This is a genomic window from Methanomicrobium sp. W14, from assembly GCF_017875315.1.
Classification (GTDB): Archaea; Halobacteriota; Methanomicrobia; order Methanomicrobiales; family Methanomicrobiaceae; genus Methanomicrobium.
Window position 1 is genome coordinate 57,392 of record NZ_JAGGMM010000001.1, and the last position, 228,682, is coordinate 286,073.

General features: G+C 43.4%; 226 protein-coding genes, 8 tRNA genes and 1 CRISPR repeat array (2 of these 235 cut by a window edge). Of the genes, 90 read left to right on the forward strand and 144 right to left on the reverse strand.

What is annotated here, in order from left to right:
* Nucleotides 1-1,068 carry the 5' portion of a glycine--tRNA ligase gene (glyS, locus tag J2128_RS00320; protein WP_209688792.1) on the reverse strand. It extends 651 nt beyond the left edge of the window, so the window shows 1,068 of its 1,719 coding nt (coding positions 1-1,068); the start codon lies at nt 1,066-1,068; its stop codon lies beyond the left edge, outside the window.
* A gap of 330 nt (nt 1,069-1,398) precedes the next feature.
* Here glyS and J2128_RS00325 point away from each other — a divergent pair, with 330 nt between their 5' ends.
* The 4 genes from J2128_RS00325 to J2128_RS00340 all read left to right on the forward strand — a co-directional run bounded on the left by J2128_RS00325 (nt 1,399) and on the right by J2128_RS00340 (nt 4,807).
* Nucleotides 1,399-2,034: a response regulator receiver protein gene (locus J2128_RS00325; protein WP_209688793.1), complete on the forward strand. Its 636-nt coding sequence runs from the start codon at nt 1,399-1,401 to the stop codon at nt 2,032-2,034.
* 94 nt (nt 2,035-2,128) lie between these two features.
* Nucleotides 2,129-3,064: a metallophosphoesterase gene (locus tag J2128_RS00330; protein ID WP_209688794.1), complete on the forward strand. Its 936-nt coding sequence runs from the start codon at nt 2,129-2,131 to the stop codon at nt 3,062-3,064.
* A gap of 164 nt (nt 3,065-3,228) precedes the next feature.
* Entirely contained in the window at nt 3,229-3,894 is a 666-nt protein-coding gene (locus J2128_RS00335) for a metal-dependent hydrolase (protein ID WP_209688795.1), read from the forward strand.
* A 145-nt stretch (nt 3,895-4,039) separates the two neighbouring features.
* Complete coding sequence (locus J2128_RS00340) at nt 4,040-4,807, forward strand: GNAT family N-acetyltransferase (RefSeq protein WP_245323231.1); 768 nt, start codon at nt 4,040-4,042, stop codon at nt 4,805-4,807.
* A gap of 216 nt (nt 4,808-5,023) precedes the next feature.
* Here the strand turns inward: J2128_RS00340 and J2128_RS00345 are convergent, their stop codons facing one another.
* From J2128_RS00345 to J2128_RS00365, 5 genes are all read right to left on the reverse strand, one after another.
* The gene (locus tag J2128_RS00345; RefSeq protein WP_209688796.1) at nt 5,024-5,524 is read right to left on the reverse strand and encodes a hypothetical protein; all 501 of its coding nucleotides are present in this window, start codon (nt 5,522-5,524) and stop codon (nt 5,024-5,026) included.
* Between the two features lie 1,770 nt (nt 5,525-7,294).
* Entirely contained in the window at nt 7,295-8,053 is a 759-nt protein-coding gene (locus J2128_RS00350; protein WP_209688797.1) for a winged helix-turn-helix transcriptional regulator, read from the reverse strand.
* Nucleotides 8,054-8,077: 24 nt separating this feature from the next.
* The gene (locus tag J2128_RS00355; RefSeq protein ID WP_209688798.1) at nt 8,078-8,545 is read right to left on the reverse strand and encodes a hypothetical protein; all 468 of its coding nucleotides are present in this window, start codon (nt 8,543-8,545) and stop codon (nt 8,078-8,080) included.
* Between the two features lie 310 nt (nt 8,546-8,855).
* The gene (locus tag J2128_RS00360; RefSeq protein ID WP_209688799.1) at nt 8,856-10,052 is read right to left on the reverse strand and encodes a bifunctional 5,6,7,8-tetrahydromethanopterin hydro-lyase/3-hexulose-6-phosphate synthase; all 1,197 of its coding nucleotides are present in this window, start codon (nt 10,050-10,052) and stop codon (nt 8,856-8,858) included.
* 295 nt (nt 10,053-10,347) lie between these two features.
* Nucleotides 10,348-10,548, reverse strand: a tRNA-Trp gene (locus J2128_RS00365).
* Between the two features lie 225 nt (nt 10,549-10,773).
* Here J2128_RS00365 and J2128_RS00370 point away from each other — a divergent pair.
* Nucleotides 10,774-12,474 (forward strand): AMP-binding protein, encoded by a 1,701-nt coding sequence (locus J2128_RS00370; protein WP_209688800.1) that lies wholly within the window; start codon nt 10,774-10,776, stop codon nt 12,472-12,474.
* A gap of 171 nt (nt 12,475-12,645) precedes the next feature.
* On the opposite strand, the gene J2128_RS00375 is transcribed toward J2128_RS00370, so the two are convergent.
* Together J2128_RS00375 and J2128_RS00380 are read right to left on the reverse strand one after the other, a co-directional pair.
* Nucleotides 12,646-13,974 (reverse strand): amidohydrolase family protein, encoded by a 1,329-nt coding sequence (locus tag J2128_RS00375; RefSeq protein ID WP_209688801.1) that lies wholly within the window; start codon nt 13,972-13,974, stop codon nt 12,646-12,648.
* Nucleotides 13,975-14,141: 167 nt separating this feature from the next.
* The gene (locus J2128_RS00380; RefSeq protein ID WP_209688802.1) at nt 14,142-14,813 is read right to left on the reverse strand and encodes an MTAP family purine nucleoside phosphorylase; all 672 of its coding nucleotides are present in this window, start codon (nt 14,811-14,813) and stop codon (nt 14,142-14,144) included.
* Nucleotides 14,814-15,133: 320 nt separating this feature from the next.
* Here J2128_RS00380 and J2128_RS00385 point away from each other — a divergent pair, with 320 nt between their 5' ends.
* Entirely contained in the window at nt 15,134-16,252 is a 1,119-nt protein-coding gene (locus J2128_RS00385; RefSeq protein ID WP_209688803.1) for a nicotinate phosphoribosyltransferase, read from the forward strand.
* A 60-nt stretch (nt 16,253-16,312) separates the two neighbouring features.
* Here the strand turns inward: J2128_RS00385 and J2128_RS00390 are convergent, their stop codons facing one another.
* Nucleotides 16,313-16,813 carry a pentapeptide repeat-containing protein gene (locus J2128_RS00390; RefSeq protein WP_209688804.1) on the reverse strand — a complete coding sequence of 167 codons (501 nt, stop codon included), beginning with the start codon at nt 16,811-16,813 and terminating at the stop codon, nt 16,313-16,315.
* 273 nt (nt 16,814-17,086) lie between these two features.
* Nucleotides 17,087-17,632, reverse strand: a complete 546-nt coding sequence (locus J2128_RS00395) for a diacylglycerol/polyprenol kinase family protein (protein WP_209688805.1) — start codon at nt 17,630-17,632, stop codon at nt 17,087-17,089.
* 280 nt (nt 17,633-17,912) lie between these two features.
* Between J2128_RS00395 and J2128_RS00400 the strand changes: the two genes are divergently transcribed.
* Nucleotides 17,913-17,984 (forward strand) — tRNA-Ala (locus J2128_RS00400).
* A gap of 468 nt (nt 17,985-18,452) precedes the next feature.
* On the opposite strand, the gene J2128_RS00405 is transcribed toward J2128_RS00400, so the two are convergent.
* The 12 genes from J2128_RS00405 to fdhF all read right to left on the reverse strand — a co-directional run bounded on the left by J2128_RS00405 (nt 18,453) and on the right by fdhF (nt 38,081).
* Entirely contained in the window at nt 18,453-21,707 is a 3,255-nt protein-coding gene (locus tag J2128_RS00405) for a type I restriction endonuclease subunit R (protein WP_209688806.1), read from the reverse strand.
* The gene (locus J2128_RS00410; RefSeq protein WP_209688807.1) at nt 21,704-23,104 is read right to left on the reverse strand and encodes an ATP-binding protein; all 1,401 of its coding nucleotides are present in this window, start codon (nt 23,102-23,104) and stop codon (nt 21,704-21,706) included. The genes J2128_RS00405 and J2128_RS00410 overlap by 4 nt, the downstream gene beginning before the upstream one ends.
* Before the next feature lie 61 nt (nt 23,105-23,165).
* On the reverse strand, nt 23,166-25,415 hold the full coding sequence (locus J2128_RS00415) for a DUF262 domain-containing protein (protein ID WP_209688808.1): 2,250 nt from the start codon (nt 25,413-25,415) through the stop codon (nt 23,166-23,168).
* A 77-nt stretch (nt 25,416-25,492) separates the two neighbouring features.
* Nucleotides 25,493-26,920 (reverse strand): hypothetical protein, encoded by a 1,428-nt coding sequence (locus tag J2128_RS00420; RefSeq protein ID WP_209688809.1) that lies wholly within the window; start codon nt 26,918-26,920, stop codon nt 25,493-25,495.
* A 116-nt stretch (nt 26,921-27,036) separates the two neighbouring features.
* Nucleotides 27,037-27,186: a hypothetical protein gene (locus J2128_RS00425; protein WP_209688810.1), complete on the reverse strand. Its 150-nt coding sequence runs from the start codon at nt 27,184-27,186 to the stop codon at nt 27,037-27,039.
* On the reverse strand, nt 27,183-28,349 hold the full coding sequence (locus J2128_RS00430; RefSeq protein ID WP_209688811.1) for a restriction endonuclease subunit S: 1,167 nt from the start codon (nt 28,347-28,349) through the stop codon (nt 27,183-27,185). The genes J2128_RS00425 and J2128_RS00430 overlap by 4 nt, the downstream gene beginning before the upstream one ends.
* Nucleotides 28,346-28,594 (reverse strand): hypothetical protein, encoded by a 249-nt coding sequence (locus tag J2128_RS00435; RefSeq protein WP_209688812.1) that lies wholly within the window; start codon nt 28,592-28,594, stop codon nt 28,346-28,348. The genes J2128_RS00430 and J2128_RS00435 overlap by 4 nt, the downstream gene beginning before the upstream one ends.
* On the reverse strand, nt 28,591-30,705 hold the full coding sequence (locus tag J2128_RS00440; protein WP_209688813.1) for a type I restriction-modification system subunit M: 2,115 nt from the start codon (nt 30,703-30,705) through the stop codon (nt 28,591-28,593). The genes J2128_RS00435 and J2128_RS00440 overlap by 4 nt, the downstream gene beginning before the upstream one ends.
* A gap of 312 nt (nt 30,706-31,017) precedes the next feature.
* A complete protein-coding gene (locus tag J2128_RS00445; protein ID WP_209688814.1) occupies nt 31,018-31,179 on the reverse strand; it encodes a hypothetical protein in 162 nt (53 codons plus the stop codon).
* A gap of 16 nt (nt 31,180-31,195) precedes the next feature.
* Nucleotides 31,196-34,216, reverse strand: a complete 3,021-nt coding sequence (locus tag J2128_RS00450) for a methyl-accepting chemotaxis protein (protein WP_209688815.1) — start codon at nt 34,214-34,216, stop codon at nt 31,196-31,198.
* Nucleotides 34,217-34,779: 563 nt separating this feature from the next.
* A complete protein-coding gene (locus J2128_RS00455; RefSeq protein WP_209688816.1) occupies nt 34,780-36,018 on the reverse strand; it encodes a Coenzyme F420 hydrogenase/dehydrogenase, beta subunit C-terminal domain in 1,239 nt (412 codons plus the stop codon).
* A gap of 5 nt (nt 36,019-36,023) precedes the next feature.
* On the reverse strand, nt 36,024-38,081 hold the full coding sequence (fdhF, locus tag J2128_RS00460; protein ID WP_209688817.1) for a formate dehydrogenase subunit alpha: 2,058 nt from the start codon (nt 38,079-38,081) through the stop codon (nt 36,024-36,026).
* An 850-nt stretch (nt 38,082-38,931) separates the two neighbouring features.
* Between fdhF and J2128_RS00465 the strand changes: the two genes are divergently transcribed.
* From J2128_RS00465 to J2128_RS00490, 6 genes are all read left to right on the forward strand, one after another.
* Nucleotides 38,932-39,801, forward strand: coding sequence for a formate/nitrite transporter family protein (locus J2128_RS00465; protein WP_209688818.1), 870 nt, complete (start codon nt 38,932-38,934; stop codon nt 39,799-39,801).
* A 34-nt stretch (nt 39,802-39,835) separates the two neighbouring features.
* Nucleotides 39,836-40,327, forward strand: coding sequence for a nucleotide-binding protein (locus tag J2128_RS00470; RefSeq protein WP_209688819.1), 492 nt, complete (start codon nt 39,836-39,838; stop codon nt 40,325-40,327).
* Nucleotides 40,328-40,478: 151 nt separating this feature from the next.
* Nucleotides 40,479-40,826, forward strand: a complete 348-nt coding sequence (locus tag J2128_RS00475; protein WP_209688820.1) for a hypothetical protein — start codon at nt 40,479-40,481, stop codon at nt 40,824-40,826.
* Between the two features lie 250 nt (nt 40,827-41,076).
* Entirely contained in the window at nt 41,077-41,700 is a 624-nt protein-coding gene (locus tag J2128_RS00480) for a DUF47 family protein (RefSeq protein ID WP_348632346.1), read from the forward strand.
* A gap of 6 nt (nt 41,701-41,706) precedes the next feature.
* Nucleotides 41,707-42,888 (forward strand): inorganic phosphate transporter, encoded by a 1,182-nt coding sequence (locus J2128_RS00485; protein ID WP_209688822.1) that lies wholly within the window; start codon nt 41,707-41,709, stop codon nt 42,886-42,888.
* Nucleotides 42,889-43,048: 160 nt separating this feature from the next.
* Entirely contained in the window at nt 43,049-44,137 is a 1,089-nt protein-coding gene (locus tag J2128_RS00490; protein ID WP_245323234.1) for a DUF3089 domain-containing protein, read from the forward strand.
* A 121-nt stretch (nt 44,138-44,258) separates the two neighbouring features.
* On the opposite strand, the gene nth is transcribed toward J2128_RS00490, so the two are convergent.
* The 4 genes from nth to J2128_RS00510 form a co-directional block, all read right to left on the reverse strand.
* Nucleotides 44,259-44,906 (reverse strand): endonuclease III, encoded by a 648-nt coding sequence (nth, locus tag J2128_RS00495; protein ID WP_209688823.1) that lies wholly within the window; start codon nt 44,904-44,906, stop codon nt 44,259-44,261.
* A gap of 13 nt (nt 44,907-44,919) precedes the next feature.
* A tRNA-Pro gene (locus J2128_RS00500) sits at nt 44,920-44,994 on the reverse strand.
* 68 nt (nt 44,995-45,062) lie between these two features.
* Entirely contained in the window at nt 45,063-45,767 is a 705-nt protein-coding gene (gene pyrH / locus J2128_RS00505; protein WP_209688824.1) for a UMP kinase, read from the reverse strand.
* A 187-nt stretch (nt 45,768-45,954) separates the two neighbouring features.
* Nucleotides 45,955-46,101, reverse strand: coding sequence for a YHS domain-containing protein (locus tag J2128_RS00510; protein WP_209688825.1), 147 nt, complete (start codon nt 46,099-46,101; stop codon nt 45,955-45,957).
* A gap of 215 nt (nt 46,102-46,316) precedes the next feature.
* Here J2128_RS00510 and amrS point away from each other — a divergent pair, with 215 nt between their 5' ends.
* Entirely contained in the window at nt 46,317-47,324 is a 1,008-nt protein-coding gene (amrS, locus tag J2128_RS00515; protein WP_209688826.1) for an AmmeMemoRadiSam system radical SAM enzyme, read from the forward strand.
* Nucleotides 47,325-47,452: 128 nt separating this feature from the next.
* Here the strand turns inward: amrS and J2128_RS00520 are convergent, their stop codons facing one another.
* On the reverse strand, nt 47,453-48,118 hold the full coding sequence (locus tag J2128_RS00520; protein ID WP_209688827.1) for a flavodoxin family protein: 666 nt from the start codon (nt 48,116-48,118) through the stop codon (nt 47,453-47,455).
* Nucleotides 48,115-48,513 carry a hypothetical protein gene (locus J2128_RS00525; RefSeq protein WP_209688828.1) on the reverse strand — a complete coding sequence of 133 codons (399 nt, stop codon included), beginning with the start codon at nt 48,511-48,513 and terminating at the stop codon, nt 48,115-48,117. The genes J2128_RS00520 and J2128_RS00525 overlap by 4 nt, the downstream gene beginning before the upstream one ends.
* A gap of 135 nt (nt 48,514-48,648) precedes the next feature.
* Here J2128_RS00525 and J2128_RS00530 point away from each other — a divergent pair, with 135 nt between their 5' ends.
* On the forward strand, nt 48,649-49,995 hold the full coding sequence (locus J2128_RS00530) for a mannose-1-phosphate guanylyltransferase/mannose-6-phosphate isomerase (protein ID WP_209688829.1): 1,347 nt from the start codon (nt 48,649-48,651) through the stop codon (nt 49,993-49,995).
* A 193-nt stretch (nt 49,996-50,188) separates the two neighbouring features.
* Nucleotides 50,189-50,590: a CRISPR direct-repeat array (repeat unit 37 nt; unit sequence GTTTCAATCCTTGTTTTATTGGATGTACCACTTCAAG).
* Nucleotides 50,591-50,811: 221 nt separating this feature from the next.
* Here J2128_RS00530 and J2128_RS00535 read toward each other — a convergent pair.
* The 6 genes from J2128_RS00535 to J2128_RS00560 all read right to left on the reverse strand — a co-directional run bounded on the left by J2128_RS00535 (nt 50,812) and on the right by J2128_RS00560 (nt 54,786).
* Nucleotides 50,812-51,246, reverse strand: a complete 435-nt coding sequence (locus tag J2128_RS00535; RefSeq protein WP_209688830.1) for a phosphate-starvation-inducible PsiE family protein — start codon at nt 51,244-51,246, stop codon at nt 50,812-50,814.
* A 206-nt stretch (nt 51,247-51,452) separates the two neighbouring features.
* The gene (locus tag J2128_RS00540; RefSeq protein WP_209688831.1) at nt 51,453-51,677 is read right to left on the reverse strand and encodes a hypothetical protein; all 225 of its coding nucleotides are present in this window, start codon (nt 51,675-51,677) and stop codon (nt 51,453-51,455) included.
* A gap of 170 nt (nt 51,678-51,847) precedes the next feature.
* A complete protein-coding gene (locus J2128_RS00545; protein ID WP_209688832.1) occupies nt 51,848-52,126 on the reverse strand; it encodes a hypothetical protein in 279 nt (92 codons plus the stop codon).
* Between the two features lie 74 nt (nt 52,127-52,200).
* Complete coding sequence (locus J2128_RS00550) at nt 52,201-52,908, reverse strand: TIGR00266 family protein (RefSeq protein WP_209688833.1); 708 nt, start codon at nt 52,906-52,908, stop codon at nt 52,201-52,203.
* A 75-nt stretch (nt 52,909-52,983) separates the two neighbouring features.
* Entirely contained in the window at nt 52,984-53,820 is an 837-nt protein-coding gene (locus tag J2128_RS00555; RefSeq protein WP_209688834.1) for a response regulator, read from the reverse strand.
* Nucleotides 53,821-53,823: 3 nt separating this feature from the next.
* The gene (locus tag J2128_RS00560; RefSeq protein WP_209688835.1) at nt 53,824-54,786 is read right to left on the reverse strand and encodes a PstS family phosphate ABC transporter substrate-binding protein; all 963 of its coding nucleotides are present in this window, start codon (nt 54,784-54,786) and stop codon (nt 53,824-53,826) included.
* 273 nt (nt 54,787-55,059) lie between these two features.
* Between J2128_RS00560 and J2128_RS00565 the strand changes: the two genes are divergently transcribed.
* Nucleotides 55,060-58,200 (forward strand): PAS domain S-box protein, encoded by a 3,141-nt coding sequence (locus J2128_RS00565; RefSeq protein WP_209688836.1) that lies wholly within the window; start codon nt 55,060-55,062, stop codon nt 58,198-58,200.
* 11 nt (nt 58,201-58,211) lie between these two features.
* On the opposite strand, the gene J2128_RS00570 is transcribed toward J2128_RS00565, so the two are convergent.
* The 3 genes from J2128_RS00570 to J2128_RS00580 all read right to left on the reverse strand — a co-directional run bounded on the left by J2128_RS00570 (nt 58,212) and on the right by J2128_RS00580 (nt 62,356).
* On the reverse strand, nt 58,212-58,961 hold the full coding sequence (locus J2128_RS00570) for an RNA-guided endonuclease TnpB family protein (protein WP_209688837.1): 750 nt from the start codon (nt 58,959-58,961) through the stop codon (nt 58,212-58,214).
* Nucleotides 58,962-59,337: 376 nt separating this feature from the next.
* Complete coding sequence (locus tag J2128_RS00575) at nt 59,338-61,404, reverse strand: PEGA domain-containing protein (protein WP_209688838.1); 2,067 nt, start codon at nt 61,402-61,404, stop codon at nt 59,338-59,340.
* Nucleotides 61,405-61,900: 496 nt separating this feature from the next.
* Complete coding sequence (locus tag J2128_RS00580; RefSeq protein ID WP_209688839.1) at nt 61,901-62,356, reverse strand: EVE domain-containing protein; 456 nt, start codon at nt 62,354-62,356, stop codon at nt 61,901-61,903.
* A 428-nt stretch (nt 62,357-62,784) separates the two neighbouring features.
* Between J2128_RS00580 and J2128_RS00585 the strand changes: the two genes are divergently transcribed.
* Nucleotides 62,785-62,982, forward strand: coding sequence for a hypothetical protein (locus J2128_RS00585; protein WP_209688840.1), 198 nt, complete (start codon nt 62,785-62,787; stop codon nt 62,980-62,982).
* 112 nt (nt 62,983-63,094) lie between these two features.
* Here J2128_RS00585 and J2128_RS12980 read toward each other — a convergent pair whose 3' ends face one another.
* From J2128_RS12980 to J2128_RS00620, 7 genes are all read right to left on the reverse strand, one after another.
* A complete protein-coding gene (locus tag J2128_RS12980) occupies nt 63,095-63,412 on the reverse strand; it encodes a GNAT family N-acetyltransferase (protein WP_394357550.1) in 318 nt (105 codons plus the stop codon).
* A gap of 126 nt (nt 63,413-63,538) precedes the next feature.
* Nucleotides 63,539-64,450, reverse strand: a complete 912-nt coding sequence (locus tag J2128_RS00595) for an ABC transporter ATP-binding protein (protein ID WP_209688842.1) — start codon at nt 64,448-64,450, stop codon at nt 63,539-63,541.
* On the reverse strand, nt 64,443-65,408 hold the full coding sequence (locus tag J2128_RS00600) for an ABC transporter ATP-binding protein (protein ID WP_209688843.1): 966 nt from the start codon (nt 65,406-65,408) through the stop codon (nt 64,443-64,445). Before J2128_RS00600 ends, J2128_RS00595 begins: the two co-directional genes overlap by 8 nt.
* Nucleotides 65,405-66,247, reverse strand: coding sequence for a nickel transporter permease (nikC, locus tag J2128_RS00605; RefSeq protein ID WP_209688844.1), 843 nt, complete (start codon nt 66,245-66,247; stop codon nt 65,405-65,407). Before nikC ends, J2128_RS00600 begins: the two co-directional genes overlap by 4 nt.
* Nucleotides 66,231-67,181: a nickel ABC transporter permease gene (nikB, locus tag J2128_RS00610; protein ID WP_209688845.1), complete on the reverse strand. Its 951-nt coding sequence runs from the start codon at nt 67,179-67,181 to the stop codon at nt 66,231-66,233. The genes nikC and nikB overlap by 17 nt, the downstream gene beginning before the upstream one ends.
* The gene (locus tag J2128_RS00615; RefSeq protein WP_209688846.1) at nt 67,175-67,891 is read right to left on the reverse strand and encodes a class I SAM-dependent methyltransferase; all 717 of its coding nucleotides are present in this window, start codon (nt 67,889-67,891) and stop codon (nt 67,175-67,177) included. The genes nikB and J2128_RS00615 overlap by 7 nt, the downstream gene beginning before the upstream one ends.
* Entirely contained in the window at nt 67,888-68,580 is a 693-nt protein-coding gene (locus tag J2128_RS00620) for a class I SAM-dependent methyltransferase (protein WP_209688847.1), read from the reverse strand. Before J2128_RS00620 ends, J2128_RS00615 begins: the two co-directional genes overlap by 4 nt.
* Nucleotides 68,581-68,814: 234 nt before the next feature.
* Between J2128_RS00620 and J2128_RS00625 the strand changes: the two genes are divergently transcribed.
* Both J2128_RS00625 and J2128_RS00630 read left to right on the forward strand, forming a co-directional pair.
* Nucleotides 68,815-70,395 (forward strand): ABC transporter substrate-binding protein, encoded by a 1,581-nt coding sequence (locus J2128_RS00625; protein WP_209688848.1) that lies wholly within the window; start codon nt 68,815-68,817, stop codon nt 70,393-70,395.
* A 61-nt stretch (nt 70,396-70,456) separates the two neighbouring features.
* Entirely contained in the window at nt 70,457-71,170 is a 714-nt protein-coding gene (locus tag J2128_RS00630) for a class I SAM-dependent methyltransferase (protein ID WP_209688849.1), read from the forward strand.
* Between the two features lie 115 nt (nt 71,171-71,285).
* Here J2128_RS00630 and J2128_RS00635 read toward each other — a convergent pair whose 3' ends face one another.
* The 3 genes from J2128_RS00635 to J2128_RS00645 form a co-directional block, all read right to left on the reverse strand.
* Nucleotides 71,286-72,791 (reverse strand): ABC transporter substrate-binding protein, encoded by a 1,506-nt coding sequence (locus tag J2128_RS00635; protein ID WP_245323236.1) that lies wholly within the window; start codon nt 72,789-72,791, stop codon nt 71,286-71,288.
* A gap of 199 nt (nt 72,792-72,990) precedes the next feature.
* Entirely contained in the window at nt 72,991-73,386 is a 396-nt protein-coding gene (locus J2128_RS00640) for a hypothetical protein (RefSeq protein ID WP_209688851.1), read from the reverse strand.
* A gap of 5 nt (nt 73,387-73,391) precedes the next feature.
* Nucleotides 73,392-73,631 (reverse strand): hypothetical protein, encoded by a 240-nt coding sequence (locus tag J2128_RS00645; protein WP_209688852.1) that lies wholly within the window; start codon nt 73,629-73,631, stop codon nt 73,392-73,394.
* 367 nt (nt 73,632-73,998) lie between these two features.
* Between J2128_RS00645 and J2128_RS00650 the strand changes: the two genes are divergently transcribed.
* Nucleotides 73,999-74,919, forward strand: a complete 921-nt coding sequence (locus J2128_RS00650; protein ID WP_348632360.1) for a carcinine hydrolase/isopenicillin-N N-acyltransferase family protein — start codon at nt 73,999-74,001, stop codon at nt 74,917-74,919.
* A 282-nt stretch (nt 74,920-75,201) separates the two neighbouring features.
* Here the strand turns inward: J2128_RS00650 and J2128_RS00655 are convergent, their stop codons facing one another.
* The 6 genes from J2128_RS00655 to J2128_RS00680 are packed head-to-tail and all read right to left on the reverse strand — an operon-like array spanning nt 75,202 to nt 81,121.
* Complete coding sequence (locus J2128_RS00655) at nt 75,202-75,933, reverse strand: dipeptide/oligopeptide/nickel ABC transporter ATP-binding protein (protein ID WP_209688854.1); 732 nt, start codon at nt 75,931-75,933, stop codon at nt 75,202-75,204.
* Complete coding sequence (locus tag J2128_RS00660; protein WP_209688855.1) at nt 75,912-76,907, reverse strand: ABC transporter ATP-binding protein; 996 nt, start codon at nt 76,905-76,907, stop codon at nt 75,912-75,914. Before J2128_RS00660 ends, J2128_RS00655 begins: the two co-directional genes overlap by 22 nt.
* Nucleotides 76,904-77,815: an ABC transporter permease gene (locus tag J2128_RS00665; RefSeq protein ID WP_209688856.1), complete on the reverse strand. Its 912-nt coding sequence runs from the start codon at nt 77,813-77,815 to the stop codon at nt 76,904-76,906. Before J2128_RS00665 ends, J2128_RS00660 begins: the two co-directional genes overlap by 4 nt.
* Complete coding sequence (locus tag J2128_RS00670) at nt 77,808-78,749, reverse strand: ABC transporter permease (protein ID WP_209688857.1); 942 nt, start codon at nt 78,747-78,749, stop codon at nt 77,808-77,810. Before J2128_RS00670 ends, J2128_RS00665 begins: the two co-directional genes overlap by 8 nt.
* Before the next feature lie 3 nt (nt 78,750-78,752).
* Entirely contained in the window at nt 78,753-79,520 is a 768-nt protein-coding gene (locus tag J2128_RS00675; RefSeq protein ID WP_209688858.1) for a class I SAM-dependent methyltransferase, read from the reverse strand.
* Between the two features lie 23 nt (nt 79,521-79,543).
* Nucleotides 79,544-81,121 carry an ABC transporter substrate-binding protein gene (locus J2128_RS00680; RefSeq protein WP_209688859.1) on the reverse strand — a complete coding sequence of 526 codons (1,578 nt, stop codon included), beginning with the start codon at nt 81,119-81,121 and terminating at the stop codon, nt 79,544-79,546.
* A 445-nt stretch (nt 81,122-81,566) separates the two neighbouring features.
* Here J2128_RS00680 and J2128_RS00685 point away from each other — a divergent pair, with 445 nt between their 5' ends.
* Nucleotides 81,567-82,649 (forward strand): endonuclease NucS domain-containing protein, encoded by a 1,083-nt coding sequence (locus J2128_RS00685; RefSeq protein WP_209688860.1) that lies wholly within the window; start codon nt 81,567-81,569, stop codon nt 82,647-82,649.
* Nucleotides 82,650-82,769: 120 nt separating this feature from the next.
* On the opposite strand, the gene J2128_RS00690 is transcribed toward J2128_RS00685, so the two are convergent.
* A tRNA-Glu gene (locus tag J2128_RS00690) sits at nt 82,770-82,842 on the reverse strand.
* A 407-nt stretch (nt 82,843-83,249) separates the two neighbouring features.
* Between J2128_RS00690 and J2128_RS00695 the strand changes: the two genes are divergently transcribed.
* Entirely contained in the window at nt 83,250-84,482 is a 1,233-nt protein-coding gene (locus J2128_RS00695; RefSeq protein WP_209688861.1) for a multidrug effflux MFS transporter, read from the forward strand.
* Nucleotides 84,483-84,717: 235 nt separating this feature from the next.
* Here the strand turns inward: J2128_RS00695 and J2128_RS00700 are convergent, their stop codons facing one another.
* From J2128_RS00700 to cfbA, 7 genes are all read right to left on the reverse strand, one after another.
* Nucleotides 84,718-85,950, reverse strand: a complete 1,233-nt coding sequence (locus tag J2128_RS00700; RefSeq protein ID WP_209688862.1) for an MFS transporter — start codon at nt 85,948-85,950, stop codon at nt 84,718-84,720.
* Nucleotides 85,951-86,233: 283 nt separating this feature from the next.
* Nucleotides 86,234-87,475, reverse strand: coding sequence for an NAD(P)/FAD-dependent oxidoreductase (locus tag J2128_RS00705; RefSeq protein ID WP_281069271.1), 1,242 nt, complete (start codon nt 87,473-87,475; stop codon nt 86,234-86,236).
* A gap of 171 nt (nt 87,476-87,646) precedes the next feature.
* Nucleotides 87,647-88,513: a branched-chain-amino-acid transaminase gene (gene ilvE / locus J2128_RS00710; protein ID WP_209688864.1), complete on the reverse strand. Its 867-nt coding sequence runs from the start codon at nt 88,511-88,513 to the stop codon at nt 87,647-87,649.
* Nucleotides 88,514-88,682: 169 nt separating this feature from the next.
* Nucleotides 88,683-90,059, reverse strand: coding sequence for a Ni-sirohydrochlorin a,c-diamide synthase (gene cfbB, locus J2128_RS00715; protein ID WP_209688865.1), 1,377 nt, complete (start codon nt 90,057-90,059; stop codon nt 88,683-88,685).
* The gene (gene cfbD / locus J2128_RS00720; protein WP_209688866.1) at nt 90,056-91,120 is read right to left on the reverse strand and encodes a Ni-sirohydrochlorin a,c-diamide reductive cyclase catalytic subunit; all 1,065 of its coding nucleotides are present in this window, start codon (nt 91,118-91,120) and stop codon (nt 90,056-90,058) included. The genes cfbB and cfbD overlap by 4 nt, the downstream gene beginning before the upstream one ends.
* A 6-nt stretch (nt 91,121-91,126) precedes the next feature.
* Nucleotides 91,127-92,338 carry a coenzyme F430 synthase gene (cfbE, locus tag J2128_RS00725; protein WP_209688867.1) on the reverse strand — a complete coding sequence of 404 codons (1,212 nt, stop codon included), beginning with the start codon at nt 92,336-92,338 and terminating at the stop codon, nt 91,127-91,129.
* 20 nt (nt 92,339-92,358) lie between these two features.
* Nucleotides 92,359-92,766: a sirohydrochlorin nickelochelatase gene (gene cfbA / locus J2128_RS00730; protein WP_209688868.1), complete on the reverse strand. Its 408-nt coding sequence runs from the start codon at nt 92,764-92,766 to the stop codon at nt 92,359-92,361.
* An 80-nt stretch (nt 92,767-92,846) separates the two neighbouring features.
* On the opposite strand from cfbA, the gene J2128_RS00735 reads away from it, so the two are divergent.
* From J2128_RS00735 to J2128_RS00750, 4 genes are read left to right on the forward strand one after another with little or no spacing between them, the layout of a single operon-like run.
* Nucleotides 92,847-93,344 (forward strand): Holliday junction resolvase, encoded by a 498-nt coding sequence (locus J2128_RS00735; RefSeq protein WP_209688869.1) that lies wholly within the window; start codon nt 92,847-92,849, stop codon nt 93,342-93,344.
* A complete protein-coding gene (locus tag J2128_RS00740) occupies nt 93,341-94,477 on the forward strand; it encodes a methanogenesis marker 9 domain-containing protein (RefSeq protein WP_209688870.1) in 1,137 nt (378 codons plus the stop codon). Before J2128_RS00735 ends, J2128_RS00740 begins: the two co-directional genes overlap by 4 nt.
* Nucleotides 94,449-95,291, forward strand: a complete 843-nt coding sequence (locus tag J2128_RS00745) for a triphosphoribosyl-dephospho-CoA synthase (RefSeq protein WP_209688871.1) — start codon at nt 94,449-94,451, stop codon at nt 95,289-95,291. The genes J2128_RS00740 and J2128_RS00745 overlap by 29 nt, the downstream gene beginning before the upstream one ends.
* Nucleotides 95,273-95,830, forward strand: coding sequence for a DUF447 domain-containing protein (locus J2128_RS00750; protein ID WP_245323238.1), 558 nt, complete (start codon nt 95,273-95,275; stop codon nt 95,828-95,830). The genes J2128_RS00745 and J2128_RS00750 overlap by 19 nt, the downstream gene beginning before the upstream one ends.
* 50 nt (nt 95,831-95,880) lie before the next feature.
* Here J2128_RS00750 and J2128_RS00755 read toward each other — a convergent pair whose 3' ends face one another.
* From J2128_RS00755 to thiD, 5 genes are all read right to left on the reverse strand, one after another.
* Nucleotides 95,881-96,267 (reverse strand): type IV pilin, encoded by a 387-nt coding sequence (locus tag J2128_RS00755; protein WP_209688872.1) that lies wholly within the window; start codon nt 96,265-96,267, stop codon nt 95,881-95,883.
* A gap of 222 nt (nt 96,268-96,489) precedes the next feature.
* Entirely contained in the window at nt 96,490-96,939 is a 450-nt protein-coding gene (locus J2128_RS00760) for a hypothetical protein (RefSeq protein WP_209688873.1), read from the reverse strand.
* A gap of 7 nt (nt 96,940-96,946) precedes the next feature.
* Nucleotides 96,947-97,225 carry a hypothetical protein gene (locus J2128_RS00765; protein ID WP_209688874.1) on the reverse strand — a complete coding sequence of 93 codons (279 nt, stop codon included), beginning with the start codon at nt 97,223-97,225 and terminating at the stop codon, nt 96,947-96,949.
* Nucleotides 97,215-97,682 (reverse strand): Lrp/AsnC family transcriptional regulator, encoded by a 468-nt coding sequence (locus tag J2128_RS00770; protein WP_209688875.1) that lies wholly within the window; start codon nt 97,680-97,682, stop codon nt 97,215-97,217. The genes J2128_RS00765 and J2128_RS00770 overlap by 11 nt, the downstream gene beginning before the upstream one ends.
* 19 nt (nt 97,683-97,701) lie before the next feature.
* Nucleotides 97,702-98,535: a bifunctional hydroxymethylpyrimidine kinase/phosphomethylpyrimidine kinase gene (gene thiD / locus J2128_RS00775; protein ID WP_209688876.1), complete on the reverse strand. Its 834-nt coding sequence runs from the start codon at nt 98,533-98,535 to the stop codon at nt 97,702-97,704.
* 113 nt (nt 98,536-98,648) lie between these two features.
* Here thiD and J2128_RS00780 point away from each other — a divergent pair, with 113 nt between their 5' ends.
* Nucleotides 98,649-99,974, forward strand: a complete 1,326-nt coding sequence (locus J2128_RS00780) for an AIR synthase-related protein (RefSeq protein ID WP_209688877.1) — start codon at nt 98,649-98,651, stop codon at nt 99,972-99,974.
* Nucleotides 99,975-100,108: 134 nt separating this feature from the next.
* Here the strand turns inward: J2128_RS00780 and J2128_RS00785 are convergent, their stop codons facing one another.
* From J2128_RS00785 to J2128_RS00840, 12 genes are all read right to left on the reverse strand, one after another.
* Nucleotides 100,109-100,873 carry a class I SAM-dependent methyltransferase gene (locus tag J2128_RS00785; RefSeq protein WP_348632361.1) on the reverse strand — a complete coding sequence of 255 codons (765 nt, stop codon included), beginning with the start codon at nt 100,871-100,873 and terminating at the stop codon, nt 100,109-100,111.
* The gene (locus J2128_RS00790) at nt 100,819-101,817 is read right to left on the reverse strand and encodes an AAA family ATPase (RefSeq protein WP_209688878.1); all 999 of its coding nucleotides are present in this window, start codon (nt 101,815-101,817) and stop codon (nt 100,819-100,821) included. Before J2128_RS00790 ends, J2128_RS00785 begins: the two co-directional genes overlap by 55 nt.
* Nucleotides 101,789-102,535 carry a 4-phosphopantoate--beta-alanine ligase gene (locus J2128_RS00795; RefSeq protein ID WP_209688879.1) on the reverse strand — a complete coding sequence of 249 codons (747 nt, stop codon included), beginning with the start codon at nt 102,533-102,535 and terminating at the stop codon, nt 101,789-101,791. Before J2128_RS00795 ends, J2128_RS00790 begins: the two co-directional genes overlap by 29 nt.
* 2 nt (nt 102,536-102,537) lie before the next feature.
* Complete coding sequence (locus tag J2128_RS00800) at nt 102,538-103,398, reverse strand: pantoate kinase (protein WP_209688880.1); 861 nt, start codon at nt 103,396-103,398, stop codon at nt 102,538-102,540.
* Nucleotides 103,380-104,525: a bifunctional phosphopantothenoylcysteine decarboxylase/phosphopantothenate--cysteine ligase CoaBC gene (gene coaBC / locus J2128_RS00805; protein WP_245323242.1), complete on the reverse strand. Its 1,146-nt coding sequence runs from the start codon at nt 104,523-104,525 to the stop codon at nt 103,380-103,382. The genes J2128_RS00800 and coaBC overlap by 19 nt, the downstream gene beginning before the upstream one ends.
* Complete coding sequence (locus J2128_RS00810) at nt 104,522-105,391, reverse strand: class I SAM-dependent methyltransferase family protein (protein WP_209688881.1); 870 nt, start codon at nt 105,389-105,391, stop codon at nt 104,522-104,524. The genes coaBC and J2128_RS00810 overlap by 4 nt, the downstream gene beginning before the upstream one ends.
* Before the next feature lie 16 nt (nt 105,392-105,407).
* Entirely contained in the window at nt 105,408-106,451 is a 1,044-nt protein-coding gene (locus tag J2128_RS00815) for a 60S ribosomal export protein NMD3 (protein ID WP_209688882.1), read from the reverse strand.
* A 15-nt stretch (nt 106,452-106,466) separates the two neighbouring features.
* Complete coding sequence (locus J2128_RS00820; RefSeq protein WP_209688883.1) at nt 106,467-106,754, reverse strand: DUF424 domain-containing protein; 288 nt, start codon at nt 106,752-106,754, stop codon at nt 106,467-106,469.
* A 45-nt stretch (nt 106,755-106,799) separates the two neighbouring features.
* On the reverse strand, nt 106,800-107,627 hold the full coding sequence (locus J2128_RS00825) for a TatD family hydrolase (RefSeq protein WP_209688884.1): 828 nt from the start codon (nt 107,625-107,627) through the stop codon (nt 106,800-106,802).
* Nucleotides 107,624-107,950 (reverse strand): dihydroneopterin aldolase family protein, encoded by a 327-nt coding sequence (locus J2128_RS00830; protein ID WP_209688885.1) that lies wholly within the window; start codon nt 107,948-107,950, stop codon nt 107,624-107,626. The genes J2128_RS00825 and J2128_RS00830 overlap by 4 nt, the downstream gene beginning before the upstream one ends.
* Nucleotides 107,951-108,063: 113 nt before the next feature.
* Nucleotides 108,064-110,211 (reverse strand): minichromosome maintenance protein MCM, encoded by a 2,148-nt coding sequence (locus J2128_RS00835; protein WP_209688886.1) that lies wholly within the window; start codon nt 110,209-110,211, stop codon nt 108,064-108,066.
* Nucleotides 110,212-110,215: 4 nt separating this feature from the next.
* On the reverse strand, nt 110,216-111,193 hold the full coding sequence (locus tag J2128_RS00840; RefSeq protein ID WP_209688887.1) for a replication factor C small subunit: 978 nt from the start codon (nt 111,191-111,193) through the stop codon (nt 110,216-110,218).
* Nucleotides 111,194-111,422: 229 nt separating this feature from the next.
* Between J2128_RS00840 and J2128_RS00845 the strand changes: the two genes are divergently transcribed.
* From J2128_RS00845 to J2128_RS00855, 3 genes are read left to right on the forward strand one after another with little or no spacing between them, the layout of a single operon-like run.
* Nucleotides 111,423-112,163 (forward strand): hypothetical protein, encoded by a 741-nt coding sequence (locus tag J2128_RS00845; RefSeq protein ID WP_209688888.1) that lies wholly within the window; start codon nt 111,423-111,425, stop codon nt 112,161-112,163.
* Between the two features lie 5 nt (nt 112,164-112,168).
* A complete protein-coding gene (locus tag J2128_RS00850) occupies nt 112,169-112,954 on the forward strand; it encodes a metallophosphoesterase (protein WP_348632362.1) in 786 nt (261 codons plus the stop codon).
* Nucleotides 112,929-115,622, forward strand: a complete 2,694-nt coding sequence (locus tag J2128_RS00855) for a DEAD/DEAH box helicase (protein ID WP_209688889.1) — start codon at nt 112,929-112,931, stop codon at nt 115,620-115,622. Before J2128_RS00850 ends, J2128_RS00855 begins: the two co-directional genes overlap by 26 nt.
* A gap of 35 nt (nt 115,623-115,657) precedes the next feature.
* On the opposite strand, the gene J2128_RS00860 is transcribed toward J2128_RS00855, so the two are convergent.
* Nucleotides 115,658-116,212, reverse strand: coding sequence for a TATA-box-binding protein (locus J2128_RS00860; protein ID WP_209688890.1), 555 nt, complete (start codon nt 116,210-116,212; stop codon nt 115,658-115,660).
* 199 nt (nt 116,213-116,411) lie between these two features.
* On the opposite strand from J2128_RS00860, the gene J2128_RS00865 reads away from it, so the two are divergent.
* Entirely contained in the window at nt 116,412-118,280 is a 1,869-nt protein-coding gene (locus J2128_RS00865) for an AMP-binding protein (RefSeq protein WP_209688891.1), read from the forward strand.
* A gap of 12 nt (nt 118,281-118,292) precedes the next feature.
* Here the strand turns inward: J2128_RS00865 and J2128_RS00870 are convergent, their stop codons facing one another.
* The 3 genes from J2128_RS00870 to J2128_RS00880 form a co-directional block, all read right to left on the reverse strand.
* Nucleotides 118,293-119,693, reverse strand: coding sequence for a response regulator (locus J2128_RS00870; protein WP_209688892.1), 1,401 nt, complete (start codon nt 119,691-119,693; stop codon nt 118,293-118,295).
* An 18-nt stretch (nt 119,694-119,711) separates the two neighbouring features.
* The gene (locus J2128_RS00875) at nt 119,712-121,883 is read right to left on the reverse strand and encodes a PAS domain S-box protein (RefSeq protein ID WP_209688893.1); all 2,172 of its coding nucleotides are present in this window, start codon (nt 121,881-121,883) and stop codon (nt 119,712-119,714) included.
* A 185-nt stretch (nt 121,884-122,068) separates the two neighbouring features.
* Nucleotides 122,069-122,266, reverse strand: coding sequence for a hypothetical protein (locus J2128_RS00880; RefSeq protein ID WP_209688894.1), 198 nt, complete (start codon nt 122,264-122,266; stop codon nt 122,069-122,071).
* A gap of 41 nt (nt 122,267-122,307) precedes the next feature.
* On the opposite strand from J2128_RS00880, the gene J2128_RS00885 reads away from it, so the two are divergent.
* From J2128_RS00885 to J2128_RS00905, 5 genes are all read left to right on the forward strand, one after another.
* Entirely contained in the window at nt 122,308-124,194 is a 1,887-nt protein-coding gene (locus J2128_RS00885; protein ID WP_209688895.1) for an AMP-binding protein, read from the forward strand.
* A gap of 279 nt (nt 124,195-124,473) precedes the next feature.
* Nucleotides 124,474-124,558 (forward strand) — tRNA-Leu (locus J2128_RS00890).
* 201 nt (nt 124,559-124,759) lie between these two features.
* On the forward strand, nt 124,760-125,185 hold the full coding sequence (locus J2128_RS00895; protein ID WP_209688896.1) for a GNAT family N-acetyltransferase: 426 nt from the start codon (nt 124,760-124,762) through the stop codon (nt 125,183-125,185).
* 376 nt (nt 125,186-125,561) lie between these two features.
* Complete coding sequence (locus J2128_RS00900; RefSeq protein ID WP_209688897.1) at nt 125,562-126,497, forward strand: PAS domain S-box protein; 936 nt, start codon at nt 125,562-125,564, stop codon at nt 126,495-126,497.
* 176 nt (nt 126,498-126,673) lie between these two features.
* The gene (locus tag J2128_RS00905) at nt 126,674-127,591 is read left to right on the forward strand and encodes an aldolase (protein WP_209690171.1); all 918 of its coding nucleotides are present in this window, start codon (nt 126,674-126,676) and stop codon (nt 127,589-127,591) included.
* Between the two features lie 105 nt (nt 127,592-127,696).
* Here J2128_RS00905 and xth read toward each other — a convergent pair whose 3' ends face one another.
* A complete protein-coding gene (gene xth / locus J2128_RS00910; RefSeq protein ID WP_209688898.1) occupies nt 127,697-128,470 on the reverse strand; it encodes an exodeoxyribonuclease III in 774 nt (257 codons plus the stop codon).
* Nucleotides 128,471-128,724: 254 nt separating this feature from the next.
* Between xth and J2128_RS00915 the strand changes: the two genes are divergently transcribed.
* Both J2128_RS00915 and J2128_RS00920 read left to right on the forward strand, forming a co-directional pair.
* Complete coding sequence (locus J2128_RS00915) at nt 128,725-129,786, forward strand: type I restriction endonuclease (RefSeq protein ID WP_209688899.1); 1,062 nt, start codon at nt 128,725-128,727, stop codon at nt 129,784-129,786.
* A 205-nt stretch (nt 129,787-129,991) separates the two neighbouring features.
* The gene (locus J2128_RS00920) at nt 129,992-130,603 is read left to right on the forward strand and encodes a phosphoribosylanthranilate isomerase (protein WP_209688900.1); all 612 of its coding nucleotides are present in this window, start codon (nt 129,992-129,994) and stop codon (nt 130,601-130,603) included.
* Nucleotides 130,604-130,656: 53 nt separating this feature from the next.
* Here J2128_RS00920 and J2128_RS00925 read toward each other — a convergent pair whose 3' ends face one another.
* Nucleotides 130,657-131,100, reverse strand: coding sequence for a hypothetical protein (locus tag J2128_RS00925; RefSeq protein WP_209688901.1), 444 nt, complete (start codon nt 131,098-131,100; stop codon nt 130,657-130,659).
* Nucleotides 131,101-131,218: 118 nt separating this feature from the next.
* On the opposite strand from J2128_RS00925, the gene J2128_RS00930 reads away from it, so the two are divergent.
* From J2128_RS00930 to J2128_RS00970, 9 genes are all read left to right on the forward strand, one after another.
* Nucleotides 131,219-131,527: a ferritin family protein gene (locus J2128_RS00930; protein WP_209688902.1), complete on the forward strand. Its 309-nt coding sequence runs from the start codon at nt 131,219-131,221 to the stop codon at nt 131,525-131,527.
* 216 nt (nt 131,528-131,743) lie between these two features.
* On the forward strand, nt 131,744-132,346 hold the full coding sequence (gene hxlB / locus J2128_RS00935; protein WP_209688903.1) for a 6-phospho-3-hexuloisomerase: 603 nt from the start codon (nt 131,744-131,746) through the stop codon (nt 132,344-132,346).
* Between the two features lie 33 nt (nt 132,347-132,379).
* Nucleotides 132,380-133,495, forward strand: a complete 1,116-nt coding sequence (locus tag J2128_RS00940) for a pyridoxal phosphate-dependent aminotransferase (RefSeq protein ID WP_209688904.1) — start codon at nt 132,380-132,382, stop codon at nt 133,493-133,495.
* A gap of 1 nt (nt 133,496) precedes the next feature.
* Nucleotides 133,497-134,540, forward strand: coding sequence for a M42 family metallopeptidase (locus J2128_RS00945; protein WP_209688905.1), 1,044 nt, complete (start codon nt 133,497-133,499; stop codon nt 134,538-134,540).
* Between the two features lie 89 nt (nt 134,541-134,629).
* The gene (locus tag J2128_RS00950) at nt 134,630-135,100 is read left to right on the forward strand and encodes a hypothetical protein (RefSeq protein WP_245323245.1); all 471 of its coding nucleotides are present in this window, start codon (nt 134,630-134,632) and stop codon (nt 135,098-135,100) included.
* Nucleotides 135,101-135,213: 113 nt separating this feature from the next.
* A complete protein-coding gene (locus J2128_RS00955) occupies nt 135,214-136,410 on the forward strand; it encodes an argininosuccinate synthase (RefSeq protein ID WP_209688907.1) in 1,197 nt (398 codons plus the stop codon).
* A 258-nt stretch (nt 136,411-136,668) separates the two neighbouring features.
* Entirely contained in the window at nt 136,669-138,159 is a 1,491-nt protein-coding gene (locus J2128_RS00960; RefSeq protein WP_209688908.1) for a methanogenesis marker 14 protein, read from the forward strand.
* A gap of 31 nt (nt 138,160-138,190) precedes the next feature.
* Nucleotides 138,191-138,439 (forward strand): hypothetical protein, encoded by a 249-nt coding sequence (locus J2128_RS00965; RefSeq protein WP_209688909.1) that lies wholly within the window; start codon nt 138,191-138,193, stop codon nt 138,437-138,439.
* A 636-nt stretch (nt 138,440-139,075) separates the two neighbouring features.
* The gene (locus J2128_RS00970) at nt 139,076-139,246 is read left to right on the forward strand and encodes a DUF362 domain-containing protein (RefSeq protein WP_209688910.1); all 171 of its coding nucleotides are present in this window, start codon (nt 139,076-139,078) and stop codon (nt 139,244-139,246) included.
* Nucleotides 139,247-139,435: 189 nt separating this feature from the next.
* Here J2128_RS00970 and J2128_RS00975 read toward each other — a convergent pair whose 3' ends face one another.
* Both J2128_RS00975 and J2128_RS00980 read right to left on the reverse strand, forming a co-directional pair.
* The gene (locus J2128_RS00975) at nt 139,436-139,717 is read right to left on the reverse strand and encodes a peptidylprolyl isomerase (protein ID WP_209688911.1); all 282 of its coding nucleotides are present in this window, start codon (nt 139,715-139,717) and stop codon (nt 139,436-139,438) included.
* Nucleotides 139,718-139,854: 137 nt separating this feature from the next.
* Nucleotides 139,855-140,010 (reverse strand): hypothetical protein, encoded by a 156-nt coding sequence (locus J2128_RS00980; protein ID WP_209688912.1) that lies wholly within the window; start codon nt 140,008-140,010, stop codon nt 139,855-139,857.
* A gap of 223 nt (nt 140,011-140,233) precedes the next feature.
* Between J2128_RS00980 and J2128_RS00985 the strand changes: the two genes are divergently transcribed.
* Complete coding sequence (locus tag J2128_RS00985) at nt 140,234-140,515, forward strand: hypothetical protein (RefSeq protein ID WP_209688913.1); 282 nt, start codon at nt 140,234-140,236, stop codon at nt 140,513-140,515.
* A 109-nt stretch (nt 140,516-140,624) separates the two neighbouring features.
* On the opposite strand, the gene argF is transcribed toward J2128_RS00985, so the two are convergent.
* From argF to J2128_RS01005, 4 genes are read right to left on the reverse strand one after another with little or no spacing between them, the layout of a single operon-like run.
* Nucleotides 140,625-141,539: an ornithine carbamoyltransferase gene (gene argF / locus J2128_RS00990; protein WP_209688914.1), complete on the reverse strand. Its 915-nt coding sequence runs from the start codon at nt 141,537-141,539 to the stop codon at nt 140,625-140,627.
* The gene (purD, locus tag J2128_RS00995; protein WP_209688915.1) at nt 141,536-142,828 is read right to left on the reverse strand and encodes a phosphoribosylamine--glycine ligase; all 1,293 of its coding nucleotides are present in this window, start codon (nt 142,826-142,828) and stop codon (nt 141,536-141,538) included. Before purD ends, argF begins: the two co-directional genes overlap by 4 nt.
* A 31-nt stretch (nt 142,829-142,859) precedes the next feature.
* Nucleotides 142,860-143,387 (reverse strand): orotate phosphoribosyltransferase, encoded by a 528-nt coding sequence (pyrE, locus tag J2128_RS01000; RefSeq protein ID WP_209688916.1) that lies wholly within the window; start codon nt 143,385-143,387, stop codon nt 142,860-142,862.
* Complete coding sequence (locus tag J2128_RS01005; protein WP_245323362.1) at nt 143,381-143,872, reverse strand: CDP-2,3-bis-(O-geranylgeranyl)-sn-glycerol synthase; 492 nt, start codon at nt 143,870-143,872, stop codon at nt 143,381-143,383. Before J2128_RS01005 ends, pyrE begins: the two co-directional genes overlap by 7 nt.
* Before the next feature lie 205 nt (nt 143,873-144,077).
* Between J2128_RS01005 and tes the strand changes: the two genes are divergently transcribed.
* Both tes and J2128_RS01015 read left to right on the forward strand, forming a co-directional pair.
* Nucleotides 144,078-145,568: a tetraether lipid synthase Tes gene (gene tes, locus J2128_RS01010; RefSeq protein WP_209688917.1), complete on the forward strand. Its 1,491-nt coding sequence runs from the start codon at nt 144,078-144,080 to the stop codon at nt 145,566-145,568.
* Between the two features lie 37 nt (nt 145,569-145,605).
* Nucleotides 145,606-146,400 carry a RimK family alpha-L-glutamate ligase gene (locus J2128_RS01015; RefSeq protein WP_209688918.1) on the forward strand — a complete coding sequence of 265 codons (795 nt, stop codon included), beginning with the start codon at nt 145,606-145,608 and terminating at the stop codon, nt 146,398-146,400.
* A gap of 9 nt (nt 146,401-146,409) precedes the next feature.
* On the opposite strand, the gene J2128_RS01020 is transcribed toward J2128_RS01015, so the two are convergent.
* The 8 genes from J2128_RS01020 to J2128_RS01055 all read right to left on the reverse strand — a co-directional run bounded on the left by J2128_RS01020 (nt 146,410) and on the right by J2128_RS01055 (nt 152,640).
* Nucleotides 146,410-146,709, reverse strand: coding sequence for a UPF0058 family protein (locus J2128_RS01020; RefSeq protein WP_209688919.1), 300 nt, complete (start codon nt 146,707-146,709; stop codon nt 146,410-146,412).
* Between the two features lie 60 nt (nt 146,710-146,769).
* Nucleotides 146,770-147,963, reverse strand: coding sequence for a DNA primase DnaG (gene dnaG / locus J2128_RS01025; protein WP_209688920.1), 1,194 nt, complete (start codon nt 147,961-147,963; stop codon nt 146,770-146,772).
* A 460-nt stretch (nt 147,964-148,423) separates the two neighbouring features.
* Complete coding sequence (gene pyrC / locus J2128_RS01030) at nt 148,424-149,698, reverse strand: dihydroorotase (protein ID WP_209688921.1); 1,275 nt, start codon at nt 149,696-149,698, stop codon at nt 148,424-148,426.
* Nucleotides 149,699-149,770: 72 nt separating this feature from the next.
* Nucleotides 149,771-150,754, reverse strand: coding sequence for a hydrogenase expression/formation protein HypE (gene hypE / locus J2128_RS01035; RefSeq protein WP_209690173.1), 984 nt, complete (start codon nt 150,752-150,754; stop codon nt 149,771-149,773).
* Nucleotides 150,755-150,774: 20 nt separating this feature from the next.
* The gene (locus J2128_RS01040; protein ID WP_209688922.1) at nt 150,775-151,116 is read right to left on the reverse strand and encodes a hydrogenase maturation nickel metallochaperone HypA; all 342 of its coding nucleotides are present in this window, start codon (nt 151,114-151,116) and stop codon (nt 150,775-150,777) included.
* Nucleotides 151,116-151,340, reverse strand: a complete 225-nt coding sequence (locus J2128_RS01045; RefSeq protein ID WP_209688923.1) for a HypC/HybG/HupF family hydrogenase formation chaperone — start codon at nt 151,338-151,340, stop codon at nt 151,116-151,118. The genes J2128_RS01040 and J2128_RS01045 overlap by 1 nt, the downstream gene beginning before the upstream one ends.
* 67 nt (nt 151,341-151,407) lie before the next feature.
* Nucleotides 151,408-151,491 (reverse strand) — tRNA-Ser (locus tag J2128_RS01050).
* A gap of 45 nt (nt 151,492-151,536) precedes the next feature.
* Complete coding sequence (locus tag J2128_RS01055; RefSeq protein WP_209688924.1) at nt 151,537-152,640, reverse strand: hypothetical protein; 1,104 nt, start codon at nt 152,638-152,640, stop codon at nt 151,537-151,539.
* Nucleotides 152,641-152,668: 28 nt separating this feature from the next.
* On the opposite strand from J2128_RS01055, the gene J2128_RS01060 reads away from it, so the two are divergent.
* Entirely contained in the window at nt 152,669-153,655 is a 987-nt protein-coding gene (locus J2128_RS01060; protein WP_209688925.1) for an archaeosine biosynthesis radical SAM protein RaSEA, read from the forward strand.
* Between the two features lie 95 nt (nt 153,656-153,750).
* Here the strand turns inward: J2128_RS01060 and J2128_RS01065 are convergent, their stop codons facing one another.
* On the reverse strand, nt 153,751-154,995 hold the full coding sequence (locus J2128_RS01065; protein WP_209688926.1) for a TIGR00300 family protein: 1,245 nt from the start codon (nt 154,993-154,995) through the stop codon (nt 153,751-153,753).
* A gap of 288 nt (nt 154,996-155,283) precedes the next feature.
* Nucleotides 155,284-156,141 (reverse strand): methanogenesis marker 8 protein, encoded by an 858-nt coding sequence (locus J2128_RS01070; protein ID WP_209688927.1) that lies wholly within the window; start codon nt 156,139-156,141, stop codon nt 155,284-155,286.
* Between the two features lie 66 nt (nt 156,142-156,207).
* Between J2128_RS01070 and J2128_RS01075 the strand changes: the two genes are divergently transcribed.
* Entirely contained in the window at nt 156,208-156,963 is a 756-nt protein-coding gene (locus J2128_RS01075; protein ID WP_209688928.1) for a heparan-alpha-glucosaminide N-acetyltransferase, read from the forward strand.
* 50 nt (nt 156,964-157,013) lie between these two features.
* Here the strand turns inward: J2128_RS01075 and ade are convergent, their stop codons facing one another.
* The 3 genes from ade to J2128_RS01090 form a co-directional block, all read right to left on the reverse strand.
* Entirely contained in the window at nt 157,014-158,678 is a 1,665-nt protein-coding gene (ade, locus tag J2128_RS01080; protein WP_209688929.1) for an adenine deaminase, read from the reverse strand.
* 1 nt (nt 158,679) lies between these two features.
* A complete protein-coding gene (locus tag J2128_RS01085) occupies nt 158,680-159,042 on the reverse strand; it encodes a hypothetical protein (protein WP_209688930.1) in 363 nt (120 codons plus the stop codon).
* Nucleotides 159,043-159,303: 261 nt separating this feature from the next.
* Complete coding sequence (locus J2128_RS01090) at nt 159,304-159,462, reverse strand: hypothetical protein (RefSeq protein WP_209688931.1); 159 nt, start codon at nt 159,460-159,462, stop codon at nt 159,304-159,306.
* A 799-nt stretch (nt 159,463-160,261) separates the two neighbouring features.
* Between J2128_RS01090 and J2128_RS01095 the strand changes: the two genes are divergently transcribed.
* The 3 genes from J2128_RS01095 (at nt 160,262) to J2128_RS01105 (ending at nt 164,954) form a co-directional block, all read left to right on the forward strand.
* Nucleotides 160,262-161,095 (forward strand): AAA family ATPase, encoded by an 834-nt coding sequence (locus tag J2128_RS01095; RefSeq protein ID WP_209690174.1) that lies wholly within the window; start codon nt 160,262-160,264, stop codon nt 161,093-161,095.
* A gap of 6 nt (nt 161,096-161,101) precedes the next feature.
* On the forward strand, nt 161,102-164,023 hold the full coding sequence (locus J2128_RS01100) for a methyl-accepting chemotaxis protein (RefSeq protein WP_209688932.1): 2,922 nt from the start codon (nt 161,102-161,104) through the stop codon (nt 164,021-164,023).
* 133 nt (nt 164,024-164,156) lie between these two features.
* Nucleotides 164,157-164,954, forward strand: a complete 798-nt coding sequence (locus tag J2128_RS01105) for a protein-glutamate O-methyltransferase CheR (RefSeq protein ID WP_209688933.1) — start codon at nt 164,157-164,159, stop codon at nt 164,952-164,954.
* Between the two features lie 23 nt (nt 164,955-164,977).
* On the opposite strand, the gene J2128_RS01110 is transcribed toward J2128_RS01105, so the two are convergent.
* The gene (locus J2128_RS01110) at nt 164,978-165,202 is read right to left on the reverse strand and encodes a hypothetical protein (RefSeq protein ID WP_209688934.1); all 225 of its coding nucleotides are present in this window, start codon (nt 165,200-165,202) and stop codon (nt 164,978-164,980) included.
* 230 nt (nt 165,203-165,432) lie between these two features.
* On the opposite strand from J2128_RS01110, the gene J2128_RS01115 reads away from it, so the two are divergent.
* A complete protein-coding gene (locus J2128_RS01115) occupies nt 165,433-166,197 on the forward strand; it encodes a hypothetical protein (protein WP_209688935.1) in 765 nt (254 codons plus the stop codon).
* Between the two features lie 144 nt (nt 166,198-166,341).
* On the opposite strand, the gene J2128_RS01120 is transcribed toward J2128_RS01115, so the two are convergent.
* From J2128_RS01120 to J2128_RS01130, 3 genes are all read right to left on the reverse strand, one after another.
* The gene (locus tag J2128_RS01120) at nt 166,342-166,794 is read right to left on the reverse strand and encodes an Hsp20/alpha crystallin family protein (protein WP_209688936.1); all 453 of its coding nucleotides are present in this window, start codon (nt 166,792-166,794) and stop codon (nt 166,342-166,344) included.
* Between the two features lie 26 nt (nt 166,795-166,820).
* The gene (locus J2128_RS01125) at nt 166,821-169,313 is read right to left on the reverse strand and encodes a CDC48 family AAA ATPase (protein WP_209688937.1); all 2,493 of its coding nucleotides are present in this window, start codon (nt 169,311-169,313) and stop codon (nt 166,821-166,823) included.
* A gap of 203 nt (nt 169,314-169,516) precedes the next feature.
* A complete protein-coding gene (locus J2128_RS01130; protein ID WP_209688938.1) occupies nt 169,517-170,167 on the reverse strand; it encodes a type I 3-dehydroquinate dehydratase in 651 nt (216 codons plus the stop codon).
* Nucleotides 170,168-170,340: 173 nt separating this feature from the next.
* On the opposite strand from J2128_RS01130, the gene J2128_RS01135 reads away from it, so the two are divergent.
* From J2128_RS01135 to J2128_RS01180, 10 genes are all read left to right on the forward strand, one after another.
* Complete coding sequence (locus J2128_RS01135) at nt 170,341-171,096, forward strand: anaerobic ribonucleoside-triphosphate reductase activating protein (RefSeq protein WP_348632363.1); 756 nt, start codon at nt 170,341-170,343, stop codon at nt 171,094-171,096.
* A 37-nt stretch (nt 171,097-171,133) separates the two neighbouring features.
* Nucleotides 171,134-171,688 carry an AAA family ATPase gene (locus J2128_RS01140; protein ID WP_209688940.1) on the forward strand — a complete coding sequence of 185 codons (555 nt, stop codon included), beginning with the start codon at nt 171,134-171,136 and terminating at the stop codon, nt 171,686-171,688.
* The gene (locus J2128_RS01145; protein WP_209688941.1) at nt 171,678-172,448 is read left to right on the forward strand and encodes a sugar phosphate isomerase/epimerase family protein; all 771 of its coding nucleotides are present in this window, start codon (nt 171,678-171,680) and stop codon (nt 172,446-172,448) included. Before J2128_RS01140 ends, J2128_RS01145 begins: the two co-directional genes overlap by 11 nt.
* Nucleotides 172,448-173,386 (forward strand): ribonuclease Z, encoded by a 939-nt coding sequence (gene rnz, locus J2128_RS01150; RefSeq protein ID WP_209688942.1) that lies wholly within the window; start codon nt 172,448-172,450, stop codon nt 173,384-173,386. The genes J2128_RS01145 and rnz overlap by 1 nt, the downstream gene beginning before the upstream one ends.
* A gap of 15 nt (nt 173,387-173,401) precedes the next feature.
* Nucleotides 173,402-174,607 carry a magnesium transporter gene (locus tag J2128_RS01155; RefSeq protein ID WP_209688943.1) on the forward strand — a complete coding sequence of 402 codons (1,206 nt, stop codon included), beginning with the start codon at nt 173,402-173,404 and terminating at the stop codon, nt 174,605-174,607.
* A 61-nt stretch (nt 174,608-174,668) separates the two neighbouring features.
* Nucleotides 174,669-175,871, forward strand: a complete 1,203-nt coding sequence (locus J2128_RS01160; RefSeq protein ID WP_209688944.1) for a potassium channel family protein — start codon at nt 174,669-174,671, stop codon at nt 175,869-175,871.
* 33 nt (nt 175,872-175,904) lie between these two features.
* Entirely contained in the window at nt 175,905-177,746 is a 1,842-nt protein-coding gene (locus J2128_RS01165; RefSeq protein WP_209688945.1) for a DHH family phosphoesterase, read from the forward strand.
* A 167-nt stretch (nt 177,747-177,913) separates the two neighbouring features.
* Nucleotides 177,914-178,165, forward strand: a complete 252-nt coding sequence (locus J2128_RS01170; RefSeq protein WP_209688946.1) for a hypothetical protein — start codon at nt 177,914-177,916, stop codon at nt 178,163-178,165.
* 81 nt (nt 178,166-178,246) lie between these two features.
* Nucleotides 178,247-178,462, forward strand: coding sequence for a hypothetical protein (locus tag J2128_RS01175; RefSeq protein ID WP_209688947.1), 216 nt, complete (start codon nt 178,247-178,249; stop codon nt 178,460-178,462).
* A gap of 154 nt (nt 178,463-178,616) precedes the next feature.
* Nucleotides 178,617-179,234, forward strand: coding sequence for a hypothetical protein (locus J2128_RS01180; protein WP_209688948.1), 618 nt, complete (start codon nt 178,617-178,619; stop codon nt 179,232-179,234).
* A 357-nt stretch (nt 179,235-179,591) separates the two neighbouring features.
* On the opposite strand, the gene J2128_RS01185 is transcribed toward J2128_RS01180, so the two are convergent.
* The 3 genes from J2128_RS01185 to J2128_RS01195 all read right to left on the reverse strand — a co-directional run bounded on the left by J2128_RS01185 (nt 179,592) and on the right by J2128_RS01195 (nt 182,687).
* Nucleotides 179,592-180,527, reverse strand: coding sequence for a hydantoinase/oxoprolinase family protein (locus J2128_RS01185; protein WP_209688949.1), 936 nt, complete (start codon nt 180,525-180,527; stop codon nt 179,592-179,594).
* Nucleotides 180,520-181,413 (reverse strand): ATP-grasp domain-containing protein, encoded by an 894-nt coding sequence (locus tag J2128_RS01190; protein WP_209688951.1) that lies wholly within the window; start codon nt 181,411-181,413, stop codon nt 180,520-180,522. Before J2128_RS01190 ends, J2128_RS01185 begins: the two co-directional genes overlap by 8 nt.
* Nucleotides 181,414-181,475: 62 nt before the next feature.
* Nucleotides 181,476-182,687, reverse strand: coding sequence for a CARDB domain-containing protein (locus J2128_RS01195; RefSeq protein ID WP_209688953.1), 1,212 nt, complete (start codon nt 182,685-182,687; stop codon nt 181,476-181,478).
* 165 nt (nt 182,688-182,852) lie between these two features.
* Between J2128_RS01195 and surE the strand changes: the two genes are divergently transcribed.
* On the forward strand, nt 182,853-183,635 hold the full coding sequence (surE, locus tag J2128_RS01200; protein ID WP_209690175.1) for a 5'/3'-nucleotidase SurE: 783 nt from the start codon (nt 182,853-182,855) through the stop codon (nt 183,633-183,635).
* 43 nt (nt 183,636-183,678) lie between these two features.
* Here surE and J2128_RS01205 read toward each other — a convergent pair whose 3' ends face one another.
* From J2128_RS01205 to J2128_RS01215, 3 genes are all read right to left on the reverse strand, one after another.
* Nucleotides 183,679-184,164 (reverse strand): HEAT repeat domain-containing protein, encoded by a 486-nt coding sequence (locus J2128_RS01205; RefSeq protein ID WP_209688955.1) that lies wholly within the window; start codon nt 184,162-184,164, stop codon nt 183,679-183,681.
* Between the two features lie 44 nt (nt 184,165-184,208).
* The gene (locus J2128_RS01210) at nt 184,209-185,522 is read right to left on the reverse strand and encodes a condensation protein (RefSeq protein WP_209688957.1); all 1,314 of its coding nucleotides are present in this window, start codon (nt 185,520-185,522) and stop codon (nt 184,209-184,211) included.
* 185 nt (nt 185,523-185,707) lie between these two features.
* The gene (locus J2128_RS01215; RefSeq protein ID WP_209688959.1) at nt 185,708-185,995 is read right to left on the reverse strand and encodes a DUF1294 domain-containing protein; all 288 of its coding nucleotides are present in this window, start codon (nt 185,993-185,995) and stop codon (nt 185,708-185,710) included.
* Between the two features lie 278 nt (nt 185,996-186,273).
* On the opposite strand from J2128_RS01215, the gene J2128_RS01220 reads away from it, so the two are divergent.
* Nucleotides 186,274-187,635 carry a Yip1 family protein gene (locus tag J2128_RS01220; protein WP_209688961.1) on the forward strand — a complete coding sequence of 454 codons (1,362 nt, stop codon included), beginning with the start codon at nt 186,274-186,276 and terminating at the stop codon, nt 187,633-187,635.
* The gene (locus J2128_RS01225) at nt 187,632-188,288 is read left to right on the forward strand and encodes a hypothetical protein (RefSeq protein WP_209688963.1); all 657 of its coding nucleotides are present in this window, start codon (nt 187,632-187,634) and stop codon (nt 188,286-188,288) included. Before J2128_RS01220 ends, J2128_RS01225 begins: the two co-directional genes overlap by 4 nt.
* 98 nt (nt 188,289-188,386) lie before the next feature.
* Here the strand turns inward: J2128_RS01225 and J2128_RS01230 are convergent, their stop codons facing one another.
* From J2128_RS01230 to J2128_RS01255, 6 genes are all read right to left on the reverse strand, one after another.
* Nucleotides 188,387-189,475, reverse strand: coding sequence for an MFS transporter (locus tag J2128_RS01230; protein WP_209688965.1), 1,089 nt, complete (start codon nt 189,473-189,475; stop codon nt 188,387-188,389).
* 32 nt (nt 189,476-189,507) lie between these two features.
* Nucleotides 189,508-191,397 (reverse strand): beta-CASP ribonuclease aCPSF1, encoded by a 1,890-nt coding sequence (locus J2128_RS01235; protein WP_209688967.1) that lies wholly within the window; start codon nt 191,395-191,397, stop codon nt 189,508-189,510.
* Between the two features lie 38 nt (nt 191,398-191,435).
* A complete protein-coding gene (gene psmB / locus J2128_RS01240; RefSeq protein ID WP_209688969.1) occupies nt 191,436-192,053 on the reverse strand; it encodes an archaeal proteasome endopeptidase complex subunit beta in 618 nt (205 codons plus the stop codon).
* 191 nt (nt 192,054-192,244) lie between these two features.
* A complete protein-coding gene (locus J2128_RS01245) occupies nt 192,245-193,063 on the reverse strand; it encodes a CBS domain-containing protein (protein WP_209688972.1) in 819 nt (272 codons plus the stop codon).
* A 23-nt stretch (nt 193,064-193,086) separates the two neighbouring features.
* The gene (locus tag J2128_RS01250) at nt 193,087-193,515 is read right to left on the reverse strand and encodes a universal stress protein (protein WP_209688974.1); all 429 of its coding nucleotides are present in this window, start codon (nt 193,513-193,515) and stop codon (nt 193,087-193,089) included.
* A gap of 32 nt (nt 193,516-193,547) precedes the next feature.
* Nucleotides 193,548-194,594, reverse strand: a complete 1,047-nt coding sequence (locus J2128_RS01255) for an amidohydrolase family protein (protein ID WP_209688976.1) — start codon at nt 194,592-194,594, stop codon at nt 193,548-193,550.
* Between the two features lie 56 nt (nt 194,595-194,650).
* On the opposite strand from J2128_RS01255, the gene J2128_RS01260 reads away from it, so the two are divergent.
* Nucleotides 194,651-194,812 (forward strand): preprotein translocase subunit Sec61beta, encoded by a 162-nt coding sequence (locus J2128_RS01260; RefSeq protein WP_209688978.1) that lies wholly within the window; start codon nt 194,651-194,653, stop codon nt 194,810-194,812.
* Nucleotides 194,813-195,016: 204 nt separating this feature from the next.
* Here J2128_RS01260 and J2128_RS01265 read toward each other — a convergent pair whose 3' ends face one another.
* On the reverse strand, nt 195,017-195,769 hold the full coding sequence (locus tag J2128_RS01265; RefSeq protein ID WP_209688980.1) for a coenzyme F420-0:L-glutamate ligase: 753 nt from the start codon (nt 195,767-195,769) through the stop codon (nt 195,017-195,019).
* A 163-nt stretch (nt 195,770-195,932) separates the two neighbouring features.
* Here J2128_RS01265 and J2128_RS01270 point away from each other — a divergent pair, with 163 nt between their 5' ends.
* On the forward strand, nt 195,933-196,262 hold the full coding sequence (locus tag J2128_RS01270) for a NifB/NifX family molybdenum-iron cluster-binding protein (RefSeq protein WP_209688982.1): 330 nt from the start codon (nt 195,933-195,935) through the stop codon (nt 196,260-196,262).
* 68 nt (nt 196,263-196,330) lie between these two features.
* Nucleotides 196,331-196,603 carry a DUF1922 domain-containing protein gene (locus J2128_RS01275; protein ID WP_209688984.1) on the forward strand — a complete coding sequence of 91 codons (273 nt, stop codon included), beginning with the start codon at nt 196,331-196,333 and terminating at the stop codon, nt 196,601-196,603.
* Between the two features lie 5 nt (nt 196,604-196,608).
* Here J2128_RS01275 and J2128_RS01280 read toward each other — a convergent pair whose 3' ends face one another.
* Genes J2128_RS01280 through J2128_RS01350 form a run of 15 tightly spaced genes read right to left on the reverse strand, consistent with a single transcriptional unit; the run spans nt 196,609 to nt 203,554 of the window.
* Nucleotides 196,609-196,758, reverse strand: coding sequence for a DNA helicase PriA (locus J2128_RS01280; protein ID WP_209688986.1), 150 nt, complete (start codon nt 196,756-196,758; stop codon nt 196,609-196,611).
* 49 nt (nt 196,759-196,807) lie between these two features.
* A complete protein-coding gene (locus tag J2128_RS01285) occupies nt 196,808-197,410 on the reverse strand; it encodes a 4Fe-4S binding protein (RefSeq protein ID WP_209688988.1) in 603 nt (200 codons plus the stop codon).
* 9 nt (nt 197,411-197,419) lie between these two features.
* On the reverse strand, nt 197,420-198,505 hold the full coding sequence (locus J2128_RS01290; RefSeq protein WP_209688990.1) for a nickel-dependent hydrogenase large subunit: 1,086 nt from the start codon (nt 198,503-198,505) through the stop codon (nt 197,420-197,422).
* Nucleotides 198,502-198,957 carry an NADH-quinone oxidoreductase subunit B family protein gene (locus J2128_RS01295; RefSeq protein ID WP_209688992.1) on the reverse strand — a complete coding sequence of 152 codons (456 nt, stop codon included), beginning with the start codon at nt 198,955-198,957 and terminating at the stop codon, nt 198,502-198,504. Before J2128_RS01295 ends, J2128_RS01290 begins: the two co-directional genes overlap by 4 nt.
* On the reverse strand, nt 198,948-199,346 hold the full coding sequence (locus tag J2128_RS01300; RefSeq protein WP_209688993.1) for a DUF1959 family protein: 399 nt from the start codon (nt 199,344-199,346) through the stop codon (nt 198,948-198,950). The genes J2128_RS01295 and J2128_RS01300 overlap by 10 nt, the downstream gene beginning before the upstream one ends.
* Nucleotides 199,343-199,591 (reverse strand): hypothetical protein, encoded by a 249-nt coding sequence (locus J2128_RS01305; protein ID WP_209688995.1) that lies wholly within the window; start codon nt 199,589-199,591, stop codon nt 199,343-199,345. The genes J2128_RS01300 and J2128_RS01305 overlap by 4 nt, the downstream gene beginning before the upstream one ends.
* Entirely contained in the window at nt 199,588-200,430 is an 843-nt protein-coding gene (locus J2128_RS01310) for a respiratory chain complex I subunit 1 family protein (RefSeq protein ID WP_394357552.1), read from the reverse strand. Before J2128_RS01310 ends, J2128_RS01305 begins: the two co-directional genes overlap by 4 nt.
* Nucleotides 200,431-200,434: 4 nt before the next feature.
* Entirely contained in the window at nt 200,435-200,638 is a 204-nt protein-coding gene (locus J2128_RS01315) for a hypothetical protein (RefSeq protein ID WP_209688999.1), read from the reverse strand.
* 5 nt (nt 200,639-200,643) lie between these two features.
* The gene (locus J2128_RS01320) at nt 200,644-201,312 is read right to left on the reverse strand and encodes a hypothetical protein (RefSeq protein ID WP_209689001.1); all 669 of its coding nucleotides are present in this window, start codon (nt 201,310-201,312) and stop codon (nt 200,644-200,646) included.
* Nucleotides 201,305-201,916: an EhaG family protein gene (locus tag J2128_RS01325; protein ID WP_209689003.1), complete on the reverse strand. Its 612-nt coding sequence runs from the start codon at nt 201,914-201,916 to the stop codon at nt 201,305-201,307. The genes J2128_RS01320 and J2128_RS01325 overlap by 8 nt, the downstream gene beginning before the upstream one ends.
* A complete protein-coding gene (locus J2128_RS01330) occupies nt 201,913-202,365 on the reverse strand; it encodes an EhaF family protein (RefSeq protein ID WP_209689004.1) in 453 nt (150 codons plus the stop codon). Before J2128_RS01330 ends, J2128_RS01325 begins: the two co-directional genes overlap by 4 nt.
* Complete coding sequence (locus J2128_RS01335; protein WP_209689006.1) at nt 202,362-202,598, reverse strand: DUF2107 family protein; 237 nt, start codon at nt 202,596-202,598, stop codon at nt 202,362-202,364. The genes J2128_RS01330 and J2128_RS01335 overlap by 4 nt, the downstream gene beginning before the upstream one ends.
* Nucleotides 202,595-202,825: a DUF2108 domain-containing protein gene (locus J2128_RS01340; RefSeq protein WP_209689008.1), complete on the reverse strand. Its 231-nt coding sequence runs from the start codon at nt 202,823-202,825 to the stop codon at nt 202,595-202,597. Before J2128_RS01340 ends, J2128_RS01335 begins: the two co-directional genes overlap by 4 nt.
* Nucleotides 202,818-203,066 (reverse strand): DUF2109 domain-containing protein, encoded by a 249-nt coding sequence (locus J2128_RS01345; RefSeq protein ID WP_209689010.1) that lies wholly within the window; start codon nt 203,064-203,066, stop codon nt 202,818-202,820. Before J2128_RS01345 ends, J2128_RS01340 begins: the two co-directional genes overlap by 8 nt.
* Nucleotides 203,063-203,554 (reverse strand): hypothetical protein, encoded by a 492-nt coding sequence (locus J2128_RS01350; protein WP_209689012.1) that lies wholly within the window; start codon nt 203,552-203,554, stop codon nt 203,063-203,065. Before J2128_RS01350 ends, J2128_RS01345 begins: the two co-directional genes overlap by 4 nt.
* A gap of 583 nt (nt 203,555-204,137) precedes the next feature.
* On the opposite strand from J2128_RS01350, the gene J2128_RS01355 reads away from it, so the two are divergent.
* A tRNA-Leu gene (locus J2128_RS01355) sits at nt 204,138-204,222 on the forward strand.
* 76 nt (nt 204,223-204,298) lie between these two features.
* Here J2128_RS01355 and J2128_RS01360 read toward each other — a convergent pair.
* From J2128_RS01360 to J2128_RS01370, 3 genes are all read right to left on the reverse strand, one after another.
* On the reverse strand, nt 204,299-204,550 hold the full coding sequence (locus J2128_RS01360) for a hypothetical protein (RefSeq protein WP_209689014.1): 252 nt from the start codon (nt 204,548-204,550) through the stop codon (nt 204,299-204,301).
* Nucleotides 204,551-204,556: 6 nt separating this feature from the next.
* Nucleotides 204,557-204,697 (reverse strand): NUDIX hydrolase, encoded by a 141-nt coding sequence (locus tag J2128_RS12985; protein WP_209690176.1) that lies wholly within the window; start codon nt 204,695-204,697, stop codon nt 204,557-204,559.
* Between the two features lie 428 nt (nt 204,698-205,125).
* On the reverse strand, nt 205,126-205,791 hold the full coding sequence (locus tag J2128_RS01370) for a hypothetical protein (protein WP_209689015.1): 666 nt from the start codon (nt 205,789-205,791) through the stop codon (nt 205,126-205,128).
* 56 nt (nt 205,792-205,847) lie between these two features.
* Between J2128_RS01370 and J2128_RS01375 the strand changes: the two genes are divergently transcribed.
* The 9 genes from J2128_RS01375 to J2128_RS01415 all read left to right on the forward strand — a co-directional run bounded on the left by J2128_RS01375 (nt 205,848) and on the right by J2128_RS01415 (nt 216,808).
* Nucleotides 205,848-206,714: a viperin family antiviral radical SAM protein gene (locus J2128_RS01375; protein WP_209689017.1), complete on the forward strand. Its 867-nt coding sequence runs from the start codon at nt 205,848-205,850 to the stop codon at nt 206,712-206,714.
* Nucleotides 206,692-207,183 (forward strand): hypothetical protein, encoded by a 492-nt coding sequence (locus J2128_RS01380; protein WP_209689020.1) that lies wholly within the window; start codon nt 206,692-206,694, stop codon nt 207,181-207,183. The genes J2128_RS01375 and J2128_RS01380 overlap by 23 nt, the downstream gene beginning before the upstream one ends.
* Complete coding sequence (locus J2128_RS01385; RefSeq protein ID WP_209689021.1) at nt 207,176-210,082, forward strand: AAA domain-containing protein; 2,907 nt, start codon at nt 207,176-207,178, stop codon at nt 210,080-210,082. The genes J2128_RS01380 and J2128_RS01385 overlap by 8 nt, the downstream gene beginning before the upstream one ends.
* Nucleotides 210,082-211,713 (forward strand): hypothetical protein, encoded by a 1,632-nt coding sequence (locus J2128_RS01390; RefSeq protein WP_209689023.1) that lies wholly within the window; start codon nt 210,082-210,084, stop codon nt 211,711-211,713. Before J2128_RS01385 ends, J2128_RS01390 begins: the two co-directional genes overlap by 1 nt.
* Before the next feature lies 1 nt (nt 211,714).
* Nucleotides 211,715-213,274, forward strand: a complete 1,560-nt coding sequence (locus J2128_RS01395; protein WP_209689025.1) for a phosphatidylserine/phosphatidylglycerophosphate/cardiolipin synthase family protein — start codon at nt 211,715-211,717, stop codon at nt 213,272-213,274.
* 334 nt (nt 213,275-213,608) lie between these two features.
* On the forward strand, nt 213,609-213,785 hold the full coding sequence (locus J2128_RS12990; RefSeq protein ID WP_394357553.1) for an AAA family ATPase: 177 nt from the start codon (nt 213,609-213,611) through the stop codon (nt 213,783-213,785).
* Nucleotides 213,786-213,982: 197 nt separating this feature from the next.
* Complete coding sequence (locus J2128_RS01405; protein WP_209689029.1) at nt 213,983-215,338, forward strand: AAA family ATPase; 1,356 nt, start codon at nt 213,983-213,985, stop codon at nt 215,336-215,338.
* Nucleotides 215,314-215,754 (forward strand): AAA family ATPase, encoded by a 441-nt coding sequence (locus tag J2128_RS12840; protein WP_209689031.1) that lies wholly within the window; start codon nt 215,314-215,316, stop codon nt 215,752-215,754. The genes J2128_RS01405 and J2128_RS12840 overlap by 25 nt, the downstream gene beginning before the upstream one ends.
* A 160-nt stretch (nt 215,755-215,914) precedes the next feature.
* The gene (locus tag J2128_RS01415) at nt 215,915-216,808 is read left to right on the forward strand and encodes a mechanosensitive ion channel domain-containing protein (protein WP_209689033.1); all 894 of its coding nucleotides are present in this window, start codon (nt 215,915-215,917) and stop codon (nt 216,806-216,808) included.
* A 101-nt stretch (nt 216,809-216,909) separates the two neighbouring features.
* Here the strand turns inward: J2128_RS01415 and J2128_RS01420 are convergent, their stop codons facing one another.
* Both J2128_RS01420 and J2128_RS12645 read right to left on the reverse strand, forming a co-directional pair.
* Nucleotides 216,910-217,635, reverse strand: a complete 726-nt coding sequence (locus J2128_RS01420; RefSeq protein WP_209689035.1) for a winged helix-turn-helix transcriptional regulator — start codon at nt 217,633-217,635, stop codon at nt 216,910-216,912.
* Between the two features lie 43 nt (nt 217,636-217,678).
* On the reverse strand, nt 217,679-217,954 hold the full coding sequence (locus tag J2128_RS12645; protein ID WP_245323254.1) for a hypothetical protein: 276 nt from the start codon (nt 217,952-217,954) through the stop codon (nt 217,679-217,681).
* A 500-nt stretch (nt 217,955-218,454) separates the two neighbouring features.
* Between J2128_RS12645 and J2128_RS01430 the strand changes: the two genes are divergently transcribed.
* The 4 genes from J2128_RS01430 to J2128_RS01445 all read left to right on the forward strand — a co-directional run bounded on the left by J2128_RS01430 (nt 218,455) and on the right by J2128_RS01445 (nt 221,574).
* Complete coding sequence (locus J2128_RS01430; RefSeq protein ID WP_209689037.1) at nt 218,455-218,829, forward strand: hypothetical protein; 375 nt, start codon at nt 218,455-218,457, stop codon at nt 218,827-218,829.
* Nucleotides 218,830-219,159: 330 nt separating this feature from the next.
* Nucleotides 219,160-219,630 (forward strand): tetratricopeptide repeat protein, encoded by a 471-nt coding sequence (locus tag J2128_RS01435; protein WP_209689039.1) that lies wholly within the window; start codon nt 219,160-219,162, stop codon nt 219,628-219,630.
* A gap of 117 nt (nt 219,631-219,747) precedes the next feature.
* Nucleotides 219,748-219,819 (forward strand) — tRNA-Gly (locus J2128_RS01440).
* Between the two features lie 279 nt (nt 219,820-220,098).
* Nucleotides 220,099-221,574: an RNB domain-containing ribonuclease gene (locus J2128_RS01445; protein ID WP_209689041.1), complete on the forward strand. Its 1,476-nt coding sequence runs from the start codon at nt 220,099-220,101 to the stop codon at nt 221,572-221,574.
* A gap of 1 nt (nt 221,575) precedes the next feature.
* On the opposite strand, the gene J2128_RS01450 is transcribed toward J2128_RS01445, so the two are convergent.
* On the reverse strand, nt 221,576-222,313 hold the full coding sequence (locus J2128_RS01450) for a DNA alkylation repair protein (RefSeq protein ID WP_348632347.1): 738 nt from the start codon (nt 222,311-222,313) through the stop codon (nt 221,576-221,578).
* Between the two features lie 84 nt (nt 222,314-222,397).
* Between J2128_RS01450 and J2128_RS12650 the strand changes: the two genes are divergently transcribed.
* The 4 genes from J2128_RS12650 (at nt 222,398) to J2128_RS01470 (ending at nt 226,955) form a co-directional block, all read left to right on the forward strand.
* Complete coding sequence (locus J2128_RS12650; protein ID WP_245323258.1) at nt 222,398-222,727, forward strand: hypothetical protein; 330 nt, start codon at nt 222,398-222,400, stop codon at nt 222,725-222,727.
* Nucleotides 222,724-223,380, forward strand: coding sequence for an AAA family ATPase (locus tag J2128_RS01460; protein ID WP_209689044.1), 657 nt, complete (start codon nt 222,724-222,726; stop codon nt 223,378-223,380). The genes J2128_RS12650 and J2128_RS01460 overlap by 4 nt, the downstream gene beginning before the upstream one ends.
* 63 nt (nt 223,381-223,443) lie before the next feature.
* Complete coding sequence (locus tag J2128_RS01465; protein ID WP_209689046.1) at nt 223,444-224,199, forward strand: formate dehydrogenase accessory sulfurtransferase FdhD; 756 nt, start codon at nt 223,444-223,446, stop codon at nt 224,197-224,199.
* 50 nt (nt 224,200-224,249) lie between these two features.
* On the forward strand, nt 224,250-226,955 hold the full coding sequence (locus J2128_RS01470) for an aminotransferase class V-fold PLP-dependent enzyme (protein WP_209689047.1): 2,706 nt from the start codon (nt 224,250-224,252) through the stop codon (nt 226,953-226,955).
* 54 nt (nt 226,956-227,009) lie between these two features.
* Here the strand turns inward: J2128_RS01470 and J2128_RS01475 are convergent, their stop codons facing one another.
* The 3 genes from J2128_RS01475 to J2128_RS01485 form a co-directional block, all read right to left on the reverse strand.
* On the reverse strand, nt 227,010-227,171 hold the full coding sequence (locus tag J2128_RS01475) for a hypothetical protein (protein ID WP_209689048.1): 162 nt from the start codon (nt 227,169-227,171) through the stop codon (nt 227,010-227,012).
* A complete protein-coding gene (locus J2128_RS01480) occupies nt 227,156-227,398 on the reverse strand; it encodes an AbrB/MazE/SpoVT family DNA-binding domain-containing protein (protein ID WP_209689049.1) in 243 nt (80 codons plus the stop codon). The genes J2128_RS01475 and J2128_RS01480 overlap by 16 nt, the downstream gene beginning before the upstream one ends.
* Before the next feature lie 236 nt (nt 227,399-227,634).
* Nucleotides 227,635-228,682, reverse strand: partial view of a transglutaminase domain-containing protein gene (locus tag J2128_RS01485; protein WP_209689050.1) — the 3' portion only. The gene runs 473 nt beyond the window's last position; the window shows 1,048 of its 1,521 coding nt (coding positions 474-1,521); the start codon falls outside the window, past its right edge — the gene reads right to left on this strand; its stop codon occupies nt 227,635-227,637.

Sequence of the window (228,682 nt, forward strand, 5' to 3'; positions counted from 1 at the left end):
TTTTTTCGGCTCGTCGTACGGCATGAATACGGTAAATGAGTCTTTGCTGTTCTTTGCATGTGCATTCAGGTCATAGTTTGTCCTGTCTGCTATACCTACGGTTTCAATCCACCCGAACCTTTCAGAGAAGACCTCGGCGTCCCAGCAGTCAGTGGCGTAGTGTGCACGCTCGTCAGGCAGGTGCTGCCTGAACCTTACCTTTTTCGGCTCGGCACCGCATGATATCAGAAAGTCGTGTGTAAGCGCAACGTAATACGCGACATATTCGTTTGCAATAATCCCTGACGATACGGCGTCCTTCATCGTCATGGAAACGGGGTCGGTGCATTTCTCCTGCTGCTCTATTCCCCAGAGGGGAACGGCCCTGTCTGCATAGCGCCCGAAATTGGGATGCTTCTTGTCGTTAGGGTTGACGAATATTTCCGCTTCAGCCTGGGTAAATTCACGCAGGCGTATCATTCCCTGCCTTGGTGAAATCTCGTTTCTGTATGATTTTCCTATCTGGACTGCACCGAAAGGAAGTTTTTCCCTGTAAAATCGAAGGAGCCTTGTAAAATCCGTAAATATCCCCTGTGCTGTTTCAGGCCTGAGGTAACCCGTCCTCTGGCTTCCCGGACCGATTGTCGTGTGAAACATCAGGTTGAAATAGTGGACCTGTGCGCCGTTGAAGGTCTCCCCGCATGCCGGGCACGGCAGGTCCTTTAAAATCTCCGTCAGCTCATCGAGGCTTTTAGTCTCCGCATTCTTTATATTGTGGGCATCGCAGACGTGGTCTGCCCTGTGATATTCATTGCAGTGCGGGCACTGGATCATTTTGTCCGCGAATCCCTTTACGTGGCCTGATGCAATGTATATGGCCTCCCCTCCTATCGTAGGGCACTCAATCTCGAAGTATCCTTCGCGTGCGACATAAAAATTGCGCCATACATTCTCTATTTTTCTCTTCAGCATAGCCCCGAGGGGTCCGTAGTCGATAAATCCTGCAACAGATCCGTAGCACTCTGATGTGGGCCAGACAAAGCCGCGTCTTCTTGCAAGTTCTATCACTTTATCGTAAATGTCAGCCATTTCAATATCACTCAGACAGATTGCATGTTTAAATGCTTAATACTGATTTTTCTGTTGGTTATTAGTTTCATCTGCGCTTAGAAAAATGCATTCTTATGCAGTTTTTTATGCGTTTTTATGTTCTTTTACGGTTCATTTTGGTATGATAAAGTTTTTTGAGGGATCTTGTTATATTCATTTTTTGTTATTTTCAGTATTCTTATCATATTGGTCAGGATATATAATTATAAAATACGGTATAAAATTGTCCTGGTTTTAAGCTCATATGTAAGATTCAATAAAATTATATAGTTTTGTGAACACTATAAAGGGAAATCTGGATTGATCAGCATGGCTGCAATAAGAAGGAAAAAGAAAATAAATACTACGGATCGTAAAAAGGAACTTTTAAGCCTTTTTAGCGACATTTCCGGTAAAACAGAGATCGTAGAGCCTATGAAGAAAATCCACGGTACTTTGCGCGACAAGGATGCAATAGAGCGTGAAGTGGCTTTGATTATGCGTGAAATCCTGGATCAGGGGCATTTTAAAACCAAACTGAAGCCCCGTGATCTGGCGTGTCTTGTATGCGGCTACTATGAGGGAAAGAACGATACCGAAATAGCACGTGAACTCGGAGACGAGAAACTTTCGAAGACAGTTGCAAGGGCACGTGTAAGACTGAAGCTTTTCCGTGACCTTGATTTTAAAATGCCTTTCGAGCGTTCTGCAATGGAGGACCTTCTTGAATCAGGCAAGACTATGAAGGAGATAAGCGAGGAGCTTGGCATAAGTCCTTCAACGCTGCGTGAGTACCGTCATGTCATTGAACAGGAACGTGACAAAACACTTGATCCTTTCCTTGAGCGCATAAAAGACGTCATGGAAGACCGTGACCTGACTGAATCGATGACCGGAACGCTTGCAAATGACGGGCTTTCGGAAGCAATTGATACTACCGAGGCAGAGCTTGCGGATATTTCATGATTATGCAATTAGAAAAATATAATTTTTTGAGAATATGTTTGCCGCAGGCATCTTCTCTATATATCATATGTGACATAATTATATACTAATATACATGCCCACAGATATCCCGAAAAAAAATCCCGACGTCTACGGTTTAATGGCCTTTTCTTTAGTATGCCTTGTATCACTGTCAGGTTACATGGTCGCAGAGGCAAAATCCATTACAGTTACATCTCTGTACATAGAGGGTGCGCCGCAGTCGGTTGTTTTTATATCCGACCCGCATCTCCAGGATAAGAATATTGGACATATCAGTAATGCAGTGGACATAATAAACAGCCTTAATGCTTCCGTTGTCCTGATAGGTGGCGATTTTGTGAACGGAGAAAATGATAATTTCACTCTTCAGGAAGTATGGAGTAAAATTGATGCACCTGTTTATGCGATTTTGGGGAATCACGACTATCACTCCGGTATAAACGGAATAAACGGGCAGTACAAGATGCTTGACGTTGCCACGGAAACGAACAGGACAGTAGAAGGTTACGATATGAGTCCCCTTTCTGCCGATACCGATACTTCCGACCTTGACTTCGCGGACTCTGTTGCAGGTGTCCTTGAGGATAACGGTGTAAATGTTCTCCGAAACGAGTACGTTACTCTAGACATAAACGGAACTTCCCTGAGGGTTGTTGGTCTTGATGACGGCTGGGCCGGAATGGCAGACCCCCCGTATGTTCCGGAGAGCGACGATTTTACAATATTCATGATACATGAGCCGGAGTGCAGGGCAGACTGGGATGCGAACCTGATTCTGTCCGGTCATACTCATGGCGGTCAGTTTACCCCCCCTTTTGTTCAGATTTTAAACGAAAACGGTATAATTGAGCTGAGCGGCTATTTTGATTCAGGAACTCCTTTGTATATTACAAGCGGAATCGGTTCATCACCCCTTTTCGGGATAGAATTAAGGTATGAGTCACAGCCTGAAATTGTGGTGATTAACCCTTCGTCACCTATAGAAGGCAGCAATGTAGTTTATGCATAAATTTTTCATGAAAAATTCCATTTATCCTTTTTATTTTTTTGTTTTATGAGTGGCGTCTCCTTCAGGTCACGTTGTTTTTATTTTGTCGAAATTTTTCTGAAGTTTTTGTTTTTCCGGTATTAATAAAAAAATATATATCGGGACGGCCCTGTAAAATAGTCATTATGATAGTCAGATGGCTCGGGCATTCATGCTTTTTCCTTGAAGGCTCAAAAAATATTATGACAGACCCGTTTATGCCTTACGGGGACTTCGGGTGCAGACCTGATATCGTTGCGGTTACGCATGCACATGGTGATCATGTCGGTGATGCGGTATCCCTTAACTGTCCTACCGTATGCCCTAATGAGCTTGCTATATACTTATCCAAAAAAGGGCTTAAAACCGAGGCTATGAATATAGGCGGAACAATTTTCGTTGATTCCGTCAAATTCACGATGGTATATGCTTCCCATTCGTCGTCGATTGATGATGACGGTGTACTTGTTTACGGGGGCCCTGCGTCAGGTTTTGTGATATCAATGGACGGTGTCACCGTGTATCATGCAGGAGATACGGGTCTTTTTTCGGATATGAAGCTTATTCACGAGATGTATCACCCGGATATAGCGCTTCTTCCTATAGGAAGTAAGTTTACCATGGGGCCGTCGGAGGCTATGGTTGCAGCCGAATTTGTCGGTGCACCTGTTGTAATTCCGATGCACTACAATACTTTTCCCCTGGTTGAGCAGGACGCCTTAGCCTTTAAGGCGGCTGTTGAGAAGGTCACTGATACTAAGGTTGCAGTTTTAGAGCCCGGTGAAAGCATCGATACGGAGGAGTATCTTTAGATATATTCATTCCTTTTTTCGTATTTTTATTTTGGTATTATAACCTGTGTTCATTTTTATGCTTTCTCTAAGCTTTCTGTTTAATCCGTTTTTCCCTTGAAACTATCAGATAATTACAAGTAATGGTTTTGAGTATATCTTTTCGATGAGCGGAACCCCCTCTTCTTTAAAGGAGTTTGTTATCGTCCGGAATATGAACCCTGAAGAGACCAGAATGGCTGCGGCCTGGGCAGCGGATGAAGGCTGGAACCCAGGGTTTCATGATATCGGGTGCCATTATTCCGTTGACCCGAAAGGCTGGTTTGTAGCTGAGTATGAAGGCCGGCCTGTAGGAATCGTTCAGTTTTCAAACTATGACGACAGTTTCTCGTTCGGAGGTTTTCTGGTTGTAAGACCAGAGTTCAGAAAGACGGGAATTGGTGATGTCCTTTTAAAAGAGGGCCTTTCGCATACAGAAGGAAGAATCTGCGGTGCTGACGGTGTTTTTGAGATGCAGGAAACTTATTCACGAAAATACGGGTTTATTTTTGCATACCGCAATATACGCCGGGAGGGAAATGTCAATGGTTTATCTGACAGCAACCTTCTGGGTGCATCAGACGTTTCTTTTGAAAGACTTGCAGATTATGATTCCCGCCACTTTCCTGTAAAAAGGCATGGTTTTCTCAAAAAATGGATTGAACAAAAGGAGAGTGTATCGCTTGTCAGCTGTAACGGCGATGAGATTGAAGGATTCGGGACTATAAGAAAGTGCTTTTCTGGCTATAAAATTGGTCCTTTGTTTGCTGAAAATTTTGGTACTGCCGAAAAAATATTTCTTGGTCTTTGTGATTCGGTTGATTCCGAGCCGGTGTACCTTGACACTCCTGCGCCGAATGCAGGTGCGGTTTTGCTTGCGAAAAATACGGTATGAGTGAGGTTTTCGTGACTGCGAGAATGTATACGAAAGAGGTCCCAAAGCTTCCACTAAAAAACATTTTTGGTGTCACTTCTTTTGAGATGGGATGAGTCTTTTATCCATACCTGTCTCTTTTGCACGGTCGTGGAAAATTACTGCCAAAAAGAATCCAAATAATTGTTTTACCATTTTTAGTGTCCTGGTTTATTTAACCAATAAAATTTCTCATTTTCAGTCCCAGCTGTCTGATATCTGATAATTTACACTTATATTGGAATATCCGATATCTTCAAAAAATACGGATTTCACGGATGACGATTTCCATATTGGTTCTACAAACATTAACTCCTTGTTTCCCCCTCCGATGTATTGGAGATGAAATTCAACAGGTTCCTCAGAAGGATAAAAACTGCCGTTAATATAAATACAGCTTTCATATGTTCCGGACTTTTTTTTAGAGAATTCCTCTAGAGTAAGACCTCCTGGAATATTAATAACAGGCATTAAAAGTCTTGGGATGAATTTTCTGTCAAATTCTGCTAATCTGATATTCAAATCTGATAATTCTGATTTGGATGTCTTTAAAACCATCATATTTCCACGTGATGTTTTGTCAACTGACAGGTTCCAGTCCGTATTTAGTCTGTAAACATCAGGTTCATCATTAACTCTTTTCAGTAAACCTTCAGAAAATACCGGTTCTCCGTCAACATAAACAGGAAGAGGAATCATGATTGTAGTTTCTCCTGTGGTTTTTACAGAATCAAGACCTGATATAGTTATGAAATAATTATTATTGCCCTCTGATCCAAAGACAAGCCATGCTGGGATATATGAAGCAAATAATAATAAAAAAAAAACCACAAATTACTGCAATGGTTACAAAAAACAAATTTTTAAGTCTGGATTTGCATTTTTTGGATTTCTCTGTCATAATTAAACCAAAAAAATAAATTAAGTTGAGTATCTAACAAGTCCCATATTATACTTGAGAGCTTCCTTTCCACATATCTCCTTTTGTATTCACCAATAAAATTGTCTCTTCATGGCACTTTGATTGAATTTTTTAAAAGGAACTTAGTGAAGATATTACTCTGGACATCCCCAGTTAGGAATAATATGTGATTTTATAAAACTGGTTCTCACTATGAGATTGAACTATCAGTACGTGATATGTTATTCCTGTTCAGATACCTTCCCCTGAAACTATGATCCTGAGAACTCCGGAGACTGCTGAACTGTCGCTAACCACAAAAAAAGATGAATTGTTTCTCTCAAACGGTTTAAAAAATGAATAATATCTGAATAAATATTCACCTGCCTGTAGCTTTGTGCCTGTTTTTACGGTCAGATTTGATACATATGTCCCTTTTTTGGATACGGTAAATTCAGAATGAGATATATTTATTTTCAGGCCCATGGGAATCAGGGCCGTGATGGTCTCATTTTCTTTGTTATTTAAATCAATATATGGAGATAAGCAGTAATTTATTATCCCCGGCCCTTTTTAATTTCCTATGGATTATCTCATAAATATGATGTTATAATACCTCTAAATGGGATTTTCGGACTATTTGACATTAAATAATATTGTCTGAAATTATGCAGATGTAAAATACAGAGGAAAAGAAGGGAAGAGGATTGGTTTAATTAAAAGGTTTTGTTTTTTTAACTGGTTGATTTATGCTCTTAATAAAAAGGATAGACGCCCCCCTTTTTCTCCCCCATTTTAGAATGGGATAGTTATGTATATACCGTTTCTCACTATGTACTTGAACTGTTATTTTTATTATTCCCCAATACAGTGTATTTTTTGGGAGAATCTGCAATCTTTTACAGTGAAATCCAATATTTTTGTGTTTTTTCAGTAAATTCAGGAGAATCTTCTAAATACAACTTTTTGCGCTTTTTTATTCATACTATTGTTCAATAATTCCCTTATGAAGATGACGGAAATGTGCTTTTCGGGCTGTTAACTTTATATCCCCGCCCTTTGTGCAGGAACCAATGTATATAGAATTATGCAGATTAATCAGATCCGGTTTTTGCTGGCAGGATTTTTAACCTGAATATTCTGCAGGTTCCAATATTTTATTCAGGAGATATCATCGAAAAATAGATGAGGAAACATCATACTCAACATTTTTTAAAGAAAAGAAGGAAATTGTAGCCATTAATTCCCTCTTTTAAAATTGTATTTCTGGATTGATTTTCGGGTTAGATAAAGGAGCCGGCTCCCGTTATCACCCTCCTATGAAAATAGGATACCAGTCTTTATATCTTCTATCACTATGTCGTTTAACTGTTCTCTGAAAAAACCTTTATATGCAAATCCAAAATAGTTTTTTTGTTCAAAACCTGACTTTTTTGATAAATTTTGTAGAACTCAGTAACAGCCCGGCATATCCCTGTTATTATATACCGTATCTGTTGTCTATGGAATTCCAGGTATAAAAACTAATTGTAAAAAATTTTGTCGGCAACAAGAATTTGTCCGGGTATTTAAGTGTAATCTCCCCTTTCAAATTCATATTTTTCTTTTATGTCACCGGGGATATTTTCAATAACAAATTTTTCAAAGCCTGACTTGATATAATAATGACCGGACTTGCCTGATTTTCTTACTGACAAGACACCTGAACTTTCAAGTTTTTTAATATGCCAGGAGACAGCACTTTTGGATATATCAAGTTCGTCTTTAATCTCCGAGTTCCTGATGCCGGGGTATTTTGCAATCATTGCCAGCATTTTGACCTGAACCGGGTTGTGGCAGATGCTGATAATTTTTCTCTGTTTTCCTGAGAATGTGTTGTGATTTGGAAAGACCCTTTTGGAGCGGTCTGTACTCTCCAATATTATGTGGTTGTTTCTTTCAAGGCATATGAGGTGGTACCTCAGAGTCTCCCTGTTCAGATTCATTTCACCGGAAAGCTCTTCAATGCACTTCCCGGGATTTTCCGCGATATATTCAAGGATTTTTCTTCTTTTTGTGTTTTCAAGTGCATATCTTATTTTGCCGGTTAGAACAGGAAGAAATTTGATTGCCGCAGCAGTTCCAATAATTAACGAAGAAATCCATGAAATCTGAATCCATAATGGCAGATCAGAAAATGTATTTATTTGATCTCCACCGTGGTTATATTCAAAATTATCTTTTTGAGAATTTTCTCCAAAATTAACGCTTAAACTACAGAGACCTGCATGTACAAATAGTGCAAATGTTAGAAAAATGAAAAAGAATATTTTTAGCTTAATCTTCATGATCTCTAATTTCTTATAAGATCATTATATTGAATAACTTTCTGTTCCTGATACGCTATCTCCATAGACTTCATAGTACCAAGTCCCTTCGGGAATACCATCTGGGTCGCTGATTGTAAGTTGAATCTTCCCATTATGAGAACCGTCAGAATCATCGTAATAATATCCGAATGTATGGCCATCAGGAGCATATACTTTTAGTCTCAGAGAATTCGATGAATCCTGCCATACCAAACTGATATAGATGCTTGTATAATGCCCGGAGACATATGAAGAAGGCCATTGTGTTTCTCCCTGTTCGATTGTAGATTGAACTGTATCTATGTGGATGTCACCAAGAGAGCCGGCACTGCTTAGCGACTGTGCCGGGTTTGCAAATGTTACCGTATATCCGTCGTTTGAGGTCTGTGCACCTGCCGCAGAAACGTCTGCTGCTGCAGCAAATGATACAAGCATAGCTGTAGCTATAAGCATAATCAACAATTTCTTCATAATTTCACCGAAACCCGTTTTACCGGGCTCTGAATGAAATTATCAATCAAGTCGTTAAAATATTCTCTCACTATGGAGTTGAACTGTTTCTCATATGTTCAATCTGATAAAGAATAACTTTATATATAAAATGGCGATCACGCACGATACAAAAAAACATGTAATTAATATATCTCACTATATCGTTTAACATAAAATTTTCCGAGCGGCAATATTTTGTACGATATATGGCATCCGTTTATTTGCAGGACTGATTTATGAATTGCTGTAATAATAAAAATAGAAAAAAAAATATAATTGTTTTTAGAGTTTAGAAGTCAGTCATGACCCTGAACTGGTCAATCTCTTCAGTGTTCAATTCTTCAAGGAACTGTTCCGCTGCATTTTTGATGTTTTTGCTTGCAGTGATTGCACGTCCTACGACGACGATGTCGGCACCCGATTTAAGAGCTGTCTTGACGACATGCTGCCTCACGCCACCGGCTGTTGCTACAAGGAGCTTTCCGCCTGCAGCCTTTTTGATGGCTGGGATGTTTCCCCAGTTGTATTCCGTCGACTCGTTGTCTATTGCACGGTGCATCTCGACGATTGACGGAACTGCATCTCTCTCTGCAAGCTCTTTTATGAGTTTGACCGGGTCTTCTACATTTAGCATATCGATTACTGAGTAAATACCAGTCTTTTTAGTCTCTTTTATGAACTTCTCGATTGTCGATACAGGTGCAAGACCTGATACAACGACTGCATCTGCTGATGCGTTTGCAGCCATTCTCGCTTCGAGGTTTCCTGTGTCAAGTGTCTTTAAGTCAGCGATGATGAATGAATCAGGTCTTATATTCCTGATGCTCCCTATGACGGAAAGCCCAAACTGTTTGATTAAAGGAGTTCCGGCCTCGATTAATACGTGGTCGTTCTTTGGAACAGCATTTAAGACCTTTTCCACTGTGCCCATGTCGACAAGGTCCATGGCGACCTGGAGGTATGGCGGGTCCCAGAGTCTCTGTACCTTAAAGCCCATAACAGCGTGCCCTGCGCGGTCTTTTTCCTTAATCAGTGTCTTCTTGTCAGGGAATTTGTCAAAAGCACGGTTTATTGCAAGTTTTGTTGAACCGTAGTTGTAGCGGTATATACGGTTGTAGTCCTTTGCGTCAGGGTGCAGGTATGCACTTGCAAGGATAACCATGTCTTCAGGGTCGCATTCCCTGTTATCGAAGACGCCTTCTTCGTAGCAGTCTGCAACGGCTTTTGCAACCGCGGCCTGTACAGCGCCGAACATTGCATTTACCTGTGATACGTGTTTGAGTGTAACTTTCGGTATTATAAGAGTTGCAGGTTTTGTCAGAAGGTTCGGCCTTACCACAGCCAGAAGAGGAGTGTGTCCTGCTGAAAGCTGGGACGCCGCGTTTGCGAACGCCATTCCGACGGGGCCTGTTTTATCACCAATTAAAAGATCTATATGCGCAAGCTCTGCGCCTTCACCTTCGAGTGCTTCACCAATTAAATACATATCAGGTTTCCTACCTGTCTTAATTATGGGTTTTAATTGTAGAAATAGGTAGGGTATCACAGTTAGCCGTTTAAAATTTGAACAGTCCTGAAAGTCCGGATTAAAGTGGATTTGAATGAATTAAGGCGAGAAGTGCGGAATACCAGTCTAAGCCAAAATATTTTCTGTCTTTTGGGAAAAAAGTTCAATTCTGACCGAAGCAGCGGCTTCCGTTCTTTTGAATACCTGGTTAAGCCCCAAAAAAAGTCTGCCTGCGCAATTAAGGGTTACGGCCGGGCAGTTTCTGATTTTAAAATGGGGTCGGTGAGATTTGAACTCACGATCGACGGGTCTCTCCGAACATGCGTTTTTCTTATAAGCGCTTTCATCAGGAGATGCAGATTTTGCATCAGCGCTCCAACGGATCATCACAGGATTTCTCCTCAGAAAGACCCATTGTTCATCATACGCAAAGACCGCTGGAGCCCGTCGCCATGCCGGACTAGGCCACGACCCCGTTGAAATCTAATGATTCCAAATAATTTGGAACATAATAGAATTTAACGATTTTGATATTGACTTTTTTAAAATCCTATGTTTCGCATGAAATTTTTTTATCAGCCCCTGTTGCTTTTTTTCCGGACCGGATGTTTTTGAAAGGTACGAAATGCCGTAATTTTATCTTAGAACGTGCCTGCTAATCCGTCAAATATAATGCCTATTTTGATCAACATTTATGGATATGGCTGAGATAAGCTACGCGAGCGGTTTGTCCGACGTACCCCTGATTGGAAAGACAATCGGGGAGATGCTTGAAGAAATCGCCAAAAAATACCCTGATACTGAGGCTCTGGTTGCAGTAGACCAGAACATAAGGTGGACGTACAGCGAATTCCTTGAGAAAGTGGATGAGCTTGCACTAAGCCTTATGGCCCTCGGAGTCAACAAAGGTGACCGCGTAGGTATCTGGGCGCTGAACTACGCGGAATGGGTAGTCGTTCAGTTTGCAACCGCAAAGTGCGGTGCGATAATGGTGAATATAAACCCTTCATACAGGACTTTTGAACTTGAGTACGCACTGAAGCAGTCCGAAGTCCATACTCTGATTCTTCAGGGCAGGTTCAAAAATTCCGATTACGTCGGGATGTTTTACGAATCCTGTCCCGAGGCGATAGAGTCCCGTCCCGGAAAAATTTCGACTGAAAAGTTTCCGTTCCTCAGAAATGTCGTTTTTATGGGCAATATCCCTTATAACGGCATGTTTACCTGGAACGAATTCCTTGAAAAAGGGAAAAATATCAGCCGGGATGAATTAAAGGAAAGAGAAGATACTTTGTCGTTTGATGACCCGGTAAACATCCAGTATACGTCCGGGACGACCGGTTATCCCAAAGGAGTTGTACTTACTCATCACAGTGTCATGAACAACGGCTACACGATAGGTTCCGGGATGGGGTTCACCGAAAAAGACAGGCTGTGCATACCGGTTCCTTTCTACCACTGTTTTGGTATGGTCCTTTCCAATATGGCAAGCGTTACTCACGGCGCGACAATGGTTATCCCGTCTCCGGCATTTGATGCAGAGGCGGTTTTGAGGACTATTGACCGGGAAAAATGCACTGCCGTCCATGGTGTTCCGACAATGTTTATAGCGGAGCTGAAGCATCCCAATTTCAATAAATACAAATACGACACACTCAGGACAGGAATTATGGCAGGCTCTCCGTGTCCTATCGAGTACATGAAGGCCGTAAATGAAAAGATGAACATGAGGGACATTGTTATAGTCTACGGTCAGACAGAGACATCGCCTGGTGTTACTATGACGACAACCGACGACCCGCTTGAAAGAAGGGTCACAACGGTCGGCAAGACGTTTCCTCATGTTGAGCTTAAAATAATCGACCCGGTAACGCAGAGGATTGTGCCCCGCGGAGAGCCAGGGGAAATATGTGCACGCGGGTATGTCGTAATGAAATGCTATTACAACAACCCGAGCGCCACCCGCCAGACAATTGATGCCGACAGGTGGAACCATACCGGAGACCTTGGTATTATGGACGAAGAAGGATACGTGAAGATAGTCGGCAGGTTAAAGGAGATGGTGATTCGCGGGGGCGAGAACATCTATCCGCGTGAAATAGAGGAATTCCTCTATACAAACCGCAAGATTGAGGACGCGTATGTTATTGGTGTGCCTGACGAGAAATACGGTGAGGAGCTTATGGTATGGGTAAGGCTTCGTGACGGGTGCACAATGACGGAAGAGGAGCTTAAAGAGTTCTGCAACGGCAGAATTGCAAGGTTCAAGATCCCGAGGTATGTAAAGTTCGTGAACAGTTTCCCGATGAATGTGTCCGGAAAGATAAAAAAGCATGAAATGCAGAGCATTTCGATAAAAGAACTTGGCCTTGAGAAGGTTTCAAATATTGAAACAGCCTGAAAATCCAAAATTATTTCTCTTTTTTAGGTAGTCCTCCTCTAAAAAACAGTTTCTCCTGTTATTTGTTATGCAGTTTTAATCCGGCATTTCGCCGGCTTTATGAATTACCGGGAATTATCGTGAATCCTAAAAAAACCGGCCGGTTATTTGACAGAAAAAAAGAGGTGTGGGTTATAATGAGTCTTTGTATCTTTTGACAAGGTTTTCGGCGGTTTCTGAGGCTTTTTTGCAGATCTCCTCTTCTCCCGGAATAAAACCGTCGTGCATCAGAACACGACCATTGCAGATTACAGTGTCAACTGCATTCGAGCTGCATGAATAGACTGTGTTTGAGTCCTGGCTGAACAGAGGCGTCATGCAGGGAATGTTTGTCTTCAAAAGCACGATGTCTGCCTGCGCTCCCTCTTTTAGAATTCCGTCACCAAACCCGAGAGCCTTTTTGCCTGCTTCAGTTGCCATTTTTACAGCTTCATGGGCCGGAAGGACAGTGTCCGAGTTCCAGAAAAATTTCTGAAGAATTGCTGCGGTCTTCATCTCTTCAAGTATGTCCAGATTGTTGTTCGATGAGCACCCGTCAGTTCCGAGAGCCACGTTTGCGCCTGAGTCGAGGAGTTTCTGGTATGGCATTGCCCTGTTTACGGCAAGCTTCATGTTCGAGACGGGGTTGTGAGATGCCGAGACGTGTCTTTTTCCGAGAAGTTCGCATTCTGCGTCGTCAAGCCAGCAGCAGTGGGCGGCAACAGTCTTTTCACCTAGGCATCCGCATTCATCCAGAAGCTTTGCAGGTCTGACACCATTTTTCTCAATGCACTCCTTTACTTCATTTTCGGTCTCACTGAGATGTATATGGAGCATTATGTCCTTTTCCTTTGAAAACTCCGCACACCATTTAAGGCCCTCTTTTGATACGGTATAGGGTGCGTGGGGACCTGCGGCGGCTTTTATGCGTGGATTATCCATTTTTCTGATATTTTGATAAAGGTTTTCCGTAGCCTTTATTTCAGACTCCCGCTTGTCGCTGTCGCCGAAATCGATAAACCCGTAACTTAAAACTGCTTTGATTCCGGATTCTTCAACGGCTTTTGCCGCTGATTCCATGAAGAAGTACATGTCGTTGAATGCAACCGTTCCTGAACGGATCATCTCTGTACATGCAAGCTTTGTACCCCAGTAGACATCCTCCGCCTTCAGGTGCGCTTCAAGAGGCCAGATCTTTTCGGAAAGCCATTGCTGAAGGTGCATGTCGTCGGCATATCCGCGTAAAAGAGTCATTGCAGCATGTGTGTGGGTGTTTGCAAACCCGGGTGATGCGACAGTGTTTTCTGCGTCGACTATAAACTCGGGCTCTCCGGATTTGCCGGAGTATTTTTCTGAGATTTCCTCAATAATTCCCGAGTCGCTGATGAAAATATCACTTTTGCGTCCGTTAACACGTGTGTTTCGGAGAAGAACTGTCTTGTTTCCATCATAAATACCGGACGATTCATCTTTTTCCTGCATGTTATGTTATTATCTCCTTTAAATTTTTTATTAAAATTATCTTGTATCAGGTGATTTAAATGTGTAACCTCACATGAAAATATAACCTGCTTTTTAGTTTCATCGTTTTAGGGTGCATTTTTTCAAATTTCTGTCAAAAAACTGTCTATTTATTGCTTTTTAATAATTTACCCGAGAAGATCTATTATTTTACCGATTATTTTTTCTGTTTTTTCCTTGTTCTGCCTGGACTTTTCAAGAATCAAATCATAGCTGAGTTCTTCTTTGCACAGGCCGTTGCAGTAGTTGTCAACCGAGCATATCGCAGCGAAGGGTATTTCCAGTTCGTTTGCAATTGTAGCTTCGCTTGCAATAGTCATTCCTACGATATCCCCGGCGTCTTTTAGCATCTTAATCTCTGCGGAGGTTTCGAACCTGGGCCCTTTTGTCTGGACATAAGTCCCGCCGGCAATTGTTTCCGGGATGTTTTTGTTTATTTTACTGATGAGCCCTGCATCGACCGACGGTTTTGCGTGCCCTATTGCATTGTTGTGAATAGTCGGTATAGAATACGGGCTGTAGTAATCATCCGGAAGAACGGTTGTCCCCGGTCCAATCTCTTTTTTAAGAGACCCTACTGATCCAAATGCGACGATTTTGTCTACTCCTGCAAGGGAGAGTGCGGATATGCATGCAGGGAAGTTAATCCTGTGCGGCGGGGTTCTGAACTGGTGCCGCATGAGAATGGCAATATCTCCAAGGTAAACTTCAGCGGGTCCGAATGGTGTTGAAATAATTTTTTTCTCAGTTTTCGGCAGATCCGCGTAAAAAAGACTTGTTCCTCCTATGATTCCAAGCATTGTTGATTATCACCGTTACCAGTTGTTATGTCTGCAGCCGGAGACCTTTTCATATATCCGGTAATCCTGTAATTTTCTTTCGGACCGTTTTTTTGTCAGCCATCAGGGTGAATACGGATTCTGTTCCTGCTGCACAATTCTGGTTAATATTTGTTACTGCCTGATTTTTATAATTCCGCATGAAGAAAGGTTTTTTGAGTATATCCGATAACGGGATTTTCAGCCGGTGGTTTCAGCCTGTTTATATCCGGGGCAGTTTTTTTGGGTATTGCGGGGACTATCAAAACTCTTAACTGATTATATGCCCTCATAACTTTTGAATGGGAATATTTCATACCGTCGGTGACGACCAGATAAAGGCAGGGGAATGTACAGATATTTATTTTGCAAGAATAGAGGATATATTGACTGTTGAAAACAAAAATCCTGTTGTTGCTGTCGAAATAACTGCTGCATCGCTTGTTAATGACTGGGGGGTTCTGTGCGGTCTTGATGATGCTTTAAAGCTTCTCGAAGGTCTTTCCGTGGATGTGTTTGCGATGCCTGAAGGAAGCATTTTCTATCCGGGAGAGCCTGTTATGAGGATAACCGGAAATTACCGTATTTTCGGAAGGTATGAGACTGCTCTTCTGGGATTTTTGTGCCATGCATCAGGCATCGCATCTTCTGCTGCTCTTATTAAGGCATGTGCAGGCAGTGTCCCTGTTTACTCCTTTGGTTCACGGCGCCAGCACCCTTCAATATCAGGGATGATTGAAAGGTCTGCCTGGATTGGCGGTGCTGACGGTGCAAGCAATACCTGTGCGCCGGCAGGTATTCCTCTGATAGGGACTATGCCGCATTCTTATGTGATGTGCCATGAAACTCCAAATGATGCCTGGGTCAATTTTGACAAGTATGCACCTCCTGAAGTCCCGCGTGTGATGCTTTGCGACACCTACTGCGATGAAAAACGTGAGGCGCTTTCTGCAGCAAAGGCAGGTGCTACGGCTGTAAGACTTGACACCCCGCGTTCACGTAAAGGGGATATCCGCTCTATTATTGAGGAAGTAAGATGGGAGCTTGATATCAACGGTTTTTCAGATGTAGGAATTTTTCTTTCCGGGGGCCTTACGGCGGATGATGTAGGAAGCCTTTCGGATATAGTGGATGCATTTGGTGTCGGTGGAGCAATCGCAAATGCTCCTGTAGTGGACTTTTCTCTTGATATTGTTGAAATCGACGGGAAGTCAGTATCAAAAAGGGGCAAAAAAAGCGGCATAAAGGAGGTCTATGAATATGACGACGGCAGTCATGTAATGCTTCCCTTAAATGCGCCTCCTCCCGAAAACGCAAGGCAGATGCTCAAGAGTTTTATAAAGGACGGTCAGGTTCTGACACTTCCTGATATGCAGAAATCACGTGCACGGGTTTTATCAGCACTCGGGAATTTCACCTGAAAAAAATATTTATTTTAGAATTGTCTATGTAGATTTGCAGTTATTTAACAGTTTCATTGTTTATTTTGTGTAGTTTCCTTTAATCCACCTGAAATCGGCGTCTTCTATGAGAGCATCCGTGAGAACGGCATTTGTGAGGTCTGCGCCTTTAAGATCCGCAAATGTGAGGTCTGCTCCGGTCAGGTTTGCTCCGCGCAGAATTGAGTAGTCAAGTCTTGCTCCTATAAGGTCTGCACCTGAGAGGTCTGCTCCGGTCAGGTCCGCAAGTGTAAGTGTTGCACCGTGAAGGTCGGCTTTTCTCATGTCAGCGCCTGAAAGCGTCGCCTTGTATGCATATACTTTTGAAAGGTCGGCGCTTTCAAGGTATGCTCCGCTGTAGTCCATGTACGACAGTGACTTTTTCTGAATATTATTGTCTTTTGTCAGATCCGAGGCATTGCTGTAACCCGGGCAGGTTTCTGTACTGGTGATCCCCATATAAAGGAGTATATTGCCTGTGACAGAGGCAACAAGTATAACTACAACTATTATCAGCAGTTTGAGGAGGGTTCTTTCTTCCATATATTTATAATCACCTTCTACGATTTAAACAACCGACTTCCGAGGATTTATATATTTTCTCTTTTTTATGAGATATTAATACGTATATTAAAAAAGTATGATCCCTGCCTGTTATTGCAGGTATTCTGTTGCCCTGTACCTTTAAACCGGATTTTACAAAAGATAGTCTTAATATTTTGTTTTTTTACAGGCAGATATTCTCGTGCTTTGTCTTGTTTATACTGGCAGATTTATTTTTATATTTTATAATAATATGTCCGGGACATTAAAATGTTATAATATGGATAATACAATGCATACAACGAGGGGAATCGTCAGGTTGTCATCGACAGGGGATATCAGTTCCGTAATTCCTGCAAGGGCCGAAGCAACCAGGGCAGTCTGTGGATTTATGAGGAATATCAATACAATAAAGCCGGCGATTATTCCCGAGGCAGTTCCTTCCAGTGATTTCTTTTTGTAGATCTTTGTCCTGCCGAAATTAATCCCGATGATTGTCGTTACACTGTCAAGTACGGCCAGAACTAAAATTGCGGCAAAAACGATATTTTTCTCAAAGAGCACGAGACAGGTAAGTGTGCTTATAAAGAAAAGAATTGTGCCTTTTCCGGGGACTGTGTTGTTTCTTTCAAGTTTTTGTATTATCTCCGAAAAGAGCGGTACATGAATATTTTTTGTTACGGCATCAGATATCGCAACGGATAGAAAAACGACTATTGCCATGACATATACTGCCGTTTTTTTATCCGCAAAGAATATGAAGAATGCAATGATAAAACCGAAAAACAGATGTGCGGCCTGCCTGTACTCTTCTCTCATCTTTTTCTAATGTTGTTATTTATATCAGAAGAATTCTTCTCTTTGAATTTTTTTTGAAAACTTCTTTTCAGATATTTACTTTAAACCGGCCCCGTTTTATCCTGTTTCATCTTGGATTTATTCCATAAATCTGTTTTATGATTCAGTTATACCAATGTTTTATCCAAAATTTTATTGCAAAAAAATAGTTTTATGATCCTCAAAGCACTGCCTCCCGGTGCGACTAAAACAAACTCTATTTATCCTAGATTAACAAAATATGTAATGCACTTTTTGTTAAGGGCTGGTAGATCAGGGGAAGATCGCTACCTTGGCATGGTAGAGGCCGCGGGTTCAATTCCCGCCCAGTCCATCCGTCCTGAAGTTTAAGGTTTATCACTTCTGAAACTGTATTTTTTAGTATGACCACCACGTCTTCAAAGATAACTGCTGATGATTTTCACGGCAACAATAAGGACACTTCATTAAGACCTTTAAAAAAAGCCCCGGAAACGACGAAGTACACATTGAGGGTTGTCCATAGTTAAAGATGATCAAGAATCCAGAGTACTTGGGTGGATTCCGTGACTGCGAAGATGCTGTTAATAAAGCTAAACAGAAATATCCAAGCGCGGATGGGGATATTCATTGCATATCATGGTGCCATAAAATTTAAATTGCACTAACTATTAACCTGACGCAGGAATGCTTGTCCATCCCTGCAAAGGCTGTCTTAACGATCCCCTTGATGTATAGAATTTAACTTCAGGTTTTATTGTCGCTCAGTCCATGTATTTTCCTTGTTTTGTAAAATAAATGCTATTTTGATGATTCTCGTGGTTTATGCAGTAGTCTCGGTCTCATATACCGGTGACGGAAGCCTTGGATATACGCGGTATATGTGACGGTAGATTTCATCCGTTCTGGCCTCCACATCCCCTTCCGTATAGTAATCCACCGGAAGGCCGGTCTTTTCATTCCAAAGAAAGTCATGAATCGTCAGGCGGACGGCATCACGGGTCGCCTCTTTCTCCTGCCAGTGATCCACCCGGAGTTTTCCCTTCTTCAAAGTCTTCAGAAGATCCGCTGCGACCGTTTTGATCTTTTTTATCTCGGCGGGGGAGAGGTCGGATTTTTTAAGGAGGTCGAATATCGCCAGGGTCTCTTCGTCGAGACCTTCCTTGGCGGCACGGGTTTCCTCCTCTTCCATCTCATCTACGAGTACAAGCAGTGCCTCGAATGTCTTTTCAATTATCACCTGGTCTTTCTCGCGGTTATATTCGGCTACTATCTCCTCGTAGTGTCGCTGGAAATCGGTCCGCAGCGGATTTTGTTCGAGCAGCCGTCTAAGTCTCTGTTCGATTGCGTAACTTAGATTCTGAACTGTCGTCCGCTTGGCCGGGCATTTCTTAAATTCCTGCCTGAGCCTGTCGAAGTCTATCCGGCTTATATCATAGATCACTCTGTCTTCGCCTATGTTCTCCGGTTGGGTATCAATCGAAGCGTCTACGATCTTATGGAGTTCACGGATTATACCGGAGATATCGGCTTTGTCACGGTCATGCTGGAGGCTCTTGTAGATTATATTGACTGCTTCGTAATCCGGCCTGTAACCGTTTATGCCCTCTACATTGATGCAGGCTTTGAATTTCCTGAATACTTCGCGGCACATGACCTCGAATTTTTTCCGTGTCCTGTCATTCCCGTTTGCCGCCTCTTTTGCGGTGAGGATTGCGGCGTTCCTTTCAAAACCGGATTTTGAGCTTATCTTATCAAGTGACGCACCGTTTTCTTTGAGAAATGCCCTGACAAGGTTTATGGATTCGGCGAGGCTGGCGATTAGATCTTCTTCGGGTTTTGCAGGATCGACTTCTCCGTCTTCTCCGCCGTGGCCGTCGTCGCCTCTTCCTGCAAATGTGGCGAGTGCACTGCGAAGGTTTCTCAGAATGCCGCAGTAATCGACGATCATCCCGTTGTTCTTGCCTTCGTTGACGCGGTTGGCTCTCGCGATCGCCTGCATGAGGGTGTGTGCCTTTAGGGGTTTGTCGAGGTAGAGTGTCGAGAGGCACGGGACATCGAATCCGGTTAGCCACATTGCACAGACTATCGCGATCCTGAACGGGTGTTTTTCCTCTTTGAATGCGTCGTCTAATGCCAGCCGCTGCATGTTGTGATATTGAGGGAGTTTCCGCATCGACTCCGGGATGTCGATTCCCTCTTTTATCATGCGGCGGTGGGGGGTGATATCAAGGTCCCACCGGCGGAATTTCTCGACTTCGCCCTGCTCTTCGCTTACGACTACTGCCATCCGGGTCTCACGCATCCATTCGATCTGCCTTCTCAGATAGATCTCTTCCTGTTCGCCGGGGGTGTGCTCCGCCTCCTTTTCGAGTTCGGCTCTTTGTTCGTCCCAGTACCGGGCGATCAGGTCGTACATCCTGACGCAGGTTACTTTGTCTATGCAGACGAGCATGACTTTGCCGCTCTCCCATGCGTTGGAATAATGGCCGACGAAATCACGGGCTACCTGGTCGAGCCTTTTTCCGGCGGTGATGATATGGTAATCCCTTTTGAGCTCGTTTTCGAGTCTCTGCCCGGCGTCGATGTCGTCGACTTCGAGGTCTCCGAGTTTTTCGGCTATCTTTTCGTTGATGTCCCCGACTGCGACGCCGAGTTTTTCGCCCCGCGATTCGTAGTAGAGGGGGACGGTCGCCTGGTCTTCGACTGCTCTTTTGAAGTCGTAGGTGGAGATGTAGCTGCCGAATACCCGGCGTGTGATCTCGTCGTCCTTGAAGAGGGGTGTTCCGGTGAATCCGATGTAACTTGCGTTGGGGAGTGCGTTTCGCATGTTTAGTGCGAGGGTTCCGTACTGGGTTCTGTGGGCTTCGTCGGTGATTACGATGATGTCGTCGCGTAATGTGTAGCCTTTTTCAGGGTCGACTTCTTTGTTGAATTTCTGGATGAGGGAGAAGACGTATGATTTGTGTTCGGTGAGAAGTCTTTCCAGGTGTTTTCCGTCGGCGGGTCTGCACGGTTCCTTGTCGTTGTCGACTATTCCACACCCGGAAAATGTCTTGTAGATCTGGGTGTCGAGGTCTTCGCGGTCGGTGAGTACGACAAAGGTGTAGTTTCCGCCGAGTCTGCGATGGACTTTTCTCGTGAACATGACCATCGAGTAGCTTTTCCCGGCTCCCTGGGTGTGCCAGAATACGCCGAGTTTTCCGTTCCTGTTCTTCCTGTCTTCTACTGCTTCAAATGCCCTGTTCACTCCCAAAAACTGGTGATTGCGGGCGATTATCTTCCTGGTGCTTCCGGCGGAGTTGTCGAAGAGGATGAAGTTTTCAAGTAGGTCGATGAAGTTTTTCTTCCCGCAGGTTCCCTTGAGGAGGGTTTCCATGTCGACGATGCCGGGGTCGTCTTCTTCGAGGCGTTTCCATTCGTTAAAGTGCTCGAACCGGCTGGTTATGGACCCTACCTTTGCGTCGGTTCCGTTTCCGAGTACGACGAAGGCGTTGTGATGGAAGAGGTGCGGGATCGTGTCGAGGTAGTCTTTGAAGTTTTTTTCGTAGGCGGCACGTATGTCCCTGTTTACGTTCTTTAGCTCCATGAAGAGGAGAGGAATGCCGTTTACGAAACCGGTTATATCAGCCCTTCTCCTGTACAGGTCACCCCTGACCCACAATTCCCTGACGCAGAGGAAATGGTTCTTTTCAGGTTCTTTGAAGTCTATGACTTTCAGCTTCTCGCGTTTCCGTTCGCCTTCTTCGTTTCTGAAGGTGACCTGAACACCGTCAAGGATGAGTTCGTATTTTTCACGGTTTGTTGCGACCAGAGACTGTGTTGCTGTGGCTGACGTTATCTGCCTGATTGCATCGTCATACGCTTCTTCAGGCAGTCCGGGGTTTAGTTCCTTTAAATTTTTTCTGAGAGGCCGCGTAAGGACCACTTCGCGGTCGGAGTTTCTTCCGAGAAGACTGTCCGGTCCGAAGTCTTCGCTGTTGTAGGCGTACACCGAATCCCAGCCCAGTTTATCACTGAGGTATTCTGCGGTCGTCTGCTGGACGAGTGTGTCTTCGGTGTATATGCCGCGGGTCATTTTTCGCTCTTTTCTTGGATTTTTTTTCCCTTTTCAGTTAGGCGGTACTTCTGAAGCCTGCTTCGGGGCTTTTCAGGGATTGTGTATTCGACATAGCCTTCGGCCATCAATTCACGGACGACTTTGTTGAGCTGACCGGAGATCTCCTTTTGCCCCAATTCACTGGATAACATTGACTTTGACATCGACTTCTGATAAAGCATTCTGATTATACGGTTTTCCAACGACTCTGCCCCTGACTCTGGCTGTAACTCTGGCTGTAACTCTGGCTGTGACTCTGGCTGTGACATAACAGGGCGCCTGAATGTTACCGTCACCCAGGATTCGGAAACTTCGATCACCGGCTCATCTACTTTGTAATCCCTGCACATCATACGAATTCTGCGGATTCCGCTTCCGATCTGCTCCACAAGGTTCATCCTCTGAAAGATCCCGAAGAGAAGCGGATTTCTGGGTACACTTTTGAAGCCGAGATCTTCCTCTCTCATTCCGGCGGGGAGACCTCCGGGTGCGACGATCTCGACCCTGTCATGGAAGATATAGATCTGGATATTTGCCGTAGACCTGTAATCCCTGTGGACTATGGCATTGACCAGAGCTTCTCTTAGTGCCTCGACCGGAAGTTCAGGTCTTTCTTCCCGGCCGGTTGCGGTCGGGATCAGTTCTGTATTGAGTTTCGACTGAAGATAGGCCATACAATCTTCGTAGATTGAATAGAGGTCGCCTTTGTACTCCTTGCGGTCGAGGATCTGTACCTTATCGGTTCCGCGAAAGAGTGCACATGTAACTGTTGCACTGATGCTGATGGCGGTTATGTCGTTGGTGAGGAGCCATGCACCGGCATGGGTCATCCGGCCGTCACGGACCAGGTGAAGGTTTTGGAGGGTGGAGAGCATATCGACTCCTTTGGGGAGCCGTGCCCTCCGGGAGAAACGCTCCCAGATTTCCGCGTTGAGGTCTCTTTTCAGGTCGAACCTGTCGCAGGCTGTCTCGTCGAAATGGATCAGTCCTTCCTTGTAGAAGAATTCGCGTATCTCGTCTCGTGACATCTGCTGGGAACTTGCTCCTTCGCGGATGAAGAACCGTCCCCCGAAAGAATACGGTTTTCCCTGCTGTTCGGGGACGGTCACACAGAGTACATCACCGACGCTTTCAACCTCAACGGCGATTGGCGGCTCGGCGGACCGGGCGGTGGTCCGGACTTCGGACTTAAGACTGTTATGATCAAAGACTCCGCAGATTTTCCCGTCGTTTGCGACCCCGACGAGGATCACTCCTCCGGTCGCGTTTGCGAATGCACAGATCTCGCGGCCCATGTTCGACGTCCCGGACTTCTTGAACTCCGTCGTGAAGCCTTCGCCGAGAGAAAGAAGGTCGGAAAGCTGCGATTCGTTCATACGGGGATCTCTCCGTTCATTAGTTTTTTGAAGAGGGTTTCTTCAGTACACCGGGGGTGAGTCATTTTTTGAATCGATCTTTAATGTATTCATGTGTCTGGCTTGCCTTCAATTCTGTGGTGGAAGGGCCGGTGCGAACGTAGAATCTCTCGTGCTCATTGTCTTTTACGAACACGGGTGACGAAGACTTGCGACAACGTATAACCATTACACGTTCTCCTTCATGGTCTTCGAAGTGCATGTTCATGAGCGTTGGTGTCTGGGGACTGATTCGCGATTTCACAATATTTACAAGGTGAAGACTCATTTTATCTTCGTTGGGAAAATTATCCGCTTCTAATCCGACCGGTGATCCGTCGTCGGATATGCCGATAACCAGTGTGCCGCCGTTCGTATTCAGAAAACCTGCAAGTGTTTTTAATGCGGCCAACTCTATTCTCTGGTCGGGAGAGCCTGTATGAAGGTTGGTTCGGAGGGTTGATTTGAATTCAACGGCTTCAGACTCCCCATTGTCGATGAGAACAGAAAGATCAAATTTTTCCTGTTTGATCTCATCTCTGCCTGCGACAAGTCTTCTGTAACCTTCCTGGATGATCTTAGCCATCAGCTCCCTTCGTTGTTCAAGGAATGTGTTGTATTCCAGATGTTCCCATTTTTCAGGGAGTGCATGATAATGATACATCTCCGCCAGTTCTGATTCTGAAAATCTGTCTTTTAGTTCAGGGAGATATTCCGCAGGGGGCTGATCCGATATTTTCGTATTGTCGGCCCACTCGACATAGGCATAATTTGCGATCTGGTTGATTATTCGTGTATCCGTGATATTTTGTGCGTTCAGGTACCCTTTGGGATAGAGGTGGTGGCGTTCGACTGGTGAACGGTTGGCCTGTATTGCGGGATCAAGCATATCGCCGACTTTCGAGTTTGAAAACAGTGCTCTTACATCAAGAAGGACAAGAGCGGCATTATATGCAAATAGTGAAGGACTTCGGGGTGACGATGTTGCAAGATCGTTGGGCAAAGTTACTGACCAGAAATCGTTAGTTAGGGATATTTCGCAGATCTGGCGAAGACGATTGACAAATTTGTCAGGAGTTACCATGTCACGCAGACGGGCGAGATCGGATTCCATAGCCGATTCGGGCGAACCTGTGAAGCGGCCGGTTACTGCTGCCATGAAGAACCATTGAGCAATTATCCTGCGAAGGGTGAATTCATCGACTCCCACTTCGGTTCTGCCGATCAGGTAGAGCATGTACGCAAACAGCAGGTTGTTCTGCGAGCTGATCATCTTCCCGCTGCGGAAACCAGCAAGCCTGATACAGCTGAGGAAGTCCTGCCAGTATTGTATGTTCAGGACCCGTGACTGTGCATCCTTAAGTTTTTCAAACTGTTCGACACGGCGTTCGTCGCTGAACTGTTCCGTTTCAAGGTCCTTTCCCCTGAGGATCGAGTAAACGTACTGCAAACGTGCACGCTTGAATGCAACTCCTACACATACGCGGAGTAACTGGGAGGGTTCGGGCTCGATGAAGTAGTTATATGGCGATGGTGTTCCCTTCGAAGGCTGCCTGGCGTCCCGGCAGAATTTTTCGAGTTCCGCCCGCCCTTCATCCCAGAATACGGACATCAGCGTCAGGATGAAATCGGCCTGGTTCAATGATGCGCCCGCACTGTTTATCCTGACGAATACGTCGGAGACGTCTTCTTCGGAGATGTCCGGCGCCAGTTCAAGGGCTGTGAACGGGAAAGAGGTTAGTGCCTGGAGCTTTGTTACAGAATTCTGGATCTTTTCAACTTCTTCTTCGCTGACTTCTCTTGCACTTTTTAATCCCTTCAGGTATTCGTCGGCAACTTTGAAGATGTTCGTACCTGTTTCCCAGATCTTCGAGATATCAGAAATATACGCCTTGTCCCGTTCTATTGCGGCGTCATATACTTCAAAACGCTCTTCCAGCGGATTGAATGATATATGGATACACTCGGTTTTGTAATTTCCCCGGACAACCGGCACTCCTTTTACGACGGCATAGAGGGATGTCAGCCTCTGCTGGCCGTCGACGATTACCAGCTGCGGGGTCTTCTGTTTGACATCCGTTCCAATGGTTCTGTCGCTGGCAAGACCGTTTCGCCAGAGGAGAAGGTATCCTATCGGATATCCGCGGTACATGGAGTCGAAAAGATCACGCACCTTCGCATTTTTCCATATAAACGGCCTCTGGATATCTGGAAGGCCGATGACTCCCATTTCGATATTATTGACCAGCGAATTCAGGGTATAATCAACTTTTGTAAAGACTGTATCACTCATACGGAAGTACCCCCATTAATGATAAATCCTGATAACAATTATTTCTAAAATTGGATTTTTTGAATGATATATTAAATTTATTTTGTTTTTTCCTTGGATTCCTCTTCGGGCAGGAAACATCCGCTTTGAACGACCAGATCAAGAAATTGAAGAACTTCTATTCCTTTCTCTAAAATTCCAATAAATACTATTCTTAAGGATTGATTGGGAATATCAAATTTTTCAGCGATTTTTTCATAATTACTACCTTTTCTATGAGCGCTCCCGGCCGATCGAAGTTCCTGGAGATCACGAAGGAACCTGATGTGGTCTTCGTAATCTTCAACTCCTTTTTCAACAAATGCTCTTTCAAGACGAGCAATACTGCCCTTTATACTTCCTCGCTCTTCCTCTGGAATGAACATATTTAATTTCTTTTCATATAGCGAATCAATCAAAACCTTTGCAAGAGATAAAACAAGTTCATCGAAATCTTTCAGTTCATCAGTTGATGGGATTCTTATTGATTTTAGATAATGCTCGTCTCCCTTTTCAAGTGGCAGTAAAATAGGCCATCCGAGGATATCGGTACTACTATCGAATAGTCTATGATATCTTTGAAAAAAGATATGTTCTGGACGATCTGATTCAACTCCCTCGGCAAGGAATGCCCTTTGGAATATAGTTTCACTTAATTTTCCACATGGCTGAATATTATAACTCTTCCAGTGAATTTGTTCTTCAGAAGGCAGATCCCGACCGAGATCCCCAAGAAATGCAACAACGCAATTATCGTGGTGGTTGTCTATTCTTAGACTCCATAAATAACCACAACACAAATATCCATCTCCGATTTTATATTTACTCGATTTATCGTAGTATTTATCCAGAACTTCAAGTCTGAAAAAAACAGGTGTTATATAATTCGGGCACTTGATATCCTCTTTGTCTGGAAAATAAGCAAGTTTTTTTGGATCAGCTTTTTGGAGGATCGAATCTCCATCCTCACTGACTCCAATTATAAAATCTGAATATTCTTTCGGTTTCTCTTCAGCAAAACCCCAGAATCCACTTTTTTCCTTTGGAAATGGCTGAACTAAACGCTTCCCTTCCAGATAACTTATGGAATTAATCCCATCAATACCATTGAAATCCTGATAGGATAATTCTAGATTTATTAGATTTTCACAAATATTTGTAATTGAACTCTCCTCTAAACCAAGATCCTCAAGTTTCTCTTTTGAATAAATGCGACCATGATATAGAGTAGATAAATTCATTTCTTTAATCGCTAAAAATTGTTTAATCTCTTTTAATCTAATCTGGATTCTGTTTGAATCGACAATTGCGATGATTTCTTCATTCCCGGCTTTATCGAATTTAAGATATTGATTGTTTTTAGGATCATAGTATAATTTATGGAATAAACGGAATTCTTCACAAATTTCTGCGTATTCGTCCCTTAAGCCACTAAATGAACTAACTAAAATCAGTGTTTCAATACCAGAATCATCCCCAAAACGCAAGTATCTAACACAAATATTTCCATCTGAATGGTATTTTCCAGCCTGTGGAAATCCTTCCTCGTATAAAAGCTCCCATGAAGTAGTACCTAGGCTTTGTTCGACTTGATCATTTGGAACTAATGCGCAATGTATACATTTTTTTCATCATCAGTTTCTTCATTGAGATAAACAGTGATCATCTCTGATGGAGACTTCTCCTTTTTGATCTCAGCAATGAATTTATCATGTGGAAGCCGTGTTTTTTCATTTTTTAAGCTAGTTGTCATACGTTTATTTCTCCGTTCATCAGTTTCGGCAAGAGGAGATCGCGGGCCTGAACTAATTTTTCTGTTTCAATTGAAAGTAGATTAATCTGTTGAAGAATTGGTGAAATGTGATCAGTAAATGCCTGAATCAATTTTTCGTCAGGAACTATAAACGGGATCAATTTAAAGGTGTCCCGGATAATTGCATCAAACACAGCACCAACAGCACGGCTTCTAAACTGTTCCACCCCTTCAACAAGAGCAAAATAAAGGAAATACTGATTGAGTGGTGGTTTTGCAACTAAAGCATAACATGACTGATTCATTGCCATAGCAGTTTGAGCAAGATTAATCTTCCCAACAGTTCCACGAGCAGTTATAAACACGGTATCCCTTGGATAGAGTTTACTATTGCAATTACGAAGTCCTCCTTCTGTCAGTGTTTTCTCAGTTTTATTAACATAAGCGTAATCAACAGAATCCTTAGGAGTATAAAATGGAATGTCGCCATCCCAAAAATCCTGTACATTTGTCTTTGGCGTTCCACCACTGAGGACTTCCATAACTTCATATGCGGTCTTCCTCTCCCACCCCTCAGGAACCCCGTCAACAACCTTCACGTGCTCGTGACCGGGGAAACGGAGACGGACGAACCATTCCTTATACAGCATCCGGGCCGCCGCCTCAAGCAGTTTGATCCGCCGCCGGTTGTTCTCGATCAGGTCGTCGTAGGCGGAGATTTGATCTACGATTTTGCTACGATTGTTGGGATAAGGAATTTTAAATTCATTGAGTGCATCTTTTGTAAGATTAGGAAATGTAGAACCAGCAGCGAATTGTAATAAATTTTTGAGATAAATTTTAAGAGCGTAACTAATAAAAATTGTATCCTCTCTCGTATTCCCACGAATTGAGCAAACACCGCGGCCAAGTGCATATTTCTTATCAGCCCAATTCATACGCCCTGTTGTTGATCCACGAACACAAAATATCAGATCATTTGATTCACATTCCTGCTTAGGATCTGTAGTATATAGTGTACAATTAGGATGATCTGGTCCAAATTCAGTTGGTCCGTTTAGTAAAGGCACTCCTTGACCGTTATTATTATATGTCGATCCTTTTGGAGAAGTACCCATAATAATCGTTGATACTTTCCCCAATTCTTGAAAATTACTCTTCATACGTTTGCCCCCTCGCAGTTCCTCAAAATCCTCCAGGCAAACAGCAAGGCCCTGCCATAAATCATCTCATCAATGATTTTGACAATCTGAATCAACCCAATTTCTCGCACCACTGGTGCGAATTCCTCCCGCGGCGAAAAAAAACATCCGGCCAACCTTATATAGGAACCCGAAAGAATTCCCGGAAAATCTCCAACAGGTGGTTGGAGATTTTGAGATTCCATACAACCGGCCCACTCACTCATACCCCCAACTCCCCGAAATTCTTCTTGATCCTCTCGGCAAGCACCACCGCTTCCGAATTAAGATCCTCAAGTTCGACGTGGATCTCCCTGAGAGCCTCCTCGAAGTCGAAGTCCTCGTCCACTTCTTCAGGTGCAACACCAACATAGCGTCCCGGCGTAAGCGACCAGTCGTTCTCCGCGATCTCCGAACGGTCCACAAGCTTCACAAGCCCTTCCACATCGCAGAGCTTCGCGTCCGGGAAACGCTCGGTCAGCCAGTGTGCCTGCCGCCAGAAATAACGGACCTGCTTCAGCTGCTCCACCGCCACATTCCGGGCGAAATCCGCATTCTTCCGTGTCCTTGTTATCTCCTTTCCCTTCCAGGCCGGACTCTTCTTTGTATTGCAGTCGCTTTCAAAAGAGTCGATGAGGCGGACTGCAAGCTTATAGAGAAGATCGCTCTGTTTCACCAGGTCGCGGGCCGATTCCGCAAGCGGAAACAGCCGGTCGACCGCCCCCTTCAGCTCGCCGTTCGTGGTCCCCTGTGCCTCCCATGATTCTTTTTCTTTCGACAAATTATCAGCGAAAGAGTCCGCATCCGACCCGAAGACCTTCAGGGTTTCGTCGAACTCAGACAGGGCTTCGACATGCGGACCATCCTTTGGCAGGGTACTCGCAAACGGATCGAGACACGAACGTAAAGTCGTCATCGACGAGATAAAAGACGGGATCGGCTCTATCATCCCGCCCTCATCATTGCAGCCCTTAAAACAGCATTCGCCCTCCTCCAGCATCCGGCGGCAGTAGCCCGCGACAAGATCAAGGTACTTCTCCGTATCGCCCCGGTAGAGCCAGACAATCGCGAGAATATTCTTCTCCTGCTCCGGGCTGAAATCGTATATTTTTCTGGTAACCTTCCGGAAAACATTCCTCGCATCGATCATCAGCACCTTATCCCGGTAATCCTCCGGTTTGTCGCGGTTTAAGAACCAGAGCTCGCACGGCACAGTCCGGGTATAGAAGAAATTCGAGCGGATTGCAACCATCACGTCCACATCCCCCGTCTCAACCAGTCTCTGCCTCACCTTCGCCTCGTCGCGTCCCGCACTCGACGCCTGCGAAGACATCACGAAACCAGCCCGGCCGTGTTCGTTTAGGTAGCTGTAGAAGTAACTAATCCAGACGTAATTTCCGTTGGACACCTTCTCCTTCTTGTTCGTCCCCGGAAGGCCGAACGGAAGCCTCGGGTCCTTTTTCACCTTGTCCGCATCAATTTCGTCCACGTTAAACGGCGGATTCGCCATGACAAAATCCGCCTTCCCCACAAGCTCATGAGGGTCCTCGTAATACGTAATCGCCCTCTGGATATTCCCCTCAAGACCGTGGACTGCAAGGTTCATCTTCGCAAGCCTGATAGTCGTCGCATTCTTCTCGAGACCGTAGAAAGTCAGCCTGTCAACAGGGTTTTCGTGCAGCCGCTCGACAAAACGGGCGCTCTGGACAAACATTCCCCCGGAGCCGCAGGCAGGGTCAAGGACGATTCCCTTCTCAGGCTCAAGGACATTTGCAATAAGGGATACGAGAGATACCGGAGTGAAGAACTCACCCGCATCGTGGGCCTTCTGGTCTGCAAACTGCGTAAGAAAATATTCATAAATCCTCCCGAAAACGTCACCTGAGACACGCTTCAGTTCATCCGGGTTCAGCGTCCTGAGGAGCTGGCCGAGTACACCGTTGTCAAGCTCCTGGTACTCGTTCTTCGGAAGAACTCCCCTGAGGCTTTCATAATCCTCTTCGATGGACTCCATCGCTTCGATTATTTTTTTCGCCCTGTCGTCACTGTCTGTAAGTGAAACAAGATAATCGAACTGTGCTTCAGGCCGGAGAAAGATTGCACTCCTCTGGGAGAAATCCTCCTTCACCAGTGCCCGTGTTTTCCCTCCGCGTCTGGGAAGACCGTTTTCTATCTCATCCTTCACCGAAAGATACCTGCTGTATGCGTGGCGTAAAAATATAAGGCCCATAACCGGCAGGAAATATTCGTTGCTTGCGTAGTTTGAGTTCGCTCTTAAATTGTCGGCCGCATTCCACAGCCTTTTTTCAATAGCTTCTATATGTTCAAGCTGGGCCATTTTTATTCCTCTGTTTCAAAAAAATATGAGCTTTGGTTTTGTAGTATCATATAAAATGATGATTTATTTATGTGATAGTCCTAACAATCTCGGTTATCGGGAACTTAAAATAATTAATATGTTTATTTTTCCGAATGCCCCCGGTTGTAATCACTTTATAAAAAAAGTCTGCGTAAAACTATAAATTTTTTCATATGTTGATTATCCAGGCCCCCTGACTTAATCCCTGTATAGTATATCTTCAGGGGAACTCAAAGCCTGAGGTGGGTCACGCACCATGTCATTTTTTCATGAAATGCCTGACGAAGCCACTCATCCGCGAATCTGCTTCTTATAGAAGAGCGAAATAACGGCAGGCATCACGACGGTACCACCCGCGAGGGAGAAGAAGACGGTTGTCACCGTGCTCTCAACGAACATCTTTATGGCATTGAAACCGGAAAGGGAAAAAATTGTTTTTTTTGGGTATGGCATATTATATGCAGGTATATTAGTATTTGAACGCAGAATTCGCTTCGTCAAGTTTTTTGACAAGTTCGGTTACTTCGTATGTTGCACTTCCTATTTCTTCAACCGACGCACTTGCCTCTTCGGCAAGGGCTGCAAGCTCTTCTGCTTCTCTCTGGACTTCCTTTGTCTTTTCGGTTCCTGTTTCTGTGGAGTGGACAACACTGTTGGAGATATTTGCCTGGTCTTCGATTGCCTTTGCAATTTCGCCTATATCGTTTTTGACCTGACCTGCGTTTTTGATTATAGTATTCAGGACTTCTATTGTTTTTGTAACGCTTTTTACACCGTCAAGTATTTCGGTATTCGCGGAGTTAATCGCTTTTGCAGTTTTTTCACTGCTTACCTGAACCGAGGATACTACATTTTCTATGGAATCTGTTGCTGTTCTCGCTTCAGCTGCGAGGTTTTTGACTTCACCTGCAACTACGGCAAACCCGCGTCCGTGTTCACCGGCACGTGCGGCCTCGATTGCGGCGTTTAAGGCTAAAAGATTTATCTGGCCTGTAATGTTGTTGATTAACTTTACAACCTTTCCTACCTCATTAATCTTCTCGGAAAGATCATGTATTTCTTTTACGGACTCGCTTGCAATGCTTTCGACACTCGCCATTCTTTTGTTTGCATCGTTTCCAAGGTTCTGGGCCTCAATTCCGATGCTGACAACCTGGTCGGCCGAATTCAGGACTTCCTGTGAAGTTCCGGCAATCTCCTCGTTGGACGCCGACAGGTCTGCAATCTGTCTGCTTATATCCTCTATACTTGCCAGAAGGTTTTTCGTGAGTTCCGCGGTCTTCTGGCTTGTATTTGCGACACCTTCAGCGGCCTTTGCTATTTCGTCTGTTCCTTTGCTTACCTCCGATGAGTTTACAGAGACCTGTTTCGTGATGTTGTCTGTTATTTTCAGGTTCTTCGATACACTCTCACCGATATTGTTAAGCTCTTCCTTGAATTTCTCAAAATCGCCGCTGACGGTTATCGAATCCGTAAATCTTGCTGAAAAATCTCCTTTTGCGTAATGACCGGAAATCTGCATGGCCTCAAATATCGGTGTTGCAACAGCCTCCATAAGTTTGTTGAGATTTTCGACAAGAGTTGCAAAGTCGCCCTCATAAAGTCTGTTGTCAGCTCTTGTTTTTAGTTCTCCGTTCTTTCCTGCTATTGCAAGGGTATCTATGTCATTAATAAGGCTTTTAAGTGTGTCGCTGACGGATTTGATGGACGCTGATATTTCGACGAATACTTTCCTTATCTCCTTTGTGTATTCATCCGAATCGCCGACATCAAGTTTTATGTTATCAGGTTTTCCGGCTGCGATCTCTTTAAGGTCTGATGCAACTTTGTCAACCTCTTTGTCCATGTACATCTTCTGGATAATTTCGCTGGTTCTGTCCTGGTATATGTAATAATTAACATCAATTTCTCCGGAATCGTTAAGAATCGGCGTCTGGAAAAGTCTCAGGTATGTCTTTGTTTTGTCTGGCCATTTTATTTCAAGGTCGGAAACCGCTTTTTTTCTTGTCTCAAAAGATGCATAGAAGTCGTCGCCTGTAAACTCTATATCAAAGTCATACAGCTTTTTAGCCATGAGCTCTTCGTAGCTTCCCCTCCATTTTTCCTCGTATTGCCTGTTAAGGTCAAGCCTGTGCTTGTCAGGCGCAAGAACCGCGATTGCCTGCGGGTTGTCTTTTATGAATGTATCCGCACGTTTCTGGAGTTTTTTTACTTCTTTAAGCTCCTGAGTTATTTCGGTTAAGTCCTGGTATATGTAGTAGTTAACGTCAATTTCCCCGTTTTCGTCAAGAATGGGTGTCTGGAACAGCCTCAGGCAGGTGACTTCGCCTTCTGGCCATCTGATTTCCAGATCTGATACTGCCTGTTTTCTGGTTTCGAAGGACGCATAGAAGTCGTCTCCTCCGGTTACGGTTATATCGAAGTCATACAGCTTTTTAGCCATAAGCTCTTCGTAGCTTCCCCTCCATTCCCTCTCGTATTCTTTGTTTAAGTCAAGCCTGTGTTTGTCCGCTGCAAGGACGGCAATCCCCTGCGGGTTTAACTTCAAAAATGCGTCCGCACGCCTCTGAAGCTTTTCTGAATTCGACATCTCCTCTCTGAGTTTCGTAATGTCGTTATAGACCGTGAGGACCGAACTGACTTCTCCTGAATCGTCAAGGAACGGGATATTATATCTCTCAACCACTTTGTTCCCTGCCGGAAATTCAATCGTAGCCTCTCCGTGACTTTCCTTTTTGCTCTCGAATGTCTCTAAAACTGATTCTCCCGCCTGTTTATGGTATTTGAAATCTTTTATTGTAATGCTTTTGATTTCGTCATCAGAATATCCTGAAAGCTTTATAAAAGCCCTGTTGGTCTTATCTATGGACAGATTTTTATTCCACAGAATGATAGGCATCGGATTTTCCCTGACAATCGAATCAGACACTTTCTCAAGTTGTTGAATCTGCTTTAGTTTTACTATCTGTTCGGTTAAGTCCTGGTATATGTAGTAGTTAACGTCAATTTCCCCGTTTTCGTCAAGAATGGGTGTCTGGAAGAGCCTCAGGTATGTGACTTCGCCTTCAGGCCATCTGATTTCCAGATCTGATACTGCCTGTTTTTTTGTCTCGAAGGATGCATAGAAGTCGTCTCCTCCGGTTACGGTTATATCGAAGTCATACAGCTTTTTAGCCATAAGCTCTTCGTAGCTTCCCCTCCATTCCCTTTCGTATTCTTTGTTTAAGCCAAGCCTGTGCTTGTCCGCTGCAAGGACGGCAATCCCCTGCGGGTTGAATTTCAAAAATGCATCCGCTCTTTTTTGGAGTTTTTGAGCTTTTTTATCGTTTTTCTCCCTTATTATCTCTATCTCCTTGATTTTGTTCATAAGGAGATTCATGAGCTGTGCATATTCCTTTTCATCACCATCATAATTTTCTGAATTAAATATCGGACCTGATGGATTTTTGATAAAATCCCTGATTATTTCCTTGAATTCCCCTTTAATCATAGAAAACACCACCAATATGGTTTGGCTGCCGTTTAATCCGATGATCTTTTTTAAATTTCCCGTTTTTTAAAGATCATTTTGTATTCAGGCATTATGGCAGCCTGTCAGATATTTATGAAATATTGACAAATACTCTCTAACTGGTTACGCATTTAAAGTTTATTTTTTGTTTAAAACGGAAATAAACTTGAAAAATAAAAAAAATGAAGAAATAATATTTATCTCGATGTAATATATACTGCTTATTTTTCTAAAATAATTAATACAATTTGATTCACATTGTTGATAAGATAAGTACAGTATATTTGTTGAACCATATTTGTGATAATCACTTTATTGCAGTTCGGGCAGAATAAAAGTGTCTTTTTTGTGCGATCCGTTAGTTTTATATGTAGTATATTTTGGCTCACAGCAATTTCCTGTGCAGAAAAAATATTGGCTGAATCCGGCTGTTGCAGTTTTCCGGATATATTTTTTCTGACAATTCCTGGCAGGTGTCTGCCGTTTTTTCAGGAATTGTGAACTAAAAAATTTGTTTTTTTCGTTTTATCCTGCCGGTTTATTCAGTCACTGAAGATATTGAATATCTGGTCATCACCTGTGTCACCCAGGCGCTTTCTCTCCTGGCCCTCTTCGACAAGCGAGAGAACCGGCAGGTCCATGTTTTCACCCGGGACGTATCCGAACATGTCCTGCATTTCGGTCTGGATTGCATGCATGTAAAGCGAGTTCGGGATATCCATTGCGCAGAGCTCTTCACACTGTCCGCAGTTGATGCATGAGTCAGATATATGGGAGTACCTGATAAGGTGGAACATGAAAGGAGGCGGTACCTGACCCGGGGTAACCAGATATGGCTTTTTCGTGGAGCATTCGACGCAGTAGCAGATGGGACAGTTTTCGATGCACTGGTAGCACTTTATACATTTTGAAGTCTCTTCCATGATGAATTCAAGGCGTTCCGCACCTTTTCCGAGCTTTGCAAACTGCTTTTCACGAGCCTTGTCGGCGAGTTTGAACATTGAATTCTCGATTTTTTCCCTTATTTCGACCCCTTTGGGTAATGCTTCAGATGATTTTACTGCACCTTCCGATACGGCTTTTGTCACAAGGTCTGCACCCTTGTCACTACAGATTTCAATGAATGTGGCTTTGCCGGCTTTGTCCCCGATTATTCCCCAGTTCCCGCATGCAAGGTCGCACTGCCTGGGAATTTTGGTCTTGCATCTCTGGCAGTTCTGGCGGCGTCCGTATCCTTCATCTTCAAGTTCGTCGATGGATATTCCTTTTTCTCCGCCTTCATACTCTATTATGAACTTTCCTTTGTCAATCTCTTCCTTGATTACCGAGTCCGGGTCCACATCGTATTTCTTTTCTATCATCTCACGGGCTGTTACGGGTGAGACCGAGCCTCCGCAGTTAAGACCTATCATTATAACGTTGTCAAGGTTTATCTGCTGCCTTTTTGCAAGTTCATACATCGCCTTTGCATCACAGCCTTTAAGCGTCACCGCAATTTTCATATCCCTGGCGCCGTTTAGGTATTTTTTTATCAGTTTGGGCAGAAGAAGAGTCCCGCAGTGAAGTGACCCCGAAGCTTTCGTGATGTCTTTTGGGTCGGTTATGAACACCGGCTTTGCATCATACAGGTCAAGCCCTTTCTGCACGGTCAGAACGCCGTCTACAATTTTGTTTTCAAGTGCGTATTTCAAAAGAGCTGTAACAGCTCCGCCGCACTCTCCTTTTGAAAGAATTTCAGAATCCGACGCCCATGCATATATTTTATCGTTTTTTGCTGCCATTTTTCTTACGCCTCCTGCTTTTTGACTACGTTAATTGCGCACACTTTGTATTCCGGCGTCTTTGATACCGGGTCATAGGGCGTATTTGTAATCCAGTTCGCCCGGCACTCCCAGAAGTGGAAAGGCATAAACATCACACCTTTTTTGATGTCAGGAGTAATTCTTGCCGGAACGTCCACTTCTCCCCTGCGTGAGGATGCAGTAACCGTATCACCGTTTTTGATTCCAAGCTCCTTTGCATCTTCTGAGTTTATTTCAATCCATCCGGTCGGGCAGTCCCGGTCAAGAGTCTTGCACCTGCGTGTCATAGTCCCTGACGGCCAGTGCCAGATGGTTGCACCTGTAGTCAGAATGTACGGGTAATCCGAGTCCGTCACCTCTGCCGGCGGGCGGTGTTCAATCGGGGCAAACGCAGCTTTTCCTTCCGGCATTCCATTGAAAGTCTCTGCATGCATAACTTTTGTTCCCGGATGGTCTAAGGAAGGGCACGGCCACTGTAGTCCCTGCTTCTCTATTCTTTCATAGTTCATGCCTGAATACTGGGGAGTAAGGGAAGCCATCTCGTCAAATACGTCGGATGCACTTTCCCAGCTGAATTTGTCACCCATATCCATTTTGGAGGCAATCTCAGAGATTATCTGCCAGTCATATTTCGACTCTCCTGGTCCGTTCTGGGCTTTTCTCCATCTCTGGACACGGCGTTCGGTATTCGTCTGCGTTCCGTCCTTTTCTGCAAAACATACAGCAGGAAGGACTACGTCAGCGTATTCTGCAGTTTCTGTAAGGAATATGTCCTGGACAACAAGAAACTCGACATTTTTGAGTGCCTTGTCGACATGGCCTATATCGGGGTCGGATATAATCGGGTTTTCTCCCATCAGGTAAAGGCATTTAAGCTTGTCGGGGTTATCTGCGAACGTGTCAAGTATTTCAGGAATTGTAAGACCCACTTTTGCCGGAACCTTTGCTCCCCATGCATCCTCGAATTTTTTGATGACAGTCTCGTCCGTAACCTTCTGGTATCCCGGAAGGACGTTTGGAAGAGCGCCCATGTCGCATGCTCCCTGGACATTGTTCTGCCCCCTGAGCGGATTTACGCCTGTGCCGGGTTTTCCCATGTTTCCCGTAAGCATCTGGAGATAGCCTATGGAGCGGACATTGTCCACGCCGCATGTGTGCTGGGTAATTCCAAGAGTATATATTGCGGATGTTTTGTCTGCTTCATGGATCCATTTGCAGGCCGTTTCAATGTCCTCTTTTGCAACTCCCGTAATTTTGGATACGTTGTCGAGGTTGTATTTATCCTGCATTATGTTCTTTTTGAACTCTTCGAACCCTGTTGTCCTGGATTCTATGAACTTTTTATCTTCCCACCCGTTTTGGATGATATACTGCATCATTCCGTTTAAAAGTGCTATGTCTGTGCCGGAATAGTGCTGCAGGTGCAGGTGGGCCTGTTTTGCAGTAGGCGTTCTGCGTGGGTCGCAGACAATAATCTTTGCACCTCTCTTTTTTGCCTGCATAATTCTTCTGCCTATAAGCGGATGTGCCTCAAAATTGTTGCTTCCTATTATGAAGCAACAGTCAGTCTCGGCAATGTCTCTTATAGAATTGGTCATTGCTCCTGAACCAAAAATCTGTGCAAGGCCGGCGACGGTTGACGCATGGCACAGCCTTGCGCAGTGATCGACATTTGGTGTCTGCATAACAATGCGGCCGAATTTCTGGAGTGCGTAATTGTCTTCGTTTGACGCACGTGCACAGCATATAACTGCAGATTCCTCCCCTTTGTACTGGTTGAATTTTTCCGCAACAAGACTTATTGCTTCATCCCATGAAGCCTTAACGAATTTTCCGTCTTTTTTTATAAGCGGTGTAGTCAGCCTGTCAGGTGAGTTTACGAATTCGTGGGCGTATGCACCTTTTTGGCAGATTCTCCCTTCATTGACCGGTGAACGCTGAAACGGCGCAGTTCCTACAACTTTACCGTCAACTACGACGAGATTAAAAGAGCAGCCGACACCGCAGTAGGGACAGGTTGTCGGGACATAATTAAATTCCATGTTTGCAATACCTCTACAAAATATCCTTAAAGAAAAAACCTATTTAAAGTACACTTATGATTTGGGAGAGAAAATGGATATTTGCCCTTTCTAATCAAAAATATGAGATATAAATGCTCATTTACAAAACAAATTAATTAAATAAATATATTTTATTGAATGTGCTGTACATGTAAAAAAACGATAAAATGTTCCTCATTTATATATTCGCGTTTATATTAAGACCTCTGTGGCAAAATAGGGTAAATATGCCTGAAAATCTGAAGTGATTCCCGTCTCTCGTATTACCTTTAATTAAGGTCATGCCCGTAAAGACATTTCATTTATTTTTTGTGATATCAGGTGACCTGGGAGAAAAACGTTTACCAAAATTATTTTTGGGTACCCCGGATGCATTTCCTGCATATTCAGTAAATTTGCGATTTTATTATAAATTAAAGATTATATGCTGTTTTTTTAGGGTGCGTGCCGTAAAAAAATGAGTTGCTTTTATGTTAACTTTCTGATACAATTAATTATGATATCTTTACCTGAAAGAGGGGTACTTCACCTTTTTTTTCTGTAAAAGATTATTTTCTCCTGATATAAATAGAAAAATATTATATATCGAATTGCCTAATTCTGAAATGCTGATAATTATTTAAAACCATTGTGTGGCAAAACGGAGGAATTTTCCGGGTTTTTGTTCTCATAAGAGTACTGTACAGTGTAAAAGCCTGTAAGCTGTAAAGAGACTCTTTCCAAAATCCGGATTGGTGTTTAAATTGTCAGTCGTAAGCAGTTAATCTGATAGATTGAGAGTTATATCGGATTTAAAGTTTGCTTATACTTTAATTTGGAGGTAATTGATATGGTATTTCATGCACCGGCGACTATAATTGCCAAAGTAGGAACTGCCGGCAAAGGCAAGTGTGCATTACCTGCCTGGAACATGCTTCTTCGTGGGTTTATGGCAGGTGCCTATATTGCAATGGGAGCTGCTCTTGCAACTGTATGTTCGACGGGTGTTGCTGATTATCTGGGTTCAGGAATGGCCAAGTTTGTTCTTGGTGCCGTATTTCCTGTCGGGCTTATCATAATCGTTCTGACTGGAGCGGAGCTTTTTACAGGAGATGCAATGTTTGCACCTATGGCTGCCTTTATTCACAGAATAAGCTGGGGATCAGTTCTCAGGCTGTGGCTGTGGGTGTACATAGGAAATCTTATCGGGTCAATCGTTTTTGCCTATTTTGTTGCATACGGTCCTTATACATCATGGTCTGCAACCGGCACCGCGACGGTCACTGCATTTGGTATGACAGCGGTAAACATTGCGGCCGGTAAAACGAGTTATATAGGGCTTGCTGCGACATGGTCATGTTTCCTGAAGGCTATCTGTTGTAACTGGCTTGTAAATCTTGCAATACTCCTTGGAATATGTGCGGATGATGCTGTAGGTAAAATCCTTGGAATCTGGTTCCCGATAATGGCTTTTGTTGCAAGCGGATTTGAGCACTGTGTGGCAAACATGTTCTTCATTCCTGCAGGGCTTTTCACGGCGCCTTACCTGTCGGCGGACCAGATGGCGGCAATAGGGGCCAAACTGAACAATCTCAGCTGGGTTTCCATGTGGACCAACAACATTATTGTTGTTACAATCGGAAACATTATCGGAGGAATGATATTTGTCGGAGTTATCTATTATTATTCCTTCAAGAAAGAGATTGAGGGAAGCAACTAAATTTAATTTTTTTTACTGAAAGGTTAAAGGTTAAATGAAGATAAAAGGCAAAACTGTAAGGATTTCGGTAATTAATATTGCTGTTGTAGTAATGCTTGCGCTGTTTCTTGCATTCTATTTTGTTTCAAGCGGTGACTTTTCGTTTCTTATAACTGGCAGTATATTTCTTGTCATGCTGCTTCTGATTCCTGCTGCCCTGAATTATATGAGCCAGGACCAGTATGAGAAAATTGCACCGGTTTATGAGAGTGAAGCCAGGAAAACAAGAATTAACGCCATTACTTCTGCAATGATTGGAGATATCGTAAAAATAGAGGGTTTAGTCGGATGGGTGCGTTTCAAATCGCTTAACAGGCCGCAGTACCTTGTATCTGACAAGTCCGGTGAAATATCCGTTAAAATGTTTACAACTCCGTCAGAAGACGTGAATAAGGGTGATATCGTGGAGGTTTACGGGCAGGTAATCAGAAGATATATTGTCGCCGGTGACCCTGTGATAAATGCAGTTATCATAAGAAGAAAATGAAAAGGATTTTTGGAATTTCTGTCAAAAAATAAAGGACTAATCTTTCATGCACGGTGTTTGCCTGCCGGGTAATCCCGGAAATGTCTATTATTTAAGGTACTTCAGGGAATTTCGGGGAGTAATTCCGGTTTTTGTTTAACAGGTTGTTATTATGGATAAAAGTAAAATCCGTATCTTTGAAAAAATTCTTTTGCACAAATGGCTGATTCCGCCGGTAGTTGCCTTTTCAGGAATAGTCATCGGGATGATTTTCGGTCTGTTTTTCGCGCCGGGATATTGGTATTCGGGTGTTTTGGGATGCTTTATAGCATCGTTTCTGCTTGGATACATTGCGTATACTATGCCGAAAAAAGATATCGTGTCGCTTTTATGCCCGCTTTATGCAGTGATAATCTTCAATCCGTGGAGCGGATATTCGACCGGGCTTATAATGCAGGTACTTTATGCAGCAACAGTCTTTCTGATATCGTACAGGCTTGAAAAAAGGTTCAACAATTAAATATTGAAAAACTGCAACACCGTAACGGAATTCGGGTGTGAGTTTGGAGAATTCAGCCTTTCAAGTTCATGATAAAAACCAGCTGATTTCTGTTCTGGAATCATTAAAGGGTTATCAATAACATAATACTATAGAAACAGGTAAAGTTCGGTGATTTTTTGGTCTTACTGCCATCAGATGTGCAGTTTCCAAAAAATCTTTTTCCTGCCAGTGTAATAATAATAAACGCTAAGGTGATTATTTATTGAGCTTGAAAGACTGGTTGATTCCGCAGGACAAGCATTTTTATGATCTGTTCGAGCAGCAGGCAGCGACTCTTATTAAAGCTGCCGATCATCTGCATTATATGATTGAGAGTTATGGTGACATCAAAAATCAGTGCCATAAAATGAAAACATATGAACATTCCGGAGATGATATTACACATTCTATATACCAGCTCTTAAACCAGAGTTTTATAACTCCTATAGAGCCCGAGGAAATATCAAGGCTTGCATCCGGGATGGACGATATACTTGATGCAATCGATGATACCTCGCAGAAGATGTTTTACTATGATATAGATGCGACTGACAAATACATGCTTGAGTCCTCAAATATCATATGCTCACAAACGAGGGTGCTTGAAAAGGCTGTTCTTGGGATAAGAGACCTTAAAGACCCGAAAGGCGTAGCAGACCTTTGCATTGAGATAAACAGGCTTGAAAATCTTGCCGACGAGGTCCTGGGAGTTGCCCTTCAGGCCCTTTTCAAGACAAATGATGCAATCCGTATTGTCAAGTTCAAGGACATCTATGAGATAATGGAAGAGACAACGGACAGGTGCGAGGATGTTGCAAACCTCCTTGCTGACATTGCAATCAGGCACTCCTGAGAAATTATGGATATAATTGTAATAGTTCTCGGAATATTCCTGGCCCTGATGTTCAACTTCGTAAACGGGCTTAATGATGCGGCAAACTCAATAGCGACAGTTGTAGCGACAAAAGCTCTAACTCCTTTCAAAGCGGTTTTGATGGCCTCGGTTTTCAACATGCTCGGGCCGTTTTTGTTTTCGACCGCGATTGCGAAAACAATCGGGAAAGGCATCGTTGAATCCTCTTTTCTTACAACTCACCTGATTCTTGCTGCAATGGTTGGTGCTGTCATCTGGGTCTTTTTCGCTTCTTATTTTGGTATTCCCGTATCAAGCAGTCATGCCCTTGTAGGTGGTCTTGTAGGTGCGGGAATTGTCATGGGCGGAATGAGTGTCATAATCTGGCCTGATCTTACGACTGTTTTAATGCTCTTAATTTATGCGGTTGCAGGAGGACTTATTGTTTCGGCGGTCTTTGCAGTGGCGTGTGTCCGCAACAACGATGACTGGAAAAGATACCTTGGATTTTCATTTCTGACTGGTATTGCGCTGACTGTTCCTCTTCTGATGATAACGGGGACTCTTTCAGTTACAGGTATATTTGCAGTGATAATCTTCATCGTCGTATCCCCTATGCTTGGAATGATATCTGCTTTTCTTCTGGGTGTAGTTATTATGAGAATTTTCAGAAATAAATCACCCCATAAGATTGAAAGAGGATTTCGGCCTTTCCAGGTAGTTGCCGGGGCATTTCAGGCAATAGGTCATGGTGCAAACGATGCGCAGAACGCAATGGGTATGATTACTGCAATGCTTTTTGCGGCAGGTGTTATATCGGCATTTGAAGTTCCTTTGTGGGTCATTGTTTCATCATGTCTTGCAATCTCTCTTGGGACTCTTCTCGGGGGCTGGAAGGTAATAGACAAGATGGCCAACAAAATAACCAAAATAAGACCTTATCAGGGCCTTTCAGCCTCTTTTTCCGGAAGCGGTGTTCTTGCCCTGATGACGTCTTTCGGTGTTCCGGTGTCAACAACCCATGCGATAAGCGGTTCGATTATGGGTGCCGGTATGACAAGAGGCTACACTTCAGCCGTACGCTGGAACAGTGTCCGTGAAATCATTGCGGCATGGTTTCTGACTATTCCGTGTGCGGCAATTGTTTCAGGGATTGTTTATTTCATCTATGCATCGGTTATGCTATAGGATGCAGAGACAAAAAAGAAATATTTTTTTTGAAAAATCATATATTTTGGGCATTTATTTCGCTGAAAAATTTCTGAAGAACATGAACCAAAACTTTTCATATTTTGGTTCGGTTAAAGGAAATGGCATCTTTTAAATGAAAGTTTGGTTTAGTAATAATATGATACCGGATAATCTCAAAAAAAACGGTCTTGTAAGACTGTCCCTTCTGGTTGCGGTTGTCGGACTGGGTTTTATTCTTGTATGCGGGTGTACAGGCGACGGAAATGCGCCTGTAAATTCAGACGGCGGTGAAACTGCAGTGAATGCATCAACAGAAAAAAATATTGGGTTAAACGAAACCACTTCTTCTGAAAGCGAAGTTGACTACTCTGACCCCTACAACTGGCTGTCCCTGCCTGCTGTTGACAAGGAAGTCGACGTGTTTTACGTATACCCAACGGTAAGTAGTAATTCGTCCGGCTCCATGCTTATAAGCGATGACACTGACAGGGCGCTCGCACAAGGTATTCTTGAGGCCCAGGCAAGTGTTTACGAAACTTCTGCAAATGTTTTTGCACCGTATTACAGGCAGATGTCAACAGGCGTAACGATGTCCGGCAGCGGTCTTGCAACGGATACTGATGAATTTAAGCGTGGTGCAAAGGATGTTGAGGCTGCATTCGACTATTATATCGACAATCTCAATAACGGCCGTCCGTTTATAATTGCAGGCCACAGCCAGGGGACGATGGCGCTTATTGAGCTGATAAAAAACCGTTTCGGTGACGACCCAAAGTTAAGGGACCGTCTTGTCGCAGCATATCTTATCGGCTACACTGTGACGGATGACGACCTTTCAAAGGCAAACCTTACCGCAGCAAGTGGTGCAAACGATACCGGAGTCGTAATTACCTACAATACGCAGTCGCCGTCGTCTGTCGGAGGGCCGATGCTTATGGCAGGTGCACACTGCATCAACCCTCTGAACTGGAAGACGGACCCGACATATGCGGATGCATCGGAAAATCTTGGTGCAGTGTTTTACAATGATTCTACCGGAGAATTCCTGCGTGAAGTCGCAAATTACAGTGATGCACAGATAAACATGACATCCGGAGCCCTGATGACAAACATTCCAAAAGGAGAGGAGCTTGATATCGGCTCTTACCCGGAAGGTGTCTATCACCGCTATGATTACGCTTTCTGGTACAGAAACCTTGAGCAGAATGTGGGCGACAGGATTCAGGCATATCTTGCAGCCCACTAAACCAATAATTTTGCGTAATTTTTTTAGTATGACCGGATACAGCCCGGCCGGACTGGTGAAATTCAAAATTAATCTAAGATCTTTAAGTTAAGAGTAAATCCGGTTCACCTGATATTTGATATTAGAGGGGATTCTCCCTGTAATACCTGCAAATATCTTTAAGCCCGCATTTTTCACATGCAGGTTTTTTTGCGTCGCATACGGCTCTTCCGTGTGAAATAAAAAGGAAATTGATTTTTCCCCATGCTTGTTTCGGGTATATTGATTTCAGGTCCTTTTCGACTTTTACAGGGTCAGTATTTTCAGTCAGTCCGAGGCGGAAAGAGACGCGTTTTACATGCGTATCCACTGCAATGCCCTCGTTTATGTTGTATGCATGGTTTAAAACTATGTTTGCGGTTTTTCTCCCGACGCCCGGAAGATTAACGAGCTCTTCAATCGTTTTCGGGACTTTGCAGTCGTATTCGCGACATAAAATTTCTGATGCACTGACTATGTTTTTTGCCTTCGAGTGGTAAAAGCCGGTGCTTCTGATAAGTTCTTCGACTTCCGTGATATTGGCTTTTGAGAGGCTTTTGCAGTCCGGGTACTTTTCGAAAAGCTTTTGTTTTACCCTGTTTACCGTTTTGTCAGTCGTCTGTGCGGAAAGTATGGTCATTACAAGAATCTGGAAAGGGTTTTCAAACTCCAGAAAATTGAAATTAGTACCCTTTTTTACGTATAGTTTTTCAAGAACAGAATATATTTTGCAGGCATCTTTTGTATGCATAAAAAAACACTTATGGGGTAGGGCAGATTCGAACTGCCGTCAAAGCGTCCCAAACGCTCTAGGATGGACCAGGCTACCCTACTACCCCTTCTGTGACATCACTTATTTGTTCGTTCTGTTAAAAAATATGCCGGTTTTGTATTAAATTATCAGGCGTCAGAGGGGCAGGGGACATTTTTTTGAGCTGCTTACAACCGAACCGCAGAATTTTCCTTTTACAAGCGCTTCTGTCAGGTTTTTGGTGTCTGTTCCGTCAAGGACTATCAGAGGTATCATGCTTCTCTGGATTATTTTTGCGGCGACGAGGTCTATTACGTTGTTTGAGCCTGCACCCATTTTTCCTTCGGATACAATCGATATGAGGTCTTCAGGGGTCATCGTCTCGAATTTTTCTGCACTGCTGTTCTTTTTCGGGTCTTCCGAATATATTCCGTCTATTGAAGTTGCGTTGATTAAAAGGTCAGCTTTAACGCGTTCTGCAAGGACTGCCGAGACCGCATCAGTAGTCTGTCCCGGGGTGACACCGCCCATAACAACAATCTTTTTTGATTCTGCATATTTCAGTGCGTCAGTATAGTCCCTGGCAACAGCAGGATAGGCGAAGTCCCCGAGGGCCCATAGAAGAAGCGATGCATTTATCCTTGTTATCATTATTCCAAGTTCGTCCGATGCGGCTTCGTCGATACCAAGCGAGCGCGCAACATCGATATACCTTCTGGCTTCACCGCCGCCTCCGATGACTATGAAGACCTGGTATTTTTCAGACAATCCGGACAGGGCATCCCGGTAATCCTTTATTCTGTTGGATTCAAGTGAAGGGACAAGAACAGAACCGCCAAGTGATATTACGATTTTTTTCATACTAAAACTAAATTTTGGTTATGATAGCATATATTCTTTCCAAAAACATGCCCGGGATATTTCATATAGGACTTTGGAAGAAAATATCCCATATATCAGGCGTTTTAAAAATGTTTGTCGTGTAAAGAAAGGAGAGCCCTTTTTTAGATAATCCGGGAAAAGGAATTTTTTTTCTATTTTTCGGGTTTTAATTTTCCAGAAATTTTTCAGGCTCCTTGTCAAAAGAAATTTTGCAGCCTTTTGCGCAGAAATAATACCTTTTTCCTTTGTATTCTGATGTATATTCCGCTGTTTTTTCATCAACATCCATTTTGCATACAGGGTCTGTCGCCATTTTTATGTCATCTCGTTTTACATTTTTTTGCAGATGTCTTTTCAGGCTTTCCTGCAAATAATTATCTTTAAGGATGTTTTTTGCAGATTAAGATTTCCCTGTGCAAAAGCTGTCTGTATTTTTATCTGCCGGGGATTTTTGAAATTCCAAAAGAAGGGGAAACATTATACGTAAAAACCTGCTGATAAAAGACCATTGGCAGGTGAACGGATAGAATGCATGAAGCTGTTCTTTATGAAAAAACCGGTGATAATTCTGTAAAATGCGGACTTTGCAGCCACAGGTGTCTGATTAAGGAGAACAAGAGTGGAATATGCGGCGTCAGGACCAACAAAGGCGGAACCCTTTACACCGAAAGTTACGGAAGGGTAAGCGCGGAAGCCGTCGACCCGGTCGAAAAAAAGCCCCTTTATCATTTTCTTCCCGGAACACAGGTATATTCACTGGGGGGAATCGGGTGCAACTTCAGGTGCAAACACTGCCAGAACTGGGAAATATCCCAGTGTACGACCGCAGACTTTCTTCACGGCTTAAGCCCGCAGAAGGGTGTTTTAAAAGCTCTTGATTACAGGTGCAGAAGCATTGCATGGACATACAATGAGCCAACTCTCTGGCACGAATATGCGATGAACATGGGAAAGCTGGCCCAAAGTGAAGGTCTCGGGACGATATATGTAACAAACGGTTATATGACGGAAGAGGCCGTATCCGAACTTTCAGGGATGCTTTCTGCATTCCGCGTGGATATTAAGGCTTTCACCGACGACTTTTACCGTAAGATCTGCGGTGCGAAACTTCAGCCTGTCTTGGATGCGACGGTTAAGGCGAAGGAGTGCGGGATGCATGTCGAGACTGTAACCCTTCTTATTCCCGGCCTGAACGATTCCGACGACGAGATAAAAAGTCTTGTCAGCTGGATTTATGAAAATCTCGGTGAAAATACTCCTGTCCATTTCACGGCTTTCCACCCGGATTACAATATGACCAGTCTTTCCCCTACACCCCTGAAAACTCTTGAAAAAGCGTATCTGTTTGCAAAGGATGCCGGAATCAGGTATCCTTACATAGGAAACGTAGCGTCACATCCTTACTGCAACACATGGTGTCACAACTGCGGCGCCCTTCTTATAGAAAGACACGGATTTATGCAGGATGAGGTGAACCTTGACAAAGATATGTGCAAAGTATGCGGGGCAAAAATACCTGTCGTGAGATCTTTATGATTTTTGAGAGGTTTTTTCAACTGTGTTGCATAATCCGCCCGAACAATACTATAAATAAATGAACCGGAGGTAAAGAAGAAGGCTTGGAATATTTTGGCGGGATTCCACGGAAAAATAAATTAATTATTTTAAATTTTGTCCTGTTTTTTCCAGTAGCTGTATTCGTGCTTCCACTCATCTTTGTTTTGCGTGACAAGCACCTTCATCCTCTCCCCTATTTCGCCGTGAAGTCTTTCCTGTTCAGGCCAGGTTTTTTTCTCTTTAATTGCCTCAAAAAGCTCTTCACCGCAAGCATATGCCTGTTTTTTAGCTTCTTTGATACCGTTCGGGTCTGGCCCGATGTCGATGTTTACTTTACCTGTGGTGTTTGCACCCAGGACAATGAGAGTTGAGTTCAGGTATTCAGCAACCGAGTCGGAGTTTGCTCCTCCTGCAGTGGATACCGAAAACCCGTATTTGCCTGTAAACTTCTGGCAGTGTATGGAGTCTGCAAGCCTGTCGAGAAACACCTTCATCTGCGCAGAGACTGAGTTTATGTAGTTGGGAGAGCCGAGAATTATCCCGTCGCTCTCCATGATTTCATCAAGGATCTCCTGATAGTCGTCTTTTCGCACGCATTTGCCTTTTTTATAGCATACGCCGCATGCCTTGCAGAATTTAATATCCTGTTTGCACAGGTCAATGTACTTTGTGTCTGCACCTTTTTTTTCAGCTCCTAAAAGACCTTCTTCTACAAGCGATGCGGTAACGCTTTTCTTTCCCCTCGGGCTTGCGCACAATCCGGTTATCTTCATTTGTAGTCCTCCGAAATGTCTATATCAAGATTATACTCTTTTCCGCATTCCCCGTTAAGTTTTGCTGTAAATAATTTGTAGTCCCCCTCATCTATAACCTCAAAAAAATGACTGTCTGTGTCGGCGGTTTCCCCTGAATTCCGGTCTATGAGGTTACACCTTACCATGACGTTTTTTGCATTGCCTGTACCTGCGTTCTTAACTTCGACCTGCGAGACGTAATAGCACGAACCGTCAGTAGTATAGTGCCTTTCAAGTGAGGATGCGGTCTTTTCAAATCCGTGGGTACTGATGCTTTTTTCAGTTGTGGAATCCGATGAGCACCCCGCACAGAATGCCGCAAACAGAAGAACCGTAACAGCTGCAATTATATATATAGCATTTTTTGTACTCATACCTGTCAGAACCTCCATGTTTCATTTTATACTCACGTCCGGGAATAAATGTTTTCATCGAGTAATACCAAATATGAAGTGCTTATACTAATTGTCATTTGAAGAGGAGATTCTTTTTAATCCGGTGAATAAAAAATGAAGGCAGTTATTCTTGCGGGCGGCACCGGGACCAGGCTATGGCCCCTGTCGCGTGAATATTACCCAAAACAGTTTTTGAACATTGACGGAAATTCCCTTTTTCAGGGGACCTTTTTGAGGGCACTTAAGTTATGCAGACCCGAGGATATCATTGTCGTGACAGGAGAAATATATCAGTTCCTTGTAAAAAGCCAGATAGAAGACCTCGGCTACAGCATACCTGAAGGTCATATTTTAAAGGAGCCGTGCGGTAAAAATACGCTTCCTGCAATATTTTGGGGCGTCAAAACCGTCCGCGATGAATCGGGAGATGATGACATTATAGTTTTCCCGAGCGATCACCTTCTTTCGGACGAATCGATAGAAATTTTCAAAAAGGCGGAAAATCTTGCGAAGGACTATATTGTGGTCTTCGGTGTGAAGCCCGACGGCCCCAATACCGGTTACGGCTACATAAAACCGGGTCAGACTCTTAAAGACGGCTTCAAGGTTTCCGAGTTTAAGGAAAAGCCGGACCTTTCACTTGCTGAAAACTACGTGAAGTCCGGTTATCTCTGGAACAGCGGGATATTCCTTTTTTCATCGAAGGTTTTTCTTGACGAAGCCAAAAAATACCAGCCGGAAATGACAGATATATTCTCCGGAGAAGATATAGATTACCCTTCGCTTGATTCTGTGTCCATCGATTACGGTCTTCTGGAAAAATCGGGAAGAGTCGCAGTAGTTCCGCTCGACTGCTTCTGGAGTGATCTTGGAAGCTTCAAATCATTTTACCTGGCAAAAAAGCCTGATGAAAACGGCAACGTGGGTTCAGGTGAATTTCTTGATTCGAAAGGCAATTATGTCTCTTCAGGCGGAAAAAAGGTGGCACTTGTAGGAATTGAGAATACGGCGGTTGTGGACTCCGGGGACGCACTTTTAGTCTGCAATATGAACTGCACGGAGTCGGTAAAGGAAATTGTAAAGAGGTACCAGGAAAGAGGTGACGATATCGCGAAATATCACCTTACCGTAAACCGCCCGTGGGGGTCGTATACGGTTCTTGAGTCCCATGACTTTTTCAAGATAAAAAGGGTCTCTGTAAAACCCGGGAATGTCCTTTCGCTTCAGATGCATTATCACAGGAGTGAACACTGGGTTGTTGTAAGCGGAAGTGCGGAGGTTACTGTGGATTCGGATGTCAGGACGCTTGTCAGGGGACAGAGCACTTATGTCCCGGCAGGTGTCAGGCACAGGCTTGCTAACCGCGGAAAAATCCCTCTTGAGGTAATTGAGGTTCAGATAGGAGAGTATCTCGGGGAAGATGACATAGAAAGATTCGATGATATCTACGGGAGAGTTTAATGGTTTTAATGCCATTTGTTCCGGGATTTATTGCCTTAAGATATAACTGAAAAAAACAGGTCTCTAAAATAAACAGACCGGATGTTCATCTTCTCCATAAAGCTTTTAGCCCTTTTTTCTTTGATTACTGTTATTTTTACTTCAAAATTTTAGCATAATCCCGGTTCAGCCTGTGTTTCCGTGTATCAGTATTTTTCAGACCCTTGTTTTACTGGATGTACCACTTCAAGTCCTCCGGTGGATCAAAGGCCCGCCCCGGCACCCGAGTTTCAATCCTTGTTTTATTGGATGTACCACTTCAAGCACTAGAGCAAGAGCACTTCAAAATATTCAGAGATTGTTTCAATCCTTGTTTTATTGGATGTACCACTTCAAGGTGCGGTGTCCTCCGGGTAACTTCGGCCGCTCTGAGTTTCAATCCTTGTTTTATTGGATGTACCACTTCAAGTCTTATACCTGACAGTATGCTGCTTCCTACCGCGTAGTTTCAATCCTTGTTTTATTGGATGTACCACTTCAAGAAGAAATAAATCAATTTTTACAAACCATACATATGATGTTTCAATCCTTGTTTTATTGGATGTACCACTTCAAGCGCAGATAATTTTGGTTCTTTTTTCATATAACTGAAATTCGGCACCTGAAATTTGCGTTATGTTTTCTTCTGGCAAAATTATCGGACTCCTTATAAATAGAAGAAATCAGCCTGCCCTTTTAATCTTAATTATAGTATTCACTAATAAATAAATGAAACCGGCAGATCAGAACTAAAAAAAAGTGTGAATAATTCTCTTTTCCAGTGATGTTTTTTGTTTTTTAATTGCTGGTCTTGATTTCATCCGCTTTTTTGACGAAATAATATCCTGCGGTAAGAGCTATTACTAAGGCACCGATTCCTATAAGCTCAAAATCGGATGTAGTGTTCGGGTCGATAACGATGACCTTTCTTGATATTGCAATTATTGCAAGGATCAAAACAATTCCGACCTCTATCTTTTTTGTCTCAAGGAACGACTTTATGGTGTCCATCAGTTCAAGGCCGATTAATATCAGCAGGAAAAAATCAAAGAACTGTAAAATTCCGTATGTTTCAAGCAGGTACGGAGTGCCGTCATAGAGAAGGTTGGACAGTATAATTGTAACAAGTTCAAATAAGGAAAAGACTATTACTATGATAAGTAGTATCATAAGAACCATGTAGACTATCGTTTCGATGTCTGTTATGCCTTTGAGAACCTTTTCATCTAACATTTTCTTTTCAAGAAATCTCTTTTTATAATATATATTGGTACTGTCTGGCAGGCTTTTATGGAAAGAAATTCATTTATTCGCTTCTGACTTTTTTTAATTCTGCAGGTGCCAGTTGACATGAGCTTTTGGAGAAGACCTTTAAAAGAGGAAAAATTAATTTTGCCAATAATATCTGCATCAAATTTTTTTATGGGACAATTTGATCTTTAATCCTTGCACTCGTCGTGTTTGCCGCAGAAATCGGTCCTGACAATTTTCGGGCCGTTTTTATCAAGAGCATAATATGAAGGGTTGCCGACAAGGTCTGAGACGTTTATTTTCATTTCGATAAGATTTTCATAACTGAACAGTTCAGAAATTATCTGGTCACCAGCCATGTACGACACCTGAAGCCCGTTGAAACTTTTCTGAACACCTATTATTTTCTCCATGCTACCAAGATGGTAGGTTACACTACATATATTTTTTTCAGAGATGATTCTCATCGCAGAATCTCAAAACGTTTTTTTCTGTTTTTGAAAATCAGTGGATTCATATTTAACAGCGTTTTGACGTATATCTCCGGCGGAGACATATGTGAATTTAAAAAAGTTTGATTTTATTATTTTTTGTTGTTTACCGGCTTTACAGAGTCCATGGTGTAGTTTCCCTCAGTGACAACATTGTCCTTTACTATGTAATATGGTATTACCATTATCGTCATCACGATGACTGCTGCAACCGCAAGCAGTATCAGAATTCCCAAAAGCACAATAAAACCAAGTATCAGGTATTCAAGGAAGTATAAAGCAAGTATTATTGCGGCAATGAGAATTATCGCTGCAATGATTATGAATCCTGCTCTTCCCGCACGCCCTGAATTTCCGCTTGTATCATTCATTTTAAAATTCCCCTCTTCATTTCCAATAAAAGCATAAGCAGGCAGGTTTAACCTTTTGCCTGCAGTTTAAATTCTCATATATCAATGTCAATCGCTCCGCTGTTTCCTGATGAATTCGGCAGGAACGGGTTGAGTGAATTTGCAAGCTGCTGAAGTGTCATGGACTGGATAATTATTTTTCCCGGTCCTGTCAGTGTTGTAAGAAAAAACCCCTCTCCTCCGAACATTGCTGTTTTTATGCCTCCTGAGGCCTGGATCTCAAACTGAACCGAAGGTTCCCAGCCGACCACGTGTGCGGTCGAAATTTTGTACACCTGGCCCTGCTCAAGATTTATTTCGACAAGGTCTCCGCAGGCATGTAAAAATACCATGCCGCTTCCGGAAAGGTGCTCCAGGATTAATCCCTCGCCGCCGAAAAACGTGGAGCCCAGCTTTTTCTGGAACGCTATATTCCATTCGACTCCTTTTTCGGCACATAAAAAGGCATCTTTCTGCACAATGAACTCTTTTCCGGTTATATCCATCGGGTAAATTTTTCCGGGCGCACTTCCGGCAAAAGATATGACGCCGTTTCCTCCTCTGCCTGTAAAGTTCGTTATCATGAAAGACTCACCGGCAAGCTTTCTTTTTATTCCCTTGAAAAGCCCTCCCTGGAGTTCGGCTTTCATTTCGACGTTGCCACTCATGTAAACCATGGCGCCTGCTTCTGCCCAGACCGTCTCGTCAGGGCTGGTCTCGATTGTGACAAACTGGAGGTTGTCTCCGGATATGGTGTATTTCATGTTGCTTCACCTTTGTTGTTTGCTTTAGTCAGGCAATTGTTAGGTAATTCTCTGATATAACAATATATGATGCTTTCAGGCAGACGCTTCTTTCCTTTCTACGGTGCACACGGTCCCAGAACCTCTTGCACTGGCAGTTCCGGGGCCTGAAATCTCTTTTAATGCAATAATTATTCCGATAGTACTTCCGTTTTTTGTTTTCGGGACAATTCTTATTCTGACAGTGACCGGCTCTCCGTATTTATCAGTGATGCATACCTTTTTTTCGTTTGCGGAAATTGTTCCGGTTAATTCTTTGTTGTTGTCCGGCATATCTTTCCGGGGTACTGCAAAATATTCCGGTGATATTCCAAAAAGGTCAGAGACAGATTTGCAGATGATGTCATTATTGAAGAACCCGGTCAGATTTTCAAGGTACGGGTTTATGTAAAGGACTTTTCCGGACGGGTTTAAAATCAGGATACCCTCGTCATACAATGACATGCTTTTCACACCTGTGGGGATTCCGGCAGTATTTTCCCCATGTGCCTTTTGGTTCATCTCGAAAATCCGTATTGCGACTGAAACGGATGACAAAAGCTCTTTCTTCTGGAATGGCTTTGCGAGAAATCCGTATGGTTCGGCTTTTTTGGCCCTTTCAACTGTTTCGCTGTCGGTAATTCCTGTCATAAATATTATGGGTATCCCGAAAAGATGCGTAAGGTAGCCGGCTGTTTCTATACCGTCAATATTGCCTCCCAGGTTAATGTCGGAAATTACGAGGTCGGGGTGGCTTTGTGCAGCTGCCGCAAGGCCTTTTTCTCCGGTTTCAGTAGTGCCTGAAATTTCATACCCGTCTTTTTCGAGAAATACCGAGATAATTTCTGCTATTGCAGAGTCGTCTTCAATCAGAAGAATCTTTCCTGATGCCATTATTTAATTCTCTCCTCTCAGTTCCGCTGCTGAGAAATAACCTATTTCATTGAAGTATGCTGTTGATGACGGATCTGACGCAAAATATATGAAATCTTTTACCAGATGCGGTGTTTCTTTGCATGTCACATAGTTAAGCGGCCTTGTAAGGCCTGTTATGTAATAGGAATCCTTGGTTTCGGATTTTGACTCGTCATTCTTAAGTTCCATTAATATATCCTCTCTTATGCTGTTCATGTTCACAGGAAGGGCATTCTTTGCGCCTTTATCCAGGACCTTTAATATTTTTACACCGGGATCGGATTCGGCATAACCGAAATCAACGAATCCTACGGAGTTTGCGTTGTCCTTGACAAGGTTTAGGACTTCTGCGTTTCCTTTTGCGGAGATCTGTGCAATATCACCTGATTTTCCCGTGTCCCGGGCTTCAAATGAGTCGTCAAGGTTTTTTTGTCCGTCAAAAAGCCAGCCTGCAAACGTTTCTTCAGTTCCCGACTCTTCGCTTCTCTGTATAACCGTTGTTATATTGCATATGCCGGGCATTGAGGAGACATTTTCAGATTTATTGTTGTAGAGCATCGTGAGCTCTTCATAAGTTATTGTATCAATGCTGTTCATCCGGGAGGTAATTATTACAATTGCACTTGCCCCTATCTGGTAAACTTTCATTTCCGGATATTTCTCAAGTTCAGATTCCTTTATTTTTCGTGATGCCGACCCTATGTCAACTACGTCTTTTCCGGCATCCTCTATGCCTTTGCTTGATCCCCCGCCGGTAACGGTTATTTCAATATCCGGGTGGTCGTTCATATAAGCTGTCGCAAGGAGTTCGGAAACCGGCTGGATTGTCGTAGAACCTGATATTGAGAGTTTTTTATCACTTGTTGATGTTTTTGAGGATATGTCTTTTGTCTCTTTTCCTGTACATCCCGATATTACTATAACCAGAAAAATAAGTAAAATCATCAAAATTATTGTTACGGTGAAATTATTTCTTTTATTAAGCTTTGCCGGGATGTTTTTTTTAAAATAAATTCTTTTTTTGCTGTTTTTTTTTGGCATAGTCATCACGTTCGGGCAGAGTTGTATAGAAGACATTTTCATTTTTGGTCAGACATATACTTTATCACTGTAATATACATCGCAAAAGTATTAATCTATACCAAGATATATTGTATATTAATAATATATTCTCTTTAGGCATACTATATCTATCCGCTGTATGATAATTGTACTTGAATGAGTAAAGGCCGGAGAGGAAATAACAAAATATATTCATTTAAAAAGTTTTTTGGTCCCGAAAAACTGCGAAACGATGTTGCTTCCAAAAGATCACTCCGCACGACAACAGCTGCAATAATTGCGGTAACTTTGATAGGCCTTATAATTTTATTATATGTTTTTTCATCTGTAAGTCTTAATTCAGGGTTTTCAAGTCTCGAAGAAGATCTTACCAAAGATAATGTCAACAGGGCCATAAATGCCCTGAATTCGGACATTGAAAGATTTGATGCAATTGCGAATGCATGGGCGACATCAGAAGGGCTTTCCGGTTTTATTGCAAGCGGGGATACGTCTGAGGCACGCAATACATTCCCGGACGGAAGACTTGTTGACGTAGGAGTAAATATTCTCCTGATAACTGATTCAAAAGGTGATATTCTATGGCATAAATACATGAATCTGGACTACAACCACCAGATGCCTACGCCGAAAAGTCTGTTGTCGCAGATTGCCGCACATGAAGACCTGATAGGATCAAATGAGGTCAAAGGTGTAATTATGCTGAATTCCGGGCCTATGCTGATTGCGTCCAGGTCCCTTTACGATTCGGGTACGGGGGATTTTTTGGGAAATCTTCTCGTGGGACGTTACCTGGACAGAGATGAGGTATCGTCTCTTTCAAAGACGACGCAGCTTTCCATTCTTGTAATTGAAAACAGATCAGGGTCTGAAAAATACTTCAAAGCATTTGATGGAGTCAGGAATTCTGGTGCCGGGAATGCAACTCCCGTAATTATACGTGCACTTGATGAAAACAATATAGCCGGGTTTTCGGAAATATCCGATATATATGGTAAGCCTGTTGCAGTCCTCCAGGTCACAACTCCACGTGACGTGACGCTTTACGGAAGAGGTGTATTTGATTTTCAGATATTCTCACTTATTTTTGCTGCCCTTATATTTGGTGTTGTTACGCTTGTTCTGATACAGAGATTAATCATTTCAAGGCTTGAAAGTCTCAACCGACAGATTCGGTCCGTTGCCGAGACCGAAAATCCCGGCAGCAGGATTGATGTCCGCGGAAATGATGAAATTTCATCACTCGGGTCAGCCATAAGCAGGATGCTTGAATCTATAGAGAAGGGAGAGGAAAATTACAGCAGACTTTTCGAAAATGCAAATGATCTTATCTTTACTATTAATAATTACGGGGATTTTACTTCTGCAAACCGGGCAATGGAGAATATGGCAGGCCTGGGGAGAGATGAAATTTTAGGAAAGAATATCCGTGATTTTATCAGAACCGGGGATATAGGCAAAATAGATGGTGTTATGTCACAGATGAAAAATTCTGCAGCGGAAAAGACTGAGGTAAGGTTCATTTCAGGTGATGCCAACGAATATATAATTGAGTTCAGTGCCCAAAAACTGGCTGAATCATCAGATAATGCCGGTTTTTTTGTTATTGCAAGAGACGTTACAGCAAAGAGAAAAGCTGAAGAGGAGGTGAAAGTCCACCGCAACCGTCTTAAAGACCTTGTTAGGGAAAGGACAATGCAGCTTGAACTGGCAAATTCAAATCTTGTAAAAGAGGTTGACGGAAGAATAAAATTTGAGGAGAGTCTTGCCGCTGAAAAAGAAAGGCTTTCTGTAACTCTCTCATCTATTGCCGAAGGAGTTGTCGCAACCGACTCCTCGGGCAATGTCACTCTTATCAATAAGGAGGCGGCGGCAAAAACCGGCCAGAGCTATGAGTCTGTATCAGGAAAAAAGGTTGAAGAAGTTATCAGGCTTGAGGAAAGCGGGAAGTATCCCGGTATCAGAAAAATCGTTGATGAAGTAATATCAAAAGGAAAAGTCTATGAAATAAACACGGGAATAGGACTTTATGATACCGGCGGAAATAAATGCCCTGTTGTATTGTCAGTTGCTCCTCTTTTAGGCAGGCACGGTGGCTTTAAAGGTGCCGTTATTGTTTTCCGCGACATTTCTGAGCGTCTTTTATGGGAGGACGAGGCCTTAAAAAGGCAGAAACTGGAATCTCTGGGCGTCCTTGCCGGTGGAATTGCGCATGACTTCAATAATATCCTGACTGCAGTTTCAGGAAATATTGCCCTCGCAAAAAATTTTGCAGGAAAAAACAAGGATTTATGCCTGCGTCTTGATGAAGCGGAAAAAGCTGTTTTCAGGGCTAAAGGGATAACAAAACAGCTTATCACATTTTCAAAAGGAGGGGAGCCTGTAAAGCAGGTCTCTGATATAAGACAGCTTATCCATGAGTCGTCCGAATTTGTCTCTCACGGGAGCAACATCCGCCTTAATTTTGATATTGCAGATGACCTGATGAATGTGGAGGCGGATCGCGGTCAGTTGAGCCAAGTGATTGAGAATCTTGTAATAAATGCTATTCAGGCAATGCAGAACGGTGGAAGTATATATATTAAGGCTAAGAATGCAGGCAGGATTTCAGGAAAAGACTGGCTCGGGGACGGGGAATATGTTTTAATTTCAGTAAAGGACGAGGGTCCGGGCATACCGGAAGAATATCTCAAAAAGGTTTTTGACCCGTATTTCACGACAAAAAAGAACGGAAACGGCCTGGGGCTTGCGTCATGCATGTCGATAATAAAAAAACACGGTGGAGCCATAAAGATTTCCTCAAAGGCGGGCAAAGGGACAGAATTTAAGATTTACCTGCCGGCAACGGACAAAAAACCAGTTTCCTGTTTGCCTGAACCAGATGAAAAACTCTCAGGGTCCGCAAGGGTCCTTGTTATGGACGATGACAAAAGCATCTATGATGTCATTCCGGTCCTTCTGCGGGGCTATGGCTTTGAGGTTGAGGCTGCAAAGGACGGTGCCGAAGCGGTAAGGCTTTATCAGCAGTCCCGTGTTCTGAATAAGCCTGTAGAAGTATTTGTTATGGACCTTACAGTTCCGGGGGCTCTTGGTGGTGCCGATACTATAGGATTTTTAAGAGAGCTTGAACCCGACATTCTTGCAATAGTCTCAAGCGGGTACTCAAATGACCCCGTTATGGCTAATTTCAGGGATCACGGCTTTGATGCGGTTTTACCGAAGCCTTACAGGATAGAAGACCTTGTAAGGCTTATAAACAGACTTGTTCTCGAAAAGAAGGAAAATAAAGGTAAATAAACGGGTATAATTTATATCTCGCAGGCTGTCTTTTCAAAAAACAGCATGACATTGTCCTTTGAGAGCAGGGGGTCTTCATGGATTTCATTCCACTTTTCCTTTTGAAGCCTTTTAAGTTCTACCTTTATTTTTCTTTTCTCCTCTCTCTCTTTATTTCTCACAGCTTTCACCGATTCCGGGACTGGAGACCTTGCAATGTTTAGGGCGGCATTTATATCTGCATTTTCCTGGTATCCGCAGTGCGGGCATGAAAAGACCTTCCTGTGCCTGTGGCCAAATCTTCCGCACCTGCTGCATATCTGTGACGTAAATGACGGGTCGACATAGATAACGGTTATTCCGCACCTGACTGCACGGTTTTCGACCATCTGGCACAGGTTTTTAAAGTACCATCCGTTTATGCTGAAGTCATATATTTTCTCAGGATTCATGCCTTTTTTACGGCTCTTTTTTGATATCATCTCAAATTTTATGCCGCAGTTAAGGTTAAGCGCAATTTTTATTATTTCATGGCTTAAATACCTGTTTAAGTCCATTAACTGCTCTTTTTCACACCTGTCTATTCTTTTCGTGCTGTTTTTGCTCTTTTTTGATTTGTTCTCTTTTCTTTTTCTGCTGAAATTATCGTGTATTATACGTGCTTCCTTTCCTAGTCCGGCTGTAAACCCTGTCCCCGGTTCAGCAACAACAGCTATTGATCCGGTGGTATTCAGGTCTATTCCTATCCATTTCCCGGGTGCAGGTACGGTTTCGGTTGTCATGATACATTAATCTCCGGAAGAGTTGGTAGTATTTCAGGAATTTTTCGCGAAAGAATGAAACAAAAAAAGCAGTTTTCTGAATGAATCCTTATTCGGGGACCCATGTAAGACAATTGAGTTTAATGTAATAAATATTTTGCCCCAAACCAATATCTAAATATCCAAAAATCTATTCTTATAAGTATAAATATGGGTCTGAAATCTTACCAATAGGTGTTCATGTTTTCTTTGAAGTCCCCGGTGAGTGTCTGCGGTTCAAGAGACTCCCGCAGTTTTATGGGTGCACAAAATTTTAATGGACTCATTTTAAATGGACTTTTTGTCCTGAAATTTTTTGTTGGCTGGCCTGGTAACTTTGTGTTTTTTAAAAATTGTATTATTTTTTTGATGATAAATCCTCATTTACAGCTGTTGGTTCAGACCTGTCATACGGCACGACAGTGCATGTTATTTCTTTAAACATCGACCTGTTGTAAAATAGTCCCACATCATAAGTTCCTATTGGCATGTAACTGAATGTATGTGGGGTGGATTTGCCGGTATATGCGCCTTTAAGGTATATTTTTGCACCCTGCGGGATACTGTTTATGGTAAGTGTACCATACGGGTATTCATCAAGAACAGCGTTAACAGTATAATCCGGACTTTGTTTTGTACTTGCAACATAGATTTCATCAAGGTAAGGGTAGTAACCGTCTTTTTGTATTTCAATCCTGTGGGTGCCCCCGGAAATATTTTGGATTTCTGCGGGTGTGGCTTTTCCTGAACTGTGCCCGTCGATGAATATATCTGCGCCTGAAGGACTGCTGTTGAATTCAACTGTTCCGAATCTGAACGAGTTGCCAATTTCAATTGATCTGCCGTTATAATTGTTGGTTATTGTTTTGGAATAGTATTTGCCGCCGGAATAGAATGTGATATAATCACTGAACTGGTTTACCAGTACTTCTGAAGGGAAATTGTATTCGGGTAAACTGCCGGACACCATAAACGGACTTGTTTCAAATTCGTTTGAACTGACTGTAACTTTGCTTTTTTTGTTTACATTATCATATGTCAGTTTTTCATAGTTTATCTGCCCGGAAGACAGATAGACATCTTTTGAAAGAAGTATTTCATCGCCGGTTTGTTTTACGCTTCCTGTAGCGGATGAAAGTTTAATGTAATGCCATCCCGGTTTAAGTCCGTAAAACAGGTGCGGTGTATAATAGTTAGTATCCTCTCCGTCAAGATATATACGCAGACTGCCCGGGTATGAGGTTATGTACATTCCGGTTGCAGACGGACCTTTTTCTGAAACAACGGTATTTTTATCCGGTTCTTTGGGGTATAAGTTGTTTTTCCTGGTCAGGTCAAAATATTTTCCTGTTTCATACCCGTTTCTTACGATTATGTCCTCTTCTTCTGTCCGGTATCCGTCTTTCTCAAGATAGATACTGTATACTCCTGCGGGCAGGTCCTCAATTGTGCAGTTTGTTGTCAGGTTTGTTTTTACACCGTCAATATATATCCGGGCATTTGTGGGAGTGGAGGTTATGTTGAGATTTCCGAATTCAGGAATCCATGAATTCTCAGAGAGGGGGATATAGCGTGAAAAACCGTAATCTATTTCAGAAAGAGAATCCCCTGTGTTTTCTTTGGATGAGGACCTGGTATTTACAATGTATCCGCTGATTAGTGTCCGGGTATTTTTATCAGACACTGATGAGTTTACTTTATTTGTCCACGCAATCGCACCGTTTGAGGTGCCATACGCATTAAGTGCATATCCGTATGCGTTGAAGACAACTGTTTCACCGTTGTAATTCTCGATGGAATATTCAACTTTTGCCATTCCGCTGTTTGTAAGGCCTGACATTCCGCTGTTCATTCCGAGAATGCCCACCTTTGCATCGACGAAGAATATATGGAAATCCTCGCTCCTGACCTGGCCGGTCATTATTGGATAGTCTTTGTTTCCTGCCGGTTTCCAGTTCTGCGGGCCATACATTACCGATGACAGCCTGAAGTCTCTGTCAAGCGCATCGCGAGAGTACGATACAGAGGATTCTGCCAAAGTTTCTTCTTCTCCGCAGACAGGTGTCCATTTATACCCGCTTACTTTAAGATGAATCTTAAAGTTGTCGTTGATTTCAGAATCTCCGTCAGGGTTTCTTATTGCAATCATCAGAATAGCCTTTTCGAAGTACCCCATGCTGCCTGTGTCTGACAGGTAAAATGTGCCTGAATCAGAAGATGTCCTCGTAAGTGTTCCGTCAGGCTCGGATGTGCTTGTTGTTATATGAAGAGAGTTGAGACCAATGTCCCCTGATGAAAATCCAAGGTAATATGCACCCCCGTTTGCCATAGAGATGGAAATTTTGTTATTGTCAGGTATTTCATTTGTATTGAAATCCCATGCCGATGACGGTGAATATGCCGTAAAGTAAAGCATTAATGCCATCAGTATAATTAAATATGTTTTTTTAACAAATGTGCGGTTATTTTTCATTTTTAGATTACCCGGAAATATGAACTTTTTTTAAATGCTCTTTTTCTGTAACGTGGAAGACACCTGTTTATCAGCTAACTCATTTATCTTCTGGTGAATAGCTCTGTAAACCGGTGATTTTGTCGCTCAGAATTACCATCTGCACTGCATTGCATAATATATTTTGCCTGTTTTTTTAACTGCCGGAAACAACGTGATAACGGAAAAAAACTATTTCACGTTTTTTTCAGGACATTTTACTTTTATTACGGTCTTTTGCCATGTCATGATCGGTTTTTAAACTCTCATCCGTGATTTTCTAATGTAATGAAATATCAGATTGACAGAGATTTCAGGAAAATTATGTTTTTGTGCCATTTAAATACAAAAAATTACAGATTTGTCCTTGCTGGAAATCAACACAATAACCCGGGGAATTTTTTGCATCAGCTCATTATCTAATACTGGTTTATCCCCTGGGTGTTTCTGAAGCCTTCATGATGAAATCGTAGTCTTCGTCCGGAACAGTTCTCATTGCCGTTCTCAGGTGACCTGTCCACTGTTTTTTGTTCGTGATGAAATTAAGTTTAGGAATAAGGGCCTTGAAGTCCAGTTCTTCCGGAAATATTTTGATTGGCCTTAATCTGATCCTGTACGGAAAGCTTTCGTCTCCGTGCATTGACGGCGGTCTGATGAATAAAGGGGCTGTATCTTCAAAAGGTTTTGATGCAATTTCAAAGGCTGCTGTTATTGCAGACGGAATTATTGTATCTTCTACGGTCTCCTGTTTTACGAATATAAGAATTTTATCTCCGGGCTTTGATCTTTCAATACTTTTTTTGTTCCTTTTCGGGACTCCCCAGATGTTATTTTTCCTGATTATTTCCCAGTTGTCCCTGTTTGTCGATGCAATCCAGACTGTCATTGAAAAGGTTTATAGTAATTCATATTTAATAAAGTGACTTTCATCTGAATTCTGAAGGAAAATTCAATAGAGTTGTTGACGAAAATGACAAAAATCTACTCAAATTGAAATTTCATGAATTTCGTATGTCGTTTTTATTACAACACAGGGACTTACAGCATTCACTATGCATAAGTAGTTTTGAAAGCAGACACTTGGATAAACAGTTTAATTGAAACTTTTTAGACATTATAAAAAACCGGGTTTTGGAAAATCCGTTACGATTTCACCTTCCTTTAAAATTTTCATAGTTACGCTTCTTTAGGCAGCTAACCTTGTAATGCTTGTTTCAGCGGCTGACGAATCTCCGGGAACCCCCTCGATTCGCGCCGAAGACACATGGGACAATGACGGCAGTTACACGATAATTATGAACCTTTGGTGGGGGCGTGAACGGTGATAAGGTCACTCTTTATGAAAACGGAGATATTGTAGAGAGTTTTTCTCTTTCTGTTGATTCCCCGAATTCTCAGAGCTGCACTTTTGACTTCAGCGATAAAAGTGACGATACCTACAGTTATTGTGTGGGATTGTCCAATTCTACCGGTTTCACCCGGAGTGATGCTATAGAGGTAACTGTCATTTAAGATTCATATTAAATCTTTTTTCATTTTATGCAAAAGGAAAAGAAAAAAAATCAGATCTCTTTTTCGTATATAATGACGTCCAGGACTTTTCCAAATTTTTCGCCGACGTTTTTCAGGTGGGCACATTTTTTATAACCGGCTTTTTCAAGCATTTGCGTGCTTGCCTGGTTTTCCGAGCAGAATCTTCGAAGTGCCTGAGAGCGGAAATGCCTGTACCTTTTCCAGTGTATTCAGGCTTGAGATAAACGCTAAGTTCGGCGGACCAGTCATAAGCCTGCCTTTTATTATATTGTGCCATATAGCAGAACCTGATTGTACTGTTCCCGTCCTTAATCGTAAATGAAGCATATTTGGGATGCGAAATATGAATAAGATCTTCCAAATCCTTTGTTGTCATTTCCTCGCTATGAAATGTCACAGAGGAGTTCATTTATAATAGTTGTATTTTTCGGCAATTTCAGGCAGGTCTTCTTTTGCCGTTGGAAAAAATTCCACCATACAATTGACATTTACTTTTCAGTGTATCAATTTATTGTACCTTTTATTGTTTCGCGGCTCATTTGTATTTTATGCAACGGACCTTATGTCCACCTGATTCGCGTAAAATCTGCTTTTTTTTGCACTCTTCAGTTCTCTCAGTACATCTGGAGTAATACCTGCACCACTCCTGCCCTGAAATTACTCCTTCTTCAGGTTCAGAGATTTTCAGGTCCAAATAAAAAAGTGCAGAGAGTAGAGCTTTTGTGTAGGGGTGAAGCGGATTTTCAAAAACGTCCATACCTTCTTCAACGATTTCACCTGCAAACATCACGTAGGTTCTGTCTGCGACGGCCTTTGCAAGGCCCAGGTCGTGTGTTATGATTACAAGTGCGCAGCCCTGTCTTTCCCGTGTTTGCTTGAGAACAGACATTATCTGTGCCTGGACTGAGACGTCAAGCATTGAAGTCGCTTCATCTGAGATTATAACTTTAGGGTCAAGTGTAAGTGCACGTGCTATAACCATCCTCTGCAGCTCTCCTCCTGAAACTTCGTGAGGATACCTCTCTTTAAGTTCACTGCCAAGCCCCACCTCTGCAATTCGTTTGTCTACCTTTTCTTTTATCTCGCCGGGAGCCGTTTTTCCGGCAATGACAAGGGGTTCTGCAACCGACTTCCCGAGAGTCCACCGCGGGTCTGCTGCATCGTCCGGGTGCTGGGGTATCAGCTGAAATGCTGTCCTGAGACCCCTAAGTTCTTTGTTTTTCATTGCTGTAATGTTTTTACCGTAAAAATAAACCTCACCACATGTTGGTTTTATCTGTCCCATGAGCATTTTTGCAAGGGTTGTTTTCCCGCAACCTGACTCTCCCACTATGGCAACGGTTTCACCTTCTCCTGCTTCTATGCTGACATTGTCTACAGCTTTTTTTTCTACAGGCGAAATGATCCCCGACGAATAGACCTTACTGAGATTCTCCCCCTTAAGCATGGAGCCAGCACCTCACGTATCTTTCGCCATGTCCTTCGCCGGCCTCTCTCTTTACGAACGGCGGAGGCGTTTTGCACCGGTCCGTCGCATAGGGACATCGCGGATGGAACCTGCACCCTTCAGGAACATCGATCATCGACGGCGGATCTCCGGGGATCGGCTTCATCCCGTTTTCAGGAAGCGATTCGAGGAGGGCCTTCGAATATGGGTGCAGTGGCTCTTCAAAGAAATCCCCTGTCCGTGCGATCTCCAGGATCTGCCCGCAGTAGTTCACCCCGATTCTGGTACTCATCGCTCTCGCGAATCCGATATCGTGCGTAATAAGCAGAAACGCACACCCGTCCCCGGTGACTTTCCGGAATGTCGCGGCGATGTTTCTCTTTTTGATAGCGTCCACGCCCTTCGTCGGCTCGTCTGCGATAATCAGCTCCGGCTCTGCCGCAGTCCCCATCGCGACCATCGCCCGCTGGAGCATTCCGCCGCTGTACTGGTACGGGTATTCGCGGTAGCGGATCTCCGGCGGGGTGATATCGAAGAACTTCAGGACCGAACGCGTCCTCTCTTTCGCCTCTTCGCGGTTCATCCCGAGATGGGTCTTCATCGGCTCAGCGATCTGGTCGCCTACTCTCATCACCGGGTTCATCGAGAGATACGGGTTCTGGGCGATCGCTCCAATGCTTTTCCCCCTGATCTCCTGCATCTCCTTCTCCGGGATCTCTCCGAGATCTACACTGTTCAGCTTGATCGCTCCCGAGACTTCAGCGGCCGGGGAGAGCAGCCTCATCACCGCGAGCCCGAGTATCGACTTCCCGCTCCCCGACTCACCGATGAGTGCGAATGTCTCGCCTCTCTCTATAGTAAATGTGGTATTCTCCACCGCCCTCACAGGACCCCGGTGAGTATGTATGAACACGGACAGGTTGTCGATCTCAAGCAGTGCAGGTCTTTCGTCCGTCATGAGATCCTCCCCTCCAGTTCGGTTGCAGTCATGTGCCGGTCGAGAACATCACGCAGCCCGTCGCCGAAGTAGTTAAACGCAAAGACTGTTATCATTATCATAAGACCCGGAAATATCATCATATAGGGAGCCGACGAGAAATAACTCCTTCCGGCGTTTAGCATTGCACCCCACTCCGGCGTCGACGGCTGGACTCCGAGGCCGAGAAAACTCAGTCCCGCCGCGGCAAGAACAACATTTCCTATTCCGAGCGTGGCCATGATGAGAACCGGCGTTACGATATTCGGGAGTATATGTCTCGCGATAATGTATCCGTCCGAAGCCCCGACCCATTGCGAAGCCTGGATATATCCCTTCGTCCTGATATCGAGCGTCGAGCCGCGTGCGACTCTTGCAAAGACCGTCCATTCAACAATAATCAAGGCGATCATCATATTCTCCAGCCCCTGCCCGAGGAACGCCGTGATCCCGAGTGCGAGGAACATCGACGGGAACGCGAGAAAACTATCGGTCAGCCTCATCAGGACCTCGTCTGCCCATCCTCCGTAATATCCTGCAAAGACCCCGATCGAGACTCCGATCGCCATCGATATGAACGTGACCGTAAACCCGACGAAGAGCGAGGCCCGTGCACCATACATCACCATAGTCAGGATGTCCCTTCCCAGCTGGTCCGTCCCGAACAAATGCTCAAAAGACGGTGGCTGGAGCCTGTCCTGGAGGTTCTTCTCCGTATAATCGTAGGGTGCAAGAACATCCGCGAATAGCGCGATGAAGACCAGGAATGCCAGTATGACAACGGATATCGCAATCTGCCGGTTCTTAAGAAGCTCTCTCATAGCGTATCTCCGGGTTCGCCCATACGTAGACTATGTCCACGACGAAATTGACTGCGAGGTATATTATCGCGACAAACAGGATCGTCCCCTGCACCATCAGGTAGTCGTGCGAAAGGATCGAATTCACGACAAGGTTTCCTATTCCCGGCCACCCGAATATCGTCTCGACGATAACCGAGCCGTTGAGCAGGAACCCTATCGTTAGGCCGGTTACCGTGATCACCGGAATAAGGGAGTTTTTGAGTGCATGGCGGGTGATCACTGTTTTCTCCGGCAGCCCTTTCGCTCTCGCAGTTGTGATGTAATCCTTTCCCATCACCTCCAGCATGCTCGATCTCGTCATTCTCATTATGACCGCCGCCGAACTTGTCCCAAGCACGAGTGCAGGAAGGATCATGTACGATATGTCTGTCCCGTGCCCGAAACCCGATGCCGGCAGCCAGTGGAGGATAACCGAGAAGATAACTATCATGAGGTACGCCTGCCAGAAGTTGGGGATCGAAACGCCTATCAGCGCAAAGAAACGGCAGATGGAGTCGACAATCGTGTTGTGCTTCACGGCCGAGAGGATGCCGGCCGGGATCGCAATCGCGAGTGCGATGATCAGCCCGAGAACGGCCAGCGTGAGGGTGTTGCCGAACGCGTTCAGGACCGTCTCGAATACCGGCTGCTCGCTCATGTAGGAATAGCCGAAATCGCCAGTGACCGCATTTTTGAGCCAGTTGAAATACTGAACGTATAACGGCTGGTCGAGGCCGTGGGCGATACGGAACGCTTCAACCGCCTCCTCGTTTACGCCTCCGCCTGGGCTTGTCATCATAATCTCCGCCGGGTCTCCCGGTGCGATGTATATCAGCGAGAAGCTCAAAAACGAGATGAACAGGAGCACAGGCACCAGGTAGAGGAGCCTTCTTATGAAGTATTCTTTTAGCATGTTTTTTTCGCGGATATGATATATGGCGGATGTGGGTATGACGCCGCATAGTCCTTTTGACTGGAATGCTCCCTTAAAAATTTGTCATAATTCGTGAGGCTCTGCCATGAGGCGTCCGGAAAACCATGCTCCGCAACGATCGCTGTCACTTTGTCGGCGGTGTTTCCTTTACAGAGCGGTAGCGCATCTTTGATGTCCTGGTAGCATTCCTCAAAATAGGTCTCCGAATCCGGTTCGGGCTCTTTGTCAGCCTCGTTGAACCATAAGCCGTCGATCAGGACCAGAGTTCCGCCCGGCGAGAGGATTCTCCGGCACTCTTCAAGGAATTTTTCGGGATGGGGCAGGGTCCACATTAGATATTTGCTTATCACGAGATCGTATGCCCCGTCGTCAAGGGAGAGGTTTTCAGCGTCGCCCTGCATGAATTTTGCATCGATCCCGAGCTCTTCCGATCTTTTTGCGGCCTTCTTTATCATCTCTTCGGAGAGATCGATTCCTGTTGACGAATGTCCCATCTCCGCAAGGGCGAGGGCAAGGACGCCGGGGCCTGTCCCGATCTCGGCGACACGGATCGTCTTTCCTTCAGGGATATACTCCGACAGCGTCTTCTTCCAGACCTCCATCTCCTCTTTGATGAGATCCGAGAACTCCTCGTGATATGTCGTGCTGCGCCAGTTCCAGTAATCTGCGATCTTTTCCTTGCAGTTCATGATATCTTCACCGATGTAACCAGATATGGGGTGGCACAGTATTCACTGGCACTCGTGCAGTCGCATCTTCTCATATACTCCCCGTATTCGGGAAGGTACTTCCACGAGACATCCAAAAAGCCGTTTGTTCTCATGAGCCCTGAGATCTTTTCCGGGGTGTTGCCATGATAAAGCGGAATGCAGTCCCTGATCTCGTCCGGACAGTCCTCCGAATCCGGCTCTCCGGGCCTGAACCACTGCCCGTCTATCGAGATAATTCTTCCACCGGGAACAATCACTCTCCTGCATTCGCGGAAAAAGAGGTCATGGTCAGTAAGCGTCCACAACAGGTGCATGTTTATGATAATATCGAACGAGTTGTCGTCAAAGGGGAGTTTCTCCGCGTCGCCGTGTGAAAAGTCGATTTTAAGGCCGCGTTTATCAGCCTCCGCACCCGCCCGGCCGAGCATTTCTTCCGAAAGATCAACGGCGGAAACTTTGCAGCCCATTTCCGCAAATGTAAACGCCTGGATGCCGTGGCCTGTTCCGATATCGAGGACTCGGATATTCTCCGTATCCTCCGGCAGGAACCCGGTCAGGTATCCCTTCATCATGGCGATCTCCTCCCCGATGGAGTCTCGAAACATCTTCCTGTATTCCGGACTTCTGCCGTTCCAGTAATCATGAACTTTGGTCTTTTTGTCTGTCATTTTGCACGGGTTCCTTTTGAATATTGATTGTCAGGGAATTATTCGCATTACAGCGTTGCTTCCTTCATGTGGGTGCCCTTTCGGTGTCTATCGGTAATACGAATCTCCAGGTATTCGGATTTATGAATAATATGTTTGCGTATTGATATATTATGTCTTATCTGGGTTAAAAGTAATACTATTTTTTAGTAGAAGAAGTAAAATATTTCATACTGGTTCTGGTGATTGATTTATATGAAAGAAGGATATTCTAAACGTTTTTTGTGTTTGAGTCTGTTTCTGTCTGCTTTTATAATCGTGGCACTGCTATGTGCCGGGTGCACAGGCAATTCAAATGGCGGCAGGGATGAAAAAGTTCTTCGTGTCGTCTCGTATATCGGCCCGGACACGAGCGGAAGTCTTGATCCTGCCCTGAAATGGGAGGGCTGGTATGTCCGCCAGGCCGGATTGTATGAATCGCTGTTTTATTTTGACACCGACATGAATCTTCAGCCCGAGCTTGCAACAGGCTACAGGCAGTTGAGCGATACCGAATGGGAGGTTACGCTCCGCGACGATGTATACTTCCATGATGGGACGAAGATGGATGCCGATGCGGTTGTCTATTCCATAAACCGAGTTCTTGACCCGTCGAACAGCAGGTCCGAGGAATATTCTTTTGTCGACAACATCAGGAAGACGGACGACTATACGATTGTAATAACGACGAAAGAGCCTTATGCACCAGCCGTATACCCGTTCGCAGATCCGGTGATGTCGATCGTGAGTCCTTCGGCTGAAAACCTCGAGAAGGAACCCGTGGGTACAGGGCCGTATAAGTTTGTGTCATTTGAACCCGGTTCGTCGATGGATCTCGTAGCAAACGAGAACTACCGGGGCGGCAGGCCTAATCTCGATAAGGTGAAAATGATCTACAATACCGACCCGGCCACGCGTTCGCTTATGATTCTCTCGGGAGACGTGGATATTTCCTGGAATTTCCTTGCCAGCGATTACGTGGCGTTGAATGCCGATCCGGATATCCAGAACATATCACCCAAAGTAGGAACCCGTACAGAGTTTCTGTTCGTAAACGGCAACAAAAAGCCGTTTGATGACTTCCGTGTCCGCCAGGCGATTTCGTATGCTCTCGACCGCAGGGAGATCGCGGATACGGCGCTGGAGGGAATCGGCGGCGTTCCCGCAACAGGCATTTTTTCATCCGTCATCCCGTGGAGCGCTTATGATGAACTGCCATCCTATGACAACGATACGGAGAAAGCTCTCAAATTGTTTGCAGAGGCAGGAATAACACAGGGAGGAGACGGCAAACTGTATTACAACGGCGAACCATTCAGTATTGAAATCGCTACCAGTACAAAGGGTCCGACTTTCGTTCCGGTTTCGGAAGTCGCAGCCGCACAGCTGGAAAAGATCGGAATAACGACCTCCGTCAATGTAATGGATTATAGTGCTCTTGCATCGGAATGCAGGAACGGAAATTACGATCTCTCTACTGTGGCATGGGTTACAGCACCTGAGGGAGATCCTGACTATTTCCTCTCGCTCCAGTACCTCTCTACAGGCTCATATGCGGCATGGACCGGGTATTCCAACCCTGAGGTCGACGATATGATTGTTGAAGCACGCACTATCTTCGACAAGGATGAAAGATATGCGGTTTATAATGAGATTCAGCGGATTGTCCAGGACGATATGCCACTGATTCCCCTGGCGTATATCACCAACAATTTTGCTTTGAAAAATAATGTAAAAGGATTTGAGATCTATCCCAACGAGCTGACTGTAATTACATCCGAAATCGACCTGACCTGACTGCGGGTGAAGGATGAATAATCCCGTCCTGCAAATTTCAGAAAACAACCGGGGACAAAAAATGGAGAAAGACAAAATAATGGAATACTGGGACCACAGGAGTTCCGAGTATCACAGGGAATATGCTGACAAGATGGATGAGGAGATGGAGATCTGGAGATCGATCTTTTCGGGGATACTGCCAGGGGGAGAGAGGATTCGTGCCGTGGAGGTGGGAACCGGTCCGGGCATACTTGCCATATCCCTTGCATCCATGGGCCACAATGTAACCGGTGTGGATCTTTCGGAAAAAATGCTCGAGAGAGCGGCTGAAAACGCCCGGGCGAAGAAAGTGGACATCCTCCTGAAGAAGGGTGATGCAGAGAATATACCCCTTGATGACGGGAAGTACGATTTAATCCTGAGCAAGTACCTGCTATGGACCCTCCCCGATCCGGACAGATATATGAACGAGTGCAACAGGCTGCTGAAGAGCGGCGGCCTTATGGTGATAATAGACGGCTCGTGGTTCCAGAACCGGGACGGGACGGATAAGAAGAGCAGGCACACAAGGTTTGATGAGTTTTACGGCGATATCAAACCGAATCTGCCGATGGCAAAGCACAATACGCCGGAGAGGATAAAGGTTCTCGCCGAATCTCACGGCTTCGGTGAGGTGTCATGGTCTTTTCTCGACGATTATGATGCGTTCCTCGAACGAAACGATCCCGAGGGCCACGCCGCCGGGTATATCCAGCCCCCTCACATGGTCGTGGCGAAGAAGACGGAAGCGTGACTACCCGCTGAATATAAAAAATATTTAAACACTTTTTTAAAATTTCACTTTGTCATCATTTTTCAGGATTCAAAAAAAGCAGGGTTATAAGGGTCGGCCTGCAGGCCCGGTTCCGTTATACAGCCGCAATATCCTTCGTCACGAACGTGTAGTCGTTCGGGTAGATCTGGAATCCGGTTACATCCGACCTGGTCGCGTCGTTTTCGACTGCATAGAAGACGAAGATCATCGGTGCGTCCTCCATGACCCGGACCTGAACGTCGTCATATAATTCGGCTCTTTTGTCCTCGTCGAATGTTGCACGTGCCTCGAGAATCCACTCGTCTACCTGCGGGTTGGAGTAGTTGAGCCATGTCGATGCGTAAGTTCCGGTCGAAAGGCAGTGGCCCGAGAGGAAGTAGTCCGGGTCGCCGGTTGGGGCAGTATTCCATGTGTAGAGTGCCATATCGTAATCGCCCGACTTGACGTCGGCCTTGATTGCACTTGAATCGGCAATTTTTGTAACCACATCAATTCCGATCTTCTCCCACTGTGCCGCTATGACTTCGAGAGTCGCCGGAAGTGCCGCACGGTTGGGATATGTCTGGATCTCGACTGAGAAGGGTTCGCCGTTATAGTAGAGTTTTCCGTCTACGCCCTGCGTTATTCCTGCTTCTGCAAAGAGTTGGAGGGCCTTTTCCGGATTGTAATCATACTGTTCGACCATGTCGTTGGCATTCCAGGGCATGGTGTTCGTGAACATCGCCTCCGCCGGGCTTCCCGCTACACCTTCAAGTGCGGTGTCCACGATCTCCTGCCGGTCGGTGGCATAATAGAACGCCTGGCGGACCCTTGCATCGTCGAACGGAGCCTTGTGGCCGTTTATATAGATGAAGTAGGCACGAAGTGTCTCCTTGGAAAATACATCCGTGTCGGGGGACGACTCGAGGGCGGCATATTCGCTCGGGAGGATGTCCTTTGCGATATCGGCATCGCCAGATTTGAGCATGAGGGTTCTTGTCGCCGCATCCGAGTTGTAGGACATGTAGAGGTTTTTGTTAAGCACATCCCCCTTCCAGTAGTTTTCGTTTGCCACCAGGTCTATGGATGCCCCGGGTTCGTACGAGACGAACGCGTAGGGTCCGGTTCCGTCGGGCTGCGTGTCGACGTCAGCGATGTTCGGGCTGACGATCGACATTATCGGATCGATAAGTGAGGCGATGAGCGGTGCATAGGGCTCGGTAGTTTCGATCTCGATCGTATAGTCGCCGGTTTTTCTGATCTCTTTGATGAAGTCATACTCGTACGACCTGTCGTTCGACGGATCGAGGACCCTGTTGAGCGAGAAGATTACTGCGTCGGCGTCCATCTTCGTCCCGTCGTGGAAGTATACGTCGTCGCGGAGCGTGATCTCCCAGACAGTATCGTTGACATGCGTGTAGCCTGTCGCAAGTTCGGGCTTGATCTCCATGTTTTCGTCGCCGTAGAAGAGTGTTTCATAAATGCCGGCCTGTTTTACGTACCAGCCTTCCCAACCGTTTGCGGGATCGAGGCTTCCTCCGGTATCAGGCCCGAAGTTCATGACGATCGAAAGGGAGGACTTGTTATCCCCGCCGGACTGCGTACATCCTGCCGAAAGCAAAAATGCGGATAATACCAGTATCGATGCGAATAGTATTCGTTTGTTTGGGTTCAGACGTTTAATCATAAAAATGCCCATCAGTTAGTAGATAATTATTAATGAGTAATATTGTTTAAATTATGTTTTTTGCTTTATCGGAATTTTTAGATGTAATGAAAAAAAGAATTATTAATTTTAAGGCGGGGCTTTTAAGGCTCTTTTATATATTCTCCCCGGCCGCATCATCGCGGCTGTTCAAAAACACAATCCCGAGCAGGAGGAAAACCCCTGTTGAGACTCCTGCATAACCGGTGATACCGATATTCCTAAGATTCATATCTGAAAGAGCGACGCCGATGAATCCTGCCAGGCTCAGTATTCCGCTGATTATCATGAGGGCCCGGGTTGCATTCTCAAGTCTGCCTTTACTGAAAACAAACGAGGCACAGAGCATTGAGAGAGCGGAAAAGAGGTCCCATGCGAGGATGTCCAGTGCATAGGTGACCGAAGGCCACACGAAGGAGAAGAACTGCGAAGCCCAGGGAAACCCGTCAGCGACAAGCGACCTGCTTACCGTGAGAATCACGAAATGGACGCTGCAGGTAATTGCTGCCATTATACTCATGAACACAACTGCCGAAAGGCTGTATATCCTGTTTTTTGGGAGGATTTGTAATGTACAAAGACCATGACGAAGACCATTAAAGGTGCAATCACAACTATCAGCAGTTCAAGGACTGTAAAGTACGGGTCCCCGATTGGGTCTCCAGGAGACTTGAGAGACAGAAACCCAAGGATTAGCGTAAAAAGATATGCTGTCAGGAGTAAACAGACGAAAAATGCTGCAGCACTTCCAAACATCCTCTGTTTTTGTGTAAATTCTTATTATCATTGCTGTTCCTATTGCCGGTTATGCTCTGGTATATGATTCAAATGCAGATCCGCAGACAACTACAGATGTTCTTTTAAAACAGGAAAACGGAACATACCTGGAGGTTATCCATGTTGTTGTCGGTGGAGGGTCGGAAGAGGAAATCGGTTATGAACTGGGAAATATCGGTATCAGTGAATTCGATTCATTCCTGATGCCATTTGATGATCCTTCATACGGAGAGGAAAAAGAAGAGTACATCAAAAATTATGACAGTGTTTTGTACGAACGTCTGCGGGGGTAAAGCGGGCATATCAGCTTAGTGAAGACAATTATAGTTATGATGCCAGTTTCCCGATATACGTAACACTTTATTCTTCGTGTTCCGCTCTTTATTTCCCTCCTTCCTCAACGCAGGACGGTCATGCAATTGTAGGCAGGAATATGGAATGGGATTATAACCCCGGTTTAGATCCATTTACCGGTATTGATGATGGAAACTTCGAAGATACAATCGTCGAAGAAATGGGGACACTTGTACATGTTGTAGAGATATATCCTGACGAAGGATATGCCACTCTGGTATTGGGGACAATGGACCTCCTCAACGGTGTCGTTGACGGAATAAATGAAAAAGGACTTTACGTTGCGACTCTTCAGGACGGAGATACTTATAATGATCCTTTTTCTGACCTTGCCGGGTCGACGAGTACAGGACTGAATTTTATGCAGGTGCTTAGATCAGTCCTTGAGCATTGTGCAACGGTTTATGAGGCAAAACAGAAGTTGTCAGAGACAGAGATTTTTATTCCTTATATGGGTCAGCACTTTCTTATATGCGACGATTCAGGAGACGCGACAATCGTAGAGTTTGATAACGAAACACGTGAGATGATTTTTATTGATTACCGGGACACTCCGGTTCCTCTAACCAACTATGCCGTTCACCTCAGCCCTGACGTCAGCGTGTGCGAACCGGAAAATCCCGATGACCCGCATGACGATTACCTGAGAAGTGCAAAACTTCACGACTATATTTCCGGTCATGAAGGTGAGTTCACGGAAGACGATGCCTGGGGGGAAATGAAGGAAGTCGAGGCAAATGTTGATGCAGGTAACGAAACTGTTGACAGGCTTTTGTGGAGGGTTTTAACAGACCTTACCAACAGGACAATGACTGTTAAATTTTTCATGAAAGACGGCCCGATAAATAACCAGACGCTTAAAACCCGTGACCTTGTTCTTTCAAAGCCTTTTACCTTCAGTCTGGAAAGATAAGAGAGGAGTGTTTTGTACAGATGAGACAGGACAAAATCCCTGTTTTTTTAATTTTAACCGGTACCTGATGTAAATTCAGATAATTGATCAAAAAAGCGGATTAATTATTTTTTGGCAGTTCCTTTGCAAAATAATGATAATTATACCCTGTGTAAATTTTTTCAGAAATAAATCAGGAGTCAGGAGTTAATTAGTCTGATTGTCCGGGGAATTCAGAGTCCGTTCCCAAAATCATAGAGTCTGGAATTTCAGGATTTCTCGACCTGAAAAAAAGAGTGGAAATTATAGGGTAAATTTTTCAGAGAACTTGTCTGAATAATCTTTGAACTCTTCTCTTCTCATCTCTTTAAAGGTCCCCTTATCAAGAACAGCGATTCTGTCACACATAATCATCATGACCTCAGGGTCGTGCGAGATGAAAATGCAGGCAGTTTTATTCTCCTTCTGCAGCGATTTCATAAGGTTTAACACCTGTGCCTGGACCGACATGTCAAGCATCGAAGTGGGCTCGTCGGCAATTATAAGTTTTGGTGAGAGCGAGTATATTTTGACCATCATTGCACGCTGTATCTCTCCGCCGGAAAGCTGAGCGGGATAGCTGTAGAACTGCTCAGGCCTTAGTGCAACGGCTTTTATCAGGGGCTGAAGATTTTGAAAAACTTCTTTTTTCTCTTTTTTGAAATGGTAGCATACCGGTTCCGTGACGCTGTCGATTACTCTCATCTTCGGGTCGAAAGACATCTCCGGGTGCTGAAAGATCATCTGCATAAGAGTCCTTTCAGGACCATATTCCTTTTTGGAAAGGGTTTTCAGGTTCTTTCCGTTGAATTCCACCTCGCCCCTGTAATGCATGTCCAGACCTATGATGCACCTTCCCAGAGTTGATTTGCCTGACCCGCTCATCCCGAATATGCCGAGCGTCTCGCCGCTGTCAAGTGTAAAATTTACGTCGCGGAATATATCCCCGTGTCCGAATGTTTTGAAAAGGTTTTTTACTCTGAGAACCTGTGGCATCTTACTGACCTCCCGTAGTTTTCAGGTTTATCACAGACTTTGTAATGGTAAAGGTCAGGATGCCTAATTTTACCCTTTTCGCAGCTGCAGCTACACGGGCACCTTTCATAGAAATAGCAGCCCTTAGGAAGACTGGCAAATCCGGGACAGATTCCGGGCATCGCCTCCATTCCGTTCTTAGGAAGTGCTGCTATAAGCCCTTTGGTGTAAGGATGTTTCGGGTCTTTGAATACGTCATGGCAACTGCCGAATTCAATGATTTCTCCGGAATAAAGGACTCCCACATAGTCTCCTACAGTCTGAGCAAGCTCAAGGTCGTGCGTAATCATAAGAATAGAGTCACTGTGGTTTTTCTTAAGGCTGAGGAAAAGGTCGATGGTCGATTTCCTTGCGGCGTAGTCAAGTCCTTTGGTTGGTTCGTCTGCAACCATGAACCTGGGTTTTGACGCCATTGCAATTCCAGTTGCAACCCTCTGCCGCATTCCGCCTGAAAGTTCGTGCGGGTATGATTCGGCAACCGTGTCGGGGTCGGAAAATCCCAGTCCTGAAAGTATTGTTTTGATCTCTTTGTCATGCATTTCGGCAGGAATTTTTCTGACATATTCCAGGACTTCTGAGATCTGCCTTTTGCACTTCATCAGGGGGTCAAGTGAGCCCGTGGGGTTCTGCGGTATAAGCGAGATTTCATTGCCTCTTAACCGTGAAAAGTCCTTTTCAGGGAGAAAAAGTATCTCTTCTCCCAGATATTTTATGCTCCCTGAAATGCCCGCACTCTGCGGCAGGATATGGAGGACAGCCTGTCCTATCACCGATTTTCCTGATCCGGTTTCTCCTACGAGGACGCACACTTCCCCTTTCCGGATTTTGAAACTGATATTCTGCGACGCCCTGATACTGCCCCTGTTCGTATGAAAAGTGACGTTTAAACCTGAAACCTCCAGGATATAATCCTGTTTTGAAGAAAGGTTTTTCATAGTGACCCCTCCCCGTCGGACTTTGTGTCGGTGATGTCGCGTATTCCTTCCCCCGCCATATTGAAGAGAAGGGTTATTATTGTAATCGCGATTCCGGGGACGATTACGTTCAGGGGAGCTATTCTCATGTAGGAGAGTCCTGAGTTTATCATAGAACCCCATTCCGGAACAGAAGGCGGAATTCCCATACCGAGAAACGAAAGAGTAGAGACAGTAAGTATGGTATGGCCTATGTCAAGTGTTGCGAGGACGACTACGGGCATTATGCAGTTCGGAATTATATGCCTTAAAAGTATCCTGCTCCCGGAAAATCCGGAGGCACGTGCCGAAAGGACATACTCCTGGTTTTTCTCGTAAAGCACCTGACCTCTCATAATACGAGCCAGAGACGCCCACTGGACGACTGCAAGCATGAGGATCATGTTAAAAACCCCCGGTCCAATAAGGGTTATAAGTGCAAGTGCGAGAATTATCGACGGGAATGCGAGGAATACGTCAATCACCCTTGCGACGATGTTGTCGACACGGCCACCCATATAGCCGGAATAGCTTCCTACGGAAACACCTATGACAAAGGAGAATACTATTGTCGTAAGCGCTATTGTCATGGAAGTCTGCAGACCGCAGACAACGCGGCTGAACAGGTCACGTCCAAGGTAATCGGTCCCGAGCAGGTGATTCGCTGACGGTCCCTGGTTTTTCCCGTAAAGGTTTAGGGAATTCGGGTCATGGGGGGCAAGGTAAGGGGCTATGACACTTAGTACAAGTACAATTCCTATCAGGACAAAAACCGCCTGAAGTCCGGGTCTCTTCTTAAGCCTGAGGTACCAGTCGGACTTTTTTGCTTCGCTGAAATATCCTGTGGAATTTTGGCTGTTCTTTTTGAATATGCTCCTGTATTCATTCATAGGTTATCCTCGGGTCTATCAGGTGGTATAAAATGTCAATCACGAAGTTTACAATCAGGAACATGAAGACTATAACCATGATTGTGCTTTCAATCAAAACCGTATCGCGTGCGGATATGGCCTTCATCAGGAGGGCTCCGACACCGGGCCATGCAAATATCGTCTCTATTACAACGGAGCCTGCCAGAAGCGCACCGTAAGACATTCCTATTACGGTTAAAACGGGAAGAATGGCGTTTTTGCATGCATGGCTGAATATTACCCTGTTGGCAGGAAGGCCCTTGGCACGTGCGAATATGACAAAAGGTTTGTCGACTGTCTCAAGCATGCTTGTCCGCATGATTCTTGCGACTGACGCCATTGTATGAAGACCGAGCGCTATTGCGGGAAGGATGATGTACTGTACTCCGCCATATCCTGCAACAGGAGTCAGTTTGAGCCATATGCTGAATACCAGGATAAGCATGACGGCAACCCAGAATCCGGGCATTGAAACAGAAAATACCGTTATGAGCCTGATTATGTGATCGCTTATCCTGTTATGGTGAACGGCGGAATATATTCCAAAAAAAAGCCCGAATATTATTGCGAAGACCATTGAAAATGTCGTAAGGATTACTGTCGGCGGAACGGAGAGGGCGAGAAGTTTTGTTACTGGTTTGTTGAACAGTATGGAATCACCTAAGTTTCCGTGAAAAATTCCGGTAATCCAGTTGGTGTACTGCTCAAGCAGCGGTTTGTTCAGGTCGAAACGGTCTGCAACTTCTGCGACCATTTCAGGCGGTGCCGCTTCATCAAACCCTATAAAAAGGTGTTTTGTCAAAACTTCCGCAGACTCTCCAGGAATTGCATTTACTACGACAAATGTGAAAACAGACGCTATCAGGAGCGTAAGGATAAGATAGCCTGTTCTCTTCATTATATAGTAATGCATTATTCACCCGCGTTTTACTCCTGAAATCAGATAATAACTCCATGAAGTGTTTAGTTTCTGGTACCATTTCAGGCGCTTCTTCTGGTTTTCACGGATATGAAGAAGGCTTTTCACGGATATGTCCTCTAACCCGGCTTCAGAGAAATATTCCCCTGCCTTTTCTTCAGGGACGCCTTTGAGGTTTGGAAGCGACATGCTGAGTTCATCGCTGTATTTGCTCTCCCCGTGAGGATGTTTTTCAACGATTCTGGCAACAGTCAGGCTGGTTTCTCTTTTCAGTTTTGTACTTAGGGAACCGTCGTCCCAGAGGCCGTCGATAACGAGTACCTTTCCTTTCGGCCTTATGACCCTGCACCAGTTGTCAAGGGCTTCTTTAGGGTTTGGAAGAGTCCAGAGAAGGTGCCTGTTGACGACGCAGTCAAATGTGTTGTCGCTAAAAGGGGGTCTTTCTGCATCGCCTTTTTGGAATATCATCGAAAGAGAGGAGTTTTGGGCCTTTTTTCTCCCGATATCCATCATACTTTCTGATATGTCAAGTCCGGTCACGTTGTGTCCCATCTCCGAGAGGATAAGCCCCATTGCACCGGTCCCGCATCCCACATCGAGGATGTCGAGCGGTCTGTCCTTTACGGGAAGGACCGCCCTGAAAGCTTCAATCCAGAGCTTTTTCTCCTCTGTTGTCTGTACTCCGTGGGATACAAGCGAATCGTAATAATCCGCTTCTGCACTCCATGAATCAGCTATCTCTGATTTCAGTGATTCTTCGTCCATAGTTCTGCCGTTAAAAAAAAGGTTTATGACGAGATTGTCATAAACGGGTCAATTCTGTAGTCATGAGCTGTCGGGTCAAACCGGTATCCTTTAACATCGTCGTTCATGACGATGGCGACACCGTAGTAGGCGATGTTTATCGTCGGGAGGTCGTCGTAGACGATAGCTTCAATCTTGCGGAAGTGATCATAGCGTTCGTTAAGGTCGCTTATGTAATGGCCTTCTTCTATCATCCTGTCAACTGCAGGGTTACTGTACCCGGCTTTGTTGGAAGTCCCGTTTGTAGTGTACCAGCTTTTAAGGACATATTCCGGGTCTGGAACCATTGCGAGGTTGGTCGCGGAAAGGTACAGGTCCCAGTCGTCACCCATGACCGAGTCAAGGGCGCTGTTTTCCATCGAATTTTCCTCGACTTCAAACCCGACTTCTCTCAGGTTTGCGGCGATTGCTTCAAGCATCGGGGGAAGTCCCGGGCGTTCAGTATAGGTGAAGATTTTTATTTTGAGTTTTTCTCCGTTTTTGTCAAGCACACCGTCTCCGTCCGAGTCTGTCCATCCCGATTTTGCAAGGTACTCCTTTGCCAGTTCGGGGTCATACGGGTACGGCTTGAGGTCTTTGTTCGACCACTTCATTGAAGGAAGGAATACTCCTCCTGCCGAGGTTCCGACACCGTATAGGACGTTATTGACTATTCCGTCCCTGTCGATTGCGTATGAAATCGCCTTTCTTAAATTTTTGTCGGCCATCGTGTCGTGGTCGAGGTTTGCATCAAGTTTGTACAGCCTTGGTGTGCTGTAGATTTCTACGTGGATGCCTTCCGTGTCATTGAGGCGTCCGACTTCACTGTAAGGCGGGTCGCAGGTAAAATCGACGTCTCCGTTTTCGATAAGCATTGCACGTGTTTCCGGACTTTCGTATCCTTTGAGAACCATTTTGTCTATTCCGGGCTCACCGCCCCACCAGTCATCGTTTTTGACGACGACAAGTTCGCCTGTCTGTTCATCGTAGGACTCGACTTTCATCGGGCCTGTTCCGATGGGCTTTATGAAGTTTCCGTCTTTGTCGTATGAGTCCTGGCTTACGATTGCTGTATCAGGGTAGTGGAGGACACCCGGGACAAGCGGGTTTAACTCGGTTGTATATATTCTGACAGTGTAGTTGTCCACAGCTTCGGAGTGGTCGTATGACATGAGCATTGCAGTGCTTGGTGAGAGCCTTATTGTATCGTCAAGCGATGCTACGACATCTTCCGCTCTCATCTCCTTACCGTTATGGAATTTGACGCCTTTTTTTAGTTTGAATTCCCATACTGTGTCGTTTATCTGCTCCCAGCTTTCGGCAAGGTTTGGTACAAGCTCGAAATTGTCGTTAGCACCGACGAGGGTCTCTGTTACAATCGCTTTTTCCGTAACGAAGGTCCCGCCGTCATGCCCGTCACCCGGGTTTATCGATGAAACCGTCCAGAGGTCTCCTACTCTTAGGACTTTTTCATCTGAACTGTTGTTTGTCTGTGTTGTTGAAGTGCATCCTGAAATGAAAAGACATGCAATCAGGATGGCAGTAACCAGAATCAGACAGGAATACTTTGTATTTTTTCTCATAAAATCACCTACGGCATACCAGATTATTAAAAAATACGCTCTAATTAAGAAATATTTTAAAATTGGTATGTTTGTCAGTTATATGATATGACACCTGTTAATAATAAAGTATTACGTTTTTAATTTTTTAGTTTAATTCTCCAAATCCAAAGTGTAATTATTCCTATAATAATTGCTCTGGTTATTGCCGTGTACTTCCCGGGACAGTATTTGGATGTGGACCTTCAGGAAACCGGATATGTTCTTTTGAAAAAGGAAAGTTTGCCGGATATGATGATTCCAAAGCTTTTTGTGATACCGGATCTGAGAATGAAATCAGAAAAGCACTACAGGGGATTTATGCAGCAATTTTCAAAGAAGAGAACGCAGTGGTTTGAAGAAAAATGAAATTGTGAGATTATAACAAATCAAAAGCAATATATACCACATTTATAATGAGATTATTATGCCCATTGAGGTTGGTCTTTGGAACATCACAACAAATACTGTGAATAAAATTGAATACTCATCAATTGATTCGGAAAAGAGACTTGAAGATATTATTTGTAATAATATCTCAATACTTGATGACGATTTGCTTATAATTGGAAGACAAACTCCAACAATTTACGGAAAATATATTGACTTACTGGGAATTAATTCAGAAGGGAAACTCACAATTATTGAATTAAAAAAGAACAAAACTCCCAGGGAAGTCATTGCTCAGGTTCTTGATTATGCTTCCTGGATCAAAGATCTTTCTTATACCGAAGTGAAAAATATCTGTAAAAATTATCACAATGAGGAATTTGAGTCACTTTTTGCCGAAAAATTTGGGGAATCTCCTCCTGAAAAGATTAATCAGGAACATAATATGGTAATTGTATGCTCCGAACTTGACAATGAAACAGAAAGAATTCTCAACTACCTCTCAGGCAATTATAATGTTCCAATAAATGCTGTATTTTTTAGATTTTTTTCTGATAATAAATCTGATTACCTTTCAAGAAGCTGGCTTATTGATCCTATTGAAGCAGAAGAAAGAACCAGTAAATCAGGAGCGCAAAGTAAAGGAGAGCCTTGGAATGGCCGGGATTTTGTTGTAAACATCGATGAATGTGATGGAGTCTCAACATGGGAAGATACAAAAAAATATGGATTTGTTTCGGCCGGAGGCGGTATCTGGTATAGTAAAACTATGAAAAATCTTTTCCCTGGCGCCAGAATATTTGCGATGATTCCAAAAAAAGGCTATCTGGGAGTTGCAAAAGTATTGGAAGAAAGTGTTCCAATTAAAGATTTCCTTGTTAGAAAAGGTAATAAAGAAGTACCTATTTTAGAAGTCCCATTAAAATGCGAAAATATAAAAAATAATTGGGATAATCCTGATTCTTGTGAATATCTCGTCCGCGTGGAATGGTTGAAAATATTGCCTGATGATCAACCATACTGGGTGAAGGGATTGTCGGCGAATCAAAATAGTGCTTTTAAATTAAGAAATAAATTTACACTCGATAAATTAACAGAACATTTCCAATTAGATGATTGATTAGTATAAACTACAACTCCCTTTTAAATTAGTGATAAATGACATAGGATGCTTATTTTTATTTAGATGTTGTAGAGGTTACTTAGATTTTTTAAAAAAGCTCTAAACCTTGTGTAACAGTGCTGATATGGGGATTCGAACCCCAGTCGCCGGCGTGAAAGGCCGGCATGATTGGCCCCTACACTATATCAGCAGGTGAATCATCGTTAACTCAAATGATTGCCTTACTATATTCGCGAGTTTAGGTTATATACGTTTTGATTTTGGACAATCGCCTTATTTTAACAGGAAAACGTGTTTTTTTGATAATCAATACTTTTTTCCTGTCTTTTATTTATGAACCTGAAAAGTTCTTTGTCCCGTAAATGTCCTTAGATATCCCAGTGAAAAATACCCTGTCTGAGTTCTGTTTATGCCTATGATTACAATTTTTTTGTATTTTTTGAAGTTTTTGCATCTTTTTCAGTTCTGGCAGCTATAATGTACCGAGCTTATATTTGTCCTCTTCAACTTCAAAATCAGCAAAACTGTGTCAGTATAAGAAAAAATATATTTTATCTGTGCCTAAATTAACCTAAAACCGTTTTTTGGAACAGAATAATGAGTACTGAAAAAAAGACTAATCATGCATATGGATCTTCGCAGAAATTTCTTGGAGACAAAGGGATTCTGGGCTTAATAGTTCTTTTATCGGCTTTCGTCCCGCTTTCAACCGACCTCTACCTTCCTGCGCTTCCGGGAATGGCTGACTATTTTAACGCCCCGGTTTCGATTGTAAACCTTACTCTGATACTGTTTTTCATCTTTTTCAGTATGGGTATGCTTTTCTGGGGGCCTTTAAGCGACAAATACGGCCGGAAACCCGTTTTACTTACAGGTCTTGTTATATACATAGCTGCAAGCTGTGCATGTGCACTTTCATGGGACATATGGCACCTTGTCCTTTTCCGTGTCCTTCAGGCAGTCGGGGGCAGTGCGGCGTCGGCTGTTGCAACAGCGATGGTAAAGGACGTCTACGAGGGGAGAAAGCGCGAATCAGCTCTTGCAGTCGTCCAGTCGATGGTGGTTTTATCCCCTGCCCTTGCTCCTGTTATAGGGGCTTTTATGCTCCCGTATACGTCATGGCCCGGTCTTTTCTGGACACTCGCAGCAATCGGGGGAATATCTCTTTTCGGAAGTCTTCTTCTTGAAGAGACGAATAAGAAGAGGTATACCGGAAGTATAGCAGGTTCTTTCGGCCGCCTTGCCGTAGTCCTTAAAAATCCAGGATTTACATCTCTTCTCCTGGTATTCTCGCTTGTAAGCACTGCTTCACTTGCGTTCATCGCCGATTCGTCATATATATTCGTGGACGACTTCGGCCTTTCTGAGAAAATGTACAGCTTTTATTTTGCGATAAATGCACTGTTCCTTATTGCAGGACCTTTCCTTTATATCAGGCTTTCAAAAACCTACAGCAGGCTGTCAATTATAACACTTTCATTTATAGTGATGATAGCAAGCGGGGCCCTTGTGAGCATTATCGGAAACTTCAGTCCGCTTTTATTTACGCTTGCGCTTATACCGTCTTCACTTATGGGGAGCTGCGTGAGGCCTTCAGGGACTTATCTTATGCTCGAACAGCAGAAAGAAGATACAGGTTCTGCTTCTTCTCTTATCAACTGTTCCGGTCTCATATTTGGAAGTCTGGGAATGACTCTTGTCTCGATAAGCGGTGAAAACCTTGTTCTGAGTATAGGAATTATCAACATGGCGGTAGGGCTTGTCTGTCTTACGGGCTGGACTATTATAGGAAGAATGAATATTGTGAAAAAATCTCCTGACTTCTCCTGAAAGTCCTGTTTTTATTTATTTTTTTAAAGAGATTCATACAGTATTTTCTTCTGCAATAAATATCGTCAGTATTTTTAAAAGGCGGTTTGTGTATTATGTTTTTACCTGAACCGTAACCTGATAACATGGCACGAAATTCATGACTGAGGCATGTCCTGAAAAAGTCCCGTACAAAAGCCTTTTTTAAAAAAGTTGGTTGGTGTTTATTTTTGTGTCTTTTTGGCAAAATTTGTTTTCAGGTGGTCTTTGCTTCCTTTTTGTTTTTTATTGCAAGGTATGTAAAAAGTACTGTGAAAAGAACAGCGCAAAGACCCTCTATGAAGAAAGCTGAAAAGTAAGTCCCGAAATAGCTTATCAGCGGCTGCGTGAGGTAGCCTGATGAAAACTGGCCCAGGAAGAAGAATGTCGTGAAAAGACCGAAGAGAATTCCCGCCTTTTCAACGGGAGCAATGTTTGTAAGCCAGTTTACAAGGTTTACCATTATAAAACCAAGACCAGCTCCTATAAGGATAAGACCGACGACGGAGACGGCAATTTCAGAAAACGAACCAATCAGGAGAAGTCCGAGTGCAAATGACAAAAATCCGAACGCTATTACAGTCTGCCTGCTGAAGTGATCGGAAAGTCTGCTGCATGAAACTGCGCTGAATGCCGATATAAGACCGGGCACCCCGAGTAGTATTCCGCTTGCAACAGTCGAATTTATCCCTATTTCCCCGAGAAGATACGGATAGGTCGTTGAAAGCGTATAAAACATCATCTGGACGACAAAAATTGAGGCAAACAAAAGGCCTGCGATAGCGGGAGAAAATATGTTGTCTTTTTTACCAGATAATTCCGGTTCAGAACTTATTGCGGGGCATTCTTTCGACGGCTCTTTTATGGTCAGGATGACTCCCGGAATAAACAGGATTGCGAGAAGGTATATACCAAAAGTTTCCCTCCAGCCGACTGCGGCAAGAAACCCTGCCGACGTCTGCAGGACAATCGCTCCAAGACCCATGGCCGCGGTCTGGTACCCGAGAACCTTTATTCTCTCTTTTCCTGAGTAAAAAAGAGTAATCAGGGTAGTTGTCGAAGTCATAATTCCGGCAATTGAAATGCCGAGGAATACCCTTCCGATAAGAATGTATTCAAGGGAATTCAGGTAAAGTCCGGAAGAACCGAAGACTGCAAAAACCGCAAGCGATATTACAAGAAGCTTTACCTTTTCGATACGGTCGCAGATGTACCCAATTACTCCTCCGGTAAGAATAACTCCGAGAGAAGGAAGGGCAATAATCAGTGCAATTATACTGTCAGGATAGTTTGAGAAGAAAGAGCTTATCTGGGGAAGGGCAGGTGCAACTGCGGCAGACCCCATCATTGTCATCATTGACGCAAGTATGATAAAAATAAGTCTTCCTGTGTGCCTGTCATTTGAACTTGCCCCCTGTTCATTTTCGTATGAATTTATTGTATCAGACATATTTGACTCCAGTTTTTAAAAACAGCAGATTACTTTAAGTATCTGTTAATGGCGAATTGCCGTATAATGAAGTTTCTGGTAAAATTAAAAAAACATGATGTTCGTACCAAAAAAGTTTCGGTATTTTTGTTTATGAATATCCGGTGCCTGTAGTCTCTTTTTTACGGGAAAACCGGTTTTGTAAAACACCGTGAAAATAAGTGTCACATAGTTTTTCAAAAAAAACCGTAATTTTACCGGGAGGTGCCGGTTTTTATTTTTGTGAATCCGCAAAAGTTTACATTTATACTTTGATCTTTCCGTAGTAGTCTTTTTCAGACTTAAACGGGCTGAACATCGTATTTCCGTTTACGATGTTTATCAGTTTCTCTTTGGATACGGAAATGATAAATGAGATAATCTTATGCATATGGTGATCGAGATTGAAGTAAACAAGATTGCGGAATACTTTTGCGTGTCTCATTTCCGGGATAACGTATTTTCGGATCAGGTTATGATATGTCTTTTCCGCACAGCCTCCTTCACTTAGGCTTTTTTCTATGGCATAAGAAGCAAGTTCTGCTGTACGGTGGGCATAATATATCCCTTCACCGAGAACCGGATCGGCAAATCCCCCGGCATCTCCCACCAGAAGTATATTGCCCTTTGCGGGATTTTTTATGAAATTTCCGTAGGGCATAGGGTAACCTGAAAATGAGATTTTATCAGGGATATTTCTTATGCCGACAGCTTCAAGAAATTTTTTAAACGTCTGGATAATTTTTTTGTCGTTTTTCCTCATAAGGCCGCATATCCCTATAACTGCTGTCTCTTTGTTCGGAAAGATCCACCCGTACCCCCATTCGGAAACGCCGAGAAAAAGCATAGGCTGTGTGAATTTTGTCTTCACCTCCGCTATGGAGTTCAGGTTCAGAAGTTGCACCAGTTTATCATATCTTATTTTCAGTTCCAGGGCGATTGCAAGGTTTTTATCCCACTGTTTCTTTGTATTGTCTGAGTTCAGCAGACTTTTCCGCACAATGCTGTGCGTTCCGTCAGCACCGATAATGTGTTTTGAGCGGATGACTTTTCCTGAGGCTGTTTTCACACTCATCTGCGTCTGGCAGATTTCTGTGACCTCATCCCCTTCAAGAATTTCAGCTCCTGCGTCACCTGCTTTGTCAAGCAGATATTTGTCGTATACGCACCGGTTTACAAAGAAAAAAGGCTGGTTTAAGTTTCCCTGGATTACTGCTTTGTCATTGAGATATATTTTGTATTGACCTGCCTGAAAGTTAATGATATTTTTTTTGATAAGAGACTGTGCAGTTTCCCCGTAAATGTTCTCTAAATACTGAATTGTCTTGCCGCTCAGGCAGCCCCCGCATAATTTCTGGCGTGGAAATATTTTTTTGTCAATTATGAGGACCTTTCGCCCCTTTTTTGCGAGAAGGTATCCGGCTGATGAACCCGAAGGTCCGCCACCGATAATAACTGCATCGTATTCTTTTGTATTTGACATCGTGATTAATGCAGATCTGCTCATCTTATATATATATGAATATTACTTTTTTTTGATTTCTTACAACTGCATTAAAACGTGAAACAACCTGACGAAGTCCTGCTTCCACAAATAAAGTACCTGACACCGGATAATAATCAAAAAAGAGAGAATGATTCTGGCCGGCTAAGTGGCCTTCATATCAAACGTCTTAATTTAATAGACTTCTTTACCTTCACTTTCAGTTTTGGCCCTGAAAGCTTCGGTAAGCTGTGATGCAACAGGTCCGGGTTTTCCGGTTCCTATCTTTCTTCCGTCTATAAGGGTTACAGGTGCAATTTCTGCGGCAGACCCGCTTACAAGGACTTCGTCTGCAGCGTAGAGGTCAAAGTAGCCCAGGTTCTGCTCTTTTACAGGTATTCCGAGTTCTGATGCGATTTCGAGAAGGACAATTCTTGTAACTCCCCTTAGGTTGTTTACTGTGTGCGGTGTCAGGATGACACCGTTTTTGATGATGTATATATTGTCCCCGGAGCCTTCGGCGACGAAACCTTCGGTGTCAAAGAATATAGCCTCGTCTCCGCCCTTGTAGTTTGCCTCAATCTTCGCGAGAATATTGTTGAGGTAGTTTAAACTTTTGACATTTGGCGGAAGTGCACATGAAGCGTTTCTCCTGACGGATACCGTAACCGCCTTAAGCCCCTTATCGTAGAGGTCGCCGTACATTGCGCCCCATTCCGTAGCAATGACGAAAACTGTCGGTTTGGAACAGCTCTTCGGGTTAAGACCGAGGTCTCCGACACCTCTTGTTACTACAAGCCTTATGTATGCATCTTTGAGATTATTTTTTCTCAGGGTTTCAAGGACGACTTCTTCCATTTCGCTCTTTGTCATCCCTATATCAAGGTCTATGGTCTTAGCGGAGTCATACAGCCTGTCCAGGTGCTCGTTGAGCCTGAAGACTCTTCCGTTGTATTCTCTTATACCTTCGAAAACCCCGTCTCCGTAAAGGAGACCATGATCAAAGACTGATACCTTTGCCTCCTCCTTTGGCAGGTATTTTCCGTCCAGGTAAATAATCATAATCTGATATTTAAACCCTGAAAGATAATTACCTTTTGTTTTATAACTTTTTAAGCAGGAAAAGAAATTCCTGTATTTCCTGTGATATAAAGACCCTGTGTTCAGGAATCCGGGCAAATGCTCCTGAAATCCAAAAAAAAATGTTTAAAAATAGAATAATGGAATTTTATCAGTATTTTGTCCTGCAAAGGCCGATGAAATTTTTGATCATGCTTCCGGATGCCAGTGGGTGCAGGTGTGTATAGGATGCCAGGGTTTTGTTCTTCAAAGCCCCGTCAAGGTTGTCTTTTATGCCTATGCCACGTGAAAGCCGGTATGAGAAGTGGATGTCTTCGTTAAACCTGACGTCGGTGTGGTGAAACTCGTGCCCTTTGAAATTTAATGCACCGAGCGGGCATTTTTTATCCGAAGTCCCGGATACATATCCTACGACCCTTTTTGCAGGCATTTTTGTCTCCGCGTCAAAAACTCCAGTCATCTCAAACTTTTCATCGGACTCCAGTCCGTTCCAGCCTTTTTTTAGAGTAAGTTTCTTAGTGAGGTAGATAAGGCCGCCGCACTCCGCATATAGGGGGATATCGTTTTTTGACACCTCGCGTACAGCCTCATGCATTCTGGTGTTCTTTTCAAGTTCCCCTGCAAACATTTCAGGGTAGCCGCCGCCGAATATGTAGCCGTCCGCATCCGGGAGCCTGTCGTGCACGGGACTGAACTTTACGACCTCTGCGCCGAGGGCGGGCAGAACCTCGAACAGGTCGTTGTAATAGAAGTTGAACGCTTCATCGACCGCCACTCCTATTTTAACGTCTGAAAATTCTGCGGGCCGGAATACTTCAGGCTTTTTTGAAGGAGCACCAGACTCTTTCGAGAGGTCTAAAAGAGTGTCCATGTCGATATTCTCACTGATGATGTTTGTGACTGTTTCTACGCGTTTTAAAAATTCCGCGTCGCTTTTTCCCTCCAGGTAAGGGACAAGGCCAAGGTGGCGCATCGTAAGCTTCATCTCTTCGCTTCTGGGGACTGCACCTATAACAGGGATTCCCGTAGTGTGCTCTATTGCCGTTTTGGCCTTGTTTTTATGTTTTTCACTTATGACCTGGTTGAGGATTACTCCTTTTATGTTAATTTCGGGGTCAAAAGCGCAGAACCCTTTGACTATAGCGGCGGCGCTCCTTGTTATGCTCTGTGCATTTATGACGAGGATGACATTTTGTTCAAGCATTTTCGCGATGTCCGCCGTTGACCCGACGTCTGAAAGGGCTTCAGCACCTTCATAAAGCCCCCTTACGCCTTCAGTTATAGAAATGTCGGCACCGATGCAGGCGTTGTCGTATGAGTCGCTAATTTGCTGCGGGGTCATCACAAAGCTGTCAAGGTTTCTGCACATCCTGCCCGTAACGCCTGTAAGGTATGACGGGTCGATGTAGTCCATTGCGACCTTGAACGGCTGCACCGAATATTCACGTGACAGGTACGCGGCTATCCCGAGGGTGATGCTTGTCTTTCCGCTGCCCGAGCGGTCGCCTGTTATAAGAAGGCTTTTCATTTCATGGTCCTCAAAACGTCGCCGAATTCGCTTGGGACTATCTCTCTTACACCGAGAGTCTTCGGGTGAAGGTCTACTTCAACAACGACATAGTCATGTCCGAACTCCTTTAAAGGCTCCACCTGCCTGGGGCCGTTGGTTACGGAGAATACTTTAATCCCTTCTAGATATCCCGGTGGAATTGCGTGCGGGACTCCTGATATAAGTGCAAAGTCCGGCCTGCATTCCAAAATTTTTTCCCCGAGAATGTCGCCTGTTGCGCCGTATTCGTCAAGTGCACCTGTGTATTCGGCATGAAGACCTGAATCAACAAGTCCGTTTCTGATGTTTTCCGCATCCCTTCTTACCTTGGGAAGCCCCCTGTCCTCAAGGTTTGCGACATATTCTATGTCTGCACCGGGGCAGACCTCCCATAGTGCTTTCAGGACGTCTGCAAACATGTATGCAGTCTCCTTTTTTGCGTTCATTATCGCGATGCCTTTCTCTCCGCTCTTTACGCATTCAAGAAGTTTTTGCGCCACGACATGCTTGAGGTCTCCTCTTTGCGGCTTTACATACGGTTTGTAGGCGGCTCCTCTCAGCTTTTCTGTCATGTTTGCGGCATGAAGAAGCTCTTTCTGCCTTTCAAGCTCGGTTTCTTCAATCCATCCCGCTTTCGCGGCAGGCTCAAGGGCTGCAATGACGCCGTCTATATTCTCCCTGAAACCTGCGTGGATATTGACTGCGATTGCAGGAGTATTTATGCCTGAATTTTCAATTGCAGACTCCATGTCCTCGCCTATTATCATTGAAACGCATGTTCCCACAACGGCCATTCTTTTGGGCGAAAACTCCTTTTCCGCGTATCTCAGAACTTTTTCAAGTATTTCCTGCCCCCCGAATATGAATTCGTTGTCGCCAAGTGACGTCGTAAGGACTCTCATGCCGTCCTCCTCAAGAAGCCTTGCGTGCTTGAACGAGCAGCCGGAAGGCCCGTGAAGAATCGAGACGTCGACGCCGAGGTCTCTTACAGTATAAAGACCTGCGACAATCGAGCTTGGCCGGGGCTGAATGTATTCCATATCTTACTATCTCCACGTTTTTACACAAAGAACTATGCTGTTTTCAGAGCCGTTGTTAAGGGCTTTAAATTTTCCCTCTTCGAGGCTTTTTTCGTATTCAGCCGGGATGCACCCTATGTCTTCAGGTTTTATGCACCTTAGGGAATCCCCTACGATTACGACTTTTTTGGGCTTTATCCGTCTTATTGCAGATATAACGTCTTCAGGGCTGAAGCCTTCGCAAATATTTTCCTTTTCAACGCCTATTACAAGGGTAATTTCTTTTTTGTCTGTCATCTTCTCGGCAAACGATGCGGCTGTAACAGCGGTCATTTTGTTCACACCGCTGTTAGAATTGTCGACGACAAGCCTTCCGCCGGTCCTGGAAAAAGACATCCTGCCTTCAACCGGCATAAAATCTTCAAGCTTTTTAGAGTTTGCACCAAGTATGCAGCCTGCCGCAGCGGCGGTCGTTATTGCCTCTCTGTATCCTTTTACCCGGAGAAGCGGATTTTTAAAGCTTCCTTTTACTCCTTCATATTCATATGTGCAGACGTCATCTCTGACTGATGCGAATTCTTCCGCGTGCAGGGCGTTTTTGGGAAGTTCTCCTGCACCGGGTGCAAGCAGGACATTTTTGCATTTTTCAAGTGTTTTCACCTTTTCCAAAAGAGCGCTTTTGGTATTCCCGGCGAATTTGTAGTCTTCCGATGATGTAAGGATGCACAGGGTGGAAAACCCGCAGACACCAAGGGACTCTTCCGCTATAAGCCACCTGTTTTCCTCATATGCAAGAAGGGCGGGGAATATAGCAGAAGCAGGTGTAATGCTTGTATTATCTATTATCTCCTGTTCCGGGATTCTGAAAGTCCCTTTTGACGTATGAAGAATGCCTTTTCCTTTTCCCTTAAGGACATGCGCCAGTGCGAATGCTGTCGTTGTTTTTCCCCTGGCACCTGTTATCTCAACTGACAGGGTAGGTTTTCTGTCGCCTATTATCATGGAGACCGCCTGGTGATGCGTTATTACAGGTGCACCGGGGGAATCAAGGAGAGAATACCCCGGGTTTAAGTGGACCGGTGCAATGATGAGGTCGTAATGCTGTTTTAGTGCGAATTCCTCGGATACGCCTTTTTCGTGCCTGTAGACATCAACCGTATCGCATTTATGTCCGGCCTTTTTCAGGTGAAGGGCAATCTCTTCGCCCCCGTGTATGGTGTCAAGCACCAGAATGTACATAAAATAGTGTAAAAATTGTTTTAATCTGAATATTCTTCTACTGCTCTTTTTGCACTCTCTATCATGAGGTCTGCAAGCATCGGGTTGTCGCCGATTGGTTTTGCGAATACAAGCGGGATTTTGCCGTTTTTGGTCTCAAATTCACCTTTGTGTCCGCCTTCTTCAATGCCGAGGATGCCGGGGATATCCTTGTCTATATGAACCCCTCTTGCAAGGAATAAGGGGACGACGACCATTGATTCAAGGTCCTCGTTTTTGAACTCATCCAGAACTTCAGGTATTGAAGGTGTGCTGTTCTCCATGAATGCACACTTTACAATGTAGCTGTTTTCCTTTTCGGAGATAAGTTTTGCAGTGTTTTCGATAAGCTGCTTGTTGTATGGCTTTGTACTGCCGTGTCCGACAAGTAAGAATCCACTCTTCTTCATATCATACATTGTACAACAATTATAAATAAAATAATTAACGATTCTTTTTTGTCGTTTCCATTTATAATTATTTCAGGTAAATGAGTGATTTTGAAAGAGATATGGTTCATTGCCTGAACCATTTTTTTGACAGCAGCAACCTTAAGGGGTATGCATACAGGCTGAAGCAGTCGAAGTACAGCACCCAGTATGTTGATGTCCTTGTTGATTCATTAGACCCGCGCTACTATCTTGCTATAGAGTGTAAGTCGTTAAAAGGGAAAAAAATTTATTTTACGCAGCATTTTCATGAAGACAAAAACAATGTCCACCAGATAGATGCAATATGGGATTTTATCTGCAGGACCGGAAGACGCGGATTTCTTGCTGTCGAATTCCGCGGCGGGAAGGGAAGTTTGAACAGGGCGTTTCTTATGTCCTGGCCTGAGGTTATGAAAATCAGGGAGACCAATGCAGGGATTTCCGTTGACGATTTCAGTTCCGGCATTGAACTTGAAAGGTGTGACGGCGGGTACAGGCTGTCCGTCCTATACCCAAAGGAATTACATAATATATTACAAAATGATATGACAGAATGACTGACTGCGGCTCACGGTATTACCTTACAATAAACAAGCGTTGTGTGAAAGTTCCTGTTGCCCTTTCTTCCATGGCGGGAATAACCGACGCCTCATATGCTCTTTTGAGAAAAGAGAATATTGGAATTGCATTTATAGGCGGTTTTTCTGTCGACGAGCCGACAATGAATGCAGGCGCAAAGATGGCTGATGAGGGGCGCCATGAATTCATATGCGGGGACCCTGTCTCGTGTATCCGTGATGAGGTGAAAAAGTTTGAGGGTTCGGATGTCATTTGTGGCATAAATATCCGTGGAACTTCCCCAAAGTCTTACCTGGACGTTTACTCTGCTGTTGGCAAAGACGTCATATACGAGGTTGATGCGCACTGCCGGCAGGAGGCTATGATAAATGCAGGTGCGGGTGAATACCTGCTGAAAAACACGGATACTCTTGCAGATATCGTCCGGGCTTTAAATGAGGCCGGCGCTTATGTCTCAGTCAAGTTTCGCGCCGGTGTAAGTTCAAATGATTCGTCTCTTGCACGTCTTCTCTGGAAGGCAGGTGCTGATATACTGCACGTCGACCTGATGGACTTTGGGTCTTCTAAACTTAAGGAGATAAGAAACAGCTGCCCGCTGAAGATTATTGCGAACAATTCCATGAATACCTTCGAGAGGGTGAAGGAGATGTTTTCGCATGGCGCCGACATGGTATCTCTTGCAAGAAATGCCGACAACGAGACGCTTGAACGCCTCAGGGTTTCAATAGAGGAATATGCGGATGAGTCCGGGTGGTACAATGCGCCGAAACAGCTCTGCCGTGGAGGTGACCTGAGGGGGCTTGCGTTCTGTTGCATGCCTATAAAACAGTGCCCTCTGATTCCTGCACTGAAAAAGACGGGGATGTCTCCGAAAAAGTTTCATGACTTAAAAGTGTCTCTTGCCGAGAATACTCCTCTGTCTTCCGGAGAGAGCACATGCTTCGGAAGTCTTGTATGGTGCTGCAAGAGTTCGACGCCGTGCATGTTCCGTGACATTTCACTGAAACAGGCGGGACTTTCGCACCAGGAGTACATGCGCTTAAAGAGGCGTCTTTCAGAAGGCATTATAGAAAAGGTGTTTGATGAAAGGAGTGAAGAAGAGTCCTGCTGAACTTGCCCAGATAGCGATGATGCTTGAGGTCTGCGCCAAGACAAAGCCTGGCAATGTCGACAGATTCCACGATTATGACGACACATGGCTGGAACATTTTCTTGCATCGGCAATCTATGCAAAGCCTGCGTTTGAAAAGGCCTGCAAATTTAATTTAAACGACCCCGGCGACTGTGGTCTCGGAAGGCTCATCTACGATGCGGTCTCCCTTACGAATACCCATTCGGGTGGCAACACCCACTTCGGTGCCTTTATTCTTTTAATCCCGCTTCTTGCAGGTGGAGGTATTGAGGGTGCAAAAAAAGCGATAATGACCACTACGGTCGAGGATGCGGTTTTATTTTACAGGGCTTTTGGTCTTACGAGCGTCAGGATGAACGAGTCCGACGACGAGATTGACGTAAACAGCCCCAGTGCACTGGACCAACTCTGTGAGAAGAAGATGAACCTCTACGATGTGATGGAGTATTCATCACGGTGCGATATGGTGTCGAAAGAATGGGTGTCAGGCTTTAAACTTACGAGAAAGACTGCCGACTTCATTCTCAGCTCCGGCAGGGGAAGGGACGTGATACCTGATGCATACATATCGCTTCTCTCTTCTTCGGAGGACACGTTTGTTGAAAAAAAGTTTGACAGCAAAGTCTCGTTGTGGACGACCGAGACCGCGAAGAAGGTTCTTTTGAAACAGATACCGGCAGAAGCCTTCGACAGGCTGTGTCTTGAAAAGGGCATAAATCCGGGTTCTACGGCAGACATTATAATTGCAGGTATATTTGTGGCTTTGACGGAAGGATGGGAATGGGACTTCTGACTAAAGGAATAAACGAGGTAATTGCGGTGTCAGGCAAAAACGCCGCACCTGTCGGTATCATAAACCGGAAGGATTTGAGTGTAGTTCTTTTCAAAGGTTCGCATACTTTTGAAAAAGTTGCCAAAAACAAACTATTTGCAGCGAATTTCATATATGACTCTTTTTTGTATGCAAAGACAGCCTTTGAAGACCTGGATGATGAATTTTTTGAGGAGCAGTCTTTTGGCGGGTATACGTTTTATACCCTGAAGGGGGCGGAAGCCTGGATTCTCTTTGAGGCTGAAGAGGTTCGTATAACAAATGAGTCGTGCATCTACAGCCTGCGCCCGTTGAAAGAGACCGTAGTAAGTCCTGTTATACATCCCGTAAACCGCGGTTTCAACAGCATTATAGATGCGGCTGTCCACGCGACAAGATATGTGCACAGCGGCGACGAAAACCTGAAAAAACTTATAGAATACGACCTATCGGTTGCAAAAAAGTGCGGCGGTGAACGTGAACTTCTTGCAGCTGAATTTTTGAGAAATTATATTGAGTGACTAATTTATTCTTTAGGACTTAATTAACTTAAAAAAGATTATTTTTAGATTTAGATCTTTGAAAGGATCTGGGCTGTCCCGTCGTTGAAGTTTCCTGTTGCAACAATGGTCCCGTTGTCTTTCTTGAACGGCACTGAGAAGACTGCTCCTATTTTTAGATCAACTGAATCATTATCAGCTGGGGCCATACCTTCCTGTGTAACAGTTATGTTGTCCAGTTTGGAAACGTCTGCTCCTGCAAAGACTGTAAATTCGACATATCCTGTGCTGTTTGTTGAAGGCTGAAGTGTAACATCCTTCTGTGAACTTGTTTCAAGGTCATCTGCCAGACCAAACACGAATACTGCAATTACCGCTGCGAGAATGACCGTAATTGCCACCATGAGAATAACACCTATTACAGGTGATACTGCCTCTTCTTTTTCTGTGAATTTCATTCAAATCACCTAAAATGCCAATCAGAATAACGCGTGAATGGCATATAAATTATTTTATCATCACTATATCCGATTTATATATTTAAAAGCATTGGGAAGTCTTCTGAAATTTAAACAAGATGCTTAAGTAATCAGTATATTGTGAAACAAATAGATCATATCTCCTGTCAAAAGGAAAAAAAATTTATAATGTATATTCATAGTAACTATATAACTGGGTTCCTAAATATCCTCGATTATTAAAGAAAAATAATCGTCCATCTCGGATACTTTGTTATTCGGTGCGAGTGCGTTGACAAATCCCCTGATATATGCGGCACTTACTCTCCTGTTTGAAAAAAACTCCTGATATCCGCTTTTCATATCTTTTTTAATCATGATTTTTTTTCTTCCGGTCTTGTTGTCACCAGAGGTTTCGTATGTAATTCCCGAAACCAGAAGGATTCCTTCAAGAATTGTTTTGACATCCATTCTCGGGTTCATACGCCTTAATATCTCTTCTGCATCCTGTTTTCCCATATCACGTGAGATAATCTCTATCTTTTCTATAACCAGAGGGTCATTGTCCTTTATAAGCCTGCTTAAAATCTCATTCGATCTGTCCGCCGGCTTCCAGTCACGTGACAGCTTTAAGAGCTGCCAGTCCCGTGCAAAGGAGCTGGAATTAGGCATATCTGCTTCATCCCCTTACAATCGAAAAGATCATTGCGCAGATACCTATAATTACAAGGAGCCGCGAGAATAACGCCGACCAGAAAATCCAGAATTCATCCGCCGTAAAAAGCGGCGTTATGTCCGGGAGAACGATTCCTATTATGAGAACGAAAAGCCCGTACATCAGAATAAGAAGGCTTTTCTGCTTGACTATTTTGTATGCGTCATAGAGATAGACTATCAGTGCTCCGCCAAGTGCAAGAGTTATAATTGCAAGTACCCGCTCCATCAGTTCAATTTCCATGTAAATCGTATTCCTCCATGTTCCAGAATTGTTCTTTCACTTTTTTTACGGTCAGTATCGGCTTTATGTCCCTGACGCCGGGAAGTTCACTTAAAGGTATCAGGATATCGGATTTAAGTTCTGCAATTTCGTGGACGCGAACCTTGGCGAGGAAATCGCTCGGCTCAAGCGTCTCGTAAACTTCGAGAACATGGTCCATTCTGAGAAGAAACTGCTCCACATCAGGTTTTTGCAATGGGTCAATCGAGATTGAAAGAAAAACAATGATAGAATTTTTGAAAAATTCAGGGTTCACAACTATTGTAAAACGCTGGATAATACCACTGGACTTTAATTTTTCAATCCTTTTAAAAACCGTAGACGGAGCAATGTTCAGCTTTTTTCCAAGATCAGCCATAGACGTTCTGCCGTCTTTTGCAAGTTCACTCAAAATCGAATTATCTACTTTATCCAACATCTTACCAGTTTTTTAAAATCTAATTTTTGTGGATATAATCTTTATTGTTTGATAAATCTATTTTTATGGGATAAGGATTTATGCTGTAATAGCCGTTTCTTGACACATATGCATGTTTTATTGCAGATTCGATAAGCCTCTTTGCCTCAGCGCATGATTCACGGACATTTTTTCCAAGTGACAGCCCTGCAGTTACGGCAGCAGAGAGTGCACACCCTGTGCCGTGTATGTCGTATGAAAACCGTGCGCCTGAAATCTTTTCAAATCCGAAACTTCCTATAAGGTAATCCTCAGAATAGGGTCCTTTCATGTGTCCGCCCTTTATAAGAACGTTTTTTGCTCCCATCCCAAGGATTATTTTTCCTGCTGAAAGAATCTCCTCTTCTGAAGATATTTTTTCAAGACCTGACAATGCGCACGCTTCCGGGATGTTTGGAGTAACAAGTGTGCATTCAGGTATAAGAGTTTTTTTAAGTGTCTCAACCGATTTTCCGTTTGAAAGGGCTTTTCCGCTTGTCGAGACCATTACTGGGTCGATTACAAGCAGAACATCTGAAGGAAGAGACTTAAAGACTGCTTCAATAATTTCAGCTGAAGGCATCATGCCGCATTTTACGGCAGATATTTCAAATTCCTCAAAAACCGATTCTATCTGGCGGGACACGGCATCAGTGCTGCAGCTCCATATACCGTTGACATTTGCCGGGTTCTGGGCGGTTATAGAAGTTATAACACAGCATCCCCAGACCCCGCATGACGAGAATGTCTTAAGATCAGCCTGAATTCCGGCCCCGCCTCCTGAATCCGAGCCTGCAATGGTACATGCGCAGGGCATATGCGCCTCTTTCATCATTTTTTGTATATACTTAATCCTCTTTGAAATTATTCAACCTGGTCTGGTGCAGATTTTACACTGCTGAATATCCGTTGAGCATACTTTTTGTATAGAACAGGGCAACATTATTTATGGATGTCGAGGAATTCGCAAGGCGGGAGCTTTCCCGCGGTGCGGATGAAAATTCTGTAATAAAAAGGCTGATAGAAAATATTATTGAAATAAAAGGCTGCAACCGTGAATATGCCTCTGATTTTGCAAAAGCCGTTGTGCAGGAGGTAAAAAATTCGTCCGGTCACGGGGGAGATTTTTTAACATATTACAAGTCCGGAGTCAGCATGGGAAGCTTCGGTGTCGGTTCAAGAGGGACAGGCGACTTTTTTGCCCACAGGCAGTTCCCGAAGATAATCGGAAGGAGCAGTGCGGATGTGGGAGTCGACGAGATGGACGATGCCGGGGTTGTCAGTGCAAACGGGCAGTACATCATAACTACCGTTGACGGCATGCATTCAAGGCTTTCCGAGTTTCCGTTTCTTGCAGGATTTCATGTAACCCGCGCAACCCTGCGCGATGCATACGTTATGGGTGCAAAGCCCGTTGCCCTGATATCGGACATTCATGTCGCAGACGACGGCGATGTTGCAAAGCTCTTCGACTACACCGCAGGTATATCGGTTGTGAGCGAGATGATGAACGTTCCTCTTGTATCAGGCTCAACCCTCAGGATAGGAGGCGACATGGTCCTTGGGGAGCGTATGACAGGGTGTGTGGGTGCCGTAGGTGTTGCAGAGCACGTAACGAAGCGGTCTGCGACTGTTCCTGGAGATATCCTTCTTATGACCGAAGGTGCTGGAGGAGGAACGATTGCAACGGCAGCTATATACTCCGGCTTTCCCGGGGTTGTTGAAAAGACAATAAATCTCTCGTTTCTGAAGGCCTGTGAGGCTCTCATATCAAGCGATATCTTCGGTGAAGTCCACTCGATGACAGATGTCACGAACGGCGGCCTGCGCGGGGATGTATACGAGATGGCCGAAACGGCGGGGTGTCGCATAGTGATAGAGGAGGAGAACCTCAGGAGTCTTGTCGAACCTGATGTTTTGAAGATGCTTGACACTCTTAAAATCGATTATCTCGGGGTATCTCTTGACGCGCTTTTAATCGTGGCGCCTGAAAGTGCCGAACAGAGGATAAAAGACGTTATTGAGTCGGCAGGAGTTGCAGTAAAAAGGGTAGGATATGCTACAGAGGGGCCTTCTGATTCGAAGATTCTGGTAAACGGTGAATTAAAAGACTTCACCCCGAAATTTCGTGAGTCCGCGTATACCCCGGTCAAAAAGGTTGCGGACAAGACCAAATGCGATTTTGAGGAGATGAAAAAGAAAGTCGAAAAATCCGCGGATGAGGCTGTAAAGAAAAAGGAGCGTGTCTTAAAAGTACTCCGGGAACGCTACTAAGTCTTTGGACAAATCCTATCTCAGTATTTTAAGGGATTAGAAGAACCGGAAAAAGGAAATTAAAGAGTATTCCTAAATAAATTCTTAAAAAATAAAACAAAATAATTATGAAAACCAAAAATAAAAAAATAAGACTATTTTTTAGGTTTTATTCCCGATGCGCATATGTTGAAGGCAAAGTACGGTATTTTTTCCTCTACAAACGGCTCAAATTTTTTTGTAATCTGGTATATCTGCGGTTTTAAGTCCACGTGGGCAAAAGAGCACCTTTCGACGGAAATGTCTGTAAATCCAGCACTAAAGAAGATGTCATACAGTTCATGCTCCTTGTAATAGTGCTCGCCGAAACTTCCCATGCCTACCCGGTTGACATGAAGTTTCTCACCTATCCTGTAGGCTGCCGGCACAATCGCCGTAAAGACATTTTTCCCGAGAGTGCATATTGAAACAGCACCTCCCGGCTTTAAAACACGGAAAATCTCCTCAAGTGTCCCTGCAGGGTCCTGGAGGTATGAAAAAGCAAGAATGCTGGATATGCAGTCAAAGGTTTCGCTTTTGAATGGAAGGACTTCTGCTGTCCCTTCAAAGACCTCTGAGTTGTTCCTGCACTTTGCTTTTTTTATCATTCCTCTGCTTATGTCTATCCCAAATGCAACACCGCCGGATTTAAGGTACCTCTGCATGAAAAGACCTGTCCCGCACCCCAGGTCCAGGAGTTTTGCACCTTTGGGGAGTTTTTTCGATACGCTTGAACATATATGCCCGTAGTAAATTCTGCCCTGGTTTTTGTCGTAATGGCTGTCGTAATTTTCCGCCATCAGGTCATAATGGGCCGATACTTTAGTCAGTTGAATACCTCCGCGATAATTCTTGAAAGAAGAGCGTTGATTTGTATGAATTCATTTCCTGCACTGCACATCATGTAATCGGCGTCCGAAAGTGCTATTGCAATCCGTTTGTCGTTGTATTCACGTTTTGCAGCATTTGAGAGCTCCTGTATTACCTCTTTTCCTGAGAGCCCGTATTCTATCATAAGCATCTCGGCTGTTTCGCAGGATTTTTTGAAGTCTTTTCTTTGCAGGGACGAGAAAAGCGATGACGATATTGCAGACGTTTCAGAGTCTGAGAGTTCTGTAGGGTCAATGTCTCCTCCGCTTTCTATGCTCACCTGAAGGTATGTTATCGCCTTTCTACAGTCTCCGTTTGAAATTCCTGCAATCAATTCGATTTCGTCGTCAGTTACCGTTCCCGGGAGAATGCCTTCTTTTTCGAGTATTTTTTTAAGAAGGTCTGATATAAGCTCAGTGTCAAGCGGTGAGAAGAAAAGGGGCAGGCACCTCGATGCAACAGGTGGGATTATTGCGGTCTGTTGTCTTGACACGAGGACAAACCTGCATGTTTTGCTGTATTTCTCCATAATACGCCTGAGAGCTGCCTGTGCGTCAAAGGAAAGTTCCCCTGCATCCTCGAAGACGACTATTTTGAATTCGGCGTTGAAAGGCTTCATTGAGGCGTACCACTTTACAATGTGCTTGAAATTTGAAATCAGGCTCTCTTCTTTCTGGTATAAATGGGAAAATTTCTCCTCGTTTTCAAGCCATGCCTTACCCTGCCTGAAAAGCGTCCCTGCGGGGATTACACTTACGTTTACAGAGTAGTCGTCGCCGAAGACCTCTTTTCCAACAGCCTCAACAGAAACGCTTTTTCCGGTTCCATGGGGGCCGAAAAAAAGCATATGAGGAATATTGCGGTTTTCTGAAAAACCTTTTAGATGCTCTTTGACTTTGTCCTGACCACAGATATCATCAAAATTATCAGGTCTGTATTTCTCTATCCACAGCATCCGAGAGGTTCTCCATAATTTCTTTTATCGCATCATCCAACGTTTTTTTGTTGTTGCAGCCGGAAATAAGCTCTTTGGCTTCGTCTTCCCTGAGGGTCTTTGCAGCATTCGTAATATTCGGAAGGGCCCTTGTCAGTTCGTCGACAATTGTGAGGCTTGCGTTCTTTGCCGTTCTTGAGAGCGGGTTTAGGTCGATGGTTATTACAGTTTTCCCCATCTTTACAAGTGCTTCGCACCTGTCTCCGTCTTCAAGGGGAACGAGGATGACATCAGCAGAATAAATTCCTTCACGCGTGCATAAAGCCCTGTCATGCGAAAGCGGAAGAAGACGGGAAACCTCATCTTTTACGACAACAACACCACTGTCCTCCATAAGTTTCGTTATATTTTTGATTCTCTCCTCAGTCCTGTGAAACAGGTTCACTTCAACTGCCGCATTAGTCGCTTTCTGCAGGTCTCTTATAAGGTCTGCCGCAAGAGCCGCCGTATTTCCGTTGACTGATATCACAGGTCTCTCTGCCTTTAAAAACAGGGCTGCCGCGGTTTTCTCTGCAGTCAGAGCGCTTTTTGTTGTTTTTTCTCCGATAAGGTAGTCAAAAGCCTCTCCTCTTCCGTGAGAGCCTACTCCCTCCATTGCAACGGTGCCCTTCTTTGCGGCCTCTGCAATTTTTTCTCTTCTCACAAGTGAGGCATAGCGCGGGTGATCCTTTGGTATCATGTTCATTCCCTACTGTTTCTGAACGCAAATCCTGTCCCTGACATCTTCATCATATAAACTTCGCCGAATCTTGATAAAATTCCGGGTGCCTTTTCACCATATGCAAACACGCCTTCGCCAAGCATCGTCATCGCAACGGGGATGTTTCTCAGGTCGCACTCATTGAACACTTCTCTTATTCTGTCAGATATAAGACCCGAATTTTCAGCGAAATTTCTTGCAATCCTGAAAAAATCATCAGGATTTTCCGGGCATTCATCTGAGAATGCTTTTGAGATATTCTCCATTACTGTTTTGTTTTTAAGGACTTTATTTGTTGGGAGCGGGCCGAAACTCAGGGCTGAGATTGTCTTGTCCATATCGTATTTTCGTATTATTTCACCGTTGATTCCCGGGCTTTTTCTGCAGATATATCCTCCGCCCATGCAGGCTGCAACGTCACCAAGGCCTGAGCTGAACTTAACTTCGGTCTCATTTGCAAGAAGACCTATATCACGGTCTTTTACTGAAAGCCCGTAAAGCCCGCTCGTAGCCTTTATGGATGACAGAAGTGACGCTGCGCTGAGGCCAAAGCCTGCGCCTATAGGGAGTATGGTCTTGGTTGTAATTTCGGCAGTTATTCCAAGCTTTGAAAGAGCATATTCTATAGGCCTGGACCCGTACTCGGTGGATATTATGTTTCCTGTCCTGTCAACGCGGCAGACCCTGACTTTAATTTCGTCAGACATAGCCGCCTCGGAAAAGACGCCTTCACTGATTATAATGCCTCCGCCGACGCTTCCCTTTTCTCCGTTTGGACTTTCGGTACTTTTGAACCAGCCGGAGATATGGCCCGGACAGAACGCTAAATAAGCTCCGTCCATATATTCTTTGCTACCTCCTCTTTACTGCCTGATACGGTTCTTGCTGAATTTTTTTTGTGCAGGATATAAGTCCCGGATTCAGCTCCCATTGTCTCGGGCATATTTGATGCGACCAGAAAAACGCCTTTTTCCAGCATACCTTCAGCCAATTTTCCCGAATCCCTGCCAAGTTTGAAGGAAACTACTTTCCCCCTGAATGTCTCAAGGACTTCATCAAGAATTTTCGGAAGCGGCGTGAGCTTCACCAAGACATCCTTTTGGCTTGGGATTTTGCCGTCGTAGACCTCAGGTTTATAATCAGATATCGCGGCAGCGCTGATATAATAGTCAAAATCGCTTTCCTTTAAGGTTTTTAATGTCGCTTCTCTCATTTCTCCGGCAGTTTCTGTTGCAATATTTCTTACAAGAGGCAACTTTTTCGTGCTGTGAATGATTGTCACGTCAGCCCCGAGCCTGTACGCCTCAAGTGAAATTTCAGCTCCAATCCTTCCTGAAGACCTTGTCGTGAGGACCCTGACGTCGTCAAGTTTTTCACGGCAGGGACCTGCTGTAACCAGAACTTTTCTGCCCGAAAGAGGTTTATCTCCTGCCTCTCTCTCTACTGCAAGAATAATTTCTTCGTTTGACGCGAACTTCGCCTTGTTTTCGGAAATATACGGGTCAACAAAAACAATGCCCCAACTTTTGAGTTTTTTGATGCTGTCCGAAACCGCAGGGTGGCGGTACATGCTCTCATGCATTGCGGGGGCGATTACAACAGGCATACCTCTGCCGATTGCAGTCGTCGCAAATGTTGTCACAGGGGTATCATCGATTCCGGCGGCGATTTTGCATATTGTATTGGCAGTTGCAGGAGCGATTAAAAGGACGTCAGCAATCCCGTTTATTCCGCAGAAAGCCACATGCTCAACCATTCCGGTAATCTTAGTTACTGCGGATCTGCCGCAGGCATATGTAAGTGAATCGGGGCTGATTATCCCGCATGCAGCCTCACTCATAACACCCTGGACGACTACACCTTTCCTTCGCAGTGCCCTTGCAAGCTTTATGTCCTCTACGGCAGCTATGCTTCCCGTTACCGCAAGTACAACCGTTTTACCTTCCAGTGTCTGCATAAAGTCTTTCATATCAGTTCAACGTCCTCCACGACATGCCACCTGTGCGGAGCATATTTTTTTACTTTATGTTCGGTTATTTCGGCATAAAATCCGGCATTTTTACATTCCAAAATAATCTTTTCACGGACAGAGTCTATGCTGTGGACATGCAGGACAGAACCGGTCTCGGAATGCGACAGAGCGTCTGCAAGCATTGAGGGTGAGTCGAAATGTCCCATAAATATCCTGTCGTAGGTGCCTTTAAGAAGTTTTCTGCAGTCCCCGCACTCGGGAAAAACCGTATCAGGTACCCCGTTTTTTATAATGTTTTTCTTCAGGTATTCAAAAGACTGCGGGTTTATTTCCATTGCATGAACACGTGCCCCTGCCATTGCGGCAGGTATTGTGAAGTACCCTATTCCTGCGAACATGTCTGCGATGCGCTCTCCCTTTTTTACAATCCCTGACATCCTTCTTTTTTCTTCCCTGTTTCCCATTGCAAACATGACTTTGGAGGGGTCAAAAAAGAAAGTGCACCCGTTTTCCCTGTGACAGACTTCATGAGGGCTGCCATACAAAACTTCGGCCTGCGGAATTCTCATTTCACCGGAGTAATTTATGATATGAAGAATGCAGGAAGGTTTTTTCCACTCGATAAGTTCTTTTATTTTCTCCTCTGACGGGGCGTCACCGTGTATCAGGGCGGTGTCGCCAGTCATCTGGTACCCTGTCCCGCAGTACCCCTTTTTTTCATCAAGGATACAGTCAGCTGCATAACCTTTTTTTACCGGAACCCAGGCCAGACTCTCCTTTACAAAGGGGCGTCTTGTCCTGTCAACCCACGGTTGGCCTTTGATTTTACCAAGGTTTTCTGTGGGGATAATGCGGGAGCGCAATTTCGTTCACCTGTTTTCAGCCGACAAAAATTATTCTTTCATTATCGTAATCTCTCAAAAACCGGATTGTACTGCCTTCCTTTATTTCAAGCCACGGGTAAGTCAGGCACTCTTTGTTTTCAAAAGTTTTCGGGTCAAGAATGCCTGCGGTGTTCCCTTCCGTATAGTTTACAAATGCAAATTCAGAGTCCTTAACGTTTCCGATTAGTCTTCCACAAGGCTCGTTTCTTGTGGTCTTTGTGCTTGAGTCCTGCAGGTCGAAGTACTTTACGCCGCCGGAGTCAGTTCCCCGAATCTCGTAATAACTGCCGTTTTCCTCGAAAACGTCACCTTTCTGGTATTTTGGAAGCCTTACAAGGTATGTTATCCTGTATACAGGTATCCCCTTCTTTTCACCCACGAGCTTCGGGTGCCGGGTTACTTTACCGCCGAGCTCTTTTACAATGTTTCTGGAGATTATATCTCCTATATTATGGCTTGAAATTATGATGTCCAGCCCGTCTTTTGTCTCCCTGGTTTCGGTTATGAACGAAAGGCGCTCTCCTGTTTCCTGGAGCCCGTCCTCGGCGCTGTGAGCTATCGCGTTTGCCCTGTCCTTTTCATAATCGTCGGGTTTTCTTCCGTCAGCTCTTAGCTGTATTGTCCCTTCGTAATATCCGCCGGAGAGCCTGCTGCACCTGTCGCACTGCTCCTTTGACCAGACTATAAGAACCCTGCATTTATGCTCTACAGGGACACCGTATAATTTGGCCTTAACTCCTACGTTTACAGATGTCCTGTTCGGGCTGATATCCCTGGTTTCCAGTGAGACGCTGAGTGATCGTACATCTTCATGGATGTGGACGGCGCTTAGCGCCACCTCATCTATAAGTTTGTCCTTTTCGAGTTTACAGTCAGTCCATGTGTTCTGCTGTTTTAATGACCCGCAGGTCGGGCAGTGCGTGCATAAAACCCTGTCGTCGCATGTTATCCATTCAAGTTCTGCCGCCCTGCAACTGCTGCACAGGCCCCCTTCGCTCGGACCTCCGCATTTTGGGCATATATTTTGTTTTATATCCATAATCATCAGATTTTTTCAGAGGATCTGCACGTGCGGAATTCCGTTTATGTAAATGCAGTCCTCCTTTTGTATAGCGCCGCATTTTTCAGCAGCCTCAATCACTTTTTTTCCCATAAGGTTGGCGTTGTCCGCGTCTTTCAGGGCTTCCGCAAGCTCTTCTTCTGTTGCAGTCTGTGTACCGTAGAATTTGTCTGATATCGTTATTTCAATATCGCTGTCTTTTATTGTTGTGTTTATAAGTTCTCGGTCGCATGCTGCAACGAGTTTTTTTGTCCCGTCTATCCTGTATACCTTCAGATGCATAACCCTATAGTTTTGTTTTTGGCAGATAATACTGATGCTGCAGAATCACAAAACAATGTCTGTCCCGTACACTTTTTCAGGAGTGTCCTTGTGGATTCTGAAGGCGTCCTCCTCTGTTATTGCGCCCGAGGAAAGGAGCCTGCGTGTAAATCTCGGAACTGATTTGGGGCCAAGGACCGAACCGGGGCGGGATGGGTCGTCCATGTGGTCGCTTTCCATAGTAAATAAGCGTTTTTCCGCGGCAAGTTTTCCAATGTTTTCATCTTTCGCGATCATCGACGGTGTAAGGGGCGTATCTGGAGTCGCGTAGTGCTTAACGACCCTGAAAGGCTGAATACCCATTTTTTTTGCAGTCCCGCATACATCAGTGCAGGGGCCTGTCTCGGCGTGAATCTGGAGAGCACAGTCGCAGTCCTTTGCAAGTTCAAGGGCGTGTTCAAGTATCCTGTTTGAGGCTTCCCATATATCCTCAGGCACGGGGTAGTGAGGTCTTCCGCTTTTCAGCGCGACAGCCCTTTCGTCTACGACATATTCTGCTGCAAGGTCCAGTCCTTCTTTTAATATCTCCTCTGCACGTGAAAGGGAAATTTTTCCGGCAAGTTTTGTAAGCTCTGCCGGGTGGACGCCCATGATGGGAAATGCGCAGATTCCCTCGTCTTTTACCATCCCGGCGGTTTTCAGGTTCAGATCAAAGATTTTCCTGAAGTCCTCTCCGCTTGCGGGAGTTATGCCGAATGTCCACGTGGGGAGTGTCACAAGAAATATATGCGTTCCTCCTGCACGCTTAAAGTCCTTTGCGGCTTCCATCCCCCTCCCGTTTATGATGTCTATGTGGGTATGGTCGTCTGTTACAGGGAGGTCTTCTGGCATCATTTCAGTTCAAGAATTTTCATCATGGGATATTCGTCTTCGAGCTTAAGCCCGGCGACACAGACTGAATCCTCAACTTTTGTCTTTATTTTGACGTCGAACATTTTTCCTGCAAGTTCACTGTACCCGAAGGAGTTTAAGACCATGTATTCGGTGTGTATTCTGACCGTTATGTCCTCGACAAAAGGCTGAAGCCCTACAGCCTCCTCTATAGCCTTTTCAACAGTAGTTGCGGTATTCGGGGATATCGGGGTCCCAACCCACTGGTGATAGAGTGCACCGAGTTTAATCCCCGCTTCAAAAGCCGCCTTTGCCTTGCTGTCCATGCATAAATGTAGGCGCCAGGGTGTTATTTTATTTGGCATTGCGGTTTAATGGAGATAAAAATAGTATAAAAAAGGTTTTTGCGGGGTATTTGGTTTTCACTTTTCAATTTTAATCATATCAGCTTTATTAGCCCGTGTCTCGGCTCCATAGCTTCCCCAGTTCTTAAGAGATCATCGATTCTCTTCCTGATGTCGTCTTTTTCATGGCCTTTCTGTATAAGAGCCTGTACAATTTCTTCAATCTGGGCGTATCCGTTTTCATCCGCGTGTGACTTCACGGCGTCCTTGATTTCCCTTATGATATCCCTTCTCTGTTTTGGAATTCCGGTCACAAGTTTGTCTATGTCAAAGCTCTCGGTTTCGGGGTCGTATGCGACATCCCTTAAGCACCTGTCGACTATTCTTATGACACGCTCAGCGTCGGCCTCTTCGATGTTCTGGCTGAGCCTGACCCTTGCGCTCGCCTCGGCAAGTCTTACAAGGGCTTCAAGCTGCCTTGCCGTAACCGGGACAGGCTTGCTGTTGTCTGATGCGAGTTCTCTTAAACTCAGGTAGTATGATATCAGCTTCTCCTTTGCCTCGGGTTTTAAGAGCGGGAAGCAGTTTCTTTTTGAGTATGCAATGTATTTCCTGAATAAAGAAGGTTCTATTTCAGGAAGAACTGGAGCAAGTTTCTGCTCAATGTAGTCTTCGTCTATCCACTCGTCGGGGTTCTTTTTGTTGTGCTCAATGAGCTCTCCGACCTCGTGAGCCTTTAATATATGCTCACCGATTGCCCTGTCAAGAACGTCGTTAGGTTTGTCCCTCATGACAAATATCAGGTCGAAACGCGACAGAAGCGAAGGGGGCATGTTTATCTGCTCGGCTATCGGTGCGTATTCATCGAATCTTCCCATCTTCGGGTTTGCAGCCCCGAGAAGGGCGCAGCGGGAGCGCAGAGTTGCGGTAATGCCTGCCTTTGCGATAGATATGGACTGCTGCTCCATCGCCTCGTGAAGCGAACTTCTGTCGTCCTTGTTCATCTTGTCCATTTCATCCACTGCGGCAATACCCATGTCGGCAAGCACAAGCGCACCGGCCTCAAGTGTCCACCTGCCGTCTCCGAACTCGTCCTTGACGGCGGTTGCGGTAAGACCTGCGGACGTCGAAGACTTTCCGCTTGTGTATATGCCCCTCGGCGAAAGCCTGATGACATATCTTAACATCTGCGATTTTGCAATACCCGGGTCACCGACAAGGAGCATATGGATGTCACCCCGAAGGTGGCTTCCGTCAGGAAGGGATTTCATTATTCCCCCAAAAAGAATCAGGGAGATTGCCTCTTTAACCTCGTCGTTTCCGTATATTGATGGTGCGATGGAGTGTGCAAACTTGCGGTATACCTCAGGGTCACGGCTAAGTTCAATTATGCTCTGCTCGTCCTCGTCAGATATTGCCACCTCCTCAAATTCCTTTTCACCTACTTCGATGGAATTCGCCTCGAGGTATATGTCAAACAGTGAGCTTTTGTTCCCGTATGAGACTCTCTGGATAGACCGTAAAATCCCGTTTATTACAATCCTGTCTCCGGGGGATGCGGTTGCAACGAGGTCGTCCTGGACATCCACGTCCAGAGTTTCGGGTTGCTCACCGCCCCTTAAACCCTCCGGCGACTCCTGTATCCTTATCTTCTGCACGTCTATGAATTTTGAAAGCTGGGGGACAAGCTCCATTTTAGTAGGGCGTTCGCACTGCGTGCAGTTCCTGTAGGGCTCCTGGAACTTTCCGAACCCCTGCGAATATGGTGGTGTAAGAGTTCCGCAGTTAAGGCACCTGAATACTGCATAAGTGAGTCTTGGGCGAACCTCGGTGACCTTTCTTATTATACCTTCAACCGAAAGAAACGAGTTAATATGGTGCGCACGTATCTCCCTGACGTCAATCTTTTTTGGAAGCCTGATGAACCTGACATTGACGTCGTCAGCTTTGTCTTCCTCATCCTTTGTAAAGATAAGGTTGTTCTGCTTTATCGCGTCCTTTACATCAGAAAGGACCTTACCGGGGTTTTTGATAAGATCATCTGCAAGACCGAGACCTTTTTTTCCCCATTTCTCAAGCTTCTGGTAGTCTATTACAAGTGACCTTTTATACGGAAATTCCCTTGCAATTTCCCCTAATTCCGCCTTGTAGTGCTTTTTTAAAAATTTACTCCAGTCACCTGCCTTGTCTGTGACATTCGCCTTTATCTCTTCTTTTTCAGGTGAGTCCGGGAAGTCGTCCATTTTTTCAGCTGTTTTTATATTTATCCGCGCTCTGTATGCAGCGTGCAATCAGGGCTTCCATCTGTATGTTCTGGTTTGCACCCTCGCTTATCCTGAAATCTGTGTCGCCGAGGTTTTTTATCAGGTCAACCTTAAGCGCCCTGTCTGTTGTCCTGTCGTTAATAAGGGCCCTGTAAAGCTGGTTTATAAGTTCGTTGGGAGCGATTCCCCTTTTGATTGTGAGCTCATTAAGCCTGTGCTCTGAAGCTTCAAAATCACCGTCAAGTATTATCTGCAGAAGGTCGACAATCTCATCCGGCCTTGCGGTTGATGTAATCTCGTATATCATGTCTTCGGAAATTTCATTTCTGATGATTGCTGCTCCCTGAAGGGCGTTTATGGCCTTTCTCATGTCGCCCTGCGCAACGTAGATTATTGCGCTTACAGCCTCTTCCGTTATTTTCAGGCCTTCATTGTCACAGATTCTTTTTATCTCTTCTGTTACAGCATCCCTTCCGAGTGGCCTGAACCTGTATATGGCGCACCTGCTCTGGATTGGATCAATTATTTTTGAGGAGTAGTTGCAGGACAAAATGAACCTGCATGTATGGGCATAATTTTCCATTGTTCTCCTGAGGGCTGACTGCGCGTCGTTTGTGAGCGCGTCTGCCTCATCAAGAAAGAGGATTTTGAATGTCGCGCCGCCCATGGGAGCTGTGCGCGCAAATTGTTTTATCTGGTTTCTGACGACATCAATGCCTCTTTCATCGGATGCATTGAGTTCCCTGAAGTTCACCTGCCAGTCGTCGCCGAAAAACTCCCTTGCAAGTGCAACGGCAGAGGTGGTCTTGCCTATTCCGGCGCTTCCGGTGAACAGGAGATGGGGCAGGCTCTTAGAGGCGACGTAATTTTTAAGCCGTTCTACAATCTCCTTTTGACCTACAATATCGTCCAGTGTTTTCGGGCGGTATTTTTCAATCCATATTGTATTGGTTCCATCCATCTTGTCTGTCCTCTGGTAAGGTTACCCTCTGATTCTGTTTGCTACGTAACATATCTGTAAGGCTTAACAGGAATAGTTATCTTTTTGCCTGGTTGTTATTTCTTTATTTTTCATTTGTTTATACTGATCACTATTTTTGCCTCCTGAAACCAAACATTTAGAACAAACAGCAGGAACAGTAATACAAACAGCCTTTAAGCCCGCGTGTTACATCCGGGTATAAATTTGCATGATGCAGAACCAGGATCCGGTATTGAGATTTTTTGCAGGAGAGCTTGAATTTTTAGAGCAGGAAGATGACGGTTTAATCCTGTTACCGACAGGTCAGCCCGTAAAGACCGTATATATTTCGGGTGTTTTAACTGAGGTAAAAAAGGGCCCCGGAGGTTATGTCTCCGGTGCACGGGTTGCTGACCCTTCCGGGGTTTTTATAGTTAAATGCGGAAAGGACAAGGGATTTTGCTGCTCCAAATTCCTGAAAACCGGGATTTTGTCATATGTTTCGGTCCTGGGAATTATTGCTTACGACAAAAAGGAGTCCTGTTTTGCGGTGTTTCCTGAATCGGTTAATAAAGTCTCAAAAAGTGAACGTAATTTGTGGATACTTGCAGCGGCAGACTCAACTTTGAAGCGTCTTGAAGAGTTTAGGGGAACATGCAACAGTTTATGTCATGACGGCTACACGGAAAAAATAATCGCGGTTATTGAAAACGCCCTGAAATTTGTTGATACGGAAAAAACAGGAAATGATGCATCCGGTCTGAAAGAAGATGACTCCATGCACGACTGCGCAAAAATTGTAGAGATTATCCGGTCAGGCAGCACGAAAAAGGGTATTTTTTCAGACGACTTTTATTTGGCATGTGAATTACTGGGAATTTCAGGGGAAAGCGCACAGAAGTGTGTTGAAAAGCTTGTCGAAGACGGTGAGCTGTACCTTCCGCCGGGCGGATATATAAAACTGATTTGAGTGAGATGATGATTCCTGAATTTCTGCCTTTCGGCCCTGCGTTTGTTATTGAAAACACTATCCGTGTTCTTGTCGTCGCCGACACTCACTTCGGTGCCGAGACCGGGCTTGCAAGGCATGGTCTTCACATAAAAAGCAACAGTTCGGACAGGCTGTCGCGCCTTATGAAATGCATTGAAGTCTCAAAATGCGACCTGCTGGTACTTTTGGGTGACGTCAAGCACTCGATACCTGTTACGACAAGGCAGGAGTACAGGGAGCTTCCTGATATAATTGAGAAGATACGTTCCAAAACGGATTTCAGGGTCCTTCCCGGAAATCATGACGTGGGAATAGAAAAATTCCTTAAAGAAGGTGAACTTCTCCCCAAAGAAGGCAGCGTAATTGACGGTACAGGATATATGCACGGTCATACGTACCCGTCTGAAGACCTCCTGGGAAAACTTATTGTCACAGGTCATACGCATCCTGTCCTCTGTCTTTACGACGATGTAGGGTGTTCACTGAAGTCGCAGCCGGCATATGTCCTTTCAAGGATAGACCCTAAATCCGTCAGAATAAAAACTTCAGGGGTTATTAAAGAGAAAATCGAAAAAACACGTGTACTCTTTGTACCCGCATTTTTTGAGCTTGCAGGGGGAATTGACGTAAGGGAGATTAAAAAGAGCGGGCTTGGGCCTCTTTCGAGGTGCATCGACGAGGACAGCGCCGAGGTTTTCTTAAGCGACGGGACGTACATAGACAGCCTGAAGGGACTGATGCGTGATGAGTGCGATAGAGCTTCTGGATGAAAGAATAAGGGCTCTTCTTGAGAAGAGAAACTTTACCGAGCTTTCGGATACACAGGAGGAGGCAATACCCTCAATAATGAGCGGTAAAAACACCCTGTGTATAGCACCCACAGGAACAGGCAAGACCGAGAGCGCCATGCTTCCTGTATTCCACAAACTCCTTAACCAGGAAGGTGAAGGCTTCAGGGCTTTATACATAACCCCTCTGCGCTCCTTAAACAGGGATATTCTTTTAAGGCTTGAATGGTGGGCAAATGAGCTTTCCCTGTCTGTAGGTGTAAGGCACGGGGACACGAAGCAGGCGGAGAGAAGAAAACAGGCGTTAAAACCTCCGGACCTTCTTATAACAACTCCCGAGACCCTCCAGGCGATGTTTACTGGAAAAAGGCTTCGTGAACACTTAAAAAACGTAAAATATGTTATAATTGATGAAATCCACGAGCTCGCCGGCAACAAAAGGGGAGCGCAGTTGTCCGTTGCTCTTGAAAGGATTGTTGAATACGCGGGAGAATTTCAGAGAATCGCTCTTTCGGCAACTGTGGGGAACCCGGATGATGTTGCAGGATTTCTGTGCGGAAAAAGGTCTTACGAAATTGTAAATATACCTGTTGCCCCTCTTCTGTCTGTCGACGTTAAATATGCAGGCGAATCATTTTCAGACCAGTCGGATGCTGTTGAAAAGTCGATAGACTCTGATGTTTCCACTCTTGTATTTGTAAATACGAGAGTCACCGCCGAAGCCCTCGGTCACAGGCTTTTTGAAAGGGGTGATGTCGACGTCCATCACGGGTCGCTTTCCCGGGAAGTGAGAATAGAGGCTGAGGACAGGTTTAAGCGCGGAGACCTGAAGGCCCTTATATGCACTTCCTCGATGGAACTCGGCCTTGATATAGGTCATGTAGGCCAGGTTGTCCAGTTTGGCTCTCCGCGTGAAGTCTCAAGGCTTCTTCAGAGGGTCGGACGTGCGGGTCACAGGCTTGATGCGGTCTCGAAAGGAAAAATTCTTGCAACGGGTTTTGACGACCTGCTCGAATCTCTTGTTATAGTAAGAAGGGCGCTTTCAAACGGCTGCGAAAATCTCTCTCTCATAACAAACGCCGCAGACGTACTTGCAAACCAGATATCGGCAATAGCTGTCGAATACGGTGAAATAAGTGCTGAAAGGGTAAAGGGCATAATAAAAAGGTCAGCATGCTTTTTTGACGTGGACATGGTGTTTGATGATGTCTGCCGCCAGATGGAGGAGCACAGGCTGATAAGGATCATTTCCGGCATGATCATCAAAACAGGGAGGAGCCGCAAATACCTGTATTCAAACCTCTCCATGATACATGACGAGAAGAAGGTGAAGGTCTATGATATCATATCAAGGCGCTTTGTCGGTACACTTGACGAGTCTTTTGTGGTTGGGTTTGTGTATACAGGTGCCGTTTTTATCACAAAGGGCCAGTTATGGCAGGTTTTGGCTATAGAGGACGGAATTATAAAGGTGGAGCCTGCATCAAGGGTCAAGGGAGAGCTTCCGTCATGGGAAGGTGAACAGATCCCGGTCCCGTTTGAGGTAGCAATGGAGGCCGGAAAACTGAGGCGGACACGCAGGTTCAAAGGTTATAAGACTGACCCGGCATCGGTTGCGTACGCCCGTGACCTTTTGTCCGGGATGGACAAAAGCGGTTCGCCTGTCCCGTGCGACAATTTAATCACGCTTGAGCATTACGACGAGGGTGTCGTAATGAACGTCTGCGGAGGACATAAGGCAAACGAAGCTTTGGGAAGGGTTATATCCGTTCTTCTTTCGGCAAGGTTCGGTACGTCTGTAGGAATTGAGACAGGTGCATACAGGATACTTTTCAGGCTCCCCGGTGAAGTCAGGGCAACTGATGTGCTCGAGGTTATAAACACTACCGAGCCCTCGACTTTAAGGGGCATTCTTCAGCTTGCCCTGAAAAGGACTGTCATATACAAGTGGAAGCTTGTTCAGGTTGCAAAAAAGTTTGGGGCGATTGATGCCGATGCAGATTACGAGCGTATAAGTATACATCGTCTTACAGACCTTTTTGACGGGACTGTCATACAAAAAGAAGCATACAGGGAGCTTTTTACAGTCAACATGGACGCCGGAAGGGCAGAGTACATTATGAGCCTTATCCAGTCGGGCAAAATTTCCGTCTGCATTGCACCGTTAAGCGTTCTTGGCAGGGAAGGAATATCATCTTCAAGGGACGTAATACCTCCCGAATCCATGTCGCAGGCCGTTATATCAACCATAAAAAAGCGTCTTGAAAACGACAATATCATACTTTTCTGTATGAACTGCCGGAAGTGGAAGATCAAAACAACAGTCGGGCGTGTCCCGGAGGATATCGTATGCCCCAGGTGCGGTGCCCGTCTTATTGCCGCATTAAAACCGTATGAAGAGGACTACATAAAAGTGGTATCAAAAAAAGAGAAGACGAAGGAGGAGAGGGGGATTGAGGTGCGTCTTTTGAGAAATGCGAATATCGTTCTGTCAAGCAGAAAAGCGGCAGTAACCGCATTTGCCGCAAGAGGCGTCGGGCCTGATGCAGCATCCAGAATTATTGCGACAATGGCAAAAGGTGACAATTTTTATAAAGAAATTCTCAAAGCGGAGAGAAATTATATTAAAACCCACCGCTTCTGGCAGTAAAATTTTAAAAAAGTATTCCGGTTTTTTAGTGTTTATCACATAATGCTGTCAAGTTTTTGTTCGAGAAAATCAAGACCCCTTTTAACGTCGTCAAGGTTTTTTCCGCCTGTTAAAATTATTTTTCCTGAAGAAAAGATAAGTGCGACAATTTTCGGCTCCTCGATTCTGTAGACAAGTCCGGGGAACTGCTCAGGCTCGTACTCTATGTTTTCAAGGTTTAACGTTACGACAACCCTGTTTAAGTTGACCTGCTTTCCGATGTCATATGAACAGACAATGTTTGTGATAGCAACGTTGGGCTTATCAAATGTTTTTACGCCAACATTTTTCAGTGAACTGATAATTATATCAAGTCCTGCCTTAAGGTCATCCTTTTTCCTTATGCCTGTGAGTACAATTTTTCCCGAAGAAAAAATGAGGGAAGCAATTTTAGGTTTTTCAATCCTGTATACAGCTCCGGGAAATCTTTTGGTATTTAATTCACAGGTATCAATCTGCCTGGAAACTTCTTCCAGACTGATTGAGTCTGCAATCTCTCCTGAGGCGACGATATTCTCTATTTTAAGGGATTCATAATTCTTGTCAGCCATTGTATATAATTTCCAGTCGTTTGAGCATAATATTAACTGTCTGATTTTGTTTTGATGAAATAATCATGTTTTCGGGCAAAAAAGTATAAAGATACAAACTTACATTGTGCGCATTCTATGTCTTGGAGGTGGTTATATCTTCTGATCATCATACAAACTTAAAATTACATTCATATACCTTGCACCCAAAAATATAGGCATGAATTCTGATAGCGGTGATTATTATACCCCCCAGGAGGTGGCTGATGCCCTCAAAGTGGAGGCCAGGACAGTCCATTCATGGCTGAGAGACGGTGTGATGAAAGGTGTCAAAGTGGGCAGGCTGTGGAGAATCCCGCAAAGCGAAGTTGATAAGGCGAAAAAAAGTGATTCCTCTGAATATGTCACAGGCTGCGATAAAAAAGAGGAAATACCGATGAATATGAAGGATTACGACTCCGTATATGAAAATTTTACAATAGATGTCCCGGAGTACTTCAACTTTGGATATGATATCATAGACAAATGGGGAAAGACTGACAGAAACAAACTTGCAATGATCTGGACCGACCAGAATGGTAATGAAAAAAAATATTCATTCAGGGACCTTAAGAACCTTTCAAACCAGGTTGCAAACATACTTTTAAAGTACAACATAAACAAGGGCGACCGCGTCCTGATAATGCTTCCGCGTATCCCGGAATGGTGGATCTTTGTAATCGGGCTTATAAAGCTTGGAGCGGTATACTGCCCCTGCCCTGTCCTCCTGACGCCAAAAGATTTGAAGTACAGGATAAATGCAGGGAAGTTCAAGATGGTCATAACAGACCTTGGAAATGCACCGAAGATTAATGAAATCTGCAATGAATGCCCTACTCTGAGGGCAAGAATGGTTGTCGACGGAGAGCTCCCCGGATGGTCCAGCTACATTCACGAACTTCTGTATCCTGCACCTGTATCGCACAAATCCGTAAGCATCCCTGAAGACATGAGGACACGCTCGACTGACCCCATGCTTATATACTTTACATCAGGGACTACGGGCGAGCCCAAGATGGTTCTTCACAACAATGCACACCCTCTTGGTCACAGGGTTACGGCCGAGCTGTGGCATGACCTGACGCCAAACGATGTTCACTTTACCTCATCTGATACCGGATGGGCAAAATGCGGATGGGGAAAAATATTCGGTCAGTGGATAGCAGGAGCATGCATTCTTGTCATTGATTTCAGGGGCAAATTTGAAGCCACGCAGCTCCTGCCGTTCATAGAAAAATATGAAGTCACAAGTTTCTGCTGCCCGCCTACGATATACCGCATGCTTATACTCGCGGATTTAAGCAAGTTTGACCTCTCCGAGCTTCGCCACTGCACGAGTGCTGGAGAGCCCCTCAATCCTGAAGTAATAAAGATTTGGAAAGAAGGAACTGGTCTTACTATTCACGAAGGGTACGGTCAGACTGAGACATGCTGTGCAATTGCATCATTCACATGCATAAAAAGCAAGCCCGGCTCCATGGGAAAACCATCTCCGGGGTGGCATATAGAGCTTCATGACGACGACGGAAAACCTGTCGGAAATTACGAGGAGGGAAGAATCGCAGTCTCTCTAAAACCGCACCGCCCGGTTGGCCTTATCGTGGAATATCTGGACAACCCCGAGGCGAACAAAGAGTCTTTCACAGGAGACTTCTATTACACCGGAGACAAAGCCTACAGGGATGACGACGGTTATTTCTGGTTTGTCGGGCGCAATGATGATGTCATTAAAAGTTCAGGGTACAGGATAGGCCCGTTTGAGGTTGAATCCGCCCTTATTGAGCACCCTGCGGTAAAGGAATCCGCCGTTGTGGGCTCACCTGACAGGATACGCGGTAAGATTGTAAAGGCGTTCATAGTCCTGAATAACGGCTATGAGCCCAGCGATTCTTTGGTAAAGGAGATCCAGAATTTTGTGAAAAATATCACAGCGCCATACAAATACCCGCGTGCGATAGAGTTTGTGGACGAACTGCCAAAAACAATATCCGGAAAAATCAAGAGGAACCAGCTTCGCGAGCAGGAACTTAAAAAATTCCGGAGCAAATAATTTCTATTTTTTTCACCAGTTTTCCATAGACTTGTCCAGAAAGTCGATGTGATCTATGGCGCTCTCATATTTTATTCTGTTAAGGTTGAAATTTTCAATGATGTCCTCAATTTCTGCGGTTTTTTCGAATATTAATGCAAATTCCGTGGAATTTTTACCGGAAACAGCTTTTATAATCTCTGAAAGCGGTTTTTTTACATTGGTTATCATGGAATTCACGCTTAAAAGACTTTTTTTGATCTCTCCAAGGTTCTGTGCGAGGTAACGGCTGTAATCCTTTGTATTTACGATGGACGTTATGTCCTCGATTATTGTTGTTACATATTCCGTGCCGTTTTCTCCTGAATTGGGAACAATACTGATGCTGAAAAAATTGTTTACTTTATTCTTCGATTTCAGCCTTTTTGTCTTTGTAATCGAGTGGTTTGTCCTGAAGACCTCATCGTACTCATCTTCAGCAACAAATGCCGAAAGCTCCTGTATGTCGGGAATAGGTCTTTTAAGAAGAAACGGGCTTATTCCAAGTCTTTTTACAAGTTCCGTAAAATTATCGTTGTAATACAGTATTTCAAGCTTTGAATCGGCTACAAATATAACCTCACTGAAGGAGTTCATAATGGACCTGATCTCATCAACCGGATTTTTCTGATTTTCACTTTCATCCGAAGCGGCCCCTACTGAAAAAATAAAGTCCCGGATATTTTTTTGTGAGTCCTCTGAAAACCCCGAGTAAAGGTTAACTCTGATTTTGTTTTTGCTGTCTGCTTTATATGCAATTGTGTCCGGCCAGAAATATTTAGGATTTGCAGATATTTTGTCATCTTCATTTATAGTCTCAAAAACATCCGAGAGCTTTTTTCCTGTGAGTTTTCCGTCACCAGGACTGAGCATATTAAGGGCGGTTTCATTTGCATGGGTGATTACCCCGGAACAATCGGTTGTTATAAGAGGGCTGTTGAATGAGGAGAGCCTTTGAGCTGTTAAATCTGATGAAGGGTCATAATTTTCAGTTTTTTCCTGTGAGTCAGGTGTTTTAATGCCTTCCTTTTTATGGAGGGCCATTTCAATGTTTCCCAGGAGTTCTCTTTCCTTGAACGGTTTGATTAGAAATCCTGCGGGTTTTATTGCAACTGCCCTTTCTATGGTTTTCTGGTCGGAATTTCCGGTAAGAAATATTACCGGTATACCATACATGCCCATAATTTTTTCCGCGGCTTGTATTCCGTCAATGTTTCCTTTGAGCCTTATGTCCATCAGCACAAGGTCAGGACTTTTTTCTCCCGCCGTTTTGACTGCTTCATCTCCGCCGATGACAGTTCCAATAACACTGTATCCAAGCTTTTTTAATGTTGCCTGGATTTCCATTGCTATTATCATCTCGTCTTCGACAATCAGTATACTGCTGTTTTTCATTTTGGTTGCCCCCTGCCGTTATTTGATCTGATCCTGCCCATTTTCAGGAATTTCTATCGAGTATTCTACACCGGAAATGTTTTTCACTTCGATTTTACCTTCAAGCTGCTTTGTCAGGTTAAAGATAAGCTGCATGCCGAGAGACTCTGAATTCCTGTAATCGTATGAATTTGGGAATCCCCGGCCGTTATCTTTTATTTTCAGCAGATAACTGCCGTATTCATACTTTTGAAATTCCGTTATGATAGAGCCTCCGTTTTTGTCAAATGCATATTTAAGTGAATTCGTAAGGATTTCATTTATTATAAGCCCGCAGGGTATTGCGGTGTCTATGTCAAGGTTAATGTTCTCATCACATCTGCATATTATGCTGATGCTTCTTTCGTTTGCCCCGTATTCATCTGCAAGATGTGCCTGAAGTGTGGTTATATACTCCATAAAATTGATTTTGTCGATATTTTCTGATCTGTATAGTTTTTCGTGTATCATTGCCATTGAAAAAACCCTGCTCCTGCAGTCAAGAAGAATTTCATGGACTTCATTGTTTTCTGACTGCATATCTTTGAGTTTCAGGATGCTTGCTATTATCTGGAGGTTGTTTTTGACCCTGTGATGTATTTCTTTGAGAAGAGTTTCTTTATCACTCAGGGAATTTATGATGCACTGCTTTTTCTGCTCTTCAGTTTCTTTAAGGGCGTCTTCAGTTTTAACAAGCTTTGTTATGTTTGAAATAACGCCTTCTATCAAAGAAATATTCCTGTTTTTATCTTTTATTGTTCTGCCCTGGTTCCATACCCACCTGATTTCCTTCCCGGTGGTGACGATTCTGTACCTTGTTTCAAAGAATCCGTCCCCGGTAAGTGATTTTTGAATGGTTTCTCTGAAATTTTGAAAGTCGTCCGGGTGAATTATGGATTTGAGTTTTATCTTCTCTTTTGGTATAATATCCGAATGAGAATATCCTGTTAATTCATAAAATCCGTCGCTAATGAATTCAGTTGTAAATTCGTCATCTGTTCTGCACCTGTAGGCCATACCTGAAAAATTTTCCATTAGTTTTGAAAGTTTTTCTTCGGTTTTGCAGAGTGCTTCTTCAGTTTCTCTTAGTTTTTTAAGGTTAATGGCCACAAACCTTATCCCGTTGTTCTCTTTTTTTCTGGAAATTTGGCCAGAATACGCGATAATAGGAAATTTTTCCCCGTATTTTGACACTGCCGTAAATTCCGAAGTGTGTCCGGTTGACTCAGGATTCATATTTTTTAAAAATTCAGTGGCTCTGCTGCGGTCTTCCGGCACAAGCAGGTCCTGAATGTAAACTCCTTTGTCCAGGTCATCCTCACTTATCCCGAAGGTTTCGGTGCCTTTTTTATTTATGAAGGTTATGCGCATGTCTTTATCGGCTTCAACTACGGACTGCGGGAGAAAATCTATAAGCTCTCTGAATTTTTCCCCGTTTTCCCTGATTTCGTCCAAAGCTTTGATGCAACCGGTTATATCTGAAAATTCGGCAATAGTCAGGTTTTGAAATTCTTCGTCTTTTTGCCATCTGCTGTTCATGAATGTGATGAAAAAGTTTTTGTAACCGTTTTGAGAGCCTTTTGTTTCTGCTTCAGCCAGAAGATATTTATTTTCTTTTTCTTTAAGTAAATTTTCAGATTTTTTTCTTATAATATCCCTTGATTTCCTGGAAAAAAACTTGCACTCTTCTAATCTCTTTCCTGAGATCTGTTCTTTGTCATACCCGAATTTTTCTGTAAAACCGTGACTTAAATCAGTTATGAGGCCGTCATTGTCAAAGACCATAAGAGGCTCATGTGAGTTTTCAATAAAAGTTTTCAGGCTGAATTTTTTGTTAGCCTTATTCAGTGTGTAGTATGCTACTGCTGATGTCGCTACAGCTATCAGGGCTGTTGTCAAAGCGGCGTAATACAGGAGGGCACCTGACTGAAAGTAGACAGGAAGCAAAATTATCAGAACAATCAGGCCGGCTGAAAAAAATATGCTCCTTTTGCGGTAAGATATTACGGCAGCAATAAAGGGAATATAATACAGCTGATTTGTAATAACTGCAAAATTCTCCGGCAGCCTCATATAACAATATATATTGGCAGATACGACAGCAACGGTAAGCAGTATCAAAAATGCCTTATTTTTACCGGAAAACTCATTGTTGCACTCTGGATTCATCATTGTATTTATTTCACCCGGATGATGTCCTGTCAGTATGGGTAAATTATTATATTTAATAAAATATCCTGGTTATATATAAGTTTTGCAGGTTCCGTATAATCAGATTTTTATCTTTCAGATATTATATAATATTGGGTCTGCGGGTATTTTTGACAGTTTCCTGGTATTCCTGACATTTAATATTATCACTCCGGGTTCAGGTATTGATATGCAGCGGATGAATGAATCTGGAAAAATGCTGAAAAAGACTTTTCGTAATCGAGGTCTCCGGAGGGATGTATGTCTATGTACATTATGGTTGCGGGTGTTAACCTGCGTGAATTCTCTGCTGCGGTTGAACAGGAGTTCTTTGCCAGTTTTATTGTAGTTTTTGGTTCGTGCATACGATTGTATTTATACCTATTGCACCACAAATGTATAATGTATGGTGCGATTCTCTGTAACAATGGATGACAGTCTTGTCGAAAAAATAGACCGGACTGTCGGACTTTTGGGCAAGTCACGGTCCGAGTGGATAAACGGGGCCTGCGAAAATGAAATATCAGGTGCGTTTGCGCCAGGAGGAGGTCAGTGTGTTGAGAACCTTTTGCACCTCCGTGACAGGATACCGCAGGAAGCCCCGAACATGACAGATTACGATACTCTGTACAAAAATTTTAAAATTGATGTACCCGAGTATTTCAACTTCGGATTTGATGTCATAGATACATGGGCCAAAATTGACAGAAACAAGAGGGCGATGGTCTGGGTGAACCAGAGCGGTTATGAAAAGACTTTTTCATTCAGGCAGCTTTCAAACCGTTCGAACCAGGCTGCGAATATGCTTCTTAAATACGGGATAAAAAAAGGCGACAGGGTTGCAATAATGCTTCCGCGTGTTCCCGAATGGTGGTTTTTTGCGACTGCATGCATCAAGATTGGTGCAGTATTTGTTCCGTGCCCGACAATGCTTACGTCAAAGGACCTTTTATACAGGACCAATGCCGCAGGGTTCAAGATGTTTATCACCGATATGGAGAATGCCCCGAAAATAGAGGAAATCTGTCCCCATTGTCCTTCCCTGCGTTCGCGCCTTGTCGTTGACGGGGAGAAAGAGGGCTGGATAAGCTACCTGGTGGAGCTTGACTATCCTGCACCGGTATCAAGTAAACTTGTGACAACCGGACTTGAAAGGACAAGATCATCTGATCCTATGGTTATGTATTTCACTTCAGGAACCACTGGTGAAGCAAAGATGGTTCTGCACAACCATGCCCTCCCACTTGGTCATCTGACCACAGGCGCCTACTGGCTTGATCTTAAGATGAACGACGTCCACATGACCCTCTCTGATACAGGCTGGGCAAAATCATCGTGGGGAAAATTCTTTGGTCCCTGGATACAGGGTGCATGCAGTGTGGTCTATGATTACAGGGGGAAATTCAATGCAACCGAAATCCTTCCGATACTTGAAAAGTATGAGGTTACCTCGTTCTGCTGTCCGCCTACAATCTACAGGATGCTTATAATGGCAGACCTTGACAAGTTTGACCTTACCTCCCTACGCCACTGCGTAAGTGCTGGTGAACCGTTAAATCCCGAGGTAATAAAAGTCTGGAAAGAGGGGACGGGACTTACAATATATGAAGGATACGGCCAGACAGAACTTACACTCTGTATCGGGACATTTCCGTGCATGAAGGCAAAACCCGGCTCTATGGGAAAACCTTCACCCGGCTGGAGAATCGAACTTCATGATGATGACGGAAACCCTGTAAAGCAGGGTGAACCCGGAAGAATCGCCGTTCACGTAAACCCGAAACCTGTGGGAATGTTTATGGAGTACTGCGACAATCCCGATGCGAACGCAGAGTCTTTCAGTGGTGATTTCTACTACACCGGTGACAAGGCTTACATGGACGAGGACGGCTATTTCTGGTTTGTCGGAAGGTCGGATGACGTCATAAAAAGTTCGGGATACAGAATAGGTCCGTTTGAAGTGGAATCTGCAATTATGGAGCACCCGAGCGTAAAAGAGGTGGCGGTTGTCGGATCACCCGATCCTATTAGGGGCATGGTGGTAAAAGCCTTTATTATCCTTAAAAACGGCTATGAACCGTCGGAGATCCTCATAAGGGATATCCAGAAGCAGGTAAAGCAGACAACTGCACCTTATAAATACCCGCGTTTAATCGAATTTGTTGATGAGCTTCCAAAGACGATTTCAGGAAAAATCCGCAGAAATGTTCTCCGTGATCATGAATTAAAAAAGCATATTGAGAGTCTGTCCTCTATAAAAGAAGAGATGCACGCAAAAAATCATCCTGAGTGAACGGGAAAAAGAGGATAAATTTCCGGGTGCAGGACACGAAAATTGTGTAAGAGTCAGGAGAAAAGGGTAAACAAAAATGCACCCGGAAAAAATATATATTCCTTTTTTGTTACGGCTTCTGAAAACCCTCTGGTAAAATAACGTAAAAATCCGGTAATAAAAACCAAAGTTTATGTTCTAAAAAAGCAAATAGGGTAAGGCAGGCGAGAGTTGCCAAGCCCTGCATTGCACATAAAGGTTATTTGTGCTCTTAATTGCAAAAAACAAGTTCTTATTGGAGCGAGGGTTGCCAAGCCAGGTCAAAGGCGTCAGGTTCAGGGCCTGATCTCGCAGGAGTTCGAGGGTTCGAATCCCTTCCCTCGCATTTTTCTGTTCTGTTACAATCATTCTGTAAAGATTAAATTTTTCAGTTTGCGGTATCACAATGTTCTGAAATGTTACAAATGTCACCGGCCTGGCGATGCGATTATTGTTAGTAAATGTTGGTTTGGTGAGTAGGGGGGATTATAAGCAGAAAAAATATATGCAGGCGATAAAAAATGCCATCAGGTAGTTGAGATGTGGTATGCCTGAAATTGTTTTTAATGATAAAAAGAAGGACCTTCCGGTTAACCAGTTACATTTCCTGTTCATGTCTGCAGGATGGTGCAAAAGCGCTGAAACACAGGAAATGATTTCAAATTTTAATCTGCCTTTTATAAATTCAACTCTCGTTATTTCAGCATGGCATGAGGGCAGGCTTGTGGGAGTTGTCAGGGTATTGTCCGACAAAGTAATCAGGTCAGCTGTTTACGACCTGGTTGTTGATCCGAAATTCCGGTGCAGAGGAATTGGAAAAGAATTGTTGGAGAGATGTGTCCGGAAGTTTCCCAAAACTGAGTGGATAGTCCAGACTAATGATGAAAATGTAAAGTATTACCTAAAAAACGGTTTCATCAGGTATCCGGGAAATGTTCTCTTCAGACCTTCGGTATGGGACCCTGAATATTAAGATAATTAAGATAAATTTCGAAAAATTTATGGTGGTGGATAGTGGATAATCCTTGAGAATCTGCTTTCTCCTCTTTCGTAGTTTTCCCTGCAGTATGTGTGTGATGAGTCCCCCAAACGTTAAATGTTTTTTTTAAATAAATGAATTCTCTCTTTTTTTGTTTATACTGGGGACTGTTTACTCATCACTAATGTCGCAAAACCGGCCTTCTCTTTTGATAATTATAATCCTTCTTTTTTGCATATTTTTTTGCTGAAATAATTACTAAAGCAATAAAAAAATTATTTCATCATTAGTGATAGACGTAATAAAAATCCTTATGGATTTACATAGAGGATTATCTATAAATAATATAGGATATGTATAAATAAAAAAAATGAATTGTGCCGAAGCTGTTCCTGAGAAGATTACCAGTCTCCTTAGAAAATATCCCCGTGGTCTGCCTGTAAAAGAGATAGCCGACGGGATTAACATGAACAGGATGTCTGTTGCCCGTCATCTGGACGTTATGCGCAGTGCAGGCAGGCTTGACATGATACAGTTCGGGCACGCCAAAATATATTCTTTATCAAACAGGATTCCCCTGTCAGAACTTCTTGATTATTCATCGGACTGTATTATTATCCTGAATCAAAGCAAAAGGCTGATTTATGCAAATAAGAATTTCCTGGTATTTTCAGGAAAAAAAGAAACGGAAATAAAAGGCAAATGTTATACAGACGTTCTCGGGGATTTTTTTGACTCCGAGTACCTCAAGTCCAAAATATCCGGCCTGGCAGAAGGAGCAGAATGTTCCGGGAAATTTATTGTTGCAAAAAAATGCACAAACGATTTTTACAACCTCAGGATTATTAAGACAGTTCTTCCTGACGGCAACCAGGGCTATACAGTTTTTTTTGCAGACAACTACAACCCGGGAACAGGTTCTGAAGATTATCTTGCATTAAACAGGATGTATGAAAATCTCCTGGGTCTCTATGAAGACCCAGTTTTTCTTATGGAAAACACCGGTTTAATCTGTTATGCCAATCATTCCTGCCGTAATGCGTTTGGTTATATGCCCGAAGACCTTAAAATGAAGAATATTTCAATGCTGATGCCTCCCGGTGAAAGTATTATTGACCGCATAGACTCCGGTGATTTTGAAAAACGCAGAAAAATAGGGAACAGGGAGTTTTTGTTATTGAAAAGCCAGAGGTTCATATGCAAAAACGGCAATTCAATTAATTTATCCGTTTTTATTGACAAAATTTATTCAGAATCAAAAAAATGCCGTATATACCAGGCGGTATGCAGGAAAGTTGCATTTTAATAAGTGCAAAATGAATAAATCTTAACAGGCAGGCTTTCTTTTAATGTTTTTTCAGGTCCTTCGAATGTTACCGTAATTGCTGTACCAGCGTATATTTTTTTGCATGTGACGCTTTTAAAGTCTCTTTTTCCGGTAAATCTGACAAACTTTATTATTTGGTAAATCCACGAATAAGTATGTCTGTTGTATATGATATTGAAATTCCGGCCGATGTTCCTGAGAGTATGAAGGCTTTATACGCCAGAAATTACCACATGATTACTCATGAAAGCGGCAGACTGATGCTTTTTGCAGGGGACCAGAAAATAGAGCATTTAAACGATGATTTTTACGGGGAAGGCATCCATGAGGACGATTCCGACCCGGAACACCTGTTCAGGATAGCAAAAGAAGGAAGAATCGGTGTTTTTGCATCCCAGCTTGGTCTTATCGCGAAATACGGGCGTGACTACAGTGATATACCCTATCTTGTAAAGCTCAATTCCAAGACAAATCTCGTAAAGACGGATCAGAAGGACCCTCTCAGCGTTCAGCTCTGGTCGGTAGAACAGGTCGCAAAGTTCAGGGACGTAAGCGGTCTGAAGATCGCAGGTGTAGGCTACACGATATACCTTGGAAGCGAATACGAGGACGTTATGCTCTCCGAAGCTGCAAAGGTTATATGGGATGCGCACCAGAACGGATTCATCGTGGTTCTCTGGATTTATCCGCGTGGAAAAGCAGTCAAAAATGAAAAAGATCCGCATCTTATAGCCGGAGCTGCAGGAACAGCTGCAACTCTGGGTTCGGATTTTGTCAAGGTAAACGCACCTAAAAAGGAAGGATTTGACCCGGCTGAACTTTTAAAGGAGGTGTCTCTTGCGGCAGGAAGGACACGCCTTGTATGTGCAGGTGGCTCGTCCACGTCAGCGGAAAAGTTCCTTTCGCAGCTTTATGACCAGATCCATACGGGCGGAGCTTCAGGAAACGCCACGGGAAGGAACATCCACCAGAAGTCCCTTTCGGAAGCAGTGAGGATGTGTAACGCCATATCCGCAATAACTATTGATAACGCGGACGTTAAGACGGCACTTAAAATCTACAATGAAGAATAAGACTTCTTTCAAATAACTTTTTTACTGCTTTTTGAGACTGTTTGTCCCCTAAAATCAAAAAACTGGAAAAAGATGAAGTGGTTTTCAGATTATATCCGAACGCCTTTAAAACCTTAGTCTCAGCATTATCGGGCAGTGGTCAGACCCGTATACCTGCGACATTATTGTAGACTCCACTATATTGTCCTTTAACTCCTCGTTTGCAAAGAAATAATCTATTCTCCACCCTACGTTTCTGTCACGTGCCTTTGATTTAAGGTCCCACCATGTATAATAACCGGGCTCTTTCGTAAATATCCTGAAAGTATCGAGAAATCCTGCGTCAAGCAGCCTGTCAATCCACTGTCTCTCTTCAATAAGAAATCCGGAAACCTTTGAATTCTCGGAAGGTCTTGCAAGGTCGGTTTCGGTATGTGCAGTGTTGACGTCGCCGCAGATTATAACGTTATGACCTTCTTTGTGCAGTGCACTTGCTTTTTTCAGGCACTCATCGTAAAATCTCATCTTGTAGTTTAGCCGCTCTTTTGAAGCTTTCCCGTTTGGGAAATAGATATTAAAAAGGTAAAAATCAGGAAACTTCAAAATCAGGATTCTTCCTTCGCTGTCAAATTCAGGTATGTCAAAACCTTTCTTTATTGACAGCGGCTCGTACTTCGAAAAACATGCGACACCGCTGTAACCTTTTTTTTCTGCTGATGAAAAATACGAAAAATATCCATTGGGGTGCCTTAGTGATGAGGTAAGCTGATCTTCGTTTGCCTTTGTCTCCTGGACGCAGAGAACGTCAGGGGAATCAGATAATAAAAATTCGGAAAAACCCTTTTTTGCAGCAGCCCTTATTCCGTTCACGTTCCAGGATACCAGCCTGTATTCAGACATCAGGTTTATGGTTTAATTTAATGAAATAAAAAGTTCGGTGTGCTCTTATTTATTTCATAATTATTTTTATGAATCAGAAAATCCGGCAGGAAATTATAAGAAAAATCTTAACATATTTGAAGATTTTTGGAATTAGAACAACATATAATAATTTTTAAAATCTTAGAAAAGGTTAAAGCGACTAATAGAAAAGATTTATATCAAAATATTTAAGATAAAAAAATGTGAACTAACTGAAAGGGGGAAACGAATAAATGGAATTTTCTGAACAAATTAAATCATTAGTTGCAAGGATTCCCAAATTATCCGAAAATGTCTCAACTGAAGAAGCTACAAAAAATGCATTAATTATGCCTTTGATCAATGTTTTGGGCTATAATGTTTTTGACCCTACAGAGGTTATACCGGAATATACTGCGGATCACGGAACTAAGAAAGGAGAAAAGGTTGATTATGCAATTGTAATTAACGGTGAACCTTTGATTCTTTTTGAATGCAAAGATGTAAATTCAGAATTAAGCAACCAGCAGGCATCACAATTGTTTAGATATTATAGCGTCACACCTGCTAAAGTGGGAATTCTTACAAACGGTATAATCTACAGGTTCTTTTCTGATCTGGATTCTCCAAACAAAATGGACGACAAACCGTTTCTTGAGATAAACATGTTAAACCTGAGAGAGAAAGACATTCAGGAATTAAAAAGATTTACGAAAGAATCCTTTGACCCTGATGATTTAACTTCCGTTGCAATATCACTCAAATATACTCATGAAATAATGAATATACTGCAGGAGGAACTGGAAAATCCTTCAGATGATTTTGTGAGATTTTTTGCCAAGCGTGTCTATGACCGCCCCCTTAAGAAAAACACTCTTGAAAGGTTCAGGACAATAGTGAAGGATGCCCGTAATCAGTTTATCAACGAAAAAATTAACAACAGATTAAAACTTGCTATGTCCGATCACAAAGAAGAACAGGAGGAAACTTCGGAAAACGGGACACCAGAAGAAGATAATGGCATTGTCACAACTGTTGAGGAACTGGAGGCATATTACATAGTCCGGGGAATCTTAAGAGAAATAATTCCGGCAAACCGGGTATCATTAAGGGATACAAAGGGCTATTGCGGAATTTTGCTGGATAATACAAACCGCAAACCAATATGCCGTTTAAGATTTAATACCAAACAAAAGCATTTGGGTGTCTTTAATGATAATAAAAAGGAAGAGAAAATCCCGATTAATGATCTTGCCGATCTTTACAATTATTCAGACAGTTTAAAGAATATAATAAAACTCTATGACTCCCAATAAAAATTTTGTCCGGCGAATGAAACTATTTGAAAACGCTTAACCTATACCTTGGTGACACATAACAATTTAAAATTACAGGACTACAGATCAATTATCCTAAATAATTATCTCACAGTCAGCTATTTTATAATACGAATTCCAAATGTAATCAGAAATATATCCCGGAAATCCATATTTCCCGGAAACGTTAACGGAGAAGTTTAAATTGCGTGTAAAGATTTGCGGTGTTACAAATGCAGATGACGCCATGTTCATAGAAGAGTCCGGAGCGGATGCCATAGGTGTCGTAATATCTCCTGAATCTGCCAGAAATGTGACTTTGGAGAAAGCAGACCTGATTTTTTCATCTCTTGGACCTTTTATCACCAGAGTCGTTGTGACGCATACAACTTCACCCGGTGAACTTGATAAAATTCTTTCCGTAAATCCTGATGCTGTCCAGCTTTCGTCAGGAATCAAGATGCCTGAATATTTCAGCGGAAGGGTTATCAGGGTAATCGGAAAAAATACCCCGGTACCGGATGACTGCGACGCACTCATAATCGATGAAAGCCGCGGAAGCGGCAGACTCTATGATCATTCGTTTGCAAAGGAAATTTCTGAAAAATCGGATATCCCTGTAATTCTTTCAGGAGGCCTGAACTCTTCCAATGTCCACCATGCAGCAGAAGAGATAAGACCATATGCAGTGGACGTCTGTTCCGGCGTCGAAGAAAGACCGGGAATAAAAAACAGGTTTGAAGTGCTTGAATTTCTCCGCGAATGCGGAAAGGCTCCGGGGGTAAAACTGAAGAAAGGTGTCCTTTTAGACCTGTAAAATTACCCTGAATTTGTCCTGGTTAATTGTATTTTTCCTCACTTACCTGTATTTTATGAAACGTCCCCGATGAAAGGGCCGGGCTCTTTGTCCACGTCGAATTCGTCCAGAAACGGCATGAGCCCTTTTACGTATATCTTTTTTGAACCTTCCTCTGAAGTTATCTCTCCGTAATCTATTATTTTTATCATCAGCGGGAATTCCTTAAGTCTCTGCTCAAACGTTGGGTCGTTTTCTTTTCCGAATTCAAGAAATCTGGATGCTGCAATAAAAGGTCTGCCGAATTCGTCGTCGCCTGCGAAGTCAGCCAGGTCTTTTTCATATGTCGAGTTTTCTGCCAGCTCCTTCTCGAAGTAGAGGACAACTTCAAGGTCGTATTTTTTGGAGAGCCGGTTTAAATCAAGGACATTGCATTCTTTTCCCTTAACCGCACCTATTTTTTCCAGTTTTTCTTCAAGGTTTTTTCCTTTTGCATAGTCAATACTTTTTCCAGCCATATTCTGTAGAATTCTCCTGAAATTTGTATGAACACTATATTACAAAATCTATTTGGTGGCAAATCACCGTAAAATATATCAATATTTGGGATTTTTAATTACATGAGGTTAAGAAAAAATGCCGGAATTTGGAAATCCTTTTTCAGGACTAAAGAATGACCGTAAACTGACGGATGAAGAACTTATAAGAGCAGTCAGATTTATGGTTGCAGCAGAGTACGAAGCAATACAGCTTTACATGCAGCTGGCGGATTCAACTGATAACAAACTTGCCAAAGACGTCCTGATAGATATTGCAGATGAGGAAAGGGTTCATGCAGGGGAATTTTTGAGACTTCTGCGTGAGATTTCACCTGACGAAGAGGAGTTTTACAGACAGGGATACGCCGAAGTTGAAGAAGAGATTGAAAAACAGTCCAAAAACTAAATTTCACCCGGTTTTAATTCAAAAATCTTTTTTGTATTTTGTTCACTTCAGTTCTTATCCGCTTTTCAGGGATAACCATTTTTAAATTAGTTTCGTATAAATACAGTCCTCTCCTCTTTGAATCAGCATTTGTATTTCAGTATTGTTTATGCCGGCTGATGTTTGCCAAAGTGGATATTCTAATACTTCCTAAAGATAAGTAAAGGTTTGAGGTTTATGTCAGAGTGTAGTAGAGTTCAGGATATGATCCGCCTGATGGCGTCAAAAATCAATGAAATGGCGGAATCTTTGTCGGATTCAGAGGTGCAGAATTTTATAGATGAGATAATGCATGCCGACAGGATATATGTGATGGGCGCCGGAAGGTCAGGTCTTGTGGCAAAGGCCTTTGCGATGAGACTGATGCACCTTGGTCTGAAATCATATGTAATAGGAGAGACGATTACCCCCGCAATGAAGAAGGGAGATATTGTCGTTGCCTTCTCGGGTTCCGGTGAGACCAAAACTATTGCAGAGCTCTGCGAGACCGCAAAGTCCATCGGGGGAAAAATATGCCTTGTGTCCTCGAAGAAGGATTCAAGAATCGGAAGGATTGCCGATACTGCCGTAGTTATCGAAAGCCACAGGGATACGGTAAAGGATGAATCGGCAGAGTATGAAATCCGCCAGATGATGGGAGAGCACAAATCGTTTGCACCTCTCGGCACTCTTTTCGAGACCGCATCGATGGTCTTCAGCGATTCTATAATATCTGCGATTATGGAAATCACGGAATGCGACGAGACCGAGCTTAAGGGAAGACATGCGAATATAGAATAAATAAAAGTAAAAAAGGCAGGAGGCTTCATTTTAATGGTGAATAAAAATCCTTTTTCCGACAGGGTTCTTACAGTGCAGATGTCAGGAATACGAAAGTTTTTTCAGAAGGCAAAGCCTGACTCGATAAATCTTGGAATTGGCCAGCCGGACTTCCCAACGCCTGAACATATCAAAAATGCCGGGATTAAGGCCATAGAGGACAACCTGACGGGCTACACTTTTAATTCCGGAGTTCCGGAATTAAGGGAAGCCATCTCAGGCAAATTCAGGCGCGAAAATGGTCTGGACTATACCCCTGACCAGATAATCGTTACCGCCGGTGCTGGTGAAGCGCTTCATATTGCAATGGAGACACTCGTAAACCCTGGTGACGTTGTTCTCTATCCCGACCCGGGATTCGTATCATACAAGGAATGTGCCGTTCTTGCCGGCGGAAGACCCCGTGGAATCGCACTTGATGAAAATTTTCACATCGATGTCGAGTCCTGCAAGGAGCAGATGGACGGTGCAAGGGTTCTGGTATTGAACTCACCCGGAAATCCGACCGGTGCGGTCGAAAGCGAAGAGACGATAAAGGCGGTGTCACAGTACGCGGAGGACAAGGGCGTCACGATAATCTCGGATGAGGTCTATGAGCATTTCATATACGAAAAAAAGCATTACTCCGCTGCAAACTATTCCGATGACGTAATGACGGTCAACGCCGCGAGCAAGACCTTTTCAATGACAGGCTGGAGGCTTGGGTTTATCGGAGGTCCTGAAAACTATATAGAACAGTGCCTGAAGGTCCACCAGTACTGCCAGACCTGCGCCACATCTATCTCGCAATATGCGGCGATTGCTGCATACAACGGTAGTACGGACTGCGTTGAAAAAATGAGGCGTGAATACGCACAAAGAAGGAATATCATGTATGAAGGTCTCAAAAGGCTTGGATTTGAGTTCTCAAAACCTGAGGGTGCCTTTTACATGTTTGTGCCGATGGAGAAGAAAATGTTTGAAGACATCATAGACGCCGGAGTTGTGGTAATCCCCGGTGATGCCTTCGGTGAAAATGCGACGGACTACGCAAGATTCAGCTACGCGGCTTCACGTGAGGATATCAGTGAAGCTTTAATCAGAATTGAAAACAAAATTAAGGTGAGGTAAAATGTTAAAAGATTTATTGGGAAAACTTTCCGATGCACATGGCCTCTCAAGCTATGAAGGAAATATACGGGATATAATAAAAGAAGAGCTTGCGGGATATGTTGACGAAATGTACACCGACAGGATGGGAAACCTTATTACGGTCAAAAAAGGTGACGACTTTAAGTTCATGGTTGCGTCGCATATGGACGAAATAGGATTTATGGTCCAGTACATCGACGAAAAGGGTTTTATTAAATTCGTTCCGATAGGCGGATGGTTCACTCCGACGGCATATACCCAGAGAGTGGTTCTTCACGGCAAAAAAGGAGATATTACCGGGGTAATCGGTGCGAAGCCGCCTCATGTGATGTCGGCCGAGGACCGCAAAAAGGAACTTAAGATTGAGGATATGTTCATCGACATCGGTGCCGTCAGCGACAAGGACGCAGCGGACCTCGGAATAGAGATAGGGACTCCGATTACTATCGACCGTGAATATAAAGAGCTTGCAAACGGCAGGATAACCGGAAAGGCAATGGACAACCGTGTCGGCGTCGCTTTGCAGATTGAAGTTTTAAAACAGGTAAAATCACCTCATACAATATACGGTGTATTCACAGTTCAGGAGGAGCTTGGGCTTAAAGGGGCAAAAGTCAGTGCATTTGCAATAAACCCGGACTGCGCAATAGCAACGGATGTTACAATACCCGGCGATCACCCCGGGATTACGAAGAGTGAGGCTTCTGTTGAGATGGGCAAAGGGCCTGTTCTTGGTCTTGTCAGCGCCGCCGGAAGGGGTCTTATGGCGGACTGGAACGTATCCGACTGGCTCAGAAAAGCAGGTGACAAAAATAAAATACCATACCAGCTTGAAGTTGGAGACGGCGGAAACACCGATGCAACGATTATCCATCTCGTAAGGGAAGGTATACCAAGTATACCCTTCTCAATAGCGTCACGTTATATCCACTCTCCTGTAGAAGTAGTCGACTTAAAGGACGTGGAAAACGGAATAAAGCTTCTTGTCGAAGCCCTTAAGACAAAACCCAAATTCAAAAATTAATATTTTTTATCTTTTTTATTCTTTCAAAAGAATCAAATATCAGATGTTTCTATAAGTCAGTTATTATGAGGCGGTTATATCTTACTTTTATGGTGATTTTTTTTGCAGCTTTTGTGTTTTCTGCAGGCTGTACCGGTTCGGACGGTCAGTCCGGTCAGACGCAGACTCCTACAGAGACCGCACAGGCTACGACAGAAGCCACCGAAACTCAGGCTCTGCCTTCTGATATGGTGCCCGGACCGACGGAACAGCCTTCTTCTGATTACACTGTCGCAATACAGGTCAACAAGGACCAGGTCTACGGGACTATAACAGTCTATTTCATGGGCGGTTCCGGGCAGAATTTTGTCTCTACCATCACAGTTGACGTTTATTATCCTGACGGAGCAAGCGAGAGCAAAAATCTAAGTTACGAGAACATAGGAGACAGCGTGGAGTTTCCGGCAAACAAGTACGAGCAGGACAGGGTAAAAGTGACAGCTGTGTATCCCGGCACAATCGGAACGTATGTAGTCTATGACCAGCTTGTCCCGCAGGACCCGCCCCTGGTGCCGGAATGATTCATTTTAGTTTATCCTTTTTTTGAAGAGTCAATGAGAGTATTAATTTATCTTTAATTACAAACAACCTAAGCAGATTTTATTTTTATTAAAGCTATAACGGAGAAAATTCAATGGGAAAAGGAAAAGTAGTTCTTGCCTTCTCAGGCGGTCTTGACACTTCAATATGTGTCCCGCTTTTAAAAGAGCATTATGGGTTTGATGAAGTAATTACCGTAGCAGTTGACGTGGGTCAGCCCCCGGAGGATATAAAAACAGCTACAGACAAAGGCAACAAAATTGCCGACAGGCATTATACAATAGACATCAAAGACAGGTTTGTCGAAGAGCAGCTGTTTCCGTCAATAAAGGCCAACGGCTCGTACGAGGGCTATCCTATGGGAACGGCGCTAGCACGTCCCCTAATAGCAGAAGAGATTGTAAAAATAGCCAGAAAGGAAGGTGCAGAAAGTGTTGCCCACGGGTGCACCGGAAAAGGCAACGATCAGCTGAGGTTTGACTTTGTCTTCAGAAAGGAGGGCCTTAATATAATCGCTCCTATGCGTGAGATGAACCTTACACGCGAATGGGAGATGGACTATGCCGAAAAGCACGGTGTACCTGTTCCTGTTGTAAAAGCAAAACCGTATTCTGTCGATGAAAACTGCTGGAGCAGGAGCATCGAGGGTGGTGTTCTGGAAAAACCCGAAAACCATCCGTCAAACGACATATATGCCTGGACAGTCTCTTCAAAGGACGCCCCGGACGAACCCGAAGAGGTCCGCATCGGGTTTGAAAAAGGTATCCCTGTGTCCTTAAACGGCAAAAAAATGAATGGAATAGACTTAATCCTTGAACTGAACTGTATAGCCGGAAGAAACGGTGTAGGAAGAAACGATATGATAGAAGACCGTATCCTGGGCCTTAAGGCACGTGAAATCTATGAGCACCCTGCGGCGACAGTTCTTCTGAAGGCTCATCCGGATCTTGAAAGGCTTGTATTAAGCCGCCAGGAACTTGCATTTAAGCATATCGTTGATGAAAAATGGTCAGAACTTGGATATATGGGGTTAATTCACGAACCTTTGTTTGAGGCACTGAGTGCATTTGTAGACAAGACCCAGGAGAGGGTTACTGGTTTTGTTGATGTTATACTGTACAAGGGAAGCGTTACAGTTGCAGGGAGAAGTTCCCCGAATGCCCTGTACTCCGATGATCTTGTTTCGTTTGAAAGCAAAACGATAGACCAGAATGATGCAGTGGGGTTCTCGGCATATTACGGTTTCCAGGCAAGAATAAAAGATATGATTGCAAAGACAAAATCGGAATAAGCCTGATCTAAAAATATATTTTTTTGTTTCCTGTTAAGTCCTTACTTTTGTTTTTGTAATTCTGTTGCCTTTTGACTGCATAGTCGCCGGTTAATTGCGTAACTTCTGCCGTTCGTAAAAAAATTTTTGGAAAAATCTGTAAAAACCGGTTAAATTTGAAATTCATATGAAAATCCCATAATATTTCTCTTTTTTTATTGCGGCCGTTTCTCTGAAAAGAAAGGTTTAACCCTGAAAAGATTAGTACAGAATTATGTAATGTGTGCCTTTTTTAGTTTTAAAAAGAAGATGCCGAATATTGTAGAGAGCCCCCCTCCTCCATCCATGGGGCAGGGTGCAGGTATGAGGGTTCCTGAATACAAGTCAAAGCCTTATTTTATAGTGGCTTCGGTTGAGATGGGCAATACAACAACGAAATGCATCCTTACCGGCACCAATCTTGAGACAGGAAGGACTTACGTCATAAATAAAACCGTCTCGATGAGCAGGGACGTAAGACCGCCCAAACCCGGAGAGGCCGTGTTCGGTGAAACGCTTGTAGGGACACCAATAACAAGGGAGTCTGTGACAGAGCTTGTCAGGGATACTCTGATTCAGTGTCATAAGGAGGCAGACCTTTCAATAAAAGACGATCTGGACTTTGTCGTCAGAAGTACCGGAGTTGTTGCGGCAATGGACTCCCCGGACCAGGTAGGGGATTTTGTAATAGCCCTTGCAAACGGGTGCCTTGCGGCAGGAGTCCCTCCAAAAAAGATGACTCCTCCGATGGGTATTAATAATCTTCCTTTAAAATTAAGGGAATTCAGCTTTGCCGACAAACTTACGTTCTGCGGGACTGTTGCAGGAGTTTCGCCGCCTGTAGGGTCTTCGGGTGTTGAAATGGTTGCAAACGAGATGGAGGGCGAGCTTGCAATGGCCGGAATAAAGGAGGGTGCAAAATGGACAAACGTTGACTTCAGAAATCCGTGCATTTCCATTGATTTCGGTACGACGCTTGACGGGCGTATAACAAGCGATGTACCCCCCGATGACGAATGGCCTTTTGCAAAGACAATAGGCAATTTCTGCGGGCTTGCCGGCGCAATTCCAGATGCAATCGTCAGGGGAACCGGTAAAGTAAAGGAAAATACCGGGACTGCCCTTGATCTTTTCGGAGATAAAAGCCTGAAGAGTAACCTCTCCAAGAAGAAGACAAAGGTTGTTCGGGACTATGAAGAACAGATAAGAAATATTGTCGATATAAGAATAGTTCCTTCTGACAGGACACGCTTTGGAAAAGTGCCCGTATGTGCAGACCTTGCTATGAAGTCCGGAATTGCCATGATAGGCAGCGATGCCGGAGTCAACTTCAGTGGATCGGATAGCTTAAAAGCTATTGGTGCAGAGATATATGAAAAACATGGTGCAGGCGTCTTAAACGATGTCATTGACAATGTCTGTGCCGATATCGCACTGAGGCTTGTTGATGTAGCTGCCGAGAACAAACTTGTCCCGCCAAACTCTTCGATAGGATTCACAGGCCGTGCCGCGATTTCAGGAAGAAAACCTGACTATATTATGGAAGGTATTGAGGAAAGAGGGTTTTACGATGACCCTTACGATCATGTGATTTTTGTTGATGACGGGCTTGCAAGAGGTGCTGCTCTTATGGGAAGGTGCATGTGTTCAATGGGAAAGCCTAAAGACCCTATCGGCGGTGTAAGAGGCGGTCCCTGCATTATGTCAAGGCGTATAAAAATAGGGAAGTAGTGAAAGTAGTCCTTTTGGAGGTTTTATTTTTATGGAAGAAAAAAAAGAGGCTGAACTTTATGATGTAATTGTGCCGCCGGGTGTTCCGAGAAAAATAATTCTTGATATCTCGGAAAAGTTTGACGTGGAGGTCGTAGACAGGCCCCGTGCGGTCAAATTTGCGAATATGGACGGAGACGTAAGAAACCTTATCGCTTTCCGGTGCGATGCAAAAACGGCGCAGGAAGTTCACGACTATATGCTCTCTGAGCTCAGAAAGTTCGTGGACGGGGACGAATAAAATATTTTTGACCGGGCGGAATTTTTCCCGGCCAGTCATCCTTTTCTGCTTTAACAGGACTATCCCCTGATTTTCAGCAATCCGTTTAAATTCACCTTTGACTGCAAAATCAGCGGGATGTGTCCATGAATTAGAAAAAGATCTTTAAGAATAAAGTGATTCAGGTCAGAGGGGTTTTTAGAAATCCTCTTTAATTAAATTCCGGATAATATCTCATAAACTGAAAAACTATTTTCGAAATAATGAGTCATTTTACCCCTGACGTCATGATGAGTTTTAGGAAAAAACCGGGAGAATTTAGTATCCCAACTTATTCTACACATATTAGCTTTTCACACCTGTCCATAACCGGGCATAAGCTTCAGAATCTTTTCCGGAAGATGACCTGTCCCTCAGGCGGATTATCAAAGGTGTTATCCGGAAGATAAATTGTTTTCGGGCCACTCAATAAAACTCTCCGGGGAGAATATTGCAGACACAAAATGATTTCGGGACAGCACACGTGATAGCACAGAAAAAACTGAGAAAACCAAAATTATATATAATATCAATAAAAAGGGAGAACGTGATAACATCCTAAGGTAAGCGTTCTGCCCTTGGTGGTGTTGGAAAAAGAGAAATGGTGGTAGAAAAACTATGACATATATTATAACAGAAACCTGTGTAGGGTGCGGAAAGTGTGAACCCGAGTGCCCTGTTGACGCTATTAAAGAGGGGTCTCTCTATAAGATTGAGCCCGGCAAATGTGTTGACTGCGGTCTTTGTGATGAAATCTGCCCTGTCGACGCAATTTATCGCAAGATGTAAGCCGGGCACCCTTTCCTTATGAAAGGTAAAAACCCAAATTTTTACATTTTTCAAAAGAAACTTAAATAATCGGGCAGACCTGCTGCGGGAATTTTTAACTCTGTTTTCCCCCTTCATTGAGGCATTTAAAATATGTCAGCAACAGATCATCAGATAAGCCATATCACTTGCAAAAAAAAGTTTTATAATTTATTTTGTGTCGGTAACTTTGATTATGTGATATCCGAACTGTGTCTTTACAGGCCCTGTGATATCTCCTTTTTTTGTCTTAAAGCTTGCTTCCTCAAACTCTTTTACCATCATGCCTTTTGAGAACCAGCCGAGGTCTCCACCCTTTTTGCCCGAGGGGCATGTCGAAAACTTTTTTGCAAGAGTCCCGAAATCATCGCCTGCATTTATCTTTGAAAGGATATCTTTTGCCTCTGCCTCGGTTTTTACAAGTATGTGCGAAGCTCTGACCTTTGTTGTCATTCTTAAAACTATAGTATATACGGCAAAATAACTTTGCATTTTTGAGATGCAGCTGCATCATATAAGAAGAGCCGGACACCCCGTCACGCACGTATGTTTTTTTGCAGGCTTAAAGGACGACTTTTTTAGAACTCTTCCTATTCTTCTTTTGTATTCACTTCGTCTGTTATTTCCCATTCGCCTCTTTCAACCCTTCCGGCAATTACCATCTTGTGCGCAAGAGTGCATCTTGGGTCTTTTATAATTTTGTCTAACTCCTTTTGTGTCAGTTTCATGTACCTTGGCATGGACATATTATTGTCTCCTTGTTTTTTTCATCAGGTGATGGACTTTTGGTTTTTGGATAACTGTTTCCTGCATGAATTCTTAGGAGAGACAAAAAAATAAATCCGGCGGTCAGGTGTTTTGAATGATGCAAAGGTTTATTTTGGAAATATCATGCCTGAAAACATCTGTTTTATTGACTAAACAGAAAATCAAAAAGAATTAAAGTCATTTTGTTCATATGTTTACCAAATGGTGTGGATAAAGTCCCTTGAAGGAAGCTATGTTAACGAATCGAACATTCTCTCAATAACTTTTGACAATAAATGCAATTCATTCGTTGCAGTTGTAGGATACAAAGAGGCCAGGCTTCAGCATAAAATATTCCAGAACCGTGCTCTTGACAATATACTTGCCGGTGACAGGCCGAAAAGCGAGAATGAGATAATAGAGGAGATGATAGAGTATATAGAAAAGGCAAAAAGAGAATCGTCACCGTTTATTCTTGACTTTGACAAACTTATAAATGCATAATTTTTAGTCCAAACCGGAAAAACAGGCAAAATAACATTTTTCACAGGAAAAAAAGCCTGTGTTATGTATACATGCATCCCGAAAATATGTGCGTGATGCTAAAAAAAATTTATTTGTGCAGGAGCTTTACCAAAAGCGCCTTTTGTGCGTGAAGACGGTTTTCAGCCTGCCTCCATACAATACTGTTTTTTCCTTCGATGACTTCGTCAGTTATCTCTTCCCCCCTGTGTGCAGGAAGACAGTGCATAACGACAGCTTTTGGGGACGCTTTTTCCATAAGCTTTCTGCTGACGCAGTATCCGGAAAAATCCCTGAGTCTTTTTTCTTTTTCATTTTCAGAACCCATGGATATCCAGGTGTCAGTGTATATCACGTCAGATCCTAAAACAGCTTCATCAGGGCTTTCAAAGAATCTGACGTTTCCGCCGGCTTCAATCGTCGATTTTACAATATCCCCGTCAGGTCCATAGCCTTTGGGAGTTGAGACCCTCACCTCAAATCGGGTATACAGAGATGATAAAATCAGCGAGTTGCAGACATTATTCCCGTCGCCTATCCATGCGACTTTCAGTGACGAAAGGTCTTCTCCGAACGTCTCCCTCATAGTCATGACGTCGGCAAGAATCTGGCAGGGGTGCTCTTTGTCGGAAAGACCGTTTATCACGGGAACAGTTGCATATTTTGCTATTTCTTCAACGGTTTTGTGATAGAAAGACCTTACCATAATCGCTGAGAGGTAACCTGAAAGGACGCGTGCGGTGTCTTTTATTTCTTCTCCTCTTCCAAGCTGCATGTCGTTAGGGTTAAGAAATATCGCGTGTCCTCCAAGTTCAAACATTCCTGTCTCAAATGAAATGCGTGTTCTTGTAGAAGCTTTTTCAAATATCATCCCAAGGCTTTTTTTGTACAGGAGGTCCCCAAGTATCCCTTTTTTTCTTTTTTCCTTTAGGTCTGATGCGAGGTTTAAAACATCCGCAAATTCCTGTTTTGTAAGGTCTGTAACTGATAAGATATCCTTTTTCATCTGATCTCCTTCATGTGCCTGATGCGCCTTTCAAGGACTTCGAGTGTCCCTATATCTTTTCTGTGGCGTACACCGCCTTTGACTGATTCAGCGGCAGACTCTGCAATAGATTCCGCCTCTTTGAGGGTTTCGGCGCAGCCTACGAATGCAAGGGTCCTTGAAGTCTGGGTATAATACTTTCCGTTCTTTTCCGTAATATTGGCATAGTATATGTATGCCTCCCCTAAGTCGCCTATCTCTACGGGTTTACCTGATTTGGGAGAGTCCGGATAGCCTTCCGGGACAAGGTACTTGCATACTGATGCCTTTTTCTCGAACTCCACATCCGCTTCTGAAAGCGTTCCTTCAACAATCTTCTTTACAATTTCGCAGAAATCGGATTTTAACAGCGTGAGAAGATTCATCGCCTCCGGGTCACCGAACCTTGCGTTGAACTCTATGACTTTCGGGCCTTCTGAAGTGTTCATGAACTGACCGTAGAGCATTCCCCGGTAAGGTGTGCCTGCACTTTTCATGTATGCAACCACGTCCTTCATAATAGAAAGTGCCTTATTGTAGTCAGTCTCCGAGACGAACGGAAGCATGTTATCAGGCATCGTATAGGAACCCATTCCCCCTGTGTTCGGCCCGATATCACCTTCAAAAGCTCTTTTGTGGTCCTGGACCAAGGGCATCGGGACAAGGTGGACTCCGTCGACGAATGCCATAAGGGTGAACTCTTCGCCTAAAAGCCTTTCCTCAAGGACGACCTGCCCACCTATTTCTTTAATATATTTGCAGGCACCGTCCTTTTCAAAGTGCTCTCCCATTATTTTGACACCCTTTCCCCCTGTAAGACCTATGGGTTTTATTGCAAGATCCCTGTCATAGTCCTTTATGAATTCACAGGCGTCATCAGAGTTATGAAATACGCGGTATTTCGGGCACCCTGCAACCCCGTATTTACTCATCATTTCCCTGCAGAACGCCTTGTCTGTCTCAAGACGGGCTGCTGCACGGCTCGGACCCACACAGGCTACCCCGTGTTCTTCAAGAAAGTCCACAATTCCGGCTTCAAGGGGAGCTTCAGGTCCTATCACTGCATATTCGGCACCTGATTTTATGGCAAACTCCGTAATTGCAACAGGGTCAGTCTCCCTGCATATAAGATAGTCCGAACACAGCCCTACAATGCCCGGGTTTTTCTTTGCCATAACAGAATATATTTCGCATGAACCGCTTCGTGAAAGAGCCTTTACGATAGCATGTTCTCTGCCTCCTCCGCCTACGGTAAGAATTTTCATAACCATTTTTCATATCACCAGATTTATTGTTTGTATTTCAGGCTGATTTATTCAGGATTTCTGAAGCTCGTACAAGTGAATAAAGTTTTGTATTATTTTTTTTCAGGTTTTCACAGCCGCCCTGTTCACGGTCGACAACCGCAACAACCGTATCGGCTGTTGCACCTGCTTTTCTAAGCTGTTCTATTCCGTAGATTACGCTTCCTCCGGAAGTCACAACATCCTCTACAAGAAGAACATGTTTTCCCTTTACGTCACCTATTATATTATCTGATATTCCATGATCTTTTTTTTCCTTTCGGATAATACAGTATGGTTTTTTTGAAGATAAAGAGACGGAGACGGCAATTGGTACTGCACCTACAGCTACTCCCGCAATGACGTCGAAATCAAATTTTTCCGCTATTTTTGCAATCTCAGATCCTATGGCCGACAAAAGCGCAGGATTTGTAGATGCGGTTTTAATATCTATATAATATGTGCTTTTCGCTCCTGATGCAAGAGTAAAGTCTCCGAACTCTATAGCGCCGTACTTAATAAGAATATCTGCAATTTCACTTACCATGGAACATCTTTGACTCCTATTATGTATCCTATCATATTGGCGCCCCTGTGTAATAGAGGTGTGACTATAAGTATCCACAAAAGTATTGCAGGGGTTATGTTTGCAAATGTCCAGGCGGGGTCAAACAGCAGGACCAGGAGAAGTGATCCTGCAACCAGGTCATACTGGTCCGCTATCAGCCATTCCTCACCGCGTTTTTTGTTGAGTCTCCTTTTAAAAAAACTCTTGATAAGGTCTCCTAAAAGAGCACCTGTTGCAAGGAGGGTTACGGATAATGGCGTATGTATGGAAAATCCGATTTTATCCCCTATAAGTATGAGAATAAGTCCTATGATTATCCCTGAAAAAACGCCTCCGAAAAATCCTCTCCACGTTTTTCCTTCTCCGAATATTCTCCTGCCGTCATGCCAGTTTCTGCCGAAGTCAATTGGTTTTCCTCCGCCGAATACTGCAGCGGCCGAATTGGGAACATATGCAGGCAGCATAATCCACAACGCCGCGATAAGCGACATCAGAATTCCGGTAATATCAATATTAAAGGGCGACAATATGACTAATATAAAGAATTAATAAAATAAATAATGTATCAAAACCTATATGAAAAGCCTGATGAATAGACTGGATGTAACCAATCCTTTTATTTAATCAAATCCAGAATAGAATTAAGTAATCAATTGTGTGAGAGCAAATATGGTGATAAAAACAACAAAGGGTCTTTGTCCTGAATGTGGCGCATTACTTCCTGCCGATATTATTGAGGAGGACAATCAGATATGGATTGTCAGGACATGCCCTGAACACGGCAAATTCAAAAGCCTGTATTGGTCGGATGCGGAGATGTACAAGCGTTTTGATGCATATGATACGGAAGGGAACGGTTTGGAAAATCCTCAGAGGTGTGCATCCAGTGATGAGTGCCCTTTTGCATGTGGCATATGCAACAATCATAAGTCCACTACGCTTCTTGCAAATATTGATCTTACAAACCGGTGCAACCTGAACTGTGATTTTTGTTTTGCAAATGCGCGTGCCTGCGGCTACGTCTACGAGCCGTCATTTGATGAAGTATTATCAATGCTTAAGATGCTGAGAAACGAGAAACCATGTCCTGCTCCTGCGGTTCAGTTTTCCGGCGGGGAACCGACGATGAGAGATGACCTGGTGGAAATTATTACGGCTGCAAAAGATTTGGGGTTTAAACAGGTTCAGATGGCCACAAACGGGGTAAAAATGGCAAGGGACAAAAAACTTGTAAAAGACCTGAAAGAGGCCGGGCTGAGCACTGTTTATCTTCACTTTGATGGGGTTACAAAAGAGACCAACCCTTTCATAAATATCAGCAAGAAAGCTATTGAAAACTGCGCTGAGGTCGGTCAGGGTATAGTTCTTGTACCAACCGTAATAAACGGAAAAAACGATCATGAAGTGGGGAATATCATCAAATTTGCTGCGGATAATATAAAAGTTATAAGGGGTGTAAATTTCCAGCCTGTCGCTTTTACAGGTGCTGCATCAGAGGACGATGTAATAAAGGAACGCGTGACGATTCCTGACCTGCTCGATAGAATAGAAAGACAGACTGACGGGGAACTGAAAAAAGATTATTTCTACCCTATTCCCTGCGTTGTCCCTGTTTCAAAGCTTGTTGAGGCTTACACCGGAAAACCGCAGATTGAGTTTACAACGCACCAGCACTGTGGTGCGGCAACTTATGCATTTGTGACGGAAGACGGTCTTGTTCCCGTAAACAAAATGATAGACGTTGACGAGTTTTTCAGGGTAATTACTATAATGTCTGAAAAACTTGATGATAAAAAAACTCTCAACAAATACCTGACTCTTGCCGAAGGTCTGAAAGGTTTTCATTCATCTTTTAAGAAAGGTGAAAACAACAGTTCCGGGATGTTCTGGAAAATGCTCTACCAGGCCCTCGTAAAACAGGACTTCGAAGCTTTAAGGGATTTCCACTGGAATGCTCTGTTTATAGGAACAATGCATTTTATGGACAACTACAACTATGATGTGGGAAGGGTTCAGAGGTGCTGTATACATTATGCAACACCTGACGGAAGACTGATTCCTTTCTGCACGTATAATTCCGGTCCGGTGTTCAGGGAACAGGTCTGGAAGAAGTTTTCAAAACCTGCCGGACAGCACGATCCGATTGAGAAAGTAGACTGATAAACCCTTTTCATTTTTTCTTTCAGGTGTCATCATTATGATACGCATAGTAAAAAAGCCGACTGACACAGATTCTGATAATTCCACCGGAATGGTTGCGGATGAATTATCCAAAAGAGGTGTCCCCTTTTCATATCTTGACCTTAACGGAACAGATCCTTTCTCCGGTGAAATATGCGGTGATCTTATATGGGTCTGCGGCATAAAGCAGGACGGACTGCAGTACGAGATAATAAACGCCCTTAACCTGAACAACAGGGTTGCGAACTCTCCTGAATCAATAGCTGTATGCGCAAGCAAGGTACAGACAACAGCAAGACTTCTGAAGAATGGTATAAGCACTCCTGATACCATATTTACCGGAAGTCTTAATGACGTTGAAAAATTCCTGGAAAAACATGAAAAAGCGGTCTTCAAGCCGGTTTATGGTTATGACGGAAACGGAATATACCCGTTTTCGGACATAAGCGGTCTAAGGGACAGCCCTCCGTTTTACGTGCAGGAGTACATAGAAAACGACCGCGATTACAGGGTTTTTGTAATTGACGGGGAAGCTGTGGGAGCAATAAAGAGGGTTTCCTCTTCCTTTGCGCACAATATACATCAGGGAGGCTGCGGGAGTGCACTGCAGGTAATCCCTGAAGAGATGGCCTGCATCGCCTCGCAGGCGGCGAAAGCCATAGAAACAGATTACTGTGGAGTTGATCTTCTGCCAAAGGGCGATTCGTATACTGTCCTTGAAGTGAACGGTACACCTAACTGGCACTGCATGAAGGCGCCAATACCGTCGCTTCTTTCAGAATTCCTGATAGATGCAGGTAAAAGTCTCTGATAATAGTTATTACGGATATTTCTCTTCGGGATTTTCATCAATCTCTTTTTCTGTTTTCAGTGCGAGTTCATGCATTCTGTCGGCAATCCTTTTTGATGCTGACGGCTCTACCTCTTTCATAGCCTGCGCAATCTCTTCTCCCAGAACAAATATAGCATGCTTGTGCTCCATCTTGCTTTTATGAATCTGGTTGGGTTTGATTTTCAGGGCGTCGTACTCCGAAAAAACAGCGTTCGGGTTTTCTTTTTCAAAATTCTCCTTTATGGTATACATAAACTGGTGGAGAGCAATTAATTCTTCTTTATGCACAGGTATCACATTCCTATATAAAGTATAAAATCCGGCATTAACGTTGCTCCTCAAACCAATTTAAGGTATCTTCAAAAGTCTGATGGAAACCGGCTTTTTTATTATGCCCTGAAAATCAGGAGCAGCTATAAATTCAAGACCTGACATCGCAGCCTGATCGATAACCTTCTGGTTTATGCTTTTGCCTGTTATAAGGCCATAAGCCCTGCCTGATTCCTCGCTGAATGCAGTTTCCATGTTTTCAGACGGGTATTCATTCAGGGTCTGGTAATCTTTTGACAAAAAGCGTATATGACCTGATTTTTTTACATTTTTCATCTGGTCCAGAAGTTTATCCTCGGAACCAGTGTTTCCGTTTTTACCGGCTGTGTCCTTTTTTTCTTCCCTATCTTCATAAATTGCAGTACTGTACACGTTAAAGTCCACTTCCCCGTCGCGCCCCAGGATGACTTCAACCGGCACTTTATTTCTCAGAGGCTTGATTATCTCTTTTCTTGACATGTCCTCGACGCTTCTTCCGCGCGGACTTATGGCGACAAAATCTATGTCTGCCACCTGGAGAAGTTCGCTGAGTATCAGGTCGCCACCCCTGTCGCCGTCAAGAAATACTGTTGCGGTTTTAGTCCTGCAGAGTTCAATTATAGTCTCCGGGATGTTCGTCCCCTCGACAGCGACCACGTTTTTTATCCCGTATTTAAGGAGATTTATGACGTCAGCCCTGCCTTCAACTATTATTATGGCGTCAGAGTCCTCTACGTTCGGTCCGGCAGGAAGCTTCTCCTTCCCGATTTCAATAATCTTTTCTATGCGTGAATATTCCCGCACTTCGTCTATGATATCGTTTGTATCTATGAGGCCCTCGTCAAAGGAGACCATTAAAATTTCTTTTGCCCTGTCTACAATCTTTTTTCGTTTTGAAATCCTTATATCCTCTATCTTTTTTACGCTGAATACAGCTGAACATGGTCCTATCCTTTCAATTGTCTCAAGAGAGGCTGCAAGAAGAGCGGTCTCAGCCCTGTCTATCGAGGAATATATGAGGATTTCCCCTTTTGTGTTTCCTTTTTTGCTGGCTGTTTTTACATCAATTCTTCCGATCCTCCCGGTTCTCTGGAGATCACGAAGGTCGAGGTCTTCTCCAAGAAGTCCTTCGGTCTGCCCGAAGACTGCCCCGATGACATCCGATTTTTCTACCACTCCTTCAGCTTCAAATTCAATGTGTATCTGGTATTTTGTAGTTTCCGGTGAATACAATGATAATTCCTCCTGTAATGTGATGAATATGAAAGTCCGGTTTTAACGGTTCTTCATAAGGCAAGATGACTAATAGTAGCTGAAATTATTTAAAATATTTTCATATTATATGAATAATTTATACATTCTGGATTTTTTAAATTACTGCATAAATTGCAGTATTAGGAAAAAAATCTTAAAAAAAATCTTTATTTTCACGTGTGAAAATTAATTTTTCATAATTGTTTCGGGATACTAAAAATCATACAGTTATTATAAAAAGCAAATGTGGCCCGGCATTAACAAACATGGATCACCAGAAGCACTTTGGCTTATCTTCACCTGTTATACCCAAATGGCCGGGCCTTTGCCTGTCACGCACCCGGGTTGTCCCGAAGATCACATCCAGACACGTAGCCAATAGATCACCCGGGGACCTAATATATGATGCGCACAATATCGGCGCATAATTTATGCTTTATTATTGTATATACCCTTTTCCCGGAATATGACTCGCAAAGCCTTTGTGAAATTCTCCTTTCTCGTAAGCGATATTTCCCCCGATTATCGTATATTCAGGAAAAATCGCATTCATTCCCTCGTATGGGGTCCATCCTGCTTTGCTGTGAAGAATGTCAGACCTGATTTTAACAGGATTTTTAGGGTATACCGCAAAATCACCGGTATCATTTTTCATAAAGCCCGGAGATTTTATGCCGAGTATCCTTGACGGGTTGTATACTGTTTTTTCAATTACAGATTTCAGGGTAATCCTTTTTTCGGCAACTTCGTTTAAAAGCAGGGGGAGCATAGTTTCCACACCGGGTATGCCGGAAGGGATTTCTGAAAAAGGTGTCTTTGTTTTTTCTGAAAAAGTATGCGGGGCATGGTCCGATGCTATAACGTCTATTTTGTCCCAGTAGCCCCAGATAGCTTTTCTGACATCCTCGTGCCTTACGGGAGGGTTTACCTTTGCCAGCCCGTCGTCCTCTTCAAACATTTCTGTAGATAAAAATAGGTGGTGGGGCATCACTTCAAAGGTAACGTTTTTACTGCTTAAAACCGCCCTGACCGACTCCGGAGATGAAAGATGACACATATGAATTCTAAGGCCCTCCGGTGCGATATCAAGCACTTCCCTTACTGCTTCTGCCTCGCTTTTGCATGACCTTATTTTTTCATGGCACAAAAGGGAGTTGTCTTTTCCGGGCCCGGTCTTCTCCGCATGAACGGTTACAAGAGCGTTCTCACTTAATATTTCACCGAAAACTTTTGCGAGGAATTCCGGGTTAACTGGTTTTCCATAGCTTGATTCCGCAAAAAAAGTTTCACCGAATGCGACAGCTCCTGTTCTGTACATCCCCTTTATATCACATCCGGGACTGACACCACCGTTGATGCCAAAATTGCAGTATGAAAGGGATTTCGCTTCATCTCTTCTTTTTGAGAAGGACAATGCGTCGGTTACAGGAGGAATAGTATTGGGCTGGTCGATTACTGTTGTCACTCCACCTGCAAGGGCGCTTTTTGAACCGCTTTCCCATGTCTCCTTGTATGACTGCTCCTCTCCTCCACGCATATGGACATGCATATCGGTTGCCCCTGGTATACAGAAATATCCTGTGCAGTCGATAGTCCTTTCAGAGCGAAGCTGTGAACCTGAATGGACAACCAGTCCGTCTTTAACAGATATGTCCTTTACAAGCCCGTCAGGCATCATTACACTCTTTAAAACCAGATCACATTCAGAATTCATTGCGTCAGAAACTCCGGTGCTGTAAGCTAATAGTCTGGGGTGATAAGATAAAAGTGTAAGGTTTATTGATTTTCAGCAGACTCTCGGGACAGGGTCTCCTACGGGAGTCTCAATGAAGCGTTCCCCTCCTATTGAAGTCTCCATTATAACGGATTTCCCTTCGGTCACCCTTCCGATTATTGCCGCATCTTTTCCGTATTTATGTCTTTTAATTGCGGCAAGTATCTTTTCAGCATCATCTTTTGCAACGCCCATAACGACTTTGCCTTCGTTTGCAACGTCAAGAGGATTTATTCCCAGAAGTTCGGAAGCGCTTTTTACACTTCTTCTTATGGGCAGATCCTCTTCGTATATCCTTACCTGTACGCCGGACTTGTCGGCCATCTCATTTATTGCGTTTGAAAAACCTCCCCTTGTCGGGTCCTTCATCGCGTGGATTTCACCGGCATTCATGGCGCTTTCAACAAGACCCCAGGTCGGGGCAACATCGGATTTTATCTGCTCTCCAAGGTCAAAGCCTTCGCGGGCAGTGATAACGCAGAGACCGTGGTCTCCTATTGTGCCGCTTACAATGATTACATCCCCCGGTTTTAACCCGTTGTCACGTACAGGCTTTTTCACTGCACCTATCCCTGCCGTATTTATTATGATTCCGTCCAGAGAACCCTTTTCGACAACCTTTGTATCCCCGGTAACGATTGATGCGCCGCATTCATCAAGCGCACTGTCCATTGAGGAGACTATTCTTTCAAGAACGTCTATGTCAAAGCCTTCCTCTATTATCATTGCGCATGAAAGGGCTACAGGTTTTCCTCCCATCATCGCAAGGTCGTTTGCAGTCCCGCATACGGCGATTCTTCCTATATCCCCTCCGGGGAAAAAGAGCGGTCTTACGACATGCGAGTCTGTCGTAAATACGATATTCTGCTCTCCGAACGGAACAACCGCTCCATCATCAAGCGATTCAAGGCCTATTCCACCTGCGTTGTTGTTTTTGTATTTTGTAAGCGTCTTTCCCAGAAGGTCCGAAAAAACGGCCCCTCCGGCTCCGTGCATAAGATTGACCTGGTTGGCTTTCACTCGTCATCCACCTCTATTTCAATGTTTGTAACAGAAATCTCCCTCCCGTCGATAATTTCCGGAAGGGAACCGCAGTTCGGACAGACATATTTCTCGTTTCCTTTGTATCCGCATTTGCATATGCTTTTTACGGGAATCGTTTTTGCCTCAAGTTTACAGTCCTTAAACAGTGCGTCGTCCTCGCACATTGTTTCAAAAAGAAAGATAACCTGTTCAGGGTTTATCATAGTCATCTCGCCGACGTCAACACAAACTTTTTTTATGCGGGTGGCGGAATTTTCAAGAGCTGCACGCTTTGATGTCGCAAATATGTCGTAGGCAATAGTATACTCGTGCATCAGTCCTCCATTGCCGCGTAAACTTCCTTGAACAGCTGACGCGTCTGGAGTGCCTCCTCACGGGATAGAGTCTGAATGGCAAATCCTACGTGGACCAGAACAAAGTCTCCTTTATGAACGTCCACAAGATCAATTCTGACCTCCTGCTGAAGGTCGCCATAGTCAACGACAGCTATGTTGCCGTCCTTAATTTCCAGCACTTCTGCCGGAACTGCAATGCACATTGTATAACCCCTCTTTTTCCGGATCGAGTCAATTTACACCCGGATTTGGTTTTGATTAAAACAATAACGCCGAGAAGGAGATTTGAACTCCTGAGGTGTAAACACCAGTGGCTTTCAAGGCCACCGCCTTTCCGGGCTAGACTATCTCGGCCCGCTTCTTAATAGTTTGATTTTTTCCCTTAAAAATATGGTGTTATTATCTTCTTAACGCAAAAGCCGCCAAAGCCACTGCAATAATGCAGGACAAAAGCCCGATTGGGAAAACAAAGCCGGATTGTGTCGCAGATGGCGTACTTTCGGATTCAAAGACTGCCGGTGCACTGTCGTTTACAGTTATGGATGAGGCGCCTGTTGCGTAGAGTGTTACGTAGCCGCTGTCTGATGTTTCCGCAGGGTACACCTTTACATAAACGGTTCCTGCTGGCACTGGTATTGTAAAAGATTCGGCTGTGTTGTCGGCGTAGTTGTTGACCATCCTGATTGTTCCGCTGTCTGTGGAATACTCCATGACCCAGTTATGACCTTTTGAAGTTTTGACGCTGAGTTCACCTGCGTTTGTCTGAATTGAGAAGTACGCAGGACTTGTATATGAAGCGAATGACTGCGCTGACATTGTCTTTGTCTGCGTGTCAGAGCCTGTGGATGTTGTGGTCGGCGATGCCGTTTCTGTGCTTACTGAAGTGAACTCCTGGTGTCTTATGAGTCCTGCCGTGTCGGAAAATGATACGTAATAGTTGCCTGGATGCTGGATTTCGACGTTTTTGATGAATTGTCCGTTTGAGTTGGTTTCAATCCACTGTTCAGGAAGTATAATATTCCCCTCTCCGTCATCCACCATGATTTCAATACCCTTGTCGCCCCTTGTAGTGCTTCTTCCGGCGACTTTAAGGTAACCGTTGAATTCCTGTTTCAGGGGTGATGCTATTTCAATCTCAGCCGTTCTGTCGATAATCTGAAACAATACCGTGGTTGTTGAGCTTGAACCAAAGTCTATATCGCCTGGTGAGGATACTCCAATTTTATAAGTCCCCGGTGAGAGGTCGTCTGTCTGAAATTTTGCACTCCAGTCTCCGCCCGACTGAATCGTGAATGACTGCTGTTCAATTTCTTTTATGGACCCCTGCTGGCTGTAGAGAGTTATCGTCATCGTAGTCCCCGGATTTATCGTGCTTGTGCCTGCTATTACTATAGTGTCACCGAGGCCCACGGTTGGGGGGACATCAAAGTTTATTACATCGGCGTTAACCCCTCCGCATACTACCATTGCCAAAAGCAGTATAATGCATGCTATCTTTTTCATGTTTACAGGATCAACTACTATAGCATTAATGATATCTGAACAGACTGAAAAACCTCTTGCATGCTGGAAAAGCAAAGAACTCCATCTTGGTGAAGTTATAGACTGTCTTACGATTATTTTTAAGTCCGGCGGGTGCTCCTGGAACCGCTGCAGGATGTGCGGATATAAAAATGAGAGATTCGCAAGAATCTCCGAAGACTACCTTACAGACAGGTTGATGAATCAGCTTTCGTTTGTCTTAAACGAGTTTGACCCGAAAAGCTATCAGATGGTCAAAATTTTTACATCCGGAAGCTTTTTTGACTCCGGTGAAGTGCCTCCCAAAGCCAGATCTGAGATAGGCAGGGCTTTTCGCGGCAAGACCATAATCGCCGAATCAAGGACTGAATTTGTAAAATCGGATATCTTATCTGAATTTATAGAAAAGATTGATGACGGCTCAAAGGAGCACCCTTTTTATGTTGCAATGGGCCTTGAAACTACAAACGACTACATTAGGGACAAGTGCATAGACAAGGGCCATACTTATGATGATTTCAAAAAAGCAGTCGCTGAAGGAAGAGATGCCGGGTCGGGAATAAAGACGTACCTTATGATGAAGCCGCCGTACCTGACGGAATCAGAGGCGCTTTCGGACATGAAGAAGTCGATTGCCGATGTAACCGGATATTCCGATATTATCTCCATGAACCTGTGCACTGTTCAGAATAAAACCGAAGTTGAAAGGCTGTGGAAACAGAAAGCCTACAGGCCGCCTTATCTTTGGAGTGTGCTTGATGTCTTAATAGACGCGAAAGTGCATATCCTCTGCGACCCCGTCGGGGGAGGAAAAAGCCGCGGCCCTCACAACTGCGGAGTATGCGACCCGGATATCGTCGGTGCAATAAGGGATTACTCCCTTACTGATGACAGAGACTTACTGAAAATTTATTACGATAAGGGGTGCGGGTGCATGGACGAATGGAGGTATGTCCTCAGGGAGGAAAAACCGTACTGTATGCCCCTGACCAGCTAAAACAAAATAAAAAAAATATCACAATAATTTAAAAAAAGAATGAATTAAAAAAAATACCGGATAATTTGAACATAATAAAAAATGTAAATTCTTTTTTAGTTCTTTTTATTATTGTCTTTTTCGTCATCAATCAGGTATTTTGCAAGGAGAGGCAGAAATGCTCCGGCATCGCTTACAACGCCTATGGCCTGGGCAGACCCCCTGTCACTGAGTTTCGTCACGGATGCAGGGTTTATGTCGACGCAGATTGTCTTTACGTATGACGGCAGGCAGTTTCCTATGGCAATGGAATGAAGAAGCGTTCCTATCATAATGACCATGTCAAGTCCGCGCAGGTGTTTTCTCATCTCCTCCTGTGCTACCATCACATCGGTTATTACGTCAGGGAGAGGTCCGTCGTCCCGTATTGACCCGGCAAGGACGAACGGGACGTTGTTTTTGATGCATTCATACATTATGCCTTTCTTGATTAAACCGCATTCAACTGCCTTTCTGATTGACCCGGCGCGTATAACCTCGCTGATGGTGGTGATGTGGTTTTTATGCCCGCCGACTGCAAGAGTCCCTGTATCAAGGTTCATTCCAAGAGACGTCCCGAACAGGTTGTACTCTATATCATGCGTGGCAAGAGCGTTTCCGGCAAAGAGAGCGTCTATATATCCTGCCCTGATTATCTTTGCAAGGGCCGGGGCGGCTCTTGTATGAACTATTGCAGGGCCACCTACAATTCCGATTTTACCTCCTCTTTCTTTTATCTCCTTCATTTCGCCGGCTATTTTCTTGATTATTGTCTCGCTCGGCCTTTCCGAGGAGACGGTATTCTGCATGAATTCAAACTGGTTGACTTTTCTGGACCTTTCAGGCGGGACAATCCTGACACCCCTTTCACCGATTACGATAAGGTCACCTTTTTTTATTTTTGCAAGAGGGGTGCATAATGCACGCGGAGTTTTTTTCTCTATTACAATATGGCAGTCCATCTCGATGTTTTCCACAGAAATCCAGTTGCCGTTGTATTTTACAAATGTCGGGTGGTTTGTTGTGGAGTAAAACCCTTTAGGAAGAATTTTGTCGCCTTCGGCTTCCTCAAGCCTGATGTCCTCCATTTCCGGCATTCTTGCCCCGAGCCTGTGGAGTTCGCTTAAAATATTCTCAAGTTTGTCTTCGGTTTCTGAACTTATGATGAGCCTGGCATAACTTGGGTCCTGTTTTCTTTTTCCGATATCAAAGGTGGTAATCTCAAAATTGCCGCCCATATCCAGAACTTTGTCAAAAACACGGGTCATAATGCCGGAATCTATAATATGACCCTGAAGTTCAATCTCACGGGACGCTTCCATGTATTATAATTTATCTTGTAAAATAATAGTATTTGCTGTATTTGAAGAATTCAGGACATTTAGCTACAATTTTGCATTTAATTCATTAAACTCTCTTTAAGCAGAAAAGGACTGTTCTGTGAAGACCTGAATGTCCAAAAGAGTCCTTCATGAAGGAGGTGATTCAGCGTGCCGGGAAGAAAAGCACGCATAAAATTTATGTGATGATTTTTATTTTTTTTCGAACTTTAGTTTAAATCCTTAAAATTCTGATTTTTCGTCTTTCCTGACCTCTGTCCGTAATTGATTTTAAATGAGTGGACCGGGAGTTTTTTGGGATGAAACAGGCAGCTTTTCTGATTTTACAAGGACCTGTGAACTGGTGCACCTAATCTTTTCGAGTATTATCTCCTTTCCTTTCTGTGTCATCGCATATACCGGGACAGTTGCTCCGCCCTGGAGAAGGGCTTTTTTTCCGGCCGTATTTCTTACATTCTGTGATGCACATGCAGAAATTATGTCGCAGTTCTCAGACAGAAGTTCAGCCTCCTTTTGGTTTGCACCTGTCGTGTGGACACCGATAACAACAGTTTTTGGGTTTTCGCTTTTTATTTTAAGAGCATCGCTTCCTGATGCAACGGTAACGGCCACATTTGAAAACCCCAGCTTATCTGCTTTAATATATCCTTTGTACGGGTCTATTCCGGCATCATCAGGGAAAGGGACGAACCCGCCGTTTTCATTTATCCTGTCTATGACTTCCGTATAAGGGCAGGTTTTGATAAGTCCCGACATTTTTCCGCCAATTCCCTGGATAAGGCGGGGATTTTTTGATATAACCGTTCCGGCACCGTCGCATGCAATGACGGCACAGTCTATGATTTTGTTTTCTACAGCACATTTCAGAAGTTCAGAGGCGCCGAACAGCACGAAATCGTCATCCGAGAGAACCTCTCTTTCTCTTGTGCACATGCCGAACGAGGAGATCCTCTCTTCAATGTTTTTTTTAATTTCGTCAGGGCTCATGTTTCTGACAGGATAATTAAACCTTTCCGCAAGGGGGCATTGTGAAAGCAGGGGTTTTCCTGCCGAAAATACTTTGCCGTTCCTGACAACGACCCGTGCCTTTCCTGCCGCCTCTATTATGTGCTCATCGGTGAAGTTCATCAGGAGGGATAATTAGTTTTTGATGATAAATAATATTAGCAACTTAAAAATTAAGTGAGTCCTGAAATGCCGGGTAATATTGTAGTAAAAAAAAGATTTCTGGAGCTTGATTCCTTCAGGGGTCTCGCAATTTTTATGATGGTCTGGTTTCACCTGATTTTTGACCTGACCTACTTCGGCATATATTATGTAAACGTGAGCACCGGGTTCTGGAGGTATTTCGGGTACACTACAGCGGTAATGTTTGTTTTTATTGCAGGAGTATCGGTTTATATAAGCAGTGAAAGGTCCAAAAAACATCTTTTCGGGTTTAAATATTACATAAAGTTTTTCAAAAGAGGTTTATTTCTTATTTTAATCGGCGAGGTTATAACTTTCGTGACCTGGGCGGTTATCGGTGAAGGATTTATTGTATTCGGTATTCTTCATCTTATCGGGTTTTCAGTCTTTGTCTCACCTTTTTTTATGAAACTAAAAAAATACAACCTTTTGGCGGGTTTCCTGGTAATCATTGCAGGCTTTCTGATATCAGGAACGACAGGCCCTTATTTCCTGCTTCCTTTCGGGATAACTCCCCCGGGGTTTGTATCTCTTGATTATGAACCGGTATTCCCGTGGTTCGGGGTATTTTTAATCGGAATCAGTGCCGGGACATATTTTTATCCGGGGGCAAAAAGGAGGTTTTCAGGTTTTTCCGTTTCAGACAATATATTCTTTAAATTTATGAGTTTTATGGGGAGGCATTCACTTCTGATATATCTTATCCACCAGCCTGTGATTGTCCTTCTGCTGTCATTGTCTGCGGGTAGAATCCTGATTTGAATTGCTAAAAATATTTATGTAATATTAAGTTTTTAAAAGGGCCAGACAGATTATTCCGCCTGAAAAAGGGGAATGTCCCTGAAACCTGAGACATCGAATACACCTCTTTCAGTTATTCTTATCTCTGGTATTACTGTAAGCGAAAGAAATGAAAGGTACATGAAGGGGTTTTTGATGCACCCTGTTGATTTTAAAATCTCTTTTAATTTTGTTATATCTTCGTTTACTTCATCGTATGACTTATATGACATAATTCCTCCGCATTCAAGAGGAAGAATAAAGCCTTTTTCATCAACGTAGACTGACATTCCGCCGCCGGACTTTTTAAGAAGATTTACAGAGGCAAGAATGTCTTCATCAAAGGCCCCGACAGAGATAATGTTATGCGAGTCATGGGATACCGATGATGCAATCGCCCCTTTTTTCATTTTAAAACCGTGAACCAGTCCGAGACCTGATTTTATTCCCCTGTACCTGTCGCATACGACGCATTTGAGTATATCATTCCTAAAGTCCGGAATTTCATCAGGTTTTATCTCTTTTAGGATGTTTTCTGTAAGTATCTGCCCCTTAATTATTCCTGCAATGTGCGCTTTGGCCATTGTTTTTTGCGGGATATCAAGTGGTATATTTTCAGGAACTTTAAATTTGTAGTCAATTGTTTCAGGTTCTTTGTACCCGGTGTCTTTTACCTGTCTGCCGGATTTGTATGTCTCAAGGACACTGAATTCGTCTGAATCGTCTATTATGCAGAAGTCGGCAATCCGCCCGGGTGAAAGGGCTCCCCTGTCGGTAAGCCCGAACCTTTCCGCCGGTGAAAGCGTTGCCATTCTGTACGCAAGCTCGGGTTTTAGTCCGCAGCTTATCGCTTTTCTTATGCAGTCGTCGATATGACCGTCCCTGATTAGGGTGTCGGCGTGCCTGTCGTCGGTTGCAAACATGCATTTTGATACGTTGTATGGGGTTACGACAGAAACAAGGTCTTTGAGGTTTTTTTCGGTCGAGCCCTCCCTGAGCATGATGTACATTCCCTTCTCAAGCTTTTCCCCTGCTTCTTTTGCCGATGTGCATTCATGGTCGCTTGAAATACCCTGCATGATATATGCGTTCAGTTCTTTCCCGGATAAAAGGGGGCAGTGGCCGTCGACTACGTCAAAAATCCGAAGTTTTTTATAGACTTCATCATCCCCGGAAAGAACGCCCGGATAATTCATCATTTCCCCTAGTCCTGCGATGTTTTCTGATTCGGAAAACGTTAGCAGGTCAGATGATGTGACAGAGGCGCCGCCCATGTCAAGGTTTGTCGCCGGAACGCATGATGGAGCCGTATGGAATATGTCAAGAGGAGTATTCCGGCTCTCTGAAATCATGTATTTTATTCCTTTAACCCCGGCAACGTTTGCTATTTCATGCGGGTCTGCAAAAACGGTAGTGGTCCCTTTTTTTAATACAAGGCGGCCGTACTCACGGGGGGTGAGAAGAGAGCTTTCTATATGGACGTGTGCGTCTGAAAGCCCGGGCAAAACTTTTGAACCTTCAAGGTCAGTCTCACATTTTCCGGTATAATTTCCTTCTCCAAGTACTATGCCGTTTTTTACGGCGAAAGAGGTTTTTTTCCACCTGCATGTATATGGACTGAATACTTTTGCATTAAAAAAAACAGTGTCTGCGTCTTCATTTCCAAGTGCAGCATTCAGAAGGTCTTTGTGTATCATTCTACCCGACAACTATATTTCTTATTTCTGCGGATTCACGTTTTCCGTTTTGGAGTATGTATAAATAGATTTTATATGAGCCTTTATCAAGATTTGCCGGAATTGTGAATTCATTTGGTCCCTGTTTTAAGGTGACGCTCTGGAGGTATTTTCCTGTTTCCTTCTGCCTGAAATTATCCAGGGAGTAGACGGTTATCTGTAAAGTGGCGTTTTTTTCTTCGGCTTTGTTGTACACCTGGACATTCAGGCTGGAGTTGCTGTATTTGATATCTCCGAACGAGCATTTTACGCAGCCTGATACGGTCAGAGAGACGCCAAGAAGAATTATTACAGCTATGCAGACAAACGTTTTTTTAAGGGACATTAAATCTATGTAAAACCGCAAGAACTTAAATCATTCGCTTATATGGTCTTCAGAAAAGCAGCGGAAATGAACAATGCCACTATACATACAAAATTTCCCTGGTTTTGTGACTCAGGTTTCATACAAAAAAAGAGAATGTGTTGGATAGAGGATTTATAATCTGGTTTATGATTCTGAAGGCATTTCAGGTTGTATTACTGATTTATCGCACGGGGGCATTTCACCGCCTGGTCTGCCTGCCGTACCGTTCATATCAGGCATTTATCCGGATTCGTCACCTGATGGAGTGTTTGTCGCTGTCTGTGTAGCTATGGACGATGTATCAGACGATGACGATGTGCACCCGCACAAAAATATGCACATGAATAATGCGGATAATGTCGTTAAAAGCATTAAACTCTTTTTTTTGTTAAAATTCATAATTTTTCACCTTTCTTTTGTGTATTCCCGGATTCCAATCAGTTTTATTAATTTCAATGCTTCGGAGCGGCGGGAAGACTTGTCTCGTTTGATTTCTCCTATGACAAGTCCGGTTTATGAAAACTGTTTTTCCGGCCTTTTGAATTTAAGGTCAAGATCAAATGTGATTCTTTCAGCGTAAGTTTTTGATACAAGAGTGATTCTTGTATATGTCGTTGTCAGAACATGATGAAATTTTTTGTAGTCATAGGAAAATGGGCTTTTAAGAAAAGCTTTTTGCTCTTCTGCTGAGCCCGCACCGGGCTCATTTGTTTTTATACGGTTTTTACGGTGATTCCCGTGTTTTTTTTGTGCTTGATTTCTAAATACGTATCACCTGGGGGACCTGTTTCCCGGCGAATATTTACACGGGTATCATTGTGTATTCATACAGAAATTACGGAAACTTCCGGCTGTATTGAGATGAAAATCCACCATGAAAAAGAATTAATCTTATATCGTTGGTGGAACTCATCTCATTCTTTTGTTTTTCATTCCTTTCAGGCAAATGATAACTGGTGTATTTTAAGGAGAACAAATATAAGCAAAGTGGACTTTCCGTCCACTTATTTATGCTTGTTTCGGGCCGGAATTTTTTATTTTTTAATGCATGTATTAAAGCTTCTTTTTTCAAACCTTAAATTAAGGTCAGGAAAAACAGAAATATTAAATATCTACTTTTATTTTATCTTCGTTATCTTTTTTAGTACGGTTAACCATAAAAACTAATGGATAAAGGGGTGACAATCTTACGACTGTAATTACTTTTGCGCATCATAAAGGAGGAACAGGCAAAACGACCTCCTGCCTTGCCATAGCAGGCTGTCTGGCGGGTGCAGGCGAAAAGGTCCTTGTAATTGACTGTGATCCGCAGGCAAACGCCACAACAGGCCTTGGTATTGACTCTGAAGACCAGTCAAAAAATATATATGATGTCTTTATGAATGTCTTTGATGGTTTTCCTGATGTATCTATAAAAGACGTTATAGTAGAGACAAAATCCGGAATTCATCTTGTGCCGTCCTCTCTTGATCTTGTCGGAGTAGAACCGTATCTTTATGGTATAAACGAGAGGGCAGTTGTTTTAAAAGATGCCCTGAAGCCTGTTATTAATGAATACAGATACATTTTGATAGATACTCCTCCAAGTATGGGGCAGTTTGTCATAAACGGAATTATTGCAGCCGACAGAATTGTCTTAACTCTTGACAGCAGCGTCTTTGCCCGCAAAGGAATGGACAGTTTGGAAAGTATATTCGAAGATATAAAAGAGAATACAGGTAAAAACAAAACGCCTGATATGGCGGTTATAACACGCGCAGGTGTGCTCTTCGAAAGAAAATCCCCCATGGATGAACTGAAGATAATATTCAGACAGCTATTGTTCTCCGAAACCCCTGGCAGAGAAGAGATGATAAGGCAGGATGAACTTGAAAAGGATATTATGAAAAAAATAAAGGAAGTGTTCTCTGTTCCGTATGACTCTTCTGTATATTCAGCTCAGAAAGAGGGTACGCCTGTCACAGTCCTTTACCCTGACAGTCCTGCTTCTTTGAAATACAGGCAGATTGCGGAAATTATCAGGAGATGGTGATATAATATGCCGGAAGACAAAATTTCCCAGAAAAGGCCCGGAAGGAAGGCTTTGTTTGCAGGAGCATATGCCCCGAAGGAGGCTTCCCCCATGCCGAAAAATAGTATGGTTGAGGATTTCATTGCCAGCACGACGATTTCCCTTAGAGATTTCACCTCGGGAAAAGATGACATCAGGATAGATGAAGACGAAGATAATGCAGGCCTTAAAAATTTTGCAATAGAAATCAATAAAATTCTTGAAAAATCCGGTTCTGTCCTGGATAACGGAAATGATGATGAAATAAGATCTTTGAAATCGAAATTACAGTCTCTTGAAGATACAAACAAAAATCTCTCTGAAAGTCTCAAAAATACCGAATCTTTGAATTCGGCTTCTGATGATTATGAAGAAGAGATAAAATCCCTGAAATCGAAATTACAGTCTCTTGAAGATGCAAACAAAGCTCTCTCTGATAATCTTAAAGAGGCTGAGTCCTTAAGTTCAGTCTTAAAAGATTATGAAATTAAGGTGGAGTCGCTGAAATCAAAGGTAAATTCTTTGAATGATTCAAATGAGAATATGTCAGCGGCTTTTAATAAAGTAGAGAGTGAATTTGAAGATTATAAAAAGTCTGCAATGAAAAAGCGGGACGAAGAGGTAGACCTTGCATTAAAAAGTGCACGGGAAGAAACAGAGAAATCCGTTATATTGCACAATGCCGAAAAAGAAAGGCTTAATTCTGTAATCTCCGAGAAGGATTCTCTGAATGAAAACCTGAATAGAGAACTTTCCTTAAGGGAAGAAAAAATTCTTGATTACCAGTCTGCTGTTTCAGGATATAAGGAGATTATAAAAAATATCGAGACTGAAATTTCGGCAAAGAACGAGTCTTTTGATGCCCTTCAAAAGGAGTTCGATGCTTTCAAAATAAAGTACGAAGAGGAATCTGATACCAGAAAATCAGAGGAAAATGATCTCATCCTTGAAAAGGAGAGACTGATTTCTCATTTTAAACAGAGAGCAGAAGACCTGGAGTCCGCCTGTGCAAAGGAGCGTGAGGAAAAGGAAAGATATCTCCGGGAGGCAGACCTCCTTCGTCTTCGTTGCGGGATTATTGTTCAGGAGAACCCGCTGCCTGCACTTCTAACAGATGCTTCATTCAGAATACTGGAGGCAAACGGACCTTTTGAAAAAATGAGCGGAATTTCTGCATCCAAAATTAAAAATACCAGTCTAAAAAGCTTCGAAACAGTTGAAATTAAAGGTGAAGGGCCTTCAGAATCTTTAAAGACAAAAAAACGTAGTTATTCAGAGGCAAAAATAAGATTTCCGTCAGGTATGCGTTACCTGAAACAGTACGGCATTCCTGTTGCAGGTGAAAATAACACTATAGAAAATATCCTTGTTGTTTACGTTGACGTGACAAAGGAACGCGAAGAATCGGAAAAAATACAAAAACAGATCTCCGAGATTTCATCCCTTAAAAAACGTTCTGAAACAATAATACAGGAAAATCCCATGCCTATGCTTTTCCTTGACGGCAGTTTCAGAGTCCTTGTTGCAAACAGGGCTTTTGGGGAGCTTGCAGGAACCGGTCTTTCCGGGATAAAAGGCAAAAATATCTCAGACCTTGATCTGGGCAGGGAAAGCAGAAATACTTTGGAAAGCGCTTTATCGTCAAAAGAGAGGGCATTCAGTGAAATAACAGCAGGTTTGTCCGACGGGATAATACTTGAACAGTACGCAATTCCAATAATGGATGACAAAGGAGGAGTCTCAAATATTCTTGTTGTCTTCAATGAAGTCACAAAACTTCGCAGGAAAGAGTCAGATCTCAGTAATTTAATAAATAAATCCCAAAATGAAGCGAAACTTCTTGAAAAAAGCGTTGAATCGGTGACTAAGAGTATGGCGCTTCTTTCCGGGGGTGACCTTTCCGTGCAGGCGGAAATTGCTGAAGATGATCCTTTAAAAATGTTAAAGGAGAAGTTCAACGACTCAGTATCTTCAGTAAGAAGCGTTATAGAAGACATCTCAGGAAAGACCGGCCGTATCGAAAAAACCGCCGGAGAGCTGCACGAGAATAATGAAGACATAGCAGGAGCGACAGAAAAGCTTGCGACTAACGCCTGCGAGTCTTCAGAGTTTTCCAAAAATCTCACCGACAAGTTCGGCGAGATAGGCAACAGGATCTCGGACCTCTCCGCTTCTATAGAGGAGATATCGAGTACGGCGCAGGAAGTTATGAAGAAGACTCAGCTTTCAGCATCCGATGGCAAAAAAGCAGCTGTTGTCGGAAAAGAGGCTTATCTCAAGATGGAGTCTGTCGGTGAAATCTCAAAAAGAAGCGTTGAAGAGATAAATTCACTTAATGACGAACTTTACAGGATAAATGATATTGTCAAGCTTATCAGCGGCATTGCCGAGCAGACCAACATGCTTGCGTTAAACGCTGCAATTGAAGCGGCAAGGGCAGGAGAGCACGGAAGGGGCTTTTCCGTTGTCGCAGGAGAGGTAAAGGAGCTTGCAGGTGAGTCCAAGAAGGCGACTGTCGAGATACAGGAGTTAATAGAAAGCATTCAAAAAAACAGCGAGAAAACCGCAGGCTCAATGAAACGTGTCAATGAAGAGATAAAGACCGGAATTGAAAGTACAAATTCTGCAATTGTGGCACTTAACAAGATTGCCGGGGAAATTGAAATCGCATCAAACGGAATGACCGAGATATCAAAGGCGACGGACACGCAGGCAAGGGACACCAACACCTTCATGCAGTACGTTGAAGCGGCGAACGAGATGACAAAGGAGAATATAAAGAGAATCGAAAATGTTGCGGCCCTTGCTGAAGAGATCTCGGCGATTTCAGGTGAAGTAGGAGGAATCTCCAACGAAATGCATGACATGTCGGTCGACCTGAAAAAATCAATTGGAAAGTTTGGGGTATAAAACCAGTAATTTTAAAATAACTCCTGAATTTTTATTTTTTTAACTGTTGCTCCAAAGCAAAAAGGATAAGTCGTTGTGATGGCTGATTCATATATACCATAAATATAAGAAAACATTTCATGGCAGTTTTATTATGATAGATTCGGAATTTCAGACGTTAAAAAGAACTATAGAAAAACTTCTGGGAATACAGTGCGGGTGTTATAAAGAGGATTATATTAAAAGACGCGTTCTGTCCAGAATGAGGATCACCGGCAAAGAGAAGTACAGGGAATACAACTCCCTGATTCTCTCGGACAAATCCGAACAGGAGCTTTTAAGAAACGCTCTTACTATAAACGTTACAAAATTCTACAGGGACAAAGAAGTTTTTGATTTAATAAAATCTGATATATTCCCCGGGATAATCCGCAGTAAGGGGCGTATGCGCATATGGAGTGCAGGGTGTGCAACGGGAGAGGAGCCTTATACGCTTGCTCTGATAATCCATGATATTACACGGCTTAATCCTGATGTGTCAGTGACAATTTTTGCAACAGACCTTGACAGGGAAGCCCTTAAAAAGGCCAAGGAGGGAATCTATGATAAGAGATCCCTTGAGAATTTAAACGAAAACCAGGTGAGAAGGCATTTTACCGAGACTGAAGACGGGAAATATGAAGTGAAACCGCATTTAAAAGAGATGGTGAGATTTTCCCAGCATGATCTCATGAGCGGCAAGCCGGTAACAAACTACCTTGATATGATTTTGTGCAGAAACGTCACAATCTACTTTACTGAAGAGCAGAAAAACGACCTTGCACGGATGTTTCACCCTGCCCTCGTATCAAAAGGGTTCTATGTAATGGGGAAAACCGAATTTATGAGTCGCGAGGTCGAGGAGCTTTACGACCCGTATAACACTCTTCAGAAAATTTATACAAAAAGATAGAATATTTTACGGCAAAAATTCCTCTATTTTTTGTTTTTACCGCATAATCTTTGCATAAGCTCCTTTTTTTTGTTTACCCGCTTAATCTCATTCCAGATAATGTAGAAGTTTAATCCTACCACTACTATTATCAATGTCATTCCAAGGCCCAGAAGCAGCCCCTGCGTCGTGAAGAATAAGGCAACCAGCAGAACCAGGAATGATACCAGATAAAAAATTACCCAAGTCTGCGTTTCCTGAGGATCCATTATAGCTGATTTATCTTTAGATTACATCTATATGAAATTTTTTTTATGATATTCTGTGATTAATAAAATAAACACTAATTTTAACCTATAATTTTAGTGCATTTTTTTCTTAATATCTAAAATATGCAATATTTATCAAATGAATCCGTCTTTTCGGGAAGCAGGCTTTATAACCCATTTTTCAGGCACAAAAAATAATATTTATCTGTGTTTATTACAGATAATCAAATGTGGACAGACTAGACTGGGTAACTTTTCTGGCTGCAATCATATTTGTAATATGTATTGCGCTGTATGTTAATTATCCAAAAACCGGAGGGGGAGCGCTGCCAGGGACTGAAAATATTAATTCATATCCGGATTCATGCAGTGACGGTTCCTGCTGTATGCCTAAAGTGCATTATACTTACAATGTTACCCCGAAAACAGGCCCCATAAAGATAAACTACAACAATGAACTCGGTCAGATCTACTCCTCAGGTTCAGGCGGATACCCCAGACTTATTCTGCCTGACCTGAATAAACCGACAGGTGACGTTTCCGCTGACGGCAGTAATACGTATTACACCATGAGCAGTAGCTTTTATTCTTCCGATATCTTTTCAAGCAATCTGTGGGAGTCGGGAAACATCACGACATTCGCCTTTTTTGACGGAAAGAATTCAGGTTTTTCTGAAGTCTTAGGCGTTCCATATCAGCTGTGGAGAATAAGGTCATCCATGACTTGCAAAGGAAATCCGGCATATTCGTCTTTGACGTGGGCTCTTGTCGATTACTCGACCGGGGATATCATCACCGGCGGATATATTCTTCCAGACAATGAGATTGTTAAGAAAGTGGAGATTTCAAACCGCAAAATGTATTTCATGATAAATGCAGAAAATGTCCAGTCGTTCAGTCTTGATTTGGAGACTCCTGAGATGGCATACGAGGAGGCGCACATCACTCCAAAACTTACAAGTCTTGTGGATTTCCTGAATACCATGCAGAACTAAAAAAAACCATTTAAACTAATATTGTATTATTCGTAAAAAAAAGGGAAAAAATTATTTTTTTAAGATACGGATAAAAGAGGATATTAAATCGCGGGTATAATTCGTCTTTAAAAAATTAAAGTTTTTTTTATTGAAATCTTTTTTTTAGTGCGCGGCCTCGACTGAAATCTCCAGTACACCGTTTTTTGTAGTGTACTTCATAGTCTCTTTTTTTATTTCAGGAATTTTCACATCGGCAAAATGTTTGACTCCGTCAGTATAGGACGTAATGTACAGGGAATTCTCATGAACCGATATTGCCGTGTTAGACATATCCGAGCCCGGGATATTTGCATAGATTAATATCCTGTCTCCGTCTTTGTGGACTTCGGTATGCGGGTTGTTCAGCATCAGGCCGGAGTTTAATTCTTCATTCAGCCCTTTAGTGCGCTCGGAACTATCTGAGGCCGGCCTGATTTCAATCGGAATCCTTCCGCCGGCGATAGTAATGGAAAATTTTCCGTCAGGGGGAAAATTTCCTTTACTCATAGCCTGCTCAATTATCTTTTTGATAATTGCATTGAATTTGTCCTTGTTGTCTTTGCTGTCTTCAGGCATTGCTCTTTTCAGTTGGTCTCCCGGTTTTATTCCTGTATAGTTTTCTCAAGCGATTCTGTTAACCCTGATATCTTTTCAAAGTCTTTAGATCTGCCATAAACCGCCTTTTCAAGTTCCTCTCTCTTCTCTTTTTTGGTATTTGTTTCGTCGCCGAATTCAGAGCGCTTTATAACTGAAACGGCTTTTTCAAGTATCTGCCTCTCGTCGCCGGAGTATATTATAGGCCATGCCTTGCGTTCATACTCTTCAATTGCTGTTTTATCCAGAGAACTTTTAATCTTTTTCATCGCGGCGTCAAAGTGCTTCTTTGTCACACGCACGTTGACAAGGGCCTTTGCCCTCTCTTCGCCGGACCTTCCCTCCATTGTTGCTATGAACTCACGCATTGCCTGAAGTTTTGCCTCTCTTACGACAAGCTCTATGTCTGCACCTACGTAGCCCTCGCTTCTTTTTACGAGTTCATCAATACTGACGTCGTCTGACAGGATGCTTGCGGAGTTTTTCAGGTACACTTCAAATATCTTCTTTCTTCCTTCTGCATCCGGAGGCGGGACATATATAATTCTGTCCAGACGTCCGGGTCTCATCAGGGCTTCGTCAAGCATGTCGGGGCGGTTTGTGGCACCCAGCACTATAACGTTCGTGAGCTCCTCAAGTCCGTCAAGCTCGGTCAGAATCTGGCTTACGACACTTTCGGTGACATGCGACGACCCCTGGTATGCCCCTCTCTTCGGGAGCAGTGCGTCGATTTCATCGAAGAATATTATCGACGGAGACGCCTGTCTTGCCTTTCTGAACACATCCCTTACACCTTTTTCGGATTCACCTACCCACTTAGAGAGAAGCTCCGGGCCTTTTACAGATATGAAGTTGCATTCGCTTTTGTTTGCAACGGCTTTTGCAAGGAGGGTTTTCCCTGTTCCAGGCGGTCCGAAGAGAAGTATTCCTGACGGAGGTTTTGTGTCGAACTTGTCGAATATCTCAGGATACTTCAGAGGCCACTCAACGGACTCAGTAAGCTCCTTTTTGATCTCATCAAGACCTCCTATATCCTCCCATGATATGTCGGGGACTTCCACGAGGACTTCACGCATTGCAGATGGTTCAACGTGCTTTAAAGCCTCCTCAAAGTCATTCCTTGTGACTTTAATCCTGTCGATTATCTCTATCGGTATGTCCTCTCCGGTTTTGATATCCTTTAGCTCTTCCCTTAAGGCGTGCATTGCTGCTTCCTTTACCAGAAGGGATATATCAGCGCCTACGAAACCGTGGGTCACAGCCGCAAAGGGTTCAAGGAATTTTCTTCTTTTAATCTCGTCCTCGTGTTTTTTACCCTCTTCTTCACCCATTTCGGCAAACTTGTGGCTTAGCTCGACACTTTCCTCGGGCGTAATCTCTATGTCGTTTAAGTCAAGCGGGACACCACGGGTGTGCACCTGAAATATTTCGAGGCGGCCTTTTCTGTCGGGGATTCCTATCTCAATCTCCCTGTCAAACCTTCCTCCGCGGCGAAGAGCCGGGTCTATGTTGTCCGGAAGGTTTGTTGCGGCGATTACTATTACTTCGCCGCGGCCTTTCAGCCCGTCCATTAAGGCAAGGAGCTGGGCTACGACTCTTCTTTCAACTTCGCCCTTTGTCTCCTCGCGTTTCGGTGCAATCGAGTCTATCTCGTCGATGAATATGATGGTCGGTGCGTTCTGCTGGGCCTCTTCAAAGACTTCCCTTAATTTGCCCTCGCTTTCACCGTAGTACTTGCTTATTATTTCAGGCCCCGAAAGGGTCATGAAATTGGCGTCGACCTCGTTTGCAACTGCCTTTGCGATTAAGGTTTTTCCTGTTCCGGGGGGTCCGTACAATAAAACTCCCTTTGGAGGTTCTATTCCGAGCTTTTCAAATATTTCCGGGTGCCTTAGAGGAAGTTCTATCATCTCCCTTACCTGGTCAAGTTCTCTTCCAAGACCCCCGATATCCTCGTAATGGACGTCCGGGATATCCTTTTTGCCTTCTTTTGGTTCGTAAGGTGTTTCTTTTATCTCTATTTCGGTTTCAGGCCCGACGATTGCAACACCGGCCGGCTTTACTTTTGAAATTACGAAGGTCAGGGCATTTCCTATGATATTGACCCTGAAAGTCTCGCCTTCGCTTACGGGACGGCCGTTCAGGACTCTTGCCATGTACTGCTCTCCGCCCCTTAGTGTCAGTGGCTGGGTCGGGTGTATTACAATTTTTTCGGCGTACTTTGCCTCGACTTTCCTGATTACGACTTTTTCGTCAATACCTGTCTGGGCATTACTCCTGATATTTCCGTCAATTCTTATGACGGCCCTTCCCGAGTCCTGGGAATATCCGGGCCATACGATTGCGGCTGCTTTTTTGCCTTTTCCTGATATTTCTATTACATCTCCGCTTCTAAGGCCCAGGGCGTTCATCACATCTATACTTATTCGTGCGATACCACGTCCTGCATCTTCGTGCAGGGCCTCTTTAACCGTGACTTCATATGATTGTGAATTACTCATTGATATTTACCTCTTTAAATCATGTTTACCTATAGTAATCACCAATAATATTTAAAATTTTGGTTGGTTGCAATATAAAATTCCGGGTTGCCGAAGCTTGGAAATCTTCAGAAAAACGTAAGCAAAAAAAATCCTTTCATAAGAATCCGACTAAAATATGGTCTCGAATCCGGTTGCACGAAATATAAAAATCCCAAAAAAAATTATTTCAGAAGAATTTCTTTAAGTTTCTTTATGTCCTTAATATGATACTGCCCTTCTGATGCCTCACTTCCACTGTGGCAGTATATAAGCATTGAACCGAGTATAATAAGAGGAATTCTTACTGCTTTGTATTTTTTACCCATAATGCTTGTAATCAGAGGTTTCTGGCTTTTTATAGTGAAATCGATAAACGAGGAGACATCATCGCAGTTTTTCGGAGTGACTACTATTTTTGGTATATCTCCGTATTCTCTTAATCTGGTTTCTATTTCTTTCAGCTCTTTCGGGCCTGGCATATATTTCAGGTGGACTGAAGATATTATTCTGACTCCGGATTTTTTTATTTCAGGAGCATATTCTGAAAAATCCCTTTCAATGTCAATGTAGTCGGCACAGGAGACCCATGGTTCAATCGACCTTCTCCACGTTTTTGAGTCTTCGGAAAAGTTGCCGCCCTCTTTTTTGCTCCTGATGGTGATTATGCATGGAATTTCATCTTTTTTATCCGTGCAAAGTTCCAGAATCCGTTTTTCTGCAGCACTATCACTGACAAGGTCAAGCCTTATTTCCCTGAAATCGGCACCGTATAATAAGGCGTCATCCCATCTGTCAGGACTTGAGAGCGAAAGAGCTGTTTTCATATCTTTCATTTAAAATTAATACAACGGGCATGTCTAAATTATTTTTGCACTTAAGACCTGTTTTCAACAATCTCTTTTAGAATATGAAAAGAAAATGTGAAGACCTGCCTGGTGAAAATTCTCATCATAAACTTTGAAGTCCTAAAAGTGCAAAATAATACTAGTCGGGTGATTTTTTGAAAGTGAACTTTGGAGGATTTGTCCCGCTGAGTACTGTCGACTGGCGGGGAAAATCGGTATGTACCGTCTTTTTTCGCGGCTGTCCGGTAAGGTGTCATTACTGCCATAACCGAAAGCTTCAGACAGGAAGCGACATCAGGGATACAAATGAAGTATTCGATATGATAAAGGAGTCCAGAATAGCAATCTCAGGTGTCATTTTTTCAGGCGGGGAGCCTACAATGCAGGGTGATGCCCTTGCCGAACTGATGGAGATGAGCAAAAAATCCGGGCTTATGACCGGAGTTCAGACAAACGGGGCATACCCTGAGACACTTGAAAGACTTATCAGTCAGAGCCTTGTGGACTATGTTCACCTTGACATAAAGACGAGATGGGAGCATTATCCTCTCCTTTTAAAGGTGAAGCAAAAGACCGTTGAAAATATAAAAAAATCACTCGAGATATGCAAGTCCGCTTATTTCTCAGGAGACCTCCCCGAATTTCAGGTCGCCTGCACTCTCTTTCCGGGCCGTGAAGACGATGTCCTGTATATTTCAAAGGAGACCGAAGGAGTCGACCTTATTCTCCAGCAGGGTGTTGAAGGAAATATGGATACCCTTAAGTTCGAAGACCTTAAAAAAATTGCAGATAAGCTGAATAGGACCGTAAGAATAAGTACACGGGAAGACGGAGAAGTTACGTACGAAAATAACCGGATAGTAATAGCGGATTCCATTGTCCTGACAGATATTCTTCAGGCAAGAAGGAATTACTGATAAAAAATATGTTTTTTCGGGTCAGGTCGATTGTAAAATGCAGGTAATTGGTGTAGTGGGTCTTCCCGCAAGCGGCAAAGGTGAATTTTCGCGTATTGCAAAAGATATGAACATCCCGGTAGTCGTCATGGGTGATGTCGTAAGAAAAGCCGTTCTTGACGCCGGTCTTAAGATAAACGACAAAAACATGGGGGAGATGTCGCGCTGTCTCAGGCAGGGAATGGGGATGGACGCACTTGCACAGTTAACAGTCCCCATAATAGACGGCATGAAATCAGGTGTAGTCCTTGTCGACGGGATACGCGGAGATTCTGAAGTTGAGACTTTTATGCACCACTTTAAAAATTTCAGTCTCGTCGCAGTAAAATCCCCGTTTGAAACAAGGCTTAAGAGACTTTGCGAAAGAAAAAGGGAAGACGACGAAAGCGATAAAAAAGGGCTGAAAGAAAGGGATGAAAGAGAGACCGGCTGGGGCCTTCTTGACGCCATGTCAATGGCGGAATATGAAATCGACAATGAAGGCACAATAGAAGAATTTGAAGCGAAAGTAAGAGATGTTATTGAAAAAATAAGGAATAAAAATGAGTGCTGATTTTTATTTTGCCTCTTCAGCAAAGATCTGGTCTTCAATTGAATGGGTTTACGGAATAAAGGATGCAGGTTATACCGGGTGGGAAATTTCGGCCGAAGGGAACTACAGGCTTGACAATCCCGGTTCCTATTCCCGGATAAAGGAGGTTTTGGAAACGACCGGTCTTAAGGCAAGCGTACATGCGCCTTTTTCGGACTTAAACCTCGCTTCAATGAACTACCCTATTTACAACGAGTCGGTAAGACAGCTTTCCGAGTGCGTCCGCCTGGCTTCGGACATAACAGAAAGGGTCACAATTCATCCCGGCTATCTGTCGCCTGCCGCAAAACTTGTCCCTGACAAAGTGTGGTCCCTGCATAAGGATGCACTAAGGCAGATAGGCAGTGTGGCGGAAGAATACGGTGTCCTGGCATGCCTTGAGAACATGCCCGATATCGGGGACTTTTTGTGCAAAGACCCCGAAGAAATATTTGGGATGGTTGACAGGGTAGAGGGTTTCGGCGTTACAATAGATGTAGGCCATGCAAACACAGCAGGAATGCTGGACGGTTTTTTGAAAAAAACAGGTCTGGCCTCGCATATGCATCTGCACGGCAATTTCGGCGAAAAGGATGAACACCTGCCGGTAGGAAAAGGAAACATTGACTGGAAAAAGGTATTTTCGACAATAAAAAGCAATTACTCCGGCATCTGTGTCGTTGAAGGAAGAAACATCGGGGAAGCTAAAGAAAGCTGCCGTGAGATAAGGGGGCTTTATTGATGAGCGGAGAAACACTGCAGGTGTATTTCCTCGGGACTGCCGGGGCCCTTCCGACTCCAAACAAAAACCCGTCGTGCATTATGATAAAGAGAGGCTCCGACACCCATATTTTTGACTGCGGTGAGGGTGCACAGCAGCAGATGATGCGTGCAAGAACCGGGTTCACGGTAGATGCGATTTTCATTACGCACTGGCATGCCGATCATTACCTTGGTCTTCCCGGTCTTGTCCAGACAATGTCTTTTATGGGCAGAAAGGAGCCGCTGAACATCTACGGCCCGAAATGGATACATGAGTTTGTATCTTACCTTGAAGGGATATCAAAAACCCGTCTCGGTTTTGAGATACTCCCGAACGAGATAAGAGAAGGGTCGGTCGTCCCTTTTCCGGGCTACACTGTGCGTGCTTTTTCATCACACCACGGCATGCCGGGTCTTGGATACATTCTTGCAGAGGATGAAAGGCCGGGAAGGTTTGACCGTGATAACGCAACATCACTGGGTGTAAAGCCGGGGCCTTTATTCGGAAAACTACAGAGAGGTCAGAGTGTTGTAGTTGAAAAGGATGGTCAGAGAATAACGGTAAATCCGGCGGAAGTGATGGGACCCCCTCGTCCCGGAAGAAAAATAGTCTATACCGGTGACACACGTCCTGACTGCACAGAATGGAAAAAGTGGGGAAATGATGCAGACCTTCTTATTCATGACTCAACGTATGATGACTCGGAAAAAGAGAGAGCTCTTGAAGTTTTTCATTCAACGGCAGGCGAAGCGGGCGGCATTGCTTCGGCGATAAATGCGCAGCGTCTTGCTTTGGTCCATATAAGTTCAAGATATACAAATATGGCAAGCCATATACAGGATGCAGAACAAACATATAAAGGCGAGATCTTTGCTCCTGAAGATCTGGACATGATAGAAATACCATTTAGAGGATGATTGACATGGGTGAAGATGATGAAGTTTCAGGCAGTAGACGGTTATCAGCTTCGCCTGTTTATAACGGGTCTCTTTGCTCTTTTAATCAGTGCAACAGCTGCAATTGCAGCAGGAATCTATCTCGGTTCGGTTTCTGACGTTCTTGCGTACCTTCCGTCGCTGATGGTTCTTGTACCGCCTTCTATAAACATGAGGGGGAGTATCTCAGGTGTCCTTGCATCACGTCTCTCATCGTCGATGCACCTTGGAGAGTTCGAGATAAATTTTTCGAAAAACAGTCTTCTCGGGTTAAATACAAGGGTTTCACTGTATATTTCAATTTTTATCGCGTTTGCACTCGGAATAATCGCTTATGTGATATCATCCTTCTTTGGAATAAACGGCATCAACCCATGGGACTATCTGGTCATTTCGGTATTTTCCGGTGTTTTATCAAGCCTTATCGTAATGGGATTTGCGCTTGTTGTAATCATTTCCAGCTACAACCGTGGAGTTGACCTTGATATGGTAGGTTCCCCGTCGGTCACCACGGCAGCAGACCTGATTACGATACCTATACTTGTTTTAACTGCGCTGTTTGTTCTGGGTCTTTCTCAGGAGGTAAGGTATATTCTTCTGGTTCCCGTGATTTTTTTCTTTGCACTGAGCGTATACTCTTCATTTTTATCAGGTAATGAGAAAAAAAGCATATCAAAGGAGATAGTGACGCTTCTGGTGCCTCTCTCGGTACTATGCACATTTGCAGGCGTAACCTATGCATCAGACATAGACAAACTTGTTGATTTCGCGGTTTTCCTGGTACTTATCCCTCCTTTCACCGGGGGTTGCGGATCAATCGGCGGAATTTTATGCTCCCGTCTTGCAACCGGAATGCACACCGGAGAGTTAAGTCCGCATATATTCCCCGGGAAAGGGACGGGGTGGTATTTTGCGTCAACTTATCTTTATGCATGTATTATCATGCCTTTTCTTGCCGTTGTCGCAAACTCCTGCGCAATTTATCTTGGTATGAGCACACCTGGTTTTTATGAAGTCCTTATCACCTGTCTTGTTGCCGGGATGATTGTAATAACATTTGTAAATCTTGTAGGTTATATCACGGCAAGTGTGTCCTTCCGCAGGGGTTTTGACCCTGACAACTTCGGTGTTCCTGTTATAACAAGCTTCATCGACCTTGCAGGTGCGACAGTTCTTGTAACTATAATAAACCTGATTACCTGAAAGGACGGATACTTAACAAATATCTATTTAGCAGAACAATAAAATACTAGAATATAAATCCATGACCGAACTAGAATATCAGCCTGTCAGTTTTAAGGATGTTCTTATAGAAATGAAGGACATTGCCGAACTGATGGTTGATCTGGCCTATTCTGCAATCCTTTTTGAGAATGAAGATATTGCTCATGAAGTCCTGAACCTCGAAGAAAGCATGAACCAGCTTGTCTACCAGGCACGCATCCAGAGTATTCTCGGGGCAAGAAGGACTGATGAAGCCGAGTCGATGAGCGGGATGCTCCAGGTGGCCGAGGCTGCCGAGAGGATTTCGAATTCTGCCTCGGAAATAGCGATGATTATTCTCAAAAATGTGAAGTTTCCCGCAAAATTAAGGCAGGTCCTGCCTGAAGCCGAAGAGGTTACAGTAAGGGCGAAAGTTATGGAAAACAGCCAGATTGACGGTAAAACTCTTGGTGAGCAGAAGCTTCAGAGTACAACCGGAATAAGGGTTATTGCCATAAGGCGTGGCGTTACGTGGATATATGATCCGGGCAGGGACACACGTATTCTTGACGGGGATATCCTGATTGCAAAAGGTCTTGAAGGCGGAATCAGTACTTTTTACTCAATTGCTGGTGTATTGCCAAAAAAAACCGAGGAAGAGCCTGAAGATGCCGTGGTTTCAGATCTCGACAGGGCGGTTTCCCTGATAATCGACATGAAAGACCAGAGTGAGCTTGCAGTAGGACTTGCCTACACCTCACTTTTGTTTGACAGCCGTGAAGTTGCTGATGAGGTCGTTGCACTTGATTCCAGAATGGATGACATGAGGTACAGGCTTGATTTGTGGATCCTTGAGGCAGCCAAAAGAATTTCAAATGTTGAATATTTAAGAGGTCTTTTGTACATGTCGTCTTTTGCGGAGAATATAAGCAATGCGGCTTCGTCAATTGTAGATGTCATCAGAAGGGATATAGAAATACCTCCTGTATTCAAAAGAATAGTTCGAGAATCAGATGAGATTATTACAAAGGTAAGCGTAGGCAAAAGTTCAGCATTAAATGGCAAAACTCTTAAAGAAGCATCTTTGGAGACTGTTACGGGCATGGTTGTACTTGCGATAAACAGTCATGGCCGCTGGAAGTATCGGCCCGGTAAAAATGATGTTATTCATGCCGGTGATATAATTATAACAAAAGGCAGAAGGGACGGGGAGTGCAGACTTCACAACCTTTCCGGACAGACTGAAGATGCAGACAGATGGTAACTGATAACTGATAATTTATATGGAAGTGAATATATGGAAAAATCTGATAATGTAGTTTATCGTCTCGGCCCTAACTGTGAGCTTGACGATATAGTTGTTGGGAATATATATGAAGTGAAAGTCCAGGGCTTTGCGAAATTCGGGACATTCGTATACTTAAACAGTCACATAAAAGGTCTCATACATGTTTCAAATGTAAAATCCGATCACAAGGAAGGGGAAGTCCTGTATGTCAGGGTAAACAACATCCGCGACAACGGGAATATAGACCTTGAAGAGGTCGTGTTAGAGGAAGGATATGACGTTAAAGCGCTTCAGTGCAAAAAATCTCCTGTACGTCTTTCAGATCTTAAAAACAAGGTTGGAAGAGTCATAAGTATTGACGCTGAAGTAGCCCAGATAAAGCAGACGACCGGCCCTACTATATTTACCCTCATCGATGAGACCGGCTCTGAAAATGCAGCCGCCTTTATCGAAGCCGGTAAAAGGGCATATCCTGAGGTAGAGCTTGGAGATATGGTATGTCTTACCGGAGAGGTCATGATGAGAAACGGCCAGCTCCAGGTCGAAGCCAGCAATATACGTGTCCTTTCCGATGAGGAAAAAGAAGAGGTAAAACAGCGTATAGCAATAGCCACCGAGGAGAGGGCAAAACCGGCTGATATTCCGTTTTTAATCGAGAGTGAGGTCCTGGAAAAACTAAAACCCGAGATGCAGAGGGTTGCCCAGATAATCAGAAAGGCGATATTTACAAACCAGCCGGTCGTCCTCAGGCATCATGCCGATGCCGACGGTATCGTTGCGGCAGTATCCGTTGAAAAGGCAATTATCTCACTTATCCGTGAGGAAGGCGGAGACCAGGACACAGAGAGCCACCTCTTCAAACGTGCACCTTCAAAAGCGCCATTTTATGAGATTGAGGACGTAACACGCGACCTTGACTTCGCATTGCGTGACAACGTAAGGTTCGGCCAGAAGATGCCTCTGGTTCTTATGATGGACAACGGTTCAACCGAGGAGGACGAACCTTCGTACAGGGTTGCAAAGGTGTATGACCTGCCTATTGTCGTTGTGGATCACCACCACCCTGACAAGTCCACTGACGAATACCTTGAAGCACACGTGAACCCATATCACGCCGGAGGCGATTTTGGTGTTACCGCGGGTATGCTTGGTGCAGAGCTTGCCAGAATGATTTATCCCGGAATAGAGGATGAGATAAAACATTTCCCGGCAGTTGCAGCTGTTGGTGACAGAAGCGAGGCTCCGGAAAGGGAAAAATATCTTGCACTTGTCGCGGACAAATATACCGAAGACGACTGCAAGAATATTGCACTTGCACTGGACTATGAACAGTTCTGGCTGAGGTTTAACGACGGCAGGGAGATTATAAAGGATATCCTCAATATCAACAACAACCCTGAAAGGCACAAAAAGCTTGTCGACCTTCTTGTCCGCGAAGCAAATCTTGCAATTGAAGAACAGCTTGACACTTCTCTGCCGCATGTAAAGGACAGACTGCTTGAAAACGGTTCTAACCTGTTTACAATAGATGTAGAAATATTTGCACACCGCTTTACTTTCCCTCCTCCGGGAAAGACGTCAGGCGAGATACATGACCTCCTGTGTAAGCAGAACGAGGGAAAGCCCGTTGTTACTCTTGGAATCGGTCCTGACTTCGCTGTTATACGTTCCCGCGGTGTTCTTATGAATATTCCCCAGATGGTGCGTGAGCTAAGAGACGAGATTAAAGGCGGCGGAGTTAACGGCGGAGGACACCTTGTCGTAGGATCAATAAAATTCGTTGAGGGAATGAGAGATATTGTTGTGGAAAAACTTATTGAAAAGATTGGGCAGTTCCCCGTGGAAATATAATATTCCAAAATACATACCATTTATATATTAACTGAATTTCCTGATTTTAATCCGGTGTAGCAGTTTTTGGATATTATCTTACTCTTGGAATTAAAAAATAACGTAAATATACGCGAAAAATATATATGTGGGTTTAACTAATAAAGATTTGACTTACGGAGGGGAGAATGAGAATAAAAAAAGAGACTGATAAAGAATACACATCCACGCAGGACAGGATACTGTATTATCTGAAAACCGGTCTTGAAAAAGGTAAGCACTACTTCAAGTCGAAGTACATTGCAAAGGATTTGGGTCTCTCGCCAAAAGAAGTCGGAACAAATCTTGCAATTCTTGCAGAAATCTGTGATGAACTGGAGATATCACGCTGGAGTTATTCAAACAGCACAACCTGGAGAGTAACGCCGCGTGCGGCCTGAAAATGCCTGTATAATGCTTTTTTATTTTATAACGGAAAGTTTTTAGTAAAGTAGATATATGTACCGGTGAAATTTCATAATATGAGTCAGGAAAAAATAGAATTTGTCTCAAATATTGAATTTATAGCGGATATTGATGAGAATAAAGACTGTATTATGAACCAGAGCACGAGTCAGGACTCGCCGAAAAAAGATTCTGGAAATCCGTCTGGTCTCTGGTTCAACATAGACGTTCCCAAGAGCCATTCCATGAAAATGGGAGACAGGGTTCGTATAACAGTAGAAAAGATAGATTAAATGTGGAAATTCTTTCTTTTTGAATGCATTGATTTTCAAAATTATTTCCAGACTGATCTATAAAAATAAATATTTATATCGTAAAAATCAACGAAGTAGAGATCTATTGTATATTCAAATATTTCATGAAATTAATATGGAGTCCGGTAATTAAATGAAAAGGAACCTTAGCAAGTACATTGCCGTCGGCAGCCTGTTGTTTCTGTTTTTTTTTGTAGCTACATCAGGATGCACATTTGCACCCGGCAATAATTCACAGAACAGTACCGGTGATTTATATAACCTTCTGAATAAAGCTGAGGAAAGGCTTTACTCAATAGACTGGAATTCTGAGAGTCCCGGAAATATAAGGTCGCAGATTTTAGCCTCGGAGACTGATATTAAGAATATATTTGATACTCTCTCTTCAATGCAGCCTAAGTCTTCTGAAGATTCGGAAAAAATCTATGTACTCCGTGCCCTTTCGTGTTCATATCTTGATATGACAGCCTCCATGATGGACCTGACAAACGTTATAGAGCATTACAACAGTGCAGAGTATTACGCTTCTTTGTATGACAACCACAACTGGGAAATGGAGGTTTTAACAGCCGATGACGCTCTTGCATCTGCAAGAAACAACCTTTATTCGGCGAAATACAGAATTTCAGGGGTGAATATGAACATGGTCCCGATTGATTACCAGGGGGACGTCACTGAAATGAAAGTAAGAATTGATGAAATGGAGACTTTAATGGACAACCTTGCCGATGAATTTTCCCGGGTCCAGTGATAGCCTTGTGCAGTTGTCCGGAAAATCGCCGGTCACAATAAAATAATAAAAATATAATTTATTAAAAACCTGAATTTTTCAGGACTTCATGTTTATTTTTTTAAGGCGGCTTTTAAAGTTTTAAATTTATTCAATACCGCTTTTCCTGATTGTCTTTTTCTTCCAGAACTGTGCCGTCATACGGGCAGTAGACTTCGTTTCCGAAGGTCTCCCACCCGCATACTGGACAGACTTTCCTGTGCTTTTCCCTGAAAAAAAACGGAATTATTGGTATAAACAGGAATAAAAAGAATACGGGCAGGCCTATAATGAAGAAAAAAACTGTGATGAGAATAGAGACTGCAAAAAGTGCTGCACTTAAAACAATTCTGTTCGTTTTGCCACCTCGTATACAGAAAATGCGGGCAGTGCGTCAGGAAAGATATCCTTTCTTTCTGAAAGACTTTTGCACCCGAAAAATTTTGAGATTATGCCGGACCCGATTCCTGCGGCTATTATGTCCGCTGAGCCTGTATCTCTGAGAGTTTTTTCAGTGTACTTTTTTATAAGTTCCATTTGTTCACTGTAAAATGCCTTTGCAATCTCAAGTGCACCTGATTCCCCTATTTCGTACAGGTCTGAACAGACAACTCTTGAAAGCCTCTGAAGCGATGCATTGTATGAGACTTCTGCCCCGTCGGGAGCCGGTGTCGTATAATCATTACACCCGATGTTTCCAAGGACTAAGTGTGCATCCGCACTCTGGGCGAAATACTCGCAGCTTACAAGGGTGTCGTAGCCGTCTACGACGACGTTTCTTAAAAGAGACGGTATTGTAGACCTCAGAGTCCCCGTGTATACAAGGTATCCTTTTCTCAGGCGGTCAAGGTCTGTAAGCCCCTTAAGGGAGTCAAATGAGTTCAGGGGTATTATATCGGTTGTAGTGCTCCCAAAGTCCACTAAAACACTGTCAGGATAGTCTTTTCTTAAAAAATCTGCGGATGCAAGCCAGTTTGCAGCTGCAAGGACATGCGAAGGACCTTCATGAAATGCACCGTCGGTCCCGTAGAAGAGGGACTTTGGTATAGCCTCTGAGACGGAATTGCAGATATATTCTATTCCCTCGTCTTTTCCGGAAAAACCATCGGCAAGTTCTCCGCTCATAACCACAGCCGCTTTTTTTCCGGAGTATTTTTTAAGAAGGTCCTTTAAAGGGGACTTCTTCCACATAGGACAGTAATGTATGCTGACTGTATTTCCGTCAAATACTTTCAGGTTCGCTCCTCCCACATCTATACCTACAAGGTCACTCAATTGTTGTCACCCCGCCTTTTGCATTGAAAGAGACTCTTCCTTTCAGGTGCACGCAGTCGGGGACATTTCCTTTTGAGGATTCCACCAGGATATCTGCAATCTCCTCCTCCATAATGCTGCATATCCCAGTAAGGCTTGTAGTCGGCCTCGGGTTTACGTCAACTACGCAGATTCTGTTCTCTGAGACCACCATATCGATGCCGGTGTATCCCTGGCAACCGAGAACATCAATGCATTTAACAGCCTCTCCTATGATTTCATGGTTTCTGGGGTGAAAAAAAGGAGTTTCACCGCCGCAGTAAAAAAACCTGTTGTTGTCACGTTTTATATACTGTTTGTTGACGGACAGGATAAGAGGCTTTTTTCCGGTGTATGAAAGGCAGGTATCTCCGGTGACTCTTCCTCCGACAAGGCTCACACTTATATTCTCGCCTTCAACAAACTCCTGCCCGAATTCACCGAACCCCGGTTCTTCATCCGAAAGACGCATATTCTGGCCGTCGACACCGTTTATTTTTTTTATGAGCCTTACACCCTTATCGGTTTCTCCGGGCACATCAATTCCGTGGGAGGAAAGTACCGAACCTGTGTGGCGTTTATTCGAGCACAGTGCAATGTTCAGACTTCCGCAACCAATATTTCTCGTATTGTCCTCTATTATCTTTGTAAATTTTGACAGAATATCATCCGGCGCAATTACAAGGCCGACATCACATTCCGGAGCCAGTCTTTTTAATTCGCCGGCAAAGTCCTCCCCTCTTTTTGGAGAATATACTTCATAGCCGCAGCGCTCGAAACTTCCGGTAAGAGTTTTAAGCATTGCCGCACCCTCTGGTGCAAGCTCAGGACTATTGAATACAGTATATTCGGCAATAAGTGCCCTCATAAATATAATTTTTGAACCTGAAAAGAGATTAGACTGACGATTGGAGCCGGACTGCAAAAAATTTATTTTTCGTTGTTTTTCAGTTCTTCAATTGCTTTTTCAAGCTTTTCTTCCATATTTCCTGCAATATCCTCATCTTTTGCTTCATTGCCAGGGCAGTCGTTTTTACCTCCCGGAGACTTCAGGTATTCAATCTTTGACCTCATCCATCGGACTTCACGTTCGCAGTTTTTGTTAAGGCCGTAATAATACCCGAGAGCAAATGAGAGCACACATACAAGAACTGATAAAACGCCGACAACACCGCAGATAAAGCATGTCTCAAAATATCCTTCCTGCGGGTTGTTAACTCCTGTCAAAACGGTACTTGCCGGACTGTTTGTTTCGGAAGCTTCTGTGGGAGCGGCAGTTTCTTTTTGCGTTGCAGGCATTTCTGATGAAATTTTCTCTGAGCCGGGGTTTTCAACAACAGTTTCAATTTCATTGTTTGAGTAGTCCGATTCGTTTATTTTAAGGTCGGAATTTGCAATAATTTTTATAAAAGATGTGCTGCCGGAATATTTTGAATCTGCGGGCTCAAATATTGTAATACTTTTTCCTGCAGGAAGGTAACCTGTTGAGCTTTGTGAATCTGTTTTCATGCCGTCAATGTATATTTCGGTTGTGCTCTGTTCCGCATCGGCATCCCCTGTGTTTTTTATAGTATATGAGATTCTTGAAATTGTCCCCTTATCCCTGTCAAAATCAGCGCTGATATTTTCGATTACCAGGTCAGGTTTTGGCTCTTCAAGGCTTTTTACATTGATTTCTGCGTACCAGTCTGAAGGACCGAAAGTTTTTGTCATGCCGCCGCTGGTTAATACCGTATATCCAGGTGTAATTTTCCATATCCCCGGCATATTCGGAGAAAAGTTTTCGACTATTGCATAGTAGTCATCAGGGTATATCGATTTTCCTATGTAGTTTCTCCCAAGCCTTGTAACATTTCCGTCCGGAGATGTCACATCAAAATACAGTCCTCCGGGCTGATCGATAACAATCTGATTTGTAGCGTTTGAATCGTAATGGAGCAGGTATTTTGCTGTTATTTCATCTCCAGGGTAGATATCCTCTGAATTTCCAAGTATTTTATATGTAAAAAGGCTCAGTCCTTCCGGAGATGTTTTGGGAGAATCAATTGAATAATATATATAATCGGCTGAAACTGCTGTTACAAGAAACAGCGATATCATCAAAGCAGCAAAGCATACATGTTTTATATTCGGATTTGGCATAAAGATCACACACTATTGTTTTTGTATATTGGCAAAGGATATTATAGTTGCCTAAAAATTCCTCTTAAATCAACAGAAATATTTGATTAAATTATCCGGATATTTTATTTGCCTATGAAATATCTTATCTACAGAAAAATCCGATACTATGGGATGAATAAATCTGTGAGACCCAGAATACTTCTGACAAACGATGACGGAGTTACTTCCGAAGGGCTATGGGCGGCATATGAGGCGCTTTCGGAGTTTGCGGACGTGACTGTTGTAGCGCCGTCATCGCAGCAGAGTGCAGTGGGGAGGTCTATATCCATATTCGAGCCGATAAGGGCAACAAAAATTGCAATCAACGGGAACGAGGCATATTCTGTCGGGGGAAAACCGACTGATTCCGTAATAATTGGTCTTTACGCGCTTAAAATAAATCCTGACCTTGTCGTATCCGGGATAAACATCGGCGAAAACCTCTCCTTTGAATCGGTGATGACCTCGGGGACAATCGGTGCGGCGCTTGAAGCAGCCAATCATGGTTTTCCTTCCGTAGCTTTTTCACTTCAGGTTGAAGACCAGGGCGATAAGTTTGACGATCCCAAATTTTCAGGGCTTGATTTTGAAGACGCCAGAAAAGTTACGTCTGAAGTATGCAGAAAACTGCTTGAATCCGGTTTTCCAAAAAAATGCGATGTAATAAACGTAAATATTCCCAAGAAATCGTCAGGTGTTTACGAGGTTACGCATCTTGCCGACAGGCTGTTTGAAACGGGTGTCGAAAAAAGGCTTGACCCTAGGGGAAGACCTTACTTCTGGATAAACGGGCCGATATTTGACAAGGCTGATGCGGGAACGGACGTCTGTTCTATCTCTAAGGGCAACATTTCCGTAACACCTATAACCCTGGATTCAACTGCATATTCAGGAATGGATGAAGTTAAAAATATATTTAATATCTAATTTTTTAACGAAAATCGAAAAAACCAAAGCGACTGTAGTTTTTTCAGGCTTCTGATTTTGATAATCTGCCGACTGAGTCTGTCATTGCTTTTTTTGCACGTTCGTCAGTTTCGCGGTCAAGAGCGCTTTTAAGGGATTCGTATGCCGGATTTCCACCTGTAACTCCGAGGGAGACGGCAGTGATTCTTCTTACGTACTCGTTTTCATCAGAAAGAAGCGGGATTAAAGGTGCGGAAAGTTTTTCTTCCCCAAAAAATCCCAGGCTTTTTGCCGCCATGTACCTTACATGGTCTTTGTTGTCATTCAGTTTTTTTACCAGAGGTATTACAGCCCTTTCGTCTTTTATAAGGCCGAGCGCCTCTGCCGCCCTGTACCTGATTTTCCATTCGGGGTTGTCCAGAAGGCTTAACAGCTGCGGTACGGCTTTCGGTCCTGATTCCACAAGATTTTTTGTAGCCTCTTCACGTGTCTTTTTATCAGTGCTGTATAGAGATGATATATTCCGGCTGATTTTGTCTTCAGGCATCATAGTATATTTTTTCGTAATACTAAATAAGATTTGATATCCTGAAATCACGCAGGAAGAAAGCTGTCGATATATGACAGAATTGTTTCAACTTTTTCCTTTGAGAAAGGCCCATCTTCGTATCCTGATTCAAGTGTTATTGAGTCATTAAACGTTGATACCGTAACCAGAAATCCCGGTGGCCATGAAACAACGGGAATAAAAAAAGCATCAGTAATTGAAAGTTTTTTTTTATCTGGTCCCAGAACAGGGTAATAGTTCTCGGCCTTTATTATTCCTATATTTGAAAAAACAGGATTTTTAAAATTATTTTTTTCATATGATGCCATCATCCGGTCAAAAAAATTTTCAATGAATTCCGGGCCCTTTGAATATATGTCTTCATAAAATGCGATGCATCCAAGCCCCATGTTGCCGGATTTTTTTCTCTTAGTCACACTTGTAATCTGTTCCAGTATGTCTGAAAGTGTGGAATTCTTTCTGGCAGTAACTGACAGCTGGTATGCAATGGAAAGGTTCTGTGGGTTTTTCCCGTTCTCCCTTCCGTAATACTTTCTTACGTCGGCGGCAGTCAGTATTGATTTTTCAGATTCCCCGGCTGAATCGCATGAATTTATCTTTAGCAGTGCAAGGAAAAAAGCCCCGGCAATCATATCATTTACAGTTGCACCGTATTTTTTCCCGAATTTTTTTATTGCAGAAAGTCTTTTCCGGGAAAGTGTCAGAATTGAAATTCGTGGTATTCCGTGTCCGGTGTGCTCAAAGGGAAATGCCCACCTGTCAGTAAAAGGCTCCTCCGAATCAAGCTCGTGTTCTATAACTTCTTCCGGAAATTTTTCAAGTATTCTGCCGGTCTCGCGGTAGTACCAGCCCTTTGGACTTGTCTGGTAATTTGGGTCTTCAATAAGCTTTGTGTAGATATGAAATATCTCTTCGGATGCACGCATCAGTCCTGAAGCGTCACTAAACCCGTGGTGGCATGAGATGACAACTGAATCGTGCGAATCTTCTCTCAGGATACATGTCTTTATCTGCGGGCCTTTGTATACGTCTACCCTTTCGGGAGGGTTTTCCAATATGCACTTTTTTGAACCGGTGGTGTATTTTACGGAGAATAGGTCGCTGTACTTTATCTCAGGCATTTTTTCCCAGAAAAATGAGCCCTCTTTTTTGACAAAGCGTGACGATGCGTACGGGTTGTTTTTTGTATACATCATGACTGCGCATTTAAACGTATTTTCATCGAGTCTCCCGTTAAAGTCCAGAAAAATATGCATGGTCGGCTCGTAGATTCTGTCAAAGTAAACATTGAAGACGTCAAAAGCAGGGGCAACTGCTTTTTCAGTGTCAGGGTTAGTCATATCCTGGTTCTCTCTCCTTAAATTTGTTTAAACATCCTTTTCTGATAGGATTATTCTTTTGTGCGTTTTTTTCCTGTAGTCCCGCAGCCTTTGTAAAGGATACATATGATATTTTTTAACTTAGAACTTGTTATGATCTGCATTTTTTTAATAAAATCCGTTTATTTTGGTAAAAAATTTAGGGGTTATCTCAGGAGAAATCCTGAGAATATAAAGTAAAAGAAGAGAATGTGCAGAAAAACAAAAAAATATACAAGCCAGAATTTTTTCTTTTTTGTCTTGTGATGAGTCACCTTCATTGCTGCAAGTGCACCAAACGGTCCTGCAAGTGCGAATATAAGAAGAGTTTTTTCCGGAGTCCTCCTGATATTTTTCAGGGCCCTTTTTTTGTCGTCTGAAAATTTATAGAATGACGCTATGTTTATGAAAGCATATACTGCTATAAGTACTAAAAAAATCTCTATATAAATCATCCCTGAAATGCCGCAGAATCACATTTTGTCTGGTATCCTATAAATACAGACCTGTTATATGTTAAGGTAAATTAAATAAGAGTGAAAATAAAAGTCTTATTGAATAGATCTATGAATTTGGGCTACAGATTACATATTGGCAAATATTATTTGCTTTAAAAATTTTATATAGTTGTATATCTGTTTGAGGTCTGTCAGAGAAATGTTTTTTAATATCCTTTCCCAATATGAGGTCAGGTTATTTTAAAGAATGGATATATTTATAAAGAGTGGTATTTTTGCAGCCGCATGATGATTATAACAGCAATTATGGCAGGAGTGAAAAACCTGCTTCACAGGTCCGGGTAGGGGGCCGGCTGTACAGCCTGATGCTTGACCCTGAAAATATGACCCTCAACCCTGTATCTGATCGTGGAGTTTCCCCTTATGTTTATCCTTACAGTGTAATATCAGGACTACACCCGTTATCGGATGACTATCATGAACCATGCATTGAGGTTACCATAAGCTACGGTGAAACCGATAATGTCTCCATGGTAATGACCTTTGACTACGAGGACGAGAGAAACTCGGTTCTGATGCAGATTAAAAGCTATATGGATTCTGCCGGCAGTGCACATGACAAAGGCTACGAAAAATATCCGGACGGCAGCGTGGGTGCAGGAGACAAATACGCTGAATCCGGCTATGACCCGGAAGTATATTCGCCAAAGAGAGGATATTCAGAAGACAAATACGCTGAATCCAGCTATGGTCCGGATGAATATTCGCCAAAGAGAGGATATTCAGAAGACAAATACGCTGAATCCGGCTATGGTCCGGATGAATATTCGCCAAAGAGAGGATATTCAGAAGACAAATACGCTGAATCCGGCTATGGTCCGGATGGGTATTCGCCAAATAGAGGGCATTACAGGGACGAATACACTGATGCAGATTCTGATTTTGGGAAATCGGGTGAGAGTGAATATGAAAGCTACAGCAGTTACGGGGACTATGACTCAAATTCACGTAAATATGATCCGCGAGATTCAGGATACCGCCAGTCGTCCGGAGACTACAGGTATTCGGTCGGAGACCTTTCGCTTATAGAAAAAATTTCAGGGTTTATCAGGTCTCCTTCTGAGACATTCGAAACGCTCGGGTCCGAAGATGATCTGAAATCCGGGATTTTGTACGGCTTTTTGATGCTGGCTTTGTTCTCAGTCATCGGTGTTTTGCTGACTGCTCTTCTGGCTTCTGCATTTGCTCCTGAAAGCACGGTTTATGGCGGTCTTCTGTCGAGCACTCCTGAACTTGTCCGGATGATCCTTGAATATCTTATATTCGGAGCATTGTGCATATTCTTCTATGGCCTTCTGGTGTTCCTGTTTACAAAGATTACAGGGCAGGACCTTTTGTTTTCCGAGTCATTTGCGACGACTCTTTATTCAACGACGGCAATAGGGACAATTGGGCTTATTCCCCTGTTTGGTCTCTTTATAGGGCCCTTGTGGATGGTATTTCTCCAGATAAAAGGTCTTTGCTGCGCTTATGATGCAGAGACTGTTCCTGCGGCCGTATCCGCAATAGCTCCGGCTGTTATAATGTTTATTGTCTTTTATTATTTTGTTTTAAGCGGAGAGGTGGCATTTATATGAAGAAAGACAAATCATTTTCAATAAAACTGATTGCTCTGCTGATCTTATGTTCAGCGTTTTTTATATTGCCTGTTAGTGCTAATGACTTCAAGCCTGATTTCGACTGGGACATTTATAAAATAAATACTGATGACTGGGCCGGATATTCTGACTACAATGCATACAGCGGAACAATCTATAAAGTAAACTTCTATGACAAGACAAAAGGCGGCAGGGTCAGTTCATGGAAGTGGGAGTTCGGAAGTGATGACTGGACAGGGTCAACCAAACAGGACCCGGTAAAAATTTTTACTGAGAAAGAGGTTAAGGACCAGGACTACACAATAGAGGTGACCCTGACCGTCGTAAGCACAGACGGAGATTACGAACAGACAACGAATACAGTATTTTTCGATTCCAATGACCCGTGGAATTTAAAGGAGATACATGTTCTGACTCCAAAGCCCACCGCAACACCGACAACAATTGCGACGACAGTCCCCACTACCGAGCCGACACCGGAGCCGACGCCAACGCCCGTCCCTACGCCAAAAGCCTCGCACACTTTCAGTCTTGGCGGAATATCCAAAGAGATGACAAAACTCCAGGACAGTTTCGGTGACTATATTGTCGTGATAAAGGGATTTTTTAATTCACTTGGAATATCAGTCTGATTAAATAAAGACTAAAAAACATTTTCTTTTTTTGATATCTTTTGCATCCGGTTTTTAATGAATGTATAAAACAGTCAATTTAATGATATTAGGTTATTTTATGTTTTGCAGACTGTGCATTTTCTAATCGACAGCGCCATAAAAACAGAGAGCACCGAGATCGAAAGAAACGCCGGCAGGTAGCCGTAATATTGTGCAAGCAGACCTGCAAAAAGCGGAAGAAAAGTCATGCCTGCGTACCCGGAAGCGTTGAAAAGCCCCATGACGGCGCCCTGCCTGTAGCCTGTCTCTGCAAGAAAATTCATCTGTGAAACCATGATAAAGCCTGCTGCAGCTCCAATCAGGGCAAAAACAGTTATTGTTGCAATTGTGTCTGCATACGGCACCGCATAACTTAAAAACACCGCTGCTGCCGTAACAACGGCAAAACTACTGATTGTAGGGACGGGCTTTAAGTTCATGCGTGGTGCTGCAAGCGATGCGCCGATTGTTGCAATATTCATAGCACCTATCTGTATGCTTAAAATAAGCGGGTCGCCATCTGAAAAATCCGGATAAAGTGATGTTACAGCCCCTGTTGCTCCTGTAAGTATTATTATCGACAGGTATAGCAGAAAGTATTTTTTTGCAATAGCTGCCGGACTTCCGGTTTTCTCCCTGTTTTCAGAGTTAAAGTCAGCAATAAAACCTATCAGTGCAGGAACAAGAGACAGTGCCGTGAATACGATAATTCCGCCTGAAGGCCCGAAATAAGGGTTTAAAATCCCTGATGACAAAAGCCCCAGGACAAGACCCAGGTTGAGTGATGCAAAATAGTATCCTGCAAGTTTTGTGTGCTGTTCCTGCTCGTTAATCCATGACATAGCACACGAGACGAAAAGCCCTGCTGCTATTCCCTCAATTAACCTTGCAGATATTATGTACACAGGGCTTTTGAGTTCAAGAAGCATCAGCCCGGATATAATGGTCAGTATAAGTCCGGCCCTGATAAGAAGAACCCTGTTTATTCTGTCGGAAAGCATTCCGGCAGGAAGGACAGTTATGAATGCGCCGAAAAAGTATGCAGAGTAGATGGCACCCTGAATAAGAGGCATCTCGTCTGCAAATGAAGGCAGTACCGGGACGATTGCATTTGAAAGCGCCATAATTATGAATGTCCCGCAAAATGCTGTCAGCCGGTTTTTCATTATCTGCCTGTTTTAACTGTTTTTTAAAAAAATTATACCATGCGGTATGTTTCAAGATTTCTTGGCGAATGGGTCTCGATCCTGAAGCGTTTGTATATTGAGCTTGCAAGATCGATTGTGTTCTTTTCCTCGCCGTGTATTGTAAATATCTTTTCAGGTCTCGGGTTTAAGTGGTTGACGTAAGCCATGAGCTGCCTTCTGTCCGAATGACCGGAAAATCCGTCGACCGTCTCTATTTCAAGGTTCAAAACGATTGTTTCGCGTCTTCCCATAGGAACTTCTTTCCACCCTTTCTGGATCCTTCTGCCTATTGTTCCTTCTGCCTGGTATCCTACAAATATGAGCGTGTTCTGTTCGTATGGTGCAAGTGCGTAGAGGTATTCCATAACAGGACCGCCGTTAAGCATTCCGCTCGTTGTGATGATAATGCACGGATCTCCCCCTATTACGTCCTGCCTTATTGTCGGGGAATCAACCTGGACAAAGCAGTCTGCAAGGAACGGGTTCATACCTTCCTGGAAGATCAGTTTTCTTAAGTCAGGGTTCAGGTATTCGGGGTATGTCGTGTGAATTGCGGTCGCCTCTTTGATCATTCCGTCAAGATAAACCTTTACTTTCGGGATTTTTTCAAGGCGCATTCCCTCTTCAAGTGCAAGCATTACCTCCTGCGACCTCCCTACGGCGAATGCAGGAATTATCACTTTTCCCCCGCGCCTGAGAGTTTCGTTGACTATGTCGTAGAGTTTTGACTCGGCGTCATTTCTCGAAGGCTGGAGATCCTCGGCACCACCGTATGTGCTTTCCATAAACACTGCTTCAAGCCTTGGGAACTGTGACGTTGCAGGGCCGAAAAGTCTTGTCTTTCCGTAGTTGAAGTCTCCTGTGAAGGCGATGTTGTAAAGGCCGTCTCCTACATGGAAATGCGCAATTGCGGAACCGAGTATATGCCCGGCGTTGTGGTACGTAAGCTTTATGTCAGGAGCGATGTCGGTGACGCTGCCGTAATTTAAGGTAATCGATCTTTTCAGGTACTCCTGGACTTCCTTTGAAGAGTAAGGCACCTGGTTCACATCGTTTGAGATTACATCAAGATAGTCGAGCTGAAGCATTACAGCAAGGTCTCTTGTCGCAGGTGTACTGTATACAGGCCCTTCGTAGCCGTACTTGTATAGCATAGGAACAAGTGCACAGTGGTCAAGGTGTGCATGAGTAAGCACAACGGCGTCAAGGGATTTGAGAGGGCTTATTTCGGGAACGTAAAGGTATGGGAACCCGTCGGAGCTTCCCGGTTTTTCACCGCAGTCGATAAGTATCTTGCTTTCAGGTGTTGAAAGAAGAAATGCCGCTCTTCCTACTTCCCTGCAGCACCCGAGCGTTGTTACACGGACCCATTTGTCCTTGCTTGTAATGTCCCGGTGTATTCTTCTTCCTATTGTGCGTAAAAATGCTTTCCTTTCATCTTTTACAGCACGCAAAAACTGCCTTGTCTGTTTGACGGTTGAACTCTCTATCGGAGGAGTCCTTACGACTTTTGGAGTCCAGCCTATTTCTTTTGTGATATCCCTGAGAGTCGTTCCGTTTTTGCCTATTACAACACCAGGCTTTTCAGCTTCTATTAAGACCTCACCGGTATCGGGATCAAAGAAAATATCTGTTATTCCCGCCCCGTCAGGCACAACAGCATTTATTTTTGTTGTAGCTATTTCGGGGTCTTCAAGAACGTTGGGTCTTACGACTATTCTTTTCCTAAGATCTCTTGCAAGAATTTTTATAAGGTCTGCTTCGTCTGCAAATTTCTTAGGGTCATCCGTATAGATTACAAGTTCCGGGCCTTCGAATTCGACTTCGGATACATTTATACCGGCCGGAACTTTTGCGTTAATCTTCTCTTTTAGCTCTTTAAGCCTGTCTTCTATTAACATAAAAAAACGTCCCAAAAAAAAGAAATGGGTATTATTGACTAATTTGTAATTCCTTTCTTACTGAACTCTTCGTATTTGTCTTTTGTTATAACGACAATGCTGATGTCCTCACCGGATGCGGAGTCCCTCCTCATGGCGGATGTTACAGCTCTTGCTGCGAGTTCTGTTGTCTCTTTTTCATTCATTCCCTTTTCATAGCGGTCTTCTAAGACACCATATGCGAAAGGAGAGCCTGAACCTGTTGCAACTATATCTTCTTCAGGCGAGGCGCCTCCCATTGCGTCAACAGAATAGATTGAAGGGCCGTTTTTGTCTACACCGCCCACAAGAAGCTGAACGTAGTAGGGCATCATCCTGTGCTGGTTTAACACATTGCTTAAAAGCGATGCGGCTGCACCGACTGTCATTGGTCTTCCCCTTCTGATGTCGTAGAGGCTGCATTCAACCTGCATAAGCCTGACCAGCTGCTGGGCGTCACCTACACCTCCGGCTGTTGTCATACCAATCTTTTCTGCTATCTGGTAGACTTTTTTTGCTTTTTTACTTGCAATCATATTGCCCATCGTGGCTCTTCTTTCGGTGGCAAGTACAACACCGTCATCGAAGATGAGCCCGACTGTTGTTGTTCCTTTTAATATCTCGGAGCTCTGCTGCATAAATAGTACACTCCCATTTTTGTCAAATGATGAGTTTGAAAGAGTATAAAAACGCTTCAGATATACAGATGCTATAATCTGACTTAAATGTTTTTGTATAACCCGTAACAAACCCGGCTTTGCCCGAAAAGGTCGAAGCTTACAATTTATAAGTTTTTTTCTAAAATTAAAAAATATAATCTGATTATTTTTCAGTTTATAAGAATTTTTATCAGTTTGCGATCAAAGAGCATTGATGTTATCTTTTTGTCGCCGTTTACTACAGGAAGCTGGTCGACCCTTGAGCGTTTCATCTTAAGGGCACATTCGCTGACTTCGGCGTTCTGGGGGACCGCGACGACGTCCTTTACCATGGCCTCCTTTACCAGTTTGTCGGGAAGCTGAACTTTGGAAATGCCGAATGATATCGTATGCATGTCCCTGATGCTCTCCCATGTCCATTCATCGTCGTCGGTTCCGTTTGAAAGGTCGCTTACTTCAACGCTGTCCTCTATCATCGCGTTTTTGATGAGATCACGTTCCGAGATTATGCCTGTAAGCATTGAGTCACGGTTGAGAATAGGTATTGCGTCAAACCCTGATATTTCCATAATTCTTCCCACCAGGGGCAGTGGTGTCTCCTCCCAGAGCGCAAATGTAGGGCGTGTAAAACCTTCCTTAATCTCGGTTTTGAATTTCATCTGTGCAATTGCGCCTATAAGGTCTGCAATGCTGAGAATACCTATAAGTCTCCCGTTTTCGACTACAGGAAGCCTCCTGAACTTCTTTTCGTCCATAATCCTTGCGGCTTCGTTAATAGTGGAATTGGGAGAAATCGTGACTGGGCTGGAGGTCATTAAAAGACTCAGCTGTGTTTCGTCTGATTTTCTTAAGAGGTCTTTTCTTGTAATTATTCCTACAAGCTCCCCGTTCTGGGTTACGGGAACTCCGCTGATGCCTGTTCTCTTCAGGATTCTTAAGACATCGTCCCTGTTTCCGGGCGTTTCCACGGAAACCACGTCTTCTATCATGTAGTCCCGTACAAGTCTTTCCTCTATACTCTCACCACCATTGTCGATACTTTGCTGTTGCGTATTACATATTCAGAAACACTGCCCAGGAACATGCGGTCAACATTACTTTTTCCGGTTGACCCGACAACTATGAGATCGGCATTTATTTCATCGGCAAGTTTGAGGATTTCATCCCCCGCGTGCCCCTTTCTGATATATGTTTTTATCTCGACATTGCTCTTTTTGGCAACGTCTTCCCCCTGACTGAATGCTTCCTTTCCGATAGTCTCAAACTTTGTATACAAAAGTTCCATTGTGCTGTCGGTTGGAATATCCCTGAAAAGCCCTGTTTCAATCACATATACTGCGTTGACAGCGGATTTCCGAATTTTAGACTCGTCGATGGCTGCTTCAATTGCCTTTTCACTGGCCTTTGAGCCGTCCACTGCTACGAGGATGGTCTTAAACATAAATTCCCTACCTCAAAATTGTGATTTATAAATTATTTTTTTATCTGCTTAAAATAGGTTCTCTCAATCATCCCTAAATTCACTCTGTTTACAATTGTTTTTATTGGAGAGAGGCTGAAGCGCAGATTCGAGTCTGCCGGCATAACGCTGAAAAAAGCCGCTATTTTATTTTCTCCGATAAAAAATGGTTTTCCAAAGATTTCAGAGCCCTGGACAGCCATCCTCAGGGTGTCGTTTGGGTTTGTCCGGTATGCATACGAGAGAAAAGACATTTCCGAGAGCATGTCAGGCTGAACGAACATCACGTTGTCTGTTCCCAGAAGGACCCTGCATCCGTATTCAAGCATTCTTTTTACCGGCGGGTATTTGTCCGAGTCTGACACGCCAAGCGCGTGGTTTGACCTTGGGCATATGACTATTGGTATATTCATATCTGCACATCTTTTGATCTGTGCGTCGGTTGCATGCGTCATGTGTATAAGGAGGTCTGGTTCTGCATCTATTGCGGAGTCGACGTCCCGGCTGTCTTTTTCGCCGGCATGAAAGGCAACATATCCACCTGTTTTTCTGGTATTTTCAGCAAAAATTTTTGTCTGTGGCCCTTCTTTTGTGCTGGAGATGCCTATCCCGTCCGAAATATCCTCTCCTCCTTCTCTTCCGAGAATGATTCCGAAACTTCCTGTTTCCTTTAAAGCTTCCTTTAAAAGCCCGGCACCTGTTACTCCTCCCTCCCTGAAGTCACAGAACCCGAATGTTGCGGAACGTTTCATATATTCGATGCTTTTTACCATGGCCTCTTTCAGGACCTCAGGCGGGGTTTTCCTGAGTATCCTGTGCTTTAAGCCGTCAGGCGGTGCGACAAGTTCTGAAAGGCTTCCAAAAACCTCTGCGTCCATTGCAACGGTGTCTGCAAGGTGTGTGTGCGAATTGAAAAATCCGGGAAATATCCACCTGTCGGGGACGTTTTTCTTATCGTTTATTTCTGAAATGATTCCGTTTTCAACCACAATCTCAACGTCGCGTACTTCCAGGTCCTCTCCTGTACATGCTCTTCCTGATATTGTAAAACAATCAGACATTTTTATGCCCGCCCTCTCTGAATCTTTTATATATTTATACAGCTGATATTATATGTATGGCAGCGAAGAACAAAGGCGGGAGGCTGGTTTCATCCGCAGGTCTTGTCACATACTATGACAGTGAGGACAGGCGTTCGTTTCATATATCCCCGAAAGCAGTGCTTATTGCCGCAGCGGCAACCGGTATAATTATTGCAGTCCTGAATCATATGTTCTGATATTTTCCAATAGAAGGACTTTTCAATTTTATGAGTTTTTTTGGGTTTATTCCAATCTAACCGGAAAGGTTTTTTTGGAGTCATGTCTTTTATGAAGAGCCGGATTTGTCTTGGATTTTTGAGTTTTTATTTGCAGGTTTTGTGCTGGTTTTAAAAAATTCCGGTGTTTGTTGAATAATTCTGTTTCGGAAAAAAAGTGTAAAATTATTCCTTTTTATTCTCTTTTTTCATGGCCTTTATTGTGATGTCTTCATCAGGGCTGAAAAAGAGACTGTCATGGCCTTTCCATTCGGGGCAGTTCCTGAAAATTACTACTGGGACACCTGTGTTGCTCTCACCCATAAGAAAGTTTGAGAATGCCGCAAACTCGTCCACGACGGCTTCTTCAGTAATCTCCAGAACACGCCCGAAGAGGTCGCAGTCTCCCCTGAAGTCACGGATTGCCTTCATTCCTGCCCAGCCGATGGCAACGCCCGTCTGCCCTCTCCTAAACGACCTTCCGCAGGTGTCGGTTATTATCACGCGTGTTGCGGCGCCGGATATTTTTTTTATCTCCTCTCTTATCTCTTCAGCACAACCCATAGGGTCGGGGGGAAGCCTTATGATGTACCCTCTTTCTATATTGCTGTTGTCAACTCCGGCACGTACTCCCACGTGTCCTGACTCCATTTTGGAGAGGACAAACGGGTATTCTATTATAAGCTCTTTTGTATCGTCAAGGACTGCCTGAATGAAACGCGGGTCTTCTTTGGTTTTTTCAGCAATTCTCTTTGCCCTTTCCCCGGGAACAATTGATTCGAGAAGTCTTGTATAACCTTTTGTTTTGGAATATACCGATGACGCGACACATATAACATCACCGTCTTTTAGCTCTGCTCTTTTACAGACCTCTTCTGAAATATTATCCCCCTCGTGGAGGATGGGAAGACCTTCAACGGGAAGAACTTCTATACTCATATACTGTGAATATTGGATTTTACCGGTAAAAAGTATCCCTTTTGAGTTGCAGGCGAAAAAAATCACCGGCAGAACCGATAAGACATTTTTTTCACCAGAACCATAGCATTTAAGCCTGTAGTATTCCAAAGTGATTAACTATAGTAAAAACGGATGGATTATTATGAAGATAGCAGTAGCAAAAGAAGATGAGAACGTTGCTGAGCATTTCGGACACTGCACGGAGTACGCTTTCTTTGACGTCGAAGACGGTAAAATTGCCGGCAGAGAGGACCTTAAAAGCCCTGAACATGCACCTGGTGTTATTCCTAAATTTTTAAAGGAGAACGGGGCTGATGTTGTCCTTGCATGCGGGATAGGCCAGGGGGCTTTGGACCTTTTCAGTGAAATGGGGATAAAAGTTTATATCGGTGTCCAGGGAAGCATTGATTCAGCAATTAAAAGCTATCTTGACGGGACACTTACGAGTGGGTCTAATTTCTGCGATCACTAAACCTTAAAATTTTCATTTTTTTATTTGTGGTAAGTTTAATATTGGTGTAGTTCTATCAGATATTTTTAGTGTATCTTATACTCCGCTGTCCGGGATGCTCATCATTCACGTACGTCGACAACTTCAGCCAGCGGAGGCTCTGCCCTGTCTGCGGGGAGATAATAGTGGTTAAGTCCTCACCTGTCTATCTTGAGGTGGAGGACTACAGGCAGGCCGAGGCGATTGTCGAAGAGCTTGACAGGTATCTGAAAAAGAACAGGCGTAAAGACCTGACGCCTGAAGAAAAAAATATAATCGTTGAGGAATATGCCGAGTGGATGAGAAAAAACCTGACAGTATGAGTCTGTCAGCCCCAGGGTTTCCCACACCCCGGACAGATCATGACCACCTGCCTTCCGCAGTGTGGACAGTAAAGCCCTGACTTGTTTTCTATCAGAGGGGCCCCGCATTTTTTGCAGCGTATATCGTCCTCGTAGCCGCATTCGTGTTTTATCATAATTCTGAATATAATGTTTTTTGATATAAATTCTTTTTTGGTCGCAGCCTTACTCCGTGTCCTGGTCCCCCTCGACGATTCTTGCAACCCTTATCGCCCTGTTCGGGCATGTCTCTTCGCATGTCTTGCAGCCTGTGCATTTTTCAGGATGAAGTATTGTAAGCTTTGAGTTTTTGACCCTCATTATCACGTCACCGCTTGACGATGTGGCATTGTATGCAAGTTCAGGGTCGATTTCCTTGTTTACGGGGCATGCGACCGAACAGTTGCCGCATTTCATGCACAGTGCATCGTTTACGGTTATGTGAAACGAAGCAAGGTAAGATGTCCTGTCGATTTCGTTCTGCTCAAGAATCCTGCCTGATGTAAGCACATCGTCAGGGCAGGCCTCAACGCAAAGCCCGCACCTTATGCAGTGCCCTTTGTAAATGACAGGGCCCCATTTGCCTTCGTCGTCTTTTAAAACTTCTATTGCCCCGGGAGCCGGGCATATCATCATGCACCGCAGTTCATGTGTGCATTCTTTGTCTGTAACTACAGGAAAGTCCCTGAAGTGCGGCGGAGTTTTAAGGGGGGGCGTTTTTGCAAAGAAGAATTTTTTCAGCCATTCGGCCCGCGTGAACTCTTTAATGTAACAGATTATTGAAAACATGTCCAAATCTCACCTCTCGTTGCACGCGATGCACGGGTCGGAGCTTATGAAGGTCGACGTAACGTCAGCCGCCGAGTCCGCGTCCTTTAGCATGTAGTGTGCACATGCCTCTATGTTCATTATGGACGGGGTCTGGATGCCAATCTCTGAGATTCTTCCTTCTTCATCGGTTATGACGTGGTATGTGAGTTCTCCTCTCGGAGCTTCGCCTTTCCATGTAAACTCCCCGCCAGAAACTATCCCGCCGCCCCGGATAAGACCTTTTGGGAGTTCGTTAAGGCATTTTCTGATAATATTTATGCTCTGAAGAATCTCTTCGAAACGCAGGGCAATTCTTCCGTAGTTGTCGCAGGAGTCCATGACGACCGGCTCAAAACCAAGGGCCTGGTAGGTCGGGTGGTTCGTCCTCTGGTCAACGCCGATTCCGCTTGCACGTGCTGTAGGTCCGACCGCGTGCGAGATGACCGCGTCCTCTTTTGTAAGTTTTCCGACGTCTACACTTCGAAGGGCTATCAGGGGACCTGTCTGAAACATTTTGTAAAACCTTTTTATGTCGTCCTCAAGTTTGTCGAGGGCGGAAAAAAGAGTCTTTTTGTCCTCTTCTCTTAAGTCGAACCTGACGCCGCCGGGGATTATGTACGCACAGGTTATCCTTGCCCCGGTTATGAGTTCGAGCTGGTCGAGGGCCGTTTCACGGAGGTTTATCAGGTACATCGCAAGGGTCTCGTGCTCGATTGTGTAACAGTAGGAGTAGTTTGCAAGGATGTGTGACTGTATCCTGTCAAGCTCGTTTACGATGACCCTTAAGTATGCAGCCCTTTCAGGGACGTCGATTCTGCTTATCCTCTCGACTGTTTCAATAAAGACCATGTTGTGTATGACGGAGCAGATGCCGCAGATTCTTTCCGCAAGAAACATCACCTCCTGCCATGGTCTTCCTACCATAATTTTTTCTATGCCCTTTTTGACGTATCCGAGTTCGACCTCGGCGGAAAGTACTTTTTCGCCTGCGGTCTCACATTTGATTCTTGCAGGCTCCTTGAAGCAGGGGTGGACAGGGCCTATCGGAAGTGAGACGTCTACAGTTTTTTTCATCCCTGTCTCTCCTCGTAATCCTTAAAGACCTTCGGGGCAAGCTCAAGAATCGTGCTTATTATTTCCGTCGGCCTAGGCGGGCACCCCGGAATCGATGCGGCTATAGGTATGTGCTTTGAGACCGGCGGGTCTATGTAGCTCCCCCTCCTGTTGAACGTGCAGCCCGATACGGGGCAGTTACCTATAGTTATTGCAGCCTTCGGCTCGGGTATTTTGTTCCAGATGTCCGCAAGCTTGTCCTCCCACTGTTCGCACATCGCTCCGGTAACAAGAAGGATATCGGCCTCACGCGGGTTGTTGTGGACATATATTCCGTACTGCTCGATGTCGTATCTTGGTGAAAGGCATGCAAGTATTTCTATGTCGCACCCATTGCATGAACCGACGTTGACGTAGCAGACATGAATTGACCTCTGCCTGACTGAATTTTTTATCGACTGAATTATGCCCATTTCAATATCTCCACTAATACCTCGTTTCTTCCGCTTTTTACCGCGTCCTGTTCACTTGTTCCCGATTCCTCAAGTCTTATGACGGACTTATTTATCTCCTCCATCCTCTCTTTTTTTATCACCGGGATGTAGGTGGTGAAAAGTTTTGAACAAAGTCCTGACTTCAGGTCTTTTTCGTGGTCGGGGTTTTCTTCGCACCAGCTTTTGTAGCGTGCCGGGATGTTTTCAAGATAGGACATGTCAAGGGTTTCGATAAGGGACTTTCTTAAGTCCTGTATGTTTAAGCCGAGACCCCCGGAAATTTCCGATATGACCCTGTTGTGGACAGGGCTTATCAGAATCCTAAACTTCATCGCAAACAGGTCCTTTTCGTAGATGTAGTCAGTCATAATATCCCCGCTGCCTTCAGTATGCCGTAGACCGCAAAGAGGAATATGCATCCCCAGACAACTGCCATCTCGGCTTTTTTTAGTTTCTCTTCGTCTTTTGCGAACAGAAGACAGGCTGCCCCTAAAAGGACTGCCGCAAGCACTGCGGCCTGGACAATTACTTCAGGTCTTTGCACTCCCTGCCAGAGCACTATGATAATGTATACGAAAGCTCCTGCAATTACAGGAATATACGTTTTTTTCATCCCGTCACCACCAGAAATCCTGCATATATGAGAACTATGACTATTACTCCTATCTGAATCGTAACCGCATCATACGGCGAAAGCATTGGGGAAAGAGCACATATGAACGACATCGTCAGGAGGACTAAAAGGGAGCATATGACAAGCATCCAGAAAGGCATTGCACCTAAGAAGAGAGTTACGAAGACAGCCAGGAGGACAAACGTCTTCAGAGCGAAGCCTGTTTCAAGTCCTGCCCTCCACACCCCGAAGTGCTCGGTCTTGTTCCCGCTCACTATCTCTTTCGCTTCGATTATCCCAAACGGGCTGTAGGGGACTTTCGAAAGGACGATTATGTACATCGCAAGTGCGAGCGGAAGGGCGGTTACCAGGAGGACTCCGTGCTGCGCCTGGTAAGCTTCGATGTCAGAGATCATCAAAGACCCTGTGACAAGGTATATTACCGCAATCGATGCGATAAGGGGAATCTCGGAGGCTGCGGATATGACTGACCGTATTGCGCCGAATTTTCCGTACGGCGAACCGGACGAGAGGCCGAGACCGTGCTCGGTAATCTTGTGAAGCAGGTAGACGCCGAATATTATCAGGAGGCTTCCGCCGGTTACAAGGACGTAGAGTGCTCCCGACCAGATGGCGATGACGGCCATTATTACCGCTACGTAGAGCACATGCGATGCTGTTTTTGGGATCCAGGTCTGTTTGAACATGAATTTGAGCACATGAAGATACTCCTGCCATATCGGAGGCCCTGGTCTTGTCTGAATCCTTGCTATGACCTTCCTGTGAATACCATGAAACAGAAGACCTGCGAATATTGCAAACAGAATATAAAGAATAATCATTTCAGTAACCTATAAACGGGAAATCCCCCTCTTTGTCAGAGGCCTTCAGGAGCAGTCCTAGTGAGAGGACGAATACCGGAAAGGAGACGACGACTGCAGCCGCCGCCGTCCACCCGGCAATGACGCCTTCCAGGGAAAGTGCTGTCGAAATTACGCACAGCAAAGCCGATATTAAAAGTAATACTTTAATAATGCTTTTTTTCATCTTCATCACATCGAGACCACTATTTCAATTACTCTCAGAAACATCACAAGCGAGCTTACGTGGACCATGAGTATGTACGGAGCACCGGGAGCCCTTGTTATTTCCGCCTTTGCAACATATACAGGCGCCATCCCCTCGGCAAGGACTCCAATCACCAGAAGAAGCTTTGCCACAAGAGGGACTGCGACCACAGGTGTGAAAAGAATCCACATGCTCAGAGTCCCGGTAGACGCGAGGACTATTGCAGCGCCACCGAAAAGGGGCATTGTCCCGACCATAGCAAGTATCCCGTATTCAAAGGCGTTGTCGAGGATATGCTTGTTTTTAACCGAGGCTACTATTCCTATGTTCGCGATTCCGACCATTGCCGTAAAGAGGGTGAAGTTGAAGACGTCGCCGCTCAAAACCCCTCCCATTGTCGCAAGACCGCACGCCGTTGCCATGAAGCGCTGAAACCTCATCTGCTTTTTTGAAATGTCTTTTGTATAGTATGCATCTCCTCCGAACGCTATATCGACCTGCCTTTCGGGTTTTGAAATTATTGCGATGACCGTAAAGACAAGTGCGAACGTGAAGAGTATCGCAGTGTATGGCGTCAGGTAGTCGACAATGTCCCCGAACGGTATGCTGAAAAGCGCCTGTCCTTCGATGTTGGTGTTTACCAGTTCATACATCGTTTCCACCTCTCATTGTCCCTACAATCGTCATCTTCGCCGCGACTTTTGCAAATACTCCTGTCCCCGCAAGAATTATCGCAAAGAACCAGTACTGCGGAAGCGTCATGAAAATTATGAACGCCAGGACCCACAGTGCCCATGCATAGCCGCTGACCGTTTCAAGAATTTCCGTTCTTTCACTGTTTTTCCTGCACATGAAGTAGAACACAAGACCTAGCCCTGCAACTGCTCCCCCCGTGAACCCAGAAAGGACTATTCCGTACAGAAGCATCAGGGACGAGAGGATTTTGGGAGCCGTCTCCATTACCTCAATGTCCAGAAAGTTTTCGGGAATTTTGAAGAGACTCTCCTTTTCGATATAAAGCTCTGACATTGCAAGAATTTCAGCGATTCCGACGACAAGTCCGGGGAGTATGAGGGCTTCTGCGAGGTCTGTTCCCACAAGAGCTATTATTGAGAGTGTCACAACTTCTACGAGGTCTGTCAGAAGGAGCCTGTGGAGGTCGTCGGTCTCTTTTAACATTGCATAAAAGGCTATTATTACGCAGACGAAGGCTATGAAGAGCCCGAGCGAATAGTCACTAAAAAAAGCCGGGATCATTCGTGCCTCCTGAAAAGAAACATTGCTATTGCAAACGCCGTGAAAAGTATGCTTGTTTCAACGATTGTGTCCAGACCTCTTGTGTAATAGAGTATTTCGTCGATTATTCCACCTGGATGCGATACTATTGTTGTCCCGGCATAAAGTGTGTTCTGGGCTATAAAAAGCGAAAGAGGCGTGAGGTACGCCGTAACGTAGCCCAGGTACTCTGAATTCTGAGGGTACTGCGCTTTGACCTCGGTCTTTTCAAAGGGTTGTCCTCCCCTGTCATACGGGTTGAGGGGGTTGTTTATGTCAATTGACTTCGGGTAGAGCTGGTTGTTGTCATAGGAGACTGAAGGAAGGGCTGCAATCCCTATCAGGACTACAATTATCACGAGTATGGAGTAAACCCTGACAAGGTTGTTCTGGTTCTGCAGGATTTTAGAGACCTTTCTTATGATGCTCAATTTACCTCCCTCCTTTCAAGTACTCTTAAAAGGACGAACGTGCTTATCGCCGTTACCGCTATGAAGGTTAAAAGGGCAAGTGTCTCGTTGTACGAGAGCATTACAAGCAGAAGTCCGAACCCTGATATCTCGAGGTTTATGAACCGGTTCAGGTATGTCTTCGGGTTTGGAAAGCCTGCTGCGATGACTCCTATCACAAGAATTCCGAGACCGAGGATAAATTCCGGTGTCACCTCCGGCACCTCCATACAGCCTGGAGCATTATTATCGTAGTCATCGGGATTATCAGTGACAGCGCTATTGCGACGTCGAAGTACCCGCTTTCGATGATAAACGGGATTACGCCTGCAAAAAGCATTCCCAGGGATATGAGCTTGTCATACGGGTTTTTCTGGACCGCTGTTCCCGCTGCCCCGGCGACTGCGATAAAAGCGAATATTACAAGCAGGACGTTATTCATCGCGGAACTCCTCGTTTTTAGCGTATGTGCTTGCGATTGCGTTGGACTCAAGAGTCGAACCCACGAAGTAGGCCGCCGCTGCAACTATTCCGAGCGGGTAGGGAAGAAGGAGTGCTATAAGGCCTGTTACGGCAAAGTTGAGCACATTTAAGAATGGCAGTTTCCGGAGTGTGTTTTTCTCGAAAATTACTCTTAATGCTGCATACAGTGCCACGACTCCGCAGACCGTTTCTGCTATCAAGCCCTTATCCTCCAGAATATCCCCAGTATTCTGCTCGCGTATTTATGTGAAATCCCCTGTATGGTAAGAATAGCAAGGACCATGCCGGCGATGAAGTATTCAGGTGCAAATCCTGAATAAGTGAACGCATAGATGACGAATGTGGCTATAAATGCACCTGTCGTTCCCGCGTACCCTTTATCGTGGCATATCCGGTTTCCTATGTATACCAGAACTGTAGCAAAAAGCCCTCCCCAGATACCTGCAATGTATACTCCGCATGCCGCGAGAAGAGTGCCTGCCGATGCATCGGGAGACGATACAATGTTTCCCATCATGTATCCCCCGTTTATGTCGCCGCCGGCTTTTTTTATCTCTTCGCCGATTGCCTGTGCACCACTTACTCCCCCCTTCTCAGGCAGCCGGAATATTATGTCTGTTGCTGTAAATAGAATCCAGGTGACCGCAAAAGCCACAATTATGTGTGCTATTTCGGTAAGTGTATCCAATTTTTTAATCTCCCAGTATAAATTCTTTCATTGCGGCAAAACAATAAATGTTTTGATTAATTCCTTCTGTTATGCCATTTTTGTTCCCAAATTTCTTTGATTTATAAATGCCGACTGCCGGATTTCTTTTGTGATTATCATAACCGATTTGTATATGGGAACCTCTTTTGTAAACCATTTGTGTTTTATTAAGCCTTCAAAAAAACAATACGCGGTTTAATGTTTTGAAAAAAATTTAACTTTGAAGCTGCCCTCTTTTTTAACTGAGCGGTTTTTGTTTTTTGCCGCGCTTTTTTGTGGTGTTGGTCTCCGACCCGCCTGAAAACAATTCAACGGGGCAGAAGAAGCGGGCTAAAAAAGAAATTCAACCGGACCCCGATTGGAATTAATTGTTTGTTTGTCTTAAATAGAATCAATTTATATCTTTAACGGGTCAATTAAATTCTGCAATTTCTATTGCAGCGGATTGATTTTTCGGTAAATCCCCGGATTTGTTAATCCGTGTCAGGACGGTTTGAGTAATAAAAAATAAAACCAGTGACAATATTCTTAATGCCGGAATATCCCGGAAAATTTTTGTGTTGCGAGGGTTGCCAAGCCAGGTCAAAGGCGCAGGGCTTAGGACCCTGTCTCGCAGGAGTTCGAGTGTTCGAATCACTCCCCTCGCATTTTTTTGTTTAATAGTGGTCAGTACCCTGAGAAATGTTGGTATTCCGGTCACGTAAAAATTCCCCAAAAGGGTTTTTACCAGTCAGCTGTTCTAATGCCGCTGTCGACAATCCCGTTTTGGAGTTTTTTTAGTTCAATTATTTTCATTGACTGTATTATTTCGGGGAATACCGTTTCATTGCATAAATCTTCATCCGAGTACCAGCCTACTTCGATAATGCCCTCTTTTTTTGCATCAGAAGTCAGGGACGAATCCCCGCTGAGGTAATCGCAAAGGTACCAGATTTTTACCATCTGGTAACGGAGGGTTTTGAGATTGTCAATCATTACAGGTCATTTGGTTTTGCATACGACACCGGTTTCTTCTTTTACTTCTCTTTTTGCCGCATCTGCAAGTGATTCGCCGTCTTCAACTGCACCTCCGGGTGCGACAAGATAGGTATTTTCTCCATCTTGGTATCTTACCAGCAGAATTTTATCATCGTTGAATTATGATTCCGCCAGCGGCGATTCTGTGATTATGACATGACATTTTAAAAGATCACTTTGTATATTTCGCGGTTAGATTAAGTTTTAAGTTTTAGTATTTCCACATTTTTTTGTTTGGAAGTGTGATTTAGATTATCTTTTGATGTATAAAATTAAAAATTCGGTTGTGTTTTTTTATTTTTGAATAATTGTCCTTTTGTATAACCTAATGAATAAACAGGCGTATTTTTGTGATTTGAAAATTTTAAGTCTCTAAATTAATTTTAAATCATATTTTGAAAGTTTCTATAAAACCTGTAGTGTCCTGCAATAATTTACTCTGAAAAAATCTATTTCAGGTTTTTCTAATTTTATATCTCGTGAAATCAGCAATGTTCCTCACAAATACAATTGAGACAGTGATTTACGAGGGACTAAGGGAGCATGGAATGGGCGATTCTTCCGGAAAGTGTGATTGAGATCAACGTTTCCCTACCATTTACTTCTTTTATCACCAGACTTGCCTCCTCCAAAACCCCGACTGACTGGGATAAAACCTGAGGACTTAACGTTTTATTATTATTGGGATTTTTTGAAATTCGCTGCCTGAGTACACTTTGGTTTATTTTAGTCCCCGGGTTCTCAGAAAGAATCTTTAAAATCTTTTGATACAGTTTATTCTTTGAAAGAGTGCTCATTGGCATTTTTGGGGTAGGAAATTCCAAAGGTTCATTAAATTCTTTCGGAAGATAATATCCTGTTCCGTCAAGCCAGAGAGCTCCCATAAACGTCATAATAGCGAAATCTTTGCGCCCAAAAGTGACATTGAAATACAAATTTGCATCTGGGTATCTTTTGCGAATATCTATCAGTTTCAACATTAGATCATTCAGGTTCCCATTCTTATACCTGATTAACTCGACGTCAATGTCAAGTGTTGAATTGCAAATATTAATAACATTTTTTATACTTGATCTGACCTCTTCAGGTGGGTTTTCTTCAGTTACCAGAATATATTTCTGAACAGGATAAAACCTGATAATTTTTTGGATACCTTTGTCAACATTTGCTCCAGTTGTGAGAATATGGATATTCAACATATAATATTTAATATCAACACTTATATCTATAACATTTTCTGTAATATTTAATGATCATGCTTCCAAAGATTAAAAAGCAAAAAGAATGTGTTGCAATTCGTTCAGCGAACTGGCATATTACTTCGAAATGTAATTACAATTGTAAATTTTGTTTTTCACAGAACCTGAAAGGAGAACTGAAAGATCTTAAAAAAATGAACGAAGTACTGTTACATCTCAAACAGCTTGGGATTACCAAAATCAACTTTGTCGGCGGGGAACCCCTGATGTATCCACATATTATTGAAGCAATAAGGACAGCCAAGGATCTTGGATTTACAACAAGTATTACGACAAACGGATCACTTTGCAATGAAAAATTGATTTCAGAATTTGAAGATATTCTTGACTGGATCGGTCTGTCCGTAGATTCGGTTTCTGAGAAAATTGAACGGGAATTAGGAAGAGGAAATGGCGGACACCTGTCACATATCATGAAAATTACCGGATTAATTCATCTGTCAGGAATAAAATTAAAGGTCAATACTACAGTTACAAGAAAAACCTATCTTGAAGATATGCATGAGTTCATTGAAAAAACAGACCCTGATCGTTGGAAAATTTTTCAGTTTCTCCATGTAAAAGGGCAGAACTCGAACGCTGCAGAGAGTTTGTCAATCAGTAGTGAAGAATACAGGCTGTTTAAGTTACGGCATCAGGATATTGTACTTAAAAACGGAATAGCACCGGTCTTTGAATCAGCAGAAGACATGGTTGACTCCTATCTTATGATTAATCCGGAGGGGAATATATTCATAAATAAAAACTGTAATTACAGAGAAATTCCTTTATTAAATCTTAACAGGAAGAATTTTTCAGAACTTGTCAACCAGGAAAAATATATTTCACGAGGGGGTCTGTATGACTGGAAACGGGAAAAATAATGAGATTATCCATTTCCTGATTTTAGGAAATTCCAAAGTGCATATTCTCAGGGCTATCGACTATTTTGATATAAAAAAGGCCGTAATCTTTACATCTGAAAATATGATGATTGAGAATCAGCCGTTTATTGACGAAATAGAGCAAAATGGTGTTAATGTTATCAAAGTAGTCCTTCTTTCTCCCTTTGAAGAAAAGGCACTTGAAAATATGAGTCAAAAAATTCTGAAGACCTACGAACTATATTCAAATAGAGGGTCCTCTGAGGTTATTGCCGGACTTACCGGGGGAACAAACCTCATGGCTCTTGCAATGGGCATGTTGTGTCTTTCTGCCGGTTTAAAGGCTCATTATGTTCTCAATAATGAAGTAAACGACCTCATCGAAATTGATTATTTCAAAAAACTGTGGAAGAACAGAGATCTTTCAAATTTGAAAGATTGTATCTTAGAAGGTGTGGCCGATGAGTAATCTTTATTTTGAAAACCTTGGAGAAGAAGATCCCGAATTTTTAGAAAATTTGGTCGTACGGAGACTTAAAGATTTTTGGTATTATCTGAACAATGCTGAAAATCAGCTGGGCAGGCATACATACAAATTTTCGTTTACAGTTAAGGGCATAAATGGAGTTATAAGGCTTTCAGATGAAAAATCATGTATAAATCTCTTTTCCTGTGAAGATTTATTTTATGATGAAAACCTGAGGCAGAAAATCAACAAGAGTAATATTGATAAAAAAAACAGGACTGTATCTCTTGAATACAGTTTATATAAAGGAATGATATACGCAAAGTCCAACAATAAAATAATATCCTGCAGATTCGAACCCAAATTCTATACATTGACTGACATTCAGCCTGTGGGAACACACTCTGATGAGGAGTATAACATTGCACTTGATTTTCTGAATAATTCTGATTCTATTCGGATAAGAGTAAAGGGTAAGTTTAGATCAATAGATTTTAAAAATAATCTGAAGAAGAAAGAATCGATAACAGTAAAGACACTTCCGGATGACAAACAAAACTTTTGGGTTTCATACAACACTTACATTCTTCGACGGCAAAGAGAAGCGATAGAGTCCCTTGCCCTTTCACCCCGGAAACATCAGATTCCTATACTGAATCTGCTCAGGCAGAAAGGCCGCGATTTCAACTGGGGAGATGTTGACATGTCTTTTGAACCGGCTCGGTGGTTCATACTAACAGATGATTCAAGAGACGGAACTTCCGAACAGCGGGAATTTGTTAAGAAGGCCTGGGGGACACCCGATTTTGCAATACTGGAAGGTCCGCCGGGTTCCGGGAAGACAACAACACTCCTTGAATTAATTGCCCAGGCAATTTCCAGAAACCAGCGGATTCTGATGGTAGCCTCTACCCATGTAGCTGTTGACAATGTTTTGGAAAAACTTCTGGATACACCCATTCAGACAGATGATGGTGAAAGATCTTTAAAGGAAGCCTGTGGGGCGATTCCACTTCGAATAGGAGATCAGGGTGATGTCTCAGTTAAGATTCAGCCTTATTGTCTTGAGAGGTTTGCCGAAAGTGAGATCGATTCGATATCAGAACATCTCAAAAAAAAATCGACGAAGAGCAGCCTTACAGAAGCAGAGAAGATGTGGAAGGGGACGTTAAAAAAGGACAGGAAAAAAGCAAAAGAAAACATGGAAACTCTGCTTTTGGATGTTGCAAATCTAATTTGCGGAACTACGATAGGAATCCTGAAAACACCTATTATAGAGAATTCAAATATTTCAGAACCTCTGTTTGACATAGTAATTCTTGACGAGGCTTCAAAAACGACATTCCAGGAATTTCTTGTCCCTGCACTTTACGGCAAAAAGTGGATCATATCAGGAGATATAAAGCAGCTTTCACCTTACGTTGATCAAACCCCAATTGAAAAAAATCTTAAAACAATTAAATCATTTACCAAAGAGGACGGGTATAAAGACAGACAAATATGTCTTTCTGCATTTCAGGCGTCAAGGGGAGGAAAAAATAGTGAAAACAGTGTTTTGATACTAAAGGAAACTGAGGAAGAAATTTCTGAATGCATTCACTATCTTAGTCAGCAGGCTGAGGGAATAAGTAAACTGTGTAAAAATTCTGATCACGGAAAATCTCGTATAAATTGTTTGGGATTAGAGCAATTGCCATACACGAATTCTAAGAAACTTGAGATTTTGGCCTCTGATATTATCGTTACGAAAAAGGATCTACTTCCGCAGATCGAGCAATATCTTCCGCCTCATGTTTATCTTGACGCAAAAATACTAAGAGAAAATTTCTCAGATGAATATATCCGGAGAAGAAAAGCATTTAACGTCAGACCAGACGAGAAAAAAACATGGGAAGGTGAAATCGCGTGGCGAATTTGCAGAATGCACGAACTGCAAAATGTCAAGGACAAGTATGACTCTCTTAATCATGAGGTTAGTCTGCTTGTCCCTCAGTTTGAAAGAGTTGAAGGGAAAAAGAAAAGATTTGATCTGTTCAGGGACAAGATAGACACTATCAGGAGAATTGCGCTTCCTTCGGTTCTTGAACTTCTTCAGAATGGTTTTGAGACATCCCAAAAATTCAACGATTCAGACCTGATTGCACTTTACAGTGGTCTTTCTTATGCAGGAAATGAACCAGGGGTCCTTAAGACAAGGCACACACTTCTCACTTATCAGTACAGAATGCATCCTCAAATTTCCTATCTGCCGCATAAGTATGTGTATGAAGGAAAAGCTCTTAAAAACGCCAACGGCGATGAATGGATGAAAAAAGAACGAGAATGGGGATATGATAAATATAGTTCACGATGTGTCTGGATTGACATAAGACCAAAAAAAGGAGACCTCCAGGCTGACAAATCCAAATCCAACCATGCAGAAGTACTGGCAATCAGAAATGATTTCGACCAGTTCAAAAATTGGGCGAAAGAGAATCCCAACAAAAAAAACGGATATTGGTCGGTAGCAATTCTTACATTCTATAACGGACAGTTGGATGAACTAAAAAAAGAATTTGCAGGCGAACACGGAAAAGAAGGAATTTCATCCGAATTTGTTCTGAAAAAATCAAATGTTTCAGTAAAAATATCCTCTGTTGATCGCTACCAGGGACATGAAGCTGACGTTGTATTTCTCTCATTTGTCCAATCCTGCGGGTTTAGAGATAAAAGAAAGTGTAAAAAATCAGTCATCGGTTTTCTCAATTTTCAAAACCGTCTCAACGTTGCAGTTACACGGGCACGTTATCAGCTGGTGATGTTTGGTGATAAACAGAACTTCGAATCATGCAACGCAGAATTTCTCCGTGCACTGGCAAGTGAATCAACTGCCGGGGATATTGAATTCGGAGGTGTAAATTAATGGAAATAAATCTTAAAAGGGACGTTTCAGTTGAGTCATTTGAAGCAATTATGGAAATTGCCTCTTTTGATGAAAAATATGATTTTATTCTCCCCGTTCTGAAACTGGAAGAGGAGGGGGGGATTACGGTAGAGCAGGTGAATACAAAACTTTTTAATAAGAAACCGGATCATGAAATCGGAAAGCGTCTTCTGGACAGGATAGTTCGGTACAGGCTTATAGAAAATTACAATGAAATATCCAGTGACTCAAGAAGTAAGGAAATAAAAGATGCAGAGACAGTTTATTATCAGCCAACCAAAAAAGGAAAAATAGTTTTAAAAGCGCTTGATAAGAAAGATCTATATTCTTCATTCTTAATTCAAAATTCCTTTGGAAAAGATATATTTGATAAATTTCAGGATTATGAAATAATTGGTTTTGGTTCTAATGAACCGAATTCGGTAAACTCCTCTAATGGAGAGAATGATTATTACCTTGACACTTTTGGAAAAAAATTAATCCATTATTCATGGCCTCATTCTCCTCAAGATGAAGATGAAGATGAAGATGAAGATGAGGATGAGGATGATTTATTCAAATATCTTGAATCTGCGGAACTTCTTGAAAAGATTGTACCGAAAAATTATGAGGGAGGCTATGATAATGAATCTCCCTCAAATGAGAGTCTTAAAACATTATATAAGTATAATTTAACTGAACTTGGGAAAAAGGCACTTGAAAAAGGAAAAGTGCCTGTTCCTGAGAAGGGTTCGTATGTGTTATATGCAACAGAAGATCCGCTTTTCCCTGAAAACCTGATAGCCTACGAACCAAAACCTGAAACAAGAAAAAATGATTTTATAGAGAAAACCCAAAAACACCAAAACGAGGCTAAGAAAACTGACGTATCCAGAGAGACTGAAAGCCCCGACTGGCTCAAACAACTTATTAAATCCTTAAAGGACTCTCCCAGGATTATCGAACTTGCTGCACAGGACGGAACGGAAATCCAGCTGACGGAGATCGAGGGGAATATTAAAAGCTCTAATCAAAACAGAAAAGTATCTATCGTCCTAAGGATAAAATCATCCCAAAATCCACAGATGGAAGTTGCTACAGCCGGAAAAGGAAGTGGATTGAAATCCACCTGCACACCGCAAATAAGGATGGATCTTTTAGAGGTGCTAAAAAATATTATCCCGGAAAGAAGCGGTGATCTGACAGAATTCGAAAATGAACCGGCTCTTCTGGTGAGTTTTGATGAAATAGAAAACAATGCTCAGGAGATAAACTCCGGAAAGAAAAATGTCTTAGTTAAGTCACCTGAAATTCAGGGATTTGGCCGGTTCGACGATTTAACAGTTAATGGTATCACATTATTGCCAAAGACTTTTCAGGATGCTGTCTCATGGGTAAATCGCCTGATAATTGATTCAATAAATTATTACATCGACGAAAATTCTTACGAGGAACAATGTAAAAGAATAATTGAACGATTCTCAAAGAGATTCAGACAAGGGGAGTTAAAAAAAGCTGTGGTGTCGTTTGATGAGATGAAATCAATTATAAAATCCGAAAAAACAAAGAACCCGGAAAAATACTGGTTCGTAACAGCTCCTGAAATCCTTACGTTAAAGGAGATGAGATAAAATGGCAGGAGATTATTCAGGAAACATTCTCAAATCACTTGAAAAGCCCCTGACTGAAACGTTCAGTTTTGAAGATGAAAATCTCGGGCCGTGCTGGACATACAGAAATTATGCAGACACAGATGATAAAAGGTCAATGAGGTGGGTCTTTCATTCAAATCAAAGAGATTTCATCGTACCTCAAAAAAATGGTAAATTTATAACTTATCTCGTTGAGAAAATAGAAGAGGCAAAAGAAACAATCTGCATTTCTTCGTTTTTAATTCAAAAGACCGGTGTTACAGATGCTCTTATAGCAGCAGAAAAGAGGGGAATCAATATTTTTATCCTTACGGCAAGGGAAGAAGACCTTAAAAATATTGACGATGACAGGCTTGAGGGTGAAGATAAGATAATTAAAGAACATATTAATCTTCTAAACTCATTTGCAGAAAAGATCCTCGTAAGGACATGCGACAGTTTCCATGCGAAATATATAATAATTGATCCCGTGTCTTTTAATCCGTTCGGGTTGATGATGACCTGCAACGCGACATCGGCACCAATGAACGGTTCAAATATAGAGATTGCAACTAATTTGAAAAATGATGAAATCAAATCATTCTTTGCCCATTTTATATACGGTTTCTGGAAGATGGCCAATCATGAACTTCTGGAAAACAATAAACTCACCGCTGTAAAAAAAGAACTCGCGTTCAAACCTCAACTGGGGGAGATTACACTTCCGGCAACAACTGACAAGTTATTTTCATTGAATGATAGTATCCTCAAACTTATCAACACTGCCAGAAAATCGATAACGATTACTGCATGGTCTTTTGATGAAGGAAACAAAATTGTTGAGGCGCTTGAATCAGCGTCTGACCGGGGTGTTTCAATTAAGATCGGAACAAAGCAAAACAAAAGGAATACAAAAGCTCTGTTAAATGTTATAGCGAAAGGCGCTGAAGTATTCGGGCATCCAAGATTCCATGCCAAATGTGTCATTGTGGATGGGAATAAAGGACTTATAACTACATCAAATTTCACAAAACTCGGTCTTGAAACCGGATTTGAAACATCAGTAATTCTTGATGCAGATGAAGCACAAACTATGGAACCGGTTATTTCAGGATGGCTAAAAAGTTGTCCCTGGGAACTGAAAAAAGATCTTTTGTTGAGAGATGCAAATGAAAAAATTTTGCAATTGAATGAAAATAAAAAGGATCTTGATGAAATATCTATTGTTTCTGAAGAAAAAACAGAACTTGAGGATTATATGCCGGATTCACTGGAAAAAATTTTGGGATACACCATACAAAAATCACAGGCTGAAAGAGAAGTAAAAAATCTTAAAAATAAAAAGATTCAGAGATTGATCCTCTCTCAGAAAATCATCGCACCCAACCTTTCGGCTAACTCAAAAAAAGAGGCAGATATAGATGATAGTCCATTTGATGTTTATAATTCAGGAAAAGGAAAAAGGTTTATTGTTGTGAAAAACTGGGACGATCTTAAGCCGGCTGAGGAAGTGGCCAGGAAGATAAAAGCCAAAATAGTTGTAAAAAAAGAATTACTGTAATATTATCAAATATCTCATTTTTAAAATAAGTATAACCCAAAATAAAATCCCGTTTTTAGTATTTCTTTTAAGAAATCTCCGTTGCGTTTTAAAAAAAATTCAGAGCATTTTCTATTGCTTCATCATATTTTATTTTCGGAACAGCCCTTTTGCCGGCGTTTGCATTTATCTTCAACCAGATATCGGCCGGGCTCTGTATCATATGCCGGCAGACCCCTGTAACGAAAAGTGCAAAATATACAGTCTTTTCTGTTTGGATAAATAATCGAAAAGTATATCGCAGGTAAATTCAACAGGAAATAATTAAAGCCGGGGGGGAAAGATTATATTGAATTTGACATTAAAAAATGTTGCCAGCTATAAAACTCCTGTTAATGTAAAGATTGACAAAAAAATTAATTTGTTTTACGGTCTCAACGGTTCCGGAAAAACCACCATATCGAATTTCTTACAAAACCCAAATCTGGATTGTTTTTGTGACTGCAATATTGCAGATGGAAAAAACAAATAATTTGTAGTGTATAATGAAAATTTTGTAGAAAATAATTTATGAAAGCTCAAAACAAAGAGGAATATTCACTCTCGGAAATGAGAACAAAGAGGCTGAAATCAATATATATGAGGCCAGGGATAAAATAACCTCTCTGGAAAATAGAAGAGAAGAACTGAATAAAGAATTTATTGAAACCGAATCTGAAATAGAAGACCTTGAAAATAATATCCAAAAACAAATCTGGGATGCCGGGATATGCTATAAAAATTCCCTCTTTAGACTTTTGTCTTACCGGATATAAAAATAATAAAAAGAAATTCTTTAACGAAATATTGAAGACCAAGCCTGAAACAAATGCAGACATCAGTTTTCAGACTCTTGAATCCGAAATCAGCTTTTTAGAGGAAGGAGACACTGAGATTAAAGCTGAAATTCCTGAAATTTCTCTTAATATAGGTATTATTGAAAACGATCCAATATTTCAGGACATAATAGTCGGAAAAAAAGATAACCCGTTTTCAGGTCTTATTGGAGAACTGGATAATTCAGACTGGGTAAAAAAAGGGTTGTCCTTTATTGATTCTCAAAAAAAATGCCCCTTCTGCCAACGGGAACTTGGAGAAAAAATTCTGATTAATTTAAATGATTATTTTGATAAAACATATTCCCAGAGAATTGAATATCTTGATTATTTGAGGACTCAGTATGAAAAAGAAATTAAAAATCTTCCTGATCCTGAAGCATTAAAGAGAGAACAATTTGCAGCTGACTGCCCTGCCTTTATTACTGAATTTATAAATCTTAAAATGCTGCTTTTTCAAAACCTTGAAACTATTGATAAAAAAATAAGTGAACCAAACAGAAAAATTAAATTAACGGATACCAAATCCCGGTTTAATAAATTAAATCATTATATTGATGCGATAAACCATAATATCCGGGAGCATAACGACAGAATCAACAGAACTGATGAAATCAATGAAAAAATCAGGGTATCGTTTCTTAGATGTGTCCGAAGAGAGAATGAAGCAGGTATTAAGCAATACTTTGTAAATAAGTCAAAATATACTGGAAAACTGGAAAAACTGAGATCTGAAAAAGATAATCATATCCCTGGCGAAATTCAAAAAGAGAATGAAATAATTTCAGAAAATCTTGATAAGATAACTAATTTAGAGTCTTCAGTAAACAGCATTAACGATTACCTGAGATACCTGGCGATATCAGGTTTTCAAATCAAAAAATTTCAGACAAATTTCTACAGGATTGTCAGAGAGAACAATAGTGGTGACCAGTTTAAGTCGTTAAGTGAAGGAGAAAAAACAATAATCAGCTTTCTTTATTTTTTGGAGCTGTGCCAGGGGTCAGTATTATCCAATTCATCAGTTGATAAAGATAAAAGGATTATAATTATTGATGACCCTGTTTCAAGCCTTTCATATACTTACGTTTTCAATATTGCGGACCTGATAAAAAGCAGAATTATAGACACGAATTACGCTTCAGTATGCATTTTAACACATAACCTGTATTTTTTCCATGAACTTTGCATGAGAACAAAAAAGCCATGAATAGAGGAGATGTGAACCTGTACCGGATTTCCAAGAGTACTGAGACTCATATAAAAGAACTGGGTATGAACGAAATTCAAAACGACTATAGTGCATACTGGAGGGTAATTAAAGACTTTGATGAAGATGAACGTATGGTCTCAAATTCAATGCTGGCAATTTCAATGAGAAATATTATCGAGCATTTTTTCACATTCATTAATGACAAAAAAGATTTAAACGAAGTGATGACGGACATTAAAAAGACTGATTCCGGATATTCTGCTTTTCACAGATATATGAATCGAAATTCCCACTCCGATTCTGTGAACCTGTCAGATGTAAATGATATTGACCCTTATATTTTCAGGAATGCTTTTAAAGAAGTCTTTTACAAATCTGGTTATCAGGACCATTACTTAAAAATGTTAAAATGATTTAATTCAGTGCACCAGTAATCATAACGTCAGGATATATGCCTGAATAATCTTGAAAATTCAGAATACATAATTTGTGCGCATGTTATCAGGTATGTGTCTTTCAGATTAAATCACCTGGAAGAAATGTATATATACAATCCCGGATACCCGGAAACGTATGTTCAGAAATTACATCGCGGCGGTACTTTTTTTTGCGTTGTCGGTTTTGTTCTGGTCTGCCGGAAATTTTTTTAACGTAAACCTGTATTACAAAATATCGCTCTCTTTTCTTCTTGCAGGCGCCGTTTTTGCAGGCTACGAAATAATCACAGGCAGGATTGCAAAGAGGGTTATAAAGAGCAGGAGAACGCAGTATACATTCAATAAAGGCATTTTCATTCTGTCGGCTCTTGTTTTTCTTATTTTTATTACGCAAATCTGGATTGAAAATACGGAGTCGCTTGTAATCTCCTACGGAATAATTGCCGCCGGAATTGCAATCGCCCTTCAGGACCTGTTCAGAAATTTTGTCGGCGGAATTATAATCGCCGTCTCGGGCGTTTACAGGGTGGGAGACCGTGTCAGGGTAAAGGACTCTTTAGGCGACATCATGGATATCGGGATAATGAACACCACCATGATGGAAGCCGGAGGCTTTAACGATTCCGAACAGCCTACCGGGCGTCTTATTACAATGCCCAATTCGGTCGTGATTTCAGAGACGGTCTACAACTATACGAGGGATCACAGCTTTATATGGGACGAAATAAAAGTTTCCCTTACATGCGAAAGCGACTGGAAGAAAGCCGCGGAAAATTTCCTTAATATTGTCACGGAAGAGACCGGGAGCCTGACGAAACAGGCCGAAAACGAGATAGAAATACTCGGGGAAAAATATTACCTGCCAAAAAAAATGGTTGAACCGGCAGTTTACATAAGGCTTGCAGAAAGCCGTGTGGAGCTTGGAATACGCTATGTAACAGACTCTAGGGACAGAAGAATAATAAGCGATGCCCTGAACAGAAAAATACTTGAGGACATTAAAGAGTCAGGCGATTACATTTTGGCCTGATGAAATAACCGGAACTGGATTTATTGCTTTTTTTAAATGTAAACTGATATTATTATGTCCGTCTTTTTCGTTTACACAATTTTTAACCCTACGTCATGTATTTAGTCAGAGTTTTGTAAAATCGTCTTTTTAGCGTAATAATGGTTTGAATTTTTTTCTTTGTTTATACTTACAAGATTGCCTGAACTAAGTTTTTCAATGTGCCATAATATTGTAGAGTATGATAATTTTGTATATTCTATAAGGTCTTTCTGAGTACATCCCGGATGTCTGTTAATGTACCTGTAGATATTTTCGGTTGTAGAACAATTCAGAACTAACCTGAAAATCTGGTCGTCCCTGTTGTATCTGCTGCCATTACCAAAATAGTGGCGTGTTTTAAAAATTTTTCTTGAAGATATTTTGCCTTCCCGCATTAGAATTCTAAGATGATACTTAAGTGAACTTCTGTTTATTCCTGTTGCATTTTCGATTTCATTATGACTTATTCCGGGGTTGTCCATTATTGTCTGAAAAATATCCTGTCTTCTTTTATTTTCAAGAACATTTTTTGGATTTATAGTCCTGATTCCAAATGAGAAACAGGAAAGTATTACAATAATTCCCGTTATCGGTATCAGAAAAGGCAGATATAATCCAATCATTGCAAAAAAATAGTGCACAGGAGAGACTTCCCACCAGTCAAGGACATAAACATTGTCTTCTCTTATCAGATCAGACGTTCCTTCACCGGGTATTACAATAACATTCGACTCTACAGAAACCTGATGTACGTATGCTAAAATAAATATCATACTTATAGCAATTAGTGTCCCCCTGCGATTCATAACAGATATCTGTATCTATTAAAATAAGTTATATATTTCTCTGTTAAATAATTGAGTAACTGACAGATGACCCTGAAACCTCTCTTCCGTAAACATTAAGTTTCCAGTCTCCGATAGGCAGGTAACCTGATGCTGATTTTATATCGACATCAATCGTGCCGTCTTTTTCGGAACTGTCATAAAGATCAGTATAGTGCCCGATAAATGTATTATCCGGCTGGTAAATGTATAGTTCAAGTTCCCCGTACTGCTCATCCCAGGTTAACGTGACATCGACCTTCGAGGTAAACGGCCAGATATAGCGGGAATGATAAACCATCTCTCCCTCTGAAATGCTGTTTTGAGCCTTTGTCCCCAAAAGTTCAGAACAGGATTTGTCAATTGAAGGTAAAACAATTATTTCATTTTTTCAATTTTATCCATGACATTTCCTGCCATGACTGGTGCAGTAAATAATGCCGCAAGTATTGTTGCAATTAATAAAGCTGATATTTTTTCTGACATTATATTGTATTTATAAAATTATGATAAATAACTGTTCAGGCCAGACAGTCGTTAAAAACTTTTTTTATCACGATTATCCGGCCAGAGCAAGTATTTACTGTGAAGTAAAATTAGCACTTTGGTAAATATCTCACTTGAAGATTTCGTGAACGTTAAGAAAAACGAATTTTTTGAGAAAGATTATCATAAAATTCTATTTATGAAAAGAAATGAGAAAAATTTGCCAAAAAATATTATGGGTGCTAAGAAATGAAAATAAAAATCAGAGCATTGCAAATATTTCTTCTGTCCGCATTTTTGCTGGTTAGTTTAGCAATGATGCCGGTAAGTGCAGAAAAAATGAGCATTTCCAGCTTTTTTAGTGAAAAAGGCGGAACTGAAGTAAGTGCCGGAGAATACCTGGAAATTGTCGATCCGGGTAACTTTTACAACCTCACGGAAAAACAAAAAAATCAGTTTTATTCAATGAAAGTCGTTGTTCCTGATCTGTCCAAAAGCACTAAGGGCAACTCCAGTGTCACTGAGATAACAGAGTCTTCCCAAAGCCGGGCGGTATATCTTGTCCATAACCATAACAGTGTGAGCCCTGCACTTTTGGGAATCGACTGGAAAGCCAGTTCAGAGACGACGGCAATATTTCCTGAGGTAAATGTTGCCGCCCAGCTGTTTTCAAGAGCTGTTTTCAAGTAGTGACAAAGATTCATGGGAAGAAGAGGAAAGCGAATCTGAAAGCGGGAGTGCGACAAGCTATGTAGAAATTTCAAAATATAAATTTTTACCTTCTACAGCGTACTATAAAGTCGTATCCACGCATTGAGGATATACACCCGGAGGAAATCCTTACATGGGCACACTCACTTCTAACATTCTGTATTACTCCTGAATCACAGGAGATTAAAATTCTCTTTTTTTGTCAGACTCCGTTTTTTTGTACACTTTAAATTGCAGTCCTGTAAAAACCAAAAAAAACCCTTCCGGTTTGGATAGATTTTTCAGTTGTCTAAACAAAAAAAGGGTATTGTGAAGAAATATTCAATAAAAATATATTTTGTCCTCATTGTCCTTTTTACCCTCCTTGTGTTCTGCTGCGGGTGCATAGGAGATCTAGGGGAGAACAGCAAAGAAAAATTAAATGGAACTGTACCAAAGACAATTGAAGACCAGAGCTGTTATGACCGGGCGGTTGAGTCTGAACCGGATAATGCGACGGCGTGGTGCCTGAGGGGGATGTATTACAACAATAACCTCAACAGGTATGACGAAGCCCTGAAAAGTGCGGATAAAGCTATTGAGATCAATCCCGGATACGGTCTCGCGTGGCTTTTGAAAGGGTATGTCCTCTTAAACACCGGCAATATCAGCGAAGCGGAGTCATCTTTTGAAAATGCGACCTCCTATAACCCTGAACTGAAAGAATACGTTCCGGATGCCGAAGATTACAATTTCGGTGGCTCGGATGCATTCTGCCTGTTTTATTCGGTTTCAGACTGAAGGACCCTTATTTTTTTCCGGAGATCAATAAAAAAAACCTTTAATCTGAACGGATTTCGAAATGTTTATAACAATTTGATGCGTATATTGTAGAGCACCACGGAAACAAAGACGAGTGCGCCGATAGTGTAGTGGTTATCACTAGGCGTTGCCAACGCCTAAACTCGAGTTCGAATCTCGGTCGGCGCATAAAAAATTTTTTAATATTCTTTTTTAGGTAAAATTCATGTGTCATTTTTGTGCTCCTGTGATACATTTAAGTGCATAGCCGGAAAAAAAGCCGGGTGTTTTTCTTTTCGGTTAAGATTTCAAATTTTTTTTTCAATGTTATAAAATACCGGAATATGTTCCTGAATTTAAAAACATACCCGCTGAATCTCCTTAATCGGGGAATGTCTTTGTTAAATCCTGCGGATTTCTAATTGAAACGCAATTTATTTCACTTATGATATGTTATATCAGATTACTATGGCGGCTTACCAGGACGTCGATCTTAAAAAAATAGCATGGGACGCCATGCAGAAATACGGTTTTGATCCTGAGTTCTCGGACAAAGTCCGTGAAGAGACGGACAGACTTAACCCTGAGAAAGTCTACAGGAAAAAAAAGAAAGTTACTGATTTGCGTTCCCTTCTGTGGTCTTCAATCGACAACTACGACTCGATGGACCTTGACCAGATAGAGTTTGCAAGAAAAAATTCGGACGGCTCAATCGAGGTCCTTGTCGCGATAGCAGACGTCGACCTCTTCGTTTCCCGCGACTCTTTTACGGACAGGCACGCAGCGCATAACGGGACGTCGGTCTACACCGGTGTTGAGACTTTCACGATGATACCGAAAAAGCTGTGCGAAGATATAACCTCCCTTCTTCCCGGACATGACAGTATGGCTGTCGTCATCTCGTACACAGTCATGAACAACGGCAGTGTGAAAAGAGGGGACGTCTACAGGGCGCTTGTCTCGAATAAGGCCAAGCTTGTCTATGAAGAGATAGGCGACTGGCTCGAGGGAAAGACCGGCGTCCCGGATTCGGTTTCATCTCATTCCGACCTTGAAGAGCAGATACTTGTCCAAAACGAAGCTGCTCTCAGGATGAAGCGCCGCAGGACAAAGAAAGGGGCCCTTGTCCTTGAAACGATTGAGGCGACTCCCGTTATGGACGACGGAAACGTAAAGGACCTTGTCGTCCAGGAGCAGAACACTGCAAGAAACCTAATCGAGGAGTTTATGGTGGCCGCCAACAAGACTGTCGTTGCTTTTATCGAAAAAGCCGGTGTCCCGATGATACAGAGGGTTGTAAAAAAACCGAGGGACTGGAAGGGAATCGTTGCAACAGCACAGAAATACGGCGAAAAACTTCCCCGGAAACCCGACTCCGGTGCACTGACGAAATTTTTAATCAGGCAGCAGAAAAGAGACCCCGAAAGGTTTCCGGACCTTTCAGTGACAGTGATAAAACTTATCGGGCAGGGGGAGTACCTGCCGTTAAAGCCCGGAAAAACGCCTGTCGGTCATTTTGCGCTCGCGGTAACCGATTATACGCACTCGACAGCACCCAACAGGAGGTACGTCGACCTTGTAAACCAGAGGCTTATAAAGTCCATACTGCGGGGGAAAAGGAGCCCGTATAATTATGAAGAGCTTGAAGACCTTGCACTATGGCTTTCGGACAGGGAGAAGAACTCGAAAAAAGTAGAGAGATATATGCGCAAGTCCGCCGCCGCAATGCTTCTTCGTGACAGAATCGGTGAAGTGTTCGACGGGTTCATAACAGGCTCTTCGCAGAAGGGCGTCTATGTAAGACTTGTTTCCCCTCCGGCTGAAGGAAGGATTATGGTAAACGAGGAGTCTTTGTATGTCGGTGAAAAGGTTAAGGTAAAACTTCTGCTTGCAGACCCCTACAAGGCATATATTGATTTTGAATGTGTTGAAAAGGAAGAGTAAATTACCAGTCCTTTTTCATAGCTTCTTTTTTCAGGTCTTTCGGCATAAGTTCGATTGCGTACCTCAGAGAAGTCCTCGGCATATTCTTTTTGTTCTTCATAACGTAATCGAATATTTCGTCCGTGTGCTGTCTGCTCTCCTCTTTTAATAGCCACCCGTAGCCTTTCTGCACCATGTCGTCAGTATCTTCAAGAAGGATGTCTGCGATTTCAATGGCGTCGTCAAGATAATTTCCCTTTCTTGCAGGCATAATAATAGACACCGCAGCGGCCCTTCTCATCCACCTGTTTTCAGATTTTGCCAGGACTTTAAGTTCTTCTAGGTATTCAGGGTACTGGACGATAAAGTCCCCCATAGTATTTGTGCAGAAACCGTCGCATGACGCCCAGTTGTTTATGTATGTGTCAATCCAGTGCCTGAAAACTTCGAAGTCGTCCTTTTCGTACCTGCCTGAAAACCTGTGCGACCAGTTTGAGACGACAAACGATTCCTCAAGGTACCCGGATTTATAGAGCTCTTCGCAGAGTGAGAATATTCCCGTTTTCGGCAGGCTTTTGACCTCCTTCCAGTATTTTTTTGCTATTTTGATTACTTCTGCTGTTTTGAGGCCATAGCAGAGGATTTCGTCTTTAAAAAATCTCTGGGATGATTCACGTGCAGAAGGGCTGGCCTTTTCCTTTAGTTCTTCACGTATTCGTTCGACGACACCGTCCATAGATAGAGTTTGACCTGAATGCATAATATAAATTTTTCACCGGGATGCAGGATCTGTTTTAAGTATTATCCTGAGTTATAGATCTCCAGCGAACTCTGGTCTGCAATTATGGATGAAAAACGGTATAATCTGGGAGAATCCCGGAAAAAAATAAAAAAAACAGGCAGTTCCGCTCATCCTTATGAAAAGGGTCACCGTGAGGTGTCTGAACCTGATTTGTCCACCGTGAAAGATACAAAATCCCTCTATCGCTGCATACCTGTCAATAAATCCGGTAAGCAGGGTTTTGTTACAAAAATGTCCCCCGGAAGCATAAAAATATCATGCGGTACAAAGTGGAGTGAAAACGGATATATCCCTTCATTTAAAAGTACAGATGAAGTCCTTATGAAAGCCGCCAAAAGGACATACAATAGTCATGGCGTAAAGGACAGATGAAAGATTTTTTTCTTTTTGCCGGGCCAAATGGTTCCGGAAAATCTACAATAATTAAGCCTTTTATTGACAATAACAGTATTGTATATTTAAATGCAGATTATTGCGCACGTGCAGATCCCGTGATTTCCAAGATGCCCGACGGTCCGGAAAAGTTAAAAAAAGCACAGGCTGAGACCGAAAGACTACTTAAAGAAATGATCTCGGAGGAACTGACTTTTGCATGGGAGACGGTATTTTCCCATAAAAGCCGTCTGGGTATTATGGAATATGCAAAAAAAGAAGGTTACAAGATTCATCTGACTTATATTACAACTAAAAATCCTGATATTAATGTTGCCCGTGTTCACCAGCGTGTTTTAGAGGGAGGCCATGATGTGCCGGAGGACAAGATCCGGGGAAGATATAATCGCTCCGTTGCTTTTCTGCCTGAAATGGTTCAGATAGCAGATGAAGTATTAGTATATGATAATTCCTACGAGAATGTTGATCCTAAGCTTTTATTCCAGAAATTTATTCAGACTGAAGAAGGTGTTGAACCTGAGATGGTGGTCTGGAAGACTGAAGATACAGAGGTCAACGACTGGGTCATAAAATATTTGTCCGGGCCGCTTATGAACAAGGGTATTTCTGTTAAATGCTACAAAGAGATTTAAAACCAAACAATCTTCAGGTTTTTTCAAGTCTTTAAACGAAAAATTTCAGGAGAAAAATTAAATATGTACACTAAAAGACACTGCATAAGAGGCGGCGTTTCCGGTTATGAGGAGTCTTTTGCAGATGTTGTGTCGGAGTCGCCCGTCGGCATATTCGTAAACGGGAGGCAGGCCGCGACAGTGATGCTTAGTCCTGCAATGCTGAAAGAGTACGCAGCAGGTTTTCTTTTAACGGAAGGCATAGTTAAATCGCCGGACGAGATAGAGTCCGTCCTTGTCGAGGATAACAAAATAAGCGTCCTGATGCAAAACCCCAGAAAAATGCTCTTTTCAAAGAAAACCGTCCTTTCAGGGTGCGGCGGGGGTGCGACGTCACTGGACTATTCAAGAATTCCTGCGGCACCGAAAGGAAAAATATTCCCGCCTGAGACAATAAAAAAAGCTGCCAAAGAGGTTTATGCCCGCAAAAGTCCGGTGAAAGCCGACAGCCTGTTCTCAGCGGGAATTTTTTCAGACGGAAAAACGGTATGCATCGCACAGGACATCGGGAGGGACAACGCACTGGACAAGGCAGTCGGAGACGTATTTCTGGAAAAAATCAGCCTTCCCGGATGCTTTGCAGTTGTGACGGGAAGAATTTCATCCGAAACAGTCAGGAAATGCCTGTATGCACAAATCCCTTTTGCCGTCTCTCTCGGGGGGGTGACCTCTCTTGCATGCGATGCCGCACAGGAAAAGGATATGACAGTGATATACTTTGACGGTGGGGAAGTTTTCAGCATCTTCTCCGGAGAAAAAAGGGTTGCAGGCATCCGTTAAGGCCCTGCCATCACTAATATTATCCCCCGAAAAACCCCTTTTATTATGTAATGCGTGATCCTCCTGTAAAGAAAATACTGTACTGGTGTCCGAAATGCAATGTGCCTCTTATAGGCAGCAGCTGTTCCTGTGGAAGCGAAGCGGTAAAGGTGCCGCTCCTAAAGCCCTATGAGGTAAGACCTGCCCTCTCCGCCGACGTTGCACTTATAAAGAGCCTTGTCAATGAAAAGTTCGGTGACGCTTCTTTGTCTGACATAATGCTTCTGAACAAGTCCGGAGGCGATGACAGGGCCGAGCTTGTCATCATGAACGGCGAGAGGTTCGGGTGGCTTGTATTCAGCCCGGTCAACAGGAAATACAGGTTTGATATAGCTCCCGAAGGCATCAAATATGTCATCGGTTCTGCAACAAAGGGAATTCTTGATATAGAAAAAGATACCGGCTACTCGAAGAGTATGGGCCGTATCGGCGGAAAAAGAATACAGCTCAACACTTTTTTCCCGGACGGAACGTATATCGTAAAATACAGGAGCAGGTACGGCACCGGAATTGTACGGGATGATACCGTAAAGATTAAGGAGCTTGTTGCAGCAGAACCCGCAACCGCCCTTAACCCCGGATGGAAGGAAGCGGTAAGGAGAAACAAAAACCACCTGAAAAATCTGGAGCATACCGCGATAAGGACCATAAAGCAGCATATGAACGACAGACCCTGTGTAAATGTGTCTTTTTCCGGGGGCAAGGACAGCACGGTCGCCCTTAACCTTGCCGGAAAAGCCGGTGTAAAAAAGGCTTTTTTCATTGATACCGGCCTTGAATTTCCGGAAACCATCGAATTTGTAAAGTCGAAGGGTGTTGACATAATAGAGAAGGGGGGAGACTTCTGGAAGGCTGTCGAAAGGGCGGGTCCTCCTTCAAAGGACAACCGCTGGTGCTGCAAGCTCTTAAAGCTCAACCCCCTGAAGGTGTACCTTTCCGGGATCGGCCCGTGCGTTACCGTCCAGGGCAACCGCTGGTATGAGTCATGGAACCGTGCCGGGCTTGACGAGACGAACCAGAACCCTGCAAATCCTCTGCAACTCAATATATCCCCGATAAGGGGCTGGAGGGCTCTTGAGGTGTACCTTTACATCTGGTGGCAGGACCTTTCGATAAATCCGCTGTACGAGAAAGGCCTTGAGAGAATCGGATGTTATCTCTGCCCTGCAATGCTTGAGAGTGAGTTTGAGGAGATGAGGAGTATTCATCCTGATTATACTAAGAGGTGGGATGATTTTCTTGAGAAGTGGGCGGAGAAGAAGGGCTATCCTGAAGAGTTTTATGAGTGGGGGCTTTGGCGCTGGAAGGCTCTTCCACCCAAGATGAGAGAAATCTGCAGGGATAACGACGTAGAGGTAAACTATGATTATACCCTGAAGACAGGGTCTTTCGAAAGAAAAACTCCTGCCGGACAAAAGGCCGGAAAAACCGAAGAGCCCCCGGAGTCCCGTGACTCTGAGGATAAAAAGAATTCCGCCGGCCGGCCTGAAACTGTGCCCGTGAAAGTGTTGGAATCAGGTAATGAAGTTGCAGCCTGCGGTTATGATGTAGCGGCGGTCAGGAAGGACTTTCCGATTCTCGGCGACGTCACATATCTTGACAATGCAGCGACCGGCTTTTCCCCGGAAAAGGTCCTTGACGCTGTAATCGACTTCGAGCACAACTACAGGTCGAACGTCGGCCGGGGTGTCCACAGCCTGATGCAGATTGCGTCGCAGAAGTACTGGCATGCCCATGAAAAGGCGGCGAAATTCATAGGCGGCGAGGACGGAGTGATGGTCTTTACGAAAAACACGACCGAAGCCATAAATATGGTTGCAATGGGGATGTCATGGCAGCCCGGAGACCGCATCATAACGACCGTCCTGGAGCACCATTCGAATCTCCTGCCCTGGAGGGCCCTGTCAAAGTATGGAGTTTCGGTCGACGTAATCGGCCTCGACTCATCGTATTCGCCTGACCTCTCGGAACTTAAAAGGGTTATATCTCCAAAAACGAAACTTGTTGCAGTAACGCACGCCTCGAATGTCCTCGGTGTCGTTGTGCCTGTAAAAGAGATAGCGGAAATCTGCCACGAGAACGGGGTAAAGCTTCTTGTCGACGGTGCACAGAGTACACCACACATTCCGGTAAACGTCGCCGATATAGGCTGCGACTACTTTGCTTTTTCAGGCCACAAGATGCTTGGCCCGACGGGAACGGGTGGTCTGTGGATGAAGATGGCTGACCTGAACCCCGTTTTTCTGGGCGGCGGAATGGTGGAATCGGTGACAAAGGACGGATTCGTCCCTGAAAAAGGCTACAGGATGTACGAGGCCGGAACACCCAATATATCCGGCGGAATAGGTCTTGGTGCAGCAGTCGACTACCTTTCAGGCATAGGGATGAAAAATATCCGTGACTATGAGGAGTCCCTGACAAAAAGGCTCATCGAAGGTCTTGAGAGTATACCGGGAGTAACTGTATACACTGCAAAGGACCCCAAAATGCGTATAGGTGTCGTGTCGTTTACAATCGACGGCCTTCACCCGCACGAGGTTGCACAGATGCTTGACGAAAATGCGGATATTATGGTCCGCTCCGGAAACCACTGCTGCCAGCCGCTTATGGAGTGTCTCGGTCTTAAAGAGGGGACTGTCCGTGCAAGCATCGGGCTTTACAATACCGTGCACGAGATAGACCTTCTGGTAGCATCGGTTAAGGAAATTGTAAGTTAAAAAAGATTTTTTCCTTTTTTCCCGGTTTGGTTCAGGAACTTTCTCTGAATATTTTTATAAGGATGTCCTCTGTTTTTTTATTTTTTTGGGACTTATTCTTCCAGCTTTGTACAGCACCAGAGATGCTATAACAAGAACTGGTCTTTTTTTGGTTTTAGACAGATCTGAAAAAGGAAAGGGGACTACAAGGACATCGCCTTTTACAAATCTTTCCATGCCTCATCTTCTTCTTTTGTATCCCAGTCTTTTTTAAGAGTATTTTCAGATGCATATGCACATTCAAGTGCCCTGCTGATATCTTTTAGAGGGCGTAGTTCAATTCTGTCATGATATGCGATTATGGCAATTTTGTCTTCCGGGCAAAAGCGCTCCCTTAATGCTTTTGGAATGACAATCTGCCCTTTTTCCGTAATTGTCCCCGTTTTAATTTCAAGTAGTGACATGTCTTATCTTATATGTAAGATTTGTAAGATATATAATATATGGGATGTTAGTGGAGTAAAGTAACTTCCTAATTGGAAACAAGAAATTTCTGTTATAAGATGTTTATTTGACGTATTCATCCGTTATTTCCTGTTATACAGCAAGTGATTCCTCAGTTCATTTATTTCTGCCGCAGTTCTGCTGGAATTTCACTGAAAAGAATATAAAAAAAGATTGAATCTCCTCCCTGAGATTTTTATTCTTCAGGCTTAAGGTCCACTGTAAAGTAGTCTTCAGCCAAAAGGTCAAGGTCGTTTACGGCTGTGTCGCAGACTATTGCAGGAGTCTGCCTGACTATCCTTAGCGCCACTGCGTCCGGGGAAAACTCCGGTGACATCTCTGCATCGACGTTTTTCTGGATAATATATCTTGTCGGGTCAAGGTTTGATGAATAATATTTCTTGAACTCGTCACGTTTTTCATCGGAAGTATTCACCCAGTCTGCTACGTCGGCGACCGTTATATCGCACGGGACCCAGCCGTATCCTTCAATATAGTATTCGGCCCAGAAGTGGGTCCCGGGTTCCCCTGAAATAAGCATCTGGTATCCGCCGATGGCCCTTGCAGGAATCCCCACCGCCCTGCACAAGGCTGAGAAAAGAATGCTCTGCGTCCCGCAGTCCCCGTGTCCTGTTTCAAACATGTATGTTGATTCCGGGGTTTTTGGCTCAACCGTATCCAGATTTACATGGGGGGCGTGACTGTAGGGGTAAGTTGTGGTTATGTAGTCGTATATCAGCTGTGCCATCAGGTACGGGTTTGTCTCGTTTCCGACAATTTTTTTGGCTTTATCTCTGATATCACCGCTGATTTCAATGTTTCTTTCGGAAGCCGTATATTTAATGTATTCCGGACTGCTTTTGTTGTAGGCCTCTACTCTTTCAGGGTCTACAATGAACCTCTGTTCGTATGATGTAAATTTTATATCTGCTGCTATTGTGAGGTTTCCGTCAATCTTTTCTGCCGGAATTTCATAATATATGTACCCTATATCACCTGTGGTTACCGGTTCTTTTACGACGTATTCAGGGTATGAAAGATTTCGGACTGAAACATTTCTTTGTGAATCCGTTTCAACAGGCAGCGGGAACCATATTTTCAGGGTCCCGTTTTTTGGGAGAAGGTCTTTTTGGACCTCCAGTTTTTCAGAACCGGTGTACCGTATGGGGTTTATGTACGGGTTATTTTTACCGGAATCAGGTGTACTTTCATCTGTTATTGCATATCCCGGGATAGAGCCGAAG

What these genes read in the sequence shown, in the direction of transcription:
- J2128_RS00325 (WP_209688793.1), top strand. Translation starts at nt 1,399, where the DNA reads ATGGCTGCAATAAGAAGGAAAAAGAAAATAAATACTACGGATCGTAAA.
- J2128_RS00330 (WP_209688794.1), top strand. Translation starts at nt 2,129, where the DNA reads ATGCCCACAGATATCCCGAAAAAAAATCCCGACGTCTACGGTTTAATG.
- J2128_RS00335 (WP_209688795.1), top strand. Translation starts at nt 3,229, where the DNA reads ATGATAGTCAGATGGCTCGGGCATTCATGCTTTTTCCTTGAAGGCTCA.
- J2128_RS00340 (WP_245323231.1), top strand. Translation starts at nt 4,040, where the DNA reads ATGAGCGGAACCCCCTCTTCTTTAAAGGAGTTTGTTATCGTCCGGAAT.
- J2128_RS00345 (WP_209688796.1), bottom strand. Translation starts at nt 5,524, where the DNA reads ATGATTCCTCTTCCTGTTTATGTTGACGGAGAACCGGTATTTTCTGAA.
- J2128_RS00350 (WP_209688797.1), bottom strand. Translation starts at nt 8,053, where the DNA reads ATGAAGATTAAGCTAAAAATATTCTTTTTCATTTTTCTAACATTTGCA.
- J2128_RS00355 (WP_209688798.1), bottom strand. Translation starts at nt 8,545, where the DNA reads ATGAAGAAATTGTTGATTATGCTTATAGCTACAGCTATGCTTGTATCA.
- J2128_RS00360 (WP_209688799.1), bottom strand. Translation starts at nt 10,052, where the DNA reads ATGTATTTAATTGGTGAAGCACTCGAAGGTGAAGGCGCAGAGCTTGCG.
- J2128_RS00370 (WP_209688800.1), top strand. Translation starts at nt 10,774, where the DNA reads ATGGCTGAGATAAGCTACGCGAGCGGTTTGTCCGACGTACCCCTGATT.
- J2128_RS00375 (WP_209688801.1), bottom strand. Translation starts at nt 13,974, where the DNA reads ATGCAGGAAAAAGATGAATCGTCCGGTATTTATGATGGAAACAAGACA.
- J2128_RS00380 (WP_209688802.1), bottom strand. Translation starts at nt 14,813, where the DNA reads ATGCTTGGAATCATAGGAGGAACAAGTCTTTTTTACGCGGATCTGCCG.
- J2128_RS00385 (WP_209688803.1), top strand. Translation starts at nt 15,134, where the DNA reads ATGGGAATATTTCATACCGTCGGTGACGACCAGATAAAGGCAGGGGAA.
- J2128_RS00390 (WP_209688804.1), bottom strand. Translation starts at nt 16,813, where the DNA reads ATGGAAGAAAGAACCCTCCTCAAACTGCTGATAATAGTTGTAGTTATA.
- J2128_RS00395 (WP_209688805.1), bottom strand. Translation starts at nt 17,632, where the DNA reads ATGAGAGAAGAGTACAGGCAGGCCGCACATCTGTTTTTCGGTTTTATC.
- J2128_RS00405 (WP_209688806.1), bottom strand. Translation starts at nt 21,707, where the DNA reads ATGACCCGCGGCATATACACCGAAGACACACTCGTCCAGCAGACGACC.
- J2128_RS00410 (WP_209688807.1), bottom strand. Translation starts at nt 23,104, where the DNA reads ATGAACGAATCGCAGCTTTCCGACCTTCTTTCTCTCGGCGAAGGCTTC.
- J2128_RS00415 (WP_209688808.1), bottom strand. Translation starts at nt 25,415, where the DNA reads ATGAGTGATACAGTCTTTACAAAAGTTGATTATACCCTGAATTCGCTG.
- J2128_RS00425 (WP_209688810.1), bottom strand. Translation starts at nt 27,186, where the DNA reads ATGACAACTAGCTTAAAAAATGAAAAAACACGGCTTCCACATGATAAA.
- J2128_RS00430 (WP_209688811.1), bottom strand. Translation starts at nt 28,349, where the DNA reads ATGAAGAGTAATTTTCAAGAATTGGGGAAAGTATCAACGATTATTATG.
- J2128_RS00435 (WP_209688812.1), bottom strand. Translation starts at nt 28,594, where the DNA reads ATGAGTGAGTGGGCCGGTTGTATGGAATCTCAAAATCTCCAACCACCT.
- J2128_RS00440 (WP_209688813.1), bottom strand. Translation starts at nt 30,705, where the DNA reads ATGGCCCAGCTTGAACATATAGAAGCTATTGAAAAAAGGCTGTGGAAT.
- J2128_RS00445 (WP_209688814.1), bottom strand. Translation starts at nt 31,179, where the DNA reads ATGCCATACCCAAAAAAAACAATTTTTTCCCTTTCCGGTTTCAATGCC.
- J2128_RS00450 (WP_209688815.1), bottom strand. Translation starts at nt 34,216, where the DNA reads ATGATTAAAGGGGAATTCAAGGAAATAATCAGGGATTTTATCAAAAAT.
- J2128_RS00455 (WP_209688816.1), bottom strand. Translation starts at nt 36,018, where the DNA reads ATGGCAGCAAAAAACGATAAAATATATGCATGGGCGTCGGATTCTGAA.
- fdhF (WP_209688817.1), bottom strand. Translation starts at nt 38,081, where the DNA reads ATGGAATTTAATTATGTCCCGACAACCTGTCCCTACTGCGGTGTCGGC.
- J2128_RS00465 (WP_209688818.1), top strand. Translation starts at nt 38,932, where the DNA reads ATGGTATTTCATGCACCGGCGACTATAATTGCCAAAGTAGGAACTGCC.
- J2128_RS00470 (WP_209688819.1), top strand. Translation starts at nt 39,836, where the DNA reads ATGAAGATAAAAGGCAAAACTGTAAGGATTTCGGTAATTAATATTGCT.
- J2128_RS00475 (WP_209688820.1), top strand. Translation starts at nt 40,479, where the DNA reads ATGGATAAAAGTAAAATCCGTATCTTTGAAAAAATTCTTTTGCACAAA.
- J2128_RS00485 (WP_209688822.1), top strand. Translation starts at nt 41,707, where the DNA reads ATGGATATAATTGTAATAGTTCTCGGAATATTCCTGGCCCTGATGTTC.
- J2128_RS00490 (WP_245323234.1), top strand. Translation starts at nt 43,049, where the DNA reads ATGATACCGGATAATCTCAAAAAAAACGGTCTTGTAAGACTGTCCCTT.
- nth (WP_209688823.1), bottom strand. Translation starts at nt 44,906, where the DNA reads ATGCATACAAAAGATGCCTGCAAAATATATTCTGTTCTTGAAAAACTA.
- pyrH (WP_209688824.1), bottom strand. Translation starts at nt 45,767, where the DNA reads ATGAAAAAAATCGTAATATCACTTGGCGGTTCTGTTCTTGTCCCTTCA.
- J2128_RS00510 (WP_209688825.1), bottom strand. Translation starts at nt 46,101, where the DNA reads ATGGCGACAGACCCTGTATGCAAAATGGATGTTGATGAAAAAACAGCG.
- amrS (WP_209688826.1), top strand. Translation starts at nt 46,317, where the DNA reads ATGCATGAAGCTGTTCTTTATGAAAAAACCGGTGATAATTCTGTAAAA.
- J2128_RS00520 (WP_209688827.1), bottom strand. Translation starts at nt 48,118, where the DNA reads ATGAAGATAACCGGATTGTGCGCAAGCCCGAGGGGAAAGAAAAGCGTT.
- J2128_RS00525 (WP_209688828.1), bottom strand. Translation starts at nt 48,513, where the DNA reads ATGAGTACAAAAAATGCTATATATATAATTGCAGCTGTTACGGTTCTT.
- J2128_RS00530 (WP_209688829.1), top strand. Translation starts at nt 48,649, where the DNA reads ATGAAGGCAGTTATTCTTGCGGGCGGCACCGGGACCAGGCTATGGCCC.
- J2128_RS00535 (WP_209688830.1), bottom strand. Translation starts at nt 51,246, where the DNA reads ATGTTAGATGAAAAGGTTCTCAAAGGCATAACAGACATCGAAACGATA.
- J2128_RS00540 (WP_209688831.1), bottom strand. Translation starts at nt 51,677, where the DNA reads ATGGAGAAAATAATAGGTGTTCAGAAAAGTTTCAACGGGCTTCAGGTG.
- J2128_RS00545 (WP_209688832.1), bottom strand. Translation starts at nt 52,126, where the DNA reads ATGAATGATACAAGCGGAAATTCAGGGCGTGCGGGAAGAGCAGGATTC.
- J2128_RS00550 (WP_209688833.1), bottom strand. Translation starts at nt 52,908, where the DNA reads ATGAAATACACCATATCCGGAGACAACCTCCAGTTTGTCACAATCGAG.
- J2128_RS00555 (WP_209688834.1), bottom strand. Translation starts at nt 53,820, where the DNA reads ATGGCATCAGGAAAGATTCTTCTGATTGAAGACGACTCTGCAATAGCA.
- J2128_RS00560 (WP_209688835.1), bottom strand. Translation starts at nt 54,786, where the DNA reads ATGATTTTACTTATTTTTCTGGTTATAGTAATATCGGGATGTACAGGA.
- J2128_RS00565 (WP_209688836.1), top strand. Translation starts at nt 55,060, where the DNA reads ATGAGTAAAGGCCGGAGAGGAAATAACAAAATATATTCATTTAAAAAG.
- J2128_RS00570 (WP_209688837.1), bottom strand. Translation starts at nt 58,961, where the DNA reads ATGACAACCGAAACCGTACCTGCACCCGGGAAATGGATAGGAATAGAC.
- J2128_RS00575 (WP_209688838.1), bottom strand. Translation starts at nt 61,404, where the DNA reads ATGGCATTAATGCTTTACTTTACGGCATATTCACCGTCATCGGCATGG.
- J2128_RS00580 (WP_209688839.1), bottom strand. Translation starts at nt 62,356, where the DNA reads ATGACAGTCTGGATTGCATCGACAAACAGGGACAACTGGGAAATAATC.
- J2128_RS12980 (WP_394357550.1), bottom strand. Translation starts at nt 63,412, where the DNA reads ATGAACTCCTCTGTGACATTTCATAGCGAGGAAATGACAACAAAGGAT.
- J2128_RS00595 (WP_209688842.1), bottom strand. Translation starts at nt 64,450, where the DNA reads ATGCTTAAGGGGGAGAATCTCAGTAAGGTCTATTCGTCGGGGATCATT.
- J2128_RS00600 (WP_209688843.1), bottom strand. Translation starts at nt 65,408, where the DNA reads ATGACGGACGAAAGACCTGCACTGCTTGAGATCGACAACCTGTCCGTG.
- nikC (WP_209688844.1), bottom strand. Translation starts at nt 66,247, where the DNA reads ATGAGAGAGCTTCTTAAGAACCGGCAGATTGCGATATCCGTTGTCATA.
- nikB (WP_209688845.1), bottom strand. Translation starts at nt 67,181, where the DNA reads ATGCTAAAAGAATACTTCATAAGAAGGCTCCTCTACCTGGTGCCTGTG.
- J2128_RS00615 (WP_209688846.1), bottom strand. Translation starts at nt 67,891, where the DNA reads ATGAACTGCAAGGAAAAGATCGCAGATTACTGGAACTGGCGCAGCACG.
- J2128_RS00620 (WP_209688847.1), bottom strand. Translation starts at nt 68,580, where the DNA reads ATGACAGACAAAAAGACCAAAGTTCATGATTACTGGAACGGCAGAAGT.
- J2128_RS00625 (WP_209688848.1), top strand. Translation starts at nt 68,815, where the DNA reads ATGAAAGAAGGATATTCTAAACGTTTTTTGTGTTTGAGTCTGTTTCTG.
- J2128_RS00630 (WP_209688849.1), top strand. Translation starts at nt 70,457, where the DNA reads ATGGAGAAAGACAAAATAATGGAATACTGGGACCACAGGAGTTCCGAG.
- J2128_RS00640 (WP_209688851.1), bottom strand. Translation starts at nt 73,386, where the DNA reads ATGGCAGCAATTACCTGCAGCGTCCATTTCGTGATTCTCACGGTAAGC.
- J2128_RS00645 (WP_209688852.1), bottom strand. Translation starts at nt 73,631, where the DNA reads ATGTTTGGAAGTGCTGCAGCATTTTTCGTCTGTTTACTCCTGACAGCA.
- J2128_RS00655 (WP_209688854.1), bottom strand. Translation starts at nt 75,933, where the DNA reads ATGCCACAGGTTCTCAGAGTAAAAAACCTTTTCAAAACATTCGGACAC.
- J2128_RS00660 (WP_209688855.1), bottom strand. Translation starts at nt 76,907, where the DNA reads ATGAAAAACCTTTCTTCAAAACAGGATTATATCCTGGAGGTTTCAGGT.
- J2128_RS00665 (WP_209688856.1), bottom strand. Translation starts at nt 77,815, where the DNA reads ATGAATGAATACAGGAGCATATTCAAAAAGAACAGCCAAAATTCCACA.
- J2128_RS00670 (WP_209688857.1), bottom strand. Translation starts at nt 78,749, where the DNA reads ATGCATTACTATATAATGAAGAGAACAGGCTATCTTATCCTTACGCTC.
- J2128_RS00675 (WP_209688858.1), bottom strand. Translation starts at nt 79,520, where the DNA reads ATGGACGAAGAATCACTGAAATCAGAGATAGCTGATTCATGGAGTGCA.
- J2128_RS00680 (WP_209688859.1), bottom strand. Translation starts at nt 81,121, where the DNA reads ATGAGAAAAAATACAAAGTATTCCTGTCTGATTCTGGTTACTGCCATC.
- J2128_RS00685 (WP_209688860.1), top strand. Translation starts at nt 81,567, where the DNA reads ATGCCCATTGAGGTTGGTCTTTGGAACATCACAACAAATACTGTGAAT.
- J2128_RS00695 (WP_209688861.1), top strand. Translation starts at nt 83,250, where the DNA reads ATGAGTACTGAAAAAAAGACTAATCATGCATATGGATCTTCGCAGAAA.
- J2128_RS00700 (WP_209688862.1), bottom strand. Translation starts at nt 85,950, where the DNA reads ATGTCTGATACAATAAATTCATACGAAAATGAACAGGGGGCAAGTTCA.
- J2128_RS00705 (WP_281069271.1), bottom strand. Translation starts at nt 87,475, where the DNA reads ATGAGCAGATCTGCATTAATCACGATGTCAAATACAAAAGAATACGAT.
- ilvE (WP_209688864.1), bottom strand. Translation starts at nt 88,513, where the DNA reads ATGATTATTTACCTGGACGGAAAATACCTGCCAAAGGAGGAGGCAAAG.
- cfbB (WP_209688865.1), bottom strand. Translation starts at nt 90,059, where the DNA reads ATGAAAAGCCTTCTTATAACAGGCGACCGCTCGGGCAGCGGAAAGACA.
- cfbD (WP_209688866.1), bottom strand. Translation starts at nt 91,120, where the DNA reads ATGGAATACATTCAGCCCCGGCCAAGCTCGATTGTCGCAGGTCTTTAT.
- cfbE (WP_209688867.1), bottom strand. Translation starts at nt 92,338, where the DNA reads ATGTACATTCTGGTGCTTGACACCATACACGGGGGCGAAGAGATTGCC.
- cfbA (WP_209688868.1), bottom strand. Translation starts at nt 92,766, where the DNA reads ATGAAGAAGAGTGGATTCTTACTTGTCGGACACGGCAGTACAAAGCCA.
- J2128_RS00735 (WP_209688869.1), top strand. Translation starts at nt 92,847, where the DNA reads ATGAGTGATTTTGAAAGAGATATGGTTCATTGCCTGAACCATTTTTTT.
- J2128_RS00740 (WP_209688870.1), top strand. Translation starts at nt 93,341, where the DNA reads ATGACTGACTGCGGCTCACGGTATTACCTTACAATAAACAAGCGTTGT.
- J2128_RS00745 (WP_209688871.1), top strand. Translation starts at nt 94,449, where the DNA reads ATGAAAGGAGTGAAGAAGAGTCCTGCTGAACTTGCCCAGATAGCGATG.
- J2128_RS00750 (WP_245323238.1), top strand. Translation starts at nt 95,273, where the DNA reads ATGGGAATGGGACTTCTGACTAAAGGAATAAACGAGGTAATTGCGGTG.
- J2128_RS00755 (WP_209688872.1), bottom strand. Translation starts at nt 96,267, where the DNA reads ATGAAATTCACAGAAAAAGAAGAGGCAGTATCACCTGTAATAGGTGTT.
- J2128_RS00760 (WP_209688873.1), bottom strand. Translation starts at nt 96,939, where the DNA reads ATGCCTAATTCCAGCTCCTTTGCACGGGACTGGCAGCTCTTAAAGCTG.
- J2128_RS00765 (WP_209688874.1), bottom strand. Translation starts at nt 97,225, where the DNA reads ATGGAAATTGAACTGATGGAGCGGGTACTTGCAATTATAACTCTTGCA.
- J2128_RS00770 (WP_209688875.1), bottom strand. Translation starts at nt 97,682, where the DNA reads ATGTTGGATAAAGTAGATAATTCGATTTTGAGTGAACTTGCAAAAGAC.
- thiD (WP_209688876.1), bottom strand. Translation starts at nt 98,535, where the DNA reads ATGATGAAAGAGGCGCATATGCCCTGCGCATGTACCATTGCAGGCTCG.
- J2128_RS00780 (WP_209688877.1), top strand. Translation starts at nt 98,649, where the DNA reads ATGGATGTCGAGGAATTCGCAAGGCGGGAGCTTTCCCGCGGTGCGGAT.
- J2128_RS00790 (WP_209688878.1), bottom strand. Translation starts at nt 101,817, where the DNA reads ATGCTGTGGATAGAGAAATACAGACCTGATAATTTTGATGATATCTGT.
- J2128_RS00795 (WP_209688879.1), bottom strand. Translation starts at nt 102,535, where the DNA reads ATGATACCAAAGGATCACCCGCGCTATGCCTCACTTGTGAGAAGAGAA.
- J2128_RS00800 (WP_209688880.1), bottom strand. Translation starts at nt 103,398, where the DNA reads ATGGACGGAGCTTATTTAGCGTTCTGTCCGGGCCATATCTCCGGCTGG.
- coaBC (WP_245323242.1), bottom strand. Translation starts at nt 104,525, where the DNA reads ATGAAAGACTTTATGCAGACACTGGAAGGTAAAACGGTTGTACTTGCG.
- J2128_RS00815 (WP_209688882.1), bottom strand. Translation starts at nt 106,451, where the DNA reads ATGGATATAAAACAAAATATATGCCCAAAATGCGGAGGTCCGAGCGAA.
- J2128_RS00820 (WP_209688883.1), bottom strand. Translation starts at nt 106,754, where the DNA reads ATGCATCTGAAGGTATACAGGATAGACGGGACAAAAAAACTCGTTGCA.
- J2128_RS00825 (WP_209688884.1), bottom strand. Translation starts at nt 107,627, where the DNA reads ATGATGCCAGAAGACCTCCCTGTAACAGACGACCATACCCACATAGAC.
- J2128_RS00830 (WP_209688885.1), bottom strand. Translation starts at nt 107,950, where the DNA reads ATGGACAGCAAGGCAAAGGCGGCTTTTGAAGCGGGGATTAAACTCGGT.
- J2128_RS00835 (WP_209688886.1), bottom strand. Translation starts at nt 110,211, where the DNA reads ATGGACGACTTCCCGGACTCACCTGAAAAAGAAGAGATAAAGGCGAAT.
- J2128_RS00840 (WP_209688887.1), bottom strand. Translation starts at nt 111,193, where the DNA reads ATGGATGGAACCAATACAATATGGATTGAAAAATACCGCCCGAAAACA.
- J2128_RS00845 (WP_209688888.1), top strand. Translation starts at nt 111,423, where the DNA reads ATGATGCAGAACCAGGATCCGGTATTGAGATTTTTTGCAGGAGAGCTT.
- J2128_RS00850 (WP_348632362.1), top strand. Translation starts at nt 112,169, where the DNA reads ATGATGATTCCTGAATTTCTGCCTTTCGGCCCTGCGTTTGTTATTGAA.
- J2128_RS00855 (WP_209688889.1), top strand. Translation starts at nt 112,929, where the DNA reads ATGAGTGCGATAGAGCTTCTGGATGAAAGAATAAGGGCTCTTCTTGAG.
- J2128_RS00860 (WP_209688890.1), bottom strand. Translation starts at nt 116,212, where the DNA reads ATGGCTGACAAGAATTATGAATCCCTTAAAATAGAGAATATCGTCGCC.
- J2128_RS00865 (WP_209688891.1), top strand. Translation starts at nt 116,412, where the DNA reads ATGAATTCTGATAGCGGTGATTATTATACCCCCCAGGAGGTGGCTGAT.
- J2128_RS00870 (WP_209688892.1), bottom strand. Translation starts at nt 119,693, where the DNA reads ATGAAAAACAGCAGTATACTGATTGTCGAAGACGAGATGATAATAGCA.
- J2128_RS00875 (WP_209688893.1), bottom strand. Translation starts at nt 121,883, where the DNA reads ATGATGAATCCAGAGTGCAACAATGAGTTTTCCGGTAAAAATAAGGCA.
- J2128_RS00880 (WP_209688894.1), bottom strand. Translation starts at nt 122,266, where the DNA reads ATGCACGAACCAAAAACTACAATAAAACTGGCAAAGAACTCCTGTTCA.
- J2128_RS00885 (WP_209688895.1), top strand. Translation starts at nt 122,308, where the DNA reads ATGGTGCGATTCTCTGTAACAATGGATGACAGTCTTGTCGAAAAAATA.
- J2128_RS00895 (WP_209688896.1), top strand. Translation starts at nt 124,760, where the DNA reads ATGCCTGAAATTGTTTTTAATGATAAAAAGAAGGACCTTCCGGTTAAC.
- J2128_RS00900 (WP_209688897.1), top strand. Translation starts at nt 125,562, where the DNA reads ATGAATTGTGCCGAAGCTGTTCCTGAGAAGATTACCAGTCTCCTTAGA.
- J2128_RS00905 (WP_209690171.1), top strand. Translation starts at nt 126,674, where the DNA reads ATGTCTGTTGTATATGATATTGAAATTCCGGCCGATGTTCCTGAGAGT.
- xth (WP_209688898.1), bottom strand. Translation starts at nt 128,470, where the DNA reads ATGTCTGAATACAGGCTGGTATCCTGGAACGTGAACGGAATAAGGGCT.
- J2128_RS00915 (WP_209688899.1), top strand. Translation starts at nt 128,725, where the DNA reads ATGGAATTTTCTGAACAAATTAAATCATTAGTTGCAAGGATTCCCAAA.
- J2128_RS00925 (WP_209688901.1), bottom strand. Translation starts at nt 131,100, where the DNA reads ATGGCTGGAAAAAGTATTGACTATGCAAAAGGAAAAAACCTTGAAGAA.
- J2128_RS00930 (WP_209688902.1), top strand. Translation starts at nt 131,219, where the DNA reads ATGCCGGAATTTGGAAATCCTTTTTCAGGACTAAAGAATGACCGTAAA.
- hxlB (WP_209688903.1), top strand. Translation starts at nt 131,744, where the DNA reads ATGTCAGAGTGTAGTAGAGTTCAGGATATGATCCGCCTGATGGCGTCA.
- J2128_RS00940 (WP_209688904.1), top strand. Translation starts at nt 132,380, where the DNA reads ATGGTGAATAAAAATCCTTTTTCCGACAGGGTTCTTACAGTGCAGATG.
- J2128_RS00945 (WP_209688905.1), top strand. Translation starts at nt 133,497, where the DNA reads ATGTTAAAAGATTTATTGGGAAAACTTTCCGATGCACATGGCCTCTCA.
- J2128_RS00950 (WP_245323245.1), top strand. Translation starts at nt 134,630, where the DNA reads ATGGTGATTTTTTTTGCAGCTTTTGTGTTTTCTGCAGGCTGTACCGGT.
- J2128_RS00955 (WP_209688907.1), top strand. Translation starts at nt 135,214, where the DNA reads ATGGGAAAAGGAAAAGTAGTTCTTGCCTTCTCAGGCGGTCTTGACACT.
- J2128_RS00960 (WP_209688908.1), top strand. Translation starts at nt 136,669, where the DNA reads ATGTGTGCCTTTTTTAGTTTTAAAAAGAAGATGCCGAATATTGTAGAG.
- J2128_RS00965 (WP_209688909.1), top strand. Translation starts at nt 138,191, where the DNA reads ATGGAAGAAAAAAAAGAGGCTGAACTTTATGATGTAATTGTGCCGCCG.
- J2128_RS00970 (WP_209688910.1), top strand. Translation starts at nt 139,076, where the DNA reads ATGACATATATTATAACAGAAACCTGTGTAGGGTGCGGAAAGTGTGAA.
- J2128_RS00975 (WP_209688911.1), bottom strand. Translation starts at nt 139,717, where the DNA reads ATGACAACAAAGGTCAGAGCTTCGCACATACTTGTAAAAACCGAGGCA.
- J2128_RS00980 (WP_209688912.1), bottom strand. Translation starts at nt 140,010, where the DNA reads ATGTCCATGCCAAGGTACATGAAACTGACACAAAAGGAGTTAGACAAA.
- J2128_RS00985 (WP_209688913.1), top strand. Translation starts at nt 140,234, where the DNA reads ATGGTGTGGATAAAGTCCCTTGAAGGAAGCTATGTTAACGAATCGAAC.
- argF (WP_209688914.1), bottom strand. Translation starts at nt 141,539, where the DNA reads ATGAAAAAGGATATCTTATCAGTTACAGACCTTACAAAACAGGAATTT.
- purD (WP_209688915.1), bottom strand. Translation starts at nt 142,828, where the DNA reads ATGGTTATGAAAATTCTTACCGTAGGCGGAGGAGGCAGAGAACATGCT.
- pyrE (WP_209688916.1), bottom strand. Translation starts at nt 143,387, where the DNA reads ATGGTAAGTGAAATTGCAGATATTCTTATTAAGTACGGCGCTATAGAG.
- J2128_RS01005 (WP_245323362.1), bottom strand. Translation starts at nt 143,872, where the DNA reads ATGCTGCCTGCATATGTTCCCAATTCGGCCGCTGCAGTATTCGGCGGA.
- tes (WP_209688917.1), top strand. Translation starts at nt 144,078, where the DNA reads ATGGTGATAAAAACAACAAAGGGTCTTTGTCCTGAATGTGGCGCATTA.
- J2128_RS01015 (WP_209688918.1), top strand. Translation starts at nt 145,606, where the DNA reads ATGATACGCATAGTAAAAAAGCCGACTGACACAGATTCTGATAATTCC.
- pyrC (WP_209688921.1), bottom strand. Translation starts at nt 149,698, where the DNA reads ATGAATTCTGAATGTGATCTGGTTTTAAAGAGTGTAATGATGCCTGAC.
- hypE (WP_209690173.1), bottom strand. Translation starts at nt 150,754, where the DNA reads ATGCACGGAGCCGGAGGGGCCGTTTTTTCGGACCTTCTGGGAAAGACG.
- J2128_RS01040 (WP_209688922.1), bottom strand. Translation starts at nt 151,116, where the DNA reads ATGCACGAGTATACTATTGCCTACGACATATTTGCGACATCAAAGCGT.
- J2128_RS01045 (WP_209688923.1), bottom strand. Translation starts at nt 151,340, where the DNA reads ATGTGCATTGCAGTTCCGGCAGAAGTGCTGGAAATTAAGGACGGCAAC.
- J2128_RS01055 (WP_209688924.1), bottom strand. Translation starts at nt 152,640, where the DNA reads ATGAAAAAGATAGCATGCATTATACTGCTTTTGGCAATGGTAGTATGC.
- J2128_RS01060 (WP_209688925.1), top strand. Translation starts at nt 152,669, where the DNA reads ATGATATCTGAACAGACTGAAAAACCTCTTGCATGCTGGAAAAGCAAA.
- J2128_RS01065 (WP_209688926.1), bottom strand. Translation starts at nt 154,995, where the DNA reads ATGGAAGCGTCCCGTGAGATTGAACTTCAGGGTCATATTATAGATTCC.
- J2128_RS01070 (WP_209688927.1), bottom strand. Translation starts at nt 156,141, where the DNA reads ATGAACTTCACCGATGAGCACATAATAGAGGCGGCAGGAAAGGCACGG.
- J2128_RS01075 (WP_209688928.1), top strand. Translation starts at nt 156,208, where the DNA reads ATGCCGGGTAATATTGTAGTAAAAAAAAGATTTCTGGAGCTTGATTCC.
- ade (WP_209688929.1), bottom strand. Translation starts at nt 158,678, where the DNA reads ATGATACACAAAGACCTTCTGAATGCTGCACTTGGAAATGAAGACGCA.
- J2128_RS01085 (WP_209688930.1), bottom strand. Translation starts at nt 159,042, where the DNA reads ATGTCCCTTAAAAAAACGTTTGTCTGCATAGCTGTAATAATTCTTCTT.
- J2128_RS01090 (WP_209688931.1), bottom strand. Translation starts at nt 159,462, where the DNA reads ATGAATTTTAACAAAAAAAAGAGTTTAATGCTTTTAACGACATTATCC.
- J2128_RS01100 (WP_209688932.1), top strand. Translation starts at nt 161,102, where the DNA reads ATGCCGGAAGACAAAATTTCCCAGAAAAGGCCCGGAAGGAAGGCTTTG.
- J2128_RS01105 (WP_209688933.1), top strand. Translation starts at nt 164,157, where the DNA reads ATGATAGATTCGGAATTTCAGACGTTAAAAAGAACTATAGAAAAACTT.
- J2128_RS01110 (WP_209688934.1), bottom strand. Translation starts at nt 165,202, where the DNA reads ATGGATCCTCAGGAAACGCAGACTTGGGTAATTTTTTATCTGGTATCA.
- J2128_RS01120 (WP_209688936.1), bottom strand. Translation starts at nt 166,794, where the DNA reads ATGCCTGAAGACAGCAAAGACAACAAGGACAAATTCAATGCAATTATC.
- J2128_RS01125 (WP_209688937.1), bottom strand. Translation starts at nt 169,313, where the DNA reads ATGAGTAATTCACAATCATATGAAGTCACGGTTAAAGAGGCCCTGCAC.
- J2128_RS01130 (WP_209688938.1), bottom strand. Translation starts at nt 170,167, where the DNA reads ATGAAAGATATGAAAACAGCTCTTTCGCTCTCAAGTCCTGACAGATGG.
- J2128_RS01140 (WP_209688940.1), top strand. Translation starts at nt 171,134, where the DNA reads ATGCAGGTAATTGGTGTAGTGGGTCTTCCCGCAAGCGGCAAAGGTGAA.
- J2128_RS01145 (WP_209688941.1), top strand. Translation starts at nt 171,678, where the DNA reads ATGAGTGCTGATTTTTATTTTGCCTCTTCAGCAAAGATCTGGTCTTCA.
- rnz (WP_209688942.1), top strand. Translation starts at nt 172,448, where the DNA reads ATGAGCGGAGAAACACTGCAGGTGTATTTCCTCGGGACTGCCGGGGCC.
- J2128_RS01155 (WP_209688943.1), top strand. Translation starts at nt 173,402, where the DNA reads ATGATGAAGTTTCAGGCAGTAGACGGTTATCAGCTTCGCCTGTTTATA.
- J2128_RS01160 (WP_209688944.1), top strand. Translation starts at nt 174,669, where the DNA reads ATGACCGAACTAGAATATCAGCCTGTCAGTTTTAAGGATGTTCTTATA.
- J2128_RS01165 (WP_209688945.1), top strand. Translation starts at nt 175,905, where the DNA reads ATGGAAAAATCTGATAATGTAGTTTATCGTCTCGGCCCTAACTGTGAG.
- J2128_RS01170 (WP_209688946.1), top strand. Translation starts at nt 177,914, where the DNA reads ATGAGAATAAAAAAAGAGACTGATAAAGAATACACATCCACGCAGGAC.
- J2128_RS01175 (WP_209688947.1), top strand. Translation starts at nt 178,247, where the DNA reads ATGAGTCAGGAAAAAATAGAATTTGTCTCAAATATTGAATTTATAGCG.
- J2128_RS01180 (WP_209688948.1), top strand. Translation starts at nt 178,617, where the DNA reads ATGAAAAGGAACCTTAGCAAGTACATTGCCGTCGGCAGCCTGTTGTTT.
- J2128_RS01190 (WP_209688951.1), bottom strand. Translation starts at nt 181,413, where the DNA reads ATGAGGGCACTTATTGCCGAATATACTGTATTCAATAGTCCTGAGCTT.
- J2128_RS01195 (WP_209688953.1), bottom strand. Translation starts at nt 182,687, where the DNA reads ATGCCAAATCCGAATATAAAACATGTATGCTTTGCTGCTTTGATGATA.
- J2128_RS01205 (WP_209688955.1), bottom strand. Translation starts at nt 184,164, where the DNA reads ATGATGCCTGAAGACAAAATCAGCCGGAATATATCATCTCTATACAGC.
- J2128_RS01210 (WP_209688957.1), bottom strand. Translation starts at nt 185,522, where the DNA reads ATGACTAACCCTGACACTGAAAAAGCAGTTGCCCCTGCTTTTGACGTC.
- J2128_RS01215 (WP_209688959.1), bottom strand. Translation starts at nt 185,995, where the DNA reads ATGATTTATATAGAGATTTTTTTAGTACTTATAGCAGTATATGCTTTC.
- J2128_RS01225 (WP_209688963.1), top strand. Translation starts at nt 187,632, where the DNA reads ATGAAGAAAGACAAATCATTTTCAATAAAACTGATTGCTCTGCTGATC.
- J2128_RS01230 (WP_209688965.1), bottom strand. Translation starts at nt 189,475, where the DNA reads ATGAAAAACCGGCTGACAGCATTTTGCGGGACATTCATAATTATGGCG.
- J2128_RS01235 (WP_209688967.1), bottom strand. Translation starts at nt 191,397, where the DNA reads ATGTTAATAGAAGACAGGCTTAAAGAGCTAAAAGAGAAGATTAACGCA.
- psmB (WP_209688969.1), bottom strand. Translation starts at nt 192,053, where the DNA reads ATGCAGCAGAGCTCCGAGATATTAAAAGGAACAACAACAGTCGGGCTC.
- J2128_RS01245 (WP_209688972.1), bottom strand. Translation starts at nt 193,063, where the DNA reads ATGATAGAAGACGTGGTTTCCGTGGAAACGCCCGGAAACAGGGACGAT.
- J2128_RS01250 (WP_209688974.1), bottom strand. Translation starts at nt 193,515, where the DNA reads ATGTTTAAGACCATCCTCGTAGCAGTGGACGGCTCAAAGGCCAGTGAA.
- J2128_RS01255 (WP_209688976.1), bottom strand. Translation starts at nt 194,594, where the DNA reads ATGTCTGATTGTTTTACAATATCAGGAAGAGCATGTACAGGAGAGGAC.
- J2128_RS01260 (WP_209688978.1), top strand. Translation starts at nt 194,651, where the DNA reads ATGGCAGCGAAGAACAAAGGCGGGAGGCTGGTTTCATCCGCAGGTCTT.
- J2128_RS01265 (WP_209688980.1), bottom strand. Translation starts at nt 195,769, where the DNA reads ATGAGTATAGAAGTTCTTCCCGTTGAAGGTCTTCCCATCCTCCACGAG.
- J2128_RS01270 (WP_209688982.1), top strand. Translation starts at nt 195,933, where the DNA reads ATGAAGATAGCAGTAGCAAAAGAAGATGAGAACGTTGCTGAGCATTTC.
- J2128_RS01280 (WP_209688986.1), bottom strand. Translation starts at nt 196,758, where the DNA reads ATGATAAAACACGAATGCGGCTACGAGGACGATATACGCTGCAAAAAA.
- J2128_RS01285 (WP_209688988.1), bottom strand. Translation starts at nt 197,410, where the DNA reads ATGTTTTCAATAATCTGTTACATTAAAGAGTTCACGCGGGCCGAATGG.
- J2128_RS01290 (WP_209688990.1), bottom strand. Translation starts at nt 198,505, where the DNA reads ATGAAAAAAACTGTAGACGTCTCACTTCCGATAGGCCCTGTCCACCCC.
- J2128_RS01295 (WP_209688992.1), bottom strand. Translation starts at nt 198,957, where the DNA reads ATGGGCATAATTCAGTCGATAAAAAATTCAGTCAGGCAGAGGTCAATT.
- J2128_RS01300 (WP_209688993.1), bottom strand. Translation starts at nt 199,346, where the DNA reads ATGACTGACTACATCTACGAAAAGGACCTGTTTGCGATGAAGTTTAGG.
- J2128_RS01305 (WP_209688995.1), bottom strand. Translation starts at nt 199,591, where the DNA reads ATGAAAAAAACGTATATTCCTGTAATTGCAGGAGCTTTCGTATACATT.
- J2128_RS01315 (WP_209688999.1), bottom strand. Translation starts at nt 200,638, where the DNA reads ATGAAAAAAAGCATTATTAAAGTATTACTTTTAATATCGGCTTTGCTG.
- J2128_RS01320 (WP_209689001.1), bottom strand. Translation starts at nt 201,312, where the DNA reads ATGTATGAACTGGTAAACACCAACATCGAAGGACAGGCGCTTTTCAGC.
- J2128_RS01325 (WP_209689003.1), bottom strand. Translation starts at nt 201,916, where the DNA reads ATGATCCCGGCTTTTTTTAGTGACTATTCGCTCGGGCTCTTCATAGCC.
- J2128_RS01340 (WP_209689008.1), bottom strand. Translation starts at nt 202,825, where the DNA reads ATGAATAACGTCCTGCTTGTAATATTCGCTTTTATCGCAGTCGCCGGG.
- J2128_RS01360 (WP_209689014.1), bottom strand. Translation starts at nt 204,550, where the DNA reads ATGATTGACAATCTCAAAACCCTCCGTTACCAGATGGTAAAAATCTGG.
- J2128_RS01370 (WP_209689015.1), bottom strand. Translation starts at nt 205,791, where the DNA reads ATGTTGAATATCCATATTCTCACAACTGGAGCAAATGTTGACAAAGGT.
- J2128_RS01375 (WP_209689017.1), top strand. Translation starts at nt 205,848, where the DNA reads ATGCTTCCAAAGATTAAAAAGCAAAAAGAATGTGTTGCAATTCGTTCA.
- J2128_RS01380 (WP_209689020.1), top strand. Translation starts at nt 206,692, where the DNA reads ATGACTGGAAACGGGAAAAATAATGAGATTATCCATTTCCTGATTTTA.
- J2128_RS01385 (WP_209689021.1), top strand. Translation starts at nt 207,176, where the DNA reads ATGAGTAATCTTTATTTTGAAAACCTTGGAGAAGAAGATCCCGAATTT.
- J2128_RS01390 (WP_209689023.1), top strand. Translation starts at nt 210,082, where the DNA reads ATGGAAATAAATCTTAAAAGGGACGTTTCAGTTGAGTCATTTGAAGCA.
- J2128_RS01395 (WP_209689025.1), top strand. Translation starts at nt 211,715, where the DNA reads ATGGCAGGAGATTATTCAGGAAACATTCTCAAATCACTTGAAAAGCCC.
- J2128_RS01415 (WP_209689033.1), top strand. Translation starts at nt 215,915, where the DNA reads ATGTTCAGAAATTACATCGCGGCGGTACTTTTTTTTGCGTTGTCGGTT.
- J2128_RS01420 (WP_209689035.1), bottom strand. Translation starts at nt 217,635, where the DNA reads ATGAATCGCAGGGGGACACTAATTGCTATAAGTATGATATTTATTTTA.
- J2128_RS12645 (WP_245323254.1), bottom strand. Translation starts at nt 217,954, where the DNA reads ATGGTTTATCATTCCCGCTATATCTGGCCGTTTACCTCGAAGGTCGAT.
- J2128_RS01430 (WP_209689037.1), top strand. Translation starts at nt 218,455, where the DNA reads ATGATGCCGGTAAGTGCAGAAAAAATGAGCATTTCCAGCTTTTTTAGT.
- J2128_RS01445 (WP_209689041.1), top strand. Translation starts at nt 220,099, where the DNA reads ATGGCGGCTTACCAGGACGTCGATCTTAAAAAAATAGCATGGGACGCC.
- J2128_RS01450 (WP_348632347.1), bottom strand. Translation starts at nt 222,313, where the DNA reads ATGCATTCAGGTCAAACTCTATCTATGGACGGTGTCGTCGAACGAATA.
- J2128_RS12650 (WP_245323258.1), top strand. Translation starts at nt 222,398, where the DNA reads ATGGATGAAAAACGGTATAATCTGGGAGAATCCCGGAAAAAAATAAAA.
- J2128_RS01460 (WP_209689044.1), top strand. Translation starts at nt 222,724, where the DNA reads ATGAAAGATTTTTTTCTTTTTGCCGGGCCAAATGGTTCCGGAAAATCT.
- J2128_RS01465 (WP_209689046.1), top strand. Translation starts at nt 223,444, where the DNA reads ATGTACACTAAAAGACACTGCATAAGAGGCGGCGTTTCCGGTTATGAG.
- J2128_RS01470 (WP_209689047.1), top strand. Translation starts at nt 224,250, where the DNA reads ATGCGTGATCCTCCTGTAAAGAAAATACTGTACTGGTGTCCGAAATGC.
- J2128_RS01475 (WP_209689048.1), bottom strand. Translation starts at nt 227,171, where the DNA reads ATGGAAAGATTTGTAAAAGGCGATGTCCTTGTAGTCCCCTTTCCTTTT.
- J2128_RS01480 (WP_209689049.1), bottom strand. Translation starts at nt 227,398, where the DNA reads ATGTCACTACTTGAAATTAAAACGGGGACAATTACGGAAAAAGGGCAG.